The following is a 226,782-nucleotide window of genomic DNA, read 5'->3' as shown; positions in this document are numbered from 1 at the left end:
CAGTGCCTGGCCGCCCGGCATCGCGGGCGTGTACGGCATCGGACCGGCCGCATCCGACACGGACGAGACCCTGACCGTGTGCTTCGGCGTCGCCGAGACACTGGACGCCGCCGACCCGCAGACCGTCACGGCCGGCCTGGTCGACCTCTACCCGCAGGTCCGCGTCGTCGAGACATACGGACACGACTGGAACGCCGACCCGTACGCCCAGGGCGCCTGGGCCGCTCTGCGCCCGGGACAGTGGACGTTGCTCGCCACCTTCCAACGCCCTCACGGCCGCATGGTGTTCGCCGGCAGCGACCTCAGCCCGGTCTCCCACGGCTTCATGGATGGCGCGGTGGTGTCCGGCCACCAGGCCGCTCGTACCGTCGTCGAGCTCTTGGCCGAGTAGACGTCGAAGCAGCAGGTGAAGGCGTCGTAGCCGTGGCCGCAGGCCTGGCTACGACGCCGGGTCTCGGCGTACCCAGGGAAGATCGGCTTTGCCGGGCGGGCCGTCCAGGGCGAGCACGCTGTGGCAGTCCTCCTCGACGGCCCCGTGAAACGCGCGCAGCTACTCGGCCGGCTCAAGGAGCTCGGTGGCGGGCCGACCCCGATCCAGAACGTCGGCGCGTACGGCCAGGGCGTCTCGGCCACCGTCACCGAGGTCGTCGCGTACGACCGGCGCGCCGGGGAGACAGCGACCCTCACGGCTGCCGAGTGCACCTTCTCGTACCGGCACAGCGTCTTGACGATGCGCCGCGGGCTACGAGGTGGCCGGTGGGGTGCGATCTTCCGGTCGGCCGCGTGGATCCAGCGGGCGGTGGCGGCGGCCGGGTCGGTGTCGGCTCCAGCTACGACAACGCCCTCGCGGAGTCCTTCTTCGCCACATTGAAACGTGAACTGCTCTACGGTTCACGCTGGATAACCCGACTCCAGGCACGCTTGGCGGTCTTCGCCTGGATCGCCTGGAACAACCTCAAACGGCGCCACTCGGCTCTCGGGTATTCCAGCCCAGTCGACTACGAACGGCAGTACGCCAGCAGCATCGATAACCTGGACCTTGTCGCATAACACGCGAGTGTCCACGGAATAGGGCAGCGCCCGCACCAAGGAGAACGCGCAGCCGGACGTGCCTCACTCGATTTGACAGGCTCCGTCAAGCCGTGCCGGTCGGCGGGCGTGAGTAGGGCTCGCACCATCCGTAGAACATTCGCGGTAACACGTCTCGCCAGAGCGAGAGTTGGCGAACGAGGGCTGTCGGAGACGGCCGATGCGGTCATAGAGTGACACTGTGCTGGATCTCCTGGTGACGCTGCTTCTGTTCGCCTTGTTACTTATGCTGCTCCTTGGCATGAGGCTGATGCGTGGCCCCAACCGGATGGCCCAGCCATGGCGGATCCTTTATGTATTCCTGCTTGCCGGGCTCGTGGTTGCGATTTTCATGTCCGCGCGGGCGAGCTTCGCGTTGTGCCGCACACAACCGGAGACCTGCGAGTCGACCCCGCCCGGTGAATGGTAGGCCGGTGCCCGCGCCTTCCGCGAGCGGTTCTTCACCTACTACAACACCGTGCACCGGAAATTCGGCATCGGGCTGCACACCCCCGCATCCGTCCAAGACGGCCCAGCGGGCCGTGGTGCCGGCCGACGCCTACGCCACCAACCCCGACCGATTCCGGCGACCCCCGCCTCGCGGGGCCTGCCCAAGGCCACCCGGATCAACGAATCCCCGAAGGAGAAACTTCAGGAAGAACACGCAGCCTGACGTGTCTCACCAGATTTGACAGGTTCCGATGGCCCGGGCGAACTGCGAACTCACCGCGTCGACCACCGTGGCGTCCGGCGCGATCCAACTGCCGAATCGGCCGCCGATCGCGCCCTCCGCGATCTCGCCGGCTTGTTCCTCTTCGACTCCGTTGTGGGCGAGGAACCAGCCGAGTACCTGCTCACAGTGTCCGTACCAGGCGCTCTCGGCTATGGGAGGTGCAGCACCACGCGCCGACGATCCCGCCATCGGTGTCGCCCTCACCTACCGACCAGTTCCACCCGCAGGCCCATCGGCCGTATCGGTCCACCAGGAACTTGGTGACGGCGGTCAGTGAGCGCCCGCAGTGCTCTTCGGCGGCCTCGGCGCTGGGCAGCAGGGGAGCGACAAGACCGGTCAATGTCTTCGCGGCATCCTCGTCCAGCTCGAACGGGTGCCGCGACGGATTCCTTCCGTCCAGGTCAGGGTGTGTGCCCACAGTTCAGTCACTACGTCACTCTGCCGTGTGTGCAGCCGCTACAACTCCAGTCGGTATCGCGCGGACTCCGGCAAGGCGGGGAGGATCCTTGCTCAGCCTTCTGCCTCAGGATCGGACGCCGCAGGGAAGCCCAAGCGATCCAGAAGCGTGTCGAAGAGCTCTTCCGCGAAGGTCTCGTGAGACCGCAGGACTTCCTTGATCGTGGCCACGTCCACACCCGGGCCGACTCCCGCAGAGTGGGCCCAGGCGAGGGCACGACTGGCGTCGCCGGGCACGCAGGCGTCTATCTCGGACAGTGGACGGTCCGTCATTTCTGCGGCGATCGCCAGATTCAGCCACGCATTCCACTGGTCACCTCCGGGTTTCAGACCCCAGACCAATGCGACGCTGCTGTCGTGCACGGACGCCACACATGCTGGAGCTCCGGTCCACTCGACCACAGCTCGCAGGACCTCTTCAGGCTTGGCCGGTGAGGTCTCATGGTGGAACTGCAGCGTCTGCCACCCACCAGGCCTCGGCCACCAAGCGGTTATGCCGCCCTCGTCGTCCTCTTGCGCACCGCCGAAGACCGGGGCCTCAAGCAAGGAGCGCTCACTGCGGCCGAAGACCAACTCACCCGAAAACCCCATCGTTACTCCTCTCCAGCACTGTTTCTCGCACGATAGAGGCGACCTCTGACAGCAGGCGGCGAATCCGTGCCGACTCAGGAGGCGGGCGGTCAGCGGATTCGTACGGTGGCGCAGGTGAACGTCGTGTCCCGGAGCAGCGCCGGGGTGACGGCGACGCCGGTCAGGTGTTCTGCCAGAGCGAACGCCGCCTGGTGAGAGAAGTCCGGTTCCGGATCTTCTACGTCGAGATGGAAGCCGATCCGCCGCATGACGTCGAGGAGTTCGTCCGGTGCGGTGCCCCACCGGCGCTCCGGGAGCATGGGGTCGAAGCACAGTCGCAGCACTTGGTCCTCTGCCCAGAGGAATGTGCCGACGGCGTTGATGTTGCTGAAGTGGGAGATCCAGCTCGTTCCGGCGGAGGCCGACAGCGCTTGTTCTTCGGTGACCCCGAGGTAGCCGTTCGGCTCGATCAGCAGGGTCCAGGTACCCACGGTCGTCATGGCGACCAGCTGCCGGGCCCCCTCTTCCAGGTCGTACTGGGCGAAGGCGGCGTCGACGACTGCGGCTATGCCCTGCAGGGGTGCCTCCGGCCGTCCTTCGAGCCGGGACATCAGCTCACCAGGCGACAGACCCCGCACCAGGGTGAAGCAGTACGCCTCGGCGATGTCTGGAAAGTCGTCCTCGAACCACGCGTAGTCCGCTCCGGTCTTCGTCATGCCGCCCATCCTTGCCTCTACGTCTGACAGCGGGCGGTGCCCGGTCGTAGGCGGGGTGGGAAACGATCTCCGTCGGTTTGGGAAGCGATCTCTTTCCGCTTCTGGAGTGACTGGTCAGACGTACTCGTGAACACCCGTGCGACACGTGGTCGCACCGGTAGGCGTGGCGGGAGGGGATCGAGCACCGGGTGTAGTTGGCCGTCCTGCAGTCCGGCGGGCTGCTAGGTTCTGTCTCTCCGATCATGATCGGAGCCAGATGATTAGTGCAGCGGCGGTCACGGTGCCGAGGTAGACGTTATCCGCGCTTGTCGTAGCGGGTAGCGACGGCCCGAAACTGTTTCAGCCTGTTGATCGCCCGCTCGACGACGTTGCGCTTCTTGTAGCGCTCCTTGTCGAAACCCGGTGGCCGCCCGCCGCGTGAACCCCGCCGGAGGCGGGCCGCCTTGTGGTCCTTCTTCTCAGGGATCACGTGCCGGATGCCGCGCCGACGCAGGTAGGCGCGCGTCTTTCGGTTGCTGTATGCCTTGTCGGCTGCGACGCTGTCCGGGGTGTGGCGGGGACGCCCCCTACCGGTGCGCGGGACGCGGATCTTCTCTAAGACGGGTTCGAACTGCGTGCAGTCCGCTTGCTGTCCGGGTGTGATCAGCACCGACAGCGGGCGGCAACGACCCTCCGCGCTCAGGTGGACCTTGGTGGTGAACCCGCCGCGCGAACGCCCCAGCTGCTCCCCTGCCAACCGCCTCCTCCAGTAGGTGCGCCGGGTTCTGCACCGCCGGGATCCGAAGCGATCTCCGCGGTGCCGTCTTTCGAGGGCCCGGGCGGGGCGGGCGGAGCCGCCTTCGGCGCTCCCCGCGGCGTGCTGGTGGGCGCGCATCACGCTGGAGTCGACCGAGACGTCCCAGTCGATGCCGCCCTCGGCGTCGACTTGGGCTTGGACATGCTGCAGCAGCCTGTCCCAGGTGCCGTCGGCCGACCACAGCGCGTGCCGCTTATGGACGGTCTGCCACGGTCCGAAGCGTTCTGGCAGCTCACGCCACTGCACCCCAGTGCCCAGCCGGTGGATGATCCCGTTGATCACCTGGCGGTGGTCCCTCCACCGGCCGCACCGGTTGTTGCCCAACGGCAGCAGCGGCTTCAGCAGCGCCCACTCATCGTCCGTCAGATCCCCCCTGCTGATCACGTCTGGAACGACGAATCACTTGATCGAAGGGGTGTGCTCCCGCGAAGCAGTGACGATCCAGACGGACCCGGGGATGCGGACACCGTTGGACGTCTCGAACTCCGTGAGCGCGTCTTGCACTTCGGCACGGATACGGGAGATGGTCGCCGGGTCGACATCGCGCAGGTTATAGCGGGTCGGGCCCATGGCGAAGAGGAAGTCGGCGGCGTCGCCCGCGTGAGTGCCAAAAGTCATGGGAGCCTCGGCGGGGACTACGTCGATGTCGGTGAAGCCGGCGGCGGCGAGCACCTGGAGGATGCGCGCGGGGTCGAGGAGCGACCCCATACCCCTGGCGGCGGGGGATGCCTCGCGCAGGAACGGTGAGAGTGCGGCGGTCGCACGGGCGTAGGCGCTGTCCGGGCCCCCGGGCTGCGGGCCGAGAAACGCGAGTCGGCCCGCTGGCGCGAGCGCGTGCCTGAGATGAGTGAAAGCCGCGATGTGGTCGGCGAAGAACATGACGCCGCCGCGACTGAGGAGGACGTCGAACCCGCGGTCGGGGAACGGATGCACCTGGGCGTCGCCCTGCTCGAAGGTGACGTTGTCGATGCCTTCCGCGGCGGCGTCGCGTCGGGCGCGTTCCAGCATGGGCGCGGACAGGTCGATTCCGGTGACGTCTCCGTCGTACGCCTGCCGCGCGGCGATGCGCGTCGTCTGGCCGGTGCCGCAGCCGACGTCGAGGACCCGGTCGCCGGGCGCGATGCCCGCGGCGGCGAACAGGGGTGCGTTGAACGCGCCCATCATCGCGTTGTAGCGCTCGGGGTGTTCGGCCCAGTGGATGCCCTCCCAGTCGTTCCATGCCTCTGCCTGCTGACGGTTGGCGATGGCGTGCATGACTCACCTTCCAGTGACTAGAGTCGACCTCTAGAGGTTGACTCTAGATATAGACTCCAGCCATGACTGAGGTCAAGGGAAAGCGGGGCGACAAGGCCCGGGAGACACGGCGGCGGATCATCGACGCGGCCGCTGGCCTCTTCGTCGAGCAGGGCTACGGGGCGACCAAGCTGCAGGAGATCGCCGACCGGGCGGGCGTGGCGGTGCAGACGATCTACTTCGTCTTCCGGAACAAGCCATCGCTGCTCAAGGAACTGGTCGATGTCGCGATCGCGGGAGACGACGACCCCGTGCCCACAATGGACCGGCCGTGGTTCGCGGAGGTCACGACCGCGCCCACCGCCGAGTCCGCCCTGGCCGCACTGGTCGCTGGCACCCGCAGGACACTCGAACGTGTCGCGGCCATCGATGAGATGGTCCGCGCCGCGGCAGCGACCAACCCAGAAATCCGGGAGTTGTGGCCAGACCAGACCAACCCGCGGTACACGGTGATCTCGACAGCCGCGAGGGCCCTGACAGAGAAGCCCGGCGCCCGCCCCTCCATTTCCGCCGGAGAGGCGGCGGACATCATCTACGCCTTGCTCAGTCCGGAGCTCTTCCTGGTCCTGACCCGCGACCGCGCGTGGCCGCCGGACAAGTGGGAGCGATGGGCGTACGACATCCTCTGCTCTCAGCTGATTGTCAGAAGGCAGAACCTAGCCCCCTGATCGTGATCGGGGAGACAGAAGCTAGGGCCTGTCGTCGAATACCCGTCTGCCCTACCACGTCTGGCACGCGCTCTCGCCGCACCGGGCGAAAGCCCAAGTACGGTCCAGTACGAGGGTTTCCGCCCGGCGCGCCGAGAGCACGCACCAGACGCCGAGGGGCCGCCCTTCGGGCGACGACGGGAGTTCGACGACAAGCCCTAGCACTCGACATCCCGCGCAGCGGATGGGAGCCGGAACTCCTGCGAGTCCTGAGGCGTCCAACTGCGCTCCGGCTACCTGGCTGACAGCGGCCAGTTGGAATTCCCCAGGAACGGCCAACTGTGTCGCCCCGCTGACGCCATGGATGGCCCCGCCCGTGGCCAGAAGCACGTTCCGTGGCGGTCCTCACGAAGAGCCCTCCCGCAGGGTGTCGCGCAGCTCAAGCAGTTCACGGCGGCGGGACTTCGCCCGTACCAAGAACAGTGCCGCAGCGGCGACAAGGGCGGCACCGGCCGATGCGACTGCCAGCGTTCCGGCCGTATTGCCGCGCACTGCGGCCACCGCGACCCCGGCGACGCCGGTCACCGCGGTCACCACCAGGGCGAGCCGGGCACCCAGCACCCGGTCCCGGGCGAACAGCGGCCGCCGCCTGCTCAGAACCCAGCCGGCAAAGGCGGCCCAGGCCAGCCCCACCGTGATCAGCCCGGCGAAGGCAACCTCGTGCGCGCGGGGAGCGGACCCGGCTCGGTTGCCCACAGCACCGCGACCAGCGCCACTCCATACACTCCCGCCAGGCCCACGGCAACGTGCCGCATCCGGGAGCGCAGCGAGACTTCTGCCGCCAGCGCGCGCTCCAGCCCCGCCGGCACCTCCCAGCGTGCCCCGTCGCTCTGCTCGCTCATGCCTCGTATCCCCTTGCGACCAGCACGTCCCGCAGCATGCGGCGGGCGCGGTGCAGCCTGCTCTTGACCGTGCCGGGCTGGCACGCCCAGCACCTCCGCGCAGGCGCCCAGGGACAGATCCCGCAGGTGGAACAGGATCAGCACTTCGCGCTCCAGCGGCGGCAGCCCGGAAAGGCCGGCTTCGATCTCCATCGTGTTCAGGACGCTGCCGGGGCAGTCATCGCCATTGGCGACAGCATCGTCCTGCCCCGCCAAGGTCTCCCGGGCCGTGTACGCCTGCGGCAGATGGTCGGCCACCGTGCGCCGGGCGATGGTGAACAGCCACGGGGCGAACCGCTCCGGCTGCCGCAGGCGCGGGAGCCCGCGTACCACGGCAACCCACGCCTCCTGGGCAAGACCGTCCGCTATGTGCGGGGATCCCACCATGCTCCGCACATAGCCATCGACTACCCGGAGCGATCTGTGGCCAGATAGCTCCCCAGCAAGTGGCCGCCCATGGGGACTTCCTTCTGGCCACCAACACCCGGCCACAGTCGTGTGACTCAGCGCTTCAGGAGGCGAGAGTCGTTGTTGGCAGTTCCGGCGGCGGGTCAGGCCGTGGGCTGAAGGCGCGCGTCGGTGGCGTCTCCGGTCCGCCCGCAGACCGTGCGACTTTGATGCCCTGCATGGTATGGCGCCCTGTCAGCTCAATTAGAGTGACGGCCGTTGGCGTGCGAGGTGGGGCGGACCAGGGCGGGCAGACATGCACAGCGACAGGGTGGAATCGCAGCCGGAGCGCCATTTTGGGCCGTTCACGGTGCTCGGGGAATTGGCCAGTGGTGGGATGGGGAGGGTGTATCTGGCGGCGTCCGCAGGCGGGCGGACGGTCGCGGTGAAAACGTTGCTGGCCGACGACGCGAGGGGTGTCGTCGCCCAGGCGGACCGGCGCCGCTTCGCCCGCGAGGTGGCGCTCGCGCAGCGTGTGCAGGGGGTCTACACCGCGAGTGTGGTCGCTGCGGACGCGCAGGCGCCGATGCCGTGGATGGCCACCGAGTACATTGCGGCCCCTTCCTTGCGAGACCTTGTGGCGAGTTGCGGAACCCTTCAACCGCAGGCCTTGTACTGGGTCGCCGCGGGTATCGCGGAGGCACTGGTGAGTATCCATGCCGCAGGGCTGGTGCACCGTGATGTGAAGCCGTCGAACGTTCTGCTTCCCATCGACGGCCCCCGGGTCATCGACTTCGGGATCTCCCATGCCATCGACATGACGAGGACGCAGGCCGTGCTGGGTACGGTCGCGTTCGCCGCGCCCGAGCAGGCCCAGGGGCAGCCCACCACACCCGCCTCGGATGTCTTCTCGCTGGGCGCCACGCTGTTCTATCTGGCGGTCGGCCGGGCCCCGTACCGGGACGGCGGCTCGGGCCCGGCGATGGAACAACTGGTGCGGGCAGCGACCGGCGACCTCGACGTGTCCGGGCTGACGCCCGAACTCCACGCCCTGGTCCTGCCGTGTTTGGCACTCGACCCCGCTCACCGCCCGATGCCAGCCCAGATCCTGGAGAACTGTGCAGGGCAGTTGCGGCGCCAGTCGGCCGGCTGGGGCGGCAGGCATTGGCTGGACCCGGCCTGGACCAGCGAGATCGAACGGTATGGCGAGCGTCGGGCGCGGGAGGTGGAAGACGCGCGGCAACGGGTGGACCCGGACGCGGTGACTGGGCCAGTAGGAGCACCCCAGCGCACTACTGTGCTGCCACCCTCGCCCCAGCACGAGGACGCGCCGCTCGGCAGGCGGGGCAGGCGGGGACAGCGGGGACGCCTATGGGCCCTCGGTTCGGGGGCAGCAGTGGTCGTCGTAGTGGGGGCGCTGCTGCTCTGGCAGCCCTGGCAGGGCGGCGGGCCGGCCCTCGTGGCGCCGGACGAGCCGGTGGGCTTCTACGCCGTGGACAGCAAAGCCGACGGCGTGTGCTCCACCGATCCCCAAGCCCAGCCCGTGCGCGCTCCCGGTACCGAACCGGCACGGTCCTACACCGCGGACGACCGCAGCGCGTGCGTCACCGTCACTACGCGGGGCGGCCTGCAGGTGAGGCAGCTGGACGGCGTCCGCACCTTCGAGAACTCCCAAGGAGGTCGGGACTGGATCGTCGAGGTCACCCTCAACAGCCAGGACGCCGCCCAGTTCTCCGATCTGACCGGTCAGGTCGCAGGCCGACCGCAGCCACACAATGAGATCGCCATCGTCATGGGCAACCGGATGCTCGCCAACCCCGTCATCATGCAGCGCTTGGCAGGCCGCACCATCCAGATCGCCACCCACCTCACCCCAGCACAAGCCCGGATCCTGGCCGAAGCACTCGGGGCCCGCTGACCCTACGATGACGAGCATCCAGCACCGGGTTCCCGCCCATGAACGTCCAGTGGACGTGGTCGCGCCGGGGGCACCGACTGCAAAACACGATGGTCTTCTGGGCCTGCGAAGCCTTCAACCGGGCACGAACCACCACCCGCATGTGACTTTTCGCGCTACATGACACCGGCGTCGCGGGCCGGTGATCCCGTACTGCCTGGCGGCGGTCAGGTCGTGAGTCGAGCCAGGGAGAGCCGGCGAGGCCCGGAGCAGCCGTCCGAACGGATCGGTGAGGACCTGGACATTCATGCCATGGCCTTTGTATTTCCCGGAGTAGTAGGTGGTGTCGGCGGCGATGCGGTCGATCGGCAGCAGGCGCCGTCGAGGATGACGAACACCTTCGTCCGGATCGTTCTCATCGCCTCGGTCAGGGACGGGGCGAGGGCGGACAGGGCCTCGACGGCTTCACGTATGTAGCGGTGGATGGTCGCGATCCCGATGCCGAACCCGGCGGCGAGCTGTGCGTTGGTGTCACCGCACCGCAGGTTGGGCCAGGGCGAGCTGGGCTTGACGTGCGGCGGGAAGACGCTTGGAAATGGCTCATTGCCGGCGACAGGCCCCGCCCCAGACATGAGGATCCGATCCAGAGCTGGAGGGCTAAGCGCAGATGTGCTTGAAGGCACTCGCGCCCGGCCGGGCACGGAACTTCACCTCATGCCCAGCTTCGTCGGTGAAGACGGCCTCAGTATCGGACGTCCAGCTCATCGTGCCGTGCTGGATTGGGTTGTCCCACCCTTCGGGTGGGTTTCCCGAGCCATCGGAGAGCGGGGTCTCCGCTTCGAAGTACGTCGAGCCGATACGGGCCTCCTCGATTCCGCAATGCGTATACAGGTCGAAGGGAATCGTCCGGCCGGGCGGTGTCGCCCGGCCGGCGTTCACGCCCTCGTCGACTTGGGCGCATCCCACGAGCACCCAAGCAGACAGAGTGAGGGCGAAGACGATCTTTCCAACTCTCCGAGTCATGGCCTTTCGACGCGCACACCAAGCCGGCGGTTCTCCCCCTCACGGCTGTGAGCCACGTGGACGCGAACATGGCTGAAACCGATCGCACGTCGGTCATATTCACCGCCAGGACGGGGCGAACCCGGCGCCTGGTGGACCTGTGCCGCGCAGCCGGTGCCGACGTCTACCGGTGCGGCACCGGCGGAGGTACGTCGAGCAGCAGTTGTTCGCGGATGCCGGGATCGCCTTCGCCTGTTCTCTGTGCCGGCCAACGGGGTATGGGCGGGTGCGCGGATCTTCAGTGCCGTGCGCTCCCTGATGGTGCGCGGGGCGGAAGCTGTTCGGCGCGGCCTCTAGGCAGGACGTCAGGCTGAGGCCGCTGTCGTCGCCGGCGCTGCCGCGCGACGGACCTGCTTGATCCGGAGCTGACTTCTACCGGACCTCCGACCGTTCCGGCCCGCGCTCAACGGTGCTCGGGGTTCTCGAAGTCGAACCGGCAGCCGGCGTCCCACTCGGAGCGCTGGTTTCCGTGGGCGGGGATGCCACCGGTGTCCTTGAGCATCCTCGCCAGGTGGAGCTGGTTCCAGGTCATGAAGGTCGTGTTGCGGTTCGTGAAGTCGTTGTCCGGCCCGCCGGAGCCGGGGTCGAGGTACGACGGGCCCGGGCCGGCCTCGCCGACCCAGCCCGCGTCCGCCTGCGGCGGAATGACGTATCCGAGGTGCTGGAGGCTGTAGAGGACGTTCATCGCGCAGTGCTTGGCGCCGTCCTCGTTGCCGGTGATCAGGCAGCCGCCCACACGACCGTAGTAGGCGTACTGGCCACGCTCGTTGAGGATCGACGAGCAGGCGTACAGACGCTCGATCACCTTCTTCATGACCGAGGAGTTATCTCCCAGCCACACAGGCCCCGCTAGGGTCAGGATGTCGGCGGCCATCACCTGCGAGTAGATCACCGGCCACTCGTCCGTCTCCCACCCGTGCTCCGTCATGTCCGGCCAGACACCGGTCGCGATGTCGATGTCCACCGCCCTGAGCACCTCGACCTGCACGCCCTGGCGCTCCATGATCCCGGTGCTGATGTCGATCAGCCCCTGTGTATGGCTGCGCTCTGGGGAACGTTTCAGGGTGCAGTTGATCACCAGGGCGCGCAGGTCGGCGTACGACGTCGTTGAGTCCGGCACGGAATCCTCCTCCATACGCTCCGGGAGTCCGGATGTGAAGGCGCCGGAGATCTCCCAGTACAGCTCACCAGGCCTTCGCCCCGGGCGCTCGCGGAGCTGGGCCGGTTGCCTGACAGTCCGCCCTCCGGTCCGCCGACCGGGCGGGCACGGTCATCGGTGGTTTCCTGGCGCAGGGGGCGGTCCGTCGTGGGACCCCTCCCAGCCTGCTCACCACCTCCCGGCCGGGCCGCTCGGCGCGACCGAACGCATGAGGGCCGGGCCGGACGTGCCGGGGCGTCCTCCCGAGGGCGCCCCGCCCGGCCGTCCCTCCGCCCCGCCCCTCGCCCCCGAAAACCCGCTGGTTAGAGTGGTGCGAGGTTGCGCCGCCGCACCAGGGCCAGGCGCGAGACCGGGCCGACTGTCGATCACAGGGTCCCGTACGACCACCCGCCCCCGTCTCGTCCGGCCCCCGGCCGCCTGCCCCGGAACCACAGTCCCCATGAGTACCGACACCGCCCTGCGCCCGGAACCCGCCCCGGCCGCCACCGCACCCGACAGGGTCACCGCCGCTGCCGCTCCCGCGAGCCTCCGCTCCCGTCTGGCCAGGATGGCCGGCCGGGCCCCGGCACGGCCCGCGCCCGCAGCCGCCGCCCACAACATCGGCGCCGTCACGACCGCCCTGCTCGGGCTCGTCGCGATCGGCGCCGCCCTCCACGAGCCGGTCCTGATACCGCCGCTCGCCGCCAGCGCCACCCTGGTGCACTGCGCCCCCGCGCTGCCTCTCGCCCAGCCCCGGAGTGTGATAGTCGGCCACCTCCTCGGCGCCGCCGCCGGGTACGGGATGGCGGCCGTCGCGCAGGGCAGCGCCTGGGCCGCCGCCCTGGCCGCCGGGGTCGCCCTCGCCCTGACGACCCTCGCCAGGACCCCGCACGCGGCGGCCTGCGCCACCGCCGTCATCGTGGTGCTCCAGGCGCCCGCGCCGGCCCGGTTCGTCCCGCTGCTGTTCGGCTCCACGGTCCTGCTCGTGCTCACCGCGTTCGCCGCCTCCCGCGTCCGGCGCGGAGCCCCGAAGTACCCCGTCTACTGGTGGTGACCCGCCGCAGGTCCGCCGGGTCCGCCGTCGTGCGCCCCGGGGCGGCGGCCGTACGCCCTCCCTGGCGCGGGTGAGCGGGCGCCAGGGGCGGGTGCGCCCCCGGGCGCCGCACTCCCGAGCGCCTTCCGCGTGGGTGATCGGGTCAAGTTCCGGCGGGTTCAGGCCGGAAGGCCCGACAGTGCGCCGAGTGCCCGAAATCGGTGCCGTGCCGCCGTATTACCGTGCACGGGCCGTCGCTCGCCTCGCTCGGTGACACGCGTGAACTGAAGGGGAGAGAACCGTATGCCGTCCTCCTTGCCCCGTCTCCGGCACGACCTCCGACAGCACCTCCGCCGCACCCCCCGGCAGGACCGCCGCCGCGACCTCACGCACGACCTCCGTCATGACTTCGCGGCGTCCCTCGTCGTGTTCCTGGTCGCCCTTCCTCTCTGCATCGGCGTGGCCGTCGCGTCCGGCGTCCCCGCCGAACTCGGTCTGATCACCGGCATCGTCGGCGGCCTCGTCACCGGACTCATGCGCGGCAGCAGCCTCCAGGTCTCGGGGCCGGCCGCCGGACTGACCGTGCTCGTGTTCGAGGCGGTACGGACCCTCGGCCTCCCCGGGCTCGGCGTCGCCGTCCTCCTCGCCGGGCTCCTCCAGGTCGCCATGGGCCTGCTGGGATGGGGGCGCTGGTTCCGGGCCATCTCGCTCTCGGTCGTGGAGGGCATGCTGGCCGGCATCGGCCTGGTCATCGTCGCCGGCCAGCTGTACGCCGCCGCCGGGGCCACCGCCCCCGCCTCGGGTCTCGCCAGGCTCGCGGGTCTTCCGGGGGCCCTGTGGCGGGTGCTCAGCGGCGCCGCCACCCAGGCCCCGCTCGCCGTCGCCGCCGGCACGGTCCTGGTGATCGTGGGATGGCGGTACGCGCCGCGCCGCGTCCGTGCCGTACCGGGCGCGCTCGTCGGCGTCCTGCTGGCGGCGCTCGCGACCGCACTGCTCGGACTGCCGGTCGCGACGGTGCGGGTGGACGGGGTGCCGGCCGCCGTCCGCCTCCCCGGGGCGGAGGCCTTCGCCGCGTTGGGGGACGTCGCGCTGCTCGGCACGGTCCTCGCCATCGCGCTGATCGCCTCGGCGGAGTCGCTGTTCGGCGCGGCGGCCGTGGACCGGCTGCACGACGGACCGCGCACCGACTACGACAAGGAGCTGCTGGCCCAGGGCCTCGGCAACACCGTCTGCGGGCTGCTCGGCGCGCTGCCGATGACGGCGGTCGTCGTGCGCAGCGCGGCCAACGTCCGGGCGGGCGCGAGGACCAGGGCATCCCGCGTGCTGCACGGGCTGTGGCTGTTGCTGTTCGCGGTGCTGCTGCCCGGCACCCTGGAGTACGTGCCGCTGGCGGCGCTCGCGGGCATCCTCGTCCACGCCGGCTGGAAGCTGATCCCCTTCAAGGGGGTGGTCGCGCTGTGGCGGGGCCACCGCGGTGAGGCGTTCGTCCTGGTGGTGACGGCCCTGGCGATCGTCACCGTGAGCATGCTCGAAGGGGTCCTGATCGGGCTCGCGCTCTCCGTGGGCAAGGCGGCCTGGGACGCCTCGCACCTCCGGGTGGACCGCACCGACGACGGCCTCGGCCCGGCGCGGGTGACCCTGTCGGGGAACGCGAACTTCCTGCGGCTGCCGAAGATGCTCGACGTGCTCGAAGCGCTGCCCCGGGACCGCCCGCTCGAACTGGACCTGTCCGGACTCCATCACCTCGACCACGCCTGCCGGGCCGCGCTGGAGGGCTGGGCCGCGCGTCACAGCACGGCGGGACCGGAGGCCGTACGCCTGCACGCGCTGCCGGAGCCCCGCCCCGCCCGCCCGGGGGACGGCGAGCAGGTCGGGGCGGCGCCGTGAGCTGCTACCAGATCGCCTCGATCCACTCCGGGTGGTCGATGAACGGGTTCCGGTTGCGCTGGTAGGTGTTGTAGATGACGTCGTTGCGGCGCTCCTCGAAGGCGCTCGGCGGGTCCTGCTCGTTCCACTGCTTCAGCACCGAGAGGCGGCCGTGGAAGGGGATGCTGCCGTTGCTGGTCGACTCGTTGGGCTCCAGGTCGGGCCAGGCGTCGTCGCCCTCGTAGCGGACGGCCATGTAGAGGATCATCCGGGCCACGTCGCCCTTGTCGGCGTCGCGCGGCTCGAAGGAGTCGCTGTCCGTGTAGCTGCCGGGCGCGCCGCTGACCGGGCTGCCGCCGTTGTCGAAGTCCTTGTTCCCCCGGGTGCTGTTGACCTGGACGTCCGCCGCGCGCAGGTGGTGGAGGTCGGTGCCGGGGCCGGCCGAGGTGCCGAAGTTGCCGTGGGACTGGGCCCAGGTGTGCTCGCGGTTCCAGTTGCCGACGGCGCCGCCGTTGAGGCTCTTGCTCCGCGAGGTGCCGCTGTAGAGCAGGATGACGTTGTTGGTGTTGGCGGGGTCCTGGTCCGTGGTCTTCAGCGCGTTCCAGACCGCGTCGTACGAGATCTTGGTGGTCTGGCCGCTGATGATGGTGTGCAGCGAGGACTTGAGGCTGGTGCCGGTCTTGCCTATCGCGTTCTTGTAGTACGTGCTGTCGTACGCGGTGGTCGTGGCGCTCGCGGGAGTCGCGGTGACCGCGGGGAGCGTGATGCCGACGAGAGTGGCGGCGAGGGTCGCCGCCCACACCTTCCAGCTGCCGATCCGCACAACGGACATGGGGGCCCTTTCCCGGGGACGGCACGCGGGGACGGCGGGCCCGGGGTCAACGGTCCCGTTGTCTACGCGTGTTGACTTCGTGTCACCGGGAGAGTGGCACACGTCAGGTACCTGTCATGTAACGGGGAGGAGGCTGTTCCATGACGTTCTCGCACACGACGGAACCGAACAGCCCCTGGACGCCTGCGTCCTGGCGCGGTCAGCCGCCCCGGACGTCCACCGGCATCCCCTTCGGCTCCTTGATCCGCTTCATGATGATCTGCGAGTTGACCTCGGTGACCCCGGTCAGGGTCGTCAGCCGCTCGATCCACAGCCGCTCGTACGCCGCGAGGTCGGCCACCGCGATCCGCAGCAGACAGCCCGGGCTGCCGAACAGCCGGTACGCCTCGATGACGTCCGGCACGTCCTGGAGGGCCTCCTCGAAGGCCTCGACCGTCTCCCGGTCCCGGCGCACCTCCACCGAGACCAGGACCTCGAAGCCCCGCCCCACCGCCTCCGGATCGATGATCGCCCGGTAGCCCTGGATCACCCCGTCCTGCTCCAGCTGGCGCACCCGGCGCAGACAGGGCGACGGGCTGAGGCCCACCCGCTGGGCCAGCTCCTGGTTGCTCAGCCGGCCGTCGCTCTGGAGCTCGCGCAAGATGTGGAGATCGATTCGGTCCATGGCGCAATTATCTACCACGAAGAAACCGTTCACCGGGCCATTTCGCAATCGTCTTGCGCGCCCCCTGGCCTATCGTTGCGGGGCAGGGAGAAATCGGTACGGAGTAAGGACGGCAGCCATGAAGCGGACGAACGACGGGGGAGCGCGCCGGATCGTCGTCATCAGCACCGGCGGCACCATCGCCAGCCGCTGGCAGGGCACCGGCTACGCGGCCGACGCCTCCGGAGACGACGTCCTGGCCACCGCGCCCCTCCCGGAAGGCGTCACCGTCGAGGTCGTCGACCTGTTCAACGTCAACAGCTCGCGCATGACCGCCGCCCATCAGCTCGCCCTCCTGCGCACCGTCCACGAGACCCTCGCCGACCCCGGCGTCGACGGCATCGTGATCACCCACGGCACGGACACCCTGGAGGAGACCGCCTTCCTCCTGGACCTCCACCACACGGACCCCCGCCCGGTCGTCCTCACCGGGGCCCAGCGCCCCTTCGGCACCGGCGACGGCGACGGCCCCGGCAACCTCTACGACGCGCTCCAGGTCGCCTCCACCGTCAGCGACCTCGGCGTCCTCGTCGTCTTCGACGGACGCGTCCACGCCGCCCGGGGCACGGTCAAGACCCAGACGCTCGCCGCCGACGCCTTCTCCGACCCCTCCACCGAGCGGCTCGGCCGGGTCGGGTTCTCCCGCGTCGACATCGAGCGGCAGCCGGACCGCCCGACGCCCCTGCCGCTCCCCGCCGCCGCGCACACGGCGGACCCGGGCGACCCCGCCGCCGCGCCGCTGCCCCGGGTCGACATCATCACCCACCACTCCGACGGCGACCCGTTCCTGCTGAACGCCGCCGTCGCGGCGGGCTCCCGGGGCATCGTCCTGGTCGCGACCGGCGCGGGCAACGCCACCCCCGAGATCGCCGAGGCCGTCGCCGGGGCCGTCGCCCAGGGCGTCCTCGTCGCGGTGACCACCCGTGTCCCCGCCGGACCGCTCGCCGAGATCTACACCGGCGGCGGAGCCGTCGACCTCGTCGCCGCCGGAGCGCTGCTCACCGGGACCCTCCGGGCGGCCCAGGCGCGGATCGCCCTCCTCGCCGCGCTCCTCGCCGAGAGCGACCCCGCCCACGCCACGGCCCTCCTGCGCCGCCTCCTCGACGGACCGGTCCGCGCGGAACCGGCCCTCGCCACCGGCGGCTCCCGTTCGGCCTCGGCCGTCGCCGCCCGCGCCTGACGCGGCCGACCGGACCGACACCCCCAGAACCCCGGCTCGTGGGCGGCGCCCCCCCGCCCGCCCACGAGCCGGAGCCAATTTCGGCGCGAACGTCGGCGCGACGCAGGTGCCGTACGGCCCGATCCCGGCGTCGGCCCCGGCTGTCGTACGGCCTGGATCCCGGCCCCGGCTCCCGCTGTCGTACGCGCCCCGGCTCCCGGAGTCGTACGCCCCGGATTCCGGCGCCGTACGGCCCCGGCGTCGCACAGTCCCGCCCCCGGCCCCTCGGCCGCCCCCGCGAGCCCCCGCGCCCCATCCGCACCCCCCTCCCGCCCCGCACCCCCAGGAGAACGGCACCCATGCTCCCCGCACCGGCCCCGCACCCCGCTCCCGTCCGACGCGAGCACGATCTGCTCGGTGACCGGGACGTGCCCGCCGACGCCTACTGGGGTGTCCACACCCTGCGCGCCACCGAGAACTTCACCGTCACCGGCATCCCGATCTCCGTCTACCCGCTGCTGATCGACGCGCTCGCCGCCGTCAAGGAGGCCGCGGCCCGCGCCAACGAGGAGCTGGGCCTGCTCCCCGCCGACAAGGCCGCGGCCATCGCGGGCGCCTGCCGGGAGATCCGCGAGGGGCGGCTCCACGACCAGTTCGTCGTCGACGTCGTCCAGGGCGGTGCCGGGACCTCCACCAACATGAACGCCAACGAGGTCGTCGCCAACCGCGCCCTGGAACTCCTCGGCCACGCCAAGGGTGACTACGGCCGGCTCCACCCCAACGAGGACGTCAACCTCGGTCAGTCCACCAACGACGTCTACCCGACCGCCATCCGCATCGCCGCGATCGGCGCCGCCCGTGAACTCCTCCTCGCGATGGCCGTGCTCCAGGACGCCTTCGCCGCCAAGGCCCTGGAGTTCCGCGAGGTCGTGAAGATGGGCCGTACGCAGCTCCAGGACGCGGTGCCCATGACGCTGGGCCAGGAGTTCTCCACGTACGCCGTGATGCTGGAGGAGGACCGGGGCCGGCTCGCCGAGGCGATCGAGCTCATCCACGAGATCAACCTCGGGGCCACCGCCATCGGCACCGGCCTCAACGCCGCCCCCGGCTACGCCGAGACCGCCCGCCGCAACCTCGCCGAGCTGACCGGGCTGCCGCTGGTGACCTCCGTCAACCTGATCGAGGCCACCCAGGACTGCGGCGCCTTCGTTCAGCTGTCCGGCGTCCTCAAGCGCATCGCGGTCAAGCTCTCCAAGACCTGCAACGACCTCCGGCTGCTCTCCTCGGGCCCGCGCGCCGGCCTCAACGAGATCAACCTGCCGCCGGTCCAGGCCGGTTCCAGCATCATGCCGGGCAAGGTCAACCCCGTCATCCCCGAGGTCGTCAACCAGGTCGCCTTCGAGGTCATCGGCAACGACATCACCATCACGATGGCCGCCGAGGGCGGACAGCTCCAGCTCAACGCCTTCGAGCCGGTGATCTTCCACGCCCTCTCGAAGAGCCTGCTCTCGCTCCGCGCCGCCTGCCTGACGCTGGCCGAGCGCTGTGTCGACGGCATCACCGCCAACACCGAGGCGCTCCGCGCGGCCGTCGAGAACTCGATCGGGCTCGCCACCGCGCTCAACCCGCACCTCGGCTACACGGCCGCCACCGCCATCGCGCAGGAGGCGCTCGCCACCGGGCGCGGCGTCGTCGAACTCACCCTGGAGAAGGGGCTGCTCCCCGCCGACCGGCTGGCCGAGCTGCTCACCCCCGAGCGCCTCACCGGCGCCCCGGGATCCAGCCTCGTCTGAGGCCCTCGCACGCGCACCCGGACATAAGTTACCCGTCGGTTTCTCGTGACTTCCCCGACGAGCGACAGTAGAACATGTTCCCATTCGCTCACCAGTGAGGGACATCACATGAGTGAACAGCCCATGTCCGGAAAGGGGACCGGCGGCGTCAGCCGTCGCCGGTTCCTCGCGGGAACAGGTTCTCTTCTCGGCGCCGCCGCCCTGGCCGGCCACGCCACTCCGGCGCAGGCCGTCACCGGTCTCGCCTCCACCCCCATCCCGAGCGGCGCGCACGTCCCCGCCCTCATCGTCGGCACCGGGTACGGCGGATCCGTCGCCGCGCTCCGCCTCGCCCGCGCGGGCGTGAACGTGCACATGGTCGAGATGGGCATGGCCTGGGACACCCCGGGATCCGACGGCAAGATCTTCGCCAACACCACCCGGCCCGACTACCGCTCCTTCTGGCTGCGCAGCCGTACCAAGCAGCCCCTGAGCAACTTCCTCGGCTTCCCCCTCGACAAGGACGTGCCCTGCCACACCGGCATCCTCGACGCCGAGGACTTCGCCGGCATCACCGTCTACCAGGGCCGAGGAGTCGGCGGCGGCTCCCTCGTCAACGGCGGCATGGCCGTCACCCCGCGCCGGGAGAACTTCGCCGCCATCCTCCCCACGGTCGACGCGGCCGAGATGTACTCCACCTACTACCCCCGCGCCAACGCCGGCCTCGGCGTCACCGAGGTGGACCAGAACTGGTGGGAGAACGCCTCCTGCTACCAGTACGCCCGCGTCGGCCGCAAGCACGCCGAGCGCTCCGGCTTCCCCTTCGTGTTCGTCCCGAACGTCTACGACTGGGAGTACATGAAGCAGGAACTCGCCGGCAACGTGCCGAAGTCGGCCCTCGACGGCGAGGTCATCTACGGCAACAACGCCGGCAAGAAGAACCTCCAGAAGACCTATCTCGCCCAGGCCGCGGCCACCGGCCGGGTCACCGTCTCCGCCCTGCACAAGGTCACCTCCGTCACCCCGGCGGACGGCGGAGGCTACACCGTCGTCATCGACCAGATCGACACCACCGGCGTCACCCTGGTGAGCAAGACGGTCACCGCCGACAAGGTCTTCTTCGCCGCCGGAAGCGTCGGTACGAGCAAGCTCCTCACCCGCCTCAAGGCCACCGGCGCACTCCCCGCCCTCAACGACCGGGTCGGCAAGAACTGGGGCGACAACGGCAACGTCATGTGCGGCCGCGCCAACCACATGTGGGACCCGACCGGCAAACTCCAGTCGGCCATGCCCACGGCGGGCATCGACAACTGGGACGCCGGCGGCGCCTTCGCCGAGGTCGCCCCGCTGCCCACCGGCATCGAGACCTACGCCTCCTTCTACCTCTCCATCACCAAGACCCCGCACCGCGCGGAGTTCAGCTGGAACCCGGCCACCTCCAAGGTCGACCTGAACTGGGACCGGGCCTGGAAGCAGACCTCCATCGACGCGGCGAAGACCATCTTCGACAAGATCAACGCCAAGGAGGGCACGATCTACCGCACCGACCTCTTCGGCGCGTACAAGATCTGGGGCGACCACCTCACCTACCACCCCCTCGGCGGCGCCGTCCTGGGGCAGGCCACCGACAACTACGGCCGACTCCACGGCTACTCCGGCCTCTACGCCATCGACGGTTCCCTGATCCCCGGCAACACCAGCGTCAACCCGTTCGTCACCATCACGGCCCTCGCCGAACGCAACATCGAGCGCATCGTCGCCGAGGACTTCTGACCACCCGCACGCGAAGAGGGGCCGGCCGGAAATCCCGGCCGGCCCCTCTCCTCGGTCCTCAGTGCGTCGGCAGCACGCACACCGTGTCGAGCCCCAGCACCCGGTTGAGCCGCCCGAACGCCAGCCACGAGCCCAGACTCATGGTCAGCTCCACGATCTCCGCCTGGCTGTACCGGGCCGTCATCCGCGCCCAGAACTCCTCGTCCAGGCCGTGGTGGTCCAGCGCGTACCGCTCGGCGTACTCGGCCGCGAGCCGCGTCCGCTCGTCGAAGGACTCCGAGACCTCCGTCTCCCGCCAGGCCGCGACGACCTCGTCGAAGCCCTCCTCGACCTTCTCGCCGTCCCGGTCGGTACGCCAGTCCAGACAGAAGCCGCAGCCGTTGATCTGCGCGATCCGCAGCCGCGCCGCCTCGAACTCGCGCAGCCCCAGCGTCGTATGGGCGTACACCGACAGCGAGAAGTTCGCCGCCGCCGTCCCGATCTCCGGGACCATGTCGCCCCACACGTACCCGATGGGCTCCTGGCCCTCGGGAATGTCGATGATCATCGTGGTCTCCTCCCCAGCTTCCCGACCGCCGGCCGCAAGGGCACGTCCAGCGCGTCGTACAGTCCCGGTTCCGCCGCCACCAGCCAGTCGATCGCCCCGACGAGCCGGCCCACCGCCGTCGCGTTCCCGCCCGCCGACCGGTTCTCGCCCTCGGCCGTCGCCGCCACCGTCACCTCGATGCGGGGACTGCCCTCGACGATCACCCGGTGCGCCCCCGCCCCGTCGGGCGGCACCGGCCAGTCCGGCGCGCACGAGGGGTGGATGCGGGTGACGTGCTCGATCACGATCCGGGGCTCCCCGCCGACGATCCCCTGCACCTCGAAGCGGACCGCGCCCTGCGTCCCCGCCTCGAAGACGCCCATCGTCCGCGTCTTCACGGTGGACTCCAGCGGGCGCCGCTCCATCGTCTCGCGGATCTCGTCGAGCTCGGCCCCGAGCGCCCGCGCCATCAGCCGCACCTGGCCGCCCCAGATCATGGTCGGCACGGAGGGCCACAGCATGGGCGGCTCGTACTCCATCGGCCGGCCCATCCCCACCAGCTCGCGGACCGACTCCTCCTGCTCGTACGTCGAGTAGTCGAAGATCTCCTGGCAGCGGATCACGTCCACCGTGGCGGCCAGACCGCTCACCAGCAGCGGCAGCACGTCGTTGCCCCAGCCCGGGTCCACGCCCGACACGAACAGCGATCCACCGCCCTCGGCGACCGCCGCGACCATCGGATCCCTGAACTCGGGCGGCGCGTTGCGCTGGTCGTACAGCGGATACAGCGCGGGGGTGACCACCACCGCGCCCGTCCGCACCGCCCGCGCCACGTCCTCGATCGCCCCGTCGGGCCGGGTATCGCCGGAAGCCGCGTACACCACCGCCCCCGGCCGCGAGCCGAGGACCGCGCCGACGTCGTCGACGGCCGTCACCCCGAGATCGTGGCCGAGCCCCGCGAGCCGGCCCGCGTCCCGTCCGACCTTCGCCGGATCGGAGACCAGCACGGCCGCGAGCTCAAGGCCTGGATGGGCGTCCACGGCGCGGATCGCCGCGCGCCCGACATTTCCGGTACCCCACACCACCGTCCGAATCATGCGCGGAGGGTAGCGCCGGGCCCCGAAGGTTCCCAGACCCGCGACCGGATGATCTGACGAATCGTCAGATCACCCGGTCGGGCGGGGACGCGTCAGGTCAGGCGCAGCGCCACGAACGGCACCGTGTCGCCCGGCAGGACGTACCGCTCCAGCTCGGCGAAGCCCCGGGCGAGGGCGAACCGCAGCCCCTCCGGGTTGGAGGCGAGGACCACCGTCTCCACGCCCTCGTCGCTCAGCGTCCGCGCGTGCGCGAGGCCCCTCTCGTACAGCGCGGTCCCGAGGCCCCGCCCCCGGAAACCGGGCAGGATCCGGGCGATGACGGTCGCCGCAGGAGTCTCCTCGTCCGGCGGGCGCACCGTGGAACAGCCCACCACCACGTCACCGAGGTACGCGACGTCCAGCCGGTTCCGCCCGGCCCGCTCCCGCACCTCGTCGGAGGAGAGGACGGCCGTGGGGATGATCGCGTTGTGGACGGCCCGCCAGTCCGCGAGCTGCGCCTCGCTGAGAGCCCGCTCGATACGAAGATCGTTCATCGGAGCAGGAAACCGCGCCGGGTGGGGGAGGGGCAACCGGTTTCGGAGCGCGGGGCGTACGGGTGGATGGGCCGTCCGGAGCGGGGACCGTTCGAGAGTGCCGCCGTCCGGGTGAGGGCGCGGGGACCGCGGCAGCGCCGCCCGGCGAACGGGTACGGATCGCTGCACTGCCCCCGGCCAGGAGGAACCGTCCATGTCCGTCCGCAAGGGCGCCCCCGCGCTGCTGAGCGCCGGCACACTGTGCGCGGCCCTGCTGCTCACCGGCTGCGCGCACCCCACCCCGTCCGCACCTCCCGCCGGGCGAGCCGCCGCGGCTCCGCCCGGTGGCGGCTCCCGCCCCGAGGGACCGCCGGCCGGAGCGGCCGGTGAGGCGGGAGGCCCGGCGGAGGCCGCCAACAGCCTCACCGCCACGCCCGTCCCCGCCCCACGCCTGCCCGGCATCGGCCCGGTCACCCAGGGCCTCGTGCCCGACGGCACCACCCAGGCCCTCGTCGTCACCGGAGCCACCGCCGACTCCTCCACCTCCACCGCGACGCTGTACGCGCGGGACCCCGGCGGTCGCTGGATGCCGACGGCCGGTCCCTGGCCCGCCCACAACGCGCTCCAGGGCTGGACCTCCGACCACAGCGCCGGTGATCTGCGTACCCCCATCGGGGTCTTCCGGATCGGTGACGCGGGCGGCCGGCTGCCCGATCCCGGAGCCCGCCTCCCGTACGACCAGGACGAGGAGTTCGCCATCAGCGGCACCGGCTTCTCCGGCGAACCCCTGGAAGGCTCCTTCGACCATGTGATCGCCATCGACTACAACCGCGTCCCCGGCCGCACCCCGCTCGACAAGGAACGCCCGCTCGGCGCCGACAAGGGCGGCGGCGTCTGGATCCACGTCGACCACGGCGGCCCCACCCAGGCCTGCGTCGCCCTGGAACGCGAGCCGCTGCGCGCGCTGCTGCGCGCCCTCGACCCGGCGGCGGAACCCGTCGTGGTGATGGGTCCGGCCCCGGAACTCGCCCGCTGACGCACCGGAAGGCGCACCGGAAGGCGGATCGGAAGGCGGAGGGGCGAAGCGGAAGCGCGACGGCGCGGGCGGGAGCCGGACGACGGAGGCGGGTGGGTCCGGTGGCAGCCGGACCCACCCGCCTCCCTCGCCGCGGCGCAGCCGCCCACGCCCTCAGCTCCCGCCCGCCCCCACCGCCCCGCGGAACGCGGCCGTATGGCTCCTGACCTGCTCCGGCGTCAGATACGCGTCCGTGTACTCGAAGTCCCGCAGCGTCCCCGCCTTCGTGGCCAGGAAGCCCGTCCGTACGAAGTCGTCGCCGGCGACCGCGTTCAGCAGCCAGTTCGTCATCACTCGGGTCTTCGCCACGTTCGTCCGCAGCGCCGCCCAGTGGTACGCGCGGGCAACGGCCTGCGCAGGCATCCCGTGCAGCTCCACCCCGAGCGGCTTCGACACCCCGTCCATACCGCCGAGGTCCACCACCAGCCCCAGGTCCTTGTGCGTGTACGGATGCATCCGCTCCCCGCGCAGGGTCGCCACCAGGTTGTCGGCCAGCGCCTTCCCCTGGCGCATCGCGTGCTGCGCGGTCGGCGGGCAGATCGCCCCCTCCTCGCCCTTGGCGAGATCGGGCACCGCAGCCGCGTCGCCGAGCGCCCACACCCCGTCGAGTCCGGGGACCGCCATCTCGGCCGAGACGACGAGCCGCCCCCGGAAGGTGTCCGCGCCGAGCGTGCCGATGAGCGGACTCGCCGCCACCCCGGCCGTCCAGATCAGCGTCCGGCTCGGCAGCACCCGCCCGTCGGTGAGCGTCACCGTCTCCGCGTCCACCGAGGCCACCGACACCCCGAGCGACACCTCGATGCCCCGCCGGGTCAGGATGTCCATCGCGGCGGCGCCGAGCTTGTCGCCCAGCTCCGGCATCAGCTTCGGCGCGATGTCCACCAGATGCCACTTGATCAGCTTCGGGTCGATGCGCGGATACCGCTTCACCGCGTTGTGGGTGAGCAGCTGGAGGCAGGCCGCCGTCTCCGTACCCGCGTAGCCGCCGCCGACCACGACGAAGCGCAGCCGCGCGGCCCGCTCCTCCTCGTCGGTGCTGGCGTCCGCCAGGTCGAGCTGGGCGATGACGTGGTCGCGGATGTACACCGCCTCCGCCAGCGTCTTCATCCCGCGCGCGTGCTCGGCGAGACCGGGGATGTCGAAGCTGCGGGTCACACTGCCGGGCGACAGCACGAGATGGTCGTACGGCTCCGTCACGTACTCGCCGGAGATCGTGCGCACCACGCAGACCTTCGCCGCCGTGTCCACGCCGACCACGCCGCCCGGCACGATCCGGGTCCGGTGCCGTTCGCTGCGCCGCAGCGAGAGCGCGACCGACTGCGGGGTCAACACCCCCGCCGCCACCTGGGGGAGCAGCGGCAGGTACAGCTGGTACGAGAACGGCGAGAGCAGTGCGAGCTGCGCCTCCCGCTCCGCGAGCCGCCGTTCGAGCCTCCGTACGCAGGCCACTCCGGCGAATCCGGCGCCCACCACGAGAATCCTCGGTCGCGTCACGCTGTCCGCCCTTCCGTATGAGCGTGCAAGAAGCCATCGGATATGGCTGAGTAAGCCCATGTGGCAATTTTTCGCTGACTATCCGTGGTTCACCCTTTTTATCGTCATTGCGGCAGGATCGCTCTTCGGCATGGTCCGCTTCGGTCCCGTGAAGCTCGGCGCGGCCGGAGTCCTCTTCGTGGGGCTGCTGCTCGGCGCGCTCGACCCGGACATCGGCCCCGCCGTGCCCGCGGGCCTCGCGGTCCTCGGCCTCGCCCTGTACGTGTACACCGTGGGCCTCGAAGCGGGCCCGGCCTTCTTCAGGGAACTCCGGCCCCAGCTGGCCGTGATGACCGGAGCCGTCGCCGCGCTCGTCGTCACCGCCCTCGCCGTCGGCTTCCTCGGCAACACCGTCTTCGGCATCGACGGCCCCTACCTCGCGGGCGGCTACGCCGGCATCGGCACCACCACCCCGGGCCTCGCCGCCGCCCAGGCCTCGTCGTCCGTCCCGTCCCAGCCCGCCACCGGCTACGCGATCGGCTACCCCCTCGCCGTCGTCCTCACCATCCTCTTCGTCGCGGGCATCGCCGCCGTCCGGAACTGGACCGGCCGCCGCGACCCCGGCACCGGACTCCCGAGGGAACTCATCACCCGCACGGTCGATGTCACCCGGACGGTCCACTGGGCCGACGTCCCCGGCTCTGCCGGGGGACAGCTCCTCGCCAGCGCCCGGCGGAGCGGGGACGGCACCCCCCGGGTGGCCCTCGCCCCCGACACCTTCGCCCCCGGCGACCAGGTCGTCCTCGTCGGCGGCCCGGAGGCCGTCGCCGCCGGGATCGAGGCACTCGGCACCCAGGCGCCCACCCATCTCCTCGACCGGCGCGATGTCGTCGACTACCGGCGCATCCTGCTCACCAACCCGGACCTCGCCGGCCGGACGGTCGCCGAGATCCGCCTCGGCGAGCTCTACGGCGCCAAGGCCACCCGCGTCCGCCGCGGCGACCAGGACCTGCTGGCCCACGACGACCTGCTCCTCCAGCTCGACGACCGGGTCCGCGTCGTCATGCCCCGTGAGCGCACCGCCGAGGTGACCGGCTTCCTCGGCGACACCGAGGCCAAGGTCAGCGAGGTCAGCGCCGTCAGCATGGGCCTCGGCCTCGCCGCCGGGTTCCTCATCGGCATCCCGAAGCTCACCATCGGCTCCACGGTCCTCTCCCTCGGCACCGCCGCCGGGCCGCTCGTCATGGCCATGATCCTCGGCCGGCTGCGCCGCACCGGGCCCCTCGTCTGGGTCCTGCCGACCCGTGCCAACCTCACGCTCCGCCAGATCGGCCTGCTGATCTTCCTCGCCTGCGTCGGACTCACCTCGGGCTACGCCTTCCGCCGCGACGCCTTCTCCCTCTTCGGACTGAAACTCCTGACCGTGCTCGTCATCAGCGCCGTGCTCAGCTACGCCCTGATGGTCCTCGTCGCCCGGCTCCTCGGCCAGAGCAGGCCGCGCACCATGGGACTGCTCGCCGGGTACGTGGGCAATCCGGCCATCACCGCGTACGCCAACAGCCGGGTCTCGGACAGCCGGGTCAACACCGGATACGCGACCCTGTTCGCCCTCGCCATCCTCGTGAAGATCGTCTGCATCCAGCTGATCGTGGGCCTCTGACCGACCGCGGGCCTCCGACCGGTGATGGGCCTCCGACCGATCGTCGGCCCGCAGGTTCCTCCGGTCGCCGCGGTGCGGCGGCCGGGTTACGTTGCCCGGGGACCCCGGCCGCCACGGCGGGCCGGGGCCGCCCCAGCCCCGCACCGTCCCCGGAAGGCAGGACAGCCCGCATGGCCACGTACCAGGTCGGCTACTTCGTCGGCAGCCTCTCGACGAAGTCCATCAACCGGATCCTCTCCCGGGCCCTGATCCGCGTCGCGCCCCCCGGGCTGGAGTTCCGGGAGATCCCCATCAAGGACCTCCCCCTCTACAACCACGACTTCGACGCCGCCTACCCGCCGGAGGGCCAGGCCCTCAAGGACGCCATCGCGGCCGTCGACGCCGTCCTCTTCGTCACCCCCGAGTACAACCGCTCCATCCCGGGCGGCCTCAAGAACGCCATCGACTGGGCCAGCCGCCCCTGGGGCACCAACTCCTTCACCCACAAGCCGTCCGCCGTCATCGGCGCCTCGCCGGGCAAGATCGGCACCGCCGTCGCCCAGCAGAGCCTCCGCTCGGTGCTGAGCTTCTGCAACTCCCCGCAGATGAACGCCCCGGAGGCGTACATCCAGTTCACCCCGGGGCTGTTCGGCGACGACGGGGAGGTCACCGATCCGACGACGCAGCAGTTCCTCAGCGACTTCATGGCGGACTTCAAGCTCTTCGTCGAGCGGGTGCTGACGGTCCTTCCGCCGCGCTGAGCGGTCGCGCGCCGACTCCCGACTCCCGACTCCCGGCGGCAGGGCCGCCGGGAGTCGCGTCGCGCCGGGGGTCAGAAGACCACGACGCCCAGCGGCCGGGAGCCCGCCGCCAGCCGGCGGGTGTCGCCCGAGTCGAGGTCGACGACGCTCAGCCCGTCCCAGTAGCCGTCCCGGGTGAAACCGCCGGTCACATAGGCGGTGCGCCCGTCCTTCGACACGGCCACGTCCTCGTGCGGCCCGTCCAGCGGGTAGACCCGCTCGGCCCCGCCGGGCGTCCGCACCGTCAGCGACGGGCCCCGGTCCTCGGCCGGGTCGATCGGCCCCGTGCCGACGGCGAACAGCGTCCCGTCGGGGGTCACGGTCGCGCCGTGCTGATGGGTGTCGGCGGTCATCGGCTCGGTCGTGGTCCGGCCCGTCCGGGGGTCGACCACCGCGAGCCGCTCGCCCTCGAACGGCAGCAGCAGCTTCCCGTCGGAAGGCCGCACGGCGGTGTAATGGGGCTTGAGCCAGGAACCGAGCCCGCCCTCCGTACCGTACGGGGCGACCTCGATGCGGCGCGGTGCCAGGGTCCCCGCCGTGACGACGGTGACGTCGAAGGAGTCGTGGTTCGTCACGTACACCTCCTTGCCGTCCTCGGACACGTCCACGTCGAAGGGCCGTCGGCCCACCGGCACGGTGTCCGTGACCTTCCGCGTCGCCGTGTCGATGACCTCCAGAGTGCCGTTCCCGCCGGGCACGTTGACGCCGACGTACACCCGGTGGCCGTCCGGCGAGAGCGCGATGCCCATGCCGCCGCCCCGGTACTCGCCGGTGCCCGTCGGACCGGCGTCCGTCCGGTACGGGACGAGGGCGAGGCGCTGCCGGGTCGCCGTGTCCACCACGGCGACCCCTTCGGCGGTCGCCACCCAGGCCCGCCCGTCCGCGCCCACGACCAGACCGTAGGGAGCGGTGCCGACCTTCACGGAGCCCGTGGCGCCCTTCGCGGGATCGACGAAGGTGACCGTGTCGGATCCGAAGTCGGAGACCAGGAGCGAGCCCGGCGCGGGCCTGCCGGCCGGGACGGGCGTCGCCGTCATGGAGGAACCGGCGGTGGGCGGCGCGGTGGTGGGGGAGATTCCGGCCGGTGACGTCGCACCCGCCGACGCCCCTCCGGGCGCCTGCGCGCACCCGGCGAGCAGGACGACGGACACCGCCGCGGGCACGAGCACCCGGGCGGTACGGGACGCACGGCGGAACTTCGTCATGTCGGACTCCTCGGTACGGCGGGCACGGGCGGCCCCGTCCGGGGACGGGCCGCGTCCTGCCCCGATCCTCCGCCCGTACACGGCCCCGCACGGTCCGACAGCCGGCCCCCGACGGGCGGCGGGACGGACGACACCGGGGTCGACCGAACGGCTGACCCGTCTGCCGCGCACTGTCCGGCAGAGACCGCGGGCTCAGCCCCGCACACCGTCCAGGAAGCACAGCACCCGCTCGACACAGAGCGCGGTCGCCTCCGGTACGTGAGAGGGCGCGCCGGCCTCCGCGAACAGGTGCGCGCTCCCCGGGTACAGGAACAGCTCCCGGTCCGCCGCGCCCGCGACCAGCGCGCGGGCCGCCGTCAGATCGCCCTCGTCGACGAAGAACGGATCCGCGTCCATGGCGTGCACCTGGACGGGCACGCCCTCCGGCCACGCCGAGCCGAACTCCTCCACCGGAACGCAGGCGCCGATGAGCAGGGCGCCGAGGGACCCGGCCCGGGTCTGGGCCAGCTTCTGCGCGGGCAGCACGCCCAGCGAGAACCCGGCGTGGACGAGCGCCCCGGGCAGCCCCTCGGCGGCGCGCTCACCGCGCGCCACGAGCGTCCCGAAACCGATCTCCTGGGCGTGGCCGGCGCCCGCCTCCAGGTCGGTGAAGGTCCGTCCCTCGTACAGGTCGGGCACGTGCACCGTGTGTCCGCCCCGGCGCAGCTCCTCGGCGAAGGCGTGGACGCCCTCCGTCAGACCGAGCGCGTGGTGGAAGAGCAGAACCTCAGCCATGTCGTCATCCCCTGGTCACCGTTCGTGCCCGTGCCGCCGGGGCACGGACCGTTCGCCGGACAGCATCGCGCACGCCACTGACAACGGCCCGGGACCCGGTGCGCGGACGGCGGTCCGGCGCGACGAACCGTGAGGGAGGGAAGTCAGGGGTCAGCGCATCGGACGGTGCGGCAGCACGGCACCGGCCTGGCCCACGGGACCGCCGACGCCCATCGCCCCGCCCGCGTTCCCGTGCGCCTGCGCACCGGGGTGCCCCAGGGCACCGACCTGCGCGCCCTGGTGAGCCATGGCGCCCGGGTGAGCCATGGCGCCCGCGTGAGCGACAGCACCCTGCGGCCCGGGAACCCCCTGCGGCGGCATCTGGATGACCCGGCTCAGGTCCCGCAGAACCTCCTCGGCGACCTGGCGGACGTCACCCGGAACATCCCCCCGCTCCCGTATGAGCTCGGCGTAGATCGGTGCCGTGCCGTCCGCGTGGTTCATGGGGCTCGCTTCCTTCGACTGTGCCGGTGACGTCACCGACGGGCAGACGGCGAGTCTACGGGGCACCACCGACACGCCCGGGATCGGGAACCCGCGCACCACCCCGCCACGCCGTCCGGACCCGGAAATCCATTGGGCTCCGGGGCCCCGCCGACCGAGAATGGATCAACGAACCCACGGGAGGGACCCCATGAGCCAGGCGACCCTGACTCTGCACGACCTGATGCCGTCCGACGAGCTCTCCGCCGCACTCGCCGACGGGCACATCACACGCAAGCGCCATCCCGAGCTGCCGCTGTCGATCTACACGTACACGCGCGCGTGCCAGTACGCCCAGCACTGGAACCGGGCCACCACGCGCTGCCGGGGCCTCGTGGCCGACGACACCACCGGCCGGATCGTCGCGCTCCCCCTCCCCAAGTTCTTCAACGTCTCCGAACACTCCGGTGGCCGCCCCTACGCACCGCCGCTGCCCGATGAGCCCTTCGAGGTCTACGACAAGGTCGACGGCAGCCTCGCCGTGGTCTTCCACTACGACGGCCGCTGGCGCGCCGCCTCCAAGGGCTCCTTCACCAGCGTCCAGGCGACCTGGGCGCAGCGCCGTCTCGACGCCGCCGACACCACCGGACTGACCCCCGGTGTGACGTACCTCGCGGAGATCCTCCACCCGGGCAACCGCATCGTCGTGGACTACGGCGACCGCCGCGACCTCGTCCTGCTCGCCGTCTTCGCCGCCGACGGCACCGAGACCCCGCTCACCGAGGCCGCCGCGGGCTGGCACCCCCTCGGCTCCGTGGTGCGCACCTGGCCGGCCACGAGCGTCGCCGACCTCGTCGCCCTCACCGAGTCCAACACCCTGCCCGGCGGCCGACGGGCCACCGGCACCGACGCCGAGGGCTTCGTGCTGCGCTTCGCCTCCGGCCTGCGGGCCAAGGCCAAGCTCGCCGAGTACGTACGCCTCCACAAGGTGCTCACCGGTGTCACCGAGCGGGACATCTGGCGCTGCCACGGCATCCAGCGCTTCGCCGCCCTGCCCGCCGCCGAGGTGGCCAAGGGGATCGGCTGCGCCGTCACCGAGGTCGAGGCGGACGGAGGCAAGCCCCTCGACGCCCTCCTCGAGCAGGTGCCCGACGAGTTCGACGCCTGGGTGCGCGAGGTGACCGCCCGCCTCGAAGCGGCGGCCGTCGACCGCGAGCGGGCCGTCGAAGAGGCCTACGCGCGTCTCGCCCACCTCGCCGCCGACCGGGGCGCCTTCGCGCGCGCCGCCGCGGCCCTGCCCGACCGGGGCCTGCGCGCCGCCGTCTTCCTGCGCCTCGACGGCCGCCCCACCGACCTCCTCGTCTGGCGCGGGCTGCGCCCCGAGGCCTCGGACCCCTTCGCCCACGACCAGGAGAACTGACCGTGCCCGTCGTCCACCTCATGACCGGTCTTCCCGCCTCCGGGAAGACCACGGCCGCCCGCGCCCTCCAGGCCGCCGCCGAGGGGCGCGTCCGCCGCGTCAACCTCGACGACCTGCGCGCCATGCTCGACATCCCCTCGGCCGACCGGGGACGGTCCCACGGGCACGAGCAGACCGTGCTCGGCATCCAGGACGCCGCCGTCCGCGCCGCCGTCGACGGCGGATTCGACGTCGTCGTCGACAACACCCACCTCACCCCGCACATCCCGAAGCGCCTGAAGGCCGCCGTGGGCGGCCTCGCCACCTTCGCCGTCCACGACTTCACCGCCGTGCCCGTCGACGAGTGCGTCCGCCGCGACGCCGCCCGCGAGCGGCCGGTCGGCGAGGACATCATCCGGATCCTGGCCGACAAGCACGCCAAGGCCACCCGGAACGGCTGGCGGCTCACCGCGGACTGGCTCAACGACCGCCCCTCCGTGGGGGAGCCCTACGTCCCCGACCCGAGCCTCCCCACGGCCGTCATGTGCGACATCGACGGCACCCTCGCCCTGCGCGTCGACCGCGGCCCGTACGACTTCACCCGCTGCGACCGCGACCTGCTCAACGTCTCCGTGCGCGACGCCCTGCGGGCCTTCCGGCACACCGAACGGGACCGGATCGTCCTGCTGTCCGGCCGGAGCGAGGACCACCGGGCCCTCACCGAGGGCTGGCTCGCCCGCCACGAGGTGCCGTACGACGAGCTGTGGATGCGCGCCTCCGGCGACGGCCGCGGCGACGACCTCGTGAAGGCCGAGCTCTTCGACGCCCACGTCCGCCACCGGTACGCCGTCCGCGTCTCGCTCGACGACCGCGACCGGGTCGTCGCCCTCTGGCGCCGGATGGGCCTGCCCACCTGGCAGGTCAACTACGGGGCCTTCTGACCGCGCGACGGCCGGCCCGGCGGGGGTGGGACCACCCACCCCCGCCGCCGTGTCAGGATCGTGGGATGGTGGAAAAGATCATCGCGGCGTGCGACGGCGCGTCGAAGGGAAACCCCGGCCCCGCGGCCTGGGCATGGGTCATCGGCCGGGCCGACGGAGCGATCGACCGCTGGGAGGCGGGCCCGCTCGGCCGGGCGACCAACAACGTGGCCGAACTCACGGCCCTGGAACGGCTGCTCGAAACACTCGACCCGGCGGTGCCCGTCGAGGTCCGCATGGACTCCCAGTACGCCATGAAGGCCGTCACGACCTGGCTGCCCGGCTGGCGCCGCAAGGGCTGGAAGACCTCCTCCGGCAGCCCCGTCGCCAACAAGGAACTCGTCGTCCGCATCGACGCCCTCCTCACCGGCCGGAACGTCGACTTCGTCTACGTACCCGCGCACCAGGTCGACGGCGACCCCCTCAACGACGCCGCCGACCGCGCGGCCAGCCACACCGCCCGTACCCAGGAGGCCACCGGCTCCGACGCCGGGGCGCCGCTGCCGCCCCCGGAAGCGCCGACACGCGCCTCCGCGCCCCGCACGCGCTCCTCCGCGCCGTCCGGTTCGACGGGCGGCTCCGCCACGGGTTCCTCCGGGGGCGCTCAGGGCGGTTCGTCCGCCCGCCGGACACGCCCGTCGGGTGCCACGCTCAAGGCCAGATTCTCGGGCCGCTGCCGCTGCGGCAAGGCCTACGACAAGGGCGAGACCATCGCGAAGAACCCCGACGGCTGGGGCCATCCCACCTGCGTCTGAACCCTCCCGCCGTCCGACTGGCGGGCGGCTCCGTCCGTTGTTCGAGACCGGCCGGCCCGGGCGCACGCGAGCCTTCACCCAGGCGTGTACCCGGGTTCGTCCGGGGTTCTGTTCTCCGAGCGCTTGTGGCTGCATACTGTCCTCCTCGCCACCGGTGACGAACCGTTTTACCTGCTCATTCGTCGTTCTCACGACGTGATCGGGGCCGGCGAGAACCTCCCCCTTGCAGCCGCCGCGGTCTCCCCACGGCGGAAGCTCTCCCTGCCCGTGAAAGACCCGAGGTTCCGTGCCAGTACCTGTTCTCCTGACCGGGCGCTCCGTGCGCCTGGAGCCGCTGGCGATGCGGCACGCCGAAGCCCTCGCCCGGGCCGGCGGGGCGGACCGATCGGCCTACGCCTTCACCCCCGTACCCGACGGCTTCCCATCGGCCCTCGACTACATCGGCCGCGCCCTCGCCGATCAGGCGGCAGGACGTTCCCTGCCCTTCGCCCTGATCAGTACGGCCGACGAACGAGTCATCGGCTCGACCCGGTTCCTCGAACTCGACTACTGGAGGGGCCCGCTGGTCTGGCCGCCCGTCCCCGGTATGCCCCACGGCGATCCCCTGACCGCCGTGCCGGACGCCGCCGAGATCGGCAACACCTGGATCGCCGGCGACGCCCGGGGCACCGGCATCAACACAGAGGCCAAATTCCTCATGCTCCGGCACGCCTTCGAAGCCTGGGGCGTCCGCCGCATCACCCTGCGCGCCGACGCCCGGAACACCCGCTCCAGAATCGCGATCGAGCGCCTCGGAGCCAGCTGCGAAGGCGTTCGCCGCGCCCACTCCCGAGGGCTCGACGGAGCCGTCCGCGACACGGCCTTCTACTCGATCCTCGACGAGGAATGGCCCACGGTCAGGGACATCATCGAACTCCGTCTGTCCACCCCCCGCCAGGTGCGCGTCCCGCAGGACCTGCTCCCGGCCTGACCCCCTCCACCACCGCTCCGACGGGCGCTCGCGCCCCCACCGGAGCGGTGGTTCCATGGAAGGGACGGGAAGGACCCGACAGTGAGGACGCGGGGTAGCGGCCGTCACCGGACCGCGCACCGTGCAATCAGGATCCGCGAGAAGCGGATGAGTCCTTCCCGCCCCCTCGCGCCCGGCGCCTCCCCTTCGGCGCCGACCGGCACCGGTCGGCCGCTCCACCGAAGGACCGCCCCGGTACGGTGATCGCACCAGCGAACAGCGCCACCGAAGGGACCGAGTGATCGTGCCGACCGGAACCGCCGACGTACTCCTGCGGACGGAGGGCCGGGCCGGATTCATCACCCTGAACCGCCCCCGCGCCATCAACGCGCTCACCCACCCCATGGTCCTCGCCGTCGACGCGGCCCTGACCCGGTGGGAGCACGACCCGGACATCGGCACCGTCGTCATCGAGGGCGCGGGGGAACGCGGCCTCTGCGCCGGCGGCGACATCCGCGCCATCCACGACGACGCCCGCGCCGGCGGCTCCGCCTCGCGCGCCTTCTGGCGCGACGAGTACCGGCTCAACGCCCGAATCGCCCGCTACCCCAAGCCCTATGTCGCCCTCATGGACGGCATCGTCATGGGCGGCGGCGTCGGCGTCTCCGCGCACGGCTCCGTCCGCGTCGTCACCGAACGCTCCCGGGTCGCCATGCCCGAGACCGGCATCGGCTTCGTCCCCGACGTCGGCGGCACCCGCCTCCTCGGCCGCGCCCCCGGCGAACTCGGCACCCATCTCGCCCTCACCGGCGGCCTCGTCGGCGCCGCCGACGCGATCCTCACCGGCCTCGCCGACCACTTCGTCCCCGCCGCCGAACTGCCCGACCTGGTCCGGGACCTGGCCCGCCTCCCCGCCGAGGAGGCCGTCGCCCGGCACACCGCGACGGTCCCGGCAGGCGTGCTCGCCGAGCAGCGGGAGTGGATCGACGCCTGCTACCGGGCCGAGACCGTCGAGGAGGTGATCGAGCGCCTCTTCGACACCGGCGCCCCCGCCGCCAAGGAGGCGGCCACCACCCTCCTCACCAAGTCCCCGACCGCCCTCAAGGCCACCCTGGCGACCCTCCGCAGGTCCCGCGCCCTCACCACCCTCGAAGAGGTCCTCGACCTGGAGTTCCGGGCCTCCTGCGCCGCCCTCGCCACCCCCGACCTCGTCGAGGGCATCCGCGCCCAGGTCGTCGACAAGGACCGCGACCCCCACTGGACCCCGGCCACCCTCGCCGAGGTCACGGACGAGGACGTCGCCCGCTACTTCGCCGCACCGGCCGAGGGCGACCTCGGCCTCGAAGCCGCCCGCGACGGCGGGGCCGCCGGGGACCCCGTGTGACCGCGGACACCTCCTTCGGGCCCGTACTGGACCTCATCGCCGAGGAGATCGCCGCACTCACCGAGCGGGGCACCCCCGCCGACTACATCCCCGCCCTCGCCGCCGGTGACCCCACCGACTTCGGCATGGCCGTAGCCGAACTCGACGGCACCGTCTACGGGGTGGGCGACTGGCGGCGCCCCTTCTCCACCCAGTCCGTCACCAAGGTCTTCACCCTCGCGCTCGCCCTCGCCGGAGAGGGCGACGCGCTCTGGGCCCACGTCGGCAGGGAACCCTCCGGCGACCCGTTCAACTCCCTCGTCCAGCTGGAGTACGAGCACGGCATCCCGCGCAACCCGTTCATCAACGCCGGCGCCCTCGTCGTCACCGACCGCCTGCACCGGCTGACCGGCGACGCCTCGGGCAGCCTGCTCGACTTCCTGCGCGCCGAGAGCGGCAACCCGGACCTCGGCTTCGACACCGACGTGGCCACCTCCGAAGCCGCCCACGGCGACCGCAACGCGGCCCTCGCCCACTTCATGGCCTCCTACGGCAACATCACCGGCCCCGTCCCCGACCTGCTGCGCGAGTACTTCCGCCAGTGCTCCGTCGAAGCCTCCTGCGCCGACCTCGCCCTGGCCACCGGCTTCCTCGCCCGCCACGGCCTGCGCGCCGACGGCACCCGGCTGCTGACCCGCAGCCAGGCCAAACAGGTCAACGCCGTCATGCTCACCTGCGGCACCTACGACGCCGCGGGCGACTTCGCCTACCGCGTGGGACTCCCGGGCAAGAGCGGCGTCGGCGGCGCGGTCGTCGCCGTCGTGCCGGGCCGCTGCACCCTGTGCGTGTGGAGTCCGGGCCTGGACCGCCGGGGCAACTCGGTCGCGGGCGTGACGGCGCTCGACCGCTTCACGACCATCACCGGCCTGTCCGTCTTCTGAGGCCCCACGAGGCCGCGTCCGGAAGACGGCGCCGCCCGCCCGCAGGCACGGCCCGGGCGCCGTCCAGCGCCGCCGGTTCCCCGAGCGCCCCCGCCGCCCTGCGCCAGGCCTCGGTGACCGCCCCGTGGGCAAGCTCCGTCGCCTCGGCCACGTCGGCGGGCAGCCGCAGCGGCGTCCCGATGTGCACATGCAGCCCCGGCCTGCGGACCGGCGCGGTGAGCACCCCCGCGATCTGCTTCGCCCGCCCGCCGGACGTGATCCGCCGGGCACCCGCCTGACCGATCGGCACCACTGGCGCCCCCGTGGCCCCGGCGAGCCGCGCGAGCCCGGTACGGAACGACTCCGGCGGGCACTCGGCCGCGTCCCGGCGCGGCGGGATGCGGCCCTCCGCGTACAGCATCACGTGCCGCCCGGAGGCGAGCGCGACCGCCGCGTGGTCCAGGGCGACGGCGGCGCGCGCCGTGTTGCGGTGCACCGGCACATACCCCTCGCGGGTCAGCGCCCGGCCGAGCAGCGGGATCCGCCAGAGCCCGGCCGTGGCCAGCAGGACGGGCTCGACGGCCAGCCTCCGGCGGAGCGCGGCGAGGACGAGCGCCGGGTCGGCGGTCGAGGTGTGGTTCACCACCAGGATGCTGCCGGGCTCCAGCCGGGCCCCGGGGTCGGCGGTGACGGTCAGCCGCCCGAAGAACGGGACGACATGGGCGGCGATGCGGCTGAGCACGGACGGGCCCCCTGGCTCCGAGGTCGATGCGCTGACCCACCCATCGTGCGAGGGCCCGCGGCGCCCCGCATGAGCACCCGTACTCAGCCGACGTACTCGACCCCACCCACCGGACGGGGCTCGGTGGCCGGGGAGTTCTCCGCCCGGTCTACGCTGGCCTCGGCCGACCGGCACACGGGACACACGGGGAAGAGGGGGAGGGGCGGGGTGGTGGGACCTTCCACGCGACGCATCGCGGCGCTCCTGCCCGCGATGCTCTGCGCCATCTGGTCGCTCCTGCTGCTCCCGGCGCCCCAGGCGCAGGGGACGCCCCTGACGGGAACGGCGGCGTCGGCCGGCCCGACGACCGCTCCGGTCGCGCCCTCGGGATCAGCACCGGGCACGGCCTCGTCCGCCCCCGCTCACCACGTCGCGCCCCCGGACCCCCAGCTGGCGACCACCGCGGTCGTACGCCTCCCGGCGGCCGTCGAGAACCCCGTACGGTTCCCGGGAACGCCCGTGACCACGGCCGCCGTTCCCGCCGACCTCTCCGTACCCGCGCGCGGTGTCCTCATGGGCGACCCGCGCCGGGAGCGCGCCCCGCCCACCGCTCCCCGGGGCCCCCGCGTCCCCCGTGGCCCTCCCGCCGCCCGGCACAGCTGACGTTCCTCCGCGTCGCCGTCCGGGTCCTCGGCATGTCCGCGTACCGGACCGGTTCACGACGCGTGTCCGACCGTACGCCCGGCACGGCCGCCGGGCGCCCCCACGCGCGTGCGTGGGCGGGCGCCGCCGCCGTGCGCTGCCAGTGGAGCACCCGTGTCCCCAGGTACCTCTCGCACCTCTCGTTCCCCACGTCCCTCCCGCCCTGCCCGGGCCTCCGGTCCCGCACGGCCCTCCCGGCCGGGACGCGGCTCCCGGTCCGTGCTCTGGCGCGCGCTCCTCGCGCTCGCCGTCGTCGCCCTCTCCCTCTGGATCACCCTGACCACCCCGCCCCGGCTCGGCCTCGACCTGCGGGGCGGCACCCGCATCGTCCTGCAGACCGAGGACGGGCCCACCGTCCGCGCCGACGCGGCGGCCACCGACCGCGCCCTTGAGGTCCTCCGCAAACGCGTCGACGGGCTCGGCGTCGCCGAACCCTCGCTCGCCCGCTCCGGCGAACGGCGCATCGTCGTCGAACTCCCCGGACTGCGCGACCCGCGCGAGGCGGCCGACGTCATCGGCCGTACCGCCCAGCTCACCTTCCACACGGTCACCGGCACGGTCCAGGGGCCCGCGGGACCGGCCGCCAAGGACGGGACGAGGGTCCTCGCCGACCCCGACGCGCCGGGAGCCTTCCTCGCCCTGGGCGCCCCCTCGCTCACCGGGGACGGCGTCAAGAGCGCCGAGGCCGTGCTCGACGCCACGAACGGCGGGGGCTGGACGGTCGACCTCGCCTTCCGCGACTCCGCCGCCGGCACCTGGGCGCGGCTCACCGGCGACGCGGCCTGCGCGGCGCCCGGCGACCCGGCGCGCCGGGTCGCCATCGTGCTCGACGACCGTGTCGTCTCCGCGCCCGCCATGCAGCAGGGCGTCCCGTGCGGCTCGGGCATCGGCGGCGGCTCCGCGCAGATCACCGGGGGGTTCTCCGGCCAGGAGGCCCGCGACCTCGCGGCGCTCGTGCAGGGCGGCGCGCTGCCCGTCCCGGTGACGACGGTCGAGCAGAGCACCGTGGGACCGACCCTCGGCGCCGAGGCGATCAGGGCCAGCGCCCTCGCGGCGGTGATCGGCCTCGCCTGCACGGGCCTGTTCGTCATGCTGGTCTACCGGCTCCTCGGCGTCCTGGCGACCGTCGCCCTGCTGCTGTACGGGCTGATCTCCTACGCCGCGGTGGTCGCCCTCGGCGCCACGCTCACGCTTCCGGGCCTCGCCGGTTTCGTCCTGGCCATCGGCATCGCCGTCGACGCGAACGTCCTCGTCTTCGAACGGGCACGGGAGGAGTACGCGGCCCTCGGCCGGACCGCCGGGCGCGACCTCCGGCGGCCGCTCGAAACGGCGTTCGGCAAGGTGTGGAGCGCGGTCGCGGACTCCCACATCACCACCCTGCTCGCGGCCGGCCTGCTGTTCGTCTTCGCCTCCGGCCCGGTCAAGGGCTTCGGTGTGACCCTCGCGATCGGCGTCGTGACCTCGCTGCTCAGCGCCATGGTCATCACCCGGCTCCTCGCCGACCTCACGCTGCGCCTGCCGGCCGTACGCCGGAGGCCCTCGGTCACCGGCATCGCCGGACTCGGCCGACTGCGGACCCGGCTGACCCGGCGTGTTCCGCGGCTGATGGCCCACCGCCGCCGCTGGCTGCTCTCCTGCGGGGCGCTCCTGCTGGTTGCCCTCGCCGGGATCGGGGTACGCGGCCTGGAGTTCGGCGTCGAGTTCACCGGCGGCCGGGTGGTCCAGTACACCGCCGAACGTCCGGTCGACGCCGACGAGGCGCGCGCGGCCGTCGCGGACGCGGGCTTCCCCGACGCGGTGGTGCAGACGACGGGCGGCGCGGAGGCCGCCGACGGCGGCGACGGGGCGGCGCGCGGAGAGGTGTCCGTGCGCGTCCGGGAGACCGGTGACGAGGAACAGCGGGACATCCGGGAGGCCCTCACCCGGGTGGCCGGCCCGGTGGAGGTGGAGCGCGACGACCTGATCGGCCCGAGCCTGGGCGGGGAACTGCGCACGCACGCGACGATCGCCCTCGGCCTCGCGGTGGTGGCGCAGCTCCTCTATCTGACGGTGCGGTTCCGCTGGACCTACGCGACGGCGGCCGTGGCGGCGATGACCCAGGACGTGCTGCTGGTCGTGGGCTTGTTCGCCTGGCTCGGCAAGCCGGTGGACAGCGTCTTCCTCGCCGCTCTCCTGACGGTCGTCGGCTACTCGGTGAACGACTCGGTCGTCGTGCTCGACCGGCTGCGCGAGCTGCGCCGTCGCGGCGGACGGATTCCGCTGCCCGACCTCGCCGACCGGGCCGTCGCCCAGACCCTGCCCCGTACCGTCAACACCGGCATGGGTGCGCTCTTCGTCCTGGTGGCGCTCGCCGTTCTGGGCGGCGACTCGCTCACCGACTTCTCGGTGGCGCTGCTCGCGGGTGTCGTGCTCGGCATGGCGTCCACCGTGTTCACGGCGATGCCCCTGGCGGTGGCCCTGGAGGCACGCCATCCCGCTCCCGCCCCGGCCCCGGTGTCCCGCCGAGGTGTGGGCGCCGTGGTCTGACCGCGTACCGCGGCGGCCCGTTCCCCGTGCGCCGGGGGACGGGCCGCCGCCCCGGTCAGGGCTGGTCGAACCAGGACAGCGCGGCGATCCGCCAGCCGTCCGGGGTCCGGACGAACTGGAGGGTCTTCGTGCCCTCGCCGTCGTACGGCTGCCCGTCCAGGACCCCGGACTTGCGGTACGTGCCGAAGCGCGAGGCGATGTCACCCTCGATCCGGGTCTCCTCCGAGGTCTCCCACTCGGAGAAGTCGACGAGCCGCCCGTCGGTCAGCAGCCGCTCGCGCGGGACGACGAACTCCTCCACGGAGTACGCCGTGAACGTGGGCGCCGTGCAGACGATCACCCCCTGGGGCAGCACCAGCCGGCGGATCCGGCCCACGTCGGGGGCCTTGCCGCCACGATTGTCGAACGCGCCGTAGAACTCGGCGGTCACCGCGTCTATCTGAGTCTTGGACATGACACGAGCGTAGGGGGTGTCCCGCCGGTCGGGCCTGACACGGCAAGAGAGCTGCCGTTCAGCCGAGTTCGGCCTCGATGAGATCGGCCGCCCGGATCGTGCCGCCCTCGCGGCGCATCGACTCCTGGACCTCCCGCGCGCGGCGCGCCACTTCGGGATCACCGCTGAGGGCGAGCACCGCCTCGCGCAGCCGCCCGGGGGTGACCTCCTCCATCGGCAGGTGCCGTGCCACGCCCAGGGACTGGAGCATGTCGGCGTTCCCGAACTGGTCGGTGGCCTGTGGGACGGCCACCATGGGCGTGGCCGTGGCCAGGCCCTCCTGGCTGCCTCCGGCGCCCGCGTGGGTGATGAATGCGTCGGCCTGCCGGAGGACCGCCAACTGGGGAACCCAGGAGTGCACTTCGACGTTCGGCGGCAGTTCGCCGAGCTCGGCCGGGTCGACGAACTTCCCGATCTGCAGGACGAGGTGCCAGGAGGGGAGTCCCGCGAAGGCCTCGACGCAGTCCCGGTAGAAGCCGGGCAGCTTGGTGAAGGCGGAGCCGAGGGAGACCAGGGCCACCTTCTCCGCGTGTTCCGGGCGCCGCCATTCCCCCTGCTCGGCGCGCGTGCCCTGGCAGGCGCCGACGAAGGTGTAGACGGACCGGTCGACCCGGTCGGCGTGCGGCTGGAGGGCCTCGGGGATGAGGACGAGGGCGCGGCGAGGGCGGGCGACGAACCTGTCCGGGTGGGTGTCGATGCCGTACTCGGCGAGCCAGGCCGCGAAGCGCGCGTAGTAGGCCCTGCCGCGCGGCGACGCCTTGAGCCCGGCGAACATCGGCTCGGCGACCTCCTCCTCGTACCCCTCCCACGGCACGAGGTTCGGCCAGAGGGAGAGGGCCGGGACGCCCCAGGTGTGGGCGAGGACGGGGGCCGGGTAGGAGGTGATGTCGTGGAGGACCAGGTCGGGCCGGTCCCGTGCGAAGGCCTCGGCGAGCTGCGGCAGCGCCTGGACGGCGTCGGCGAGGAACGGTTCGAGGTGGTCGATGAGTTCGGTGCCCCAGGCGTCGGGGTCCTCGTCGGTCGGCAGGGTGGAGCGGTAGACGACGGGGGTGGCCCCGGTCGCCGCGACCTTCTCGGCGAAGGAGGCGGGGACGGCGTAGCTGACGCGGTGTCCCCGGGCGACGAGCTCCCGGACGACCTCCAGGCTGGGGTTCACATGGCCGTGGGCGGCGATGGAGAACATGGCGATGTGGGCGGGTGAGGGGGCTGTGATGGGGGTCATTCCGCCACCTTAAGCGAGACGATACGTATCGTCTAATGAATTCCTCTGTCGACGGTGTTCTGTCCATGCCAAGATGGCGTCCGTCGAACCATGCCGCCCGACCCAGGGAACTCCGTGAAGACACAGGCGTACGCCGCCAGGGGCACCCTCGCCCTCGCCGGCGCCCTCACCCTGCTCATCGCCCTCCCGGCGAGCGCCCTCGCCGCGCCGCCCGCCGCCCTTCCCGCCAACGCCGACGCCCTGGAGCGGACCTTCCAGCCGGCCTACGACTACGACACGGACGGCTGCTACCCCACACCCGCCATCGGCCCCGACGGCACGCTCAACGCTGGCCTCAACCCCTCCGGCACCGTCAGCGGCCAGTGCCGCGACTCCTGGGACCTCACCCAGACCAACGGTTACTCCCGGGCGAAGTGCAACAACGGCTGGTGCGCGATCATCTACGGCCTGTACTTCGAGAAGGACCAGGCGGTGTGGGGAAGCGGTCTCGGCGGACACCGCCACGACTGGGAGCACGTCGTGGTCTGGGTGCAGAACGACCAGGCGCAGTACGTCTCCACCTCCGCCCACGGCAACTTCAACACCTACGGCCGGGACGCGATCCGCTGGGACGGCACCCACCCCAAGGTCGTCTACCACAAGGACGGCATCGGGACGCACTGCTTCCGGCCCGCCAACACCAACGACGAACCGCCTGAGAACCACCAGCACACCTGGCAGTACCCGAGCCTGGTCGGCTGGAACGGCTACCCCGCGGGCCTGCGCGACAAGCTCAGCCAGGCCGACTTCGGCAACGCCGTCTTCGGCCTGAAGGACGGCAACCTCGCCGCCCACCTCGCCAAGGCCAAACCTGCGGGCATCCCCTTCGACCCGTACGCCTGACCGCCCGGCGCGGGCGCCCGGTCCCCGCCCCCGTGGCCACTGTGCGATCATGCGGTGCCCCGGGGTGGGGCGAAGGGGTGTTCGACGCTTCGGGGCGAGGAGTGCGGTGTGGGCGCGGGTGGGGAGCGGGACGGTTCGTCCGTACCGGACGACGTCTGGGAGCAGTTCCTGCGGGATTCCGTGGACGGAGTGCCGGACGCGCCCAAGGAGCCTTCGGCGCGGGCCCGGAGCGTGACCGGGCGACCGCGTGAGCAGCCCGCGAACCCGCACGGCTGGCGTGCGTACACGCCGCCCCCGCGCCGGCGCGGCAAGGGCTGGTACGTGGCCGGGTTCCTGGTCGCCGTGGCCCTCCTGGTCGTGGCGTTCGACCCCTGGCGGATGATCGGAACCTCCGGCGACGGCACTCCGGCCGGGCCACCGCTCGCGCAGGAGTCGGAGCGCCCGACCGAGGCCCCGCCCGTCGAACCGGCCCTCCGGCCCACACTCGGCGAACCCTTCCGCGGATCGCCCGCGGCGCGCTGGGCGAACGGCGCCGCGGGCATCACGGTCCCCGCCGCCCGGGCGACCGGATGGATGAGCGAGGCTCAGGTGGCACAGGCCCTGCGACGGTCCCGGGACTTCCTCGTCGCCTCCAGCCTGGATCCGGCGGTATGGCGGGGCGAGCGGCCCGCGCGGGCGACCGCCCTGCTCAACCCGCACCAGCGGGACGTCCAGGACTACCTGAAGACCTCCTTCGAGGCCCCGAGCGAGGAGAACGATCCGCTCCTGCTCTTCAGCCGCTTCGACCCGGCACGCGCGCGCGTGGCCGGCGACGTGGTGAAGACCCGGGGCCGGATCTCGTACGGCCAGGGCGAACGCGGCGCCCTCCAGGTGACCACCGACGTCACCTACGTCTATCCGGTCACGCGCGGGACGGCGGGCGGCGACGAGATCGCGCGCACGATCGTCCGCCGAGAGATCGTGCTGAACTGGGACGATCCGTCGAAGATCATCACCCAGCCGGGCACCGTCTCCCTCGTCTCGTACAAGACCCATATGACCAACGGCGGCTGCGACGACCACACCGGCTACTTCGCCCCCGAGTTCGACTCGGACCGGCCGGCCGAGGGCGCGACGGAGGGCGGGACCGTCGACCCGTACGACCGCGCCCGGCCGATGGACGAGCTGACCGGAGCCGCCGACGGCGGCTGCGGGACGGCATCGCGTACGTAGCGGCCCCGACCGCCGTGTGAGCTTCGCGGCCCGCCGGGGCCGACCGGCGACGGGTGATCCATGGCCACGCGCGCGCGTGGCGGGCACGATGGGCCCCATCACCGCCGGGCGGCCCGGGCGCGCCGGCGGGAACCGGAAGGGACGAGCCTCCTCCATGCCCCAGAAGTACGGCGACTACCAGCACGAGATCTACTTCGACGGGCTCTTCGGCGTCCTGCCCGAACTGCCCATGACCTTCGGCGAACTGGAGAACCGGGCGCGGGCGGCGCTCCCGCCCTCGCTCTGGTCGTACGTGGCGGGGGGCGCGGGCGACGAGCACACGCAGGAGGCCAACGTCCGGGCCTTCCGGCAGTGGGGGCTCGTCCCGCGCATGATGGTCGGCGCCTCCGAACGCGACCTCTCCGTCGACCTGTTCGGGCTCACCCTGCCGTCCCCGCTCTTCATGGCGCCCGTCGGGGTGATCGGACTCTGCGCCCAGGACCGGCACGGCGACCTGGCGACCGCCCGCGCCGCCGCCCGTACGGGCGTGCCGATGATCGCCTCCACGCTCAGCGTCGACCCCATGGAGCAGGTCGCCGCCGAGTTCGGCGGCACACCGGGCCTCTTCCAGCTGTACACCCCCACCGACCGCGCTCTCGCGGAGAGCCTGGTGCACCGCGCCGAGGCGGCCGGCTTCCGGGGCATCGTCGTCACCCTCGACACCTGGATCACCGGCTGGCGCCCGCGCGACCTCGCCACCGCCAACTTTCCCCAGCTGCGCGGCCACGCGCTCGCGAACTACACCTCCGACCCCGTCTTCAGGGCCCGTCTCGCGAAGCCGCCCGAGGACGACCCGCGCGCCGCCGTCCTGGAGTGGGTGGGCCTCTTCGGTAACCCGCTGGTCTGGGACGACCTGGCCTGGCTCCGTTCGCTCACCGACCTGCCGATCGTCCTCAAGGGCGTCTGCCACCCCGAGGACGTCCGCCGGGCCAGGGACGGCGGCGTCGACGGCATCTACTGCTCCAACCACGGCGGCCGCCAGGCCAACGGCGGCCTGCCCGCCCTGGACGCCCTGCCCGAGGTGGTCGCCGCCGCCGACGGACTGCCCGTGCTCTTCGACTCCGGCGTCCGCACCGGCGCCGACGTCGTCAAGGCGCTCGCGCTCGGCGCCACGGCGGTGGGCGTGGGCCGCCCGTACGCCTACGGGCTGGCGCTCGGCGGCACGGACGGCATCGTCCACGTCCTGCGCTCCCTGCTCGCGGAGGCGGACCTGATCATGGCGGTCGACGGCTACCCGACCCTGGAATCGCTGAGGGCGGGCGGCGCACTGCGCGCCGTCCGCCCCTAGATGCCTCCTGAGTTCCCCGCTGAGATCCCCGCCGGGGTCAGTCGAGTTCGTCGGGGTGCGGGCCGGTGCGCAGGCCGCGGTCGAGCGCGGCCACCGTCCCCATCTCCTGGTCGGTGAGGGTGAACCCGAAGACGTCGAAGTTCTCGCGGATCCGGGCGGGGGTGACCGACTTGGGGATGACGATGTTGCCGAGCTGGAGGTGCCAGCGGATGACGACCTGGGCCGGGGACCTGCCGTGGCGGGCGGCGATGGCCGTGATGGCGGGGTCGTCGAGGGCGGCGCCCTGCGCGAGCGGGCTCCAGGCCTCGGTGGCGATCCCGTGCTCGGCGTGGAAGGCGCGCAGTTCGCTCTGCTGCAGGCCGGGGTGGAGCTCGACCTGGTTGACGGCCGGGATCAGCGTCGTACCGGCCATGAGGCGCCGGAGGTGGCCCGGCTGGAAGTTGGAGACGCCGACGGCACGGGCGCGACCCTCCTCGGCCAGGCGCTCCAGGGCGCGCCAGGAGTCGCGGTACAGGTCACGGCCGGGCGCCGGCCAGTGGATGAGGTACAGGTCGACGTGGTCGAGACCGAGCTTGGCGAGGCCGGTGTCGAAGGCGCGCAGGGTGGCGTCGTAGCCCTGGTCGGCGTTCCACAGCTTGGTGGTGACGAACAGCTCCTCGCGGGGCAGCCCGGAGGCGGCCAGCGCGCGTCCGACGCCGGCCTCGTTGCCGTAGATCGCGGCGGTGTCGATGCTGCGGTAGCCGGTCTCGAGAGCGGCGGTGACGGCGGCGGTGGTCTCGTCGTCGGGGACCTGGAAGACGCCGAAGCCGAGCTGGGGGATCTCGACGCCGTCGGCGAGTTCGACGGTGGGAACGGCGGGGGCGGGGGAGGAGGACATGGTGCGCGGGTTTTCCTTCACTTGACGGGGGGTGTGGCAGAGGCCGGGGATCAGTGGTGTACGAGGGTGCCCGCGGGCGCACCGGAGGCTGCGGTGGAGGCGCCGGCCCGGACCGCGGGGGTGCGGCGCTCCAGGGCCGCCGACCAGAGGGCGAGGCCCAGCGCGGCGGCGGCGAGGGCGGCGCCGACCCAGTTCGGGGCGGTGTAGCCGAGGCCGGCGGCGATCACGAGGCCGCCCAGCCAGGCGGCGAGCGCGTTGCCGAGGTTGAAGGCGCCGATGTTCACGGCGGAGGCCAGCGTGGGCGCGCCGGCGGCCTGGTCAAGGACACGCTTCTGGAGCGGGGGCACGGTGGCGAAGCCGAGCCCTCCGACCAGGAAGACGGCGACCGCGGCGAGGATCTTGTCGTGGGCGGCCACGGTGAACAGCGCGAGGACGACCGCGAGGCCACCGAGGGAGACGTACAGCAGGGGCATCAGCGCGCGGTCGGCGTACCGGCCGCCGAGCAGGTTGCCGAGGAACATGCCGAGACCGAAGAGCACGAGCAGCCAGGTGACCGAGCCGTCCGCGTAACCGGCGACGTGGGTCATCATCGGCGCGATGTAGGTGATCGCGGCGAAGACGCCGCCGAAGCCGAGCACGGTCATGGCCATCGCGAGCAGGACCTGCGGGTTGCGGAAGGCCTTGAGCTCGCCCCGCAGACGGGCGCCTTCGGGGCGGGGCATGGCGGGCACGAGCTTCGCGATGCCAAGGAACCCGGCCACACCGAGCGCGGCGACGATCGCGAAGGTGATGCGCCAGCCCACGGTCTGCCCGATGAAGGTGCCGAGCGGCACGCCGACGATGTTGGCGACGGTCAGACCGGTGAACATGGTGGCGATGGCGCCGGCCTTCTTGTCCGGCGCGACCAGCTCGGCGGCCACGACCGACCCGATGCCGAAGAACGAGCCGTGGGCGAGCGAGGCGACGATGCGGCCGGTCAGCATCAGTCCGAAGCTGGGGGCGACGGCCGAGAGCAGGTTGCCTAGTACGAACAGGCCCATGAGCAGCATCAGCATCCGCTTGCGGCTGACCTTGGTCCCGAAGACGGTGAGCAGCGGCGCGCCGATGACGACACCGAGGGCGTAGCCGGTGACCAGGAGGCCGGCGGTGGGGATGGTGACGCCGTAGTCGGCGGCGATCTCGGGCAGCAGTCCCATGATCACGAACTCGGTCGTACCTATGCCGAAGGCTCCGACTGTAAGAGCGAGTAGAGCGAGCGGCATGCCTCGCCCTGTTCCGGATTTGCTTGAGGGATCCCTTTGCATGCCTTCACAATAATTGCATGCGCTCTATATGTGCAAGCGCGGGTAAAGGGTGGGCTCTGGCAGGTGGTCGGCAGTCCGGCCGAGGGTGTGGTCGACGGCGTCGGCCACGGATGGGGGCAGCGGGAGCCGTTCGCGCACCGTGCTCAGGGCGTGCGCGGCGCGGAAGATCGCGTTGCCCTCCGCGAGGCTCCACCCGCGCTCGAAGGTGCCGCCCGGCTTCTGGACCCGGGCCGGCCATCGTGCCCCGGCCAGGATCTGCGGCGAGGTGCTGTACAGGTCAGCACCTCGCCGCAGCGCGTGCAGGAACAGCAGGTGCGGCAGCTGGTTGCCCTCGAATATTCGCGGCCGAAGCGACAGAGCGGCCGGCGCGTCAAGATGGTCGCCGCGCACTGCGGAGTCAGCGGCACGAGCGCAGATGACGTGGCAGGCCACCAGTTCGGCCTGCTTCCAGGTAGGAAGGTCCCCGGCTTCGACCGGACCCCGAGTTCGTACGGCGCCCCGGCGCTGATCGCTTCTTCCTGCTCGGTCAGGTCGGCGCCCGCTGGTCGTTGTACGGCCAGCTGCCCGTGGAGACCGCGCCTGGGGCGGTGAACTCGGTCAAGGCGTGCGCGGCGGTGTCCATCCGGTCCGGGGAGCCGGTCTCGACCGTCCGCTCCTCTGCGTGGTCACGAGGGGTCTTCGTCCTGCGCGGGATCGTCGAAGTGGACGGTGCCGTCCTCGTCGAGGCGCGGGTGGAGGGCCTGGGGGGCCTGGGTGTTGATGTCGGACGGGCGGGGTCCTTCCGGTCCGTCGGGGCCCCAGCGCAGCAGGCGGCGGGCGCGGGCGATCCGGGAAACGGTGCTGCCGACCTCGATCTCGTTGCACCGGCCGGCTCGGAGCCGGTCGGCAGCGGCGGCGAACTCCGCGAGTTCCGCGACCGCCGGGCTGGTGTTCTCGGCGACGACGGTGTGTGCGTCGACGTCTCTCTCGGCGTCGTAGGGGATCAGGCCGCGCGTGCGCGGTTCCATCCAGGTCAGGGCGAAGGCCAGGGTCCGGCGGGCGTCGTGGGCGGTGGCGTGCAGGCTGCTGCCCGGTGACCAGGGCTCGGTACCGGACCGCTCGACGATCAGGAACGCGGCCGGCATGAGCATCACGTCGGGGTGGGACTCCAGGGCCCGCGCGGAGTCTTCCAGTACGGGGCCGGGGTACCTCGCTCCGCTGTAGGTCAGGGAGCGCAGGGTCAGTCGCTCCGCCGCCTGGAGCGGGGAGAGGGGGGCGTCCGGGTCCAGGACGAGGCCGTCGTCGACCCTCGGGCTACGGGTGCCGGCGCCGCGGCTCCAGTCGGGGTTGAGGGGTTCGGGGTCGGTGGGCCGCGGCGTCTCGATGTCGCCGTGCGCGTCGACGGCCGCGTACTCCTCGGCCCGCACGACGCGATAGCGGGTGTCGAGCACGGTGAGTTCGTCGACGCACTCGCTCTCCAGCCGGGCGACCGCCGCCAGCAGCGCACGCCGCTCCGCCCTGTCCTTCGCCTCGTCCTTCGCCCGGAACCAGAACCGGGAGTTCAGCGCGTCACGGGCCTGCTGCGGACAGCCGTGGGTGACCTCGACGGCCACCTTCCACCGCCGCCCGTCGTCCTCGCTCTGCGCCGCCACCCCGAACAGCGGCCCTCGTACCGCCACGCCGCTGTGGCGCGCCGCCGCGTCGACGGCATCGGCCTCCATCGCGGCCTCGACCGGCTCCACCGGAACCCTCACCACCACCGGCCACTCGACCGGTCCCGCACCCTCGTTACTCATGCCGCCATCCTGGCGGCAGCCCTGCGCCCGCATCACCGTTTCACCGGATCCCCCCCGATACCACCCTCCCGGGCCGGAGGCGAGGAGGGCGACTTCGCCGCCCGCGCACGCCAGAGTGGGCAGCCCCCCGGGTGGCTACCCGGTAGCACGGACGTGCAGCTCGTACGGCGCCGAACGTGTTTGCCGGAGTCGATCAGCAGGTGGCCCATGTGCTGGGCACTGACGGTGATCTCGCCCATGACCTGCTCCCGTGCGTCCTGAGGGCCGGGGCTGGACCTTCTGTCCTCGGCTCTCTGGTTGCCGCGGAGAAGACCAACGACAACATGCCCGCCTGGCCTCCGGGCCGGGCCTTGCCCTCGCCGGTATCGACCTCGTCCTCACGGACGACGGCGAGTTCTTCTGCTTCGAGGTCAACCCCAGCCCCGCGTACAGCTTCTACGAGCACCACACGGCCCAGCCGGTCTCCGACGCGATCGCCCGCGCCTGCTCGGATGACGACCAAGACGATGACCTATTGGATCCTCCGGCTCCCTTGAAAGGGGGTGTGTGCTGAAAGAAAGAGGCCTGGTCCCTGCTGGGCAAAGAGGTGGGCGTCGTGCCAGAAGTCGCCGGTTAGGCCGGGAGGGGTCGAGCTGCGCCGACTCCCGTGTGGGCGCAGGATGGGAGATACCGGGGTTGCGCGGCCGCGACATCGTCGCCCGCATCCGACGTCAAGAGGTTATGACCGATGACGCCTACGAACCCCCTTTTTCCGAATGGTTTTTGAACCATGCCTTCGTGACGTCGACTTCATCGAGCCCAGCATGTCGATTTCAGTGTCGGCCCTTCACGGGGTCGTGAGCGAAGCCCGAAGGAGGGAACCATGGAAACGGGCAGGATCGAACGCAACCCGGAGGCGCCGAAGTCAGCGCCGCCGCCGCGAGCGGGCCGGGACCTGGAACGGGAGGCCGCGGAGCGGCTCGACGAGATCCGGCAGTACTTCAAGGACCTGTACGCGCGACGCGACGTCGTCGCCCGCACCACCACCCCGTACGGAGAGGACCTCGACTGGGTCCCCAGCGAGGCCGATGCCGAGCCACCCGAGCTCGAGTACCCGGAACGCCCCGGCACCACCGACCGCCCCGCCTCCCCCCAGCCCTTCGAGGCCGCCGCCGAAGCCCAGGCGGGCCCTCCCGGCACGGTCCCGATGGTGCGCAAGCAGCTGGACCGCATCACCACCACCGGCACGCTCGAGGACTACCTCGCCAAGGGGACACGCGCGAAGCTCGTGACACCGCCCGACGACCCGGGCATCGCACCCGCGGCCGTCTCCCCGCACAAGTACGCGCACGCCGTCCAGCAGGTCACGAACTACGGGACGGAAGGCGTCATCAACACCTGGCGGCCCTACGTCGAGTGGTCGGACGAGTTCTCCCTCGGGCAGGAGTGGGTGGTGCGGGGCAGCTTCGCGCAGGGCACGACCGACGGGCAGACCGTCGAAGTGGGCGCCCAGACCTACCAGGGCCTGTACGGGGACTGGTATCCGCACCTGTTCATCTTCTACACGACCAACAACTACACGGCGAGCGGCGCGAAGAAGGGCGGCTACAACACCGACGTGCTCGGCTGGAAGCAGGTGTCGACCTCGGTCTACCCGACGATCCGTCTCGCGGAGAGCGTGTACGGGGGAGACCAGTACGACCTCGCCATCAAAGTCACGCTCTTCGCCGGCAACTGGTGGATCCGGATAGGCAATGAATGGATGGGGTACTACCCCGCCGGCGGCCCCGAGGGTCTGTTCAACGCCGCGGGGCTGCTCAACCAGGCGCAGTCCATCGACTGGGGCGGTGAGGTCGTCGACGAGATCGGCCACCCGGGAGCCACGCGCACCTGGATGGGCAGCGGCCACTTCCCGTACGAGGGCTGGAGCTACGCGGCCTACATGCGCAACCTGGCCTACCAGTCCGACCCCTCAGGAACGATGGTCAACATGCAGGGCTACATCCACGAGACCAACCCGAACGCCTACCGGATCGTGACCGACTTCTCCGGGACGACGACCTGGGGCTCGTACTTCTACTGGGGAGGCCCGGGTGGAGTCGAGTGACCTTCCGTCCGAGGACGAACGGCCCGAGGTGATTCCCTCCGAGGCCGATCCGGACATCGAGTGCGTCCGGATCGACGGGGCGGGTGGGGCGGCGGAGCCCCCGCCCCACCCGCCCACGCAGGACCGGGGCGCTCCGCCGGGGCGGGGCGTGAGGCTCTGCCCCGAGGGGTACGTACCCCGGCGCCGCCGCCGCGACTACACGCTGGACGGCAAACGGGTCGTCAGTGACTCCCCGGCGACCCGCAACCCCGAGGAGCCGCCGGCTCATGGGGCGGCATCGCCGCCCCAGTCCCCCTGAGACGCTGAGGGAACGGTCACGCCGCACGGACTGTGCTCGTCGTCGCCCTCGTACGAGACGACGATCCCGGCCCCGTCCGCCGGCAGGTCCGCCGTCCGCAGCGTCGCGATGCCCACCTCGTCCAGGAGGACCGTGCCGAGCACCCGCCCGTCCGCGCTGAAGGTGACGGGGCCGCGCGGCGGGCGACCGCCGGGGACCGTCGTCGTGACCCGTACCGTCAGCGTCGTGAGCGACCCCGTGGCCAGGGCCGGCCGGGTGGCGAAGGAGCGGGCGGTGGCCGGATCGATGGCGAAGGCGCCGTCGCGGGTGATTCCGAAGGCGCTGCACAGGCCGTACGCGGTCCGCGCGAGGTAGCCCGTCGCCGGGGCGAGGACGGCCGTCAGCTCGCGGGGGGTCCGGGGCAGTGAGTCCAGGGCCGTGACACCGAGGAGGTCGCTGTCCGCCCGGGCCGTCGAAAGCACCACCGGAAACCCGCCCACGACCAGCGTGTCCGTGCCGCGTCCCGTCAGGAACGCGTCGCAGGACTCCTCGTAGTCGACGGTGCCGTCGGACCTGACGGTGTACGCGAGGTCGGCGGTCACCCCGGGACCCGCCTGGAGGAGGTACCCGGAGGCCGGCAGCAGCGTGAGGCGGTGCGTCGAGGTGCGGGACAGGAAGCCCGGGCCGGCGGCAGGCGCTCCGACGGGCAGCAGACCGTGGGAGAGGGCGCGGCCGTCGACGCCGATCGTGTGCCCGTGGACCGTCAGGGTGTGCCCGGAGGCGTCGGCGAAGCCGGCCGCCTCCGGATCGAGCCGGACACGGCCGTCCGGCGAGACGGAGAAACCGAGCCCGCCGTCGGCGGTGCCGGCCGCGACCCGCAGCCGGTACCCGGAGGCGGGCAGCAGCTTCAGCTCGTGGACCCGGTCCGGCGTCAGGGGTCCCGCGTCGGGCAGGTCCGGGACGAGCGGATGGTCGAGGGCCCGGGCGTCGACGGTGACGGGGACGCCGCGCACGGTCAGCCGCCGTCCGCCGCGGCCGGCGAGGAAGGCGTCGAACTCCGGGTCGTAGTCGAGAGTGCCGTCCTCGCGCACGTCGAAGGTGACGGCGGCCGTGGCGGTGTCGGAAAGCCGCAGGCGGTAGCCCGTACGCGGCGGGAGCGAGACCTCTGGCGGCGGGACGGCCGCCCCGTCGAGGAACCGTGTCCCGGGCCGGGTGCCGTACCCGGAGGAGGCCGCGTACCCGGCCCCGTCCGCGTACGGGGGTACGGCTCCGTCCGCGGACCCGTATCCGGCGTCGGCGACCGCGACAAGGGGAAACGTCAGCTGTGAGGTGTCGATGGTGATGGCCGGCATCGGCTCTCCCGATCGGTCGGTGGTGCGGGGGAGGGGATCAGAACGGTGTCGTGCCGGTGATCTCCAGACGCGGTACGAGGTCGATCCGGGTCTCCTTCCGGGCCGACCGGGTGGGCTCCCCCGAGACGCGCGCCCAGCGGCGGATCCTGCTGTCCCAGCCACAGGTGACGAGCTCGGACTCGTCCCGCGTGGCCGTGAAGGACGCCACGCCCCATCCGTGCGCGGCGACGGGCGCACCGATGCGCTGTCCCGTGCGGTCCCAGCGGTGCAGGAGGCCATGGGCGCTGCCCGCCGCGACTTCACCGTCGCTCGTGAGCAGCAGCGACCACACGGGCGAGTCGACGACGAGCGGGGGTCCCACCGGCCGGCCCGAGCCGAGGTCCCAGCGGCGTACCGTGCCGTCCCGGCCCCCGGAGGCGATGCTTCGCCCGTCGGTCGCGAGCGCCTGGACCGGGCCGCTGTGGCCGAGGAGCGGCTCGCCGATCAGGGTGCCGGCCGCCCGGTTCCAGCGCCGTACGGTGCCGTCCTGTCCACCTGTGACGATGACGTCCTCGTCGGTGGTGAGCGCGACCGCCCGTACCGTTCCGGCGTGCCCGCGCAGGGGTTCGCCGAGCGGGGAGCCGGCCGCCCGGTCCCAGCGGCGTACCGTGCCGTCCTGGGAGGCGGAGACGAGTTCCCGCCCGTCACGGGTGACGGCGAGGCCCCGGATGCGGCTCCGATGGCCGGTGAGGGGCTCGCCCAGGGGGGTGCCGTTCACCCGGTCCCAGCGGCGCAGCACACCCTCGCCGTCGCCGATGACGATCTCGTGGTCGTCGGGGGTGAGCAGCATCGCGTAGACGGTCCGTGTGTGCACCTGGACCGGGGCGGACAGCAGCTGGCCGAGCAGCCTGTCCCACCGGTAGACGGTCCCGATGTCGTCCACACCGACGATCTCGGCATCGTCCGAGGTCAGGTCGAGGACCATCAACTGCCTGGGCGTGGTGATCTCGCCCACCGCGCGGGTCGTGCTCCTCACAGCGGTGGCTACTCGCCGCAGGCGGTCGCCGCGCGGGCCGAGTCCGCTCCCCTGGTCCGGCATGCCCGTCCCGGTGCGTGCGTTCATCCTGGCTTCCGTGTTCATCACGACCCCTTCGGCGGTACGGCCCCGTCGAACGCGAGCGCGCTGGACGCCTCGCCCCGGCCGGCCCGGACGCGGCGGCCCACCCACTGGTAGATCCGGCCGTCCTCGCCGCGCGCCACGACCGGCACGCGGCTGACGGTCACTCCCGAGCGCGGGACCTCCTCGTCGCGGAAGAACACCCGCTTCACCTCCGGTTCAAGGACCCGGCCGGCCGCTTTGACCTGCGGGAGACGGGTGCCGTCCGCACTGAAGCGGGGGATCTGCCCGCGCCGCAGGCAGACGGCCGCCGCGCCCTGCTCCAGCGGCACCGGCACCAGGGGGATCCAGTGCGGCGGGACCGGCGTCAGGAGGCGGTAGGCGAGCGCCGCCGGGTCGGCCGGCGAGACCTGTGGTTCGTCGTCCTGAGGTTCGTCGGCCCGGACCCGCGGACTGCCGGTGGCGCTCTGCACGATCCGCTCGATCGCGAAGCCCAGGTTGGCCATCTCGTCGCGGGCGAACAGGACTTCCTCGACGGGGGCGCCTTCGAGACGGGCCGAGGCGGTCGGCAGCAGCGGAAGGAGGGGCGGCGCCGGCGCGCCGGTCGCGGCGTCCGTCAGACGGAACACCGACCAGTGGTCGTCGTCGGCCGGCTCGATCACGGTCGTGTCCTCGAAGGTGTCGACGACCGTGAGCGAGGCGATCCGGTGCAGCGCGCTCGTGGCCAGTTCCACCGGGACGATCCAGTGGTCGTTTCCGTATACGTTCGCGAACTCGACGACGAGGAGCCGGGCCAGGTCCGGCACGCCCGCGCCGATGTCGGGCAGGTTGACGGTGGTGTCCTCGAACTCCCACCAGCGCTCGGCCGGCATGCCGGGATAGGTGACACGGGTGGGCAGCACTCCCACCGGTGCACCGCCGGCCGGCGCGGGCAGCGCGGCGCCGCCGGTGTCGAGGTCGAAGTGGTACGCCTCGGCGGCGCCGCCCGTGTACTCGGGCGCGGTCAGCGTCACCGTCCGGCCGCCGGGCGCGGCGGTGACCGCGAAGCGGTGCTCCAGACGCTCCCGTGCCCAGCTCGACGTCACCGGCGGCCGGTACTGCTCCTCGAACCAGGCCAGCCAGAGTCCGGCCGCCTCGTCGAAGGCGGTCCGCTGGGGGCCGGTGAGCCCAGGCGGACGCCAGCCGTCGGCCAGATGGCCGGCGAGCGCGGCTCCGTCGGGCGCCCGGCCCGCGAGGACCTCGTGCAGGGCACGGCCGGCCGGGTCGCGGCGCAGCGGGTCCTGCTCCGGATCGGTTCCGGGCCCGGGCAGCGGCGCCTTCGCGAGGACCGCCTCGTCGATGCCGTCCAGGACGCCGGGGGGCAGGTTCACGGTGCGGAGGGTGGTGAGGAACCGCCCGCCGGCCCGGGCGGCGGCGCGGAGTGTGAGCTGCCGCGCGGTCTCGTCCGCCGCCGCCCCGGCCTCCGCCAGGAACTCCAGCGGCACACCCTTCGGCAGGGGCACCGCCGTGCCGTCGACGGACGGACGGAAGGAACCCAGGGGAGTGCTCTCGGTGCTGAGGGCGCACCAGACGGGCGAGCCGCCGTCCTCGCCCGCGAACTCGGCGACCTGCCACTGCCGGGCCAGCAGGAACAGCGGGTCGGCGACCCGCGCCGCGAGCGCGTCGTCGAGCTGGCCGCCCGTACCGCTCGGTCTGACCACCGGCTCCACGCGGTGGAACTGGCCGAAGTACATGACATCGAACACCGTCAGGACTCCTTGTCGGTCAGCAGCTTGACGAGGGACCCCAGATCGGCCCGCTTCATCAGGTCCTTCATGTTCACGGAGGGTGCGGAGGGCAGCGCCGTGTCGGGCAGGTAGGCCGCGGGCAGGTAGCGTCCCAGCCAGCCCAGCGCGTCGAGGTCGACGAGTCGCAGCTTGGCCAGGTCGAGCGCCTCACCGACGGTGGCGGCCAGGACGTCGGGCGTCCAGGCCGCCCCCACCTCGGGCGGCACGGCGAGCAGTACGGCCTGCGGGGCTCGCGCCCCCGGCGCGTCGTAGTGGAAGGTGGCGCCCGCCGTATGCCGCTGAGCGGGGAGCAGCTCCGACCACTCGTCGACCACGAGGACGGCCGCCCGGTGCGTCGCGAGCGGCTGGGCGGGCCCGTGCACCACCAGGCCCGTCGCCGGCTTCTTCTCGTCCTCGGGTGTCCTCCGCGCGCCGACCCAGCGGTCGCCCTGCGCGAACGGGACCTGTCCGATCCGCAGGGCCTGGCCGGCCCCGGTGCCGGCGGTCTGGGTGTGGAGCAGCAGGTCTGCCAGGGCACCGGTGCCGGGCCGGACCATGCCCATCTGCTCCACCCAGTCGCCAGGGACGAGCCGGGCGTCGCCGCCGCGGTCGAGGCCTGACCCGAACGAGGCGTCCAGCGTGTCGGCCTCCGGTGCCCGGGAGAGGCCCACGGCCCGGAAACCGGCGCCGAACACCGCCTCCAGGACCGCGTCCGCGCCTCCCGGGTCCTTCCGCTTCGCCGCCTCGTCCGCCTGGTCGAGCCGCTCCTGCCCCTTGCGCAGGGCGCCGACCAGCTGGTCCTCCAGCTCCGCGGCGGAGCCCAGGGGCGGGCCGGTCACCCCGTAGGCGGCGAGCGCCTCCAGGTCCTTGGCCACGAGCGCCGTCCGGAGGCCGCTGCGCGCGGTGTCCGCCCGGTCCTTCAGCTCCTGGTCGGCGGCCGGCTGCGGGGGGTTGTGGGCCGCGGTCAGATCGGCCTCCGTGCCCGCCCTGCCGGAGGCGAGCACCGCGGCGACCGCCGCGCCGAGCGCCTCGGCCTGGGCGATGCCCACGGTGGTACGGGCCCAGGCCGAGGCCCTGTCCGTGCGCAGGACCGGTACGGCGTCGTCGGGCACGTTCGGGGGCCGCTCGTCGGTCAGCGCGTGTTCCAGAACCGCCCGCAGCCGGCCCGCCGCGGCGAGCGCCACCACATCCAGGGCGCAGTACCGCGCGAGCGGCCAGGCGTGCTCGGTCACCGTGGCCGAACCGGCCCCGGCGTCCTGGCCCGGCCGCACCCAGGCGGCCCGCAGCCGGATCCGGCCCGTCGGGCCCAACTGGTGCCCGGCCCACGCGTCGAGCCGCGGTTCGGCCAGCGCGCGGGGCCGTGCGACCTGCTGCGCGGCGTCCCAGCCCGCCGCCCGGGCGGTCCCCTCCGGTACGACGACGAGGACCCGGTGGCCCACCGGGATGCCCCGCCGAGGGGTGTCGAGCACCTGCGGCCGGGGAGGCGGCTGCCCGCCCGCCGCGAGTGAATCCATGGTGGCGGCAGCCCGGTCGTGGTTGCCGTTGGCCAGCTGGTGGACGCTCTCGGCGAGCAGAAGGTCCGCCACCGCGTCGAGATCGTCCCGCAGGGCCGCGAGGTGCCGCCGTACGACGGTCTGCTCCGCGGGGGACATCGGCGTGGTCCCCGCCTGCGTCTTGAGATAGTCGACGACCTGCTGTTCCGGTACCTCGGCGAGCCGCGCGCCGTCCGTCACGTCGTGAGGGCCGATGAACTCCTGCGCCCCCGCGCCCGGGTGCTGCGGGCTCTGCACCGACCACTTGGCACGCAGCGGCGCGATGAACCGGTCCAGTTCCTGGGGCGCGTCGGCGTTCTCGCGCTCGTCGTGCAGGCGCCGTTCGAGACGGTAGCCGAGCAGTGCGCCCAGCGGCTGGCCCTGGGCCATCCCGTCGACGACGGTCATCGCCACGCGCATCCGGCGCGAGGACAGATCGACGGCGAAGGCCCCGGGGTCGGTCGGGTGCGACAGGGCGCCGCTGCGCAGGATGGCCGCGGTCGCCGCCTGCGGGATCGAGGGCGCGAGCACCCAACCCCGGCTGCGCCGGCCGGGGTGCCGCGACAGGTTCTCCACCCATCCGTACGCGCCCAGCTGCACACCGGCCGGACGCCGCTTCCGCAGGGCGTGGAGCCGGGCGGTGGCGAGGGAGGTGATCCACGCGTCGAGCCGGTGCGACACGAGGTCGAGGGACTCGCCGAGGAGCCGTTCGACCGGCCCGAAGGCGTCCCCGCGCCCGTCCCACGCCGTCACCCGCCCGGTGAGGTACTGGAGGGCGGCGTCCATCTCCGCGAGCCGCACGCTCCACGGGCGTTCGGTGCCCAGGAGGGCGAAGACGCCCCGGCGATTGACCGCCGCGTCCGAGATCTGCCCGGCCAGGGACAGGCGGGCGTCGAGGATGGCCTGGAACACCGTCGGACCTCGGTCGGTCGCGGACTCGCCGTCGGTCGCGGTGTCGGTCCCGGACGTGCCGGCGACTCCTCCGGCCGGCAACTGCATGATCTTGCCCAGGGTGAAGGGCTTCGCCTTCAGCCCGGCGGAGCTGATCGTCTGCAGGGCCGTGTCGGGGTTGAGCAGCACCTCGGCGAAGCGCAGCCGGGGCCGGAACACCGACGGGTCCTTCGCCCCGGTGGCGGCGCGCCCGTACTCCAGGTTGGCGCTGTGCCGCAGCAGCGCCTCCAGAAGGGTGCGGGCCTCCTCCTTGCCGACCATCAGCCTGCGCACCTCGAAGCGTTCGACGACGCCGTCGAGGAAGTCGGTGAGCGCGAGCACCGGATCCTGCCCCTCGGGCAGGTGCGGTCGCGCGTACGGCAGCCAGAGCCGGGTGGCCCGGCCGTTGATCTGATGGGTGATACGCGGCCGGTAGTGGATGCCCAGAGCCTCGTTGAGGGCCCGGGACTGCCGGTCCTCCGGCGTGCTCTCCATGCACTGCTCGCCGCTGCTGAAACCGGAGCCGAGGATGCCGAGGCTCAGGTCCCCGAAGCAGGCGAGCATTCCGCCCTGGACGGATCGCACCGACACCGTGCCGGACACCGGCGCCATACCGAGCGCCCGCAGAACGTCCCTCTCGGGCTTGGGCAGGGGGAGGGTCTCCCCGGGCTGGTCGGGTCCGCCGACACGGGGAAGCGTGTCTACGCCCACCTCCCAGAACGGGCGCAGGACACCCAGGACGCGGTGGAGCCCCGCCAGCCCGGACGGCTCGTGCTCCGTGGTGTCGGCCCGCCAGCGCGCGGTCGCGGTGACGGGCAGCAGCCCGTACGGCTGCCTGCCGACCCGCAGGACCGGCAGCGGGCCCCGGGCCCGTACGTTCTCGTAGTGGTGGCGGCGCAGCCACTCCCGGTCGACGTCGAGCTGTCCGCCGCCCTTGTCCTGATCCATCAGCTCGTCGAGGAAGAAGTCGCCGGTGGCGCTCCACAGGGCGAGTTGCAGGCTGCGCGCGTCGGCCTGTTCCGGATCGTCGGCGCCGGGGAGCGCGTCGAGGCCGCCGGACGGCAGGCCGAGGGCGGCGGCGGTGCGGGTGCCGTTGTCCCAGGTGTCGGCCGGGGTGGTCGGGACGGCGCCGAGCAGCCGGTCGACGTCCGGGGGCACGGGCGGTGGGACCCCGGCGTCCGGAAGGTTGTTCGTCGGCATGCCCTGCGGGACGAACGCCGCCTCGCCGTCCCCGTCCCGGCCGGACAGGAGGCCGGCGACGCGAGCCGCGGACGCCTCGGGGTCCAGCGAGGCCGACACGCCGAACACGACCACGCGGGTCAGCAGCGGCTCCCGTTCCGGCGCGTACCCGTTCTCGGGGAGCAGACGCAGGGTGACGGCGAGCCCGTTCTTCACCGCTGTGTCGTACTGCTTCAGCCAGAGCAGAGCCGGATCGAGGTGCGGTCCGCCCGGTGCGGGTTCGGCGTCCGGATCCGGACCCACGTGCACGACGTCGGGCACCGCCTCACCGGACTGCTCGGCGACCAGACGGTCACCCTGGTAGGCCCGTACGACGAACATGTCCGGCAGCGTCGAGGCCGTCGCCGCCCGGTTCCAGCCGCGGCCCCGGACCGGCACCTCGGGCCACTGCGGTTCCGGCACCGCCTCGGCGTCGGGAACGGGCATCGGCGGCCGGGTGTCCGACACCGGCTTCAGGAGCCGGACCAGCCACCGGGCCCGCTGCGCGCCGACCGCCCCCGTCAGCTGCCCCCAGGCGGCGAGCAGCAGCCGCTCGCGGTCCTGGTCCGCGTTGTCGGCACGGCCCGCCCGCCACACGGTCCGCCAGTACCGTCGGGCCTGCTGGACCTCACCGTCGGTGGGGTGCGGCTCGTGCGACTCGATGTGGATGTCGTCGGGGAAGACGCGTACGAGCAGTTCGTCGGGCCCCGGACCGTCCAGGCGCAGCCGTGTCTCGAGCCGTACCGGCAGGAGCATCAGCGGTACCTCGGGGTCCACTTGGCGCAGCAGCGGGGCGAAACCCTCGCCGGTAAGAGCGCGCAGCTCCTCGTCGACGGCGCGCCGCGCGGTGCCGAGGCGGGTGAAGGCGGTCCTGCGTTCGGCGGCGGTGGCCCCGGCGCCGAGCAGGGCACGGTGCTTCTCGGCCTCGGCCACGTCCTGGCGCAGTGCGCCGAGATCTCTCATCGGATGTTCTCTCCTCACGGGGCCAGGAGCCGTTTGGCGGGCAGGATGACCCTGACGGGCTGCTGGAAGCACTGGCGGGCTGTTCCGGCCGCGCTCCTTCCCCAGACCAGGCCGCCGTACGAGACGTTGGGCCGTAGGGTTCCCGGCGCGTGGGTCGCGGCCAGGAAGGCGTCCTTGGAGTCGAAGAGATGACTCCATTTCAGGTCGTTCCAGTCGTCCGCCTCGCCGGGGGTGTTCGGCGGGGTGTACGGGCCGCCCCAGGCGCCGGCGGGCGGCGGGGTGGTGAGCGCGTCGGGATCGGGATCGTCGAGCCCGAACCGGGGCTCGGTCGGCTGCTCCGCGATCACGAAGCACCAGGGCGAGGCTTTGAGTTCGGCTTCGGTGAGGTCGAAGCCCACCATGGCGGTGTCGGGGTCCAGACCGCCCCGGAAGACGGGGTGCCGGGCGTGTGCCTCGTCGGGTTCCGTGCCGAGCAGCGGAGCCGCGTAGATGATCGCGCCGGGGTATCGGCGCAGCAGGGCGCTGCGCAGCACCAGGACCACCCGGTCGGGCGGGGCGGTCAGATGCGCGCCCAGCGGGAGGTCTTGCTTCCACGTGTGCAGCTCCGGCAGGTCCTTCCCGTACCCCCAGAACGAGGCGAAGTACGTGCCGCGCTGGTCGGTGGGGTACCCGCGCCAGCGCAGCTCGCGGGCGAACTCGTGGTTGAGACCGACCATGTAGGAGGCCACGAAGGGCGCGTTGGTGAGCGCGAGGACCGCCGAGTCGGCGGGGACGTGGTCGAGGCCGCCGAAGAGCCACTCGTCGGACTGCCGTGACAGCGGCGGCCACATGGCGTCCTGGAAGACGGGCGCCCACTGCACCGGTGCCTCCGGGTCGGTGCCCTCGGGCCGCTCGATCCGGGAGGCCACCACCGTCGGCACCGTCACCGACGGGTCCGTCAGGGCCACGATGCCGTTCTGCGAGCTCTCGGCCGGGAAGGGGTCCCGGTGCGGGATCGGCGGGGCGTCCGACGGGCCGAGGACTCGGTCGTGCGCCGAGACGACCATGTCCTTGAGGTTCTCGGGACCGGCGTCGAGCACGGCGGGGGCGGGCAGCCGGTCCTGCTGCCCGCCGAGCAGACCGCCGCCGGTGAAGATGTCCAGGGGTAGAGTGCCGGTGGCCTGCCAGCGGTCGACGAGCCCCTGGAGGGCCCCCGGCTCCCAGGGATCCTGCTGCGTGCCGGGGCCCTCGCCCACGACACGGAGCTCGCCGTAGCAGTCCGCGCTCCACTCGCCGGTGAAGCCGTCGGCGGTGTCCCAGTCCCAGTCGCCCGGACAAGTGCCCCGGAACGTGCCGTGGTGGGTCTCGGAGCTCCAGGTTCCGGTGAAGACGCCGTCGGAGGAGGAGTTCCAGGGGTCCCAGGTGCCGGTGCACACCCCGCGCCACGCCCCGCTCTCCCCGCCTGACTCCCAGGTGCCGGTGTAGAGGGCGAGCCAGGTGGGGTCCGTACCGTCGGCTCCCGTGCTGTTGCTCCAGCTGCCGTGGAAGGCACCCTTCCACGTGCCCGACCGGTCGGGGCCCATCTGCAAGGTGCCCGAACAGGTGCCCCGCCAGCCACCGGCCGGCTCGCCCCTGCCGCCGCTCGCGGTGTCCCACGGCCCGGTCCAGGAGCCGGTGAACCCTCCCGGTGCCGTCCCGGTGCCCACCGCCCCGGTGAGCAGGTCGAGTCCGGCCGGGGCGGTCCGTTCGGTGGGGAAGACCAGATCGCCGTGCCGGTCGATCCTCGTCCTGGCCAGGAAGTCCTCGGGGGCCTCCACCTCGGGCAGTGCGCCGAGCCGGAAGGACCGGTTGAGTCCGGAGGCGGGGAGCGGGTTCGTGGCGGCCAGCTGCTCGGTGGTGACGGCGCGCTGCAGGGAGCGCGCGGTCGCGTCGGCCGCCACCTGCCGCCAGGCGTCCGCCGCCCCGTCCTCGGGCGCGAACACCTTCTGTACGGCGGCGAGCCGCTCCGCGCCGACGACCCGCTCGGGCGCGACGGAGAAGGCCACCGTGCCGTCCGGGTCGCGGCGGGGCACGGCGAGTCCGGTGGGGGAGGAGGCGACCGCGGTCAGCACCGTCGCGAACGGCGGCGGCTCCGGCGCGTCCGCCGCGCGCCCCGCGATCAGGCCCACGCGCCGGCTGAGGACGCCCATGGGGCGCACTGTGCGGTGGAACACCGTGGTGGCCATGGCGTTCGGCAGCAGGCTCGCCCGGACCGACGACCACAGGGTGGTGTCCGCCGTCAGGGCGATCCGGCTCTGGAGGGGGGTCGCGAGGCGCAGCACCTCGTCGGCGGAGAGCGGCTTCACGTGCCGCAGGTGCAGGCGGGTGGAGACCAGCCGGGCGAACCGGGCCAGGTCGAGGAACCGGTTGGCCGCCTGCACGTCCACGAGCTGGCGCCACGCGGAGGCCATGAGGGCCTCCTGGTCGGCCTGCACGGCCCGTGCGCCGAGGCCCGCCGCGACCCGCCACCGGGGGTCCAGGTTGAGGGTGTCGAGCCAGCCCGCCGAGGCAGGGTCGGCGCTCTTGCGCAGGGCGTGGAAGCCTCCGTACAGCGGAGGCAGGACGTCGGGGTCCTCGTCGCCGCTGCCGTCGGAGATCGGGGCCAGCGCCTTTGCGAGCCGCTGCTGCCACTGCGCGCTCTGCGGGCCGGTGGGCCACGGGTCCCGGGACACGTCGCCGGGGGCGCGCAGGGCGCTCTCCACCTCCTGGACGACCGGCCCGGGGCCGTTCGCGAAGAGGCCGGGGCGGCTGACGTCGAGCGGCCGGCGGCCGGCGTGCGGGGGGAGCGGGCGGGCCTGGAGACGCGCCGCGAGCGTCTCGAAGTCGCCGGCCTCGCCGGTCGAGAACACCCAGGAGAAGTAGACGGGCAGTTCGCACCGGACGGTCGTGCCGGGGTCCCACGCGGGGGCCAGGCTGCCGCCGTCGGTGGCCTTGCCGAGTCCGGCGAGCCTGCCGGCCAGGAAGGTGGGGACCAGGCAGGCGGTGTATGTGGTGTGCGGCTCCAGCCGGCGGGGTGCGAGGAGCCGGGAGACCGACCGCCGCGGGTCAGTCTCGTGGCCGGGGAGGGTCTGGGCGTGCGCCCACAGGTGCAGGGTGGCCGGATCGGGCAGCTCGCTGCCCTTGACCCGGAGCACCGGCAGCGGAACGCCGGGTTCGCGCTGCGGCCGGCCCTCCGAGAAGGGCACGCAGACGAGGGTCAGCCAGGGGCGCAGTTCGCCCGTCGCGCCGGCTCGCAGCGGGGTGAACAGCCAGGGCAGCTCGGTGCGTTCGAACTCCACGAGCGGGAACTTGGTCGGCTCCGCGTCCGGTGTGCCGGGCAGCGGGAAGACCCGCACGATCTCCTTGGGGTCGATCGCCCGGATGTCCCCGGGGCCGTACAGCTGGAGCGCGGGCACCGGGACCGGCCGGCCGGGACGGCCGTTCACGGACGCGGTGGCCGCGAGCGATCCCCGTACGGGGTTGGTACGGGACAGGTCGTCGTCGTCGGTGAGACAGGCGGCGGCGCCGGCCTGGTCCCAGGACGCGAAGGTGTACACGGTCATGGCCTCACCTCGTACGCGGGCACGACCTGGAGAAGCCCGGACCGGCCCGTGACGGTCCTCAGTTGGGCTGCGGCTTCGGTGAACGTGTTCCTGGACAAGGAGCCGGTGGGCGCCTTCAGGGTGTCGAGGCTCGCGATCGCGTACATGCGCTCCTTCAGTACCGGCTCGCGCGGAGGCGTGGCGTAACGGGCGCTCAGCTCGTGGACGAGGCTGCGGCCGACGGCACCGTGGGGGAGTGCGGCCTGGAGGGCCGCGTCGCTGATCAGCCAGGGAGAGGCGGGGGCAGTGCCGCCCAGCCACTTGGTCTCGTACTCGACCGGCACCGTCGTCCGGGGGGCGCTGCGCGCGGTGGGCGGCGGGGTCAGCTCGGCGCCGGAGCGGAACGGCTCGAACGCCGGCTGGGTCAGCTTCTGGTCGTCCGTGAGGTCGAAGAAGTCGGCCCGCGCGAAGTCCTCCGTGACCGGCTGCGCGGTCCCAGCCCCGGTGGGGAACGTGACGGCCACGTCGAACGCGGTCGGCTCGGGAAGCCGGCCGGGACCGAACCGGACCACCTCGATTCCCAGCGGTACCGTGCGCTGGCTGAACCGCACCCGCCCCAGCGGATGCAGGAGACGGCCGGTGGCCACGCCGTCGGCGCGCAGCGAGACCATCGTGCGCACGCCGTCCGGCAGCACCGGTTCCCAGCTGCGGGGATTGTCCAGGGCCTGTTCCAGCGCCCGGCAGACGTCCGGGGGCGGCGGGGCTGCCGCCTGGCCGATGCAGTTCCAGTGCTCGTCGAAGGGGAAGCTCACGTCGAAGAAGAGGAAGGACACGCTGGCGCGTCCGGCGATGTGCCAGCACGGCGTCGGACCGTCCACGTGGACGCGCAGCCCGACGGAGCACAGGGTCTCCCCGGCGAAGCGCAGCGCGAACGAGCCGCTGAGGTCGAGCATCACGCCGAAGCTCGGCTCCCAGCGCACCAGCGCGTCGAAGGAGAGCCGCCCGGACACGCCGGTGCTGCTCGTCCCGATGACAGCGGACAGCTCCGCGCCCGCCTGGACGGTGCCGGGGGTGAGGGCGAAGTAGCCGGAGAAGACGACCTTCAGGAACGGGCTGTCCGCGATCGCGATCGTCAGGCGCTTCGGTGTCGGGAAGCCCGCGGGAGGGGTGTAGCGGGGGTGGAATCCACCGGCGCTGAGGATGAACGTCGCGTCCTGCCCCGACTTGGCCCGCAGGGCGAGACCGCCCTCCACCGAGGAGGTGAGCAGCCGGGATCCGGCGAGGTTCGCGTTGATCTCGACCAGGCCGTCGGCGGCGTCGACGACGCCCGCGACCGAGGCCCGCAGGTCGATCACCGGCGCCTGCGGGGCGGGCAGCGCGATCCGTAGCCGGCCGAGGATGCCCACCACCCCGCTGGGGAGTTCGAGCACCACGCCGACATCGGCCGTGACGAACGAGACGGGACGGCCCCAGCCGACCCGGAACATCGGCCCGACGACCGTGCTCCCGGCCCGTGCGGGAAAGACCGTCCCCATCGCGGTCAGGATGCGTGGTGCCGCCGCGGCGGCGTCCGCGGGGAAGAGCAGGTCGTCCAGGTGACCGGACTGCACGACCGCGGCCAGGCCCGCCCGGTCGAGCGCGCGGCCGACGCCGATCAGACCGCCGACGGCGTTGAGCGTGAAGGCGAGACCCAGTTCGATGGCCGGGGTGAACTCGGCGCTCAGCGCCACCAGCACCGACGGCGGGCGGGGCTGCAGGATCCCGAACGCCTTGACCTCGACGAGGCCCAGGCTCAGCGAGAGCGCGCCGCGGTACTGCCCGTCCTGCTCGCCGAGGAACCCGCCGCCCTTCGCCGGGCCGAGGGCCAGGGTGAGTCCGAGACCCGTCGGCGGCACCACGGTCGGCGTGTACCCGCCGGCCGTCGGACGGATTTCGAGCCCAGCCCCGTCGACCGTCGCGTCCGCGACGCCGAGCAGCGAGGCGCGGAAGGAGGCGGTGAGCTGGAGCCCACCGTCGCGCGAGGCCACGTACAACGAGGGCGCGCGCAGCCCGGCGGGGGCCCGGTCCAGGGGCAGGGCGATGCCCTTGCCGTTGCTGCCGCCCTCGAGCCGCAGCCCCTTCTTGTCGAGGAGGACGCCCAGACTCCCCTTGAGGGAGAGGCCGCCGGGGGCGAGGAGCTTCAGCAGCTCGTGGTCCTCGAGCGCGAGCTCCATGCCGTCGGCCCGGAACGCGAGGGTGGAGTCGTCGGGTACGGCGGTGGGCAGGGAGAGCACGAGACTGATCCCGTCCCGTACGGCGAACCCTGGCACCAGGCTGAGTGCGTCGCTCAGCTTGAAAGTGAGGCTCAGCACCGGGGGAAGGGTGGTGCCGAGCGCCTCCACCTCGGTGGGGCCGGCGCGGAGGACGTTGTCGATCGCGAGCGACCAGTTCGGCGCCGCCCCCGTCGCGCCTCGCACCGAGGTCCGCAGCAGGTCGACGAGGACCGGCCACACGTCCCCCGGCGCCGCCGCGCTCGGCACCGCGAGCCGCGCGAGAAGAGCTTCCGGAGCGAGCGCGTCGGAGGGCAGTCCGAGTGCCTGAGCCAGGCGTTTCGGACGCTCGGTGTCGGGAAGCCCCGAGAGGTCGGGGAGCAGGAGGACGAGCCCGTCGCGGATGTCGGTCGCCAGCTGCGGCAGGGGGGCAGCGGCCATCAGCGGGTCCGGGAAGGGTGGGGGACGTTCATCGGATCGTCGCCGTTCTCCGCCCGCGGACGCACAAGGGGCCCTGCCGGACGGATGGGGGATCGGAACGCGACCGACGCTAACCCCGGACACGGCGCGGGGCGCGGCCGCGAACCACCCGGGGCGCCGAACCGGTGCCCTTTTCACTCGCGCGGCCGGGGCGCGTACGGGAGGCGCGAACCCGTCGGGGAGTCACGTGGAGGAACTCCGGCCCGTAATTCCCGCCGCCGCCGGGGAGCGGGCGCGCCATCAGCTGTTGAGCGGGGTCCTGCAGGGCGGACATCGGCGGGATCGCCTCGAACAGCGGCCCCTCCACCTCGCCCGCGTCGTCCCGCCCCCAGGCATCCCGCAGCAGGCGCAGCAGCTTGCTGTACGCCTGGTTGAACTCGTCGAGGAGCTGTGTCGTCCCGGCGTCCGGTGCGCAAGGTCCCCTCCGGGGCCGGCCCCCAGCGGGAACGATCCCGATCGGCAGGGTGCCCGGCATCGGATCTCCGCTCCCGTGAACTCGGACTTCCCGGTGTCGGGGTTCTTCCTGAGCCTGCGCTTGTGGAAGATCTCCTCTCCCGGAAGGTGGAGCAGCGGGCCGGCTCTCCCGCCGCCCCAGGGTGTGGGTTCCCGGGCGAAGCGGACGTGCCCTCGCCCTGTTCCTCGATCACGCCGATGGCCTTCTCCACGGCGTCGAGCGTGGCGAGGGGCACGACGGGGTTCCCCGCGCCGTGACCGAAGTCCAGGGTCGGCTGCCGGGCGCCGGTGATCCGCTCCGGGTGCGCGCGGAACGCCTCCAGGGCGTGTCCAGGGCGTGCGGGCGCAGTTGGCGCAGCCATTCCCGTCCGAGGACGACCCGGTGGTTCGTCCCGGTCGGGAACGAGATCCCCGCGGAGTCCGAGAGCGCGTGTGCGTCCACGCTCACCTCGTCGGCGACGGCGATCGTCCCAGGGATGCACTGGATCGGCACCGTGTGGGCAGATCTCGCCCGTACCCTCGGCGCCGCCTGGGCGCGGCGACGGCCGGCGGCCGGTGGACAGCGGCCGGCGGGTCGAGCGACCTCTGTGGGCCACGGACGTGACCGGTCCGTTCTCCCGTACATCTCACTGGCCGCCGTGCGGACGCTGCTGGACCTCCGTATCCGGTGCTTGGGGGTTCGGGCCCCGGAAGCGGGCGAGTGTCTTCGCGAGGGTCTTCCACGGTGAGGGGTCGTCCTTGGCCGTCGCCGGAGATGCCGTTCGGGGGGCGCCGGCGCCGCTGGTCGCCTCGGCGAGGGCGTCGAGCGCCGACTCGGCGGCATCCCGGTACAGGTCGCAGGATGCCGTCATGGCTTCGAGTGCCCTGGCGTATCTGGTGACCATGGCCTGTGCGTGGACCAGTTCCTCGGCGGGGGTGAGCAGGTGCCAGCCTTGACGCAGCCGAGTCAGGGCCTGTTCGGCGTCGGCCGGCAGTGGCTGGGGAAGTGAGGCGAACTCCTTGATCCTGTCCAGGAGTTTGGTGGGTTCCGTGCCGTCCAGGAAGACATTGCGCAGCGTGAAGCGCTCCGCGTCGTAATCGAGGGTCTGCGGTGTCGGGGGCAGGATGACGGCGCCGCCACGCGGTATCCCCACGCCCAGCTCGCGCTTCATCACGAAGTCGGCGATCAGCGCCTGCTCCGGCGTGGCCCGGTGTTCGACCACCCGGTCCCGCAGGCTCGGTGGCAGGAACGCCGTGATCGGCCGGCGTCCCAGGGCGTCCGGTGTCATCGCCTCGTGCACCACGACATGGATGAACCAGCTCTGCCGGGAGCAGGCCCGCAGCAGGCGGCGCAACTCGTCGTCGTCCTTCGGCAGGTGGTTCGTCGTCCGCAGGCGCACGCCCGGCACCATCTCGTGGTCCCATGCGACCTGGTCGCTGTCGGGCCAGAACACGGTGGCTGGTGAGGGCCAGCTCGCTTCCCACGCCCGCTCGGCCTCGGAGGCGAGGACCCAGGTGACACCCTCGGCCTTCATGCGGCGGGACCCGGGCTCGAACGTGGTCAGCTGCGCGCGCACCGTGACGTCGTCGGCCACGCGCCAGCGGGCCTCGAAGAGGCGGCGTGCGGACGGGCCGGGGTCGGCGGACTCGTCCCGGGGGTACAGGTCGGTGGAACTCGCCGCCTCGACGGGGTCGAGGTCCAGGAAGTCGTCGATCACCCGGGCCGCCTTGAGGGCGAGCAGGTTGCGCCGGACGTCCCGCTCGGGCTCGGGCCCGAGGTGACGTCCACGCCCGAGCCAGGCGGTGTCGGGGACGGTGGTCGATGAAGTGCTGTTCTTGGTCATGGAACCGTTCAGTGGGCGATGAGGGCCCGACCAGTATGGTCCGCGGCCCGCGCGAGGGAAGAGGTACCCCGTCCGCCCCGCCATGGTTCGAATGTCTGGGCGACGGACGGACCGATCGACCCACAGGCAGCCCGGGACGCGGTCGTGTCGACGGTGACGCTCCGGCGCTTCTCCACTCCTGGAACGGCGACATCGTTGTGCCCTGTTTGTGACCGGCTGCCGTGTCCTCGCTGTCAATGGACCTCTGCCTCCCCGGCCGCACGATGCAAGACGGGGAGGTGGAGTGAGGGGCCTGATCGCCGCATCGCGCCCGTGGCGGACAGGCGTCTGATGCCACCTGCCGTACTGTGATGTCGTGTCAAGTTCGTTACGCCTGGCCGTTGTTCATGGCGGGCACGCGGTGAATCGCGGATTCCCGTCAGCCACGGAAGTGTACGAGGGACTGATGGGGGAGGAGGGTCATGGCAACCGACGCGGATCAGCCAGGGGCGGGCGACGAGCCGGCGAGGGGCACGGAAGCCGGACCCCCGGAAAGCCCTTCGGCCGGGAGGCGCGCCGCCATCGGGACCGAGCACCCGCTTCCTTCATCCCTCGCACCGGTGGTCGGTGCCGCCCGCCCCCGAACCGGTCGCCCGGCGTGGCGGCCGAGCCGACGAACCCTCCTCCTGGGCGCGCTCGGGACCGGGGCCGCGGCCATCGCTGTACCCACCGCGCTGAACTTGTCCTCCGGACCGTCGGAATCAGCGGGTCCCCGGTCCGCCCCTACGCGGGATTCGGCCTTGCCCTCACGGCCGGCGACACCGCGCAGCCAACGCCGGCTGCCTCGCCCCTTGATCGCAGCCGCGACCGGCACAGTCCCGTACGCGCTCGCATTCAGCCCGGACAGCAAGATCCTCGCTGTCGGAATGCTCAATGGCGCGGTCCAACTCTGGAACACGGCCACCCTGACACCCGCCGTCAAACTCCGAGAGCCCGGCGAGCATTTCGAGGGCGTCCTCGACGTGGCCTTCAGCAGGGACGGGACGTTGCTTGCCAGCTGCGACGGCAAGAGCACAACTCTGTGGAACGTCGCTGCGCGCAAGGAGATCGCGACACTCACGGACACCGAAATCGATCCTGTCGTGGTGCAGTCGCTTGCATTTCATCCGCACGGCAACATCCTGGCCTGCGCCAATATGCATGCGACAGTCAACCTGTGGGACACCGGCACCCATGAGAAAGTCGCGACGCTGATCGACCCGATCGGTTATACGAGGAGTCCGAACAAGTCGGTTGAGTCGGTTGCCTTCAGTCCGGACGGGAAAACGATTGCGACCAGCCATGAGGCGCGCAACGTGCGTTTCTGGAACGTCTTCACTCACGAAATCATCAGCACCATCGAGGGTCTCGAACTTTCGGTCCTAGAACTCGCGTACAGTCCCGACGGCACCTTGCTGGCCGGGGGTACTGCGAGCTTGAGTACCAGAGACGGGCAGATCAAGCTGTGGTCGGCAGCCAGCCGAAAGGAGGTCGCGACCCTGACGGTGCCCCCACTCGTCACATCCGGAGATTCGACCCCGACCAAGGACCGAATTGCCAGATACGTCAACTCTGTGCAATTCAGCCCCGACGGCGAGACGCTGGTGGGGTCGGTCAACGGCGATGCTCTGATTGTGCGGTGGGACGTTTCTACCCGAAAGATTGTCGACGTCGTGGACACTCGCATCTACAGGGAAGACCCGGATTACGACACCGCGCATCCGGTACGGCTCAGCCCGGACGGAAAAATGGTGACCGCCGGACTTCTCGGTGAGGTTGCTCTGTGGAGACTGCCGTGACAGGAGAGCCATTCCAGTCCGGCGATCGAATTCATCACGACCCCGCTGAAGGTGTCACCTCGGGAAGGAATCCGGTGGCCGGACATCCCTTCTGGTTCACCTTGCCGACGCACCCCCACCCTGAGCCCGGGACGTGAATGAAACGCTGAACGGGATTTCGAGGTACGGCCTCAGTGGTGATGGTGTCGAGACCGCTCGGGATGCGTTGCGTGTGGGCGCCGGAAGTGTCCGTATAGGTGGCATCGATGTGCCATGTGCACGTTTGATCGGACACCACCGGCTGGATCCGCAGAGCCATGTTCGACTGACCGTTGCCCAGGTCAATGGCGTTGTACCGGAAGAACAGCGTGCCCTGGGCGTCGCCCTCGTCGAGGACGTACGGCCCGTGCGGCTTGGCGGCCTTTCCGCCGGTCAGGTCCCACAACAGACCCAGCCTGGACTCTGAGCCGGCCGGAGGAAGGTCCACCACCGTCTGCGCCGTAGGAACACTGCACGAGTCCTTCGCAGCGGACATGCCGTTGATCGTGAGACCGGCGCCGCGGTCGCTGTTCAAGTTGAGATTGAACGACTGGGCCTTGCCGCGCGGTTCCGCACGGCCGCCCTCCAGCAGCGGCTTCGCAAGAGGCGGCGTGTACTCCACGATCCGGCCACCGAGAGGCTTCATGAACGCCCAGACCACGGCGTTGTCTCCCCGCAGCGATGTAAGAGTCGCCTGCTCGGTCGTGGTCAGTGGGCGGTCGAGCAGCACGATGATGTTCTCGGGCATGTCCTGCTCGTAGTCGTGAGGCGTGATGGTGGAAACGAAAGGCGGCTGCTCGCGGTCGACGGCCTTCTCCGCGACCTTGTCGGACCGGAGCCGGTCGGTCGACGTGGTCCGGTCCAGAACGTAGTTCGCGTAGTAGGCGAAAAGGAGCCCGCCCACGACCACCATGCCGGCGACCACCAAGTACAGAACCCGCTGTTTTGCCGGGAGCCTTCGCAACCCGGGCATTCGTTCGTCGGCCAGTAGGTTCCAAACCGACGGTCCAGGCGTCGGCGCGGCCACCGGCGCTGCGGCTTCTCCTCCGGGATCCGGCGTGGCCGATGCGGAGGACGGAGAGGGCGACGCCGCGCTCGACGGGCTGGGCAGGGGTGCCGTGCCGGATCCTCTATGAGCCTGTGGGCCAGGCACCGGGGCCGGGTTCTCTCCCTCGGGGTCCGATGCACCCGATCCGGAGGACGGTGACGGTGGAGGAGGTGGTGTCGTGGCCATGGCGTCTCCTGAGTCGTCGGCGTGATCACGCTGAGCTGCCCGCGGCAATCGCTTCCAGAGAAGTGGTGTCTGCACCTTACGGCGCAGAGCTCAACGTGTTGTCGAGGACGTGTTGTTGACGCTGACAAAGGTGACCCGGGGCCCGGCCGTCGCGGTGGGTGGCTGAAGACCTTGAACGGGGCCGCGGGCGGCGCGGACCTCCCGTCCTGCACGAGGGGCGCCCGTCGGCCTGCCCGCGGTCAGTGTGGCTCCCTGGTGCGGGCTGGTCCGGATCCTGGTCCGGGCAGTGCCGGGGCGGAGGGGATGGGGGTGGACCGGGAAGTGCGGGGAATCATCGGGAGCGGGCTGGGCATCGGGGCCCTTGAGGGCGGCGAACACGAGGTGTACGCGGTCCGCGTCGAGCGTCTCGTCGCGCTCTTCGAGGACGTCGGCCGGGGGTGCGACGTCTCACGCCATGGGCGCCCGACGCTACAGCGCGGCGTCCGCTCGCGTCTCCTGTCCGCCCGGGATCGCGCCCGCCTCCGGCTGCTGCCCGGCGTCGGCCGTGGGGACCCGTACCGTCGCGACGATGATCAGTGAGGCCGCCGCCCCCAGCGCCGCCGCCACGACCAGCACCGCGTTCAGGCCGGACGTGAACGCCTCGCGCACCAGGCGCGTCATCTCGGCGCGTTCGTACTCCGGCCGGCCGGCAATGAACGACCGGGCGTGTCCGCCGCTCAGAACGACGGCCGCCCCGTGCGGGTCGGGGATGCGCCCGTCGGCCTTCAGCACACCCTCGATCCGCGACTGGAAGATCACGCCGAACACGGCGATCCCCAAGGCGAAGCCCAACTGGCGGAAGGTGTTGACCGCACCGCCCACCATGCCTCCGCGCTCAGGCGGCACCGTGGCCAGGGCAGCCGCCGACAGACTGGGTGTCACGAGCCCGACGCCCAGACCGGCGACGACGAGCCCCGCCACGAGGCTGCTGCCCGAGGATCCCGCGTCGAGGGTGGCCTGCATCCCGGAGCCCATGGCGACGAGTGCCAGCCCTCCTCCGATGGTCGCCCGTGGCGGCCAGGGGCCGAAGCGGCCCGCGAGCACGGACGCGAGGAACGCGGAGGCGCACATGGGCAGGATGTACAGACCTGCTTCGACGGGCTCGTACCCCAGGACGGACTGCATCCACAGGGACTCGTACAACAGGTAGGCGAACGCGGCGCCTTGCAGGAACAGGGCGCCGGTCATGATGCCGGTGAACGATGGTCTGCGGAACAGCGACAGGTCGAGGACCGGGTGCTCGACCCTCGTCTCGACCATGACGAACAGGGCGAGGGCGACAGCCGCCGTGCCGAACAGACCGAGGGTGATTGGAGTCGTCCAGCCGTCGGAGTGGGCGCGGACCAGCCCGAAGGTGAGAGCCCCGCTCGCCACCGTGAAGGAGACGGCGCCGAGGACGTCCGCTTGCTGCCGACCCTGCCCCTTGGCCTCCCGGACGGACAGGAGCGTCATCGCGACGGCGGCCAGACAGACCGGCAGGTTGACGAAGAAGATCCACCGCCAGTCCAGGTACTGGGTGAGGAGTCCGCCGACGACGGGCCCGGCCGCGGCGGCGACCGAGTTGGTGGCGCCCCACAGGGCGAAGGCCACCCCCCGGTCCCGGCCGCCGTAGTGCATGCCGAGCAGGGCGATCGTCGTACCGAACATCCCGGCGGCGCCGATCCCCTGCACCACGCGGGCGCCGATCAGCACACCCGCGTTCGGGGCGACCGCGCACGCCACCGACGCCGCGGTGAAGACGATCAGCCCGACCAGGTACACCCTCCTGCGGCCGATCCGGTCGGCGCGGGAACCGACGCCGAGCAGCAGCGTCGCCAGCGCCAGCGCGTACGCGTCGACCACCCACTCCAGCTCGGAGAGCGTGGTGCCGAGGTCGGTCGCCATGGCGGGCAGCGCCACCGTCACGATCGTGACGTCCAGCAGGAGCATGAACGTGCCCAGACAGATCGCGGCCAAGGGCCACCACTTGCGCATCCGAACCCCTTTGCCGCCCGCCGCACCGAAGACGTGCCCCCGGCGGCCCCCATGATCCAGGGAGGAGCGGAGATCGCCGTGAGGACCCGCGCGCCACGCCCGAGCGTGGACCGCAGGGAGGTACGCCTAGGTCCGCCTGGGGGATCACCGGTGGCAGGCCGGAATACGCGCTCTTAACTTCGGCACATGACCAAACGACAGATCACCCTGCTGGCCTGCACCGTGGCCCTCACGGCCTCCGGGCTGGGTGCGGCCGCGCCCGGTGCCGGGAGCCGTACGGCGCACCTGGTCGAGCCCGGCGAATCGATCCAGAAGGCCGTGGACGCCGCGAAACCGGGGGACACCATCGTCCTGTCACCCGGCACCTACCGCGAGAGCGTCCGCATCACCACTCCGCGCCTGACGCTGCGCGGCTCGGGCCCGGCCTCCACGGTCCTCGTGCCCGGCGGCGCCGCAGCCGACGACACATGCGCCAAGGCCGGTCACGGCATCTGCGTGACCGGGACGGACAGCCGCCCCGTCGAGGGCGTCACCGTGCGCTCCCTCGCCCTCAGGGGCTACACCGCCAACGGCCTGTGGGCCTCCCGCACCGACCGGCTGACGGTCCGCAAGGTGCTTGCCGAGAAGAACGGGAAGTGGGGCATCGCCCAGGAGAGATCCACACGGGGTGTCTTCAGCCACAACACCGCCCGGAACAACGCCGACGCCGGACTGTTCCTGGCCAACACCACCGACACGGAGGCCGGCGCCACGGACGCCGAGGGCACGCTGGTCACCCACAACAGCCTGTCCGGCAACCGGATCGGCCTCACGGTGCGGCGCCTGCGGAACGTGACGGTCGACCACAACGAGGCGACCGCGAACTGCGCCGCCGTCTTCGTGGTGGGCGACGAGTCCACCCCGCGCGCGGGGGCGATGACCCTGCGCCGCAACGACATCCACGCCAACAACAAGTACTGCCCGAAGACCCCCCGTCTGCCCTTCCTGCAAGGCTCGGGCATCGTCCTCACCGGCGCCGAGGAGACGGTGGTGGAGAAGAACAGGGTCGTCGGCAACGTGGGCGCCTCGCCGCTCTCGGGCGGCATCGTGCTGTTCAAGAGCTTCGTGGGCGTTCCGAACGAGCAGAACGCGATCCGCGACAACGTGGTGATGCGCAACAGCCCCGCCGATCTGGCCGACCGGGACACCGGCAAGGGCAACACCTTCACCCGTAACACCTGCACGCTCTCGGAACCCGCCGGAATGTGCTGACCCACCGGGATCCCCGACACCACCCACGGCACGACAGCAAGGACAAGGCGAACAGATGACAACGGTTGACCCGGCTCCCGCCCCGCCGATGCGGCTGAGGGAACTCGTCTTCGGGGCGGCGTGCGCCGCCGCCGTACGCGCGGCCGCCCGTCTGGGCGTGGCCGACGCCCTGGGCGACACGTCCATGACCGCGGAGGACCTCGCGGCCGCCGTGAAGACCCAGCCGCAGACACTGCGCAGGCTGCTGCGCGCACTGTCCTGCCAAGGGGTCTTCACCGAGCAGCCCGACGGCACCTTCGCCCACACGGAGATGTCCCGGCTGCTGCGCGAGGACGATCCGCACAGCCTGCGGTACATCGCACTGTGGTGCACCGAACCGTGGACGTGGGACGTCTGGCCGAAGCTCGACGAGGCCGTGCGCTCCGGACGGAACGTCTTCGAGGACGTGTACGGGCGGGAGTTCTTCGCGTACCTCAACGAGGACGCGCCCGAGTCCGCCCACGTCTTCAACCGGGCCATGACCACGTCGAGCAGGCAGTCGGCACAGGACGTCGCGGACCTCCTCGACCTCGGGGACGTGTCCTGCGTCGCGGACATCGGCGGCGGACAGGGACACGTCCTGGCGAGTCTGCTGGAGAAGCACCCCTCCCTGAACGGCGCGCTGCTCGACCTGCCGGGAGTGGTGGAGAACGCCGACCCGCGCCTGCGGGACGGCGGCGCGCTCAGTCCCCGGGTCCGTGTGGTGGCCGGCGACTGCCGCGAGGACATCCCGATCCGGGCGGATGTGTACATCATCAAGAACATCCTGGAGTGGGACGACGAGAGCACCCGTAGGGCGCTCGCCAACGTCCGCAGGGCGGCGCGCCCCGGCGCCCGGGTCGTCGTGATCGAGAACCTCGTCGACGACACGCCCTCGATGAGGTTCACGACCGCCATGGACCTGCTGCTGCTCCTCAACGTCGGCGGTGCGAAGCACACCCGGCAGAGCATGGTCGACCGGCTGACGGAGGCGGGGCTCGTCATCGGCGAGATCCGCCCGGTCAACGCGTACCTCCACGCGTTCGAGTGCACCGTGCCCGCCTGACGGGGACGGGGGAGAGGAAACCCGAGGCCGCCCGCTCCGCGTCGTTCGCGGGGCGGGCGGCCTCGGGTTTCCCTGCCGGTAAGGATCAGGAACCGGCGTCGCGCTCCCACTGGTAGAAGCACTGTGCCATGGCGTCCTTGGGGCTCCGCCACGTCTGCGGGTCGTACGCGCTGACGTACGCCGACAGCTTCTCGCTGGCGTCGCGGAACTCAGGGTGTCCGGTCAGCTTCGCGATGGCCGGCCCCGGGTCCTGGTCCGACTCGATGAGGTGCAGGTACACGTCGCCGAACTGGAACAGGCGACGCCGCGTGACGCCGACCAGGTGGGGGAGTTCTCCACGGTCGGAGGCGGCGAACACGTCGGCGATCGCCGGGCCCGAGCCGGGCGCCATCCGGGCGACGATCAGGGAGTGGTGCATCGAGCGTCCTTCCAGGGTGCGGGTATGCGGGTGTGGGTGCGGGTGTGGGTGCGACGGGCCGCGGTCAGCCGGGCAGGACCGGGGCGCTCCGGCGGTCGCGGGCGACCTGCTCGATGCGGTCCCGGATGAGGGCCATCTGCGTGCGGGAGTTGCGGTTGATGTTGTCGGTCATCCAGGCGTCGTCGACCGGGGCGTCGGGCTTCATCGCGAAGTCCTGCACCCAGCGCATGTGGACGCCGGCCGGGGTCTCCTCGTACTCCCACCGGATGTCCATGTGGTCGAACGGGCCGGTCTCGACGCGGCGGGCGCGGACGGTCCGCCCGGGACGGTCGACCGTGCGCTCCGACACCCAGCTCCAGACCTTCCCGGACTCGTCCGGATGCATGGTCAGGCGGAAGGTCGTGGAGTCGCCCTCGCGGGAGAGCACTTCCAGGGAGGCGTACTCGCTGAAGAGGCCGGGCCAGTTCTCGATGTCGTTGGTGATGTCCCAGACGAGGTCGAGCGGGGCGTCGATGGTGATGCTGTTGTCGGTGTGGCCGGCCACGTCAGACTCCCGTCTTGAGGGCGTTGTTGACCAGGTCGAGGAACTCGGAGGGCGTCTTGCAGCGCTCGGCGTCCGTCGGCAGTGCCACGCTGTACCGGTTCTCCAGCTCGCCGACGATCCCGAGCAGGCCCAGCGAGTCGACGCCGAGGGTGGCGAACGGCACGTCCGGCTCCTTCTCCAGCTCCCGGACGTCCACGGTGACACCGGCCGACTGCTTCATCAGCGCGGCGAGCTCGTCGAAGGTCAGTGTGGTGGTGATCATCTGTACTCTCCTTACCGCCCGGTCCTACCGGGCGGTGTCGTCGCCGCGGCGCACGACCAGCGCCGCGTTGGATCCCATGAGTCCCCTGCTGAGGACGAGGGCCGTGCGCAGCTCGGCGGGGCGAGCGCGGGACATCACCAGATCGAGGTCGTGGCAGATGTCGAACACGTTGGGGGTGGGGGGGACCACGCCGTGCTCCATCGCGAAGACCGCGGCGGCGGTGTCCAGGACGGGCGCCCCGCAGTAGGCACGCCCGATGCCCGTCTTGGGCGCCGTGACGGGGACGCGGCCGGCGTGTGCCCCGAGGACGTCGGCGATCGCCAGCGCCTCGGCGCGGTCCGCCTCCGGTACGCCCAAGGCGTCGGCGAAGACGACGTCGATCTCCTCGGGGGCGCACCCGGCCTCGTCGAGGGCGACACGGATGGCACGGGCGAGCCCCTCCCGGGACTCCTCCCACCGGGAGGCGCCGGTGAACGTGGCCCCGTGGCCGGCGACGACGGCCCGGACGGCCGCTCCCCGGTCGCGGGCGCGGGACTCGTCCTCCACGACGAGCATCGCGCCGCCCTCCGCCGGGACGAAGCCGCAGGCTCCCGAGGTGAAGGGCCGGTAGGCGCGGTCCGGGTCCTCGACGCTGCTGAGCTCCGGGTATCCGAGCTGGCACACCATCGAGTACGGGGCGAGGGGGGCCTCCGCCGCTCCGACGACCACCGCACCGGTGCCACGCCGTACGGCACGGGCCGCATGGGCGATGCCGTCCAGGCCTCCCGCCTCGTCGCTCGCGACCACACCGCACGGCCCCTTGAAGCCGCTCCGGATGGAGATCTGGCCGGTGCTCGCGGCGTAGAACCAGGCGATGGACTGGTACGGGCCGACGAACTTGGACCCCTGGCCCCAGAGCTTCTGGAGCTCGCGCTGGCCGAACTCGCCGCCGCCGGAGCCGGCCGCGGTGACCACACCGATCTCGAACGGCTCCTCGGGGCCCTCCCGGGCGAGGCCGGCGTCGTCGAGGGCGAGCTGGGCCGCGGCCATCGCGTAGTGGCTGAAGCGGTCGGTCTGGACGAGGAACCGCTCCTCGATCAGGTCGCCGACGTCGAAGCCCCGGACCTCGCCCGCGACCTTGAGGGGCAGGTCCTGGCACCCCTCGCGGGTGATCCGGTCCAGTACGCCGAGCCCTTCCCGGACGGACTTCCAGTACGCGTCGGCACGCAGTCCGTTGGGGGCGATCACGCCGATCCCGGTGACGACCGCGCGCCGTGGGCGCTCAGTGCTCATCGTGTCCTCCCACCCGGTCGCGTCAGGAGGACCGCGGACTGGAAGCCGCCGAATCCGCTGCCCACGGAAAGCACGTTCCTGAGTTTCCGGGGGCGGGCGGTGCGCGGCACGTAGTCCAGGTCGCACTCGGGGTCGGGTGTCTCGTAGTTCGCCGTCGGGGGCACCACCTGGTGCTTCAGTGCGAGCACGCAGGCGGCCACCTCGATCGCGCCGATTGCGCCCAGCGAGTGCCCCACCATGGATTTGATGGAGCTCATGGGCGTGTCGTAGGCGTGCGCACCCAGTGACCGCTTCACGGCGGCGGTCTCGTGCCGGTCGTTCTGCCGGGTGCCCGAGCCGTGCGCGTTGACGTAGTCGATCAGCGTGGGGTCGAGCCGGGCCCGGTCGAGCGTGGAGTCGATCGCCCGGGACATCTCCAGCCCCTCGCCTGTCAGACCGGTCATGTGGTACGCGTTGCCGAAGGTGGCGTAGCCGCCGATCTCGCAGTAGATGTGCGCCCCCCGTGCCCTGGCGTGCTCGTACTCCTCCAGGACGAGGACGGCCGCGCCTTCTCCCATGACGAAACCGTTGCGGTTGTTGTCGAAGGGCCGGGAGGCGTGCTCCGGGTCGTCGTTGTCGGGCGACGTGGCCTTGATGGCGTCGAAGCAGGCCATGGTGATGGGGGAGATCGGGGAGTCCGACGCACCTGCGATGCAGACGTCCGCCCGGCCCTCCTCGATGGTGTGGAAGGCGTAGCCCACGGCGTCGAGGCCGGAGGTGCAGCCGGTGGAGACTGTCTGCACCGGGCCGCGGGCGCCGAACTGCTCGGCCACGACGGAGGCGAGCGTGCTTGGCGAGAACGCCATGTGCAGCTTGGGGCCGGCCGCGCGGTGGTCCACGTCCCACCGCCGCCCGCCCTCGCTGACCAGGACGTAGTCGTGTTCGAGTCGGGTGGTGCCGCCGACGGCGCTGCCCAGGGAGACGGCGACGCGCCAGGGGTCTTCGGCGTCGGTGTCGAGTCCGGAGTCGCGGACGGCTTCCCCGGCGGCGACGACGGCGAACTGGATGTACCGGTCGGCGTGGCGGCTCACGTCCGGATCCAGTCCGTGGTCCGCCGGGTCGAAGTCGCACTCGGCGGCGATGCGGGAGCGCAGCCCGACCGGGTCGAACAGGGTGATGCCGCGGGTCGCGGTACGGCCGGCGGCGAGCAGGTCCCAGAACGCCTTCGCCCCGGTGCCGCCTGGAGCGACCACACCGATGCCGGTGACGGCCACTCGCCGGGTCACTCGATGGCCCCGCTTCGCTCGGACGCCCGTCCCGGGTCGTGCACGGTCAGGTGCGGGCCCGCCGCGGCGAGCTCGGCCTCGTCGGTGATCTCCGTGTCGACGTGGCCGAGGCTCGGCCGGGGGGCGAGTGGGCCCAGGTGGAAGACCATGCGGGCCTCCACATCGCCCACGTTGCGGAAGCGGTGCCGTACGTCGATCGGGATCAGGAGGCCCTGATCGGGCTGGAGCGCGTACGTGTCGCCATCCAGGTCCACCTCCAGCGCGCCCGAGACCACGTACACGAACTCCTCCGAGTACGGGTGGTAGTGCTCTCCGATGCGCTCGCCGGGCTGGACGATGGCCAGGCCCATGAAGCCGCTGGTGGAACCCACGGTGGCCGGGGTGAGCATGGCCCGCAGGTCACCTCCCCGCCTGCGGTTGGGTTCCGTATCGCTCAGGTTCACGATCCGTGGACGCTGCTTGAGCATGGTTGCTACCTCCAGATGTGACAGTGACGTGCTGGGGAGCGACCGCGGTGCGAGCCGCGGCCGGCCGTCAGGAGTGCGCCGAACGGTCCGTGACGGGCAGCATGTCCGCGTGCGACAGAAGCCGGTTGATGTTGCGCTCCGTCTTCAGGGAGCCCTCGACGCCGATCGCGCCGCCGTCGAGGAGGCGTTCCAACTCCGCCGCATTCCGCGGGCCCTTGAGCCCGAGGGAGGCGACGGGGTCGAGGTCGAGGTCGCCCGTGACGTCGACGAGGCGCACCACGATGTCGTCGCGCTGGAACACGGTGCTGCTGTACACCGGGCTGTCCGGATCGTCCGCGGCGGCCCGGTCCTGACGGGAGAGCAGCCGGGCGAGTGCCATCCCCTGGCCTTCCTTGGCCGGGTAGTACAGCGCGTGCCGTCGCAGGTCGGCCGGCGCGGGCCGGTCGGACACCACATGGTGGACGGCCGGCAGCGCGGCCCGGGTGAAGAACACCCGTGCCGACTCGGGGTCGGTCAGGTCCCGGTCCTGCTCGAGGTACGGGTTGATGGCCTCCTCGACCGCTCGCACCTGGGGCTGACGGGCGACGTGCCGCAGCGCCACGAGCAGGTCGCCCTCCACCTCCACGGCACGCACGACGCGGTTGCCGTGCATGAAGAGGGAGGTGCGGCGCAGCCGTGTGGTCTCGTCGACCTGGGCCTGGGGCGACTCGTACCCGGCCAGGAGCTCCGCCACCTTCGACTCGGAACCCGGCTTGACGGTGAAGGTGAGGGCATGGCGTGCCACACCTTCGCCCACGCGGGGCTCCACCTGCACGTCGGCCGATGCCGTGGTGCGCGAGGCCGGCTGACCGGCGTTGGTCTCCCGGAGGATGCTGTATCGCATCGACCGGGTGTCCCGGACGCAGCTGTGCATCGGCTTGACGGTTTCGACGTGCTCCTCGCTGTTCACCCACGCGAGGAACGGCGGGGCGCTCTCCCACTCGCTGGTGATGAGCCACTGCGAGGGGTTCTCGATGGACTGGCAGAGCTGGTCACTGATGTGTCCGGGAACGGAGGCGACCTGCTGGCACATGAGTTCGTACGCGTCCAGGAACTGCTGCTGCGCTCCTTCGTACAGGTCGAGCAGGAGGATCACCCGCAGCCTGGAGCCGTCGAACACGGACTGCGAGATGCGTCCCGAGGGGGCCATCCGGCACACCTCTTTCTCTTCTCGGTGGGGGTGGGGAGACGACCTGCCCGGCCGAAACGCCGAGGCCGGTCAGTGTCGATCCTTGACAGGAGCGCCTACAGCGCGCGAGCCGCATGAAGCGGACGAGTGAACCGCGTGTCATCCGGGTGCCCCGGGCACGCGAACCCGTCCCCGAGGGGCATGAATCTGCATCCCATCCTCAACTCGCGTCGCAGACGACGCCGGAGACGAGCAATGAACCGATTCGACGCGGCCGGGGAAGCAACCGGGCACCGCACGCCCGTACTCATCGTCGGCGGCTCGTTGGTGGGCTTGTCCACCTCGCTGTTCCTGGGGCGTCTCGGAGTGCCGCACACACTGGTCGAGCGCCATACCGGCACGTCGATCCACCCGCGTGGCCGCGGCAACAACGTCCGTACGATGGAGCTGTTCCGTAGCGCCGGGATGACGCGGCCCATCGAGGAGGCCGCTTCGGTCTTGGCACTCAACAACGGGATCCTGCAGACGCCGAGCCTGGTGGGCGACGTCGGCGAGTGGTTGTTCAAGAACATCGACCCCGGTGGCGGGACCGCCCGCTTCAGTCCCGCCGGGTGGTGTCTGTGCAGCCAGAACGATCTCGAACCGGTGCTGCTGAAGCACGCTGGGGAGCTCGGCGGAGATCTGCGGTTCGCGACCGAGCTGATGTCCTTCGAGCAGGACTCCGAAGGGGTGACCGCACAGGTCAAGAGTCGCGGCACCGGTGAACACACCACCATCCGCGCGGACTACCTCGTCGCGGCGGACGGCCCGCGCAGCCCGGTTCGCGAGCAACTCGGCATCGGGCAGAGCGGTCCGGGCGACCTCTTCCACAACGTGAGCATCACCTTCGTCTCCCGCGGCCTCGCGGACGTCGTCGGCGACCGGCGCTTCATCGTCTGCTACCTGACGAACCCGGAAGCCGACGGGGCCCTGCTGCCGGTCGACAACCGGGAGCGCTGGGTGTTCCACGCGCCCTGGCACCCCGAACACGGCGAGACGCTGGAGGAGTTCACCGACGAGCGGTGCACGGAACACATCCGGCGGGCCGTGGGGGTGCCGGACCTCGATGTGGAGATCACGGGCAGAGCTCCCTGGCACGCGGCGCAGAGGATCGCCGAACGGTACGCGGACGGCCGGGTGTTCCTCGTCGGCGACTCCGCCCACGAGATGCCGCCCACCGGGGCGTTCGGCTCCAACACCGGTATCCAGGACGCGCACAACCTCGCCTGGAAGCTCGCGGCCGTACTGGGCGGCTGGGCCGGCCCCGGCCTGCTCGCCTCCTACGGCGCGGAGCGCCGGCCGGTCGCGGAGACGACGGGCGCTCGGGCTGCGGCGCGGTCGGTCGAACACAGCCACCCCGGGTACGCCCCCGGCCCCGGATCCGGCGGCCCCCAGGGGAAGAAGGGCGGCATCCTCAACGAGGTGCTCGGCTACCGTTATCCGCAGGGCGCCGTCCTGGGCGCCGACCGGACGATGCCGGTCGTGTCCGACGGACTGCGCCTGACGGGCGAACCCGGAAGCCGGGCACCCCACATGTGGCTGAACCGCGCCGGTACCCGGGTCTCCACCCTCGACCTGTACGAGCGGTCCCTGGTACTTCTGAGTTCCGAAGACGGCGCCGGCGACTGGCACACCGCGGCGACACGCGTCGCGCAGCAGTTGTCGGTGCCGCTCGACTCGTACCGGATCGGCGCCGGGCCCGCCGCGGAGCTCTCCCCCGCGAGCGAAACGGACTGGGCGGAGGTTCACGGCGTCACGCCGGACGGCGCGGTGCTGGTCCGCCCCGACGGGTTCGTCGCGTGGCGGTCCGAAGGGGCGTCGGCCGATCCCGGAGCGGCGTTGCGGCAAGCCCTCACGGTGATCCTGGGCCGGGACTGACCGCTTCCTCGTGACCGGCACGGCAGGTCTGGAAGTCTTCGCGATGAAGAGGATCGGGCAGCACCTACGACGCTCGTGATCCGTGCGTCTAGCCCGTGCGTCTAGCCCGTTCGCGCGCAGGACGCCGTCCGATCCCGAGCACCGTACGAGCCGCCGTGACCTGCGGAAATGATCACCAGCAGGGCAGATCAAGACCCCGACCGGGGGACAGCGCGCGTGACTCTCCTGTTGCGGTGCCCACCGGTCGGGGTTCTTCTCGGGCACGGAGCACAGCACAGGTGCCGCGCTGCCCAGCCGGCCAGGAAAGCTCCGCCGAAGGAGAGAAGAAGCATGCGTTTCGCACGTACGGGTACCCAGCTCGCCCTGGCCCTGGGCGCCCTCGTCCTGTCCGCATCCTCCGCCGTCGCGGCGCCCGACGGTGACGTCCGGGTCAATCCGTGGAAGGCGGCCCCCGGGACCACCGTCACCGTCAGTACGACCGCCTGCGGCAAGGAGACGTACGGCAAGGGTGAGTCGGACGCGGGCGGGAAGTTCCACCTCCTGCCCGGCGACCGGGAGGGTGTCCTGGTGGGTAGGTTCACGCTTCCGTCGGATGCCGTCTCCGGCACGGACACGGTGACCCTCAAGTGCCCGCCTCGCATCAAGCAGACCGTCACCTATCAGATCTCCGGCCAGCCGGTCGGTGCGGTGGAGGCGGGCTTCGGCTGGGCCGCAGGCCCGGACGAGGGTGCGGACGGGGGCGGCAGCGGCAGCCCGTACGCCCTCGGCGCGTTGCTCCTCGGCGGCGCCGCCGCCGGCGTCCTGATCAGGACGCGCCGCCGCGCCACCGCCGCCCGGAACGGCGCCTGAGCCCACGCCCACGGCTCTGCTCCGCAGCCGTCGGGCACTCCGGCCCTCCGGCCCTCCGGCCCTCCGGCCCTCCGGCCCTCCGGCCCTCCGGCCCTCCGGCCGGAGGGCCCGACGCCCGCGCCAAAAGGCATGGGCGCCGGCGCCGCCGGGCCGGTGACCTCGTGGTGCGCCTGCCGCACGGCATCGGGATCGCCCGGCAGAGCGTGACTGCCCTCTGGCAGGCGCAGTAGCGCGGTCACGGCATCCGGTGCGACCGAGAGGGGAAACGTGGGCAGGGATCCACACGGCCGTCGAGCGGCTCTGCTCACCACGGTGCGTTCTCTTCTGACGCTGACGGTCCTCCTGGCTGCGTACTACGTGCTGCCCCTGGACTCGGCTTTCACGGCGGCCACCGTCTTGGCGCTCCTGGGTGGTGGCGTGGTGGTGGTCGCGCTCCTGGTCCGGCAGGTCCGCACGATCATGCGTTCCGCCCGGCCGGGGCTTCGGGCGTTGACCGCGTTGGCGACGGTGCTTCCGCTCTATCTGCTGTTGTTCGCCTCGGCCTACTACCTGTTGGAGCGCAGTGCGCCGGAGAGTTTCAGCGAATCGCTGTCGCGGACCGACGCCCTGTACTTCACGATGACGGTGTTCAGTACCGTCGGCTTCGGCGACATCAGCCCGCGCAGCGAGCCGGCGCGGCTGCTGGTCACAGGTCAGATGACGGCCAATCTCCTGTTGATCGGCGTAGCTGCCCGCTTCCTGGCGGGTGCAGTCCAGGAGGGCCGTCGGCGGCAAGGCCAGGCACCTAGGGACGGGGCGGACGACAGCTCGTCCACCGAGCGGTGACCTGGTCCGATCTTTCCCAAAGCCCCCCAGGCCACTTACCGGGTTCAGTCCGTCGGCAGCTCCTCCGCGGGCAGCCGGCCCGAGCGCACGGCGTCGACCAGAGCCTGGTAGTCACGCTCGTTCTGGTCGGCGTACTCCTCCGCGAACGTGGCGAGTGCCCGGTCGAAGGAGTCGCCGCTGCCCAGATAGGCGGCGATCGCGATGCGGTCACCGGAGCGCGCGTGCGCACGAGCCAGCGTGACGCCGCACAGTTCGCCGAACGCCTGCATGTCCTTCGGCCGCATCTTCTCCGGCATGGCGATGCCCTTCCAGTCGCGCAGCTGGCGGACGTAGAAGTCGCGCTTCTTGCCGTCGATCCCGTCCACCCGCTCCCAGCCGAGGAAGATGTCGCTCGTGGCCTGCATCAACCGCTGACCCGAGACCACCCGCTCGCCCTGGTTGCGGTACGTGCTCGCGCCGACGTGGGCGGCGAGCACAGAGGTGTCCGCCTCCTTGGCCTGGAGGAAGAGCGGGTCCTCGTCGTCCCGGCCGAGCAGCAGGAAGATCCAGCAGCGGGTACCGACGCTGCCGACGCCGACCACCTTGCGGGCGACGTCCGCCAGCCGGTAGTCCTCCAGAAGCGTGCGCCGGTCGGAAGCGAGAGTGAGGCCGTACCGCTCGATCAATCCGCGGAACTGGCGCTCCAGCGCGCTGCGCTCGGCGTCCGGCAGCAGGTCGCCGACGGGGGTGAGCAGCGGGGGATCCGCCGCGATCCGGGGCCGGCCGTCGACCGTCTCGGTGAGCTTGTCGAAGGCCTGCAGGCTGTCGCGGGTACGCGCCTTCGCTATCGCGCGAGCCAGGTTCTGCCGACCCTGCTTCGTCCCGTGGAGCCGACCTGCGGCCAGGGACTCGAGGAGGTCCGCGTCGATCTTCGCGTACCAGACGTCGATGGTGCGCATGCCTGCGAAGCGGATCATCGCCTCGCGGTACGAACGGACCGTGCTCCTGACGATGCGGGCGCGCTCGGTGTCGTCGAAGTCGTTCGCCCGGCTCGCGATGACGAAGCTCGCCGACAGCCGTTTGACGTCCCACTCCCAGGGCCCCGGAAGCGTCTCGTCGAAGTCGTTGATGTCGAACATCAGCTGCCGTTCCGGCGAGGCGAGGAGACGGAAGTTCAGCATGTGAGCGTCTCCGCACAGTTGGGCCGTGAGCCCTGAGCGCGGGGTGGGGGCCAGGTCGGAGGCCATGATCGCGGCGGCGCCGCGGTAGAAGCGGAACGGGGACTCCGTCATGCGGCCGTAGCGGATGGGAACGAGTTCGGGCACTCGTGTCGCGGACTGCGCCTCCAGGATCTTCAGCGCGTCCGGCCTGTCAGGAGGCGGCTCGTACACTGCATGGCCGGATCGCGGCGAGCGGCGCCTCGCCTCCTTGCCAAGAGCTGAGCGCTCCTCGGGCGTGGCGTGGGGTGCGGAACGCAGCGCCATGGTCGACTTCTGGGGCATCGAAGACTCTCCTCGTCGGGATGTCCGGCACCGGCCAGGGCGGCCAGAAGGGCTCTGCGGCCTCCTCCGATGCCGGATGGATGAGCCGGCCATCGATGCCGGGTGGGCGTGCGTTCTCAGCCCTCGCCCTCGATCTCGGCATCGGCGACGGCAATGGCGATGCCGAGTGCCGCAGCGATGTTGCCCGCTGCCGTCATGACGCGGGCAGTGCCCACGATGGGCGCGATGGCGACCAGGACGTCCTGCAGTTGCTCGACGGTCACGCCGGTCCTGAGCGCGGGTTCGATGTGGGCCGCATAGGAGATCGGCGGCGCATCCGAGGCGGCGAGAGCCGCGATGCGCGTGAGCATGAGCATGTCCGGGGCCAGCCCACAGCGCTCGACCGAGTCGACGGTCATCGCGGCGAGGGTGTCCAGGACGGGGGTGTCAGATGCAGTGGACATGTTGCATGTCCTCCTAGGCGTGTTGTGGAACTTCATAGAGAGGGGCAAGAACGGACGGCTTCCCAGCTTCGGTTGTGACGCAAAGACGTCGCCGCTGTCGGCTTTCTGCGATTCAGCTCTCCGACTGGCTTGGAGCGGTGTACAGCGTCCGGATCACGAAAGAATTGATCGCGATCTGGAACAATGGCCCAGAATGGCGCGTACAGGATCCAGAGGAAAGTCGCGAGCATGGGCGAAGCGCGCCGGCCCTGCACAGACAACCCTGGCCCAGGTGGCGCCCTTGTACAGTGCGAACCCGGCGAGAGTGCAGAGAACGCCCATGATCAGATGGGTCCAGCCCCATCCGGTCACGTGGCTCGTCATTGCCGGCTCCTCTTGATGTTGTACGGCTCTCGCAACGCTGCCTTCTGTTCGACTGATCGACTCACTTCCACTGTCGACCTGTCTGGCGTGTCGCGCACCTCAGGACATGCGCGACGTCTTACTGGTTGTACTCCGGTGTGGACCCGGCCGAATGTGTTCGCCGCGCGGTTCAGAGCATCGAGGTGCTCATCCGGCACTATGCCAAGTTCCTGGACGGCGTGCGGGAGCAGGCCAACCGCCTCATCGAGCGGTCCATGGAGGAGTGGGACCGCGTCAGCCGGGGTGAGGCCCCTGCGGGCTGAGCCGGAGTTTGCTCCGCGACTGGTCCGGAAGCGCTGGCCAGGAGCGGGATGCCGATGGGATGAACTGGGAGTTTCGCCGTAAACGTGACCCATCTCTACGTGGGGCGGGCGAGAGGCGCCTGACCGGCAAAGGCACAGGTCAGACGCCTCTTTTTATGTCCCGAGAAGAAGCCGAGCCGCTTCGGCGAGAAGGACACCAGCAGATTCTTCGTCTGCTGGTGGTGCAGCATCTGCACCCCTGCTGAACAGCGAAAATGACGCCTTTGGCTGCCTGTTGAAGAGGGCTGGTCCGGAAATGGCCCGGATCTTGGTGCGCGCGGTCCTGGGCCGGCGGAGGTGGGAAGTTCTGAGTGGGTTCGGGAGCGGGGAGGGCCAGCGGGCAGGGACCACCGTGCCGAAACACGAGCAGCGTAGGGTCGGCGGGCGCGGCCCCGGCCCAGATGCGGTTCCCCGACCAGGTGACGTCCGGGGCTCTGGGTGTCAAGCAGGGCGAATCAGCTCGAATGAAGCGCAGCGCCGAAGGTTCGGCCCAGTCTCGAGCGGCTGCTCTGGTGCCGGCGAGTGCGAGGGGCTGTCAGAGGGCCGGACGCACGGTGCGCTCCGCTGGTGGACTGTCTGGAGGTCCTACTCAGGTGTGACGCCCCCCATAGCTGCTGAGGCTCATGGGTTCGCGCACGTGCGACGCTGGCGGCAGGGCCCGCTCCCAGTCCAGCGGGCTACGGTCGGTGTGCATCGCAGAGCCAACCGGCCGCGTGGAAGCGCGCGGGCGCCCCGCATGGCTTCACCCCGCTGCCGCACTTGCCCCGGTAGATGACCGGCAGTACGCCTGTCACCGTCGACCCTGTGCTTGGTGCGGACTGCGGCGAGAGGGGCGCCGGGATGTAAGGCAGCGACGCGGCTTCGGGGTCGACCGCGGCCGGCGGGCGGACGCGACACGTCGGGTCGACGTCCTGCATGGGGTGATGTCCTGGCTGTCCGTCTGCCAGGCGTCTAGCCCGCCCGCCAGCCGCCACGTGTCGCGCCTGGATCTCACGCGGGTTGCGCGGAGATAGCTGAGACTCGAACCTCAGGAGCACGCCGTCCGCGCCACGGATCAGGATGTCGCTACGTACTGCGCGGTTGTCCGGTCTCGGGGAAGTCGAGGCATCCGCCCTCGATGCCTCGACTTTACTGAGACACTGCAGGGGCACGGGGCCGTGCGGATACCGAGAACTCGCCGACCGACCCCGGGATGACTGAGACGTTCCGCTCGATGGTCTCTTACTCAAGTCGAGGCACCGCAGGCCAGGAAGTCGACGTAATTCGACCTATCTGAGACGGGACACGTGATCGCCGCCCGGCACATGTATCACGCGACCGCATCCACCCATCGGTCGCGAGCTTGCTTGATCAGCCGAAGGCGTCGGCTCGCGGCTGTCCACGCCCTCGACGACGGGTCGGCCGACCTCGCACTCACCCGGAGCTCAGCTACGACTCGCTGATAGACCGAGACCGGCAGGAAGGGAGTGCCGAGGTGGCGGTATCCGGTGTTCAAGCGCGTGTCGAGCGCCCTGGCGAAGGTGTCGATAGCCTCGAGGCAGTCAGCTTTGTCCGACTCCAGCTGCGATGACTCCTTGCCCTGACTGTAGATCGCGTGCAGGCACGCGAAGGACTTGACCACGGCTGAAGCCTGCTCGCTAACTTCATTGCACACCTTGCGAGTACGGCTCATCGACTTGTTGAAGGCCACGAGCCCGGGAGCGTCGTGGCATGCTGCAAGGCCTCCCTCACCAGATGGCCGCGAAGATTCTTGGTGCCCCAGCGATACAACTTCTCCACATTGGCTGTCATGGGGCGCATGGCGGAGATTGCGAGGAGAAGGGCGCTGGCGTCGCTGTAGTTCTTGTTGATCAGAAGCACCGTGGCGATGACCAGGCTCGCCACCCAGACGACCTGTCTTGTGACGACAGACACCCGCCACATCAGGGGTGAGCGCCAGGCCGCACCGCCAGCTCAAGATCAACGAGCTTGAGCTGGTACCAAAGAGCGGCGGCGCTGACCATCAACAGCGCCCCCATCACCGCAAGGCCATCAATGTGTTGCTCAAGGACCCTCCCGCCCCACGCTGTGCGCCTGTGTCGTCCCGTGGTTACCTCACCGGTGACCACTCAACTCTGGTCTTGAGCAAGTCAAGAGGTTCCCTGGCTTGGTCGGCCTCGACCTGCCCCCGCCGGACCGCCGTGGCGACGTTGATCAAGAAGCCTTCCTGAAGTCCTGCGAGAGGTGTCCTGTCTCAGATAGGTCGAGGTATCGAGGGCGGATGGGAGCCGATGTGCCTCGACTTGTCTGAGAGGGGACAACAGCGGGTGGTCCGTGCGGCGGATGGCCTTCTCGGCTCCGGTGAGGGGCTGGTCGATGATGTCGACGGCCTCGCGGGCTGCCTGCCGGGTGAGGTGGCTGTAGATGTTCGCGGTGGTCGACGGGGTGGAGTGCCGCAGCGTCTTGGAGACGACGGTGAGCGGCACGCCGGCGGGGATGGTGATGGCGGCGGCCGGGTGGCGCAGGTCGTGGACCGTGATCCGGGGACGCTGGCTTCTTCGGACAGTTGATGGAGCCGGTCGAGGACCTGGCGAGGGCCGAGCGGCCGGCCGTCGGGTCGGCAGAAGACAAGACCGGTGAACGGGTCGTCAGGACCAATGCGCAGGTCGGCCATCTTGGGGTCGGCCCGGTGGCAGTAGGCGAGGAAGCGGGCGGCTTCCTCCGCTGTCCAGATCAGCCGTTCCGGCGACGGCGGCCGGCGCAGGACCGGGGAGAGGCTGGGTTGTGAGGGAGGTGGTGCTGGCGGGCGGCGTCGCCGAGCGCGCTGGAGAGGGGGGCGAGGCGCCGGTCGAGGGTGGTCCGGCCGCGGTCGGCGGTGAGCTGGCTGGTGACGAAGGCCGAGATGTGCCGGTGGGCGAGTTCAGCGGGCGAGTGTGTGGCTGTCGTGGGGACGGTGGTCGCGGGAGCGGCGTAGATCGGTGGTGACGTAGGTGCGTTGCAGCCAGCGGTCTGCTCCGTCGTATCGAGGGTGGAAGGCGGTGCGGCCGTGGACGGTGACGCGGTTGTCGATGACGACCAGGTCGCCGGGTGTCAGGCGCAGAGTGCGGGCGGTCGCCTCGCAGGCGCGGCCGAATTCGGCAAGCGCCGCTGCGGCCCGAGGGGTGAGCGGAGTGGTGACGAGTTGCGCCATGCGTATGTCGGGATCCTCGACTGCTCCCGACAGCACCGGTCGGGGCTTGACATCGGACTCGGCCGCGGCAGCGTCGGGGCCGAACGAGGGTGGTGGTGTGGTGATGAACTCCGATGCGAACAGGATCTGGCGGCTGGCCGGGGTGAGGAGCGGCAGTGCTTGGCGGATGCCGGCGATGCGCATACCGGCGATCCGGTCGTGGTCGGCACGCAGGCACAGGAAGACCACATAGTCGGGTGGGTGGGGGTGGAAGCCGTTCTCGGTGTGGAAGGACAGCGGCACCGATCCGGCGTTGCCGTGGAAGGTCTCCTGCCCGGGCACGGGCACGACGTCCTGCACGAGGGCGCCGGATTTCTCCGCCAGGTAGGCGAGGGGCTCGCCGAGCCCGCAGGCCACCATGGTCAGCACCGCCGCCGAGACGGTGGCCTGGCGCTGGACCGAGCCGGGTACGGTCGGTGTCGCGGGCAGGGCCGCCTGATCGACGGGCAGGCCGCCGATCACCAAGGTGCCGTGCGGGCCGGAATGCCTTCGGAACCGGCGCACCTCACGGCGCAGCAGCAGCGGAAGGTCCTCCCAGGCGTCCCGGGCCCGTGCCACCCACTCGGGGCTGTCGACCTGGTCGTCCCCGCGGGTGCACAGAGTGCGGGCCAGCCGCTCGCACGCGCCGGCGTCGGCTGTGTCCAGCTCTTGATCTGCGGCGAATGCGGTGCTTTGGGCGGTGTTGGGCGTCGTCTCGGGCATCGGGGTCTCCTGCCGGGGGGCGGCGGACGCGTGGACTCACGAGTGGCGCAGGCCGGCCACGGCTTCGGCGATGTAGTGGTCCCCGAATCGGATCAGTGAGGCGTACTGGGCCGCGCGGCGATGGCGCATGAGCCGTAGTTCGGCGACCGCGTTGTCGGGGCCTTCGGGCTTCTGAGCGATGGAACGACGCAGATGCACCATCGAGTACGCGAGGGTGACGTGCCGTTCACCGTCCACGATGTCGGCTTCCAGGAGAGCGCCCCGTGCCTCGGCCAGCTCGGGGGCGCGGGCTGCCAAGTGCTCGTAGGAGTCGGGAACCGCGGACAGCAGGTCCTTCATCGCCGCCCGGAACAGCTTGTATCCGCGATGCTGGCGCCCACTCAACGGGACGACGTCCACCGACGGAGGCGCCATGGTGTGGCGTATCGCCGCCATGTAGTAGTCGGCCGGGATCGTACTGGCGTGGGTCATCGCTGCCGGGAAGCCGCGCACGTACACCGTCGCATCTGCCAGTCGCGTACGCGCGGCAACGTCGTCGCCGTGCCGCAGATGGCGGGTGGCGTCGGCCACGGCGACTGCGGCGCAGACGTTGAACAGGACATGGACCTGGTGGCCGATGAGCCACCGCGCACTCCACACACTCTCCAACGACGATCCCGGACCGGCCTCAGGGACGGCCACCGGCGGGGCGGAGTCAGGGTCGGCTTCCGGTGCTGCCCCGGTGAGATCGAGCACCGACTGCCGCATCCCGGCCACCTCCAGCGCCAGGTCGGAACCCGACAGGGGAGCATCACACAGATCTTCCAGACCGCGGTGGATGACCAGGACACCGTGCAGGGCAGCCTGCTGATCGGACAGCTCCCCCTCACGGACCCGGAAGAACGACTGACTGGTCGACTCCGCCGGCAGTGCCTCGCCGACCACGGCCGGCGCCAGATCCGACAGCGCGGCCGCCAACTCGCCCGTAGCCGCAGCGGCTTGTCGCAGCGCGAGGGTGCGCTCGACAGGTCTGGCATGGGTCGACACCGCGGCCAGCACGCGCTCGGTCCGCTTCGCCTCGGCATCGACCCGTGGGCCCAGCACCGGCACGGGCCGGCCGCCTCGGGGCTCTCGGAAGACAGCGACAGCAGGATGACAGGCAACCGGTGATAAGCCCATGGTTGAAGTACTTCGCCGTGAACACTCCACACGAAACCTGATCTGCAAAACCATTCCTGTGCGGTGCAACGGAGTTGGCCGGGAGGCAGCGGCGACGAGCCCGGTACAGCCCCGTGGACTCCGTCCGACTCAGGCCGTAAACGTCGCCGCCACCGCGCCTCTGGTACCCGCCCCGCGGATGAGGCATCGCCCGTTCGGTACTCCTCAACGGGACGCGGTGGCGGCCGGGGCATCCGGACGACCCGCCGAACTCCATGACAGCCGCCAGTGGATACATGGCCGCCGTCCCCCAATCCCGGCTACGCCCCCGGCATACGGTCACCCGTGCGCTGGGCCGCACGGGTCGCCGCTTCCAGCAGCTGGCTCGGCCGCCCCACCGCGCACCGCACGCCCCCCCCCGGAGCCGTCCACGCCTCGGCCTCCCCCTACTGTCGACCGGCGGCCTCACCCTCGACCTGGTTGCCGACCAGGTCGTCACCCACCCGAGGACCCTGCAGCGAAGCCTCGCCCAGGAGGGAAAGTCTTCGCCGGGCTTGTCGCCGGCCTGCGGCACGAGGAGGCCGAACGCTGCCTGCGCGACATGGATATGCCGTTCGGGCAGCTGGCCGGCTGCCTCAGCTACAGCGAGCAGGGCGCCTTCGCACCGTGCGATCTCGGTCGAGGTCGCTGATGAAGGCGCTCGCTGGGGGACGGCACGCATGAGGCCCGGATCCACAGGATCCGGGCCTCATGTCAGTGGAGTAGCGGGGACAGGATTTGAACCTGCGACCTCTGGGTTATGAGCCCAGCGAGCTACCGAGCTGCTCCACCCCGCGTCGGTAGGTACAACACTACGTCACCCACGGCATCCCCAGGACCATGCCGTTCTCATCAGGGCTCGCGGACATCGGAAGGTGATCGGCTTGAGGCTGATCACTCGACGGGGAACGCCGGCCCGTCGGGCCTCAGTGGAACGGGCCTTCCCTGTGCTGCCCAGGTCACCCGGCCGGCGATCTGAACGGTGCCGGAGAGGTCTGCCGGAATCGCGTCCTGCAGATAGCCCCTGACCTTTTGGCCGGGCTCCACCGTGCCGTATTCGCTGCGGACGACGTCGCCCCTCACTGCAGTTCGTTCCGATGTGTCGGTGACTTTCAGGGGCGGGTTCAGGCGGTGGGTCCTGATGACGCCGCCTGCCGGCTCGTCGCCCTCGTTCACCAGGGTCCAGGTCCAGGTGACGACGTCCCCGGCCTCCGAGATTTCCGGTGCGTCGTAGTTGTGGGTGACGTCGACAGTCATCTCTTGAACTCCGTGAGGGAAACGATCACTGGTCTGGGATCTATTCGAGAACGGCCGCTGTTCGTCGCGACAAGGCGGCCGCGAGGTCGGTGTATTCGACGCCGTTTACGGCGTTCCACGGTTCCAAGCAGAGAACGACAAGGTGCGGCTCGCCGAGAACCGCACTCTCGAGACTTCCTCTCGACCCTGCCGTCAGGGTTCCGCGCAAGGGGCGCGGCAGCTACTCCGTTCGTGCGCGTTCCCCGCATCAACGCGGTTTATCCGGCGAAGGCTACGTCGTACCCGTCGGCGGTCATGCACGTGTACCGGAACTGCGCGTTGGCGGCGGAGGCGGACCCGGGGGCGGCGAGGAGCAGCACGAGGGCACCGGCGGAGGCGGCCATGGCGGAGCGAAGACGCATGAGTTTCCCTGTGAAACGGAAGGGCTGGAATCAGGGCAAGCGATGCCCAGTCCACCCGGTGGGCAAGCATTCCGTCGCCCGAACGAGGGGCGAGGGATCGTTCTTTCCGCTGTATTCGGCTCGGCTTCCGACGCGCTCACGGTGTGGGTCGCGCCCGTCAGGAGCAGGCCCCAGGTGTCGCCGGCTCCGGCCGGTCGTAGCTGTGTGTGACGATCTCGGCGCGACGGAATGTCCCACCCCTCGCATGCATCGGACCCTTACCCGGTGCCAGAGACGACGCTACGACTGTGGATAAGACACGAATCCCGGAGGACGGAGCGGCGTGCCGCTCTCGCGCCCGAAGACGCCCGCAGGCTGATCGAACGTGGGGTCCATCTGACGGTCGAGGAGTCGACGCAGCGCGTCTTCCCCGTCCGTGCGCACGCAGACGCCGGATGCGAGATCGCTGCGCCGGGCAGCTGGGTCGACCACCGCCCCACGGCCGACTTCGTCGCTCGCCGCGCTCCATCACCGGGGCACGCTGACTGCGCCACTTGCCTCGCTTTCCAGGGAGAGCTGGAAGGGAGGCTGCCCCCACACCGGCTCACGGGAGTGGACCGGGCCGTGGTGATCGGTGCGGACGGGCGCTCCGGGCGTGGTGCCTGTGACGCGCTCAGGGCCGCCGGTGTCGATCCGACCTGCTGGGGACCCGGGGACACCGAGGTTCTGGACCGTGACGCGTTGCTCGCGCACGACATTGTGAACAGCATCGGCGCTGTGCGTCCCGTGGCACCGTTCTTGTCGAAGGACGGCCTCGACGACGTGCGTCGGCGGCTGTCCGTGATCGCCGACGTCACGTGTGACGTGGGATCCGAGCTCAACGCCCTTCCCGTCTATGACCATGTCACCGACTGGGACCACCCGGTGGAGCGGCTGCGCGAGGAGCCTCAGCCGCTCGATGTCATCGCGATCGACAACCTCCCCTCCCTCATTCCGGCCGAAGCCAGCCGGGCCTTCTCCGCCGACCTGTGGCCCCATCTGCTGTCGCTGCGGGAGGGCTCAGACGTGTGGGAACGCTGTCTGGGGGCGTTCCGGCGAGCCGCTGTCTCGCTCGACGCCCAACGCTGAACGCCCCAGGGCCGGTTCGGGCTCGATGCCGGGGAACTCGGCCGACCACAGCGCGGAGAAGGCGGCCTCCTCCTCGGCGTCGAGGTCGACGGTTCGTGCGGTACCCGCCGGTGTCAAGGCCGCCGTCAGGACGTCCTTGGCCCCGGAGCCGTGGCCGAACTGGAGTTTCCCGCAACGGAGGATCCCCTCCGGCAGCCAGCCGGTGAAGGCGTCCCGCAACAGTTTCTTCTCCTCGATGCCCAGGCCGATCCTCTTGTGTTCCGGCGGGATCGACAGTGCCAGCTCGATGACGTCCCGGTCGAGGAACGGCACCCTGGCCTCCAAGCCGTAGGCCATCGTCGTACGGTCGCAGCGCTGCAGGTTCTCCCAGTGCAGCCCCTCCACCGTCTCCACCAGCCTGGCCTGCAGGGCATCGGCGGCGAGGTACGGCTCCCGGTGGCAGTCCGGGTAGCCGACGAAGAGCTCGTCCGCGCGCCCTCGCCGGTGAGAACGGCCCTTACGTGCCGGGAGGCGTACTCGGCGAGCAGCAGGTTCGGTACAGCGCTGCGCACCAGATGCACGTCGAAGTGATCGATCGCCCGCACGGCTCTCGGCAGCGCGGCCACGGCGTCCTCGGGGGTCATCACCACCTCGTGGTGTTCGGTGCCGAGGTACTCCGCGACCACCCGGGCGGCGAGCAGGTCGGGGCTGCCGGGGGAGCCGACCGCGAAGGTCGGGACCGGCCGGCGGTGCCCGTGGCGTTTCGCGTACTCCGCGGCCACGGCCGTGACGATCGCGGAGTCGAGGCCGCCGGAGAGGAAGACGCCGATGCCGACGTCGCTCATCATCCGGTCCTCGACGGCGCTGACGATCGTCTCGCGGATCGACTTGAGCAGCATCGCGTCCCACTGCCAGGCCTGCCGGGCGCGCCTGGCAGGTCGTACTCTCGGCGGAACGGCGTCGGCGAAGCGGACCAGGCCGCCCTGCGACGTCCAGCAGCATCCCAGGGGAAGCTCTCCACCAGGGGCCGGTCGGCGAGGCCGAAGGCCCGCAGTTCGTTGGCGAACAGAATGCAGTCCTCCCTACGCGCCCAGTACAGCGGCTTTACGCCCAGGGCGTCCCGGGCGACGAGAAGTGAGCCCGTCTCGTCGAGGTACGCCAGGGTGAACATGCCCCGCAGCCGGGTGAGTCCGGCCGGACCGTCGACGAGCAGCGCGTGCAGCGCCGCCTCGCTGTCGGAACCTGTCGTGAAGCGTTCAAGACCCAGTTCCTCCCTGAGCTGCCGATGGTTGTAGATCTCGCCGTTGGTGACAAGGCAGGAGACGCCGTCCGGCCCCACCAGTGGCTGATGGCCGCCGCGGGGATCCATGATGGACAGCCGCTGGTGGCCGAGCCACACGTCACCGCGGTGCGTCTCTCCCGTGTCGTCGGGTCCACGGTGGGCGATCCGGGTCAGCATCTCCCGGCAGAGCGGGACATCGACCGTGCCGACCGCCGCGACGATCCGGACGGGCGTTAGCCCCCGCGCGCAGGTGGGGTGGGGTCGGTTCAGCCGAAGGGGGCGGGGCGCCCGTATGCCCGGGGCGCTGGGTGCCGGGACCTTGAAGGGGGCCGCTCGCCGGAGTGTCGGCGCCCACGGGGGGTGTGGTCACGGGCCGGGCGACGGCGTAGCGCTGCTTCGCCGACTCGGACGTGGGGCCGGACCGGAAGGGTCAGGCAAGCGCGTAGACGACTGTCGTAGTGACGCGTACTTCCTGCTGTTCCGGGGCAGCAGGAACGGCATTGCGGGAAGCGGGAGCAGAGATCGCGATGGAGGAGACGCGGTTGTCGATCCGACCGTCCAGGCTGAGCGCGTCCGCGGTGAGTTCGAGCCGTTCACCATCGAAGTCGCGGCCGTCGAACTGCGTGATGGTCCAGCTGGCGGGAACGCGCACCGACGAGATGACGTCGTTGAAGTCCTCGGAGAGGACGTAGCGCATCCGGCCGACAACGGAACCGGGCCGGTGAGGGCATCGGCCGCGGACCTTGGTGATGACCGTTACGCGAGTGGCTCGTTGATCTGCGGAACCGGTGCCGGCGGCCGAACGGAGCCGGCGGTGGCCCGAATGCAGTCAACGCGAGAACGCGTCAGTTCGCCGCTTCTGCTCCGGGCGCGGTCCTCTCTATGACAAGGAGCCCCTGGTGGACAGCTTCACCGAGAGCACCCGCCGATCCGCGCTTCTCACTGACGCCGCGGACGTCGGGGCCGCAGCCGAGGTCCTCGCCGCAGGCGGTGTTGTCGCCCACGGATACGCCTGCCCCTCCAACGCCTTCCTCGCCCGGGCGCTCGCCGTCACGAACGGGGACATCCTCTACATCACCTCCGCCAACCGCTCCCGGCAGGCGACCGGCGCACGCGACGAACCAGCGCACTGGCGAGCCGACGCCCTCAAGGCCGCCCGATGAGGAGGGCGGCGCGGTGGGGCCGGGGTGTCGGGGGTCGGTCGCCCGGACCGGGGCGACATAGTGGCTGACCCGGTGATCGACAACGGCGTAGGAGTCGAGCGGTTCGGTGAGAGTGAACCGGGCCTGGACGTGTTCCTCCGGGACCTGACCGGGAGGAGCCCCTGCACAGTCGGCGTGCGCGATGATGTTCTCGCCACCGGAGACGTTGCGGCGCTCCAGAAGGTGAACGAAGTGGACGCTGTCCTTGCCGCCGTCCTGGTGCAGGCAGTCGGGTGAGGAGACGGCGATCTCATCCGCTCGCGCGGCGAGGAGCCTGACGAAGTGCACGCCTACATGGACCGGTGCCTCCGGGGGCCTGCCTGTCAGACCCGCGCGGTCGAGGTCGAACAGGATGAGGCTGGTCAGTGCGGGATCGGCGAGGAGGTCCCGGCCGGCGAGGCGGTGCGGGTCGATGTGGGAGACCTGCGGCCACTTGGTGAGGTGCAGCAGCAGGTCGGCGAACTCCCCACAGGAAAGCCGCACTCTTCGGGGCCTGGCTATGGCTGCGGTGAGGACCAGGTGGCCCGCCGTCTGCCGAGGGGCGGCGGGCCGTCCGCGCTACTTGTGGAGGGCGTGGGCGAGGGCCTTGTCGAGTAGTTCCCGTAGGGCCGAGGAGGTCGGGGCGACGGCGGTGGCGAGCAGTGCCGGGCCGTTGGCCAGCGGTGTGAGGACGGCACACCCGTTCCGGGAGCCTTCGCGGAGGAGGACGGGGTCCCGGCGAGTTCCCATCGCCGGGTCGACGAGCAGCAGTTGACCGACTGCGCGGTGTCCGTGCAGGACGGCCGGGCCGTCCCAGCCGGGCTCGGGGGCCCCGTATGCCGTCTGCTGGTCGAGCAGCGGTCTTCCGGCGCGGTGGACCAGGAGTCGGCTGACGAGGTGGCCCGGTTCTTCGTTGGCCCGTCCCAGGAGCTGCTCCTCTCGCAGCAACAGCCGTGCGGTGGAGGTGAGTTCGATGGTGTAGGTCTGTCGGAGGTTGCTGCCGGCGGCGCTGATCAGGGGCTGGGGCAGCCAGCGCAGGCTGGTGTGTTCGCCGGCGGTGAGCCGTACGTCGTAGTGTGCTGGGGCGGTGGTGGGGCCGCGCAGGGCGAGTGTGGCGGCGGCCGTTGTGACCTCCAGGGCGGCCCGGTCCCCGGCGGTGACGTCGATGGTGAGCCGGTCGCCGCCGAGGGGGGCGCTCATCGCGCCGATGATCCCGACCTTGGCGGTGTCCTTGTCGGCGCGCATGCGTCGGAGGTGGAAGGGACCGTCACTGCGGAGCTGCGGAAGCGTGGTGACGCGTCCGTTGTATGCGGCTTGGATGCGGGCTGTGGCCCGCACCCCGTCCGGGTGCCCGGTGGGATCGTCGGTGCCGGAGCGGGCTCCTGCCGGCTCTGCCCGGCTGTTGAGGAGTTGTGCGGCGGCGCTCATACGGCCGCCTTGGCGTGCCACTCGGTGAGGTGGGCGGCGATCCAGTCGGCGACCTCGCGGATGCCGTCGTCGGAGGTGAGGCTGGTGAAGATGACGGGAAGGTCGCCGCGTTGCCGTTTGGCGTCGGCGGCCATGGTGGCGAGGTCGGCGCCGACGTGCGGGGCGAGGTCGGTCTTGTTGACGAGGAGGAGGTCGGCTGTGGTGATGCCGGGGCCGCCCTTGCGGGGGATGTCGTCGCCGCTGGAGACGTCGATGACGAAGATCTGCACGTCGACGAGGCCCTTGGAGAAGGTGGCGGTGAGGTTGTCACCGCCGGACTCGATGAGCACAAGGTCGAGGGGGTGGAGGCTCTCTTCCAGGTGTTCGACGGCCTCCAAGTTGGCGGAGATGTCGTCGCGGATCGCCGTGTGAGGGCAGGCGCCGGTCTCCACCGCGGTGATCCGCTCGGGTGGCAGCACGGCCTCGCGCAGCAGGTACTCGGCGTCCTCGCGAGTGTAGATGTCGTTGGTGACGACGGCGATGGACCAGCTCTCGCGCAGGGTGCGGCAGAGCGCGGCGACGCTGGCGGTCTTGCCGGAGCCGACGGGTCCGCCCAGGCCGACACGGAGGGCGCGGCGGCAGCCGTCGGAGCGGAGCGGCTCGGCGCTGTAGGTGTGGCGCTGCGGCATGGTCACGGGGTGGTCGAGGTGCACGAAGAACTCCAGGTGGGCAGGGAAGGGTGTCAGGAGGCGAAGAGCCGGACGGTCCAGGCGGCGTGCTGTTCACCGGTGATGTCCAGCAGCGGAGAGGACGCCGACGGCAGGGCGTCGATGCCCTCGACCGTGGCGCGGTCCGCGGCCTGGGCGGCGGCTGTGGCGACGGCGTCGATGTCGGTGCTGAGGCGAGCCAACAGCCCCGAGGCGTCGAGTGGGTCGAGGCTGAGCAGGCGCACTGCCGCGGTGGCGGGGCTGCTGGCGTTCTCGTACGCGGCGGCATAGGCGGCGTCCAGCGGGGTGAGCCCGGCGGACCGGGCGGTGAGTCCCAGGACGATCGGCTGGTGGGCTCCCTGGGGACGTTCGGCGGCCAGCCGTTCCAGGTCTTCGGAGGGGAAGGTGGCACGGGCTGCGCGCATCATCTGCCGGCCGAGCCGGCGGGCGACGGCGCGCAGCGCGGGGGCGGGGGTGCGTGCGTCGGCGGCGTCGTCCAGCAGCAGCGGGTCGACTCCGGCGGCGGCCGCGGCGGCCAGGCCGGCCGTGGTCAGGCCGGTGGTGTGCAGACGGCCGCGGCAGAATGCCTGAAGGCTGTCGGTGTCGTGTACGGCGTGGTGGGCGATGGCGGCTTCGACGCCGCCGGAGTGGGCGTGCCCTCCGGCGGGGAAGCGGCCGTCGGCCAGCAGGAGCAGGGCTGCACGGCTCATCGGTGAGCGGCTGCCTTTCGCGAGGGTCGGAAGGTGTGCCGAGCGCGGGCGGGCAGGGCGGACCCGCCCGGGGCCCGGCCGCGACGCTGCTGCTTGGGCGGCCAGGCAGATGGCGCTTTTAGAAGAGGAAGTACCGCTGCGCCAGGGGCACTTCGTTGACGTATGAGCGCGGCACGGTCACGCCGTTGAGTTCGGTGCGGGTGTCGGTCGTGGTCGCGCCGCCGATGGTGACTTGGAAGCTGTTGTGGTCGACTTCGAGGCTGTCGGGCACGGTGTCGTTCAGCTTCATGTTGGCCTTCGTGACGTTCCGAGTGCTGGTGATGTCCAGGAAGTCCTTGTCGAGACCGAGACCGGGATGGCTGCTGGTGCCGTCTCCGTTGAGTTTGCCGGCCACGCCCGGAGCCGTGAAGTTCACCGAGTTGCGTCCCGGGGAGCGGCCGGTGGAGCCCCAGACCGGGCGCGGCTGGTAGGGCTGCGGCGTTGGGATCGACGCGTTGGCGTCGCCGACCTGCGCGTACGCGAGCTGACCGCCCTTGAGGAGCATGTGCGGTTTGACGCCGAAGAATTTCGGCTCCCACAGCACCAGGTCGGCGAGCTTCCCCGACTGAACGGAACCGACGTGGTGGTCGATGCCGTGCGTGATCGCCGGGTTGATCGTGTACTTGGCGACGTACCGACGCGCCCGGAAGTTGTCGTTCGGCCGCAGCTGCTGGTCATTGAACCCGTGGTCTGTGTCGTTGGAGATCGGGCGGACCTTCGCGGCGGTGAGGTCCTCCGGCAACGGCCCGTAGCGAACCTTCATGACGTGCGCGGTCTGCCAGGTACGCATGATCATCTCGCCGATGCGGCCCATCGCCTGTGCGTCGGAGGACATCATGGAGATGGCGCCCATGTCGTGGAGGAGGTCCTCCGCGGCCATGGTGGACGGCCGGATCCGGGAGTCGGCGAACGCCATGTCCGACGGCAGCTCCGGGTTGAGGTGATGGCACACGATCATCATGTCGACGTGCTCCTTGACGGTGTTGACCGTCAAAGGACGCGTCGGGTTGGTCGAGGCGGGCAGTACGTTCGGCTCCTTGACCAGCTCGATCATGTCCGGCGCGTGACCGCCGCCGGCGCCCTCGACATGGAAGATGTGGATGGAGCGTGCCTTCTTCTTGGTGAACTCGCCCCCGGCGTCCCTGCCGTCGCCGGTGAAGGCCGCCCGCGTGCTCTCCAGGAACCCCGACTCGTTCAGCGAGTCGGCGTGCAGAGCGAGCTGGACACCGCGCTCTTCGCAGACGTCCAGGGCCCGGTCGATCACCGCGGGCGTGGCGCCCCAGTCCTCGTGAATCTTGAAGCCGCAGACACCGGCGTCCACCTGCGCGTTGAGCTCGTGCTCGTTCATCGTGCTGCCCTTGCCGAGCAGGCCGATGTTGACCGGGAACGCATCCAGCGCCTCGAAGACCCGCCTGATGTGCCATGCGCCCGGGGTCACGGTGGTGGCGGTACTGCCCTCGGCCGGTCCCGTGCCGCCGCCGATCAGGGTGGTCACCCCCGAGGCCAGAGCCTCGTGGATCTCCTCGGGACAGATGAAGTGGACGTGCGTGTCCACGCCCCCCGCCGTGAGGATCCGCCCATTGCCGGAGACGACTTCGGTGCTCGGCCCGATGACGAAGTTTGTCGGCGTCACCGGCGGAGCTTCCTGCGTGGGTCCCCGATCCGGCATCTCGAAGCTCGTGATCTTGTCCATCGTCTCGGGGTTGTACGCCTTGCCGATGGCCGCGATCCTGCCGTCGCGGATGCCGATGTCGGCCTTGACCACGCCCCACCAGTCGAGAATCAACGCCCCCGTGATGACGGTGTCCACGGGCCTGTGGTCCGTGGCCTTGCCCTTGCCGTCCCTCCCGTCCCTGGCGAGGTGCGACATTCCCATCGACTCGCGGATCACCTTGCCGCCGCCGAAGATCATCTCATTGCCGCTGTACGAAGGGCCTCCGCTCCAGTCGGCCTCGATCTCCAGCGTGAGGTCGGTGTCGGCGAGCCGGATCCGGTCCCGCGTGGTCGGCCCGTACAGCGCGGTGTAGTCAGCCCGCGTCAGCTCATTGCTCGGCTTCGGCCGGCCCTTCACCAGCTTCGGCGCCTGGCCGGGGTCTTGTCCCTGCAGGTTGCTCATCGGACGATCCCTTCGCGCAGTCCCTGGATCTTGGTCAGGTCGCTGGTGTTGCTGCCGCCGGCCGTGACATCACCTTGGATCTGCACCAATTCCACACAGCACTCGTCGCCCGGTTCGAAGCGCAAGGCCATGCCGGCGGCGATGTTGAGTCGTCGGCCCTTCGCCGCATCGCAGTTCCACAGAGTGCGGTCATCCGGGACTGTCTGACCGGCAGGGACCTCGATGCTGACGACCTTGAGTCCCGGGTTGACCTCGGCGAAGTGATAGTGGGAGGCGACCTGAATGGGACGGTCCGACTCGTTCTTCACCTTGATCTTCGTCCTTCCCGGCCCCGGCAAGGAGGTGGCGTGCCTCTGCAGACTGACGCCTTGCTGGTCCCCGTCGAGGTGCATGTTGAAGTAGATCGCGTCGTACCGGGAGGCTCCGTCGTCCTCGTCACAGCACACATCCGAGGTGCCGCTGTCGTCGCAGTCGACCGGGGAGGCCGGCTTGCGGGGCGGCTGCGGGTGCTCGACCTTGCCCGGGTAGACCTCGGGCTCCTCTGTGGCCTCCGGGATGGGGTCGTGGATGGTGACCAGCTTGGTGCCGTCCGGGAAGGTGGCCTCCACCTGGATGTTCTTGATCATCTCCGGCACGCCGTCCATCACCTCATCGCGGGTGAACAACTGCCGGCCCGAGTCCATGATGTCGCTGACCGTCCTTCCGTCGCGCGCCGCCTCGAAGACGTGCACCGTCAGCAGGGCCATCACTTCCGGGTAGTTCAGGCGCAGCCCGCGCTCGCGGCGCGCTTGTGCAACGTTGGCTGCGACATGGATCAGCAGGCGCTCCCGCTCATGCGGAGTCAAATGCACGATGAGCCATTTCTCTGGGTCGGACAGTGCATGCGGCCAGGCGCACCGGAGATCACGAACGCGTTCCCCCAGGATGCAACCGGGCGCCCTTCGATCATCAGCGGGCAAGATCAGCGAAAGCGGCCAAACGGCATATAAACCACACCACCTGATGAATCCGCGAGATCCGGCACTCGACGCGCTGCTCAATGAGTTGGACGAGGAGCGGTCACTAGCAGAAGCGGAGGCCAGAGGTCCCAAGCCGACTCGAAAATCACGGCGCTTGGCCTCGACGACGGCCTTGAGCTCGGCAACGAGTCCATCGGCATCCTCGCCCGCGTCCAATCGATCCGGGCCGAGGGCTGCGTCCGCGAGTTCAATGCCGCCCTCGCCCTCTGGCGGCGCGAGCCCGCCGTCCGCGAGTGCGTCCACCGGACCCGCAAGGGCTCGGCGTCGCCGCGTGACGGCCTGCTTTCTCCCATCGCCGGACGGGCGGTATGGGATGACGTTGCCGGGGGCGGGTCGGTCCTGGCTGTCGGGTCTCCGGAGGATGAGGACGGCCGCCGCGAGGGCCATCTGCTCCGTTCGATACCGGGACTCGGCCTCGGCAGCCCGCAAGTCCTTGAGATCTTCCTTCAGGCGGACAACCTCTTTGCGAAGCCGCCTTTCGACTTCCGGCGTCTGGTGCGTTGGTGCCAGGAAGTCACGTCGAGTACGCGCTGTGGATTTGCCTCAATCCCCCGGGAAGTCCTGTGCGCGCACGGCTCCTCGGCATGTCTGACGGTACGTCACCGTGTCGTATTTCCTTCGCGTGCGGGAGCCTGTGCCTCGGTCGGTGGCGGGTTGAGTCGTTTTGACACGACATAGGCGACGACGACGGTGACGATGACGAGCGGCATGACGGTGAGGCCCTGCGATCCCAGCAGCAGGGTGGCCAACAGCACCGAGGTCAGCGGGAGCCCGAGCATGGTGACCGACATGGCGCCGATCCCCATCGCGAACGCGGGCGTGAGCTCCAGCCCCGGAAGGTGGGACAGCGCGATCCCGCCCGTCGCCCCCAGGAACATCGCCGGGAAGATCGGGCCTCCCCTGAACGCGCTCAGCGAGGCGCCGTATGCCAGCCCCTTGCACGCGACAAGCAGGGTCAACGTACCGACGGAGTATTCGGCGCTGTTCACGAGCAGCGAGCCCAGGGCGGCCTGACCCGAGTACAGCACCTCGGTCGCGGCTTTCCCCGTGCCTTCGGCGAAGGCGATGGCGAGCCCTGCGACCACCAGGCCCATCAGGACGGTGGCGGGTACCCTGCGCCGCTCGACATGGGGCTGCGCCAGGAGGGCGAGCCGCCGGATGCCCGTGCCGACGAGGGCCGCCACCAGTCCGATGACGAGTGCCCAGCCGAACTCGGCGACATCGGGCGTGTCGGCGTGCGGGACCTCCGGAAGCGCCAAGGAGTACGTGCCGAGACCGGTCCAGCTGTCCAGGCCGACGAAGACGAGCGAGCCGATACCGGCGGCGAGCAGGCCCGGTACCAGTACGACCCCGAGCATCGGCCCGCCGATTCCCGAGGCCTCCATGAGGAGGAACGCCCCGGTGAGGGGTGACCCGAGCAGGGTGCTGACCGCGGCGAAGCTTCCAGCGGCGCCGACCACGGCCCCGGCCCGCTCTGGCAGGTCCGGTTTGAGCAGGCGTACGAGCCAGATGGCCGTGCCGCTGCCGAGGGCGATGAGCGGTGCCTCGGGACCGAGGACGGCACCGAGGGCCAGCGTGGCCACGGCGGCGACGAAGATGCCTGGCAGGTCGCGCGGCTTCGGCGCGCCGGTCGTCGACAGCCCCTCGGCGGGTTTGTGGCCGCCGGTTCCCGGAAGGAATCGGATGGTCGCTCCGACCAGGAGGCCTGCGACACCCAGCAGCGGCAGGGGCCACCAGGGAGGGGTTGCCCGGAAGCCCAGCGCCTTGGGCAGGTCGGTGTAGGTCCACGGCTGGAGCTCGTTGACCAGAGCGAGGAAGCCGTACGCGGCTGCGGAGATCGGCACTCCGAGCGCCGCCGCCATGACGAGAAGCCCGACGTATCCGCGGGTCCTGACCAGGGCGAAGGGATCCGGCGGCGGCTTGCCCGGTGCTCCGGCGGGACTGTCGGCCGACACGCGCATCAGCTCCTTGGCTCGACATTCGTCGGGATCGCGGCGATTCACCGGCGTCTTCCTGACGTGGTACCACGTGGCGGGCGCTACACCGGGCGGGCTCACCGCCTTTGTGCGGCGATGGAGTGACTGTCATTCAGGCTGGCCGAGATCCTCGTCGGGCGGCTCACCCGATGGGGCCTGTGCCTGAGTTCTGTCCGGCCGACCGGTCCGTCCGCTTGTGGTGGCGCTCTCGTGACCAGTCTCCGGTACCAGAGCAACAGCGTATGGGGCTACGACACCAGCGGCCGGATCGCCGAACACCCCATCCAGAAACTGCCGGGACTGCGCTCCGGGCACGCCCTGTTGTGGGACGAGTCCGAGCGCATGCTGTGGGCTGCGGGGGCCGACGTGTGGCCGGAAACCTTAGGGAAGGTCCACGGGCGGGTGGGCTTGCAGTACCAGGACGATGCCGCTGAGCCGCTGTCCTACAGCAAGGACCGCGACTACACGATGCGGGAGTCGTGGCAGCTGAAGGCTGAGTACCCGATGTGGAAGGAAGGCCTCCACGACCTCACCCCGTGCCGGGGGAACGCAAGCTGCTCATCGTGACCGACCTCGACGCCTACGAGTTCGACCTGGGCACGCGAGAGTTCAGTACGACGTACGTCGCCGACGCGTACTTCAAGGGGTTCGCCACCTCGCCGGACCGCCAGGAGGCCGGCATCCCTCGCTCCGGATTCAAGAGCCTGTCCGTGTCCCCCACGGGCGAGGAGTCCACCGGCTGGAACCTGGTGTGCCTGTTGCGTTGAGTGGGCGTTCGCCGGGGTTGCGACCGCGTCCACAGGCTCGGATCAGCGCCGGTCCCTGCGGTCGTCCCGGCGGTCTTCACGGTCATCGCGGCGGTCCTCGCGGCGGTCACTGCGGCGACCGACCCCGTGGGCGACGACAGCTGCGGTGCCCACGACAGCCGCTGTGCGAACGACGGGGCGGTCGATGACCCCGCGTCGTCCTCTGCGCATGGGTCCGAGAGGCATCTCATTCTCCTTCTTCGTCGGCTTCGATCGAGGCCAGGATGGCCTGGATCGGAATGCGTCCGTTAGCGATGAGCTGGCCTCCCGCGCGGCGGGCGGCGGAGGCAAAGGGCCCCGCCCACACGTTCTCCCAGACCAGCACTCCGGCTGTCGTGCCGGGCTCCATGGCTGTGGCCAGGTTGACCACGTCCTCTTCCGCGAGCAGGCCGGCCAGCTGCGCCTCCGCGGCGCGCAGTTCGCCGACGCCGTCTGGGGTATCGACCTCCATCACGTCGATCTCGCCGTCTGCCCCCTTTGTCAGGATGATCAGGTCCAGGACCCGGATGGTCCCCGAGGTGACCAGCTTGTCGAGCTCTTCAGCCATCTCGCCGGTGAAGTGTGAGGTGGCCGGCGGGAACTCGACAACGACGTAGTCGACCGGTCCCAGTTCGTCGCTGTCTGGTGACGTCATGTATGCGTTCCGTTCTCTCGATGAGCATCCGTTCGAGGTCGAGGGCCCTATGGGAGCCGGCAGCTCTGAGACCTCACGTTCGGACGTGCCAGTGTCTCTGCCCGGCCCATCACTGAGGGCTCACATTGTTGAAGATGTCGACAGTGATGAGCACGGTGGCACCGAAGCGGTGGAAGGGCCGGCGCAGAAGGCCGGCGATCACGGCAGCCCTGCGGGCGCAATCCCGCGCCACCGGTACAACGCGCAATTGGCGAGGCGATGAGGATGCCCAGAGGGAGGTGGTTCTGCCTGCCTATCATTGAGGTGCGAGTGAGGTGCATCCTGCGGATCTCGGACATGAGCCGTGGCTTCTTTCCAGGTCACCCCGGTTGGGCCGCGCTTTGCCCTGTTCCGATTGTGCGTGGCGGCGCGCTCGGGCGCCTTACCAGTCCTCGGTGAGGCTCGGTGGCAAGCCGGCGACCACTTCCCCTTCGACCCAGGTCAGGCGCCGGTCGAGTACAGGTCGTGCCTGGTTCCTCAGGTCCTGGCGCAGTTTCCGGAGCCGAGTAGAACCATGGGGGAGCCGAGAGCGGAGCCGATGACGTCGTCGACGCCTGTGTGAAGGAAGTCCTCTCAGCCCGGCAGCTGTCCCACCACACGCAGTTCCGGCGCCGTCGTTCACGGCGGGGGACTGCGCGCGCAGGGCGATGTCGGCCAGGCGCCGGAGGGCGAGACTGCGTCACGCCTGTTGGTCCGATCAGGAGTCGAGAGGGACGACGCCAGTGCCCTCCTGCGCTCGGCGACGGTGGTGCGGTCGGTTGGGAGAGGTGGCGTAGAGGGTGAGGATCTCGATGACGACCGCAGGAGCGAGATCCAGGGCTGGCGCAGCCATCACCCGGTGCCACGATGGAGGAATGAGGCCTTGTCGCCGGGCGCTTCAGGGAGGCAATCATGAGCCGCGAGTATCACTTTCATTGCGAGCACGCCGGCTGCTCGGTCACCGTGGGCCTGAGGATGGGCGGGACGCGGGAGCTGGAGCTCCTCGTGGACGGGAAGCAGGTCGCTGCCACCCGCGTCCATGGCCACCACGCCCAGACGACGGTGATGACCACGTTCCTGCCCACCGACCCGCCTCGCGGCATCGAGGTCGAGGTGACGCTCCCGGGCGCTCTCGGTGGCGATCCGGCAAGCACCCTGCTGGCGGGTGGCGAACGTAAGCCCATGCCCGCCCGGGACGTGCCCCGGCGGGCGCGGCTGACGGAGGCCGACTGGTACGCCTGACCGTGTCGGGGCGCCCGACACGGCGAGTCTGTCAAGGTCTCCGCTGCCGGAGACGTCTGTGGCGGGGCGACCAGGGGGCGGACCGCCACGGAGCGTGTACCGGTGATACCCCTGTGCAGCGCCCGCGGGCAGGTGTCATGCAGCCGGATCCCCTGGACTCGGCTTCCACGCGGGTGGCACGCTGAACCACCCCGGCGTGTCCGTGGACTCAGTCTGTTGGCTGGTTGGCCCGGCCTGGGGCGTGGCGGTGATCGTGGTGGGCCTGTTCGGCTCGGCTGGGGTGGAGTCGCCGCGGGCAACCCTGCGAGTCGGGATCTTCGCGCGGGAGGTGCCGGCGGATCGGCCGCACGATCGTCGATGTCCTGGAGCAGTACCCGACGAGCGCTTCCTGGTTCACGGGCGCCCGACTGACTGTCAGGCTCTTTCCAGGCAGATCTCGTTCATGCGGCTTCCGCGACGAGCCGACCGGAGCCGACCGCCTCGACCAGGGCCTCGTTTGGCTGTGGCTCGTTCTGGTCCGCGTAGTTCTCCGCGAGGTCGGTCAACGCCTGGTCGAAGGAGTTGCCGGCGCCCAGGTAGGCCGCGACGGCGATCCGGTCAACCGACGGGCGTGCGCTCGGGCCAGGGAGAAGCCGCACAGCTCGCCGAGAATCCGCATGTCTTCCGGCACCATCACCGCCGGGGCGATGCTGCCCTTCCAGTGCACGAACCTGCTCGACCGTTGGTCACTGCCCAAAACCCCGGGGTGTTCGGGACGGAGGGCGGTCGGGTCTCCGTCCGCTACGTCCACGTGACCTCGGCCTCGGCTTGGCGTCCCGGCGAAAGATGGCGCCGGCCTGCTGATTCCGGATCGCCAAGGGGACGCCACCCGCACGGGCCGCCGTCACACCCTCCGGACCGTGTTGGAGGACCTCCGCACGGAAGAGTTCCCCATGGGTGGGCGTGTGGCCCATCCTCAGCCACCGGGGCCTGCCGCAGCGCGGTCAGCGGCATGCGATCAACGACAGGGCGCGCGATCATGTGACTGTGGGACTCGGCACGCGGCTGGCGTCCCTCGGGGTGGCGGTCTGGGCCCGAGGGGCCTGGGCGCGGGGTGTACCAGTGCCCCCTCGGCGGTGTTGCGTGTGTGTTCCGACATGTGCGCCACACGCACAGTAGGGGCAGGGGAAAGCGTGGCCCTACCGGAGCGACCTGGACGGAAGGCACGCCCCATGTCCGAGATCCATCGCCAGATTCTGCCGATCCCTGACGTGACTCGCCCGGGGCCGATCACGTACGACGCCAAGGACCCGGACACGTCGTTCGCGCCCATCCGGCCGTTGCTGCCTCCGGACGGCGCGCCGAACATCATGCTCGATGATGTCGGCTACGGGGCACCCAGTGTCTTCGGCGGGCCCTGCCGGACCCCGGCCTTCGAGCGCCTGGCCGAGGGCGGCCTGCGCTTCACCCGCTTTCACACCACCGCGCTGTGCTCGCCGACCCGCCAGGCACTCCTGACCGGACGGAACCACCACTCCGTGGGCATGGGTGGCATCACCGAGATCGCCACCTCGGCCCCCGGGTACAACTCGATCAGACCCAACACGAAGGCGCCGGTCGCCGAGATCCTCAGGCTCAACGGCTACTCCACGGCGCAGTTCGGCAAGTGCCACGAGGTGCCGGTATGGCAGACCAGCCCGGCCGGTCCCTTCGACGCATGGCCGACCGGCGGCGGCGGATTCGAGCACTTCTACGGATTCGTCGGCGGCGAGACCAACCAGTACGACCCGGCACTGTACGACGGGACGAGCCCGATCGATCCGCCGAAGACCCCCGAGGAGGGTTACCACCTCACCGAGGACCTCGCCGACCAGGCCGTCGCCTGGGTGCGCCAGCAGAAGACACTCATGCCCGACAGGCCGTTCTTCTGCTACTTCGTGCCCGGCGCCACACACGCACCGCACCATGTGCCCGTGGAGTGGTCCGACCGCTACCGGGGCCGCTTCGACCAGGGCTGGGACGCGATCCGTGAGGAGACCTCGCAAGACAGAAGGAACTCGGAGTCGTAGCACAAGACGCCGAGTTGACTACGCGTCATGCGGAGATCCCCGCCTGGGACGAGATCGAGCCCGCGCTGAAGCCCGTGCTCGCCCGGCAGATGGAGGTCTACGCCGGCATGCTCGAGCACACCGACCATCACCTCGGCCGGCTGCTGGCGGCGCTGGAGGAGCTGGGCATCCTCGAAGAGACCCTTGTGTACGTGATCACCGGGGACAACGGCGCCTCCGCCGAGGGCGGTCTGCACGGCAGCTTCAACGAGCTGCTCACTTTCAACGGCATGGCCTCGATCGAGACACCGGAGTTCATGGCCTCCCGCATCGACAAGTTCGGCACTCCGGAGGCGTTCAACCACTATGCGGTCGGCTGGGCGCACGCCATGGACACCCCGTACCAGTGGACCAAGCAGGTCGCCTCGCACTGGGGTGGCACCCGCAACGGCACCATCGTCCACTGGCCGAGCCGGATCCGGTCCGCCGGGGAGGTCCGAAGCCAGTTCTGCCATGTCATCGACGTAGGCCCGACGATCCTCGAAGCTGCCGGAATTCCCGAGCCGACCATGGTCAACGGCGTACAGCAGTCGCCGATGGAGGGCACCTCGATGCTCTACACCTTCGACGGCGCCGACGCCCCCGAGCGCCACGACCAGCAGTACTTCGAGATGCTCGGCAACCGCGGCATCTACCACAAGGGCTGGTCCGCCGTGACCAAGCACCGCACACCGTGGGTGATCGGCGGGCAGACGGTGGCCTTCGATGACGATGTGTGGGAGCTGTACGACGGCTCCACCGACCCGACCCAGGCCCACGACCTGGCCGCTGAAATGCCGGACAAATTGCATGAGTTGCAGCGGCTCTGGCTGATCGAGGCCACCCGCTACAACGTGCTGCCCCTGGACGACCGTACGGCCGAGCGGTTCAACGCCGAGATCGCCGGAAGGCCCGAACTCATCACGACCGACACCCAGTTGCTGTACGGCGGCATCGTCCGAGTCCATTTGCTCGTCTTCGCTGCCCTCGATGAACCACAGGGCACCGCCCAAAGCCTCGGCCAGGGCGCGGGTCAGAGGCGGATACACGGGCATCCCAGCAGGCCAACGGTAGAGTCCGGCCTTACCACCACACCCCACCGACATCACTCCCGTGAGCCTTCGTAGAAAGTGGACCAGAACCTGAGCACGGTCCTGGCTCAACTTCTGTGGTCGGTCACGCCGGGTTGGCCAGTTGTGGGAGGAGGACTTGCTTGAGCAGGCGCGCATGTATGCCGGCTGTTCTGACTGGGTGTGACATGCCGCCCATGGCGTAATCGGGCGTTGGGCCGGTTGGCGGTGTCAGGCTGTGCGGGTTGACCACTGCCGGTGTCGGGAGCCTTGCGGATGGGGCGAGCGAACGATATATCGAGCGGATCGTCATCCCGGGTGCTGCGCTTCGTACCGGGTCCACACAACCGACCGTCCACTGAATTCCCATGCAGCGGTATGAAGGGACGCAAGCAGCGATGTCCGAAGGCGGGCGAAAGCCGGGCAGGTTCGGGGTGGACCGGTCGGAGGGGTTTGGTGAGCGGTTGCTGGGTCTGCTGCTGGACCGGTCTCACGAGATGCCGCCGCAGTTGATCGCCCCGCTCGTCGCGGAAGAAGTGGCCAGGGTCGGCGGCCGGGACGTCTCGATCCTCTTGCAGGACTACGAACAGATGCTGCTGGTGCCGCTGCCGGGCCGGGGGTTGATGATCGGGGAGCCCGAACCGGTCGAGGGGTCGCCCGCCGGGGAGGCGTTCCTGAGCCGCAGCACGGTAGAGGTCCCGCAGGACGGCACCGTGCGGATGTACCTGCCGCTGCTGGACGGCAGTGACCAGGTCGGGGCGATGGCCGTCACGCTGGACAGCGTCGATGACGACGACCGGCGGTTGCTGCGCAGACTCGCCGGGCTGGTAGCGGACATGATCGTGACCAAGGACGCCTACACCGACCTGTTCTTCCGGGCCCGACGCCGTGCCCCCATGAGCGTGGCCGCGGAGATCCAGTGGTCGTTGCTGCCTCCGCTGTCGATGACCGTTCCGCAGGTCGAGGTGGCCGGAATCCTGGAGCCCGCGTACACCGTGGCCGGCGACAGCTTCGACTACGCCCTCAACGGCGACATCCTTCATGTGGCCGTGATCGACGCGATGGGCCACGGCCTGGACGCGGCGACCATGGCGACGGTGGCCATCGGCGCCTACCGCCACACGCGACGGGCCGACACCGGTCTGTCCCAGGTGTACGCGTTCATGGACAGGGCCATCAACGAGCAGTTCGGCCACGATCACTTCGTCACCGCGCAGATGATGTGCCTGAACGTCGCCACGGGCCTGCTGCAGTGGGTCAATGCCGGCCACCCGGCACCGCTGCTGATCCGCGGCCGCGCCGTGGTGGACCGGCTGGAGAGCCCGACCACCTTGCCGGTCGGCTTCGGCGGTGAGGAGCCGGTGGTCAGCGAACGGACGCTGCGGCCCGGGGACCGGCTGCTGTGTTTCACCGACGGCCTGATCGAAGAGCATCAAGCCGGTGGGGAACAGTTCGGTGAGGAGCAACTCATCGAGTGCACCAACCGAGTCGTCCGTGACCACACGGCGGTGCGGTCGGTGGTGCGCGCGCTCTCCCACACCTTGAAGCAGGAACGAGGCGGCGTCACCAGCGACGACGCGACCATCTTCCTCATCGAGTGGCGCGGCGGCGACGCCGACCATCTCGCCACCCTCGATTGAGCCGACAGCGACCGCCGCTACGGAGCTGAAGGCTTCACGCCCCACCCGCCGTTCGCCAAGGGCCCCGGAGGACAAAGGCAGCCGTCCCCGCAGGATGTCGGCGGGCTTCACCGCCCTGCTCCGCCCAGGCCGACGCCGAAGGCGACCTCGCTCCCACGCCCATGAGCCGCGCGGTCCTGACCTGCCCCTTCCCGGACACCCGGGGCCCAGCCAGTCTCATCCAGCGAGTGCCTGTTCGGTCCAGATCGTCTTGCCGCGCTCCGTGTAGCGGCTGCCCCAGCGGGTGGTCAACTGGGCGACGAGGAAGAGACCTCGCCCCCCTTCGTCGGTGGTGAGTGCGCGGCGCAGTCGCGGCTGTGTGCTGCTCGGGTCTGATACCTCGCAGTCGAGCACGCGGTCGCGGATCAGCCGCAGGGTCACGGGGCCTCCGGCATGGCGAATGGCGTTGGTGACGAGTTCGCTCACGATGAGCTCGGTGCTGAACTCGTCCAGACCCCATGCCTCCAGCTGGGCGTTCACATGGGCGCGCGCGTCCTGCACCGCGGCGGGGTCCGCCGGGTACTCCCAGGTCGCGGTGGACTCCTCGGCCACCGCGTGGGTGCGGGCGAGCAGGAGTGTGATGTCGTCGGTCGGGTGCTCCGCGTGCGGAGTCTGTGCGTTCAGCGCGCTTCCCAGTGTCTCCAGGGGGCCTTCGACGGGGGAGAGTTCGGCCAGGAGAGCCTTCAGATGGTCTGACCCGCCTACGATGTCCCGCCCGAGCAGGCCGTCCGTGTATAGCGCAAGAGTGCTGCCTGGCGGCAACGTCAGACTCATGACCTCGAAGGGATTGTCACCGACCCCGAGCAGAGGTCCTGGCGTGACGGGGATGAAGCCGACCTCTCCCTCGGGGGACACCACGGCGGGCGGTGGGTGGCCGGCGGAGGCCATGTGGCACGTACGGCTGACCGGGTCGTAGACGGCGAACAGGCAGGAGCCGCCCACACTGTCGGGCTCGGTCGCCTCCCATTGCATCCGCCGCACCAGATCGCTGGAGGACCACGGCTGTCTGATGCTCGTGGGCGAAGCGGGAGGCGTTGCCGAGCGCAGTTGAGGTGCGGGCGCACAGATCGTGCATCAGCTTGACGTCGGTCTCATCGAAGGGCGCGGCGGGTTTGGGCGCGGTACACCGCGGCGTACCCGAAGAACCGGCCGCCTCGGTAGAGCGGGCAGCCGAGGGAGCTGTGCGTGCCTTCCGGAAGGAGCCTGCGGATCAGCTCCGGATCGAGCCCCAGGATCCGTCGGCTGAGCTCTGCGCCGGCCACGAGCACCCCCGCCGACGTGCTGGGCGGCGGTCTCCGGGGTCTCCTCGACGTGGGGGATGGACTCCCCCACTTGGATCAGCTGAGACGGCCAGTCGCCGTTCGCGGCCCCCACAGCCACGCGGCGCGGATTGGACGCCTCCTGACCCTGGTACCCGGGCACTGGAGCGCGGTGCGCCGTCCGGCGGCCGCCGCGGCGGCGTGCCTGCCGCAGGTCCCCGGTGTGCCGGGTTGTGCGGGCCGGGCCGCCGGGCGGCCGTGAGCGCCCCGGGGGTGGCGGAGGGTGCCCCGGGCGGACAAGCAGTGGCGCGTCGCCGTCATGCGGTGATGGAGAAGGACTCCCCGTAGACGCTCCAGTACAGCGGGGTGTTGAGGGAGATGTTGCCCTCGTTGAGGAACCTGCGCTGCGCGGTGCTGACCCGTGTGGTGTCGCTGTGCGCCTCCTCCTTGCGCATCTCCGCCTCGCGCTCGTCGAGGAAGGCGTTCAGGAACGTGACCTCGTTGCCGCCCTGGGACGGCAGCTTTGCCCGGGAGACGGCTCGCGAGCGGATGGCGCGGAAGCCGTCCTCGCCGTGCATGACAGCGGCGTCGTAGTAGGCGAACTGGCCGAGCGTCTTCAGGCCGTCCGTCTTGGCCTGGCCGACGGCCGGATTGAAGTAGACACGGTCGCGCTCCTCCTCCTGGGTCTGGCGGAAGACGGCGTCCTGGGCGGCGGTGCGCCATGCGTTCTCGAACGACGTGCCCAACCCATCGTGCGAATCAGTGCCGTTGACCTTGCGCAGCGCCGGCAGATAGGGGGCCAGCGGGTTGCTGGGCTTCTTCTGGGTGTAGCGCTCGACGAGGTCGAGCATGTCGCCGGTGCCGGAGCAGAAGCCGATGATGCCCGCGGTGTAGCCACGGCCGTCATCGATGTCCTCGATATAGGCGAACTGCGCACGCCAGTCCAGGGAGGAGTTCTCGAAGGAGGACACCAGCTTCATGGCGATCTCCTTCTTGGATGGGTCGTCCAGGGGCACTGTGGTGGACGGCGAGGACGTGGTGGGGCTGGGACTCGTGGTCGAACCGCCATAGACCCCGATCTCGTAGAGGGAGTAGCCGTACGCGGTGCCGCGCTGTGTGCCGTAGACGCGCAGGTAGCGTCCGGAGCCGCTGACGGCGAAGTCGTCGGTGGCGCCGTCGCCGGTGGTGGTGCTGTAGACCTGTCGCCAGGTGGAGCCGTCGTCGGACAACTCGACACGGTAGGACTTCGCGTACGCCGCCTCCCACTTGAGCGTGACTCGGCCGACGTCGGTCACCGAACCCAGGTCGATCCGGATCCACTGGTTGTCTACGCCCTCGACGCTCGCCCAACGCGTGGAGGTGGAGCCGTCGACGGCCTTGGCGGGCTCGAGACCGGTGCCCTCCATGGAGGAGGCCGTGACGGTCTTGCCGAGGGCGAGGTTCGGTCCGGCGGCGGACGCGGGTGTGAGCCCGATGAAGCCGGCAGCCAGACCGCCGGCGAGGGTGGTCGCGGCGATCGCCTGCCAGAGCAAGGTATTTCTTCGCATGACTGTGCCCTTTCTGTTCAGGGAGCAGGCCTGGAGGGAGGTGCAGAGGGGGCAACGGTGCGGCGGGGCCCCAGCGTGATGTTGTACACGGGCGGCCCCTTGACTGAGGTATTAGGAAAGGTTCCTAACAGACCAGCTGGTATGACAGTAGGACTGTCGTCACGCAGGGCGCAAGGCCCCTACGGGAAAAGGAAGTTGATGCAGCGGTGCAGGGAGGTCCGGCCCTGCGGAAGTCGCATGTCCAGCTGCATTTGGGCTGCCGCTCACGCTCATCCCGGCCCGGAGTTGCACTGACTTCCGCGAAGGGCCTGACCGGTGCCGCCTGTGGTCGGCATGGCGCCGCGCCCGGCGGCCTCAGATACCGACGGCGATGCCGGCGGCCCTTCAGTGAGCGCTCATCGTCCACGAGACGACGCCGGACATGCCTCGGCCGTGCCCCAGTCGCTCGACGCCGTACTCGCGGGCGAGGCGGTCGCGGAAGCCTTCGGCGCGATGGCTACGAGGCAGATCGCTCGCGGCCGAGCACGGCCGCCTCGGGCCGCCTTTCGGCTGGAGGCCACCGACGCGGGCGCGTGGCGGATCTACGACCCCGGCGCTCCCGTAGCCGTACCGACCGCCCCCGTAGAACGCTTGCCGCTTCCGCTGTGGGGCGGGCGCCACTCGACGGGGGAGCACGGTCCTGGCGTGGTGACGAGCAAGCCGGCCTTCGGTTCCTCAAGGGCCCGTTGCCCCCTGATCTCGACGGAGGCCTGTGCGGTGCGGGCCTTGGTGGGGTGGCTGAGCAACGGGGCGCCCGCCGGCCCGCCGCTTCACCGTGCCGCGGAATCGCCCAGGTCGAACACGTCGCGGTTCCGGACGATCTCGGCCTGGTGGTCCTGCACCCAGTGCACGACGTGTGTGATGGCGTCGCTCAGTGACCGGCCCAAGGGCGTGAGCTCGTACTCGACCCGAGGCGGTACTTCGGCGTAGGCCGTCCGCAGCACCAGGCCGTCACGGGTCAGCAGTCGCAGCGTCTGGCTCAGCATGCGCTGGGACACCCCGGCGATCCGACCGTGGAGCGTCGTGAAGCGCAGCGGCCCGTCGGCGAGGTTGGTGATGACCAGGACGGTCCACTTGTCCCCGACACGGGCAAGCACATCACGTACGAGCTCGATGGTCGACACGCACTCGGGGCTCAGGCCCGCGGCCTCCGCTTGCGCACCTGGCGTGGATCCCATGGGTCCGTTCCCTTCGAGTGCGTAGCTGACTTCGAAGTGCGTGAGGGCGAGGTCTTGATCGCAGTGCCCGCGCCCCCGTTACATACGGATAGTAACCAAGGACATTCCCCTGTCCCGCCTCCATGTCTGTGAGGGAAACATGACCCTTGAACCCGTTGCACCGGCTTCGACCGTTGACGGGACCGTCGATGGCGCGATCCCGAAGGTACGGCACGACACCTTCACAGTGGAGCGGCACCTGGCCGCAGCCCCCGGTACGGTTTTCGGGGCTTTCGCCGACACTCCGGCGCGGCACCGATGGTTCGCGTTGCCAGGCCGCCAGGTTTCCTACGACCACGACTTCACAGTGAACGGAGGTGAGACCGCGTCGAGTGTCTTCACGATCGCGGGCTCCGAGCCGGAACGACTCGCATACGCTTCCCGGTACCTCGACATCGTGCCGGCCTGGAGAATCGTCTACACGTACACGTCCCGCGTGGACGACATCGTGCGGTGGGCCTCGCTGGTGACTGTCGAACTGCAACCGGTGGACGGCGGCACCCACCTACGTTGGACCGAGCAAGCGGCCTTTCTGGCCTCGTCCGCACGGCCGGAGCACGACCTCCCCCACCTGCGCGGCGCCACCCGCCTGCGGTTGAACGGTCTGCCAGCAGCGTTGCAGCCGACGTGACACCGACCGCTTCGGGAGTCCTGTCGGCCGGCGTCAGGCAGCGAAGCGCCGCGGCCTGCCGATCACGTGCCTTCGGTCTCCTTCAATCGATTCGGCGTCCCACCCCGACCGTGAACGCCGCGGCTCCGGCACCTACAGGCCCCACCGCTTCGAGGGAGGAGAGGGAGAGGAGGCGTTCACGGGCCTGCGCCCGGCACTCCACGTGGCGCCGCGCCCGCCGACGGCGTACCTTGCTGCGATACCCGGCCTCCGACGGCGACCGCGTGCTGTCAGGCCTCCATCGACTCCGCCCCGCTCCACGCCTGGTCTCGTCGGGGTCACCCGGAGGACTGCGTACGGCCGTGCCGGCTTTGCTGCGTCACATCGTCGGCTGTGGAGCCTGGTGGGTGGCGGCCCACGACGCGAGCGGTCGCAGGCCGTCGTGGCTGGGGCGAGGAACAGCTGCGCCATGGTTTAGCCGACGTGCGATGGTGTCGAGGAGGGAGACTTGGGGCTGGTGGAATGCCCTCAGGGGTTAAGAGCTCGTAACACGATGGTGAGACGCGGTCTACCCTTGCTGGGGTGACGTCCCTCGCTGTTACTGCTTCTTCGCACTCATCGGCGTCTGCCGCCATCGTCTACGCGGCGCTCCTGGATGCAGAATCCTGGCCGTTGTGGTCCCCCTACGCTGACGTCGAGTGGGATGTGCCTGCGGGAGTCGACCGACCGGCACGCGTGGGTGACCTGCGCACCATCCGTTCCCGCACTGGACGTACGTGCTGCTGCGAGCGCGTCGTCGAGATGGTTCCCGACCAGCGGTTCAGCTACGAACAAGCCGCAGGGCTGTTCACATCTCATCGAGGCTCTGTGGACCTGGCCCGAGCCCCCCATGGCGGCATCAACATCACCTGGTCAGCGACCTACCGACACACCCTTCCTCTCTTGGACATGCTCAGGAGACGGCGTCTGCAGGTTTGGGTCCACGATCTCGCGTCATACGCCAACTCAATGGTGAGTCGTAACTCCTAGAATTGCAGCAACAGTCACGATTCGATCTTCTTGAGGCGCCTCCAGCAGATGAGGCTGCAGCCCAATGAGACCAAGGTGTCGTGGAGTTCGAGGCGTCGTTCCCATCGGACGGCGAGACGTTTGAACTGGTGGAGCAGGGCGAAGGTCTGCTCGATGACGTAGCGGAGCTTGCCAAGGCCCTTGATGTTCGGGGCTCCCTTGAGGGAGATGACCGGCAGGATCCTGCGGCGCCGCAGTTCCCGGCGTACGGCCTTCGAGTCGTACGCCTTGTCGCCCAGGACGGCCTCGGGGCGCCGTCGCGGTCGGCCGGGCCGGCCAGCGACGGACGGGATGCCGTCGACCAGATTAAAGGTCTGGGTGATGTCGTTGACGTTCGCCGCGGTGGTGATGACTTTGAGCGGGGTGCCGCGTCCGTCGCAGATCAGGTGGTGTTTGCTGCCTGTCTTCCGCCGGTCGACCGGCGACGGGCCGGTGCCGGCGCCCCTTTTTCGCGCGGATGTGGGAACCATCCACGCAGGCCCGTGACCAGTCGAGTTCACCGGCCGCGTTCAGCTTCGCGAGCAGGACCCGGTGGAGCTGGTCGAAGACCCCGGCCTTCTGCCAGCGGTCCAAACGCCGCCAGCACGTCTGTCCCGAGCCGAACCCTAGCTCCAGCGGCAGGAGCTGCCAGGCTATGTCGTTGTGGAGGACGAACAAGATGCCCTGGAGGCAGAGCCGGTCCGACACTGGTCTCGGTCCCGGCGACCGCTCCGGCCAGGGTGGTAGCAACGGCTCGATCAGTGCCCACAAGTCGTCGTCCACGATCCACGGCCGAGTACTCACACCATCACGAACGGCCAAATCGTCTCACCGGTCACGGCCAGCCAGGACGTTTCAGCAAGATCGTGTTACGAGCTCTAAGGGCGTAGGCCCCGTCAGCGGGGGGCAGTACCTGGCGCGACTACATGCCGTGAACTTCCGGATCTTCGGTGCCGCAGTGCGAGGTGACAGGCTGCCACGTCCATGATCGAAACCTTGCAATTGTGCCTCGGCGTGTCCCTCTCGGAGGCCAGCTCCGGCACTGCTTGAATCGCCGCATGACTAAGCGCGACGATGCGGCCCTGTTCGGTAATCGATTCTTGACCGAGCCTGCCCCCTCGGAGACTTTCCCCGAGGAAGGCATGACCGCGACGGACGCAATGAGGCTTGTGGATGTGGATCTCGCCATGGAGGGCGACCCGCAACGCAACTTGGCTACCTTTGTCACTACTTGGATGGAGCCTGAGGCGCAACGGCTCATTGCCGAGAACCTCCACCGCAATTTTATTGACCACGCGGAGTACCCCATTTCCGCCGAGATCGAGCAGCGTTGCGTGCGCATGCTCGCCGACCTCTTCCATGCCCCCGGCAGGACGACCGGATGTCGGACCCAGGGCTCGTCCGAGGCGATCATGCTTGGCGCGCTGTCGCTGAAGTGGAAGTGGCGCGAGCGCCGTCAGGCGGCCAAGCTGTCGATCGATCGGCCCAACCTGATTTTCGGCGGTGACGTCCACGTCGTGTGGGAGAAGTTCTGCCGCTACTTCGACGTCGAGCCGCGGATCGTGCCGCTTGCGGAGGGCAAGTACACGATCGGCCCGGAGGACGTGGAGCCCCATCTCGACGAGAACACGATCGGCGTCGTCGCCGTCCTCGGCACCACATTCACCGGGCACAAGGACGACGTCGTCGGGATCGACAAACTCCTGCGAGACGTCCGTAAAGAGCGGGACCTCGACATCCCGATCCACGTCGACGGTGCCAGCGGCGCATTCGTGTGGCCCTTCCTCTACCCGGACTCGAAATGGGACTTCCGGCTCGAGCAGGTTCGTTCGATCAATGTCTCGGGACACAAGTACGGACTGGTCTACCCCGGCATCGGCTGGCTGGTCTTCCGTGAGGAGTCCGACCTGGCCAAGAACCTCGTGTTCTACGAGAACTATTTGGGCAAGACCGACGCGACGTTCACGCTGAACTTTTCCACCGGTGCGTCGATGGTGCTCGCGCAGTACTACAACTTCGTGCGTCTCGGTCGACAGGGCTACACCTACGTCATGAAGGTGATGCAGGACAACGCCCATGTATTGGCGGACAACCTGCGTAGCAGCGGCCGTTTCGAAGTGATCGGCGGCGACCTTGAGCAGTTGCCGTTGGTCGCTTTCCGCCTCGCTGGCAAGCATGCCTACGACGAGTCCGACGTTGCCTGGCAGCTCTCGGCCGAGCGCGGCTGGATGGTACCGGCGTACACCCTTCCGCCCAACGCGGAGCGCGTGAAGATCATGCGTGCCCTGGTCAAGGAGACCCTGAGCCGCGAGCAGATTGACCGCCTGAGCCATGACATTCTCGACGCCTGTCGCACTTTGGACGGCAAGGGTGCGACTCATGGGATCGAGCGGGCCCAGGTCAAGCGCGGTACCGGCTACTGACACACCACCGCCCCCTGTCGCACCCCCGCTCGCTCAGGGCGTCTTCAGCGCGAGTTGGCCATCAATGCAGGTCAAAGGTCTAAGCGGGTTCAATGGGGGCAATACTGTTGCTGCAACTTTACGGCTGCGCCATCGCTCGGTGCGTGTTGGTATGGAGCAGGAGGCCACCGACAGGTCACTGAAACTGACACAGTCTCGCGTGCTGACGGCCGATGGCATCGCGTACTCGCTGATCTCCTTTTCCCTCGCCTGGACGGTCGGGCTGATGGGACTGATCTCGATGCGGAAAGGGGCAAAAGGCGAGGCCCACGCCATTGAAGTGCGTCAAGGCACGTCGGGTCGGATACGCAGCGGGTCCCCGGGATCCTCGTGGAAGCCGGCCCGCATGCGGCTATCGCGTTGGTTCGTTGCACGGACCCGGACATGCGGCAGATGGACGTCGCAGCAGTAGCAGCCGACCGTGCCAGGCACGGCTGGGACGGCTCACTCACAGGGTTTCTCGCCGCTCTGGATCCCGGTAGTGCTCACGATTGGGTGCGCGCCGCTCTCGGCGAGCCCTCCAGCACGAAGCGTTAGCCAGCTTGTCCCACGTGCGGTTGCGTGACGTCATGGCCGGGGAACGCGAAAGTGCCTTCTGTACTGGGAAGACGAGGCTTGTGGAAGGCCTCAGCCCAGCGGGAAAGCACCTGCTGCGTGCACACTACCGGGTTACGTCCCCGGTTCCTTGTCTCCGCCGACGGGCACGGGGTGGTATCCGATGCAGGGTCTCGTCTGCTGGCCGATCTGGCCGATGCCACGGGGCTGACCAGTGCCTTCGGTGACGTTCTGCGCAGGCTGCGGCCGCGCGGCACCGGACACGAACCCGGGCTGGGTCGCCGCAGACTTGGCGGTGATGCTTGCCGACGGCGGTGATGCGGTCGCCGACCTGGCGCTGCTGCGCGACCAGCCCGACATGCGCCCGGTCGCGTTCACCCACCGCCTGGCGGCTGCTGGCCGACATCGATGTGGCCACGCTTTGCGCCGTGCGCCGGGCCCCACCACCGCCCGCGAGGTGGCCTGGCTGCAAGCCGGCGAGACACACCAGGGCATACCCGCCGCCCGCTCCGGCGGGCGCGACCTGCCCGGACTGGTCCTGGACATCGACGCCACCTTGATCACCTGCCACCCCGAAAAGCAGCAGGCCGCCCCTACCTACAGGGGCGGCTTCGGCTATGGCCCACCGCTGCGCCTCCTCGGCAGAACCGGCGAAGCCCTGGCCGAGGTGCTGCGACCGGGCAACGCCGGCGTCAACATCGCCACCGACCACATCGCCGTCCTGGATGCGGCCATGGCCCAGATCCCCGACGCCCACCGCCACGGCACCGAGAACCTGGTGCGCGCCGACAGCGCCGGATCCGCGAAAACCTTCCTCGCTCACCTCCGTGCCATGCGCTCACGCGACGCTCACACGTCCTTCTCCGTCGGCTGCCACATCACCGGGTCGGTCCGGCGAGCCATCCGGCAGCTTCCCGACCAGGTCCGGCACCCCGCCCTCGAACAGGACGGCACCGTCCGCAACGGGGCCGAAGCCGCCGAACTGACCAGCCTGGTCGACGTGGCGGGATGCCGAGGCCGGAGGCCTCCGTCCACGGCGGCGCGCACATCCTGCCGCGGCGCGAGCCTCGGGTGAGGAACGTGTGTCGGTTGGAGGAGAGGCGGTCCTCGCGGACGATTCGAGGAACTGGCCTGTTCGGCTCAGGCGTCCAGACCACGACGGGCTCCAGCTTCTCGCCGCGTGGACTTCCAGTGCTCGGAGGGCTCGCCTGTCCAGACGAGCGGTTAGGCCAGGTGACGGACGGAAGCCCGACGAAGCACGCCCAGTTCTTGACGAAGGCATGCTCGCAATCACGACCTTGCACCTCCACCGCGTCGCAGGGCAACCAGAAGCTGCGGAACGTGCCGCACGTTCGGGCGTAGCCCGACCGAGTGGCATGGCTGGTCGAGACAGGGGTGCGTGGCGCGCCGGTCCGCCCCGCCGCGACACCGGGTGCTTTCGTCGGGGTGCGGCATGCGACGGCTCCTACGCCCGTTCCGGCGGGCCGACCGACCCCCGGCCTTCCTCATGCGCGTCGCCCGTCCCCGGCGGGCGTGCCGTCCGAAACGCCGAAGGAGAGATCGTGGTGGCAGGAAGTGTCGACGAGAACCGCGGGGCGATGTCCGCGCAGCTTCTCAGGGGCCAGAAGGCCCTGGTGACGGGCGCCAACTCGGGTATCGGCCTGGCGACGGCCGTTGCCTTGGGCCGCGCGGGAGCGGACGTCGTGGTGAACTACGTCGTTGGCGCGGACGAGGCCGAGAAGGTCGTGGCGCAGATCAAGGACTTCGGCGTCCGCGCCTACGCCCACGAGGCCGACGTGTCCGACGAGGACCAGGTGGTTGCCATGGTCGCGCGGATGGTCGAGGAGTTCGGCACGATCGACATCATGGTGGCCAACGCGGGCCTGCAGCGGGACGCGCCGGTGACGGAGATGACGCTCGCCCAGTGGCAGAAGGTCATCGACGTCAACCTGACCGGCCAGTTCCTCTGCGCTAGGGAGGCCGCCAAGGAGTTCGTGCGGCGCGGTGTGGTGCCGGAGGTGTCCCGGTCGGCCGGGAAGATCATCTGTATGAGCTCTGTCCACCAGATCGTCCCGTGGTCGGGGCATGTGAACTACGCCTCCTCCAAGGGTGGTGTGGGCATGATGATGCAGACCCTCGCCCAGGAGCTGGCCCCCAAGCGGATCAGGGTCAACGCGGTCGCACCCGGCGCCATCCGCACACCGATCAACCGTGACGCATGGTCCACCCCCGAAGCCGAAGCCGACCTGCTGCGCCTCATCCCGTACCGCCGCGTGGGCGACCCGGACGACATCGCCAACGCCGTCGTGGCCATGGCATCCGACCTGCTCGACTACGTCGTCGGCAGCACGCTCTACGTCGACGGCGGAATGACGCTCTTCCCTGGCTTCGCCACCGGAGGCTGACCTCCGATGCAGGATCACGTCACGCCCCGCCGGGTGGTGATTCTCGGTGGGGGGTTCGCCGGGCTGTTCGCGGCCCGTGCCCTGCGGCGATCACCGGTCGCGGTAACCGTGGTCGACCGCCGCGCCCACCACCTCTTCCAACCGCTGCTCTACCAGTGCGCCTCCGGAATTCTGTCCGAGGGACAGATCGCGCAACCGCTCCGCGCGGTCCTACGACGCCACCACAACGTGAGCTGCCTGCTCGCAGAAGCCACAGACGTGGACGTCAAAGCCCGGATGGTCCACCCCCGGCGACTTGAGGGCGGAGTTCTTCAACTTCCCTACGACGATCTGATCGTCGCGGTCGGCATGCGTCAGTCCCACTTCGGGCACGACGACTTCGCCGCGCACGCCCCCGGCATGAAGACCCTGAACGACGCGCTGGACATCCGCCGACGGATCTACCGGGCCTTCGAGATGGCCGAAACGGCCGCAGACGACCGGGAACGGCAGCAGTGGCTCACCTTCGCGCTCGTCGGCGGCGGGGCGACCGGTGTCGAACTCGCGGGACAGATCCGGGAGATCGCCGGCCACACGCTCGACCGGCAGTTCCAGAAGATTGATTCAGCCCAGGCCCGGGTGCTGCTCTTCGAGGGATCCGACGCGGTGCTGGGCGCGTGCGGCCCCCCACTGGCCCACTGTGCGGCCCGAACCCTGAAAAGCCTCGGTGTGGAGCTTCTTCTGGGCACGATGGTCACCGACATCGACGCCCATGGCCTGACGGTACAAGACCATGACGGCGCGACGACCCGGTTCGAGGCACGCACCGTGCTGTGGACAGCGGGCGTCGAGGCACCGCCCCTCGCGGCCGCGCCGGCCCGGGCAACCGGCGCTACCCAGGACCGGGCCGGACGCATCGCCGTCGAACCCGACCTCACCCTCCCCGGTCATCCGGAGATCCGCGTCACGGGCGACGTGACGAGCCTGAACCGGCTGCCGGGCCTGGCCGAGGTCGCCATGCAGTCGGGCGCATACGCGGGCAGGGTCGTGCGCCACGCGGTGGAGGGCAGGACGAAACAGCCGAAGCCCTTCGAGTACCGGGACCTCGGCAGCGCCGCCTACATCTCGCGCGGCCGGGCCGTCGTCAAGGCCGGCCCGCTGCACCTTTCGGGCGGGATCGGCTGGCTGGCCTGGCTCTTCATCCGATCTGGCCTTCCTCACCGGATTCCGGAGCAGGCTGGGAGCGGTGCTCAGCTGGTTTGTCGCCTTCGCCACCAGCTCGCGACGGGAGCGGGCCTTCACGATGTCCGACGCCCACGCACCGGCCGGCCCGGGGTTCGGGCAGAAGACACCCCCGCCGCCTCCGTGAACCACGGTGCCACGCTGCCCTCTTTCGCCCCCCGTCGTTCCTCAGCCCCCGCGCCCCGCGGGGCAGACCATCGAGGCGCACATGCTCAGCACATTGGCCCTTCTGGCGGACGCCCCGCCCCAACTCCTGCCGGCTCGTCAGCTGATGGCCTTCACTCTGGGCATGCACATCCTGCTGGTCCCCTTCGGAGTGGCGCTGCCGTTCATCACGTTGTTGATGCATCACCGGGGGCTGCGCCGCAACGACCCCGTCGCCCTCAAGCTCGCCCGGCGCTGGTCGGCGGTGATGGCCGTTCAATTCGCCATCGGCGTCGTCACCGGCACGGTGTTGTCGTTCGAGCTCGGACTGCTGTGGCCCGGCATGATGGGGCGCTGGGGTGACGTCTTCGGACTCGGTTTCGGCGTCGAGGCCTGGGCCTTCTTCCTCGAAGCCGTGCTGATCGCGATCTACCTCTACGGATGGCGCCGTCTGAAGCCCTGGACGCACTTCTGGCTGGGAGTACCGCTGCCGCTGGCCGCCTTGATGGGGGCGTTCGGCATCATCGCCGCCAACTCGTGGATGAACACGCCGCAGGGGTTCAGCCTCGACGCCCAGGGCAATCCCGTCGACGTCGACGTGCGGAAGGCGATTTTCACACCGATGTTCGGCCCGGAGTACTGGCACTTCGTGGTCGCGATGTTCATGACTGCCGGATTCGTGGTGGCCGGGGTGTACGCGGTCGGTTGGCTGCGTGGGCGCCGTGACCGGTACCACCGGCTCGGCTTCACGCTGCCGTTCACCGTTGCCGCGATCCTCACCCCGGTTCAGTTCGTGATCGGTGACTCCGCCGCTCGCGCCGTCTTCCACAAGCAACCGATCAAGTTCGCAGCCATGGAGATCGTCTGGAAGACCGACACCCATGTGCCGGAGTACATGTTCGGACGGCTGAACAGCGACGGGACGATCTCCGGTGGACTCAAGATTCCCCAACTGGACTCGATCCTCGCCGGCTTCAAGCCGAGCACCCAGGTGACCGGGCTGACTTCGGTGCCGGCGTCCGATCGGCCCACCGCCGTCCAGGCCACCATCGCCCACTGGGCCTTCGACATCATGGTCACCATCGGCAGCCTGCTGATCCTGCTCGTGCTGTGGTACGGATGGTGCTGGCTGCGACACCGCGAACTTCCCCGCAGCCGCTGGTTCTTCCGCTGCGCCGCCCTCGCCGGAGCCGCATGCCTGCTCACCGTGGAGTGCGGCTGGATCACGACGGAAGTGGGCCGCCAGCCCTGGATCGTCTACAACCAGATGCGGGTCTCCGAGGCGGTGACCGACACCCAGGCCAGTTCACTGTGGACGATGCTCGGCCTCGTCATCGTCGTGTACGTGGCCGTCTTCGGCGCGTTTCTGGCGGTCGTCCTGAAAATGCGAACGAGCTGGCGCATCGCCGACGAGGGCTCGGCCGACGCGCGCGCCGCACTGCCCCCTGAGACCGACACCCCCTACGGACCCAGAAGCGATCCCGAGCCCACAGCCGCCGCCGGCGCGCCCGGTGGTACCTCCGACCGTAACCCCGGGGGTGAGTGACGATGGCCGAGGTCATCGCCTGGGTCCTGGTGATCGCGATCGCCGCCTACGCGTGTGCCGGGGGTACGGACTACGGCGCGGGCTTCTGGGACCTCCTGGCCGGAGGAGCGGAGCGGGGCAAGCGGGCCCGCTGGCTGATCGACCACGCCATGGCGCCGGTCTGGGAGGTCAACAACGTCTGGTTGATCTTCGTCTTCGTCGTCATGTGGACCGGGTTCCCGACGATGTTCCAGGCCGTCTTCGAGGCCATGTGGCTGCCGCTCGCTCTGGCCGCCGTCGGCCTGGTGCTCCGCGGCGCCGGATTCGCCCTGCGCAAGCCGACCCGGCGACTTGCCCAACGGCGTATCTACGGGGCAGCGTTCGCCATCTCATCCCTGCTCACGCCCTTCTTCCTCGGGGCGGTGCTCGGCGGCATCGCCGCCGGTCGGGTTGCGGTCGGGACGACCGCCTCCGCGGACGCCTGGGCCAACCCGACCTCCGTCCTCACGGGCCTGCTGGCGATTGCCGCCACCGCCTTCCTCGGGGCGGTGTTCCTCTGCTCCGACGCTCGACGGTTCGACGCCGATGACCTCGTCGACTACTTCCGCCTGCGGGCGCTGTGCGCTTTCGCCGCGGTCGTCGTCCTCGCGCTCATCGCCCTGCCCGTCACCCACGACGATGCCCGGCACGTCTGGGAGGGGCTCACCGGTGGCCTGGGCCTGCTGCTGATCATCCTGGCCGCAGCCTGCGGTCTGGCCACTGTGCTGCTTCTGCTGCGCCGGTCCTACAGCTGGTCCCGCTGGACGTCGGTGGCGAGCGTCGCCCTGACCGTCGGCGCCTGGGGCTTCGCACAGCGGCCCTACATGCTGCCCACCTCGCTGACGGTGGCCGAGGCTGCCGGAGCCGCCCACACCCTGCGCTGGCTCGCGATCGTCACGGTCATCGCGATCGTTCTCGTCGGCCCGGCGCTGGTGCTGCTCTACCGGCTCGACACACTCGGTGACCTGGAGCCGCTCACCGACGCGGACACCGGGGCCGCCGGAACACCCGGGGACAACCAGTAGCGGAACCGTCCGGTTCAGGACAGGACGGAGCCGGCGGCGGGTGGACGTGCCACCCGCCGCCGGCTCCATCGCCGCGTGTTGCAACCTTCAGCGCAGCCGCGCGGCGATGTGGTCGCCGACCCGCAGGGCGTTGGCGATCGCGGTCAGGGACGGGTTCACCGCGCCGATACTGGGGAAGAAGCTCGTGTCCACGACGTAGAGGTTGTCGAGGTCGTGGGCCTTGCAGTCGACGTCCAGGGCCGAGTTGCTGGGGTCGGTGCCGAACCGGATCGTGCCCGCCTGGTGCGCGGTGGCCCCGATGGGCATGCCCTTGTGCAGATAGATGCTGTGCGACAGCAGATGGTGCTCGTGCATGCCCAGGTGCCCAAGCATCCCCTGCAACTTGTGCTGGAGGCGCTTGAGCCCGGCGATGTTGTTCTTCTCGTCGAGAGCGAGGTGGATGTCGCCGTTCTCGTCGAGGGTGACGCGGCTCTCGGGCAGCGGGAGATCCTCTCCGCACAGCCAGAAGTCCACGGCATGATGCGCGAGCACCTCGAACGGCATGTCCGGGGATACCGCGCCGGCCCAGCGCGGCGCCTCGCCATGGATCTGGTCGGCGTCCGACTTGCCCAGCATCTGGATGCCGCCGAGGGGGAAGTCCCAGTCGTCCGCGCCCAGATACCAGTCGTGCAGCGCCAGGGTCTTCTGGAACCTGGTGGGGTTCGGTTCCTTCGACACCGCCATCAGCGCCAGGTTGTTGTGACGCATGTAGTGGCGTCCCACCACGTCCGAGCTGTTGGCCAGGCCACCGGGGTGCTTGTCGTTCGCCGAGCGGAGCAGGAGAGCGGCCGAGTTGACTGCCCCGCAGGCGACCACCACGATGTCGGCGCTGAACCCCTGGGTGGTTCCGTCCCCGAGTTCGGCCACGACCCCGGTGACGGAGCGTCCGGTCGGGTCGGTTTCCAGGCGCCGCACGTTGGCGCCCGTCACCATCGTGACGTTGTCGTGCTTCAGCGCCGGATCGACGCAGATCACCTGTGCATCGGACTTGGCGCCCATCAGGCAGGGGAAGCCGTCGACCCGGTCGCAACGGATGCAGACACTGGAATGGGTGGCCCGGCCGTTCTCGTCCTGAGTGAAGTTCACGCCGATGGGCAGGTGGAAGGGGTGTAGGCCCTTCTTCTCCAGGTCGTCGCTCAGTTGCTGGATGCGCGGCTCGTGCTCCACCGGAGGGTGCGGATACGGGCCACTGGCCGGGCCCTCGGTGGGATCCTCGCCATGCCGTCCGTGCACCAGGTAGAGCTGCTCGGCCTGCGTGTAGTACGGCTCCAGGTCCTCGTAGCGGATCGGCCAGGCCGGTGAGATGCCGTCGTGGTGGCGAAGCTCGCCGAAGTCCTCGGGCCGGAGCCGGAACAGTGCCGCCCCGTAGAACTTGGTGTTCCCCCCGACGTAGTAGTTCACTTCCGGGGGGAACTCGTTGCCGTCCTTGTCGTACCAGAACTCGGGGGCACGGTACTTGCCCTTGACGAAGACGGCGGTGGAGTCCCAGTTGTCCCGCTCCCGCGGCAGGTAGTCGCCGCGCTCCAGGATCAGGATCCGCCTGCCGGTGGGGGCCAGTCGGTGGGCGAGCGTGCCGCCGCCGGCTCCCGTACCGATGACGATGACGTCGTAGTGCTGATCGTCGGCCATGCGTAGGTCCCGTTCTAGGAGGCGTTGGCTGCCCGGGCCCCAGCGTGCGTAAGGAAGCCGCTGTGGGTGCCGTGGAGACGGGCACCCGCTGACGGGGGAGGAGAGATCCGGCGCCGCATCCGAAGCTAACGGGCGGTACCGGCGGCGGCGACCGGATGAGTGCCGAACGGGTGTCTGGTCACCCGATCGCCCGTACCGCGTCCGCAGCCTTGTCGACGATGCTCTGGAGATCAGACGTCGCGTCGACGGTCAGCCCCGGCTCGTCCGGCTGCAGCGGTTCGAGGGCGGTGTACTGGGAGCCCTCCAACTCGGGCGGCATGAAATGGCCCACGCGTCCGGCGACCCGTCGTTCGGCGGACGCCCGGTCGAGCGCGAGGTGCAGGAACCACACACCGGCGCCCGCCTGGCGGAGCAGGTCACGGTACTCCACCTTGTGGGCCGAACAGGCCACCACGCCGCCTTGGGCGGATGCGGTCGCCTCCCGGATCCATGCGGCGAGGGCCAGCAGCCACGGCCGGCGATCCTCGTCGTCGAGCGGACGGCCCGCAGCCATCTTCGCGCGGTTCGCGGCCGGGTGGAGGTCGTCCGCCTCCAGGAAGGGCACCATGAGCCGCTCCGCGAGCAGCCCGCCGACGGTGGACTTCCCCGAACCTGAGACACCCATGACCACGACGACCGTGGCCACCTGTCGGGTTGTTCGCACGACGTTCCTCCGAGGTGGCGCTAGTCCGACCCGATACCTGTGTGTGACGACGGATCCGAACACCGTCCTGGCCGCAACTTACGTGAGGTCCGACGACACGACCGGGGGACCTGCTGGTCGAACGCGTGGTTTCGGGAACGGGCCGTGTGCCGACGGTGGCCGGGATCTGCCGCGCCACCCATGTCCGCCAGGCACATCCGTTAGCCCTGACGGCCGTGCATGACCGAGTGTTACGGAGTTGTCTGTCATGGATTCGACCTATGTGACCCCTGGTCCCTGGGTCGTCCCGGCGATCCGAGCGCCGCCCGGTTCCTGCTCCCGTAGCCGCCGACGCAGGTCGGCGGTCTGCCCGACGGACTGCCCGTCGCGGTGTGGGACGGTACCGGCGGTCCGCCCGCCGTCGAGGAACTGGCTGCGGTGGAGTTCTTCGTCGTCCCTTACACCTTCGCGGGCGCTGGTGCGGCAGTCCTCCCGCGCCTGCCGCGACTGCGCGTCGTCCAGTCCCTTTCAGCCTGTGTCGACGACCTCGTGAAGTACGTTCCCAGCGGCGCCGTTCTCTGCAACGCCAGGGGAGTTCACGACGCCAGCACCGCCGAACTGGCCGTGTCACTCGCCCTCGCGTCGCTCCGCGGCATTCCTGACTTCGTCCGTGCCCAGGACTCCGAGGAGTGGCGGACCGGCTTCCGCCCGGCGTCGGCCGACCGGACCGTCCTGCTGGTGGGCTACGGCTCCGTCGCCGCCGCCGTCGAGGACCGCCTCACGCCCTTCGAGTGCGAGGTCCTGCGAGTTGCCCGGACGGCCCGCACCACTCCACGCGGGACCGTCCACGCTCTCGCCGACCTGCCCGGGCTCCTGCCCCGCGCCGACATCGTGATGCTCACCGTCCCACTCACCCAGGACACCCGTGGCCTGGTGGATGCGGACTTCCTCGCTCTGATGGCGGACGGCGCCCTGCTGGTGAACGTGTCCAGACACTGATCAGCCCTCATGCCGGAGGCAACAGCTCGGCCTTTCCGCCCCGGGCGCTGCGGCTGATCCGCGCCCAACTGCTACGCCACCTGGCCGGGGAGCCGTTCGGGGCCGGACACCTCAGAAGACGGCGATCGGATTGACCGGTGAACCGGTGGCGTCCGGCAGCCTCAGCGGGGCGATCACACAGAGGAACGACCAGCGCCCCTCCGCTTCGCAGACCGGCGCCAGGTCCTCGAACTGCAGGTAGTCCAGCAGATGAAGGCCCATGGCGCGGACGGCCAGCACATGCACGGGGAAGTCGACGCCCTCGGTGGAACTCGGGGCGGTGTCGTTGTTCCCGTCGCCCCCGAGTACGGCGACCCGCCGATCCGCCAGGAACTCCAGCGCGGACGGATGGAGCCCCGCGCGCGCCTCCGCCGCGTGCCAGGCGCCCAGCTCGGCGCGGCGTCGGCGGTGGCCGACCCGGACGAACAGGAGGTCGCCCTCCGTTACCCGCACGTGCTGGGCGGTCTCGGCGGAGCTGAGGTCGTCGGCGGTGACGTCATCACCCGGTTCGAGCCACGGCACGCCGCGCAGCCGAGGGATGTCGAGCAGCACGCCGCGTCCGACGATCCCGTCGTGAGCCACCTCGATGGAGAGCGCCGTGGCGCCGTCCGGCCCGACGCTGTCCGCGGGCACGCCGCCGTGCAGCGTGCCGTCGTAGATCACGTGGCACAGCGCGTCGATGTGGCTGTCGGCGTCACCGTGCACGTTCATCGCGAAGCTGTCCCTTGCGAAGTGCAGCCCGCTCGACAGGTCCTCCTTCGGCTGCCGACTCATCCGGTGCCTTGCCGGCTCCGGGTTGTCCGGACCCGACGACGTCTCCACCGGCGCGGCGAGCGTGATGGTCCGGCCGGCACGCACCTCGCGGGTGGCGGCCAGCACGCGGTCAGGGGTCAGTGCGTCCAGAGCACCGCGGTCGCCCCCGGCCCAGGCTGTGTGCGTGACCAGGCGCCGGTACAGCGCGTCGAACTCAGCCTTCGTCATCCGTGACGACCCTGGCGGACGGGCATGCGTGACCATGGGTCAGCGCCCGTCCTCCGCGTCGAGCGCTCTGTCGAGGGTGAGGGCAGCCATGATCAGAGACAGGTGGGTGAACGCCTGGGGGAAGTTGCCCAGTTGCTCTCCGCTCGGACCGACCTCCTCGGCGAACAGCCCCACGTGGTTGGCGTAGGTCTGCATCTTCTCGAAGGTGTAACGGGCCTGGGACAGCCGCCCCGCCCGCGCCAGCGCGTCGACATAGAGGAAGGTGCACAGACTGAAGGTGCCCTCCGAGCCGCGTAGCCCGTCCGGCGACGCAGCCGGGTCGTAGCGGTAGACGAGGCTGTCGGAGACGAGCTTGCGGTCCATGGCGTCGAGAGTGGAGAGCCATGCCTCGGCCCGGGGAGCGGTGAACTCGACCAGGGGCATGAGCAGCAGAGAGGCGTCCAGGACGTCGCCGTCGTAATGCTGGACGAAGGCGCGCTCCTTCGCGCTCCAGCCGCGTTCCATGACCTCCTCGAACACGGCGTCTCTCGCCTTGCGCCACCGCTCCAGGTCGGCTGGCCTGCGGAAGTACTCGGCCAGGCGCAGCCCCTGGTCGAGAGCGACCCACGACATCACCCGGCTGTAGGTGAAGTCCTCACGGCCCCCGCGGGTCTCCCAGATGCCCTCGTCCGGCCGGTCCCAGGCGTCGCAGAGCCAGTCCAGCACCTTGGCCAGGGCCTTCCATCCCTCGTAACTGGCCTGCTGGGCGATCTCGCGACCCTGGGACACCGCATAGAGAGCCTCGCCGTAGATGTCCAGCTGGAGCTGGTCGGCGGCGCCGTTGCCGATACGGACGGGGAAGGAGCCGCGGTAGCCCTCGAAGTGCTCGAGCGTCTCCTCCGGCAGATCCGGGCTGCCGTCGACCCGGTACATCGTCTGGAGCGGCTCGTCCTCCTTGCCCTCGCGCTCACGTAGCCTGTCCACCAGCCAGTGGACGAAGGCAGTGGCCTCCTCGACGAAGCCGAGGTCCAGCATGGCCCGCACGGACAGCGAGCCGTCACGCACCCAAGTGAACCGGTAGTCCCAGTTCCGCTCACCGCCGACCTGCTCGGGCAGACCCATGGTGGCCGCCGCGATCAAGGCACCGGTGGGAGCGTACGTGAGAAGTTTGAGCGTAATGGCCGAGCGGTGCACGAGTTCGGGCCACCGTCCCCGGTAGCGGGACTGCCGCAGCCAGTTCTGCCAGAACTCACCGACTTCCTCGATCTGTTCGGCAAGCCCATCGACGGTGGGGGGTGCGGGCGCCTCGCCGCCAGACGCGCAGACGGTGAACACGGCGCCGCCGGACTCGCCGGCGCTCAGCGTCACTTTTCCGCGCACGTCCTGGCCGTCGCGTTCCAGAGGGAAGGTGCACCGCAGGTGCCCGTCGACCCCCGGGGCCCGGAACAGAGCGCCGTTCTCACCGAGCTCGAGCTCGTGTTCAGCCCGGCCGTAGTCGAAACGCGGCCGGCACTCGAGTGTGAAGTCGACGGTCCCGCGCACGGCACGGATGACACGGACCAGGGTGTGCCGGTCGGTGGCAGTTCGGGTCTGATCCGGGGGCATGAAGTCGACCACCTCGCCCACCCCGTCCGGTGACATGAAGCGGGTGATCAGGATGGCGGTGTCAGGGTAGTAGAGCTGCTTGCAGGTCCCGTCGGGGTGCTCGGGGGCCAGCCGCATGTATCCGCCGCCGTCGTGGTCGAGCAGGGCTGCGAAGACGCTGGGCGAATCGAACCGGGGAGCGGCGAACCAGTCGACGACGCCCTGCGACGAGACGAGCGCGGCGGTCTGCAGGTCGCCCACCAGGCCGTGCTCGGCGATGGGAGGGTAGCGGTCCATTGCTGCTCCGAAGCCTCGGAAATCCCCTTCAGTCCACTATCCGGCACCCCTGTCGTCCCTGCCATGTCGACGCGGTCGAGGGCCACCTCCCAGGGGCCACCGACGGCGACGGCCCGCGGGCCGACACTCGTATGGCGCACCGGCGACCGGCCGCACGCGGCGCCGCAGTCGGCGCGGCGTCGGGGGCCGAAGCCGTGGTGGCCGCCGGAGTCGAGCACCGGCCTTCGGCTTGCCGTCCACCCTCCCGAGGGCGTTACTGACTGTGGTCGGCCGGGCGCAAGTGAGCCCCGACCTCGGCGTACGGGCACTGCGTCACTCCCGTTCGGCCGTCAGCCGAGCGACGGAGGCTGTGGATGGAGATGATTCATGTCCGACTGGTGAGCCCGGTCGATCTCACCCCTCGGGTGATCGGCCTGCTCACCGGTGACGGTTATGTCTTCAACCTTGTTGTCCTTCCCGGACTGGCGCAGAACCCCGACGGCGATGCGATCGAGTGCGACATCCTGGCGGGTGCGGCCAACGCCGTGCTGCGCAGTCTGCGTGAGCTCGAACTCGACCGCCGCGGAGCCATCGTCATCGAGCCCGTGGAGATGGCCTTCTCCGGCGTCGCGGCCGAGGCGGAGCAGCAGCAGCTCGGGGCGCTCGCGCACGCGCCCGTCTGGGAGGAGGTCGAAGCCCGCATCCGTGCCGAGGGCACCTATCTGCCGAGCTTCTACGTCTACCTCGTCATCGCAGGCGTCATCGGTGCGGTCGGAATCATCACCAACTCGCAGATCCTGATCGTCGCGGCGATGGTCGTCGGACCGGAATACGGCGCCATCACCAGCGTCGCGCTGGGCATCAACCATGGCAATCGCACCAGAATCCGACAGGGCCTCTTCGCCCTGACCGCGGGATTCCTGCTGGCCATCGCGGTGACCTTCCTGTTCTCCTGGGCGATCCGAGGCCTCGACCTTCAACCCAAGGCATTCGAGCTGGGCATCAGGCCGGTCTCCGCGCTGATCGACGCCCCCAACGTCTTCTCCGTCGTCGTCGCGGTCCTCGCCGGCATCGTCGGAATCGTGTCGCTGACCCAGGCCAGGACGAGCGCGCTGCTCGGCGTCTTCATCTCGGTCACCACCATCCCCGCCGCCGCCGACATCGGTGTCTCCTGCGCGTTCTCCAGCTGGAGCCAGGCGCGCGGATCCCTCATCCAACTCCTGCTCAACATCGTGCTGCTGATCGTGGTGGGCGTGCTGATGCTCAAATTCCAGCGGGCTGTCTGGCGGTCCATCGGCCGGCGCAGCGGGCGCTCCGGCGGCCGATGAAGCCCGCCACCCCGTCCGGGAGCGGCACATCACCCGTGCGCCGACCGTTCCGCAGCCAGGCGGAGCGGTGGCTCCGCTGCCCGTGACCCCAGTGGGCGAACGTGCCGGGCGATTCCGCCCGCAAGAACGTGTCGCGCTTGACCGGGTCCGTGCCGGGCCGCACGCTCCCGACGGGGAGGCCAGGACCGCAGGCCACCATGACATCCAGGTCCGAGGGCGGCGGCCGGGCGAACCGAGGAGGCCACGCGTGCAGGAGTACACCACCGGACGGCAGCTGACCCTGCGCCACGGCGCGCACCATGCGGTCGTCGTCGAGCTGGGCGCGGCGCTCCGGTCCTACTCCGTCGGTGAACGCGCCCTGGTCGACGGATTCGCCCCACAGGGCCGGATCACCGGCGGGCGCGGCCAGCTCCTGGTGCCGTGGCCCAACCGGATCCGGGACGGCCGCTACCGCTGGCACGGCCAGGACCTCCAGATGCCGCTCACCGAACCGGAGAGCGGCAACGCCATCCACGGACTGCTCCGGTGGACCTCGTGGCAGGTCGTGGAGGCGAGCGACAGCCGGGCCGTCCTGGACGTTTCGCTCTGGCCACAGCCGGGCTACCCGTTCCACCTCCATGTCCGCGCCGAGTACACCCTGGGCGAGGGCGGACTCGAGGTCGCCGTCACCGCGCGCAACCTCGACACGAGTGCCGCACCCTACGGTGTCGGCCAGCATCCCTACATCATGGCGGGCACCGCCGTCGTCGACGAGTCGGTGCTGACCGTCCCCGCCCGGACATGGCTGCGCACCGATGAACGCGGCCTGCCGGTGTCCGCCGAGCCGGTCGCCGGGACGCCGTACGACCTGCGTACGCCGCAGGCCGTCGGAGCGCGTCGGCTGGACACTCCGTTCGGCGACCTCGACCGGGACGCGGACGGGCGGGCCGTGGTCCGCCTGGCCCATCCGTCGGGTGACTTCGGTACGGACGTGTGGCTCGGTGAGGGAGCCGACTACGTGCAGCTCTACACCGGCGACACCCTCCCAGCGGAAGAGCGCCGCCGTGCGATCGCCGTCGAACCGATGAGCTGCCCGCCGGACGCCTTCCGCAGCGGCACGGGGCTCGTCGACCTCCTCCCGGGCGAGCAGCACACCGTCCGCTGGGGGATCACGCCGTGGGGCGAATGACGGCGCCGCCGTGGCTCTCGACCTGACCCTCATCGGGCCGAGGAGCGCCCTACGACGTGGGCCCCCGAGGGACTCGCCGCACCCGTACGGCCCTGGCGGCGGCACGTCGCTGCCGTTGTCACGCGGGCCGAGTTCGCGACCGCCGTCCCGTGGGCCTCGCTGTCCCTGCTGCTCCGTCTCAGGCTGGTCGCCAAGAGCGCCGACCTGCCTCATCACCACGCACCGGAAGGGCCACCCGTGACGACGAACCAGGTGCTCATCGGAGTGGGCCTGACTCTGGTCCTCGCCGTCGGATCGCAGATCCTGGCGCGCTGCCTGCGCATCCCGGCCCTCATCGTCCTGCTGCCGGTCGGCTTCGCCGCCGGCGCGCTCATTGACGACATCAACCCCGAGAAGCTGCTGGGGGCGGCGTTCTCACCGCTGGTGTCGCTGGCCGTCGCCGTGATCCTCTACGACGCGGGCCTCGGGCTGAACCTGGCGAGGCTGAAGGGACACACCCGCCGCGTCGTCGTCAGGCTGATCTGGATCGGGGTTCTGATCACCTGGATCCTCGCCGCACTCCTCGCCGCACCGTTGCTGGGCATGTCCCAGCAGGCGGCCATCATGCTCGGCGCGATCCTGGTGGTCTCGGGGCCGACGGTCGTCGGACCGCTCCTCAGCTTCGTGCGACCCAAGGACCGGCTCCAGCACCTCCTCGTCTGGGAAGGCTCCCTCATCGACCCGGTCGGAGGCATCCTGGGGGCACTGGTCTTCCATGCGGTCGCAGCGAGCGCGAACCACCACTTCGGCAGCGTCGCCGTGGGATTCCTGGCCAGTGTCGGCATCGGAGCGGCCGGCGGAGTGGTCGGGGCGGCTCTGCTGTGGGGGCTGTTCCGCGTGCTGAAGCTCGGCGAGGTACTCGGCACCACGGCGCAGCTCGCCGTGGTGATCGGGGTAGCGGCGCTCTGCGATGTTCTGCGCGACGACACGGGACTCATCGCCGCCGTCATGATGGGGCTGGCCATCGCCAATCTCCCCGGCATCGACGTCCCGGCACGGCGGCCGTTCTTCGAGACCCTGGTCAGTCTGATCCTCGGCCTGCTCTTCATCTCCATCTCGGCCACGGTCACCCCTCAGTCGCTGCAGCACGTGGGGCTGCCCGCCCTCGGGCTCGCCGCCATTCTGGTACTGATCGTCAGACCGCTGGTCGCGGCCGTGTCCACCCTCGGCACGGACCTGACTCAGGGCGAAAGGGCGTTCATCGGCTGGATGGCGCCGCGCGGCATTGTCGCGGCCGCCACCGCGTCGACGTTCTCGGCCAGCCTCGCCGCCGACGGGATCGGCGGCGCGTCGAAGATCCTCCCCGCCACGTTCGTGGTCATCGTCGCGACCGTGACGCTCTACGGCCTGACCGCCTCGCCGGTGGCCCGGCGCCTGGGTGTCGTGCGCACCTCCCACTCGCGTCCGCTGCTGGTCGGCGGCGATCCGTGGGTGGTCGACCTCGGTGTGGCCCTGAAGTCAGCGGGCCTGGAGGTCTTGATGTGGGCAGGGCAGGAGCAACAGCGCGAAGGCATCAGGCAGGCCGGGATCGAGCTCGCGCCCGGTGAACTGCTGGCCGCCGTGACGGGCCAGGGCCCCGAACTGGAGGGCGTCACGGCGGTGTTCTTCCTCACCGCCGAGGACGACTTCAACGCCCTGGCGGCAGCGATTCTGCGCGGGAGCGGGGAGGGGATGGTCCACCACCTCGGTGCACCGCCCGAGAGCCACGGCGTGGTGGCGCCGTTCATCGGTGGCGAGGTCCTGTTCGGCGCGGATCTGACCTGGCAGACCCTCTCCCACAAATACGAGCACGGGGCGGCCCTCCTGGCGCAGCCCGTCGGCAGCGCGCGGCCACCCGGCAGCGATCTGCTGTTCCTCGTACGGCCGGACGGCCGCCTCGATCCGGTCACGGAAGTCGGCACACCGCTGCCGGATCCGGGGGACACGGTCATCCTGCTGGCCCCGGGCAGGCGGGGCACCGCCGCGCGTCCGCCGGCGTAGGTAGGCCGCTGTACACGCGGTTGCCGGATGAACGCGCTTCGCCCGGACGCGGTGGCGCACCGTCAGGAGGCACGTCCTCCGTCGGGGCCGGCTCGGCGTGCTCCGTGCTGCCCGCATGGACGGACTCGGAATGCCGACGCCAAGGCAGGACCCACGGACGTGTCACCGCCGGATTCGCTCACGATCCTCCGGAGCCGCAGTTACGTGGTGCTCCTGGTGATGGCCGCGCTGGTCGGCGTACCGGTGTCCGCCGCGGCGTTCGGCTTTCTCGCGCTCGTCTACGAACTCCAGCCGATCCTCTACACCGATCTGCCCAAGGCGCTGGGACTCCACGGCACGCCGCCGTGGTGGCCGCTGCCCCTGCTCGCCGTCGGGGGACTGCTCGTGGGTCTTACGGTGCAGTACCTGCCGGGGCGCGGAGGCCAACGAACCGTCGGGCGGGCTCAAGGCCTCCGGCACGCCCAGACCTGTCGAGCTTCCCCGGCATCCTGTTCGCCGCCCTGGCGACTCTGGCCTTCGGAGCGGCCCTCGGACCGGAAGGGCCTCTCATCGCTCTCGGTGGCGGAATGGCCGCGGGCGCCGTGCGCCTCGTCAAACGCCCGTTCCGGAACGGGAAGGGGAACTATGTGGATGCCGAGTGCGCCCGCCGGGCCGGACAGGGCATCGAGGTCCTCTTCCGCTTCTACGCCAAGTTCCTGGACGGGGTCCGGGAGCAGGCCAATCGCCTCATCGAGCAGTCGATGGAGGAACGGGACCGCATCCACCGAGGCGGGACTCTCGCCGGCGGACCGAGCTTGGACCGGAAATAGACCGGAACAGCTGGTCAGGAGCGGGTTACGGGTGGGATAGACCGGGAGTTCCGACGCAAGTCGGCTGCTGTGATGAGTGAGGCTGTCGAGAGGCGCCTGACGGGCAAAAGCCCAGGTCAGGCGCCTCTTTTCGTGCCGCTAGAAGAAGCCGAGCTTCTTCGGCGAGTAGGACACCAGCAGGTTCTTCGTCTGCTGGTAGTGGTCCAGCATCATGCGGTGGGTCTCCCGGCCGATGCCTGACTGCTTGTAGCCGCCGAAGGCCGCGTGGGCCGGGTACGCGTGGTAGCAGTTGGTCCAGACGCGGCCTGCCTGGATCGCGCGGCCCGCTCGGTAGGCGGTGTTCGTGTCGCGGGTCCAGACGCCGGCGCCGAGGCCGTACAGGGTGTCGTTCGCCGTGCGGATCGCGTCGTCGAAGTCCGTGAACGAGGTCACCGCCACCACCGGGCCGAAGATCTCCTCCTGGAAGACCCGCATGCGGTTGTCGCCCTCGAAGACGGTCGGCTGGACGTAGTACCCGCCCGCCAGCTCGCCGCCGTGCTCGACGATCTGGCCACCCGTCAGGATCTTCGCGCCCTCCTCCTGGCCGATCTCCAGGTACGAGACGATCTTGCGGAGTTGCTCGGCCGAGGCCTGCGCGCCGATCATGGTGTCGGTGTCCAGGGGGTGGCCCGGGACGATCAGTTCCGTACGGGCGACCGCCGCCTCCAGGAACTCGCCGTAGTGGCCCCGCTGGACGAGCGCCCGTGAGGGGCAGGTGCAGACCTCGCCCTGGTTGAGGGCGAACATCGTGAAGCCCTCCAGCGCCTTGTCGCGGAAGTCGTCGTCCGCCGCCCACACGTCGTCGAAGAAGATGTTCGGCGACTTCCCGCCGAGTTCCAGCGTCACCGGCTTCAGGTTCTCGGCGGCGTACCCCATGATCAGCCGCCCGGTCGACGTCTCGCCCGTGAAGGCGATCTTCGCGACGCGCGGCGAGGACGCGAGCGGCTTCCCGGCCTCCTCGCCGAAGCCGTTGACGATGTTGAGGACGCCCGGCGGCAGCAGATCGGCGACCAGGCTCAGCCAGAAGTGCACGGAGACCGGGGTCTGTTCGGCGGGCTTGAGGATCACCGCGTTGCCCGCCGCGAGCGCCGGGGCCAGCTTCCAGACCGCCATCAGGATCGGGAAGTTCCACGGGATGATCTGCGCGACGACCCCCAGCGGCTCATGGAAGTGGTACGCGACGGTGTCGTCGTCGATCTCGCTCAGCGCACCCTCCTGGGCCCGCAGCGCCCCCGCGAAGTACCGGAAGTGGTCGATCGCGAGCGGGATGTCGGCGGCCAGGGTCTCCCGTACGGGCTTGCCGTTGTCCCAGGTCTCCGCGACGGCCAGGGCCTCAAGGTTGGCCTCCATCCGGTCCGCGATCCGCAGCAGGACGCCCGCCCGCTCGGCCGGCGACGTCCGCCCCCACGCCGGGGCCGCCGCGTGCGCCGCGTCCAGGGCGCGTTCCACGTCCTCGGCGGTGCCGCGCGCGACCTCCGTAAACGGACGGCCGTCGACCGGGCTGGGGTTCTCGAAGTAGCCGCCACGCGCCGGGGCGACGTACGCGCCACCGATCCAGTGGTCGTACCGGGCCTCGTACGACATGAGCGCGCCTTCGGCACCGGGTGCGGCGTAACGGGTCATGGGCATGGCCTCCCTGGGACGGGCCGGCCGTCCCGGGCCGGCGCTCACCCGCGAGTGTGCGGACCCGGAGGTTGCAAGAGGGTTGCACCGGCTGACAGTTCGGCCTCCAGGGAATCCAGCCGAGCCCGTACGGGCGGGAGCTGGGCCGCCGGTACGGCCGCGCACAGCGCCCGCCAGACCGTCACGTCGTCCTCGCCCCACGTGCTGTACGCCCAGTCGGCGAGCAGCCCCGGATCACCCCGGTCCACCAGCGCGGCCCGCAGCCGGTCCGCGAGCCGCTCCCGGAGCCGTACCACACCCGGGGCGAGGGAGGCCGGGAGCAGCGGGCCCGCGTAGTCCCCGGCGGCAGCCGCCACGGCCCCCGAGGCGAGACGCCGGTCGACCGTCGCGAAGTCGGCGTCCACCGCACCGGCAAGCCGGTACGGGCGCGAACGCAGGACGTCGGGACCGAGCAGGGCACGGAGCCGGGACAGTTCCGCCCGCAGCGTCACCGGAGTCACCGACGCGTCCTCGTACAGCAGCGTGAGGAGTTCCTCGCCGCCCACCCCCTCCGGGCGGTGCGCGAGGACCACCAGGATCTCGCTGTGCCGCCGGCTCAGCCGCACCCGCCGGCCGCCCACCGAGAGCACCGCCTCGTCCCGGCCGAGCGCCGACAGCCGGAGCCGCCCCGGCTCGGGCGCGGGCCCGAGCAGCGCCAACTGGGACTCCGCCGCCCGCGCCACCGCCTGGACGAACCCGAGGCTGTGCGGGTGCGCGAGCCGGCTGCCGCCCGTGATGTCGACCGCGCCGAGCACCCGGCCGCTGCGCGGGTCGTGCACCGGAGCGGCGGCGCAGGTCCACGCGCGTACCGGGTGCCGGAAGTGCTCGGCGGCGACGACCTGCACCGGCCGGTCGACGGCGAGGGCCGTTCCCGGGGCGTTCGTCCCCGCCGCCGCCTCCGACCAGCGGGCGCCTGCCACGAAGTTCATCCCGCGCGCCTTGCGGAGGGTCGTGGGGTGGCCTTCGACCCACAGCATCCGCCCGGCGGCGTCGCAGACCGCGAGGAGATGCTCCCCGTCCGTCGCGTACGCCCCCATCAGCTCGCGGATCACCGGCATCGCCGCCGCCAGCGGATGGCCGTCCCGGTACGCGGCGAGCTCGTCCTCCGCCAGTTCGACCCGCGCCGCCCCGTCCTGGTTCACGCGCGCGCGTGCGGAGCGCCGCCACGAGGCGGCGACGAGCGGTCGGACGGGGAGGGGGCCGGAACCGGGGCCGGTGCCGGTGCCGGGGCCAGCGGGGTCATCGGCGACACCGGAGGTACTGCCGACACCAGCGTCACCGGTCCCCGGCCCCGGGGCCGTTCCGGGCGCCGTGCGCGCCTGTCCCGCCACCCACGTATCGCTCAACTCGGCCTCCTCGTCGAGGTCGTTCCTTCGCGGCCCGGCGCCGCACGATTCCGCCGGGCCCGTCCCTTCGCGTGCCGCTCCGGTCCCGGCCCGTCCCGACGGGTCCTGCCGGTCCCGGCCCCTCGCGCTCATCGTGAGGCGCGGGCGGGCCGGCGACAAGCTCCCGGACGCCCGCGCGTGCCCACCCTGTCAGGGACCCGCCCCCGGCCGCTCACGTAGAGTGGGGCTCGGGCCGTGACTGGCGCTTGAGGTGGATCACCACCGGGGAGCGGTCCGACGGGAGCGCGCGGACGCGCGACCGTCCCGATGCCGTGCGCCTGGGCGAACCACCGGTCAGAGACGACGCCCAGGAGTTGCCATGTCCACCAGCACCGCCACCCTCATGGACGGTACGGCCCTCGCCCGCCGCACGGTCGAGGAGACCGCCGCCCGCGCCGCCGAGATCACCCGCCGCACCGGCGTCACCCCGTGTCTCGCGACGGTCCTGGTCGGCGCGGACCCGGCCTCCGTGACGTACGTGAAGATGAAGCAGAACCGCTGCGCGAAGGCCGGAATCCGTTCCAAGCACGTCGAACTGCCGGCCGCCACGACGACCGAGGAGCTCGTCGCCGCGATCACCGCGCTCTCCGCGGACCCCGACGTCCACGGCATCCTCCTCCAGCACCCCGTCGGCCCGCACATCGACGAGCGCGCCGCCTTCGAGGCCATCGCCCCCGAGAAGGACGTCGACGGCGTCACCATGGCGTCCTTCGCCGCCATGGGCTTCGGCCTGCCCGGCTTCGTCTCCTGCACGCCCGGCGGCATCATGCGGCTTCTCGACGCGTACGAGGTCGACCCGCGCGGCAAGCGTGCCGTCGTCGTCGGACGCAGCGCGATCCTCGGCAAGCCGGCCGGCCTGCTCCTCCTCGGCCGCGACGCCACCGTCACCTACTGCCACTCCCGAACCGAAGACCTCTCCTCCGTCGTCCGCGAGGCCGACATCCTCGTCGCCGCCGTCGGCAAGCCGAACTTCATCCAGGGCTCGGACATCAAGCCGGGCGCCGTCGTCATCGACGCCGGCTACAACCCGGGCAACATCGGTGACGTCGACTTCGCCTCGGCCGCCGAGCGCGCCTCCCTCATCACCCCGGTGCCCGGTGGAGTCGGCCCCATGACCATCGCCGTGCTCCTCGCCCAGACGGTCGAGGGCGCGGAGCGCCAGCTCGGTCTGTAGGACGACTGATGACGGGGCGGTCGTGGCCGTGGCGGGCGGGGGCGCGGTCGGCGATTGTCACGGTTCTGTACGGGCAGGGCCCGGGGTCCGAAAAGGGGTGGCCGTGCGGCCGCCGACGGGCGACCCTGGACCGCGTGCCACACCCGTCGACCGCCGCCCCGCCGCCGGACCGAGAGCCGGACGCGCCCGGATCGGCCACCGCGCCCCCACCGGACGGCCCGCGCACACCAGGTGGCGCGGCCGAAGAAGTCGGTGTGCCTGACCCGGTCGGCGCGTCGGATCCGTTCGGCACGTCGGACTCGTTCGGTGCGTCGGATCCGTTCGGCGCGCCCGGGTCGGTCGGCCCGTTCGACGGGGGCGCGGAGCCCGGCACGGGTCCCGACGCTCGCACCGCCATACGCGGGCCCGCCGCACCCCCGTCCGGGACGCCCCGGCCCGTGACACCCGCCCCCGGCACACCGCGACCCACCGGTTCCGAGTCCGGGTGGTCGCCCCGGATCGTCCGGCTCGGCGCGCCCCGGCCCGGACCCGCCGCGCGGCGCGCCCGGCGCTTCGGCGTACCGCTCGTCCCGCTGCTCGTGGCCACCCTCGTGGCGACGGCCTTCCTGGCCGCCAGGGGCGGGGCCGGGCAGCAGCTGACCGCCGAAGGACGGCAGGGCGGCGATCCGCCCGTCGTCACCGACGACGGCCGGTCCGCCGTGACCCCGACCGCCGATGCGCGTACGGACGGCGGGCGGACCGACGGCGCGTCGGCCACCGGCACCCGGACGTCCGACACGCCGACCTCCGACACGCCGCCGTCCGGGCCGACCCCGCCCGGCTTGCCCCCGAGCGGTACGCCGAGCGGTTCCGGGCCCTCGGACCGGCCTGCCCGTACCGGCGGGAGTGCGTCACCGACCCCCTCCCGCGCCACGAACCACTCACCCGGACACACGCCGAGCCCTTCGTCGCACCCGACCGGGGACCGCCGAGTGGGCCGGATCGTCTCCTTCGAGGCCCTGCGCGTCGGCGACTGCTTCGACATCGACCGCGCCGCGCCGGGTAGGGCCCTCCGCCGTGCCTGCGACACGCCGCACAACGCCGAACTCGTCGCCCGGCCCCGTCTGACCGGCCGCTTCGCGAGCGACCTGGCCGTCCGGGAAGCCGCGACCCTGCTGTGCCGCGAACCGCTCCGCCGCAAGGCCGCACGCCAGCCGCTCGGCACCCGCTGGACCACCTTCGTCCAGTACCCGTTCCGTACGAGCTATCTCCTCGGCTCCGAGAGCGTCGCGTGCAGCCTGGCCGCGCCCTCCGGGGGCACTCTCAGCCGACGGCTCCAGTAGCGCCGGCTCGACCGGCACGGGCACCCGTAACACCGGCCCGACCGGCACCGATTCCCGTCACCCAGCGGCTCCAGCCGGACCCGCACCCGCACCCGCTCCAGGCGCACCGGCCGCGAACGCCGTCGCCAGGGCCGTCGCCGGGTCACGGTCCGGCGGCCCCGCGGGCGACCAGCGCGCACCCGACTTGAGGTAGGGCCACCAGCGCCCGTCCTCGCCGAACCGCAGCTGCGCCTCCGCACCCACCACCGTCCACCGCGCGCCGCCCGCCCGCCGCAGCGCGGGCCGGTCGCCGTCCTCCCAGGCCTCCGCGAGCCGGGCCCCGGCCCGCGCCAGCGCGTCCGCGTCCGGCGCCCACTCCTCCTCCAGCACGGCGAGGGCGGCGGCGCCACCGAACCGCCACGCGCGCGTGGCCAGGTCCAGGTCCGTCCGCGACCGCCCCGAACCGGAGGCCAGCCGGGTCGTGATCCACGGCACGGGGGAGTCGGCCGCGAGCCGCACCGCGTCCTGAGCAACCGTCAGGGGCGGTACCCCGCCCGGCAGAACTGCCGTCGTCGCTGCCGTCGTCGGAGGCACCCCCTCAGGCCCCGGCACGACAGGCCCGAGCGCCTCGCCCCCCAGCAGCTCCCCGAGCAACCGGTGCGCGCGGGCCGCCGCGTCCGTCGCCAGGAACTCCAGCGCCGTCGGATCGACCCCCGGCTCGGGATCCGTCTCGGTGTCCAGCGACGGCGAGCGGCCGGGCGAGCCCGCCGCGACCGGCGGCGCGGGCAGCGGCGGCAGCAGGAACCCGGCTGCGTAGGCCTCCTCGGCCGACACACCGGGCATGCCACCGACACCCTCGGAAGCGTCGGCCCCCGGCGTGTCGTCGCCCCCGTCCGCCCCGTCTCCGCCACGCGCGCCCCGCACCGCACGCGAGGTGCTGCGCGCCTGTAGCTCCTCGAGCAGCGTGCGCTCGCCGCGTCCCCGTACCAGCAGCAGGACGAAGGGGTCCTCGTCGAGCAGGCGCGCCACCTGGTAGGAGAGCGCGGTGGTGTGCCGACAGTGGTCCCACGCCTCGCAGCCACATTGCGGGTCCAGGTCACCGATCCCCGGCAGCAGGTCGAGTCCGACCCCGGACGCGTCCTCCACGAGGTGCGGCGGCATCTCCCGGTCGAGGAGCGCCGCGATGTGCCCCGCGCTGTCCACGGCCAGGTCGAGGAGCCGATCCCACTCCTCTTCCGAGAACTCCCGTACCAGCACGTCGCTGCGGTACGCCGTGCCGTCACGGTCCTTGACCACCGCGGTGATCCGGCCGGGCCGGACCGACACCGCGCCCACCGCTCCCGCGCGCGCGTGCCGCCGTCCAGCCTTGAGCTGCTGGCCGTCGAGCGCGGTGTCCTCCAGGGCCTTGAGCCAGGCCAGGCCCCACCAGGTCCTGGCGAAGGCGGCGCCCCGCGCGGGCGGCAGCGCCGCGAACGTCCGCTCGTCGCCCTCGTGTCCGTACCCGCTCATCGTCCGTCCCCCCGCAGTCGTACGAGCTCCGCCAGTTCGGCGTCGGTCAGTTCGGTCAGCTCCGGCGGGGTGTCCCCGCCCGTCCCGAGGACGGTGTCCGCCAGCTCCCGTTTGCGGTCGAGCATGGTCGCGATCCGGTCCTCGATCGTCCCTTCGGCGATCAGCCGGTGGACCTGCACCGGCCGGTCCTGCCCGATCCGGTACGCGCGGTCGGTGGCCTGGGCCTCGACGGCCGGGTTCCACCAGCGGTCGTAGTGCACCACGTGCTCGGCGCGCGTGAGGTTGAGGCCCGTGCCCGCCGCCTTCAGGGAGAGCAGGAAGACCGGCACCTCGCCGTTCTGGAAGCGGGCGACCATCGCCTCCCGCTGGGCCACCGGGGTCCCGCCGTGCAGGAACTGCGTCCGTACGCCCCGCGCCGCGAGATGCGTTTCCAGCAGCCGGGCCATCCCCACGTACTGGGTGAAGACCAGGGTGCACGCGCCTTCGGCGAGGATCGTGTCGAGGAGTTCGTCGAGCAGTTCGAGCTTGCCCGAACGGCCCTCGATCCTCGGGCTGTCCTCCTTGAGGTACTGGGCGGGGTGGTTGCAGATCTGCTTGAGACCGGTCAGCAGCTTCACGACGAGGCCACGGCGCGCCATGCCGTCGGCCTCGGCGATCGCCGCCAGGGTCTCCCGTACGACCGCCTCGTACAGGCCGGCCTGTTCCGGAGTGAGCGAGACCGCCCTGTCGGTCTCCGTCTTCGGTGGCAGCTCGGGTGCGATGCCGGGGTCCGACTTGCGGCGGCGCAGCAGGAACGGGCGGACGAGCGTGGCGAGTCGCCCGGCCGCGGCCGGGTCCGTGCCGCCCTCCACGGCGGAGGCGAACCGGGTCCGGAACGCGCCCAGACCACCGAGCAGCCCCGGTGTGGTCCAGTCGAGGATCGCCCACAGCTCGGAGAGGTTGTTCTCGACCGGTGTGCCGGACAGCGCCACGCGTGCGCGTGCCCCGATGGTCCGCAGCTGGCGTGCCGTCGCCGAGTACGGGTTCTTGACGTGCTGGGCCTCGTCCGCGACGACGAGCCCCCAGGTCCGCGCGGCGAGCCGTGCGGCGTCGAGCCGCATGGTGCCGTACGTCGTCAGGACGAAGCCCTCGTCGGCGAGGTCCTCCGGAGTGCGGGAGGCGCCGTGGAATCGGCGTACCGGGGTGCCGGGCGCGAACTTCTCGATCTCGCGCTGCCAGTTGCCCATGAGGGAGGTCGGGCAGACGACCAGGGTGGGCCCGGCGGTGGCCGGATCGGACTGCCGGTGCAGATGCAGGGCGATCACGGTGATGGTCTTGCCGAGCCCCATGTCGTCTGCGAGGCAGCCCCCGAGGCCGAGGGAGGTCATCCGGTGCAGCCAGTCGAGTCCGCGCAGCTGGTAGTCGCGCAGCGTCGCGGCGAGCGCCGGGGGCTGGGCGACCTCGGTCCTGCCGCCCTCCGGCTCGGCGAGCCGCTCCCGCAGCCGCTCGAGCCAGCCGGTCGCCGCCACCTCGACGGGCTTTCCGTCGATCTCGGTGGTGCCGGTGAGGACGGCCGAGAGGGCGTCCACCGGGGTGAGTTTCCGGTCCTGCTGCGAGCGGGCCCGGCGCACCTCGGCGGGGTCGACGAGCACCCAGCGGTCACGGAGCCGCACGAGAGGCCGTCCGGCCTCCGCGAGCCGGTCCAGCTCGGCCCGGGTCAACTCGTGCTCACCCACGGCGAAACGCCAGTTGAAGCCGAGCAGGGCGTCGGCGGAGAGGAAGGAGGGGAGGGCGGCGGAGGAGGAACCGGCGGAGAAGCCGTTCCCGTTCCCCGTGCCGTCGCCGAAACCGTCGTCGGTGTCCGAGCCTGCGCCCGCGTCCGAGCGTTCGCCCGTGCCCGAACCGTCGCCGGGGCCCGCGCCGTGCGTCTCGCCGTCCACCGGGCCGATCACCGCGCTCGCGGTCAGCCGGTCCGCGAGTTCGCGCGGCCAGTGCACCTGGACGCCGGCCGCCGCGAGCGCGGGGCCCGCCCGGCCGAGCAGTTCCGCGACCTCCTCGTCGGCGAGTTCGACGGTGTCGGGTACGGCCGCGGACAGGAGCGGTGCCAGCGGCGACCAGGCGCGGGCGGCGCGGCGGAGCGACAGGAGGGCGTCCATCCGGGCCCGGGGACCGAACGCGGCGGCGGTCCGTCCGGAGCCCGCCCACACCTCCGCCGCGTCCGCGACCAGCGTCGGGTCGGCGACGTCGTGCAGTTGCAGGACGGCGCGGAAGGCGGGTGCGTCCTGCGCCTCGGCGGTGAAGCCGGGGAGCTCGAGCCGGAGCGAGAGCCGCACGCCGGCGTCGTGCACGGCCGCCACGTCGGCGGCCCAGGCCCGCTGCTCGGGGACGGTCTGCGGTTCCTCGGCGGCGAAGGCCGCCCCGCCGGCCGCGAGGGGGGCCGCCGGAGTACGGGGCAGCGTGTCCGCCACCGCGTCCGCGAAGGCGCGGAGCAGCGCCTCGGGCTCGGGAAGCAGTTCCGGGGACGGAGGTACGGCGGCCGGGGACAGCGGAACGGCGTTCGATGACAGCGGTACGGCGTGGGCGGTGGGGGGCATCGAGGCGGCGAGCGTGCGCAGCTCCGCCAGCTCGCCGGGGCCGAGCGGACCGGCCCGCCAGGCGTCGTGGTCGCCGGGGGTGAGGCCGGGCAGGAGCAGACCGCGCGCGACGAGGTCGAGGGCGAGGAGGGAGGCCGCACCCCAGAAGGCGGCGGCGGGCGAGGCGGTGTCCGAGAACCGCGCACGGGCGAGCAGCGGCAGGGCGTCCCGCACGGAGAGGGTGTACGCGGGGACGGTCACGGCCCTGAGGCTCTCGCCGTCCACGACGGTGAGTTCGGCGGGGTCGTGAGGGGCGGCGTCCGGCAGCGGCTCGCCGTCCGGGGACCAGAAGGCGATCCGGCCGGCGCGGGGCGGGTCGGCGGGGAGGAAGACGGCGGAGTGGCGGGCGAGTTCGCGGGTGGGTTCCTGGACGGGTTCGCGGGCCGAATCATCGGGTCCGTGCGACAGCGACAACGCATTCCTCAAATTTGACTACCTGAAGACTGAGCGGCCGAGGATACCTCATCGGAACCATCCGATGTGCCGCGTTTCCATGTGATCCACGCCACCCTTTCGCGGGGTGGGGGTCGCCCTACCCCGTGCCCCCGGGGCGTCCCCCGCCCGGGACGGGTGGTGACGCCATGGCTCGGGACGATCACCGATCCGTACGTTCTTTCCAGGCGCCCAGCCGCTGATCCACCCACGGACGAATCCGGAGCCCGCCATGTCCCAGGCAACCGTTCTGCCCCCACCCGCCGCCCCCGTCGTGGCGCCCGCTCGTGTCCGGGGCGGCAGCGAGTTCACCCCGCTCCTGCGGACGGTCAGGGAACAGGGCCTCCTGGAGCACCGCCCCTGGTGGTACGCCCGGGGCATCGCCGTCAACCTCCTCGGCATCGCCGCAGTGGTCGCCGGACTCGCCCTGATAGGCCCCTCCTGGTGGGCCCTGCCCCTCGCCGTACCCCTCGCGCTGCTCTCCGCGCGGGTCGCCTTCGTCGGCCACGACGCCGGCCACGCCCAGATCACGGCCGACCGGAAGGTGAGCCGGATCGTCCAGCTCGTGCACGCCAACCTGCTCCTCGGCATGAGCCGGGAGTGGTGGAACGACAAGCACAACCGCCATCACGCCCACCCGAACCACCTCGACAAGGACCCGGACGTCGCCGCCGACATCCTCGTCTTCGCCGAGCACCAAACGGCAGGCCGCTCGGGCCTGCGCGGCTTCCTCACCCGCCACCAGGCCTGGCTGTTCTTCCCGCTGACGACCCTGGAGGGCTTCGCGCTCAAGTTGTACGGGGTCCAGGCCCTGCTCGCGAAGGACGGCCCCTGCCGCACCCGGCGCGAGCGGCTCGTCGAGGGCGGGCTGCTCCTCGCCCACTTCGCGGGGTACGCGGCCCTGCTGCTCACCCTCCTCACCCCGGCCCAGGCCCTCGTCTTCGCCCTCCTCCACCAGATGCTGTTCGGTGTGCACCTGGGCATGGCCTTCGCCCCCAACCACAAGGGCATGGAGCGGCCCGACGAGCACGCCGACGGCGACAGCTGGGGTCATCTGCGGCGCCAGGTGCTCACCTCGCGCAACATCCGCGGCGGCGTCCTGACTGACTGGTTCCTCGGCGGTCTCAACTACCAGGTCGAGCACCACCTCTTCCCGAGCATGCCGCGCCCGCACCTGCGCCTCGCCCAGCCGGCCGTCCGGGCGCACTGTGCCGCGCTGGGCGTCCCGTACACGGAGACCGGGTTCGTGGACTCGTACCGCCAGGCCCTGGGTCATCTGCACGAGGTGGGCGCGCCGCTGCGGTCCGAGTGGGCCGAGTAGGGTCGGAGCCGATCACCAGTGGTGTGATCATCGGTTCGGTGCCCGGCGGTGTCGGTGGAACGGGCCGACGGAAAGCGGAGAAGGGGAGCTTCTCGCCATGAGCGACGCCAGGGTCACCACGGTCAGCAGCAACGGCACGTACTCGTTCACCAAGCCCAACAGGGAGGGCATCACCCTCCTCGCCGGGCTGGGAGTGGAAGGCGACATCCACGCCGGTGTGACGGTCAAGCACCGGTCCCGCGTCGCGAAGGACCCGACCGTGCCGAACCTGCGTCAGGTCCACCTCATCCACGGCGAACTGTTCGACGAGGTCGCCGGCGCCGGCTTCGAAGTCGCTCCCGGTGACCTCGGCGAGAACATCACGACCCGGGGGATCGACCTCCTCGCCCTGCCGACCGGCACGCTCCTCCACCTCGGGGCCGAGGCCGTCGTCGAGGTCACCGGACTGCGCAATCCGTGCGCGCAGATCGACAACTTCCGTCACGGACTGCTGAAGCAGGTCCTCGGCCGCGACGAGAACGGCGAGATCGTACGCAAGGCGGGGATCATGAGCGTCGTCCTGACCGGCGGGGAGGTGCGGCCCGGCGACCCCGTCCGGGTCGAGCTTCCGGCGGAGCCGTACCGGCCGCTGCGGAGGGTCTGACCGGACCGGACTGAAAGCGACCCGGACTGAAAAGTCCCGGACCTGTTCGGGCTGAAGCGGCCCGGTCCGGTCCGGACTCACGCGGCTCGGACCGGTCCGGAAGGGGCCGGACCGGTCCGCAGAGTCCTTCCCGCCGCCCTCAGCCCTCCAGTGCGCAGGAATTGACCACGTCACCGCTCGTGGGCCGGAAGATCGTCCGGTCGGAGGGCGGATCCGTGCCCTCCTCGACCCAGCGCGTCAGCGCCTCGAACGCGGAGCGGTAGCACGGCAGGATCGGGCGCAGCCGGTCCGGATGGGTGTCGTACAGCCCGTCGGTGTGCGTCCCGCCCTGCACCGTGTAGTACCGGTGCAGCGGGGCACGGCCCCGTCCGTCGATCATCCGCGCGTACACGTCGGAGTCGGTGGCGATGGGCAGCAGGGTGTCCAGATCGCCGTGGAGCGTGATGAGCGGCTTGCCGATCCGCCCCGTGAGCGCGACCTTCGCGACCGCGCGGTGGACGGACGCGGGCCGGGAGGCGTAGTCGTACGAGGCGTCCGAGGCGCAGGGAGCGAAGATCTGCTCCACGGTCCCGCCGGCCGTCGCACCCGGGCACGCCGGGTCGTACGAGGGGTCGAACTCGGCCCGGAAGATCTTCTGCGTCAGCCCCCAGTACGCCTTCTCGTGGTACGGCCACAGGAACCGCGACCCCGGCGCGAAGCCCGCCCCGATCAGATCCTCGTCGGTGGCCCGCCCCAGGGACCTGGCCACCGTCACCGGGAGGCTCGTCAGGAGGTTGGGGCCGCGTGTCGTCCACAGCACGCCCTCCCAGTCGACGCCGCCGTCGTACAGCTCAGGCCGGTTCTCCAGCTGCCAGCGCGTCAGATAGCCGCCGTTGGAGATCCCGGTCATGTAGGTGCGCTCGGGCGCCCGGCCGTAGCGCTGACGTGCGGCCTTCTTGGCGGCTCGGGTCAGCTCGGTCACCCGGCGGTTCCACTCGGCGACCGCGTCGCCGGGCCCCCGGCCGTCGGTGAAGAAGTCAGGACCGGTGTTCCCCTTGTCGGTGGCGGCGTACGCGAAGCCCCGGGAGAGCACCTGGTCGGAGATGAGCGCGTCCGTGGAGTACTGACGGCGGGTGCCCGGCGCGCCGGTGACGACGAGCCCGCCGTTCCAGTGGTCGGGCAGCCGGATGACGAACTGGGCGTCGTGGGCCCAGCCGTGGGTGGCGTTGAGGCGGGAGTCGTCGGGGAAGTGGCCGTCGATCTGGACGCCCGGCACGCCCGAGGGGTTACGGGTCCCCAGGGCGGCCAGCCCGGCCTGGTCCGTCATGTCGGTGTACGGGGTTCCCGCGAGCCCGGCGGTCGTCAGGTCGTCGAGGCAGGCGGACTGCTGGCGTTCGGCACCGGGCACCCGGAGCCGGTCCTGCCCGGCGCAGTGCGCGGCGGGCCGCTCCTGCGCCCCGGCGGGGCTCGCAGGGGCCAGGACGGTGACCCCGGTCAGGAGCGCGGCGAGCAGGGAGACGCCTGGGAACAGGCGCATGGTGGGCCTCCGGTGGGACGGTGGGAAGGATGCGGCACCACACGAGGCAGCGGCGCATCACGCGGCGCCACATCGTGCGGCGCTCCCGTGCCACCGGGCCATGTCTTGGGACCACATCTCCGAACGCCGTCCCATGGGGATTCCATGAGCACCGTCGGGCCGAGCCGCGTCCTGGACCCCGGCTCGCTCAGGACGGGCGTACGGCCATCGCGTCGAGCGCCATGAGAAGCGCGGGGAGCCGTGTTCCCCGCGCTACCGGTAGCACCTCGCGCGGCAGCTCGTCGAGGAGGACGAAGGCCATGTCGCCGGTCCGGGCCACCAGGGACCAGCCGGGTCCGTCCGCGCGCAGGGTCCGGACACCCGCGTCGGCAGCCGAGTCGGACCGCACCCGGCCGACCGGCGGCGGTTCCTCCAGGTAGCGGTGGAGCTCGTCGAGTGCCCTGCGGACGCCGTCGTACGGGTCCGGAACGACGTCGCCGGAGGAAGCCGCCTCCGCCTCACCCGCCGCCTCCGCCGCACCTGCCGCGCCCGCCGGGCCGCCCGCGGGCTCCGAGAACGTCCCGTCGTCGTTCACCTGGGACCGCCACGCCGACCACTGGAGCGCCACCTCGTCGGCGCCCAGTCGCCGCTGGGCCGCCCCCCACTCCTCGCCCAAGGGCGGGGACAGCGGGGCGGGAGCGCCCTCCTCCGGTTCCGGGTCGTGCGGGGCGGGCACGCCCGGGGCTCGGGTGGCCACGGGCAGCGGCCAGCCCGGCAGCCCCGCGACCACCGAGCGTTCGTCGGGGGAGAGGTCGTAGGCCATGCCGCAGTCCCAGGAGGAGATGGCCACCGCGACCAGCGACACGTCGTCGACGACGACCGTCCACCGCGCCCCGAGCCCGTCCTGGCCGAACACGAGCCCGTACCCCTCCTCGTACGGCGCCAATCCCAGTGCCGCGCACGCCGACGGGTAGTCGTCTCCGAGGACGCTCGGGAAACGCGCGGGCGTCAGCAGCGCCGCGGTCAGCACGAACAACGCGTCGTCGTCGCCGTCGGCCTCGGCGATCGGGTCCGTGCCAGCCACAGAGGCCTCCCCATCTGGTCGTCGGGCGCACCTTAACCAGTCAGTAGGGAGACCTGTCCATAGCCCGGCACCGTGAGCTGTGTCGCCGACCCGGCGCCCCGCGCGCCCACGGTCTACGCGTCACCCGCCGTCCGGCGTACCGGCTCCTCCTTGAGACCGAGCAGCGAGCGCGCCACCGCGCGGGGGGACTCGTTCCGTTCCCGCGCGAGCGTGAGCAGGGCCCGGCAGGCCAACTCGTTGACGCCGAACGACAGCATCCCGGGGGAGACCAGGCTCGCCGCCTCCTCGGCCCGCGCCGGGTCGTCCTCGGCGCACGCGGCCACGTACTCCGCCGCGGCCTCGAAGAGGTTGTGCCCCTGCCGGGGCCGCACGGGCGCCGAGGCGGTGGCCTCAGGCGTCCGGCGGGCGGCGGGAAGGAGCCTGCGCAGTCTTTCGGGTACTCGTGCCACGCCCCACCGCCTCTCCCGGGCAGGACTGCCCGGCACCTCCACCGTAGACAGTGAAGTGCCGTGACAGAAGGGTGCGTTGGTGGTGAACACCGGGGAACCGCGTGCCGCCCCCGGTGGCCTACTCCGGGTTCGGAGGGGTGTCCGTGCGCACGAGCGGAAGGTTCTTCTCCATGGCTCTGCGCCAGGAACCGTCGTCGATCATCCGCTTCAGCGCGGTGGTGAGCCGCGCGCGGAGCGGGCTCCCCTTGGGGAGGCCGATGCCGTAGCGCTCCTCGCTGACGGGGAAACCGGCGAGCCTGAACCGGCCCTTGAACTCCTCCTGCGCCGCGTAGCCGGCCAGTAGGGCGTCGTCGGTGGTGACGGCGTCGACGCCGCCCGAGGCCAGCTCACTGATGCACCGCGAGTAGGTGTCGTACGTCACGACCTCGGCCCGGGGTGCGAGGTTCGTCCGGATCAGGAGCACGGGAGTGGAGCCGGTGACCGCGCAGACCTTCTTGCCGTTGAGGTCCGTCCGCGTCGTCACGGAGGCGTCGTCCGCCCGCACCAGGACGTCCTGGTGGGCGACGAGATAGGGGCCGACGAAGTCGACCTGTCGCTTCCGCGCCTCGTTGATCGTGTACGTGGCCACGACGAGGTCCACGTCGCCGCCCGAGAGGGCGGACTCCCGGGTGGAGCTCAGGACCTCCTTCCAGGTGATGGCGGCCGGGTCGTGGCCGAGCGCGCGGGCGAGGTAGGTGGCGACGTCCACGTCGAGCCCCGCGTACGTACCGTCCGGCTTCTTCCACCCCAGGCCGGGCTGGTCGGACTTGACGCCGATGGTGAGGGGACCGGCCCCGCCGGACGGCGTCGTCGACGCGCCCGTGGACGGGGCTGGGGAGGACGGCTCCTGGCCGCCGGACTTGCCCGCCGTGCGGTCGCGGCCGTCGCCCTCCGGGTCGCCGCCCGGAAGGAGGTTCCAGACGAGGACTCCGCTCAGGGCGACGACGACGGCCCCGGCGCCCGCGAACACCGCACCGCGCCGCTTCCGGGGCGCGGGCGGCCCGGTGGGACCGCCCGGCACCGGCGGCCCGGTGGGACCTTCCGGCACCGGCACCGGCACCGACGCGGGGCGGTGCGGCGCCGCGGTATGGGTGACGGCGTAGGCGAAGGGCACCGGTCCGACCACCTCGGAGCCCGGCGGGACCGCGTCCCTCGGCTCGCCCTCGAAGTCTCGGGGCGCGCCGTTCCCACCCGGACCCTGAACCTCAGGTCCAGGGTGAAGGTGAACGTCAGGTGGAGACACCGGCGGCGACGGCACCCCGGCGCCGACCGCCGCGACCTCCGCCAGCATCCGGTCGAACGACTCCGCGTCGGGGCGCGCCGCCGGGTCCCGTACCAGCACCCGTGTCAGGACCGGTGTGAGCGCCCCTGCGCGCCGGGGCACCGGTACGTCCTCGCCGAGGACGGCCGCGAGCGTGGCGAGGGTGTTGGCGCGCCGCAGCGGGTGGTGGCCCTCCACGGCGACGTACAGGGTCATGGCCAGCGACCAGAGATCGGCGGCCGGTCCGCCCTCCTCGCCGCCGACCCGCTCGGGCGCCATGAACTCGGGCGTGCCGATGATCGAACCGGCGGCCGTGAGGGCGGTGGCCCCCTGGAGCGCGGCGATGCCGAAGTCGGTGAGGACGGGCAGGCCGTCCGGACTGAGCAGGACGTTCGCGGGTTTGATGTCCCGGTGCTGGATGCCCACCGCGTGGGCGGCCCGCAGCCCGTCGAGGATGCCGCGCCCCAGCACGGCCGCCTCGCCGACGCCGAGCGCGCCCCGGTCCAGCCGGTCCTGGAGCGACCCGCCGGAGACGAGTTCCATGACGAGCCAGGGGTACGTGCCCTCGCCGCCGTCCACGATGTGGTGAATGGTCACCACCCGGGGGTGCGCCACGCGGGCGAGCGCGCGTGCCTCGCGCAGGACCCGGATGCGGAGTTCCCGGGCACCCTCGGGGTCGTACTCGGCGAGCGCGGGGTCGGGCGGGCGCACCTCCTTGAGCGCCACCTCGCGGTGCAGCGCCAGGTCCCGCGCCCTCCACACGGTCCCCATGCCGCCCCCGCCGAGCCGTGCCACCAGCTCGAACCGACCGTCGACCACCCGTGCCACCCGCAGCCCCCTCACCCCGATGCGGACCCCGGCGGCGACGTGGTGGGTCCCGCGCTGTCGGGCCCTCGCCCCGCCCTCCCGACTCTGCCACATCCGCCACACCCGGCAGGGGCATCCGGCCGGAACGAGGGTGGCCGGTACGGCGGGGCCGCTCCGGGCTCACGCCCGGCCGAACACCGCCGTCAGGGTGTGCCCGGTCTCCTCGAAGGTGACCGCCGTCTCCCCGCCGTTCCGGTCCTCGTCGCCCTCGTACGGCTTCCCGTCCAGCAGCCAGTCGACGAAGACGAACCCGGGGTCGGGCACCGCCGTCGCGATGACCGTGTCGCCGTCCGCGTACGGGCCGTCCTGCGACGTGTTCGTGGTGGTCCGTTCGCCGGTGTCCGGGCTGAGCGCCCCCGCGGCCACGGCCGCCCGCACGTCCCGCTCGTGCGCGGCCGCGCAGGAGGCGCCGGCCCCACCGCCGTCCCGTGCCGGAACGAAGCCGGTGACGGTGGTGACTCCCAGCACCATCGCCCCGAGCGCCACACTGCCCGTCCATCTGTAGCGGGCCATCTCTTCCTCCTGCTTCCCGGGGTACCTGTTCCGCGTGCGCCTGGTTCTGTGGGCGGCGAGCCGGGCGGGAGGCGTCTCGTACGGGCGGCGTTTTGTGCGTCCGGCGTGTCGTGCGTGCGGCGTGTCGCGCGGGCGCGGGAGGGCCGCGCGCGGCTCAGTGCTCCCGCACGGCCGTCGCCAGATAGCGGGCGTCCTCGTCGACGTAGCTGACGAGCCGCCAGCCCGCCTCGGCCAGCACCGGTCCGAGCCGGGGTTCGGCGCGCAGGTCGTCCGGGGTGATCCGGCGGCCGTGTCGGGCGGCGAGCGCGGCTCGGCCGATCGGGTGAAAGAGCGCGAGCCGGCCGCCGGGCCGTACGACACGGGCGAGTTCCCGCAGATCGGCGACGGGGTTGGCCAGGTGCGAGACCAGCCCCGCTCCGAAGACCGCGTGGAGCGCGCCGTCGCGCACCGGCAGCCGGCCGACGTCGGCGAGCAGCAGCGTGGCGGTTCCGGTCGACCCTCCACGCCCGGCGAGCGCGGCCTGTTCGAGCATCTCGGGGGTGAGGTCGGCGCCGAGCACGATGCCCGTGGGACCCACGGCGGCACGGAGGGGCGGGAGCGCGCGCCCGGTCCCGCAGCCGGCGTCCAGTACGGCGTCTCCGGGACGCAGCCCGAGCTCGTTCACGGCGGCGGCGTACGCGGGCCCGTCGTCGGGGAACCGGGTGTCCCAGTCGGCGGCGCGGGAACCGAAGAACTCTCGTACGTGTGTGGGGTCATCGCTCATGCGCACATGATTCCGTACCCGGAGGGGTGAACGTTCTGTGTGCTCGTTCGAGCTCGGCCCGATCGTTCGGAACCATCTCTCTGTCATATTCCAGCAGCTTTCGAAATGCGCCCCTTATGCGCCCCCTGATGCGCACTAGCGTCCCTGAGCCATGGGACACCTGGACCACGCCACCTTCGGCTGGCTGACACCTGCACTCTCGTACGCGATGGCCTGCGTCGGCGCCGCCCTCGGGCTGCGCTGCACCGTACGGGCACTCGACGCGACGGGCCGTTCGCGCCGGAACTGGCTCCTCACCGCGGCCTCCGCGATCGGCACCGGTATCTGGACGATGCACTTCGTGGCGATGCTCGGCTTCGGTGTGACCGGTACCGACATCCGCTACGACGTGCCGCTCACCATCCTCAGCCTCGTCATCGCGATGGCCGTCGTCGGCGTCGGCGTGTTCGCCGTCGGCTACGGCCGCGACCGCGTGCGCTCGCTCCTGATCGGAGGGCTGACCACTGGCGTCGGCGTGGCGAGCATGCACTACATGGGCATGGCCGCGCTTCGGCTCCACGGCGAGGTGCGCTTCGACCCCGTACTCGTCGGCCTCTCCGTCGTCATCGCCGTCGTCGCCGCCACCGCGGCGCTCTGGGCGGCCCTCAACATCCACTCGCCCGCCGCCGTGGCCGTCGCCTCGCTCGTCATGGGCGCGGCCGTCAGCAGCATGCACTACACGGGTATGTTCGCCGTACGCGTGGACGTGGCCCCCTCCGGCGCGGCCCTGCCCGGCGCCACGGTCATGCAGTTCATCTTCCCGCTCGCCGTCGGCCTCGGCTCGTACCTCTTCATCACCTCCGCCTTCGTCGCGCTTTCCCCGACGGCCAAGGAACGGGCCGCGTACGCCTCCGCCGGCCGCCTCACCGAGCCCGACGAGCGCGCGGTGGACGTCGCGCCCCCGGGTTTCCGCATCGCGCAGCCGGTCCGCACGCCGACGAACTGACCGACACGGGCGTTCGAGGAGGCCATGAGGGCCCGCCGAGGCGGGAGACCTCGCTGGATTCGACGATGCGCGGATTCCTGAACCGCAGACCCACCGCACCAGAGACAGCCACAGCCGGAACGAGGAGGCCATGCGAACTCCCCGCAGGACCAAGGACGTCGAGGCGTCGGCGACGCCGCCATCGGCGACCGCACGCGGGCGGCGCGCGCACGCAGGGCCGCCCGCCGACGAACCGGGGGAACACGCCCTCGGTACACCGGCCGGAGCGGCCGGGCACCCCGTACCGGACGGGCGCGGTGACGCGCGCCGTGACGGACTCCGCAACGAGCGCCGTGACGGACACGGTGACGGATCCCGCGGCGAGCGCCGTGACGAGGACACTGACGGGCTCAGGACCGACGGCGCCGCTTACACCGCCGACACCGCCGACAGGGCCGTCTCCGCCGGTACACCCGTCGGCACCGCGCGCCGCCCGCGCCCCATGCGCCACGGCCTGCGCCCCCGTACCGTCCGCGCCAAGGTCGTCTCGCTCCTGATGGTCCCGGTGGTCTCGCTCCTCGCGCTCTGGGGCTTCGCCACCGTCACCACCGCCCAGGACATCGCCCGGCTCCGTCAGCTCCAAAGCGTCGAAGCCGAGATCCGTGAACCCGTGACGGCGGCCATCGGCGCACTCCAGGCCGAGCGGCGCGCCGCGGTACGGCAGGTCGCGGCCCCCGGCGCCACCCGGGCAGCCGAGCTCAAGGACCGGATCCGCCGCACGGACGAGGCCGTCGACCGCCTCCGCCTCGACGGCACGCACACCGTCGGCGACTCCGGGGACCTGCCCGGCGATGTCGGCGACCGGGTGTCCGCGTTCGTCGGCGGGGTCGAGGGCCTCGCCCGGCTCCGTACCGCCGCGGCCGACGGACGCGCCGACTGGGACCAGGTGTACGCGGAGTACACCACCGCCGTCTCCGCCGGTTTCGCCGTCGGCGGCGCCCTCACCGGCATCCAGGACGCCCAGCAGGGCTCCGACGCGCGCGTGCTCCTGGAATTCGGTCGAGCGGGCGAGATGCTCTCCCGCGAGGACGCCCTGCTCACCTCCGCGCAGCTCGCGGGCCGGTTCACGGAGGACCACCTCCGTGCCTTCTCCGGCGCCGTCGAGACCCGGCGTACGCTCATCGCCTCGGCCACCGCCGACCTGCCCGCCGCGCCACGCGCCGCCTGGGCCCGGCTCGCCGCCGGCGGCGACCACACCCGACTCACCAAGGCCGAGGACCGCGTCCGCGCCGCGAGCCCCGGCCGGCCCGCCGCCCAGGCCGTCACCTCCATGGACTGGGACGACACCCTCGCCGCCGTACGGAGCGGACTCACCGCGATCGAGACCGACGCGCGCACCTCGGAGGCCGACCGCGTCGAACCCTTCGCCGGCGGCGTCCTCAGCGCGGGCGGCGCCGCGGTCGTCCTCGGCCTCGCCGCCGTCGCCGCCTCCCTCGTCATCTCCGTGCGGATCGGCCGCGGCCTCGTCGTCGAGCTGGTCAGCCTCCGCAACACCGCGCTCGGCATCGCGCGCGGCAAACTCCCCGCCGCCATGCGCCGCCTGCGCGCCGGCGAGGAGATCGACGTCCATGCCGAGGCACCCCGGGGCCCGGTCTCCCAGGACGAGATCGGCCAGGTCGGAGAGGCCCTGACCACCGTCCACCGAGCGGCACTCTCCGCCGCGGTCGAACGCGCCGAACTCGCCAGCGGCATCTCCGGAGTCTTCGTCAACCTCGCACGCCGCAGCCAGGTCCTCGTCCACCGCCAGCTGAACCTCCTGGACAGCATGGAACGGCGCGCCGACGACCCCAACGAACTCGGTGACCTCTTCCGGCTCGACCACCTCACCACCCGGATGCGCCGCCACGCCGAGAGCCTCATCATCCTGTCGGGAGCGGCTCCCGGCCGAGCCTGGCGGATGCCCGTCCCCCTGACCAACGTCGTGCGCGCCGCCGTGTCCGAAATCGAGGACTACGCGCGCGTGGAGGTACGTCGGCTCCCCGAGACGGCCGTGGTCGGCGGCGCGGTGGCCGACCTCACCCACCTCCTCGCCGAACTCATCGAGAACGCCGCCCAGTTCTCCCCGCCCCACACCAAGGTGCGCGTCAGCGGCGAGCCCGTCGGCAACGGCTACGCCCTGGAGATCGAGGACCGTGGACTCGGCATGGGCAAGGAGACCCTCGCCGAGGCCAACGCCCGCATCGCCCAGTCCGAGGCCCTGGACCTCTTCGACAGCGACCGGCTCGGTCTGTTCGTGGTCAGCCGGCTCTCCTCCCGCCACGACATCAAGGTCCAGCTGAGGACCTCCCCGTACGGCGGCACGACGGCGGTCGTCCTGCTCCCGACGGACCTCCTCCAGGGCGCTCTGCCGCCGGGCCGCAGCGCGTCGGCGCCCGGCCCCGACGGCCCGCACGCGCGCGATACCCGCGCTTCCGGCACCGGCACGGTGTCCGATTCCGGCCGCTCCGTCTCCGGCCCTCCCGGCCTTCCCTTCCCGCGTCTGTCCGACGACCCTCGTACGGATGCCTCGCGGGCCGCCCGTGAGCGCGAGGAGGCGCACCGCGCCGAGGCCCGTCGCTTCGGCCGCCCCCAGGTGCCGCGTCCGTCGGGCCAGGCCGGTCCACCGGCCGGGGGCGGTCCCGTCATCACCGGGGGAGCTCCCGGAGGCCCCGTATCGGCCCCGCGCGGGGCCACCCCGCAACCGCCGGTCGGAGGGCTGCCCGGATTCCGGCCCCAGGATGCGACCGCCCTGCAGGCCCCGACCGCCCCGCAGGCCCCGGCCGCGCCGAGGACCCCGCCCGTCTCCCGCCCGCAGTCCCTGACGCGCCCGACCGCGGTGCCCGCGCTCGCGCCGCCGGAGTCGGGCCCACCGCCCGCCGGGGTCACCGAGCTGCGCCGGCGCGGTCCCTCCGTACCGCCGTCGACCCGGGAGGGGCCCGCGCCGCAGCCCGGCCCGACCCGTCACGGCGACCAGGAGGGCGAACTGCCCCGCCGCGTACGGCAGGCGAGCCTCGTGCCGCAGTTGCGCGAGGCACCCGCCCCGGCACCGGTGTTCGTACCGGTCGCGCCCGACACGGACGCGCGTACCCCGGAGCAGGTCAGGGACCGGATGACCGCCTACCGGGAGGGGTGGCGCCGGGGCGGCGGCCCGGCGCCCGGAAGCAGACGCCCCCTCGGCCCCGGCACGACCCCCCTCGACAACCACGGCTCTGAAGGAGACCACGCATGATCGACCACGAGAGGATCTCCCACCACCGGTCCGGCGAGCTCGACTGGCTCCTCGACGACCTCGTCATGCGGGTCCGGGAGGTCCGCCACACCGTGGTGCTCTCCAACGACGGCCTCGCCGTCGGAGCCTCCAGCGGGCTCAGCCGCGAGGACGCCGAGCACCTCGCGGCCATCGCCTCCGGTTTCCACAGCCTCGCGAAGGGCGCCGGACGGCAGTTCCACACCGGCGGGGTCCGGCAGACCATGGTCGAGATGGACGACGGCTTCCTCTTCGTCGCGGCGGCGGGCGACGGTTCCTGCCTCGCCGTCCTCAGCTCCGTGAGCGCCGACATCGGCCTCATCGCCTACGAGATGGCCCGCCTCGTCAAACGCGTCGGCGAGCACCTCCACACCCCGCCGCGGCTCACAGTGAGCCCGCCGGCCGCCGGCTGACCCGGAGAGAACCATGAACGAGGACAGCGCCGGCGCCGGCCCGACCACGCCGGGCAGTCAGTGGTACGACGCCGAGGCCGGACCGCTCGTACGCCCGTACGCGATGACCGGCGGACGCACCAAGCCGGGTCCCAGCAACGTACGGTTCGACCTCATCGCGCTCGTCGTCGTGGACGACGATCCGCCCGGACCGGCCGAGGAGTCCCTCCTCGGCCCCGAGCACCGCTCCCTGCTGGCCCTGTGCCGGGCGGAGACGCAGTCGGTCGCCGAACTCTCCGCCGACGCCGACCTGCCCGTCGGCGTCGTCCGGGTCCTCCTCGGCGACCTGCTCGAATCGGGCTTCGTGCGCGTCAGCCGACCGGTACCACCCGCACAGCTCCCTGACGAAAGAATCCTGAGGGAAGTAATCGATGGCCTACGAGCGCTCTGAGAACAGCGGCGGGGACGAGGGAGCGGACACCACCGCCCTCGCCCTGAAGATCCTGGTCGCCGGAGGATTCGGCGTGGGCAAGACCACCCTGGTCGGCGCCGTGAGCGAGATCCGGCCCCTGCGCACCGAGGAACAGCTCAGCCGCGCGGGGGAGTCGGTCGACGACACCGGGGGAGTAGACCAGAAGACGACCACGACCGTCGCCATGGACTTCGGCCGGATCACCATCCGCTCGGGGCTCTCCCTCTACCTGTTCGGCACGCCAGGACAGGACAGGTTCTGGTTCCTGTGGGACGAGCTGTCACAGGGCGCCCTCGGAGCCGTCGTCCTCGCGGACACCCGCCGCCTGGAGGACTGCTTTCCGGCGGTCGACTACTTCGAGCACCGGAAGATCCCCTTCGTGGTCGCCGTGAACTGCTTCACGGGCGCGCGTACGTACGGCGCGGCAGACGTCTCCCGCGCCCTCGACCTGGACCGGGGCACACCCGTGGTGCTGTGCGACGCACGCGATCGGGACTCGGGGAAGGAAGTCCTCATCCGCCTGGTCGAATACGCGGGCCGCATGCACACGGCCCGACTCCTGGACACGGTGACACGGTGAGCTGAACGGACACCGGGACCCGACCGGAGCCGTACCTAGTCGGCGACACCGCTTTCGGCGGTCACCTTCTCGATGCGGAAGCGGACGAGGAGTTCGCTCGGGACCGCGTTGCGCTCCCCGAACTCGTCCGCCCGGTCCTCGCCCATGTAGCGCGCGCCGATGCGGCCGGCCCAGTGGCGCAACGCGACCGGGTCCTCGTCGAGTTCGGCACGACCGCGCAGCGAGACGAACGCGAAGGGCGGCGTGTCGTCGTCGACGCACAGCGAGGCCCGCCCGTCGCGGGCGAGGTTGCGGCCTTTCACCGTGTCCTTGCCCGTGTTGAACACGATGTCGTCGCCGTCGAGCAGGAACCAGATCGGCACGACATGGGGGCTGCCGTCGTCGCGGACGGTCGCGAGCTTGCCCGTCCGGGTCCCCTCGGACACGAAGGCCCGCCACTGATCGCCGCTCATCTTCGTCATGTCCCCATCCTGCGGCACGCGCGAGCGTGATGCAGTGCTTGCCCCGTTCACGACAGTGCGTAAGGCTTGCGGCGATACGGCGGACCACGGCGGCCCGGGACCACGGGAATCCGGGCCGAAGGGGACGCAACGGCTAGGGGGAGGACCACTGATGGCACTGGACAAGGGACTTGACTGGCTGCTCGACGACCTGACCCAACGCGTCGGGTACATACGACACGCGCTCGTGCTGTCGAACGACGGCCTGGTGACGGGCGCGAGCAGCGGCCTCGTACGGGAGGACGCCGAGCATCTGGCGGCCGTCTCCTCGGGCCTGCACAGCCTCGCCCGGGGCTCCGGCCGGCACTTCCGGGCGGGCAGGGCGCGGCAGACGATGGTGGAGTTCGACGAGGCACTGCTCTTCGTCACGGCGGCGGGCGAGGGCAGCTGCCTGTGCGTCCTGAGTGCGGCCGAGGCGGACGTCGGCCAGGTGGCGTACGAGATGACGCTGCTGGTCAACCGGGTGGGCGAACACCTCGGTGTGGCGGCGCGGCAGCCCGGGGGGCCGGGCGGCGGCCTGCTCTGACGCCCTCGGGGCACTTCTCCTGAAACAGCTGTCGTCCGACCGTTGTCCACAGACGGTTATCCACAGGTCGTGCAGCTGTCGTCACTCTGAGTTACCTTCGTGGTGATGGGTCCGAGGGATTCGCGCCACGGAGAGAACACGGATGTACGGGGGAGGGCCACAGGATGACGGTCGACGAAGGTACGAACACGGTGACGCCGGGGCGGGCCGCGCTGGAGCTGGAACTGAGGCGTGACGAGTTCCAGCTCGCGGTCCAGCTCGGCCTGGTCAGGGCGGCGTCGGTGGGAGAGGGCGGGCGGCCGAGGGTCGAGCAGCGCGAGCTCGACCGGCTCAGGGCCGCGCCGGACTTCCCCTCCGGCCTCCGCGAACGGGTGCGGGCGGTCGGCACCGGGGAGGCCGCCGCGCTCCTGGACATCACTCCGGAGCGCTTCACGAAGCTGGCCCGGACCGGACACCTCAGCCCGGCCCGCTTCTCCCTGAACCGCTACCGGGCGGTGGTGTGGAGCTACCTGGCGGAGGAGGTCGCCGAGTTCGGCCTGACCTGCCCGGCGTTGCTCACAGGCCGCCTCCCTCTGGAACTCCGCGAGCGTCTCGCCGCGCACGAGGACCGGCGGCCGAGGAACTGGCGGGCCCGCAGGCTCGCGGTGCAGCTCCGCGCCGCCGACGACCCTTGGGCGCGGGCGGCGGCCATCGCCTCCCTCCTCGACCCGGTCCAGGTGGCCGAGGTGGTCGACGATCCGTACGAACGCAATCACCTCTACCTGCTGCGCCCACCACCGCCGCCGGGGCTGCCCGTGCGGGCGGCGGCACGGGAGGTCGCCGATCGGCTCACACGGGCCGACGACCCGGACGAGATCCTCTGGCACCGGCTGAGTCTGGCCCTGGCCCTGGACGAGGCACGCGAGGGCCGGCCGGCTCCGTATCCCGGTGAGGTGGTCCCATCGCGCGGAGCGGGTGGTCCGGGTGCTCCCCGCGAGCCGGGCGCGGAAGTCTCGTGGGTCTCGGCGGCGCGGTGGGCACGCGCCGGGGTGAGGGAGGGGACGGGAGCACCGGGGACGCTGACGCCTTTGACGTCCGCTTCGCCGCCGTCCTTCTCTCCGCCTGGGGCCGCGGCTCCGTCCGAGGTGGGGGAGGCGGTGTCGGACGGGCGGCCGCTGGCGGTCGAGCGGCCACCCAGCCGGGCGGCGGCACGAGTCAGGCTGCTCGACCGGCTCCGGCGCAGGAGGGCCGAGGGGGCCGCCCGACGTGCCGAAGGGAGGAGGCGTCGCCCGGTGTCCTGGCCCTGACGCTCCCACGCGACGGAGCACGACGGCGCCGACGGTGCCGATGCTGCGGGTCGGCATGCGGCGGAGGCGGGGTGTGGGGACGATGGGTCCATGCTGCTCGCCCGTCTCGCGGAGGTGTCCCGGGAGGTCGCCGCCACCTCCGCGCGCTCACGCAAGATCGCGCTGCTCGCCGAGCTGTTCGCTGAGGCCGCGCCCGAGGAGAGCCCTCTGGTCATCGCCTACCTCTCGGGGCGCCTCCCGCAGGGGCGGATCGGAATCGGGTGGAGCGTCCTCAAGGACCTCGTGCCCCCGGTCGTCCCGGCCGTCGAACAGCCGGGGCTCACGCTCCGGCAGGTCGACGGGGTGATGGCGGAACTCGCCGCGGTCTCAGGAGCGGGCGCCCGGGCACAGCGGTCACGGCTGGTGCGCAGTCTGTTCGTCGCCGCCACCCGTGACGAGCAGGACCTCCTGCTGCGACTGCTGACCGGCGAGGTGCGTCAAGGGGCCCTCGACGCCGTCGCCCTGGAGGGCGTCGCGCGGGCGGCCGCCGTGCCCGCGGCAGAACTCCGGCGCGCCGTCATGGTCGAAGGGTCGCTGCCCCCGGTCGCCCAGGCCGTCCTGGCCGAGGGGGCCACCGCGCTCGACCGGTTCACCCTGCGGGTCGGCAACCCGGTGCAGCCCATGCTGGCGCACACCGCCGCGTCCGTCACCGAGGCGGTCGCCGCGCTCGGCCCCTGCGTCGTGGAGGAGAAGCTCGACGGCATCAGGATCCAGGTCCACCGGAGCGGTGACGACGTCCGCGTCCACACCCGCTCCCTCGACGACATCACCGACCGGCTCCCGGAGGTGGTCGTGACCGCTCGCGCCGTGGGCGCGGACGCGTTCATCCTGGACGGTGAGGTGATCGCCCTCGACCCGGACACGGGGCGCCCGGTCTCCTTCCAGTCCATCGCCGGCAGGGTGGGTTCCCGCTCCGACGTCACCGGCGCCAGCGCCGCGCTGCCCCTCGTACCCGTCTTCTTCGACGTCCTCGCGGTCGACGGCGAGGGCCTGATCGACCGGCCGGGGCGGGAACGGCACGCCGTGCTGGCCCGGCTGCTCCCCGCCTCCCAACGGGTCCGCCGTCTCGTCGTGACCGATCCCGCCGAACCGGCGCAGACCGAGGCCGCCGAGCGGTTCTTCGCCGACACCTTGACCCGTGGGCACGAAGGAGTCCTCGTGAAGGCCCTCGACGCGCCGTACGTCGCCGGCCGGAGGGGGCGCACCTGGCTGAAGGTGAAGCCGGTCCACACCGTGGATCTCGTCGTCCTCGGCGTCGAACGGGGCCACGGACGCAGGACGGGGCTCCTCTCCAATCTCCACCTCGGAGCCCGCACCGCCGACGGCGGGTTCGTCATGCTCGGCAAGACCTTCAAAGGTCTCACCGACGAGATGCTGCGGTGGCAGACCGAACGGCTACGTGAACTCGCCGTGGAGGACGACGGATTCACCGTACGGGTGCGGCCCGAACTCGTCGTGGAGATTGCGTACGACGGGCTCCAGGCCTCGACGCGCTACCCGGCCGGCGTCACCCTGCGCTTCGCCCGCGTCGTACGCCACCGCCCCGACAAGCCGGCCGCCGAGGCCGACACGATCGAGGAGATCACCGGGCGCCGCTGACGCGGGGAGGGGCGGGCCTCGCGGGACGGGGCGCCGAGAGGGATGCTGGACACGTGCCACGACGAGCGGCCGGTACGGCGGGCGCGGGGGCGCCCCGCGCGACCGGTGGGCCGCGAGGAGATGAGCGACGTGTACGAAACGCACATCGACACCGACGTCAGCGTGCAGCTCAGCGAATGCTGCCGCGAGGACGCCCAGGCCGTCTTCGACGTCCTCGACGGTGTCTACCAGCTGGAGGACATGACGAACCCGAGCCCGCAGATGGCCACGGGACCGGCCACCACCGTCTGGACGGCCACCTTCGACACGGCCGCCGGCCGGCACCAGGAGGTGCGGCCCACCCATCTGTCCGCCCTGGTCGGCGCCACACTCACCGGTGGCTATCACGCCGTCGACGAGGTCGAGAAGGTGCTCGCCGCAGGCTTCGACATCCAGTCCATGCAGTCCGTCTCCGGTGACCAGGAGACCGAGGCCCGACTGCTGCTCGCCTCCCGCTGAGCGGAAGGTCCGAACTCCCCGGACGGAGCGGACGGGCGCCGTCCGGGGTTCAGATGTGCCCGTGTGCGGTCGGCGACCCCCGCCGACGCCCCCGGTATACACCGTATGTAGAGTGCCTGTTCGGCCGTTCTCGCCGCCCTGACCAGGCGGTTTTTTCGGCTGTACCGAAGACACCGCGGGGAAGGCAGGTTTCATGACGTTCCGATCCAGGCTGGGCCGACGAAGGGGACCGGCCGTCGCGCTGCTTGCCGCCGCCTCGCTGATGCTGACGCTCGGCGGCTGCGGGATGGAGACCGTCACCCCGAAGGACGCCCGGGGCGAGGGCGGAGCCGATGACAAGGCGGGGGCCCCGGCTCGCCGGGTCGACTGCGCGAAGGTCAAGTGCATCGCGCTGACCTTCGACGCGGGTCCGGGCAAGGACACCCCCCGGCTCCTCGACATCCTCAAGGAGAAGCAGGTCCCCGCGACCTTCTTCCTGCTCGGCAGCAAGCACGTCGACCGCTACCCCCAGGTCGTCAAGCGCATCGCCGACGAGGGGCACGTGGTCGCCAACCACACCTGGACCCATCGGATCCTGACCGACCTCGACGAGGCGCAGGTCCGCGACGAGCTGTCCCGGACCCAGGACGCCGTCGAGAAGATCACCGGCCGCAAGCCCACGCTCATGCGCCCTCCGCAGGGCCGCACCGACGACACCGTGTCCGACGTCAGCCGGGAACTGGGACTCGCGCAGATCCTCTGGAGCATCACCGCCAAGGACTACTCCACCACCGACTCGAACCTCATACGGCAGCGCGTGCTGGAGCAGGCGCACGGCGACGGCATCATCCTGCTGCACGACATCTACGACGGTACGGTCCCGGCCGTCCCCTCGATCATCGACGAGCTCAAGCGGCGAGGCTTCACCTTCGTGACGGTGCCGGAGCTCCTCGCCCCCGGCAAGGCCGAGCCGGGCGCCGTCTACCGGCCCGAGAAGGACTGACGAGACCCGCCGAAATCGGGTGAGGCGGCTCACACCGCCCACGCGGGCACGCTCGGAACATTCGGGAAACATTCGTCGTTCCTACTTATGTGACTGCGAAGGGGCCCGGTCCCCAAGGTCCCCCCCAGAGGTGACCGCCCTCCGCGTCACGGCGATCGGCCCCGGTTGGAATCCCCCGTCCAACCGGGGCTCAGTCGTTTCCAGGGAGTCTCCGACCCTGTGTACGGCACTCCGCTCGCTCCTCGTGGCACTCCGCTCGCGTGACCCCTGCCCGGTGGTACGAGTACGGCGCCCGAGGGGCGCGCGCTCCGGCGCGTTCGACCCGTTCGAGTGAGGTCCCGCATGGTGGCGGTCGCCTCGGGCAGTGATCATCCCGAGCCGCCGATCCGAACCTCGTGCGGCCGCTCCGACCAGGGACGATCCAAGGGGGACCCGATGCTCCGAGTGACCTCACGCACCCGCCACGCCCTGCTGACCGCAGCCGCCGCGCTCCTGCTGTCCGGCTGCGCCACGGTCTCCCCCGGAACCCCCGCCACCCCCGCCGTACCCTCCGGCACGGCGGCCCAGAACGCCCTTCTCAAAGCGGCCGAGCATCGGCTCGTCGTCGATTGCCTCGACGAACGGGGCCTCGCCCTCACGGCCCGGCCCCGCGCCCCGGACGAGGACAGGACCCTGCAAGCGGCGCTCTTCGGCGCCGGCCCGCAGGAACTCTCCCTGACCCTCGCCACCGGCGCCACCGTCACCGCCCACTCCGACGGTTGCCTCGCCGCCGCCCGCCAGCGGCTGTACGGCGACCAGCGCCGCTGGTTCCGGGCCCAGGTCACCGTCGACAACCTCCGGGCCGAGGCCCAGGCCCGGATGCGCGACGACCCCGCCCACCGCGCGGCACTCGCCCGCTGGACGCAGTGCGTCACCCCACCGGGGCGACCGCGCCCCGACCGGCCGGACCCGGCCGTCGCCACCCGCTGCGACCGCGAGAGCGGACTGGGCGCCGTCCGAGCCCGCCTGGAGGCCGCCGAGCTGACCACGGTGCGCGCCCTGCACCGCGAGGAGCTCACCACCTACCGGCAGCTGCGCGACCGCGCACTGCTGCGGGCAGTCGAACTGCCCGCGCCCACTCACCCGCAGAAAGGCATCAGCCACTCGTGAAGCGATTCCTCGCCACCGCCGCCGCGGCACTGCTCGCCACGACCGCCGGACTCGCCCTCGCCACCTCCGCGGGGGCGGCCGATTGCCCCAGCGGCGAGTTCTGCGTCTGGCAGGACGCCAATTTCAGCGGCCAGCGCGCCAACTGGAGCGGAGACGACGGCTGGTGGGAGAGCTGGATCTCCGACACCGACTCCTCCTGGGCCAACCACGGCATCTCCGGCCCCGGCATCAAGGACCACGTCAAGGTCTACGAGAGCGCCTGGCAGGGCGGCAGCACGACCATCTGTCTCGCCCCGGGCCAGGAGGTCGGCTACGACGGCGCCGCCAATGACCGAGGCGATTCCCACACCTGGTCCATGGGCTGCTGACCGACCCACGCCGCCACCCCACCCACCCCTCCCCGCAACCGCCGACGCTGCGGGGCGACGGGTAGGGTGGCGGACGTGGAGCGGGTTGTGGAGGCGGGGCGGCAGTGAAGGACTTCGACGCGGTCGACGCACTCCTCGCGGGCGTCGCACCGGAGGCGGAACTGCCCGCCCCCGAGGAGCGGGTACGGCTGCGGGAGACCGCGCGACTGACCAAGGCGCAGGTGGCCCGTGCGCTCGGCGTCAGCCCGACGACCCTGGCCGCCTGGGAAGCGGGTCGCGAGCCTGCCGGGGAGACCAGGACGCGGTACGCCTACCTGCTCGACGGCCTCAGCGCCAAGCTCGACGCACCCGCCGACGAACCGGCGCCCCCGGACCCGACCCCGCCATCGTCCCCGACCCCGTTCTCGGTTCCGGCGTCGCCGTCAGTGGAGGTCGCTACGGGGCCGGCGGGCGGGGTCGCCGAGGGTGACGAGCTCGCCGTACCTCAACCGTGTGTCCTGTGCGGACACCCGGCCCGTCATGAGGTCGAGGGATTCGCACAGCACCTCGATCCCGCGGAGTGCGGTGGCGCCGCTCCGACCCCGCGCGACCGCGAGGGCGGTGAGCCCGCGCAGACCCCCGGCGACCGTGAAGGCGGTGAGTCCGCATCGCCTCCCGGCGGCCGTGAGCGGCCCGAGCGGGCCCGTTCGCAGGGCAAGCGTTTCGAGCGGGAGCGGCCCAAGGCGGACCGGGCGGCTTCGGCGGCGCGTCTGCGGGCTTTCCAGGAGCCCGCGCCCACCCCGTTGGGGACGGTGCAGGAGGCCGTCCGGGAGGCGCTGGTGCGGCACGGCGGTGACACCGAGGCGGCGACCGCGGACCTCGTGCGTACCGCCATCCCCGACGCCATGGCGTTGCTCGACATGTGCCGCACGGGGGCCCGCTACGAGATCGTCGGGCACCCTCCGCTGCCCGGCATTCTGCGGAAGAAGACCTCCCGGGGAGCCGACGAGGTCTGGGAGGCGCGGCCCAAGTGGACGCGTCCGGCGCTGCCGGCCGGACCGCAGGAGATCACGGCCCTCGACATCAACGGCGCCTATCTCAGCGCCCTCAAGACGCATCTGCCGCTCGGCGCCCTCGAACACCACACGGGCGGCGTGCACGACCGGCGGCGGGCCGGGGTCCATCTCGTCACCCCGCCCGACTGGCAGCACGGCGAACACCTCCCCAACCCGCTCGGGTCCCGCGACGAACCGGGCCCGCTCTGGATCACCGAGCCGACCCTCCGACTCCTCCTGCGGCTGTCCTCGCCCGCGTACGGGCTGTGCGAACCGCCCGTCGTCCACGAGTCCTTCACCTCCGGGGCCACCGAGAACCTTCTGGAGAAGTTCCGCAACACGCTCCGTGACGCCCGGGCCGCCGCGCTCGTTTCCGAGGACGAGGTCACACTGGAGTACGTGAAGGCGATGTACTCCAAGTTCGTCGCCACCATGGGGGAGTCGAACTTCAACCGGGAGCTGTACCGACCCGACTGGATGCACATCATCCGCTCCCAGGCCTTCGCCAATCTCTGGACAAAGGCCTACAAGGCGTACGAGGGCGGGCTGACCGTCGTCCGCGCGATGGGCACCGACGAGCTGCACGTCATCGGCGACTGGCGGCGGGTCTTCCCCGAGGGCCGGGGCGTGTCCGAAGTGAAGGTCAAGGACGTCTACACGGCGCAGGAGGAGGGCTGAGTGCCCGAGTACACCCATGACTTCGGCCACTACGGTGCCCGTGGCATCAAGGGCAGCGAGGCGGCCGCGCGTCAGCTCGACCGGCTCGTCGAGGGCATCGCCTCACCGGTGACCAGCCGACGCGGTCTCCTCGCCCGGCTGCACTACCTGAACAGGTCCCCGCACGCGCTGCGGCAGGCGAAGGAGGCCGGGCTCAGAGCGAGCGACCGCACGCTCAGGGCCTGGCTCGCCGAGGAGCGCCGGCCCAACCGGGCCAATCTCGACCGGATCGACGTCGCCTACTGGTCGGTGCGCCGGCTCAACGTCGCGCGCTACCTCCTCGCCCGGCTGAACTCCCGAGGCGGTACGCGCGTCGAGTTGCATCCCCTCAACCAGTCCCAGGTGGCCCAGCCGCACCAGCGGGTCCTTGGCTTCAGGACGCTGAACATCCGTCAGTGGGACCGGATCGTGGCCGCCTGGGTCGCCGGGGACGAGCGCGCCCTCGACGACGCCTGGATCGACCAGATCGCCGATCTCGGGTCCGACTGGGGCAAGTACGAGTACGTGAGCAACCTCGGCTTCGCCGCCTGAGGCGAAGCCGAGGCCGGGCTTCCGAGGCCGGGCTTCCGCGGTCGGGCGGCGGACGGCCCGGGGGTCAGGTTCGGGGGACGGCGCCCGTCGGGTGGCGTAGGGCGGAGGTCAGCATCAGGCCGGCGCCTCGGACCACGCTGGTCGACGGGTCGTTCGCCAGGCGGATTCGGGCGCGGAGGAGATGCGCGAGGCGGCCGGTCACGTCGAGACGCAGTGCGCCGCCGCCCGTGACCAGAACGCCACGCCGCAGCGCCCCGCGTACCGCGCCCGTGCGGTCGCGTCGCCACAGGTCGCTCACCATGTCCGCGGCCGTTCCGGCGACCGATTCCGGCACGCCGCCCGAAGCCGGGAGGTCGTCGACCCCCACCTCGGCCAGCCGGGCGTCCTCGACGAGGCCGTCCACGACGAGGGTGACCTCGGTCAGTTGCGCGCCGAGGTCGACCACGAGCAGCGGGCCGCCGCCGGCCGGGGCGGCGTAGGCCGCCGCGGCGCGGGCGCTGTCGACCGCGATGACCCGCGCCGGACCGAGGGCGTCCACCAGTCGCCGCGCCGCCGCCCGTTCCTCGGGGGCGGCGAGCACGGGATGGGTCAGCATCACGACGGTGTCGTGCCCGTCGCCGCCCGGAGCCGAGGCGGTGAGCCGACGGAGCAGCTGGAGCTGGGAGTCCGACCCGGTCACGCGCCCACGCCGGACCGGACCGCTCGGCACGTCCGCGAAGACCCCCGCACCCGGCGCCCAGGCGCGGGTCCTGGAGCTGCCGATGTCGAGGGCGATGCCCCGCACCGGCCGCTTCGTGGCCCCGCCACCGTCTGCTGAAACGAACGATCCCATCACTTCCGTCGCTTCCGTCCATCCGCCACGGACCCGCTGATTGCGAGGTCGAATACCGCCCTCACTATGCAGTATCCGTGGCGGTAGCGCCATGACGCTTGGGGATCGAAGGGCTTGCCGGAACCCTGTGAGGGGGTGGGTCAGCTCTCGGCGCCCAGCCACAGGTCGGGTCCGAACACCTCGTAGTGGATGTCGGCGGCGGGGGTTCCCCGCCCGACGAGGTCGCCGCGGACCGTGCGGAGGAAGGGGAGGGGGCCGCAGAGGTACGCGGTCGTGCCGGCCGGCAGGTCGAGCGCGGTGACGTCGGCGCGGCCGGTTCGGGCGCCGGAGTCGCCCGGCTCCTCGTACCAGAGGTGCAGCGCCGCCTGCGGCAGCGAGTCCACGAGGCCGCGGAGTTCGGCGGCGTGGGCGTGCGAGTCCGGGGTCCGGTCGGCATGCACGACCACGACGGGGCGGGTCGAGCCGGTGGCCGCGAGGTGGTCGAGCATGGCCAGCATCGGCGTGCTGCCGATTCCGGCGGAGGCGAGCAGCAGGGGGCCGTCGCCCTCGGGCAGGACGAGGTCGCCGAACGGGGCGGAGACCTCCACGGTGTCCCCGGTGCGGGCGTGGGCGTGCAGCCAGGAGGACACCTCGCCCGCCGGGTCGCCGTCGACGCGCTTGACGGTGATCCGCCACTGCGGGTGGCCGGGAGCGGCGGACAGGCTGTACTGGCGGATCTGCCGGGCGCCGTCGGGCAGGGTGACCTGGACGCTGACGTACTGGCCGGGCCGGAACGCGGCCGTGGGGGTCCCGTCGGTGTGGCGCAGGACGAAGGAGACCGTGTCGGCCGTCTCCTCACGTCGCTCGGCGATCTCCATCGACCGCCAGACCTGGCCCTCGGCGACCCCGGCCTCCTGGTAGAGCCGGGCCTCGACGGCGATCAGGGCGTTCGCCATCAGCCAGTACACCTCGTCCCAGGCGCTGGCGACCTCCGGGGTCACCGCCTCGCCGAGCACCTCGACGATGGCGGCGAAGAGGTGCTCGTGCACCACCTTGTACTGCTCGGACGTGACGCCGAGCGAGGCGTGCTTGTGCGCGATCCGGGACAGCATGACGTCGGGCCGGGCGTCCGGGTGCTCGAGGAGTGCGCCGGCGAACGCGGCTATGGAGCCCGCGAGCGCCTGCCGCTGCTCGCCGCTGGCCTGGTTGCCGCGGTTGAACAGGTCGCGGAGAAGTTCGGGGTGGGCGGCGAAGAGCCTCCCGTAGAACCGCTCGGTGATCTGGTCGAGAGCGCCGCCGACGGCGGGCAGGGTGGCGCGGACGACGGGGACGGCCTGTTCGGACAGCATGACAACTCTCAATCTGGTAGATGATCTACCTATTTAAAGCTGAGGGTAGCGAACCGACGGGATGACGACTCGGAGGATCAGGGGGAGAGGGGCTTCGGGGCCCCCGGGATCTCAGGGGGAAGGGCGTGGGCTGAGCGAGATCAGCAGCGGGCCGGTGGGGGACCTCACCAGCTCCGCCACGGTGAGCGGATCGAGCGCCCGGTAGAAGGCCTCCTGTGCCTCACGCAGTGCCCCGCGCAGCCGGCACGCGGAGCGCAGTGGGCACGGTGGGTCGCCCTCGCAGGCGACGACCTCCTCGTCACCCTCCAGGGTGCGGGCCAGCCAGCCCACCGAGGAATGCCGTCCCCGCTCCGTCAGGGCCAGGCCGCCGCCGCGGCCCCGCCGCGCCTCGACCACGCCGAGGTGCTGAAGCCGGGTCACCACCTTCGCCATGTGGGCGTAGGGCACGTCCATCGACTCCGCCACCTCGCGGGTGGTGACGGATTCCTCCGGAGCGGTGACCGCCAGGCGCATCACGGCACGGAGCGCCAGGTCGGTGAACTTTGTCAGCCTCACACCGTGACCGTATCAAAGAGGTATGCGGCATACGCATTAAGGGGTGGGCTCCTGGCTCCGCCGCCGCTTGCGGCGCCGCCAGTGCCACCAGCCGCCGGTGATCAGGCAGCCGCTGGTGAGGACGATCCCGAGTACGGGCCACTGCCCACCCGCGATCCGGATGTCCGTGGCGAGCACCAGGAACAGGGCGACGGCCGGCAGCATCAGTGAACCCAGCGCGCGCAGGCCCGACATCGCGAGGGCCGGGTCGACCCGCAGGCCGCGCGGGGAGCGGGGGGAGCGCGTACCGGGTTCGTCGATGTAGAAGACCGCGGCCCTGTCCAGCAGCCGGGTGGTGGCCCGCTGGTACGAGACGGCCATGTACGGCAGCCAGACCAGCGGGGCGACCAGGCCGACCAGGAACACGACGCCGAGCAGCGCCCACCGGCCGATCCGGGTGAACCGCCCGACGGGCTCCTCATCGGGGGTCAGCAGCCCGAGCAGCCGGGCCATGCGCGAGGTCAGCTCCCAGAGGGCGGCCGTCCTCGTCCGGCCGCCCCGCCGAGGTGCCGTGCGCTCGCCCCCGGCCGGCTCCAGCGCGGCGCGGGCAGCCCCGGTTTCCGCGTAGACGCCCTGCAGGACGAGCAGTTCGGCCGCCCGTTCCGGGTCCGTGGCGTCCAGGCCCTCGACGGCGGCGAGTTCGAGCACCGTCCGTGCCTGGGAGAGCAGGGCGGCGCAGAACGCGAACGGCACGAGGAGCAGGAAGGGCCCGCCCACGAACGCCCCTTCCGCCGTCACCGACCGGCGCCCCCGGGTCACGACCATGACCCGCAGGGCGGCGGCGTCGGCCTCGGGGTGGTCCGAGCGGAGACGGGCGACGGTGGCAGCCGCACTCGGACCCGTACGGCGCAACGCGAAGGACGCGAGCGACTCCGGGAGTCTGCCGGGCTCCGTGAGGGCTTCCCTCAGCAGGGAGCCCGCGAGCCCGGCGGCCGGTGCCGCCCGCGCCCTCTTCCGCACGTCGGTGCGCGCTCCTTCCGAACCGCCTCGACGGCGTCAGGCCAGGACCTTGGCCTTCGCCTTGTCGAACTCCTCGGGAGTGATCGCGCCCTTGTCCCTCAGCTCGGCGAGCCGGGCCAGTTCGTCGGTGGGACTCGTCGCGCCGCCGCCCTGGCTTCCGGCGGTCTTGCGGATGTAGTCCTGGAACGCGGCCTCGCTCGCCTTGGCCTGCTTGACGTCACGCTGGCCCATGCTCCTGCCCCGGGCGATGACGTAGATCAGCACGCCGATGTACGGGAGCACGATGCAGAGGACCAGCCAGCCGGCCTTGGCCCAGCCGTTGAGGGAGTGGTCCCGGAAGATGTCGGTGATCACCTTGAACAGCAGGAACAACCACATGATCCAGAGGAAGAACCACAGCATGGTCCAGAAGAGGTTGAGGAGGGGGTAGTCGTCCATTCCTGCACACTCCGATCCCACGCCGGCCGGGAGCGACCGGGCGTTTCAGCGAGTCTCGCCCAGACCCGCCGCCGCCGCATGTCGTGCGGCGGGGGCCGGACCCGGGGGAGACGGCGCTCAGGGTGTGCGGAGTGCGGCCAGTGCCCGGTCGGCGTGCGCGCTCATCCGCAGTTCGCTGCGCACGACCTCCCGTACCCGCCGGTCCTGGCCGATCACGAACGTGACCCGCTTCGTCGGCGCGAGCGAGAATCCGCGCTTCACCCCGAACCGGTCACGCACGGCACCGTCCGGGTCGGACAGCAGCGGGTACCCGAGGGAGTGCCGCTCGGTGAACTCCCGCTGCCGCTCGACCGCGTCCGAGCTGATCCCCACGGGCAGCGCCCCGACGGCCCGGAACTCGGCCGCGAGATCCCGGAAGTGGCAGGCCTCGGCCGTGCACCCGGGGGTCATCGCCGCCGGGTAGAAGAAGAGGACGACCGGCCCCTCGGCGAGCAGCCCGGTCAGGGAGCGCGGGGCGCCCGTCTCGTCCGGAAGGGTGAAGTCCTCCACGAGGTCACCGATGTTCATCGCGGCCCGTCCCCGATCATTCCTGGTGCGCCGCCGGTGTGTCCGGTGGCCGGCCGGTGACGCTACCGCAGAGTAGGGGCGGCCGCATCCATTCGGGCGACGCTCAGGCCTGCCGCGCGGCGACTCCGCCCCGTGTGGCGGCTCCGTCCTGCGCCGCGGCCCGGCCGCGCGCCTCCGCACGCCGGTCGAGCACCGCGAGGGCACGCTCGCCCCAGCGCAGGTTCTCCTCCTCGAAGTACCGGCCGCGCATGAGTGTGAGGTAGGGGCCCACCCGCTCGGCCTCGTCGAGGTACGTGTCCTCGTCCCGGCCGTTCAGCATCCACTCCCGCAGCCGGTCGTAGCGCGCCAGCTTCGCCCGCGCCGTCTCCATCCGCTGGGCCACGAACTCGCGGACCGCCTTGGTGTCGCCCTCGTCGCAGGCCTGCACCTGGACCATCAGCTCGTCCCGTACGGCGCTGGGGCGCGGAGGCGTCGACGTGTAGGCGGCGAGATCCCGCCGTCCGGGCTCCGTGAGGCTGAACATCCGCTTGTTGGGGCGCCGTTCCTGCTCCACCACGCGGGCCGTGATCAGACCGGCCACCGCGAGCCGGTCCAGCTCGCGGTAGAGCTGCTGCGGGGTGGCGGCCCAGAAGTTGGCGACGGACACGTCGAAGATCTTGGCCAGGTCGTATCCGGAGGCCTCGCCCTCCAGGAGAGCTGCGAGGACGGCGTGCTTGAGGGACATCCGGACACGCTAGCAGCACGTTGAATAGTTTCCTCCGCACCTAATCAACCGCCGTTCCGCGGGTCGGACAGGGGTCGGACGGGAGTCCTACGCTGGCACGTCCGTCCGCCGCCTGCCTAGGCTGGATGCAGGGGACGGCAGATCCGCGGGGCGGGACGGCAGATCCGAGGGGCAGCGCGATGGACAGCGACACGTTCGTCTACACCACCTACATCCGGACCACCCCCGACGAGCTGTGGAAGGCGCTCACCGACCCGGAGTCCACCCGCCGGTTCTGGGGCGTGGCCTTCGAGACGGAGTGGACCCCCGGCGCCCCCATGGTCTGGGACGAGGGCGGCCGCAGGACCGCCGACCCCGAGCAGGTCGTCCTCGAGGCCGAGCCCGGCCGCCTCCTCTCGTACACCTGGCACACCTTCACCCCGGAATGGGCGGAGGCCGTGCGCCTCGGACGGGATGTGTACGAGCGCCTCGCCCGCGAGCGCCGGTCGCGGGTGACCTTCGTGATCGAGCCCTCCGGCGACACGGTCAAACTGACGGTGACCCACGACGACCTGGAGGCCGACGGCTTGATGAAGGGGCTGATCGGCGAGGGCTGGCCCGCGCTGGTGTCCAGCCTCAAGTCCCTGCTGGAGACCGGCGAGGAGCTCCCGGAGCCGCCCCGCTGACCCCTCGCGGCTGGTTCCCCGCCGCCGCCCTGCTGGTCCCCGGCCGCTGATCCATTCGAGTCGTCTCGCCCACGAGTCCGCCGCCACGCCCGACGCCTTGATCATCTTTTCCTCCTCTCATCCGATTTGATGCTCCGGTCGGCAACGGCCGCCGACATCGTCGTACGGAAACGGAAGGGGAGGTGTCCTACGTGTCGTCACGCAGATACGTACGGGGGTGGGGAGCGCTGTCCTTCGCGGTGGGAGCCGTTCTCGTCGGTACGGCGGCGCAGTCGCCGCAGTCCGGCCCGGACGCACGGCCCGCCGCGGGCCCGTCGGCCACCGCCGTCGTCTCCGTGGACGGCTGCGCCGCCGGCGGCCTGTGCTCCGCGCCCCGGCACACCCTCGCGCTCGGCGGCGGCCCCGTCCTCACCGCGCGGCCGTTCACCCTGGACCCCCGGGCGTCGGGGCCCGTGGAACTCGCCCTGCGGAGCCCGGGCGTGTTCGCCGACGTCACCGTCACCGACCACCGTGGACGGCGCGTCGCCGGCGCGCCGAGCGCCGACGGAAGCCGGTGGACCAGTGCCGCGCCGCTGCCCGCGGGAAGCCGGTTCGCCGCCCGCCTCGTCGTCGAGCGGGCCGACCCGGCGGGCCCGCTCCGGCACGTCGCCCGGCTGGACTTCCGTACCGTCGCCGCTTCCGCCGGGGCCCGGCTCACCGTCGCCTTCGGGCCGGACGACGGCGGGACGTACGGAGTCGGGCAGCCGGTCACCGCCGAACTCAGCCACCCCGTGCCGGCCGACGCCCCCGAGGCCCGGCGTGTCGTCGAGCGCGCCCTGGACGTACGGACGGAACCCCACGTCGAGGGCTCCTGGTACTGGGTCGACTCCGCCACCCTCCACTACCGGCCCCGCCACTACTGGCACGCGCGCACCACGGTCCGGGTCCGCAGCGGTCTCGAAGGGGCCTGGATCACCGGCGGTCTCTACGGTGGCCGCTCGAAGCCCCTGACCTTCACCACCGGGGCGCGGATCGAGGCCGTCACCGACATCGCCGCCCATGAGATGACCGTGTTCCGCGACGGCCGTCCTCTCCGTACCCTGCCGGTCACCACCGGCAAGGCCGGCTACCGCACCCGCGGCGGCACCAAGGTCGTCCTCGGCAAGGAACCCATGGTCCGGATGCGCGGCGACTCCATCGGTATCGCCCGCGACAGCAGCGACTTCTACGATCTGAAGGTCCGTTGGGCCACCCGGGTGACGTGGAGCGGGGAGTACCTGCACGCCGCCCCCTGGTCGCTCGACGCGCAGGGCAGCGAGAACGTCAGCCACGGCTGCACCGGCATGAGCACCGAGGACGCGGCCTGGCTTTTCGGCACCGTCCGCGAGGGCGACCTCGTGCGCGTCGTCAACGGCTACGGCGAACCCATGACCCCCTTCGGCAACGGCTTCGGCGACTGGAACCTCAACTGGCCCGAGTGGCGGCGCGGCAGCGCCTTCGGCCCCGGCGCCCTCGACACGGGCGCCGCCCGGCCGCGCTCCGCGACGGCCGCGACCGTCCTGCGCCCGGCCCTCTGAACCACCAGGAGTTTCGATGACCGACATCACCCGGGTCGACCTCGGCGACGGCACCCTCTTCGTGGAGGCACGGCGGATCGGCCCCGACGCGGAACTCGAAGGGATCGGTGGTCGTACGCCCGACCTGTCGGCGGTCACCCGGGCCCTCTCCTCCTTCGCCGCACAGATCGGAGACGCGCTCCACCAGGCGGCCCCGGACCGGGCGACCGTCGAGTTCGGCTGCCAACTGGGCGTGGACGCGGGCGTGCTCACCGCGCTCGTCGTCCAGGGCAGCGCGACCGCGAGCCTGCGCGTGACCCTCGAATGGGTGAAGCAGGACCGCTGAGGCGGGCGACCCCGTCCGCACATGCCCCTCAGGGCCCAGCAGGTGATTCCGGAGTCTCCGCCGCCGGTTCGGGTGCGGTCGGGGTCGACGCCGGGGCGGGCTCCCCGATGCTCAGCCGGGGGCGCCGCTGGAGGCCCGCGCCCACCAGGACGCCCACCCAGGGCGCCCCGGCGCCGAGCGGATCGGCCGCGGGGCCGGACGACGGGCGCGGGTTCAGGAGTTCGGTGCCGATCAGGATGCCCAGGGCGAGCGGGAACAGCACGTTCGCGGCGCCGGCCAGCCGGGCGATGCCCGAGAGCGCGGCGCCGGTGGCGAGTTCGATCGCGCCGAGCGTCAGCGCCGCACCCGGCAGGAAGGCGATCAGCGGCGGTACGTACAGGACGGAGGGCGCCTCGTGGAGCAGTGGGCCCGCCCAGCGCAGCGACGCCGTGGTGACGAGGATCGCGGCGACCACCGGCAGGGCGGTACGGGCCGACGGTTCCTCCGCCGCGCCGCCGGAGCCGCAGGGTGGCGGCCCGCCGGGTGAGGGCACGCGCTCCAATACGGAGCAAAGGGCGCATTCGGGAAAACTGGCAGTGCGAGGAGCCCCGCACCCGACAGCGCCTCACACCCGGCGCTCCCGCCCGCAGGCCGCTCACACCTGCCCGCGCCTCACAACCCGGCGCAGCTCGCGCCTCACACCCTTCCCCCGCCCGCCGTCTCCGAGGAGAGCCGCTGTGCCGCGTAGATCGGCACCACCGACAGCAGGACCAGTACCGCGGCCACCACGTTGACCACCGGGGCCTGCTGAGGGCGGGTCATGTTGTTGAAGATCCACACGGGCAGGGTCTCCAGGCCAGGACCGGCCGTGAACGTCGTCACCACGATCTCGTCGAAGGACAGCGCGAAGGCCAGCAGCCCGCCCGCCAGGAGCGCCGACCGCAGCAGCGGGAAGGTCACGTCCCAGAAGGCGCGGAAGGTGTGCGCCCCGAGGTCCATTGCCGCCTCCTCGTACGAGCCCGGGAGCCGCCGCAGCCGGGCCACCACGTTGTTGAAGACCACCACGATGCAGAAGGTCGCGTGGCCCACCACCACCGTGAACATCCCGAGGCCCACCCCGAGCGGCTCCAGGACCGTGCCGAAGGCCGAGTTGAGCGCGATGCCCGTCACGATGCCGGGCAGTGCGATCGGCAGGACCACCGCGAAGGAGACGGCCTCGCGCCCGAAGAAGGTGTACCGCTGGACCGCGAAGGCGATGAGCGTGCCGAGCACCAGCGCCACCGCCGTCGCCGCCAGTCCGGCCCTGACCGAGGTCCAGAGCGCCGCCCGCGCGCCCTCGTTGTCCCAGGCGGCCGCCCACCAGTCGAGCGTGAGGCCGGGCGGCGGCCAGCTCGCCGACCGGTCCGGGTTGAACGAGCCGAGCAGTACGAGCAGCAGCGGCAGGTAGATCGCCGTGAGGACGAGCCCGGCGGCGGTGCGCAGCGCGATCCGCGCGGGACGGGAGAGGTTCATCGGTCGGGGTCCTTCCGGCCGGTCACAGACTGCGCAGCGCACCGGAGCGCCGCACCGCGAGCAGGTACACCACGATCACGGCGACCGGCACGGTGCCGAGCGCGGCCGCCAGTGGCAGGTTCAGGGTGACGTTGGAGTAGACGAGGTTGCCGAGCAGTTGGGTCTTGCCGCCGACGATCTGCACCGTGATGTAGTCGCCCAGGCTCAGCGAGAAGGTGAAGACGGACCCGGCGGCGACCGCCGGCCACACCAGCGGGAGCACCACCGAGAGGAAGGTCCGTCCGTTCCTCGCCCCCAGGTCGGCCGAGGCGTGCAGCAGGTTCTCCGGCAGCTGGACGAGCGCCGTGTGGATCGGCAGCACCATGTACGGCAGCCAGAGGTACGTCAGGACGAGCACCGTGGCCGTCAGGCCGTACCCCGGCCCGCTCAGGCCGAAGGGGCGCAGCGCCCAGTCCAGCGGGCCGCCCTCGGAGAGGATCAGCCGCCAGGCGTACACCTTCACCAGGTAGCCCGCCCAGAGCGGCGTGAGCAGCGCTACCACGAGCAGCGGGCGGCGGCGCGGGTGCGCCACGCGGGCGGTGTAGAAGGCGAGCGGGAAGGCGAGGACGGCGCAGAGCGCGGTCACGCCGAGGGCGACGCCGACGGTCCGCAGGGCGACGGTCCGGTACACGGGCGAGGTGACCAGTTCCTCGAAGTTCCGCGAGGTCCAGATCCGTACGACCTCCGAGGTGAAGCTGTCGGTCGTCCAGAACGCGGAGAGGAAGAGGGCGGCGAGCGAGCCGAGATAGGCGAGGACCAGCCAGAGCAGCGGCGCGGTGAGCAGCGCCGCGAGCCGCAGCCGGGGCCGCCGGTGCAGGGCCCCGGCGAACCGCCGGACGGCGCCGGCGGTCCGCTTCGTTCCGGCGGCTCCTGGGGCTCCGGCGGGGGACTCCGGGGAGAGCCGGGGGGAGAGCGGGGAGAGCGCGGTCATGGGACGGGTCAGCCCTTGATCTCGGTCCAGGCCTGGACCCACTTGGCGTACGGCACGCAGCGGGCGTCCGTCCGGCCGTCGAGGCACTGCTCGATCGGCGTCGTCCAGAAGTGGACCCGCTTCCAGTACGTCTCGTCGGCGGCGTGGAAGACGGTGCAGTGGTTCTTGTCGGCCGTCTCGGCGCAGGACTTGGCGTTGGCCGGGGCCTCGCCGAAGTACTCGGCGACCTGGGCGTTGGTCTTCGGCGAGACGATCCAGTCGAGCCACTTGTAGGCGCAGGCCGGGTGCTTGGCCTCGGCCGAGACCATCCAGGTGTCGGACCAGCCGGTGGAGCCCTCCTTCGGCAGCACCGCCTCGGTCTTCGCCCCCTCCGCCTTGGCGAGGTTGGCGATGACCTGCCAGCTGGTCCCGACGACGGAGTCGCCGCTCTTGAAGGCGGAGATCTCCTTGAGGTAGTCGCTCCAGTACTCGCCGACGTGCTTGTTCTGCTCCTTGAGCAGGGCGACGGCGGCGTCGAACTGCTTCTGGTCCAGGGCGTAGGGGTTGGTGATCCCCAGCTCGGGCTTGGTCGCCTTGAGGTACAGCGCCGCGTCCGCGAGGTAGATGGGGGAGTCGTACGCGGTGACCTTGCCGCTGTGCGCCGAGGCCTTGTCGAAGACGGCGGACCAGGAGTCGGGGGCCGGCTTCACCTTCTCGGTGTCGTACATGAGGAGGTTGGCGCCCCGGCCGTGCGGGATGCCGTAGGCGACTCCCTTGACGGAGTTCCAGTCCTTGTTCTTGAGCCCGGCGAAGACGTCGGCGTAGTTCGGTACGAGCGCGGTGTTGACCGGTGCGGCGTCGCCGGAGGCGATGAGCCTGAGCGAGGCGTCGCCGGAGGCGGAGACGGCGTCGTACGCGCCGGTCTTCATCAGCGAGACCATCTCGTCGGAGGTCGCCGCCGTCTTGGCGTTCACCCGGCAGCCGGTCTGCTTCTCGAAGGCGCTGACCCAGTCGACCTTCGGATCGTTGGAGCCGTCCTCGACGTATCCGGCCCAGGCGATCAGGTTGACCTCGCCCTCGGCCTTGCCGAGCGAGGTCGGTGCCTTCAGGTCCGGCGGGTTGAGACCGCCGGACCCACCGGAGCCGGCCGGGTCGGCCGAGCCGCAGGCGGTGAGGAGGAGCAGACCGGAGACGGCGGCTGCGGTCAGGAGGGAACGGTGCGGGCGCACGTGATGCTCCGTGGGGTGAGGGGGACGGGGGGTTCGACGGGTGCGTTACGCGTTGTCCGGTACGCGCACGGCGTGGTGCGGCTGCCAGCTGAGGCCCACCCGGGCGCCCCGGAAGGCGGCGAGGTCGGCGGAGGAGGTCTCCAGGTTCTGCTGGAGCGCGGTGAGCCGCCCGCCCGCGTCCAGGTCCACCAGGAAGCGGGTGGAGTCGCCCAGGTAGACGACCTCGGCGACGGTGCCGGCGGCGGTCGCGAGCCCGGGGGTGCCGGGGGCCTTCGGATCGGTCAGTACGCGGATCTTCTCGGGGCGGATGCTGTACGTCCCCGGCGACCCGACGAGGCGCCGGGCGGTGTCGCCGCTCAGCAGGTTGGAGGTGCCGACGAAGCCGGCCACGAACGGGGTGCCGGGGCGCTCGTAGATATCGGCCGGGGCGGCGACCTGCTCGATCCGGCCCTGGTGGAAGACGGCGATGCGGTCGCTCATGGTCAGGGCCTCCTCCTGGTCGTGGGTGACGAACACGAAGGTGATGCCGACCTCCCGCTGGATCTGCTTGAGCTCGACCTGCATCCGCTCCCGGAGCTTCAGGTCGAGTGCGCCCAGCGGCTCGTCGAGCAGCAGCACACGGGGGCGGCCGACGAGCGCGCGTGCCAGGGCGACGCGCTGGCGCTGGCCGCCGGACAGCTCGGCCGGCCTGCGCCGGCCGAGACCTTCGAGTCCCACGCGGGTGAGGGAGGCGCGGGCCCGCACCAGGCGTTCGGCGCGGGGGACCCCCCGCACCTTGAGCCCGTAGGCGACGTTCTGCTCCACCGTCATATGGGGGAAGAGGGCGTAGTCCTGGAAGACGGTGTGCACGTCCCGCTCGAAGGGGGCGAGCCGGGTGACGTCCCGGCCGGCCAGCTCGACGGTGCCCGCGCTCGGGGCCTCGAAGCCGGCGATCATCCGCAGGACGGTCGTCTTCCCCGAGCCGGAGGGGCCCAGCATCGAGAAGAACTCGCCGTCGGCGATCTCCAGGTCCACACCGGCCACGGCTTGCGTGCTGCCGTAGGTCTTGCGCAGTCCCGTCAGCCGGATCGCCATTCCCTCCATGGGCGGGAACCTTTCTGGTGCGGTGGAGCGTTGCTCGGGCGTGGGCGTAAACATATGAAGTCATAGTTCAAATCTCAAGACCCCTTTAAGGTAAAGGCTGAGTCAACGCTCGACGCGCGAGGTGGTTAACCGTGAGACCAGACGGCAGACCGGACGACGGCGGCGCGGCCGGTACGGGCGCCGCCCGCAGGGCCGTCTTCACGCCCGTCGACACCCGGGCGCGGGTGGACACCGTCGTCCGCCGCATCGGCGACGCCATCGAACTCGGACTCCTCGCCGACGGGGAGCAGCTGCCCGGCGAGACCGAACTCGCCGGACAGCTCGGTGTCTCCACCGTCACCCTTCGCGAGGCCCTCATGGCCCTGCGGCAGCAAGGACTCGTCACCACCCGCCGGGGCCGCGGCGGCGGCAGCTTCGTCACGCTCCCCGACGACCCGCCGGAGGAGCGGCTGCGCGCCCGCCTCGCCGACTGGTCCACGGAGGAACTGCGCGACCTCGGCGACCACTGGGCGGCCGTCTCCGGCGCCGCCGCCCTGCTGGCCGCCCGTCGCACCCAGCCCGGCGACCTGCGCCCCCTCGCCCGTACGGCGGAGGAACTCGCCACCGCCGAAGACCCGGCGACCCGCAGCCGGCTCTACGGCCGTTTCCATGTCGAACTCGCCGCCGCCGCGCAGTCCGCACGTCTGACCCGCGAGGAGATCGAGCTCCAGACCGACCTGGGCGCACTGCTCTGCCTGGTCCTGGACGACCCCGGCCATCTGGCGAGTGTGTCGGATCGTCACCGCGCCGTGATCTCCGCCGTGCAGGATGAGGCCGACGAGCGAGCCAGAGCGCTCGCCGAGACGTGCGTACGGGAGTCGGTGGGGCGGCTGATCACGCTGCGCCTCGGCGCCCCCGGACGCGCACCCGAGCCTCGTTCCGAGGAGGACACGCATGGGCAGGAGCACCGGGCTCGCGGGCCGCGCGGGGGCCGCCGCTGACACCCCGCGCACGGCCGTGACGACACGGGATACGGCCGCCCCCGAACAGCCGGCCGGCCGCGCCCGGGACACACGCGACGAGACGGGGGTTCCCGCCCGGACCCCTGCGCGGACGCCCGCCCAGGACCTCCGGGCCGTCCGGTCGGCGGCGGACCCCGCTCAGGGCCACCGCGCACACGGCCAGGCGGACTCCACGCCCGACCCGTACCGTGCCGTCCTCGACCGCGTCGACGCCTCGCTCGAAGAAGTCTTCCTCGTCGTCGCCGCCACCGGGGACGACACCGGCGCCCTCCTCGCCGGCGCCTCCCGTGCCGGCCGGGCACCGCTCGCCGGTGACCTCGCGGCCCTGCGCCCCGGACTGCGCGACCGGCTCGACCGTCACCCGCTCGTCTCCGGCGTGGGCTTCGTCGCCGCGCCCGGCCTCCTCGGCGACGTACCGGGCTGGCTGGAGTGGTGGCAGCGCGGCCCCGGCGGCGCCGTACGGCCGCTCCTGCTCGACCTTGACCCCGAGCACTCGGCGTACTCCGACTACACGCACTGGGACTGGTACACCCTGCCCCGCGAGACCGGCCGCCGGGCCGTCGCCGGGCCCTATGTCGACTACCTCTGCTCGGACGAGTACAGCCTCACGCTCTCCGCGCCGGTCGCCCTCGACGGTACGTTCGTCGGGGTCGCCGCCGCCGACGTCTATCTGCGCCACTTCGAGGCGGCCGTGCTGCCCGCGCTGCAGGCGCTCCCCGGGCCGGCCCGGCTGGTCAACGCGCGCGGCCGGGTCGCCGCCTCCACCGACCCGGCCCACCTGGTCGGATCCCTGACCAGGGGCCCCGACTTCGGCGCCGTCCTCGCGGGACCGCGGACGGGGCACCGCGCGGACGGGCTGCGCCTGCTGCCCTGCGTGGGGACCCCGCTGGTCCTCGTCACCACCGAGAACCGGGCCCGGGTCTGAGGAGTCCCGCGGCGGCCGGGGCCCGCCCGGCCGCACCCGGCCTACCGGTACTCGACCGTCAGCGTCACCGGCGCGTCCCGGTTCAGGAAGCCGCCGGACGAGACGCCCTCGCTGTACACGGTGTCGTACGCCTGGAGCGCCCCGGGCACGGGCGGGGGAGCGGCGGCCCCGGCGGGGGACCGCCCGCGGGAGCGGGCTCGCGGCGGCGCACAGCAGCAGCGCCGCGAACCTGCGCGGCCCGCGGCGACGGGTGGGACGGGGTGAACGCATGGGGTCTCCCGGACGGCTCCTACCTGACGGAGGGACGGCCGGGAGGCTACGGGCGGTCGCGGGCCCTCCTCCATGGGCGGGGGTGCCACAATCGGGCCCGCCCGCCATGGCGGCCCGTCACCTGGCAGGTGCCCCCGGAGCACCTGCACCGAGCTGCGATGATGCCGCCATGGATCATCACGAGACGAAGGACGGCCGGCTGGCAGAGGCCGTCGCCCTGCGCGGGGCGGGCCGCAAGGAGGAGGCCCGAGAGCGGCTCGTCGCGCTCGCCGCCGAGCATCCCGACGACGCCGGGATCGCCTACCAGACGGCCTGGGCCCACGACGTCCTCGGCCTGGAGGCGGAGGCCGTGCCGTACTACGAGAACGCCCTCGCGGGGACCGGACTCACCCCCGACGACCGGCGCGGGGCGCTCCTCGGCCTCGGCAGCACCTACCGCGTCCTCGGACGGTACGAGGACGCCGTCGCGCTCCTGACCGGCGCCGTCGAGGAGTTCCCCGAGGACGGCTCGCTGAAGGCCTTCCTCGCCATGGCGCACTACAACACGGGCGGTCATCACGAGTCGGTCCGGCTGCTGCTCCGGCTGCTCGCGGCCACCAGCGGGGACCCGTCGGTACGGGAGTACCGCGCGGCCATCGAGCACTACGCGGAGGATCTCGACGCGACCGGGTGAACCCGCAGGTGCCGGAGTTCCTCGGTCTCCGGCTCGCGGGTGCTCAGTCGTTGACGGCCGTCAGGATCACCACCGCGTCGTCCAGGGCGGTGAGCCCGTGCCGCTCCTTGGGGATCATCCGCAGGGTGCCCGCCGGGAGCTCCTCCGCCCAGCCGGCGGCCGTCAGCCTCACCCGGCCCCGGAGCACCTGGAGGCTCGCGGCCGGCGGTGCGTTGTGCTCGTCCAGGGACGTCCCCGACGTCAGGGCGATGACGGTCTGGCGGAGCACCCCGTCGTGCATCATCAGATGGGCGCTGCGCCCGTGCGGCGCGGAGTGGGCCGCGGCCAGGTGCTCGTCGGCGAGGGCGGCGAGGTCCAGGATCATGTCTCTCCCTGCGGGGTGCGCGGCCGGATACCCCCAGCCTCCCGCGTGGCGTCGGGGACGCAACTCGGGACCGCCGGCCGTGCGGACCGGCCCGCGGGGGATCAGCCGCCGGCCCGGGGGACCAGGGCTCCCGTCAGATGGTCGTACGCCACGTGCGCGTGGAGCCGGACCCCGGTGACGAGGGTGTCGTCGTCCGCGTAGAAGTGCGGGTTGTGGTTGGTGACCAGACCGCGCCCGCCGGGTGCGGGCACCGGCCGCCCCCCGGCGTCCAGGACCGCGTCCTGCACGCCGAGCATCACGTACAGACCGCCGAACCGGTTCACGAACTCGGAGACGTCGTCGTACCCGAGCGTCGCCCCGGTCTCCACCACGCGCTCCTCACCGACCACCCGCCGGAAGGTCGGAAGCCCCGCCTCCACCCACGGGGCGCTGTTGTGCACGGGCGGCACCGGCTGGAGGTACTCCACCGTGGCCGTCGCGCCGTACGCCGCCGCCGAGTGCTCCGCGAGCGTCGTCAGCCGCTGCTGCACCCGTTCCATGTCGGACTCCACGGCGCAGCGGACCGTGCCCCACAGCGTCACCGTCTGCCCGATGATGTTGAAGCGGCCGACGTCCTCGACGTGCCCGATCGACACCGTGACCGGGTCGAAGGCCGAGACCTGCCGGTACAGCTGCCCGATGCCCGTCAGGACGGCCCCCGCCGCAGGCATCGGGTCGACGCCCTCCCAGGGGGTCGACCCGTGGGTCTGCTTGCCGGTGACGACGATCCGGACGAGCGTGGAAGCGCCGTACTGATTGCCGATCCGGTACCCCACGTACCCCTTCGGATGCGGTGTCACATGCAGCCCGAAGGCCATCGTCGGCACCGGGTCGGCGAACGCGCCCGCCGCGAGCATCGCGCGGGCCCCGCCCTCCTCGGTCACCGGAGGGCCCTCCTCGGCGGGCTGGAAGACGAACAGCACGGTGCCGGGCAGCCGCTCGCGCACCCCCGCGAGAACGGTCGCCGCGCCCAGCAGCGCCGCCGTGTGGCAGTCGTGCCCGCAGGCGTGCGAGACCGGGAAGGGGCCGCCCGGATAGTCCGCGTCGACCGTCGCGGAGGCGAACTCCGCCCCGCACAGGTCCTTGACCGGCAGGGCGTCCATGTCCGCCCGCAGCGCCACGACCCGCTCACCGGGCGCGCCCCCGCGCAGGACGCCGACGACCCCGTGCCCGGCGATGCCCGTACGGACCTCGTCGAGGCCGAGGGCGCGCAGCTCGTCCGCGACGAGGCGGGCGGTGTTCACCTCACGGTTGGACAGCTCCGGATGCCGGTGCAGATGGTGGCGCCAGGCCACCACCCGGTCCGCGACCGAGGCCGCCCGCTCGTCCAGTTCGCCGTGGATCGTCTCGCCGCCCATGCGGGCATCGTCGCACCGGAGCGCGAACGGCGCACGCCCCTGCCGGGAAGGCCGGGGCGTGCGCCGTTCGCGCGGGCGCGGGATGTCAGCCGGTGAAGACCTCGGTCAGGGACCAGATCGCCAGACCGGCCATGCAGACGCCGCCGATGCGCTGCACGGTCTTGAGCGGTACGCGCTTCGCGATGAACCGGCCCGCTACCAGGGCCAGCGCGGAGACGCTCATCAGGGCGGCGAGGGAGCCGATCGCCGTCGACCAGGTGCCGTTGGTGGCGGCGAGGTTGGCGGTGGTGATCTGGGTGAGGTCACCCCACTCGCTGATGAAGACGGCCATGAAGGCGGTCGAGAAGACGGGCAGGAAGCCGGTGACGGTCTTGCCGCCCTCGTCGGCCTCGTCGTCGTCGCCCCCGCCGCGCAGCAGCATGAACGCGCCGAAGCCGAACAACAGGGCCGAGACCAGCTTCACCGACCAGCCGGGGAGCAGCCCGAGCAGGCTGCCGGCGCCCACGGCGATGGCGACGTGCGCGAGGAAGGCGGTCGAGGTGCCGAACCAGACGTACAGCGGACGCATGCGCGTGCCCATGGCGAGGGACGCGAACATCGTCTTGTCGGGAAGCTCGGCGAGGAAGATCAGCCCGAAGGCGGTGAGGATCGCCAAGGGGTCGAGGTGCATACCGGGGCTCTCTGCTCGGTCCGGGCCCGTGGACCCGGCACGACACCTCGATGGGCGACGGAAGGACCACTCGGCCCGGCATGACGGACCACGCCCACGGAAGCGCGGACGCGGTTGTTGCCTGGCCGAAGGTCTCGCCCGTCCGCTCCGTACGTGCCGGACGCGGACCCGGTCACCGGGAACCCGGGGGTTCCAGTATGTCGACGACCGGTTTGCGGGGCTACTCCCCTTCGCTGCCCCCGAGTGTAACCGACCGGGGCGCGAGCGTAGGTAGACAGTGTCTACTCGGTCTTGGTAGACACTGCTCATGCGTGAAGAGACGGAAGATCATCAGCCCCGTGGGGGCGACGGTGGCGACGACGGCCCGGGTGACGGCGGTGCGCTCGGCGGCGCCGGCGGCCCGGCCGACGACGGCCTGCGCGGGCGGCTCGTCCGCGTCGGCGTCGAGCTCGTCGACGCCGAAGGCGCCCAGGCCCTCACACTGCGCGAGATCGCTCGCCGCGCCGGCGTCTCCCACGGCGCGCCCCGCCGCCACTTCCCGACCCATCTCGACCTCCTGTCGGCCATCGCCCGCCGGGGCTTCGCCGAACTGGGCGCACGCGCCGCCGCCGAGGACCGGGAGACCGCCGCCCCGCGCGAACGGATCGCGCTCCTCGCCCGCGCGTACCTCGACTTCGCCGCGAACAGGACCGGCATGTACGAGCTGATGTTCCGGCACGACCTCCTGGAGAGCGGACGCCTCGGGCTGCGCGAGACGAGCCTGCCGCTCTTCGCCCACCTCACCGGACTCGTCGCCCGTGTCCGCCCCGGCGCCGACCCCGTCGTGATCACCGGCACCCTCTGGGCCAACCTGCACGGCATCGCCCAGCTCCGGCACTGGGGCAGCCTCCGGCTCGCGACCGGCGACGACGACCCCGCCCCCTTCCTCGCGGCGGCCCTCGACGCCCACCTCGGCCCGGCGGAGCCGACGCGGTGACGCGGCACCGTGGAGCCGACGCCGTCGCGGCGCCCCCGGGAGCCGTGACCGGGCGCCGCACCCCCGTCCTCGCGTGCAGTGTCGTCGGCGCGGCCGTCGTCGCCCTCGACGGCACCGTGCTCACCGTCGCCCAGCCCGCCCTCCAGGACGATCTGCACGCCGACGTCGGACAGGTCCAGTGGACCAGCACCGGCTACCTCGTGGCCGTCGCGAGCCTCCTCGTCCTCGCCGGCCGGCTCGGCGACCGCTACGGCCCCCGCCGGGTCTTCGCCGTCGGCGCCCTCGGCTTCGCCGCCGCCTCCACCGGCATCGCCCTCGCCCCGGGCATCGGCACGGTCATCGCGCTGCGCGTGTTCCAGGGGGTGTTCGGGGCGCTCCTCCAGCCCGCGACCCTCGGCATGCTGCGGACCGCCTACCCGCCCGAGCGGCTCGGCACCCCGATCGCCGTGCGCACCGCCGCCATCGGCCTCGCCGCCGCGGCCGGCCCGCTGATCGGCGGCGCCCTGGTCTCCGCGTACGGCTGGCGCTCGGTCTTCCTGCTCGGCGTGCCGCCGACCCTGGCCATCGGGCTGCTCGCCCTCGTCACCCGGGAGCGGACCGCCGGGCCCGGCCGGTCCCGCGAGGCGGGCCCCGCGGCCCTCGACCCCCTCGGCGCGCTGCTCCTCGCCGTCACGCTCGGTCTGCTGGTCCACGGGCTCGTGGAGACGGCGCGGCCCGGCGGCGCGGGAACCGGAGCGCTCGCCTGCGCCGGAGCCGTGGCCGCCGGGCTCGCCCTCGCCCGGCACGAACGCCGCGCCGCACACCCCCTGCTGCCCCCGGCGCTGCTCCGGAGCGTGCCCGTCCTGGCAGGTCTCGCCGCCCTCCTCGCCGCCTCGGCGGCCCTCTTCGGCTCGCTGTTCGTCGCGACGTACTTCCTCCAGGACGTCCAGCGGCTCGACCCCCTCGACTGCGCGCTCCGGGTCCTGCCGCTCGCCGTCCTCATGGTGCTCGGCGCGCCGCTCTGCCCACCGCTCCAGCGGCGCTTCGGCCCCCGGCGCACGGCCGCCGCCGGCGCGGGACTGCTCACGCTCGGGGTGCTCGGTCTCGCCCGGCTCGACAGCACCGCCGGTCCGCTCTCCGTCGGCGTCGCGGCCGCCCTGCTCGGCGCCGGGTTCGTCACGCTGATGGTCGTCGCGACCTCGGTCGTCGTGCACCGCGCCCCCGAGGCCCACGCCGGAGTCGCCGGCGGCCTCCAGCAGACCGCGATGAACATCGGCCCCGCGCTCGGCGTCGCCACCGCGACCCTGCTCGTCGCCCTCGTCCCGCACGGCGGATTCGTACCGGCCAGGGGCGCGGCCCTGCCGGTCCTCGCCGTGCTCGCCGCCCTCGCCCTCCCCGCGGCCCTCGCGCTCCCCGGCACGGCCGCGGACCCCGCGGGACCGGCGCCGTCGGGCGGGGCGGACCGGGAGGGGACACGCCCGGGTCCCGCCGCACCGGGGTCCCGGCGTCGACCGTGCGTACGATCATGAAATGCCCGCAGGTCACCGGGGCCGTCCCGGCACAGCGGCGCGCACCCAGCTCAACCTCGGTCGCGCGCTGCCCTTCCTGGTCCTGGTCCTGGCGTTCCTCGCGGACGTGGTCACCCCCGACCAGGAGCGCTTCGACCGACTCCTCGTCGCCGCCCCCGCGCTCGCCGCCGTCACCTGGAGCGTGCGCGGGACCATCGGCATCGGCCTGCTCGCCATGGCCACCCGGCTGTTGCTCGGCGTCATCCGGGGCGAACAGCTCGTCCCCGAACTCGTCGCCAGCGAGGCCGTGATCGTCGCCGTCACCGCCGCGGCGGCCTGGGTCAGCCGCGTCCGCATCCGCTACGAACAGGACCTGCGGGAGCTCACCGCCGTCGCCGAGGTGGTGCAGCGGGTCGTCCTGCGCCCCCTCCCCGCGCACCTCGGCCGCTACGACCTGCACCTGCTGTACGTGGCGGCCGCCGCGAAGGCGCGGATCGGCGGCGACTTCTACGAGGCCGTACGGGTCCCCGGCGCGGTCCGGATCATGCTCGGCGACGTCCAGGGCAAGGGCCTGGGCGCCGTGGAGACCGCCTCCGCCCTCCTCGGCTCCTTCCGCGCCGCCGTCTACGACGCCCCCGACCTGGCGGTCCTCGCTGACCGGCTCGACGAGGGCCTCGCCCGGTACGGGGCCTGGGACCCGGACTCCGACGCCGCCGAACGCTTCGCCACCGTCGTCCTCATGGAGCTCCCCGACGACGGGGACATCGCCCGGCTGCTCAGCTGCGGCCACCCGGCGCCCCTCGTCCAGCGCGGCGCGCGGGTCGAGCCCGTGCGCTTCGCCGATCCCTCACTGCCCGTGAACCTCGCCGGCCTCGCCGACTCCCGGCACCGCATCGAGGAGGTGCCGTTCGGCCCCGGGGACCGGATGCTGCTCTACACCGACGGCGTCAGCGAGACCCGCGACCGGACCGGCACCTTCTACCCGCTCGAACCGCGGCTGCGCGGGTGGGCCCGGGAACCGGCCCGGGACCTGCCGGACATCCTGCACAAGGACCTCACCCGCTACGGCTCCGGCGGCCTCGACGACGACATCGCCGCGCTGGTCGTGGTGTACCCGCCCGAGTACGCCGCGGTCGGCTCCGCCTCGACCCGATCCGGGTGACCTTGGCCTTTCGGTGGCGTCCCCAAACATCGAGTTCGGGGCGTCTTGTGTCGTTCCCGACCGGTTGCGTGACACATGCGCCGTTCGTGCGCTCTGGCCGCTCCGCCCCACATTAGGTGAGGCTTGCCATCGCTCGCATCGCGGACAGTGACCAGTCCAGTCGAGAGGAACGGGTGCACGTGCCCCAGGAGAACCCCTTCACCACCGGCTCGTCCGAACACTTCCCCGGCTTCCCGGACGTCACGGCGGGGCTGACCGCCGCCGAGACCTCGCGGATCACCGGACGCGGCCTCTGGGCCGCCGACGGAACGGTGGACCCCGGCGCCGTCCGGCTCGGCCAGACCCTCGCCAACGTGCTCCTCGGCGGCACGGCCGACGGCGGCGAAGGAAGCGGCGCAGCCGACGGCGGCGAGGGAACCGGCGGCGCGGGGGAGCTGCTCCCCGCCGAACTCGCCGCCTGTGTCAGGGAGGTGCGCGGCCTCGCCGTGCCCGCGTACCACCGCATCGAGGGCGCCACGCAGGACGTCAGGCTCTCCGCCTTCAGCCTCCGGCAGCTCGGCCCCGGCCCGCACCCGCTCGTCGTCGTCCCGGCCGGCTGGACCCCGTTCGGCTGGCCGCTGTTCCTCTGGTCGTACCTCGTCCTCGCTCACAAGGGCTACCACGTCCTCGCCTACACGCCCCGAGGACTCGGCGTCCCCGGCCTGCCCTCGACCTCCAGCGGCTTCGTCGACGTCGCCGGACCCCACGACTGGGCCGACGGCTCCGCCGTCATCGACTTCGCCGTCGACCACTTCGCCCCGAGCGCCGTCGGTTTCATGGGGGAGTCCTACGGCTCCGGCATCAGCCAGCTCGTCGCCGCCCACGACGACCGGGTCGCCGCCGTCGTCGCGCTCAGCACCTGGGGCAACCTCGCGACCAGCCTGTACGACCACGACACCCGTCACCTCGCCGCGGTGAAGGCCCTCCTCGCCCTCACCGGCGGGCCGGTGGAGTCCAAGTTCGATGAGGAGAACCAGCGGATCCTCGCCGACTTCCAGGCCGACCGGAACCTGGAGGACGTCGTCGACTGGGGCCGGCTGCGCGCCCCCGAGTCGTACCTCGAACTGACCAACGACAAGGGCACGCCGACCTTCTTCTCCAACACCTGGCACGAGAGCCTCTTCGCGGTCAACCAGGTCCTGGAGACCTTCAACGGCCTGGAGGTGCCCAAGCGGCTCAACATGTGGATCGGCGACCACGCCGCCCCGGAGGGCCCCGCGCTCATCGGCCCGCCCGCCGCCCCCGGCGAGTCAACCTCGCCATGGCGGAGGCGTACGCCTGGCTCGACCACCACCTCAAGGGCGAGCCCAACGGAGTGGCGGACTGGCCGAAGGTCTGCAACCAGGTGATGTTCACGTACACGACGGAACCCGCCCTGGCCCCCGGCACCGGCGAGCCGACCGGCGAGAACCGGATCGTCACGCCCGCCCGCCGCGAGCTCCGCTCCGACTGGAGCGAGGTCACCCGCGCCACCGAGGTCTTCGGACTCACCGGCGACGGTGCGGGCGGCGCCGACGGCCTCCTCCTCCCCGTCGGCGGGGGAGCGCCCGAGACCGAGGGGACCGGCTGGCGGCGCGCGTTCCTCGCGGGCGTGGACACCGAGGCCACCGCCATGGACGCCATCATGAAGACCGGCCGGGCGGAGTGGGCCGGCAACCCCAAGATCTACGACACCCGCAAGATCGACCGCAGGCACGCGCTCGCGTGGACCACCGAACAGCTGCTGCCGTCCGGTGGGGAGGAGACGGCCGGCCGCCGCGTCCGGGGCATCCCGCGACTGCGCCTCACGGTCCGCTCCACCGCGACCTCCGCCAGCCTCTACGCCCACCTCCTGGACGTCGCCGAGGACGACACGGCCCGGATCATCAGCCACGAACCGCTCAACGTCTACGGCCTGACCCCCGACCAGGACACCACCGTCACCTGGCGGCTCCAGGCCGCCGCGTACGACATCCCCTCCGGCCACCGGCTGATGCTGGTCGTCGACAGCAAGGACCCGCTGTACGGCGACGCCTCCGTCACCTGGACGCAGACCGTCGTGGGCTCCCCGGCGGGCGAGCCGTCCTTCCTGGAACTGCCGCTGGGCTGACCTCGGGGAGCGGGCCCCCATCCGGGGCCGTCCGCTCAGGAGTGGTACGGGGTGTTCGCCTCCGCCCAGTCGGCGAGGGCCCGCGCGCACTCGGCGACCGATTCGCGCCAGCTGCGCGCGGCCCCGTCCCCGGCCTCGTCGCTGACGTGCTTCACGATGCGCAGCGGCACCCCGGCGAGCCCGGCGGCGGCGGCGAGCGCGTACCCCTCCATGTCGACCAGCGGGGCCCGCTCCGCGAGCCGGGCGCGGGCGGCCTCGTCCGAGATGAACGCGTCGCCGGTGGCCAGCACCACGTCGCCGCCGTCCGGAAGCGTCAGCGGCGCCCCGTACGTCTCCCCTGTCAGCGTGGCGAGCAGCTCGCCGTCGAGGTCGTGCTGCACGACGGTGCCGACGACATGGGTCCCGGTCCAGCCCGGCCGCAGCGCCCCGGCCGTCCCCAGGTTCACGATCCCGGACGGCCGGGGGCCGCGCGCGAGGACGGTCGCGAGCGCGGTCGCCGCGTTCACCTTGCCCATGCCGGTCAGCAGTACCGGCAGGTCCGTGTCCAGGTAATGCGCCTCCTCCTTCACGGCGAGGACGAGCAGCGGACGGCCGACGGCGATCTCTCCCAAGAGTTCCATGGAGGTCACGCTAGTTCGCGGGCCCGCCCGCCGTACAACCGGGACCTGGGCTCATCCCAGCGAGAGGCCCCGCTCGGCGAGCGTCTCGCCGAGCACGCGCAGCGCCTTCGGGCCCACCCCGTGCAGGGCGCCGAGCTCGGCCGCGGGCACCCCCGCGAGCTGGTCGAGCCGGGTGTAGCCGGCGGCGGCGAGCGCGCGGGTGGCGGGCGCGCCGATGGCACGGGGGAACTCGGTCTCGGGGCGGTCGGACTCGTTGGCCATGGGGCGATCGTGCCACGGTCCGGGGCTCCCGGCCCGCTTTCTCGCGGAGGCGGGGCTCAGGGCCCGCTTTCTCGCGGAGGCGGGGCTTCCGCCGCGCGTACGTGCCCGCCGCCGCGGCCCGAGCGGCCGGGGTCGCCGCCTCACACCGGCAGCAGCCGGCCGATCAGCGCCCCCAGCTGGCGGGCGTCGCGGCACGGGCGCATCTCGACCAGACCGGCGTACGCCGGGGCCACCGAGTCGCCCGTGCCCCACAGCGACGGCTGCTCGGGGTTGAGCCAGTGGACCCTGCGGGCCCGGTCAGCGATCCGCTTCAACGCCGCCAGGTTCGGGTCGGAGCCGTTGGTGCGGGCGTCCCCCAGGACGAAGACGACCGTGCGCGGACCGATCGCCTCCGCGTACCGGTCGGCGAACTCCCCGAGGGCGGTCCCGTAGTCGCTCTGCCCGTGCCACCCGGTCAGCTCGGCCTCCGCGAGGATGCGGTCGCCGAGCCCCGCCGGGTCCTCCGCGTCCCGTGCGATCAGCCCGGTCACCTCGTCCACCCGGTTGACGAAGGCGAACACCCGCACCCGGCTGAACTGGTCGTGCAGGGCCTGCACCAGCAGCATCGTGAACTGCGCGAAGCCCGCCACCGACCCCGACACGTCGCACAACAGCACCAGCTCGGGCCGCCGGGGGCGCCGCCGCCGGAGCACCGGACGCACCGGCACGCCCCCGGTCGACAGCGAGGCCCGCAGCGTCCGCCGCAGATCGATCTCCCCGCGCGCCGCCCTGCGCCGCCGGGCCGCGAGCCGGGTGGCCAGCTTCCGCGCCAGCGGCCGTACCGTACGCCGCAACTCGTCCAGCTGGGCCCGCCCGGCGAGCAGGAAGTCCACACCGTCCGCCGTGCCCGCCACCGCGCGGCGGGCGACCCGGTCGCGGCCCTGCCGCTCGGCGACGCGCCGCCGGGCCTCGGTCCGCACCCGCTCGCGGAACGCCTCGATGCGGCGCCGGATCTCGTCGTCGAGCAGCCGCTCGGTGAACTCGGCTTCCTCCGCGCCGCGCACCGCTCCGACCCGCTCCCGCACCCGGGCGAGCAGCGTCTCGGGGCGCAGCCGCGCGAGCGTCTGGTACGAGGACCAGCCGTCCGAACCGGGCGCCGAGCCGAAGCCGCCGAAGCCGCTCACCGCCTCGGCCGCCAGCCGGTCGAGCGCGGCGCCGTCGGCGGCGCCGAGGGCCTCGGTGAGCCGCTCGCGCAGCGCCGCGAGGTCCGCCGGGGTGTTCTCGTACGACTCCGCCGTCCCGGTGTGCCCGAGCGGGAAGTACAGGTCGAAGACCTGGTCGAACACCGCCCGCTGGCGTTCCCCGTGGAGCAGCGTCGCCGCCAGGGCCTCCCGCACCCGTTCCCGGTCCGTGAAACCGACCGCTTCGAGCGCCCGGCCCGCGTCCACGGTCTCGCCGGTCCCGATCCCGAACCCGTGCGCGCGGAGCGCCGCCACCAGCCCGGTCAGCCGATGGGCCGCGGAGGCGGTGGACGGGCCGGCCGGGGCCGTGGACGGATCCGCCGGGCTCACACCGCGTCCAGGTCGAGCTTGGCCGCCGCCTTCACGATGTCCTCCTGGTGCTTCAACAGGACGCCCAGGGTCTCCCGTACGACCCGCTCGTCCAGGCGGTCCGCGCCGAGCGCGAGCAGGGTACGGGCCCAGTCGATGGTCTCCGAGACCGACGGCACCTTCCGCAGGTCCATCGCCCGCAGCGCCCCCACGACCCGTACCACGGACGCGGCGAGCGCGGCGTCGAGCCCGGGGACCTTGAGGCCGACGATCCGGCGCTCCAGCTCCTCCTCGGGGAAACCGATGTGCAGGAACAGACAGCGCCGGCGCAGGGCCTCGGACAGCTCGCGGCTCGCGTTCGAGGTCAGCACGGTGAACGGGCGCCGCGTGGCGGTGATCGTGCCCAGCTCGGGAACGGTGATCTGGAAGTCGCTCAGGACCTCGAGGAGCAGGCCCTCCACCTCGACGTCGGCCTTGTCGGTCTCGTCGATGAGCAGCACCGTCGGCTCGTCCGAGCGGATCGCGGTGAGCAGCGGCCGGGGGAGCAGGAACTCCTCGCCGAAGATGTCCGTCCGCGCCTCGTCCCAGGACTCGCCCCGGCCGGCCGTTATCCGCAGCAGCTGCTTGGCGTGGTTCCACTCGTACAGCGCGCGGGACTCGTCGACGCCCTCGTAGCACTGCAACCGGACCAGGCGGGCGCCCATGACCTCGGTGACCGCCTTGGCCAGCTCCGTCTTGCCGACGCCGGCCGGACCCTCGACGAGCAGCGGCTTGCCGAGCCGGTCGGCGAGGAACACGGTGGTGGCGACCGCCGGCGACGCCAGATAGCCGGTCGTCGCGAGCTTGTCGGCGACATCGTCGACGGAGCTGAAGAATCCGGTCGTCATGGGCTGTCCCCCCGGGGAGCGAAATCGCGTACTGACCAGTAGCCTCTGTCGTACTCGATCAGATCACGCACCGCCGCACAACCGCTCCGCGCAAGGTCCGTGACGCGCGCGGGGCGCCACCCGCTGGTGCAATGGGGGGACCGGGTGCGCCACACGCGCGGCGGTGGAGGTGTCGTGGCGGAACGGGACACGGAACGGGTCCAGGCGCTCGTGACCAGGGTGCGGGCCATGGAGCAGGCGACCGGCGAGATAGGCACGACGCTCGACGAGACGACCACGTGCCGGGAACTCGTGCGCTTCGCCACCGAGCACCTGCGTGCCTCGGTGACGGTCGACCTGGCGGCAGAACAGCCGCAGTCACAGCCGGACGGCGCGCGGACGAGGGCCCGGACGGCCACGCGGAACCCACGCCGGCCCGGCTCCGGCCCGTCCGGCTCCGGCGCCCCCGGCCCCATCCCGCCCGGCTCCGCCCAGTACGGCCCGCTCCGACCCGGCCCCGCCCCGCACGGTCTCCACCCGCCCGGCTACGGCCCGCCCGGCTCCGGCCTCCCCTCCGCGCCCGCCTCGATCGGCGCCGGTGCCCACCGCCTCGCCGTTCCCCTCGCCGTGCACGACGAGGCGCCCCTCGGGACCGTCACCGTCGCACGTACCGCCGGCGGGCCCTTCCCCGCCGACGAAGTGGCGCTGCTCCGGCACGCCGCCCGGCTCGCCGCCCGGCACCTCGGGCACGCGCGGCGGCTCGCGGCCACCGAGGACACCGCGCTGCACCTCCAGCGCGCCCTGGTCGCCGAGCCCGGCCGGCCGCACCCGAACCTGGAGATCGCGGGCGGCTACCTGCCCGCCGGGCACCGCACCCTCGTGGGCGGGGACTGGTTCGAGACGGTACGGCTCCACTTCGGCCGCAGCCTGCTCGTCGTCGGCGACGTGATGGGGCACGGCCTGGACGCCGCCGTCGACATGAACGCCTACCGCGCGGCCCTGCGCGAGGTCGCCGCCACCGACCTGCCGCCGCACCGGGTGCTGCGCCACCTCGACTCGGTGGTCGCCGAGGACGACGCCCGCCGTCCCGCCACCTGCCTGCTCGTCCGGGTCGACCCGGCCCGCGGCGCGGCGACCTTCGCGAACGCCGGGCACCTGCCGCCCGCCGTGTTCGGCGCGGACGGCTCGGCCGAGCTCGTCGATCTCCCGGTGGGCCCGCCCCTCGGCACCGGCGTCGGCGGGTACGAGCCGACGACGCGCCCGCTCGCCCCCGGCGCGACCCTGCTGATCTTCACCGACGGCCTCGTCGAACGCCGGGGCGAGGACATCGACGTGTCGCTCGCCCGGCTCGCCGCGCTCCGGCTCCCCGCCGGTTCCGGTCCGCGCGAGGTCGTCGAGGAGGTCCTGCGGAGGCTGGACGCGCACACGGCGGAGGACGACGTGGCCGTGCTCGCGGCCCGCATCCGCGCGCGTGCACCCCAGTGACACGGGGTCACTTCCGCCCCACGGACGGACGTGACGCACGGTCACACCACCCCCGGGTACGACGGGATTCCCGCCTGGGCGGGATTCTTCCCGCAGGACGCTTGTGCGCGGCCCCGGGGACCGTCACGCTCCTCGTATGAACACGGCCAGGCATGCCAGTGAACGTCTGATGAGCTGGCCCTCGCTGACCCCCGCCCGCGCCCATTGCGGCGCCGCGCTCGGACTGGGTACCGCGACGCAGGAGATCGTGCATTTCCACGGCGAGCACGAGGCCGACGTCCACCTCACCCGCGCCATGGTCGCCAAACTGCGCCACGCGCTCCTCGGATCGAGCGCGGTACGGCTCCGCGCCGGTTCCGGATGGGTGACGGTCCGTCTGGACATGGGATCGGACATCGACCTGCTCGCCACCCTGGTGAGCGCCGCCCTCCAGGCCAACGGCGTCCCCGACGTCGCCCCGGACGGCTGCACCCGCATCCGGCCGGTCCCCGGACACCGCTGAGCGGAGCCCCCGCGGGCATCCGGCTTCACGCGCGCGTACCCGGGCGAGGCGCGGCCACGCGCGCGTGCGACGCTTCCCTCGTGCGTGGCTACGCGCGCGTGCCCTCGGCACCCTCCGCCGGGACGGGGAAGAGCATGCACGTGCTCGTCGCGTGCCCGAGCAGGCGGTCCTCCGCGTCGTAGAGCCCCGCCTCGGCCAGCGCGGTCCTGCGGCCCCGCGAGATCACCGTGCCGATGGCACGGACCTTGCCGGTGGCGGTGGTGAGCGGCCGAAGGAAGCGGGTCGACAGGTCGAGCGAGGTGTACGCCGTCCCCTGCGGGAGCGTGGAGTGCACCGCGCAGCCGGTCGCCGAGTCGAGCAGGGTCGCGTAGACCCCGCCGTGCACGCTGCCGATGAGGTTGTAGTGCTCCTCGCCCGGCTCCAGGACGAACACGGCCCGCCCGTCCTCGACCTCCTCCAGGCTGAAGCCGAGGAGCGAGGCGATCGGGGGTCCGGGCAGGCGTCCCGCCACGATCTCCCGCAGGAAGTCGAGGCCCGCCATCGTCGCCGCGGCGCGCGCGGTGGCGCCGGCGTCCTCCCACTCGACCGTACGCGTCCGCGCCATGACCGTTCTCCGCCCGCCGTGGCCCGCTGGCTCCCAGCTGGCTCTGTACCGCGAAGCTAGCTGCGGTGCCAGCTGACTGTCAACGACAGAGTCAGGTGGCTAGAGTGTGACGATGAAGTGGCTGGAGACCGACACGGAGAACTGCCCGGTCCGGCGCACCCTGGACCTCGTGGGCGAGAAGTGGACCCTGCTGATCCTGCGGGACGCCTTCAACGGAGTGCGCCGCTACGACGAGTTCCGCCGGCACCTCGGGCTCTCCGAGGCCGTCCTCGCCGACCGGCTCCGCAAGCTCGTCACCGCGGAGGTCCTGCGCGCCGAGCCCTACCGCGAACCCGGCGCCCGCACCCGGTACGAGTACCGGCTCACCCCCAAGGGCATCGACCTCTGGCCCGTACTGCTCGCCCTCAAACAGTGGGGCGACACCCACGCCGGGGAGCCCGAGGGGCCCGTCCTCGACATCCGGCACACCGACTGCGACGCCGCCGTCCGCGTCGTCGTCCAGTGCGAGGGCGAGGAACGGGCCACCCTCACCGTCCGCGACGTCACCGTCCGCCCCGGCCCCGGCGCCCGCCCGCTCGACGCCTGACGCACGCCCGCCCTGCACCCGTTCGGCCGCACCGGGAGATGTCCCGCCGCCCGGCCGGGTACCGAACGAGGCATGCCCTCCACACCAGGTCCGCCGCACGACGGTGCCCCCACCGACAACGGCCACTGGTTCCAGCGCCTGTACACCCGCGTCAGCGCCTCGCCCCTCGGGCTCGCCTGGAACCGCGGCCGAGCCATGGAACTCATGCACCGCGCCATGGGCTTCGCCGCGCTCAGCCTGCTCACCCTCGTCCCGCTCCTCATCGTGGTCGCCGCGGCCGACCTCGCCAGGGGCCAGGGCTTCGCCCGCTGGCTCGTCCAGGGCCTCGGCGTCTCGGAGGTCTCGCAGGAGCAGATCGAGCGGCTCTTCGGCCAGCCGGGAGCGGCCCTGCAACGCACCACCGCCTTCGGTCTCGCCGCCCTCGCCGCCTTCGGCGTCACCTTCGGATCCGCCGTACAGACCGGGTACGAGCGGGCCTGGGACCTCCCCACCGCCCGCTGGCACACCATGTGGCGGCACGTCGTCTGGCTCGCCGTCCTCGTCGCCTGCCTCCTCCTCTTCGTCGCCACCCCGGCACCCGCCGAGTCCCCGGCCGCGATCACCGCCCTGGTCGCCCTCGCCGACCTGGCCGGCACCTTCGTCTTCTTCTGGTGGTCGCAGCGCTTCCTGCTCTGCGGCCGCATCCGCTGGCGCGCCCTCGCCCCAGGAGCCGTCCTCACCGCACTCGGACTGCTGGGGTTGCGGATCTTCTCCCAGCTCGTCTTCTCGCCGCTCATCGCCTCCAACGCGGTGACGTACGGCCAGTTCGGCACCGTGCTCGTCCTCCAGTCCTGGCTCGTCGGCGTCGGCTTCGTCGTGTACGGAGGCGCCCTGGCCGGGCGCCTCGTCCACGAGGTCCTCATCGAGCGGCGGCTCGGCGGGAGCGGCCCGGCCGCCGAGTAGCGGACCTCACTGGTCCCGGCGCCGCACCACCAGCACCGTCACCACCGCCGCGCCGACCGCCCACAGCGCGTACACCAGCCACGCGCCCCCCCCACCGTCCACGGGTACGGCTGCTCGAACGTCCCCGGTGCCGCGAGCCGCTGCCAGGCCTTCAGCGGTGTCGTGTGCGCGAGCACCGCGGTCAGGTGACGCCGCTCGCCGAGCACCATCGGCACGAACAACAGCAGCAGCACCGACCCCACGACCGAGACCGCGCTGCGCCGCAGCTGCGCGCCGAGCGCCATCCCCGTCACCGCGCCCACCGGCGCGAGCAGCGCGGACGCCACCATGAGCCGCAGCGCCCCCGGATGCGTGATCGACAGCCCCGCGTCCCGCACCGAGAGGACGGCCTGCGACAGCCAGAACGAAGCGGCCGCGACCACATCGGCGTCGCCACCGCGAAGACCTGTGTGACCCGTCTCCTCGCCGAACCGGAGGCTCGCGACCGGGTGCGGCTGGTGATCATCGCGTACGAGGCGGGGCCGGTCTCCATCGCCTGACCTCCCGGCAGGCGCGGGCTGCCACCAGGGGCGGTGGTGATCACACGATCCGGTGATACACCCGCGAGCGGCCGGGCGCCGGGCCCGCGACCGCTTGGATGGGTGGTGATCCCATCGGCCCGTCGAAAGAGAGCCGCCCATGGCGAACATCTGGCTGCCGCCCGTCGAGTACGTCGCGACCCTGCCGAGAGCGACGGCTTACGCCTGCCTCTACTTCACCGACACCGGAGGCCGCCCCTTCCAGCTGCGCGCCACCTACCGCACCGAGCCGTGGCAGTGGCCCGGCGGCAACATGGACCCGGGGGAGACTCCCTGGGAGACGGCCGTACGCGAGTGCCACGAGGAGACCGGGATCACCTTCACCGGCGAACCCCGCCTCCTCGGCACCCACTTCGTCGTCGACCGCGGTGAGGAGTGGCCGGCCAACCACATCGGCTTCGTCTTCGACGGCGGTGAGCTGACGGACGAGCAGATCGCCGGCGTCGTGCTTGACCCGGAGGAGCACAGCGAGTACAGCCTGCGCACCCTCGACGAGTGGGAGCGGGAGATGGAGCCGCGGGAGTTCGCCCGGCTCGCGGGCATCGACCGGGCCCGCAGGACGGGCACACCGGTGTACCTGGAGAGCGGTCCCGAGGGGGACTGAGCACCGGAGGCGCGGGCCCGGGGACCGTCCTTCCGTACGGACGCTCCCCGGGCCCGGAGACTTCGGGACATCCGCCACGACCATACGGTTCCATTCGATATGGGATAGAAGGGCGCTATGTGCTGGAGTGCGACGGTCGACCTCTGGGCGGGCCTCGGCATCGGCGCCGTCGGCGTGGCCTCCCTCGCCTCCGTACGGCGCCCCGGGGACGCGCCGCTCGCCGCCCTGCCCCTGCTCCTCGGCGCCCACCAGGTCGTCGAGGCCGCCGTCCGGCACGCCGGCGGCGGACCGGGACCCGCCACCCTCGCCTGGGCCGTGATCGCCCTCCCGCTGCTGCCCCTGTGGGTACCGCTCGGCGTCCTGACCGCCGCCCGCCCCGCCGACCGGCCGCGCCTCCTCGTCCCGCTCGCCGCCGGAACCGCGACCGCCGGCCTCCTCGCGTACGCCCTCGCCACCCGCACCGTCGAGGCCGAGATCCGAGGCCGCACCGTCGGCTACGCCGTGGGCGTGCCGTACGCGCCCCTCGTCCTCGCCGCCTACCTCCTCGCCACCGTCGGCGCCCTCCTCCTCGCCCGCGACCGGCTCCTGAGGCTCCTCGGGCTGGTCACCGGGGTGGGGGCGGCCGTCTGCGCCCTCCTCTGGCGCACGGCCTTCCTCTCCACCTGGTGCGCCCTCGCGGCGGTCGCCTCGCTGCTGATCCTCGTCTGGATCCGGAGACGGCCGTAACTCCTCGGCCGTTCAGCAGTTGACCCGGTCATGAAGAAGCGCAGCATGCTCGCCATCGCCTCCCTCGCCGCAGGCGTCGTCACCGCCCTCATCACCCCGCCGCCGCACGCGAACGCCGTCGAGAGCCCGCTGGGCGGCGCCACCGGCCTCCTCCAGGAGGACGGCGTCGGGCCCGTGCTCCACCAGACCGTCGAGGGCGCCGAGAGCGCCCTCCAGGACCCGGGGACCGGCGGAGTGCTCTGACGTCGGCGACCGTGCCGCCACCGGTGCCCCGCGCCCCCGACGGGCCGCGGGGCACCGGCGCGCCGTGACACGGGAGGAGGCGGCCCGTGCGCGCGCCGTGGGCGAGTAATGACAGGATGTCCCCATGAGCGAGAACGTTTACTTCGACATCACCATCAACGACGAGCCCGCGGGCCGCATCACCTTCAAGCTGTTCGACGACGTCGTCCCCGAGACGGCCCGGAACTTCCGTGAGCTCGCCACCGGCGAGCACGGCTTCGGTTACGCCGGCTCCCCGTTCCACCGCGTCATCCCGCAGTTCATGCTGCAGGGCGGCGACTTCACCCGGGGCAACGGCACCGGTGGCAAGAGCATCTACGGCGAGAAGTTCGCGGACGAGAACTTCAAGCTGAAGCACGACCGCCCGTTCCTGCTCTCGATGGCCAACGCCGGCCCGAACAGCAACGGCTCGCAGTTCTTCATCACCACGATCGTCACCGACTGGCTCGACGGCAAGCACGTCGTCTTCGGCGAGGTCGTCGAGGGCCAGGACCTGGTCAAGAAGATCGAGGGCCTCGGCTCCCGCTCCGGCGCCACCAGCGCCACCATCAAGGTCTCCGACTCCGGCATCGCCAAGGCCTGATCGCCTTCCGGAGCCGAGTGGGGGCGCCGCGCGTCCTCCCTCGAACCCACCCGGCCGGGGCGGGGACGCCGTCCGTGCGACACGCGTCCCCGCCTCCGCCGGCTCCGGGGCAGGTTCCTCAGGCGAAGGCGGGCGCGTTCCGCTCCGCCCACGCCGAGAACGGACTCGGACCCCGCCCGAGCACCCGCTCCACGTCCGGGCTCACCCGCTGCTCCTCCGGACGGGGCTCGCCCATCACCGACAGCATCCCGTCGACGGCGTCCTCCGGCAGGAACCGCGTCAGCCGGGACCTGGCCTCGGCCGCGCTCAGCGGCGCGAACTCCACCGCTTCGCCGAGCGCCCCCGCGAGCGCCCGCACCTGCTCGCGCGCCGTCACCGCCACCGGGCCGGTCAGCACATAGGTGCGCCCCGCGTGCCCCGGACCGCGCAGCGCCTCCGCCGCGACCCCCGCGATGTCCGCCGGATCCACCAGCGGCAGTGCCACATCGGCGAACGGCGCCGCCACCGCACGGTCGGCACGCACCTGAGGGGCCCAGAAGAACGCGTTGGACGCGAAACCCCCGGGACGCAGCACCGTCCAGTCGAGCCCCGACTCCCGTACCGCCTCCTCGAACGTACGGAGAATCGCGTGCGATACGGAGTCCGTCCGCGTGCCCACCAGCTGCGAGGACTGGAGCACGATCCGCCGCACCCCGGCGGCCACCGCCGCGGCCACGATCTCGCGCGGCCTCAGCTCGTCCCCCAGCCCGGCGACCAGCAGGTACACCGCCTCCGCCCCCTCGAAGAGGCCGCCGAGACCGTCCACCTCGGCCAGATCACCCCGCCGGTGCGCCACCCCCGCGGGCAGGCCCTCGGCCGGCCGACGGCTCACCGCCGTGACCTCCTCGCCGGCCGCGGCCAGCAGCTCCACCAGCGGTCGTCCGACGTTTCCGGTCGCTCCGGTCACCACGATCACAGTTCTTCCCTCCAGGGAGTCCCCGGCGGAGCGCGAACGCCCCGCCGTCTTCGTGACCTCATCCTGGAAGGCGAACTGGCCATCTTCCGGCCAGTTTCCCCGGGCTCCTCAGCTCGCCCCGGATGCGCCCTCGCCCTCGCCGTACCGCCGCTCGAACTTCGCGATCCGGCCCTCAGAGTCCACCGTCCGGGCCTTGCCCGTGTAGAACGGGTGGCTCTCGGAGGAGATCTCGACATCGATCACCGGGTACGTCCTGCCGTCGTCCCAGTCGATGGTCCGCTCGCTGGTCGCGGTGGACCGGGTCAGAAAGGCGTACCCGGCCGTGCGGTCACGGAAGACCACCGGGCCGTACTCGGGCTGCTTGTCCTGCTGCACGTGTCCTCCTCGGGCTGACGCCCTGGCTCGACCGGCCGGATCGGCGCGGCACCCCCAGCCTCCCCGCGCCCGCGGCGGCCGACCAGCGCCACAGGTCCGACCGGGTGACCCCCGACCGGACCGGGCCGCGCCGGACACGGCCCGGCGGGTGCCCCGCCGATCCGGCCGGGCGGGGCCTTCCGGGTACGGCCCCGGCGGGGTGCCACGCCGATCGGGCCCGGCGGAACTCTCCGGGCACGGACTACGGCCAGCGTGCCGCGAGCAGCAGCGCGATGTCGTCCGGGCGGGCCGTGGCCTCCCGGGCCTCCCGGGTCAACCGGTCGGCGGCCTCCGCAAGCGGCAGCGAAGCGGTCGCGGCGAGGGCCTGCCGCAGGGCCTCGATCCCGTCGTCGATGTCCTCGCCCGGCTTTTCCACCAGACCGTCAGTGAACAGCGCGAGCACCGCGCCCGGAGCCAGCCGCAGCCGCGTCACCGGATACGAGGCACGGCCGTCGATCCCGAGTACCATCCCGCCCGCGAGCTCCACCCGCTCCGTCGTCCCGTCGGGGCGCATCAGCAGCGGCGGCGGATGACCGGCCCGTACCGCCCGCAGTTCCCCCGTCTCCGGGTCGAGCAACACATAGCAGCAGCTGGCGAACTGCCCCGGATCCAGGTCGATGAGCAGCCGGTTGGTGCCCCGCATCACGTCCTGCGGCCGGTGCCCGGCCAGCGCGAAGGCCCGTACGGCGCTCCGCAGCTGACCCATCGTGGCCGCGGCAGCCACCCCGTGCCCCTGCACGTCGCCGATCACCAGCGCGAGGCGCTTCGGCCCCGTCTCGATCACGTCGTACCAGTCCCCGCCGACGTCCATGCCCGCCGTCCCCGGCAGATAGCGGCCCACCGTGTCCACGCCGTCGCGCACCGGCAGCCGATGCGGCAGCAGCGCGTCCTGGAGGCCCCGCGCCACCGCCGACTCCGTCTCGTACCGCTGCGCGCGCTCCAGGGCCTGCGCGATCAGGCCCGCGAGCGCCGTCAGCACGGTCCGCTCCTCCGCGCTGAACCCGCGCGGACGGTCGAAGCCCAGGATGCAGGAGCCCACCGGCCGGCCCGAGGCGATCAGCGGCAGGAACGCCCGCGCCCCCGAGTGCGCGTCCAGCGGGAGGTCCGGATACGCCCGGCCCAGCTGCTCCATCGACTCGAAGAACAGCGGCCGGCCCGTCGTCAGCGTCTCCACCCCCGGCACCCGGGAGTCCAGGGCCACCCCGTCGAAGGGTTCGAGGAATCCCGGCGGGAAGCCCGTCTCCCAGGCCAGGTACAGTCGCCGGTCGCTGAGCAGGTAGATGGCCAGCTGCCGCCCGCCGAACGCCGGCAGCAACTCCTCCGTCACCACCGAGGACACCTGGCGCGCCGTCACCGCCTCGGAGAGCGCGATGGCCAGGGCCACCGGCCGGTACAGCTCGGTGATCCGGCCCTCCGAGGCGTCCGGACGCGACGCCGGCCGCCCCGGTGCCCCGGGGCCCCGCGGTCGCGCCGTCGGACCGTCCTCGGGGACCAGCACCATGGTCACCCCGTCCCGCCCCGGATGCAGCGACACCGAAAGCCACCGGCCCTGCTCGGGGCGGGCCAGGAACCGCACCGGCTCGCCGGAGAGGAGCGCGGCGCGCAGCTGCTCCTCGTGGAAGGGGAGACCGAACCAGGGCAGCGCCTCCCACAGCGGTCGCCCCGCGAGCGCCCCGCGTGGCCGGCCGAGCAGCCGCTCGGTGCGCTCGTTGACGTAGGTGACGCGGCCCAGGCGGTCGATCGCGAGGATCGCCCGGGGCAGCCGGTCGGTGGCGTCGGAGCCGACCAGACCGGTGCCGAGGTCGACGAGGGTGCAGGTGAGGCGCACGCCGGCGGTGGACGCGGCGAACCCGTCGGAGGTACCGATCCCCGGCGGCGCGCCGTACCGGCCGAACGCGTCGGGCCGCCCCGCGCCCTCCGCCCCCGCCGGGCTCCTGCGCGCCCTCGTGGACACCTCCAGGAGGTGCAGCCCCCCGTCCGGCCCCTTCAGGCGTATCCGGCGCACCACCGGCCGCCCGCCCGGATCCGTGGCCTGCCGGGCCGCCGCCCACAGCGCGTATCCGTCCTCCGGCTCGAGCAGGGACGTCAGCACCTCGATCGAACAGGGCGAGGTCACCTCCGCGCCGAGGATGTCCAGGAGACCGGCGTCCATGGTCACCGTGCCCGTGTCCAGGTCCCAGTCGAAGGTGCCGAACCGGACCGGGGGCGCGCCCGCCGTGGACAGCTGGACGCACACCGGATCGCCCGGCCATTCGACCGGCGTCCCCCGGCGGGTCAGGTCGGCCAGGGCGCCACCGAGTCGGAGTGCCTCGCGCGTCATGCGGCGGCGGTCCCGTGTGTCGACCGGTATCCCCGGGGTCGGTGCCCGCAGCGCCACGAGCACCCCGAAACGTTCACGGCCCGCGACGACCGGCGCGTACAGCGAGGCGAAGGGGAACGGCAGACTCGCCACCAGCTGGGGGAACCGGCGCATGGCCTCCTCGACGTCGGGGAGGTGGACGGCCTGGCCCGAGCGATGCACCTCGGCCACCGGCAACGGCCGGTTCTCGTGCATCCGCCACCACGGCCGGAACATGGGCCCCGGCAACCCCACCAGCACTGCGAGCCGCAGTAGCCCCGGAGTTCCCGAGCGCAGGTACACCGCGCCCGCGTATCCGCCGACCTCCTCGACGGTCCGCAGCGCCGTCTCGGCGAGGGCCCAGGTCAGAGCGCCGGAAGCCGGCCCGTCAGCGGCTTCGTTCCCGGACGGACGCCCGGTGCCGTCCGCCGGGCCGGTGCCGGACGTGCCGTGCGAGGTCACACAGCCAGGATGCGCCCGGTCCCGCCCGCACGCCCCCCGGGGAGGTTGACCGCACGCGCCCGTCCCGTCACACTCGGTGGTCGGCCGCCGCCGGAGGCGCGGCGCCGGAACCACCTCGCGACCAGGGGGCACGATGACGGACCGGGTTCTTCCGTACGACGTACACGGCGGGGGCCCCGCGCGGGCGCTCTTCCTGCACAACTGGTTCGGCGACCGGACCAGCTTCGCCCCGCTGCGGGACCATCTGGACGGGACCACCGGCTCGTACGCCTTCGTCGACTGCCGCGGCTACGGCGAGGCCCTCGACCGCAGCGGCGCCTTCACCATGGAGGAGGTCGCGGCCGACGCCCTCGCGGTCGCCGACGACCTCGGCTGGGACACCTTCTCCGTGATCGGGCACTCGATGGGCGGCAAGGCGGCCCAGCTGATGCTCCTGGACGCCCCCGACCGGGTCCGCTCGATCATCGGCGTCTCGCCCGTCTCCGCCGCGGGCTTCCCGCTGGACGGGGAGACCTGGGAACTCTTCGCGGGCGCCGCCGCGGAACCGGCCAACCGGCGGGCCATCATCGACAACACCACCGGCAACCGCTACGACGACGTCTGGCTGGACGCCCTCGTGGAGCGCTCCGTCGGCCGCTCCTCCGCCACGGCCTTCCGCAGCTACCTCGACTCCTGGTCCCGCACCGACTTCCACGAGCGGGTCCGCGACAACCCCACCCCGGTGCTGCTCGTCGTCGGGGCCCACGACCCCGCCCTCGGCAGCGAGGCGATGGAGTCGACCTGGCTGCGCTGGTACCCCAACGCGCGCCTCGAAGTGCTCAAGGACGCCGGCCACTACGCCCCCGAGGAGACCCCCGAGGCCCTGGCCGGAGCCATCGAGGCCTTCCTCGCCGCCTGACCGGCGAAGAAGGGACCTTTCGCGCCGTCACCAGGGACCGAAGTCCCGGGTGACGGCCCGGCCGCCGGGCACCCGACGGATGAAGGGTGCGCGAGCGCACCGGCCGGAAGGACGGAAGGGCGGGAGACCGATGACGGAGCGGACCGGTCACGGGCACGGCGAGCAGGAGCAGGGCGGTCAGGGGCACGGCGGGCGGACACGGGGCGCGCACGGACCGGGCGGGGACGCGCCGGGCGGTGACGGCCGGGACGGAGCGCGCGGTCATGTGCTCGTCGGGGTCGACGGCTCCGAGTCCGCGCTGCGCGCGGTGGAGACCGCCGCACAGGAAGCCCGGTCGCACGGAGCGGCCCTGAGCGTCGTCCATGCCTTCGTATGGCCCCTGCTCCACGTTCCCCTCGGCCCCTCGGCGTACGGTCCGCCCGGCGGCGGTCTCCGGCAGCAGGCCCAGGACATCGTCGACACGGCCGTCGCCCGCGCCCGGGCCTGCGCACCGGAGGTCGACGTCACGGGGGAGGTCATCGAGGGGGAACCCCTCACCGTGCTGGCCACCCGGTCCCGCTCGGCCGCGCTCGCGGTGGTCGGCAGCCGGGGCGCGGGCGCGTTCACGGGCCTCCTCGTCGGCTCGGTCGCGGTCCATCTCGCGGCCCACGCCGCCTGCCCCGTGCTGGTGGTCCGGGGCCGCGAGCGGCCGAGCGGGCCCGTCCTGCTCGCCGTCGACGGTTCCGCCGACTCCGACGCGGCCGTCGAGTTCGCCTTCGCCGAGGCCGCGGCCCGGGGCGCCGAACTGCTCGCGGTGCACGCCTGGACCCCGACGACCGGCCCCGCCGACCTCACCCCGCTCTTCCACGGCACGGAGGAGATCCGGGGCGAGGAGGGGCGCGTCCTCGACGGGGCGCTCGCGGCGGCGGTGGCCCGGCGGCCCGGCCTCCCGGTCGAGCGGCGCCTCGTACGGGGCAGGACCCGCCCGGTCCTGCTCGCGGAGAGCGCCGACGCCCAGCTCGTGGTGACGGGCGCCCGGGGGCGCGGCGGATTCGCCGGGCTGCTGCTCGGCTCGGTCAGCCAGGCCCTGCTGCACCACGCGGAGTGCCCGGTCGCCGTCGTCCGGGGGTGACCCCGGCGCCGACGCGTCTACCCTGGAGACACGGGCAGGGGACGGACGGACCGTTTCGCCCCGTTGCCCGGAGCCGCGTGACGGAAGGGCGGCCGAGGATGTTCTTCAGCGATCGCACGGACGCGGGACGCCGGCTCGCGGCCCGCCTCGACCGGTTCAAGGGCGACGACGTCGTGGTGCTCGGTCTTCCGCGCGGGGGAGTGCCGGTGGCCGCGGAGGTCGCCGACGCCCTCGGCGCACCGCTGGACATCTGTCTCGTACGCAAGCTGGGCGTGCCCCGGCAGCCGGAGCTGGCGATGGGCGCGCTCGGCGAGGGCGGCGTACGGGTGCTCAACGAACGGGTGCTGCGGGAGGCCGGGGTCGACGAGCGCGAACTCGCCGCCGTGGAGGAGCGCGAGCAGCTCGAACTGGAGCAGCGCGGTCGCCGCTACCGGGGGAGCAGACCGGCCGTGCCCCTGGAGGGGCGCACGGTCCTGATCGTCGACGACGGGCTCGCCACCGGCGCCACCGCCCTCGCGGCCTGCCGGGTGGTACGGGCCAGGGGCGCCGCCCGGATCGTGCTCGCTGTCCCGGTCGCACCGCACGGCTGGACGGCCCGTCTCGGCGGCGAGGCCGACGAGACGGTGAGCGTCCGTACGCCGGAACCGTTCTACGCTATCGGCCAGTTCTATCAGGACTTCTCCCAGACCCCCGACGCCGAGGTGGTCGCCTGTCTCGACCGGATCCGCGCCGCGCACGACCCGGTCGTCCAGGACGCGGACGTCCGCGTCCCGCTCCCCGGGGTCACCCTCGCCGGGCGGCTCGCGGTGCCCGAAGGCGCCACCGGCATCGTCCTGTTCGCCCACGGCAGCGGCAGCGGCCGGCACAGTCCACGCAACCGTGCCGTCGCCGCCGCGCTCAACCGGGCGGGCCTCGGCACGCTCCTGTTCGACCTGCTGACCGAGGCCGAGGCGGTCGACCGGGCCCATGTCTTCGACACCCCGCTGCTCGCCGGCCGGCTCGCCGGAGCCACGGAATGGCTGGCCGGGGAGCCGGTCAGCGACGGCCTGCCGCTCGGGTACTTCGGGGCCAGTACGGGAGCGGCCGCCGCGCTGTGGGCGGCGGGCGATCCGTCCTCGCAGGTGGCCGCGGTCGTCTCGCGTGGCGGCCGGCCGGACCTCGCGGCCGACCACCTGGCGCGGGTCCGCGCGCCGACGCTGCTCGTGGTCGGAGGCAGGGACGCGCTGGTCCTCGACCTCAACCGGCGGGCGCGGTCGCTGCTGCGCTGCGAGAGCAGGCTCGAGGTCGTGGAGGGCGCCACCCATCTGTTCGAGGAGCCGGGCGCCCTGGAGGAGGTGGCGGAGCTCGCCACCTCCTGGTTCACCGGGCACTTCCGGGATCAGTAGGCGCCGTTGACGTTGTCGATGGAGCCGTAGCGGTCGGCCGCGTAGTTGCAGGCGGCGGTGATGTTGGCGACCGGGTCGAACAGGTCCAGGGCCGTACCGGGCACGTGGTAGGCCTGGAAGGTCGGCTCGATGACCTGGAGCAGACCCTTGGAGGGCGTGCCGGCCGACGCGTTGGAGTCCCAGAGGTTGATGGCCTGGGGGTTGCCCGAGGACTCGCGCATCACATTGCGGAGGATGCCGTCGTACGAGCCGGGGATGCCGTGCTGGGCCATGATGTCCAGCGACTCCCGGATCCAGCCGTCGAGGTTGTCGGCGTACCGGGTGGCCGCGGCAGGGGCGGCCTGGACGGCGGCCGGAGCGGCGACGGGCAGGGCCTGGGTGGCGGAGGCGCCCGTGCCGGTGGCGACGGCGGCGGTGACGGGGGCGGGGGCGGCCCGGCGCTCGGAGCGACTCGCCCGCTCGGTGGTCGCGGAGGACTTCTTCGCCTGCGCGGGGGCGGCCTTCGCGGAATCCCGACGAATCGTCAGTTCAAGTCCCGGATGAATAAGTGACGGATTGTCACCCACAGTCGCCCTGTTGGCCCGGTAAAGGTCCTTCCAGCCGCCCTGAATTCCCTTCTTCTTGGCGATCAGGGAAAGCGAGTCGCCACCGACGACGGTGTAGGTGCGTGCGGTGGCGGGGGCTGCCGGAGCCTTGGCCGGTGCCGCGAGGGCGGCCGGAGCGGCGGGGGCGGCGACGGCGCGCACGGCGATTTCCGGTGCTGCCGAGACGGGCGCGGCACTGGCTCCCGCGGGGGCGATCAGGGGCAGGGCGATGGCGGCCCCACCCGTCCCGACCAGCGCCCATCCACGGGAGACGGGGTTGCGGCGGGTGCGGCGGTGTTTGGCGACTGCAGGCATGACGGTGTCCTCTCCGGCGCCTGCGGGGTGAGCTGTCGGGTTCGGACGGGAGATGTCCGGCCGCGCGCACGCGGCTGCACCCCGAGCCGTCCCGGAATCCGGGTCGGCGTATTCGTGGGTCCCCCGCTCCTGCCGTCGGGTGAAAAGGGAGGTATTTCGAGCGGTGGCAGGATTCGGCGATCCGCTCGAATGGAGGTGACCGTAGGCCAGTAATGCGATGGAGAACAAGAGGGCCGGAGCGATGGCCTCCGTGAAGGATCACGGAATTCACGTAATTCAAGATCGACGGGAACTCGTCGCCGTGGAACTCCCTTGTCCGGCACGGCCTCGGCGGGCGACGGCCGGAGGGGCGTGTCCGGAAAAGTGAGTCGCGTCACCAGGTGTTCAATGTCCGAATATGTGAGGTAATTCGGTTAATGGGGAATCGTGCCGTAAAGACCTACTGGAGGTGCGTACAGGGCGGGGTAAAAGTCGCAAACCAGACATTCTTCCTGAAAGATGGGAGCGACCCCGACCGAGGAGCCGCCCGGATGTCGCCCTCCACCCCCCTGCTCAGCCCGGACACCCTCGACCGCGAGGCCGTCGCGCTCTACGAGAGCGCGACCTGGCAGCGGATCGTCACGGACTGGACCCCCGCGCCCACGGCCGCCCCCGCCCCCGCGCCCACGGCCGTACCGGCGCCGGACGTGGAGCGATGGAGACGGCTGCTCACCGTCCCGGTGGACCGCCTCGTCGCCGACGCGCTCGACGCGCTCCCCCCGCCCCTGCCCGTCGAGCGCCGCCTCCCCGGCCGGCTCGGGGCGGTCCTGCCCGACCGGCTGCACTCCTGGCGCCGCATCGGACAGCCCGAGCTGCGCCCCTCCGTCCACCTCGGCTACGCGCGCCTGGTGCTGACGGAGTGGGGCTGGCAGAACGCCCCCTACAAGCTGCGCGACGCCCGGGGAGCCCGGTGCGTCTGCGGCGCCCTGCTGGCCGCCCACCGCCTCGGCTACGGCGGTGCGACGACGATGAACGAGGCCGCCGCCTGGATCATGACCGAGCTGCGCTCGCGCGGCTGGCACGAGCTGATCGGGCCGTGGAACCGGGCCCCCGGCCGTACGGCGGCCGACGCGGTGGCCCTGCTCGATGCCACGATCCACCGCGCCGCGCTCGCGGGCCGCTGACGCGGCCCCGGACTCACCCGCTGATGCTCGGCGCCCCGGTCTCGATGTGGCCGGTGTACCGGCGCGACCAGGTCCCGTCGATGTCGGCGAGGACCGTGAAGTCGTACCAGCCGTTGGTGTACGCCACCGCGTTGAAGAAGTCCTCGCGGGTGGAGTTCGCCGGGACGGTGTACGTCCACGGGCCGTCCGTACGGTAGGCGTTCGAGCGGACGGTGAAGGTCACCGGCCCGGCCGAGGTGTTGCTCAGCTTGAAGTAGAGGGCCGTCCTGCCCGTGCCCGGTTCGGTCGCGAACCGGGCCGCCACCTCGATGGCCTTGCCCGCCTTGGACGCGTCGCCGATGAAGCGGCGCAGGAAGCGGTTGGGGCCCATCATCGAGATGTCGTACTTGCCGGAACCCGACCCGAGGCCGATGTTGAAGTAGTCGGACGCGGTGGCGCCGGCGTCGACCGTGTACTGCCAGGCGGCCGTGTCGCGGTACTGGTGGGGGTGGATCGAGAAGTGCGCCGCCCGCTTGGCCTCGGTGCCCTGGTTGGTCATCGAGAACCAGGCCAGGATCTTTCCGGCGGCGCCGAACTCGAAGCGGTCGAGGTTGCCGTTCACCTGGTAGGGCAGGGCGCGGGCCGGCCGGGTGCCGGACTCCTGCGCGGGCAGGGCGTTGTTCTGCGGGGCCGGGTTGGGCAGCGGGCCGCAGGTGGACTGGCCGATGACCTTCGCCGTGGCCGGAAGGCCGGCCGGCACCCCGTACACCGGGTGGGCGAAGTCGAACACGCCGGTCAGATCGCCCGTCACCTTCCGCCGCCAGGCGCTGATGTTGGGGCAGGTGGCGGGGGTGCCGAGGGCCGCCGTCCAGCTCTCCATGAAGCGGAGCACGGAGGTGTGGTCGAAGACCTCGGAGCTCACCCAGCCACCCCGGGTCCACGGGGACATGACAATCATGGGGACGCGGAAGCCGAGGCCGATCGGGACGCCGTCGAGGTACTCGTCCGGCGTGCCGGGCGGAGCGACCGGCGGCGGCACATGGTCGAAGAAGCCGTCGTTCTCGTCGTAGTTGAGGAAGAGCGCGGTCGAGTCGAAGACCTCGGCGTCGGCCGCGAGCGCGCGGTAGACCAGGTCGACGAAGTGCGCGCCGTCCCCGGGCGGGGCGTACGGGTGCTCCGAGAACGCCTCGCTCGCCACCACCCACGACACCTGCGGCAGCGTCCCCGCGACGACATCGGCGCGGATCGCCGCCGCGATGTCGTCCGGGGTCGATCCGGTCACCTTGGGGACCGAGCCCATGCCGCGGTCGTAGAGCGGGTCGCCGGGGCGCGCGTCGGTGAACTTCTTGAAATACGCGAGACCGTTGTCGCCGTAGTTGTCCTGCGCGTTCTGGTAGAGCTTCCAGCTCACCCCGGCCCGCTGGAGCGCCTCGGCGTACGTCTCCCAGGTGAGGCCCGACTCGTCGCCGCCGTCCTTGCTGGAGCCGTCGACCTTCCCGCTCCACAGGAAGGTGCGGTTGGGGCCGGTGGCGCTCAGCGTGGAGCAGAAGTACGCGTCGCAGATCGTGTAGTTGTCCGCGAGGGCGTGGTGGAAGGGGATGTCCGTACGGCCGAGGTGGCCGAGCGAGCGGGTGTTGCCCACACCGGTGACCCAATTGTCCATGCGCCCCTTGTTCCAGGCGGCGTGCTGCGAGTTCCAGCTGTGCGGCAGGTCGCCGTTGCACTGGGCGAGGGTCTCGCCGTCGACGCCGCCGGCGGGCGGGGTGTCGCTGAGCTTCCAGGGGTACTGGCGGCCGCCCCAGTTGGGCTGGTTGAACATGCCCCAGCCGCCGGGCAGGTTGCCCGCGGCGCGGTCGGCGAAGCCGCGCACGCCGCGCAGGGTGCCGAAGTAGTGGTCGAAGCTGCGGTTCTCCTGCATGAGGATCACCACGTGCTTGACGTCGGTGAGGGTGCCGGTGGCCGTCGTCGCGGCGGCGGAGGCCCGTACGGGCGGCAGGGCCGCCCCCGCCACGAGCCCCGCGCCGATCCCGACGAACCCTCTGCGGCTGATGGGAAGCATGCCCCGCCCCTCCTGTCACGCTGTGCCCCTGCGGCACGTCGGGGACATCATGAGGGAGGGCGGCTTAAAGGTATACGCCCGCGAGGTAATTACTGGATTAACACACCAGGACCAAGTAGCACCGGGACGGGAATTGGTCCGAATTCATACCAATGGCATCGGGTGCGTCAGACGGTGAGGACCTCCACGCCGGCCTCGGTCAGCTGTGCGGCCGCTTCCGGGCTGATGCCGGTGTCGGTGACGAGCAGGTCGATCCGGTCCAGACCGCAGATGCGGGCGAACGCCCGGCGGCCCAGCTTGGAGGAGTCGGTCACCACGACGACCCGGCTCGCGCGCTCCGCGAAGAGCCGGCTGATGCTCGCCTCGTCCTCCTGATGGGCCATCACGCCCAGGTGCGGGTCGACCCCGTCGACCCCCAGGACCACCACATCGAGGACGACCTCGTTCAGCACGCCGACCGTCAGCGGCCCCACCAGCTCGTACGTCTGGGGGCGGGCCACCCCGCCGGTTGTCACGATCTTGATCTGCGGGCGCACCGCCAGCTCGCCCGCGATGTTGAGCGCGTTGGTGACCACGGTCAGGGCGGGCCCGGCGGGCGCGGTGCTCCCCGGGCCCTCCGGGCGACCGCTCGCGAACCGCAGCGCGAGCGCGCGGGCCACCTCGGTCGTGGTCGTCCCGCCGTTGAGGCCGACGACCTCGCCCGGCGCGACCAGGTCGGCCGCCGCCTCCGCGATCCGGCGCTTCTGCGGGGCGTGCCGGGTCGACTTGTACCGCAGGGGCAGCTCGTACGAGACGCCGTGCGCGACCGCGCCGCCCCGGGTCCGTACCAGCAGCTGCTGCTCGGCCAGCTCGTCGAGGTCCCGGCGGATCGTGGCGGCGGAGACATCCAGCGTGGACGCCGCCTCCTCGACCTCCAGCTTCCCCGAGGCTGCGAGGAGTTCAAGGAGCGTGTTCCACCGCTCGTGCTTGGGCATGGGTCCCTCCCTCGGGCTCGTGCGCGCGTCCGATTCTATCCGCCGACGCGTGCGGGATCTGGAAAGAGGATGCATGTTTCTGCTTGAATGAGCCCAGCTTCGAACAACTTCAGTCATTGCATCGCACTCACCTTGCAAGGAGACCGGCCATGAGCACCACCCGTACCGCCGTGGAGATCGCTTCCCAGCCGACGACCTGGCGCCAGGCGGCCCGCACCCTGCCCCAGCACACCGCCGCCCTGCCCCGGCGAGGCGAGCGCGTGGCGGTCATCGGCTGCGGCACCTCCTGGTTCATGGCGCTGGCCTACGCGGAGCTGCGCGAGTCCGGCGGTCACGGCGAGACCGACGCCTTCGCCGCCTCGGAGTTCCCCTACGGCCGCCACTACGACCGGGTCGTGGCCATCACCCGCTCCGGAACCACCAGCGAGGTCCTCGCCGTCCTGTCCCGGCTGCGCGGCACCGTCCCCACGGGCGCCGTCACCGCCGACCCCACCACCCCGGTGATGGACCTCGCCGACGAGGTCGCCGTCCTGGACTTCGCGGACGAGGAGTCGGTGGTCCAGACCCGCTTCGCGACCACGGTGCTCGCCCTGTTCCGCGCGCACCTGGAGTCCGAGGACGCCCTGCCCGAGGGCGTCGCCACCGTGGAGGACGCCGCGCGCGACGCCGAACTGGCTCTCGCCTCCCCGCTCGACGAGAGCATCCGCACGGCGGAGCAGTTCACCTTTCTCGGCACCGGCTGGACCTACGGACTCGCCCTGGAGGCCGGGCTGAAGATGCGCGAGGCGGCCGGCGCCTGGACCGAGGCCTACCCCGCGATGGAGTACCGCCACGGCCCCATCAGCATCACCGGCCCCGGCCGCGTCACCTGGGGCTTCGGCACCCTGCCTGCCGGGCTCGCGGACGACGTGCGCAAGGTCGGCGGCACGCTCTCCGAGAGCGACCTCGACCCGCTCGCGGACCTGATCAGGGCCCAGCGGCTCGCGGTGGCCGTCGCGGAGGCCCAGGGCCTGAACCCGGACACCCCCCGGAACCTGACCCGCTCGGTCGTCCTCACCGACGCCCCCGCCTGACCGTCACCGCCCGCACCCGCTCACACCCCGGAGAAACACCATGCCGTTGACGCCGACCGATGAGATCGTCCGCCGAGCCCGAGCGGCGGGCACCGGCGTGGGGGCGTTCAACGTCCTCCAGCTCGAACACGCCCAGGCCATCGTGGCCGGCGCCGAGACCGCCGACCGACCCGTGGTCCTCCAGATCAGCGAGAACACCGTCCGCTACCACGGAGCCCTCGAACCGGTCGCCCTCGCCTCCCTCGCCCTCGCCCGCGCCGCCAAGACCCCGGTCGCCGTCCACCTCGACCACGCCGAGAACCCCGGCCTCGTCCGCGAGGCCGTCGGCCTCGGCCTCGGCTCGGTCATGTTCGACGCCTCGAAGCTCCCGTACACCGAGAACGTGGCCGCCACCCGCGAGGTCGTGGAGCACTGCCACCAGCACGGCGTCTGGGTCGAGGCCGAACTCGGCGAGGTCGGCGGCAAGGGCGGCGCCCACACCCCGGGCGTACGGACGGACCCCGACGAGGCCCGCGCCTTCGTCGAGGCCACCGGCGTCGACGCCCTCGCGGTCGCCGTCGGCAGCTCCCACCAGATGCTGACCCGCGACGCGGTCCTCGACTTCGACCTGATCGCCCGTCTGCGCGCGGCGGTCGACACCCCGCTCGTCCTGCACGGCTCCTCGGGCGTCTCGGACGCGGACCTCACCGCCGCCGTCGCGGCCGGCATGACCAAGGTGAACGTCTCCACCCACCTCAACAAGGCCTTCACCCGGGCCGTCCGCGCCCACCTCACCGAACACCCGGACGCGGTCGACCCCCGCCACTACCTCACCCCGGCCCGCGCCGCCGTCGCCCGCGAGGTCGCCCACCTCCTGACGGTCCTCTCCCCGGCCTGACCGGCGGCGACGCGAAGGCACCGGCGACGAAGGGCAGGCACCGGCCGACGTACGCACCGGGACGGGCGCCCGCCGTACGCACCCGACCGCGCCCGCTCACCTCTCCCGCCTGCCCCACGACGCCTGGCACGCACACTCGCCACGTTGTCGTCGGTCGCCAACGCTCCGCGTCGACTCCCTCCTCCGCCTTGCGATCACACGCACCAGACCCCGCTCCCTGATCCGGCCTGATCCCAAAGACAGGCCCTAGTCGACCCGCTCCGCGACGAACACCGGGATCTCCCGGTCGGTCCTGACCTGGTAGTCCGCGTAATCGGGGAAGGCCGCCACGGCCCGCTCCCACCACTCCGCCCGCTCCTCGCCCGAGACCACACGGGTCTTCATGTCCCAGACCCGCGGGCCGTCACGCACCTCGACCCGCGGCGAGGCGACGAGGTTGTGGAACCAGACGGGGTGTTCCACCGCCCCGCCGTTCGACGCGACGAGCGCGTACGCCCCCTCGTGCTCGACCCGCATGAGCGGGGTCTTGCGGAGTTTGCCGCTCCGCACGCCGACGTTGGTCACCAGGACGACCGGCATGCCGCGCATCGTCGTCCCTTCCGTGCCGCCGGACGACTCGTACAGCTCGACCTGGTCACGGACCCACTTCGTCGGGCTGGGCTCGTACTCGCCTTGGAGGGGCATGGGAGTCCTTTCTCCTCGTCTCCGGCACCGCTGTCAGTACCGCCTCGTACAGTGACTCATGACGGCAGGAAAGTGGCGCGACAAAGGGGAGAACGGGCGACATGCGGGAGTTGTTCCTGACAGACGCGAAGGCGTACATCCGGTGGATCGAGCTGCCCGGGGAGGGACCCGTGCGGGTCTTCGTCCACGGACTCGGGTGCACGGCGGCGTCGGACTTCGCCCACATCGCGGCCCACCCCGCCCTCGGCGGCGGACGGGCCCTGCTCGTGGACCTGCTCGGCCACGGACTGAGCGACCGGCCCGCCGACTTCGACTACCGCATGGAGTCCCAGGCGGCAGCGGTCGCCGGCCTCCTGGACCACCTCGGCGTCACGGCCGTCGACCTCGTCGGGCACTCCATGGGCGGCGCCGTGGCCATCCACCTCGCGGCGTCCCGCCCCGACCTGGTGGCGCGGCTCGTGGTGGCCGAGCCCAACCTCCACGCCGGGGGAGGCGCGTTCAGCACACCGGTCGCCGCCCAGGACGAGGCCGCCTTCGTGACGCAGGGCTTCGCCCGGATGGTGGACACCACCGACCGGCCCGACTACGCGGCCAGGCTCCGCCTCGCCGACCCGCTGGCCGTCCACCGCAGCGCGGTCGCCCTCGTCGAGGGGAGCACACCCGCGCCCGGCGACCTCCTCGGCGCGCTCACCGCTCCCCGCACCTACCTGGTGGGGGAGCTGAGCCTGCCGGACGCCGACGCGGAGAAGGCGGCCGCGCTCGGGATCCCGGTGGTCGAGATCCCCCGCGCGGGACACAACCTGATGCTGGACAACCCCGAGGACTTCGCCAGGGCGCTGGGCCGCGCCCTCGCCGAGGCCCCGGCCCGAGGGAACTGAGCACACCCCCCCCGCCACCACTCTCCCCGCTCACCCTCCCGCCTCCTGGAGACCCCGTGCACAGCCTCGCGTACGCCGACGTCAAGACCGCCACCGACCGCATCCGCGGCCACGTCCGGCCCGTGACGGTCACCCCCGCCGACCCCGGTGCGCGGCCGTACGCACTCCATTTCGCCCTGGAACTCATGCAGCACACCGGTTCCTTCAAGGCCCGCGGCGCGCAGAACTTCCTCCTCGCCCACCGCGAGGAAGGCACCCTCCCCGAGGCCGGCGTCACCATCGCCTCCGGCGGCAACGCGGGCCTCGCCTGCGCCTGGGCCGCCCTGCGGCACGGCGTCCCCGCCACCGTCTTCCTGCCGACCACCGCCCCCAGGGTCAAGGTCGAGAAGCTCGTCGGCTACGGCGCGGACGTACGGCTCGTCGGGTCGGAGTACGCCGAGGCGCTCGCCGCCTGCGAGGCCTTCGCGGCCGACACCGGCGCGCTCGCCTCCCACGCCTACGACCACCCCCTGATCGCCGCCGGGGCGGGCACCCTGCTCGACGAGATCCACGAGCGGATCCCGGACCTCGACACCGTCGTCGTCTCGGTCGGCGGCGGCGGACTCTTCACCGGCGTCGCCACCGCCGCCCGGCACCACGGCATCCGGACCGTCGCCGTCGAGCCCGAGAACTGCCGGGCCCTCGACGCCGCCATCGAAGCCGGGCACCCCGTCGACGTCACCGTGGACTCCGTGGCCGCCGACTCGCTCGGCGCCCGCCGTGTCTCCGCCGCCTCGTTGGTGGCCGCCCGGCAGGACGACGTCCGCACCCTGCTCGTCACCGACGCCGAGATCCTGCGCGCCCGCCGCGCCCTCTGGACCGACCGCCGCCTCGCCGTCGAACACGCCGCCGCCACCGCCCTGGCCGCCCTCACCGCACCGGACCACGGCGACCCGACGGCCCCCGGCTACCGCCCGGCCCCGGGAGAGCGGATCTGCGTCGTCCTCTGCGGAGCCAACACCGACCCGACCGACCTCGTCCGGGCTCCCGAGCCCGAGCCCGCGTCCGTGTAGAGGCGGCACCCGCCGGTGCGACCGGGACCCTCCACCACCCCGATGCTGAACGGAGCCGCGATGCCCCCGCCCGACAGCCGTCCCCTGCTCGACGCCGGCAGCGGCCCGCCGCCGGTACCCCCGGACGATCCGGCGTTCCGTGCCTGGCTGCGGGGCCTCTCCGGAGCGCTCCACACCGACCTCGACGTGCACTTCGGCTCGCCGGAGGCCCTCGCGTTCTTCCAGGAGGTCTTCACCGGCAACGGCGCGGTCCCGGCGCCGTACTTCGTCCCGCTCCTGGACGAACACCGTCGGATCCACGCGGAGCGGACCGTCACGGGGCTGCTGGCACAGGTGCGGCGGGACACCGGCCGAACACTCGATGTCCCGGTCGTCCACGCGTGGCCGGGCGACGACCACGAGTACGGCGAACCGGTCGGGGAGGTGTCCGTCGGCCACGAGCCGGTCCGGGGTGTCGCGCCGGCCGACATCGCCGTCGACGCGGCGGAGGGCGTGCAGTGCCTCCTCGCGGACCGCGACCGGCTGGTCTGGCCGCTCTGCCCCGACCATCGCACCGGCCCGCACGCCACGCGGACCCCCGCCGGAGCGGTCTGGGTCTGCTCGGTCACCGAGCATGTCGTGGCACCGATACCGGCCTGACCACCGGCGAAGGCCGGCCGGTGGCGTGAGGGGCCCGGCGGGTGCGTCAGGATGGGGGCATGACCGAAATTCGTACCCCCCGTCTCATCCTCCGGAGCTGGAGCGACGACGACCTCGTCCCGCTGTCCGAGATCAACGCCGACCGCGAGGTCATGCGCTGGATCGGGGACGGCTCGGTCCGCGACCTGGACGGGACCGCCGAGGACATCGAGAGCTACGAGGAGGAGTGGGACGAGGAGGGCTTCGGGATCTTCGCCGTCGAGCTCATCGCCTCGGGGGAGCTGATCGGCTTCGCGGGCCTGTCCCTGCCGGAGTACCTGCCCGAGGTGATGCCGGACGTGGAGATCGTCTGGCGCCTGGGCCGTCCGTTCTGGGGACAGGGATACGCCTCCGAGGCCGCCCACGCGGTCCTGGAGTTCGCCCTCCAGGACCGCGGTCTGGACCGGGTCGTCGCCATCACCCACATCAGCAATGACGGCTCCGAGAACGTC

The 226,782-nt window shown here is 71.8% G+C and carries 207 protein-coding genes, 1 tRNA gene, 9 pseudogenes and 2 riboswitches (2 of these 219 running past the window's edge); of the genes and pseudogenes, 102 read left to right on the top strand and 115 right to left on the bottom strand.

What is annotated here, in order from left to right; translation table 11 throughout:
- From V4Y03_RS01315 to V4Y03_RS01300, 4 genes and pseudogenes are all read left to right on the top strand, one after another.
- A protein-coding gene (locus V4Y03_RS01315) for a flavin monoamine oxidase family protein (RefSeq protein ID WP_332433622.1) crosses the window boundary here: on the top strand, nt 1-391 show its end. The gene continues 968 nt to the left of window position 1, outside the view; 391 of the gene's 1,359 nt are visible here — the last part of the coding sequence; its start codon lies off the left edge, out of view; it ends in the stop codon at nt 389-391.
- A 189-nt stretch (nt 392-580) separates the two neighbouring features.
- Nucleotides 581-721: pseudogene (locus V4Y03_RS01310) on the top strand (UDP-N-acetylmuramate dehydrogenase); the annotation flags it as partial.
- A 62-nt stretch (nt 722-783) separates the two neighbouring features.
- Nucleotides 784-1,050: an integrase core domain-containing protein gene (locus V4Y03_RS01305; RefSeq protein WP_332433620.1), complete on the top strand. Its 267-nt coding sequence runs from the start codon at nt 784-786 to the stop codon at nt 1,048-1,050.
- A gap of 220 nt (nt 1,051-1,270) precedes the next feature.
- A complete protein-coding gene (locus V4Y03_RS01300; protein ID WP_332433619.1) occupies nt 1,271-1,498 on the top strand; it encodes a hypothetical protein in 228 nt (75 codons plus the stop codon).
- A gap of 249 nt (nt 1,499-1,747) precedes the next feature.
- Here V4Y03_RS01300 and V4Y03_RS01295 read toward each other — a convergent pair whose 3' ends face one another.
- From V4Y03_RS01295 to V4Y03_RS01275, 5 genes are all read right to left on the bottom strand, one after another.
- Entirely contained in the window at nt 1,748-1,990 is a 243-nt protein-coding gene (locus tag V4Y03_RS01295) for a hypothetical protein (protein ID WP_317874827.1), read from the bottom strand.
- 321 nt (nt 1,991-2,311) lie between these two features.
- Nucleotides 2,312-2,620 carry a hypothetical protein gene (locus tag V4Y03_RS01290; protein WP_332433618.1) on the bottom strand — a complete coding sequence of 103 codons (309 nt, stop codon included), beginning with the start codon at nt 2,618-2,620 and terminating at the stop codon, nt 2,312-2,314.
- Between the two features lie 317 nt (nt 2,621-2,937).
- Nucleotides 2,938-3,543 carry a DUF6461 domain-containing protein gene (locus V4Y03_RS01285; RefSeq protein WP_332433616.1) on the bottom strand — a complete coding sequence of 202 codons (606 nt, stop codon included), beginning with the start codon at nt 3,541-3,543 and terminating at the stop codon, nt 2,938-2,940.
- Nucleotides 3,544-3,783: 240 nt separating this feature from the next.
- Nucleotides 3,784-4,720 (bottom strand): IS5 family transposase gene (locus V4Y03_RS01280; protein WP_332437080.1). Its coding sequence is split into 2 segments (ribosomal slippage): nt 3,784-3,840 and nt 3,842-4,720, totalling 936 coding nucleotides; the frame shifts between segments, so codons are not numbered across the junction.
- Between the two features lie 18 nt (nt 4,721-4,738).
- Nucleotides 4,739-5,593, bottom strand: a complete 855-nt coding sequence (locus tag V4Y03_RS01275; RefSeq protein ID WP_332433615.1) for a class I SAM-dependent methyltransferase — start codon at nt 5,591-5,593, stop codon at nt 4,739-4,741.
- Between the two features lie 62 nt (nt 5,594-5,655).
- Between V4Y03_RS01275 and V4Y03_RS01270 the strand changes: the two genes are divergently transcribed.
- Nucleotides 5,656-6,300 (top strand): TetR/AcrR family transcriptional regulator, encoded by a 645-nt coding sequence (locus V4Y03_RS01270; protein ID WP_332433614.1) that lies wholly within the window; start codon nt 5,656-5,658, stop codon nt 6,298-6,300.
- Between the two features lie 384 nt (nt 6,301-6,684).
- Here V4Y03_RS01270 and V4Y03_RS01265 read toward each other — a convergent pair whose 3' ends face one another.
- Both V4Y03_RS01265 and V4Y03_RS01260 read right to left on the bottom strand, forming a co-directional pair.
- On the bottom strand, nt 6,685-6,972 hold the full coding sequence (locus tag V4Y03_RS01265) for a hypothetical protein (RefSeq protein ID WP_332433612.1): 288 nt from the start codon (nt 6,970-6,972) through the stop codon (nt 6,685-6,687).
- A gap of 5 nt (nt 6,973-6,977) precedes the next feature.
- Nucleotides 6,978-7,607: an RNA polymerase sigma factor gene (locus tag V4Y03_RS01260; protein WP_332433611.1), complete on the bottom strand. Its 630-nt coding sequence runs from the start codon at nt 7,605-7,607 to the stop codon at nt 6,978-6,980.
- Nucleotides 7,608-7,923: 316 nt separating this feature from the next.
- Here V4Y03_RS01260 and V4Y03_RS01255 point away from each other — a divergent pair, with 316 nt between their 5' ends.
- The gene (locus V4Y03_RS01255) at nt 7,924-9,525 is read left to right on the top strand and encodes a serine/threonine-protein kinase (protein ID WP_332433609.1); all 1,602 of its coding nucleotides are present in this window, start codon (nt 7,924-7,926) and stop codon (nt 9,523-9,525) included.
- Between the two features lie 183 nt (nt 9,526-9,708).
- Here the strand turns inward: V4Y03_RS01255 and V4Y03_RS01250 are convergent.
- The 3 genes and pseudogenes from V4Y03_RS01250 to V4Y03_RS01240 all read right to left on the bottom strand — a co-directional run.
- A pseudogene (locus V4Y03_RS01250) lies at nt 9,709-10,095 on the bottom strand (transposase family protein); the annotation flags it as partial.
- A 66-nt stretch (nt 10,096-10,161) separates the two neighbouring features.
- The gene (locus tag V4Y03_RS01245) at nt 10,162-10,443 is read right to left on the bottom strand and encodes a hypothetical protein (RefSeq protein ID WP_332433607.1); all 282 of its coding nucleotides are present in this window, start codon (nt 10,441-10,443) and stop codon (nt 10,162-10,164) included.
- 526 nt (nt 10,444-10,969) lie between these two features.
- Entirely contained in the window at nt 10,970-11,701 is a 732-nt protein-coding gene (locus tag V4Y03_RS01240; RefSeq protein ID WP_317874836.1) for a flavodoxin family protein, read from the bottom strand.
- 463 nt (nt 11,702-12,164) lie between these two features.
- Between V4Y03_RS01240 and V4Y03_RS01235 the strand changes: the two genes are divergently transcribed.
- A complete protein-coding gene (locus V4Y03_RS01235) occupies nt 12,165-12,758 on the top strand; it encodes an HPP family protein (RefSeq protein WP_332433605.1) in 594 nt (197 codons plus the stop codon).
- A 282-nt stretch (nt 12,759-13,040) separates the two neighbouring features.
- Nucleotides 13,041-14,624, top strand: a complete 1,584-nt coding sequence (locus tag V4Y03_RS01230) for a SulP family inorganic anion transporter (protein ID WP_332433604.1) — start codon at nt 13,041-13,043, stop codon at nt 14,622-14,624.
- Between the two features lie 4 nt (nt 14,625-14,628).
- Here V4Y03_RS01230 and V4Y03_RS01225 read toward each other — a convergent pair whose 3' ends face one another.
- The gene (locus V4Y03_RS01225) at nt 14,629-15,435 is read right to left on the bottom strand and encodes an endonuclease I family protein (protein ID WP_332433603.1); all 807 of its coding nucleotides are present in this window, start codon (nt 15,433-15,435) and stop codon (nt 14,629-14,631) included.
- Nucleotides 15,436-15,634: 199 nt separating this feature from the next.
- Nucleotides 15,635-16,099: an Lrp/AsnC family transcriptional regulator gene (locus tag V4Y03_RS01220; protein ID WP_209493231.1), complete on the bottom strand. Its 465-nt coding sequence runs from the start codon at nt 16,097-16,099 to the stop codon at nt 15,635-15,637.
- Nucleotides 16,100-16,217: 118 nt separating this feature from the next.
- Here V4Y03_RS01220 and V4Y03_RS01215 point away from each other — a divergent pair, with 118 nt between their 5' ends.
- The 3 genes from V4Y03_RS01215 (at nt 16,218) to V4Y03_RS01205 (ending at nt 20,842) form a co-directional block, all read left to right on the top strand.
- The gene (locus V4Y03_RS01215; RefSeq protein WP_332433602.1) at nt 16,218-17,318 is read left to right on the top strand and encodes an asparaginase; all 1,101 of its coding nucleotides are present in this window, start codon (nt 16,218-16,220) and stop codon (nt 17,316-17,318) included.
- A 338-nt stretch (nt 17,319-17,656) separates the two neighbouring features.
- Nucleotides 17,657-19,090: an aspartate ammonia-lyase gene (locus tag V4Y03_RS01210; protein WP_317878026.1), complete on the top strand. Its 1,434-nt coding sequence runs from the start codon at nt 17,657-17,659 to the stop codon at nt 19,088-19,090.
- 108 nt (nt 19,091-19,198) lie between these two features.
- Nucleotides 19,199-20,842 (top strand): GMC oxidoreductase, encoded by a 1,644-nt coding sequence (locus V4Y03_RS01205; RefSeq protein WP_317878025.1) that lies wholly within the window; start codon nt 19,199-19,201, stop codon nt 20,840-20,842.
- A gap of 58 nt (nt 20,843-20,900) precedes the next feature.
- On the opposite strand, the gene V4Y03_RS01200 is transcribed toward V4Y03_RS01205, so the two are convergent.
- The 3 genes from V4Y03_RS01200 to V4Y03_RS01190 all read right to left on the bottom strand — a co-directional run bounded on the left by V4Y03_RS01200 (nt 20,901) and on the right by V4Y03_RS01190 (nt 22,998).
- Nucleotides 20,901-21,389, bottom strand: coding sequence for a carboxymuconolactone decarboxylase family protein (locus V4Y03_RS01200; protein WP_332433601.1), 489 nt, complete (start codon nt 21,387-21,389; stop codon nt 20,901-20,903).
- Entirely contained in the window at nt 21,386-22,465 is a 1,080-nt protein-coding gene (locus tag V4Y03_RS01195) for an NAD(P)H-dependent amine dehydrogenase family protein (protein WP_332433600.1), read from the bottom strand. Before V4Y03_RS01195 ends, V4Y03_RS01200 begins: the two co-directional genes overlap by 4 nt.
- A 92-nt stretch (nt 22,466-22,557) precedes the next feature.
- Nucleotides 22,558-22,998 carry a GNAT family N-acetyltransferase gene (locus V4Y03_RS01190; RefSeq protein ID WP_332433599.1) on the bottom strand — a complete coding sequence of 147 codons (441 nt, stop codon included), beginning with the start codon at nt 22,996-22,998 and terminating at the stop codon, nt 22,558-22,560.
- Between the two features lie 193 nt (nt 22,999-23,191).
- On the opposite strand from V4Y03_RS01190, the gene V4Y03_RS01185 reads away from it, so the two are divergent.
- Nucleotides 23,192-24,013 (top strand): hypothetical protein, encoded by an 822-nt coding sequence (locus V4Y03_RS01185; protein WP_332433598.1) that lies wholly within the window; start codon nt 23,192-23,194, stop codon nt 24,011-24,013.
- 153 nt (nt 24,014-24,166) lie between these two features.
- Here V4Y03_RS01185 and V4Y03_RS01180 read toward each other — a convergent pair whose 3' ends face one another.
- Nucleotides 24,167-25,546 (bottom strand): NAD(P)/FAD-dependent oxidoreductase, encoded by a 1,380-nt coding sequence (locus tag V4Y03_RS01180; RefSeq protein ID WP_317877379.1) that lies wholly within the window; start codon nt 25,544-25,546, stop codon nt 24,167-24,169.
- A 58-nt stretch (nt 25,547-25,604) separates the two neighbouring features.
- Here V4Y03_RS01180 and V4Y03_RS01175 point away from each other — a divergent pair, with 58 nt between their 5' ends.
- Together V4Y03_RS01175 and V4Y03_RS01170 are read left to right on the top strand one after the other, a co-directional pair.
- Complete coding sequence (locus V4Y03_RS01175; RefSeq protein WP_332433596.1) at nt 25,605-27,185, top strand: aspartate:alanine exchanger family transporter; 1,581 nt, start codon at nt 25,605-25,607, stop codon at nt 27,183-27,185.
- A gap of 170 nt (nt 27,186-27,355) precedes the next feature.
- Entirely contained in the window at nt 27,356-27,925 is a 570-nt protein-coding gene (locus V4Y03_RS01170; protein ID WP_317877381.1) for an NADPH-dependent FMN reductase, read from the top strand.
- Between the two features lie 71 nt (nt 27,926-27,996).
- On the opposite strand, the gene V4Y03_RS01165 is transcribed toward V4Y03_RS01170, so the two are convergent.
- The 3 genes from V4Y03_RS01165 to V4Y03_RS01155 form a co-directional block, all read right to left on the bottom strand.
- Nucleotides 27,997-29,169 carry a hypothetical protein gene (locus V4Y03_RS01165; protein WP_443079707.1) on the bottom strand — a complete coding sequence of 391 codons (1,173 nt, stop codon included), beginning with the start codon at nt 29,167-29,169 and terminating at the stop codon, nt 27,997-27,999.
- 192 nt (nt 29,170-29,361) lie between these two features.
- Entirely contained in the window at nt 29,362-29,943 is a 582-nt protein-coding gene (locus V4Y03_RS01160) for a dienelactone hydrolase family protein (protein WP_332433594.1), read from the bottom strand.
- A 150-nt stretch (nt 29,944-30,093) separates the two neighbouring features.
- On the bottom strand, nt 30,094-30,426 hold the full coding sequence (locus tag V4Y03_RS01155; protein WP_317877383.1) for a hypothetical protein: 333 nt from the start codon (nt 30,424-30,426) through the stop codon (nt 30,094-30,096).
- 190 nt (nt 30,427-30,616) lie between these two features.
- Here V4Y03_RS01155 and V4Y03_RS01150 point away from each other — a divergent pair, with 190 nt between their 5' ends.
- The 6 genes from V4Y03_RS01150 to V4Y03_RS01125 all read left to right on the top strand — a co-directional run bounded on the left by V4Y03_RS01150 (nt 30,617) and on the right by V4Y03_RS01125 (nt 36,792).
- Nucleotides 30,617-31,825, top strand: coding sequence for an RNA ligase (locus tag V4Y03_RS01150; RefSeq protein WP_332433592.1), 1,209 nt, complete (start codon nt 30,617-30,619; stop codon nt 31,823-31,825).
- A gap of 2 nt (nt 31,826-31,827) precedes the next feature.
- Nucleotides 31,828-32,745 carry a phosphatase domain-containing protein gene (locus V4Y03_RS01145; protein WP_332433590.1) on the top strand — a complete coding sequence of 306 codons (918 nt, stop codon included), beginning with the start codon at nt 31,828-31,830 and terminating at the stop codon, nt 32,743-32,745.
- A 65-nt stretch (nt 32,746-32,810) separates the two neighbouring features.
- Entirely contained in the window at nt 32,811-33,539 is a 729-nt protein-coding gene (locus V4Y03_RS01140; RefSeq protein ID WP_332433589.1) for a ribonuclease H family protein, read from the top strand.
- A 286-nt stretch (nt 33,540-33,825) separates the two neighbouring features.
- The gene (locus tag V4Y03_RS01135) at nt 33,826-34,509 is read left to right on the top strand and encodes a GNAT family N-acetyltransferase (RefSeq protein ID WP_317875211.1); all 684 of its coding nucleotides are present in this window, start codon (nt 33,826-33,828) and stop codon (nt 34,507-34,509) included.
- A gap of 283 nt (nt 34,510-34,792) precedes the next feature.
- A complete protein-coding gene (locus V4Y03_RS01130; protein ID WP_443079706.1) occupies nt 34,793-35,872 on the top strand; it encodes an enoyl-CoA hydratase/isomerase family protein in 1,080 nt (359 codons plus the stop codon).
- Nucleotides 35,869-36,792, top strand: coding sequence for a glutaminase (locus tag V4Y03_RS01125; protein WP_317875209.1), 924 nt, complete (start codon nt 35,869-35,871; stop codon nt 36,790-36,792). Before V4Y03_RS01130 ends, V4Y03_RS01125 begins: the two co-directional genes overlap by 4 nt.
- Here V4Y03_RS01125 and V4Y03_RS01120 read toward each other — a convergent pair.
- The gene (locus tag V4Y03_RS01120) at nt 36,770-37,513 is read right to left on the bottom strand and encodes a lysophospholipid acyltransferase family protein (RefSeq protein WP_332433586.1); all 744 of its coding nucleotides are present in this window, start codon (nt 37,511-37,513) and stop codon (nt 36,770-36,772) included. The two genes, V4Y03_RS01125 and V4Y03_RS01120, sit on opposite strands and share 23 nt — an antisense overlap.
- Nucleotides 37,514-37,720: 207 nt before the next feature.
- Between V4Y03_RS01120 and V4Y03_RS01115 the strand changes: the two genes are divergently transcribed.
- Entirely contained in the window at nt 37,721-38,155 is a 435-nt protein-coding gene (locus V4Y03_RS01115) for a hypothetical protein (RefSeq protein ID WP_332433585.1), read from the top strand.
- Nucleotides 38,156-38,413: 258 nt separating this feature from the next.
- The gene (gene secD, locus V4Y03_RS01110) at nt 38,414-40,720 is read left to right on the top strand and encodes a protein translocase subunit SecD (RefSeq protein ID WP_332433584.1); all 2,307 of its coding nucleotides are present in this window, start codon (nt 38,414-38,416) and stop codon (nt 40,718-40,720) included.
- A 55-nt stretch (nt 40,721-40,775) separates the two neighbouring features.
- On the opposite strand, the gene V4Y03_RS01105 is transcribed toward secD, so the two are convergent.
- Together V4Y03_RS01105 and mgt are read right to left on the bottom strand one after the other, a co-directional pair.
- Entirely contained in the window at nt 40,776-41,174 is a 399-nt protein-coding gene (locus V4Y03_RS01105; protein WP_317873015.1) for a DUF4440 domain-containing protein, read from the bottom strand.
- Nucleotides 41,175-41,232: 58 nt separating this feature from the next.
- The gene (gene mgt / locus V4Y03_RS01100) at nt 41,233-42,435 is read right to left on the bottom strand and encodes a macrolide-inactivating glycosyltransferase (RefSeq protein ID WP_332433583.1); all 1,203 of its coding nucleotides are present in this window, start codon (nt 42,433-42,435) and stop codon (nt 41,233-41,235) included.
- A gap of 90 nt (nt 42,436-42,525) precedes the next feature.
- On the opposite strand from mgt, the gene V4Y03_RS01095 reads away from it, so the two are divergent.
- The 3 genes from V4Y03_RS01095 (at nt 42,526) to V4Y03_RS01085 (ending at nt 45,856) form a co-directional block, all read left to right on the top strand.
- Nucleotides 42,526-43,317 (top strand): NPP1 family protein, encoded by a 792-nt coding sequence (locus V4Y03_RS01095; protein WP_442809477.1) that lies wholly within the window; start codon nt 42,526-42,528, stop codon nt 43,315-43,317.
- A gap of 108 nt (nt 43,318-43,425) precedes the next feature.
- Nucleotides 43,426-44,529, top strand: coding sequence for a hypothetical protein (locus tag V4Y03_RS01090; RefSeq protein WP_332433582.1), 1,104 nt, complete (start codon nt 43,426-43,428; stop codon nt 44,527-44,529).
- Between the two features lie 154 nt (nt 44,530-44,683).
- Nucleotides 44,684-45,856 carry an alpha-hydroxy-acid oxidizing protein gene (locus V4Y03_RS01085; RefSeq protein WP_332433581.1) on the top strand — a complete coding sequence of 391 codons (1,173 nt, stop codon included), beginning with the start codon at nt 44,684-44,686 and terminating at the stop codon, nt 45,854-45,856.
- Between the two features lie 37 nt (nt 45,857-45,893).
- On the opposite strand, the gene V4Y03_RS01080 is transcribed toward V4Y03_RS01085, so the two are convergent.
- From V4Y03_RS01080 to V4Y03_RS01065, 4 genes are all read right to left on the bottom strand, one after another.
- The gene (locus tag V4Y03_RS01080) at nt 45,894-46,733 is read right to left on the bottom strand and encodes an aldo/keto reductase (protein WP_332433579.1); all 840 of its coding nucleotides are present in this window, start codon (nt 46,731-46,733) and stop codon (nt 45,894-45,896) included.
- Between the two features lie 50 nt (nt 46,734-46,783).
- Nucleotides 46,784-47,995, bottom strand: coding sequence for an MFS transporter (locus V4Y03_RS01075; RefSeq protein WP_332433578.1), 1,212 nt, complete (start codon nt 47,993-47,995; stop codon nt 46,784-46,786).
- A gap of 66 nt (nt 47,996-48,061) precedes the next feature.
- Nucleotides 48,062-48,469 carry a hypothetical protein gene (locus tag V4Y03_RS01070; protein WP_332433577.1) on the bottom strand — a complete coding sequence of 136 codons (408 nt, stop codon included), beginning with the start codon at nt 48,467-48,469 and terminating at the stop codon, nt 48,062-48,064.
- A gap of 233 nt (nt 48,470-48,702) precedes the next feature.
- A complete protein-coding gene (locus V4Y03_RS01065) occupies nt 48,703-49,812 on the bottom strand; it encodes a DUF5954 family protein (RefSeq protein ID WP_332433576.1) in 1,110 nt (369 codons plus the stop codon).
- Nucleotides 49,813-50,674: 862 nt separating this feature from the next.
- Between V4Y03_RS01065 and V4Y03_RS01060 the strand changes: the two genes are divergently transcribed.
- The gene (locus V4Y03_RS01060; RefSeq protein ID WP_317873006.1) at nt 50,675-51,898 is read left to right on the top strand and encodes a neprosin family prolyl endopeptidase; all 1,224 of its coding nucleotides are present in this window, start codon (nt 50,675-50,677) and stop codon (nt 51,896-51,898) included.
- A complete protein-coding gene (locus V4Y03_RS01055) occupies nt 51,885-52,196 on the top strand; it encodes a hypothetical protein (protein ID WP_332433575.1) in 312 nt (103 codons plus the stop codon). The genes V4Y03_RS01060 and V4Y03_RS01055 overlap by 14 nt, the downstream gene beginning before the upstream one ends.
- Here V4Y03_RS01055 and V4Y03_RS01050 read toward each other — a convergent pair.
- The 8 genes from V4Y03_RS01050 to V4Y03_RS01015 form a co-directional block, all read right to left on the bottom strand.
- Entirely contained in the window at nt 52,163-53,527 is a 1,365-nt protein-coding gene (locus tag V4Y03_RS01050) for an Ig-like domain-containing protein (RefSeq protein WP_332433574.1), read from the bottom strand. The genes V4Y03_RS01055 and V4Y03_RS01050 overlap by 34 nt on opposite strands.
- 37 nt (nt 53,528-53,564) lie before the next feature.
- A complete protein-coding gene (locus V4Y03_RS01045) occupies nt 53,565-54,629 on the bottom strand; it encodes a WD40 repeat domain-containing protein (RefSeq protein WP_332433573.1) in 1,065 nt (354 codons plus the stop codon).
- A 17-nt stretch (nt 54,630-54,646) separates the two neighbouring features.
- Nucleotides 54,647-56,368, bottom strand: coding sequence for a hypothetical protein (locus V4Y03_RS01040; RefSeq protein ID WP_332433571.1), 1,722 nt, complete (start codon nt 56,366-56,368; stop codon nt 54,647-54,649).
- A 2-nt stretch (nt 56,369-56,370) separates the two neighbouring features.
- Nucleotides 56,371-61,032 (bottom strand): hypothetical protein, encoded by a 4,662-nt coding sequence (locus V4Y03_RS01035; RefSeq protein ID WP_332433569.1) that lies wholly within the window; start codon nt 61,030-61,032, stop codon nt 56,371-56,373.
- A gap of 14 nt (nt 61,033-61,046) precedes the next feature.
- On the bottom strand, nt 61,047-64,592 hold the full coding sequence (locus V4Y03_RS01030) for a hypothetical protein (RefSeq protein ID WP_332433568.1): 3,546 nt from the start codon (nt 64,590-64,592) through the stop codon (nt 61,047-61,049).
- Nucleotides 64,589-67,261 (bottom strand): DUF6603 domain-containing protein, encoded by a 2,673-nt coding sequence (locus V4Y03_RS01025; RefSeq protein ID WP_332433567.1) that lies wholly within the window; start codon nt 67,259-67,261, stop codon nt 64,589-64,591. Before V4Y03_RS01025 ends, V4Y03_RS01030 begins: the two co-directional genes overlap by 4 nt.
- A gap of 109 nt (nt 67,262-67,370) precedes the next feature.
- Complete coding sequence (locus V4Y03_RS01020; RefSeq protein WP_332433566.1) at nt 67,371-67,775, bottom strand: hypothetical protein; 405 nt, start codon at nt 67,773-67,775, stop codon at nt 67,371-67,373.
- 604 nt (nt 67,776-68,379) lie between these two features.
- Nucleotides 68,380-69,576: a hypothetical protein gene (locus V4Y03_RS01015; RefSeq protein ID WP_332433564.1), complete on the bottom strand. Its 1,197-nt coding sequence runs from the start codon at nt 69,574-69,576 to the stop codon at nt 68,380-68,382.
- Nucleotides 69,577-70,406: 830 nt separating this feature from the next.
- On the opposite strand from V4Y03_RS01015, the gene V4Y03_RS01010 reads away from it, so the two are divergent.
- Entirely contained in the window at nt 70,407-71,393 is a 987-nt protein-coding gene (locus V4Y03_RS01010; protein WP_332433562.1) for a WD40 repeat domain-containing protein, read from the top strand.
- 34 nt (nt 71,394-71,427) lie between these two features.
- Here V4Y03_RS01010 and V4Y03_RS01005 read toward each other — a convergent pair whose 3' ends face one another.
- Nucleotides 71,428-72,438 carry a hypothetical protein gene (locus V4Y03_RS01005; RefSeq protein WP_332433561.1) on the bottom strand — a complete coding sequence of 337 codons (1,011 nt, stop codon included), beginning with the start codon at nt 72,436-72,438 and terminating at the stop codon, nt 71,428-71,430.
- Between the two features lie 675 nt (nt 72,439-73,113).
- Nucleotides 73,114-74,658, bottom strand: coding sequence for an MFS transporter (locus V4Y03_RS01000; RefSeq protein WP_332433560.1), 1,545 nt, complete (start codon nt 74,656-74,658; stop codon nt 73,114-73,116).
- 186 nt (nt 74,659-74,844) lie between these two features.
- On the opposite strand from V4Y03_RS01000, the gene V4Y03_RS00995 reads away from it, so the two are divergent.
- Both V4Y03_RS00995 and V4Y03_RS00990 read left to right on the top strand, forming a co-directional pair.
- Entirely contained in the window at nt 74,845-75,909 is a 1,065-nt protein-coding gene (locus V4Y03_RS00995) for a right-handed parallel beta-helix repeat-containing protein (RefSeq protein ID WP_332433558.1), read from the top strand.
- A 55-nt stretch (nt 75,910-75,964) separates the two neighbouring features.
- The gene (locus V4Y03_RS00990) at nt 75,965-76,993 is read left to right on the top strand and encodes a methyltransferase (protein ID WP_332433557.1); all 1,029 of its coding nucleotides are present in this window, start codon (nt 75,965-75,967) and stop codon (nt 76,991-76,993) included.
- A gap of 85 nt (nt 76,994-77,078) precedes the next feature.
- Here V4Y03_RS00990 and V4Y03_RS00985 read toward each other — a convergent pair whose 3' ends face one another.
- The 7 genes from V4Y03_RS00985 to V4Y03_RS00955 form a co-directional block, all read right to left on the bottom strand.
- Nucleotides 77,079-77,411, bottom strand: a complete 333-nt coding sequence (locus V4Y03_RS00985) for a TcmI family type II polyketide cyclase (RefSeq protein ID WP_317872991.1) — start codon at nt 77,409-77,411, stop codon at nt 77,079-77,081.
- A gap of 64 nt (nt 77,412-77,475) precedes the next feature.
- The gene (locus V4Y03_RS00980; protein WP_317872990.1) at nt 77,476-77,955 is read right to left on the bottom strand and encodes an SRPBCC family protein; all 480 of its coding nucleotides are present in this window, start codon (nt 77,953-77,955) and stop codon (nt 77,476-77,478) included.
- 1 nt (nt 77,956) lies between these two features.
- Entirely contained in the window at nt 77,957-78,217 is a 261-nt protein-coding gene (locus V4Y03_RS00975; RefSeq protein ID WP_332433556.1) for an acyl carrier protein, read from the bottom strand.
- A gap of 24 nt (nt 78,218-78,241) precedes the next feature.
- Nucleotides 78,242-79,489 (bottom strand): ketosynthase chain-length factor, encoded by a 1,248-nt coding sequence (locus V4Y03_RS00970; protein WP_332433554.1) that lies wholly within the window; start codon nt 79,487-79,489, stop codon nt 78,242-78,244.
- Nucleotides 79,486-80,754 (bottom strand): beta-ketoacyl-[acyl-carrier-protein] synthase family protein, encoded by a 1,269-nt coding sequence (locus tag V4Y03_RS00965; protein WP_332433553.1) that lies wholly within the window; start codon nt 80,752-80,754, stop codon nt 79,486-79,488. Before V4Y03_RS00965 ends, V4Y03_RS00970 begins: the two co-directional genes overlap by 4 nt.
- Nucleotides 80,751-81,221: a cupin domain-containing protein gene (locus tag V4Y03_RS00960; RefSeq protein WP_317872986.1), complete on the bottom strand. Its 471-nt coding sequence runs from the start codon at nt 81,219-81,221 to the stop codon at nt 80,751-80,753. Before V4Y03_RS00960 ends, V4Y03_RS00965 begins: the two co-directional genes overlap by 4 nt.
- Before the next feature lie 67 nt (nt 81,222-81,288).
- Complete coding sequence (locus V4Y03_RS00955; protein ID WP_332433551.1) at nt 81,289-82,410, bottom strand: SchA/CurD-like domain-containing protein; 1,122 nt, start codon at nt 82,408-82,410, stop codon at nt 81,289-81,291.
- Nucleotides 82,411-82,644: 234 nt separating this feature from the next.
- Here V4Y03_RS00955 and V4Y03_RS00950 point away from each other — a divergent pair, with 234 nt between their 5' ends.
- From V4Y03_RS00950 to V4Y03_RS00940, 3 genes are all read left to right on the top strand, one after another.
- Nucleotides 82,645-84,306 (top strand): FAD-dependent oxidoreductase, encoded by a 1,662-nt coding sequence (locus tag V4Y03_RS00950; protein ID WP_317872984.1) that lies wholly within the window; start codon nt 82,645-82,647, stop codon nt 84,304-84,306.
- A 330-nt stretch (nt 84,307-84,636) separates the two neighbouring features.
- On the top strand, nt 84,637-85,155 hold the full coding sequence (locus tag V4Y03_RS00945; protein ID WP_332433550.1) for a sortase: 519 nt from the start codon (nt 84,637-84,639) through the stop codon (nt 85,153-85,155).
- A 312-nt stretch (nt 85,156-85,467) separates the two neighbouring features.
- On the top strand, nt 85,468-85,980 hold the full coding sequence (locus V4Y03_RS00940; RefSeq protein WP_332433548.1) for a potassium channel family protein: 513 nt from the start codon (nt 85,468-85,470) through the stop codon (nt 85,978-85,980).
- A 44-nt stretch (nt 85,981-86,024) separates the two neighbouring features.
- Here the strand turns inward: V4Y03_RS00940 and V4Y03_RS00935 are convergent, their stop codons facing one another.
- The 11 genes from V4Y03_RS00935 to V4Y03_RS00895 form a co-directional block, all read right to left on the bottom strand.
- Nucleotides 86,025-87,461 carry a DUF2252 domain-containing protein gene (locus V4Y03_RS00935; protein WP_332433546.1) on the bottom strand — a complete coding sequence of 479 codons (1,437 nt, stop codon included), beginning with the start codon at nt 87,459-87,461 and terminating at the stop codon, nt 86,025-86,027.
- A 116-nt stretch (nt 87,462-87,577) separates the two neighbouring features.
- On the bottom strand, nt 87,578-87,904 hold the full coding sequence (locus tag V4Y03_RS00930; protein ID WP_332433545.1) for a carboxymuconolactone decarboxylase family protein: 327 nt from the start codon (nt 87,902-87,904) through the stop codon (nt 87,578-87,580).
- A gap of 153 nt (nt 87,905-88,057) precedes the next feature.
- A complete protein-coding gene (locus tag V4Y03_RS33815; protein WP_443079855.1) occupies nt 88,058-88,324 on the bottom strand; it encodes a DUF7144 family membrane protein in 267 nt (88 codons plus the stop codon).
- Between the two features lie 1,593 nt (nt 88,325-89,917).
- Entirely contained in the window at nt 89,918-90,298 is a 381-nt protein-coding gene (locus tag V4Y03_RS00925) for a hypothetical protein (protein WP_332433544.1), read from the bottom strand.
- Nucleotides 90,277-90,492, bottom strand: coding sequence for a hypothetical protein (locus tag V4Y03_RS00920; protein ID WP_332433543.1), 216 nt, complete (start codon nt 90,490-90,492; stop codon nt 90,277-90,279). Before V4Y03_RS00920 ends, V4Y03_RS00925 begins: the two co-directional genes overlap by 22 nt.
- A 245-nt stretch (nt 90,493-90,737) precedes the next feature.
- Nucleotides 90,738-91,073 (bottom strand): hypothetical protein, encoded by a 336-nt coding sequence (locus V4Y03_RS33810; protein WP_443079705.1) that lies wholly within the window; start codon nt 91,071-91,073, stop codon nt 90,738-90,740.
- A 434-nt stretch (nt 91,074-91,507) separates the two neighbouring features.
- On the bottom strand, nt 91,508-92,518 hold the full coding sequence (locus V4Y03_RS00915) for a clavaminate synthase family protein (RefSeq protein WP_332433542.1): 1,011 nt from the start codon (nt 92,516-92,518) through the stop codon (nt 91,508-91,510).
- A 36-nt stretch (nt 92,519-92,554) separates the two neighbouring features.
- Nucleotides 92,555-93,607 carry a hypothetical protein gene (locus V4Y03_RS00910; RefSeq protein ID WP_332433541.1) on the bottom strand — a complete coding sequence of 351 codons (1,053 nt, stop codon included), beginning with the start codon at nt 93,605-93,607 and terminating at the stop codon, nt 92,555-92,557.
- Between the two features lie 810 nt (nt 93,608-94,417).
- A tRNA-Met gene (locus V4Y03_RS00905) sits at nt 94,418-94,491 on the bottom strand.
- 97 nt (nt 94,492-94,588) lie between these two features.
- Nucleotides 94,589-94,951, bottom strand: coding sequence for a hypothetical protein (locus tag V4Y03_RS00900; RefSeq protein ID WP_332433540.1), 363 nt, complete (start codon nt 94,949-94,951; stop codon nt 94,589-94,591).
- A 257-nt stretch (nt 94,952-95,208) separates the two neighbouring features.
- Nucleotides 95,209-95,352 (bottom strand): hypothetical protein, encoded by a 144-nt coding sequence (locus tag V4Y03_RS00895; RefSeq protein WP_317875473.1) that lies wholly within the window; start codon nt 95,350-95,352, stop codon nt 95,209-95,211.
- Nucleotides 95,353-95,580: 228 nt separating this feature from the next.
- On the opposite strand from V4Y03_RS00895, the pseudogene V4Y03_RS00890 reads away from it, so the two are divergent.
- Together V4Y03_RS00890 and V4Y03_RS00885 are read left to right on the top strand one after the other, a co-directional pair.
- Nucleotides 95,581-95,742, top strand: a pseudogene (locus tag V4Y03_RS00890) (hypothetical protein); the annotation flags it as partial.
- 213 nt (nt 95,743-95,955) lie between these two features.
- On the top strand, nt 95,956-96,459 hold the full coding sequence (locus V4Y03_RS00885; protein WP_332437300.1) for a hypothetical protein: 504 nt from the start codon (nt 95,956-95,958) through the stop codon (nt 96,457-96,459).
- Here the strand turns inward: V4Y03_RS00885 and V4Y03_RS33805 are convergent.
- From V4Y03_RS33805 to V4Y03_RS00870, 4 genes and pseudogenes are all read right to left on the bottom strand, one after another.
- Nucleotides 96,391-96,954: pseudogene (locus tag V4Y03_RS33805) on the bottom strand (asparagine synthase C-terminal domain-containing protein); the annotation flags it as partial. The gene V4Y03_RS00885 and the pseudogene V4Y03_RS33805 overlap by 69 nt on opposite strands.
- 120 nt (nt 96,955-97,074) lie before the next feature.
- Nucleotides 97,075-97,283 (bottom strand): annotated as a pseudogene (locus tag V4Y03_RS33800) (asparagine synthase-related protein); the annotation flags it as partial.
- A complete protein-coding gene (locus V4Y03_RS00875; RefSeq protein ID WP_332433538.1) occupies nt 97,283-97,897 on the bottom strand; it encodes a hypothetical protein in 615 nt (204 codons plus the stop codon). The gene V4Y03_RS00875 and the pseudogene V4Y03_RS33800, both read right to left, overlap by 1 nt.
- Before the next feature lie 253 nt (nt 97,898-98,150).
- Nucleotides 98,151-98,417 (bottom strand): hypothetical protein, encoded by a 267-nt coding sequence (locus V4Y03_RS00870; protein ID WP_332433537.1) that lies wholly within the window; start codon nt 98,415-98,417, stop codon nt 98,151-98,153.
- A 202-nt stretch (nt 98,418-98,619) separates the two neighbouring features.
- Here V4Y03_RS00870 and V4Y03_RS00865 point away from each other — a divergent pair, with 202 nt between their 5' ends.
- Nucleotides 98,620-98,883, top strand: coding sequence for a hypothetical protein (locus V4Y03_RS00865; RefSeq protein ID WP_332433536.1), 264 nt, complete (start codon nt 98,620-98,622; stop codon nt 98,881-98,883).
- Nucleotides 98,884-98,961: 78 nt separating this feature from the next.
- Here V4Y03_RS00865 and V4Y03_RS33795 read toward each other — a convergent pair.
- The 8 genes and pseudogenes from V4Y03_RS33795 to V4Y03_RS00825 all read right to left on the bottom strand — a co-directional run.
- A pseudogene (locus V4Y03_RS33795) lies at nt 98,962-99,405 on the bottom strand (2OG-Fe dioxygenase family protein); the annotation flags it as partial.
- 75 nt (nt 99,406-99,480) lie between these two features.
- Nucleotides 99,481-100,329, bottom strand: a complete 849-nt coding sequence (locus tag V4Y03_RS00855; protein WP_332433534.1) for an urease accessory protein UreD — start codon at nt 100,327-100,329, stop codon at nt 99,481-99,483.
- On the bottom strand, nt 100,326-101,021 hold the full coding sequence (gene ureG / locus V4Y03_RS00850; protein ID WP_317875465.1) for an urease accessory protein UreG: 696 nt from the start codon (nt 101,019-101,021) through the stop codon (nt 100,326-100,328). Before ureG ends, V4Y03_RS00855 begins: the two co-directional genes overlap by 4 nt.
- Nucleotides 101,022-101,050: 29 nt before the next feature.
- A complete protein-coding gene (locus V4Y03_RS00845; RefSeq protein ID WP_332433533.1) occupies nt 101,051-101,725 on the bottom strand; it encodes an urease accessory protein UreF in 675 nt (224 codons plus the stop codon).
- Between the two features lie 118 nt (nt 101,726-101,843).
- Nucleotides 101,844-103,880 (bottom strand): urease subunit alpha, encoded by a 2,037-nt coding sequence (gene ureC / locus V4Y03_RS00840; protein ID WP_332433532.1) that lies wholly within the window; start codon nt 103,878-103,880, stop codon nt 101,844-101,846.
- Entirely contained in the window at nt 103,877-104,272 is a 396-nt protein-coding gene (locus V4Y03_RS00835) for an urease subunit beta (protein WP_317877976.1), read from the bottom strand. The genes ureC and V4Y03_RS00835 overlap by 4 nt, the downstream gene beginning before the upstream one ends.
- 162 nt (nt 104,273-104,434) lie before the next feature.
- Nucleotides 104,435-104,731: pseudogene (locus tag V4Y03_RS00830) on the bottom strand (urease subunit gamma); the annotation flags it as partial.
- Nucleotides 104,732-105,498: 767 nt separating this feature from the next.
- On the bottom strand, nt 105,499-106,797 hold the full coding sequence (locus V4Y03_RS00825; protein ID WP_443079854.1) for a chloride channel protein: 1,299 nt from the start codon (nt 106,795-106,797) through the stop codon (nt 105,499-105,501).
- A gap of 288 nt (nt 106,798-107,085) precedes the next feature.
- Between V4Y03_RS00825 and V4Y03_RS00820 the strand changes: the two genes are divergently transcribed.
- On the top strand, nt 107,086-107,442 hold the full coding sequence (locus tag V4Y03_RS00820; protein WP_332433530.1) for a hypothetical protein: 357 nt from the start codon (nt 107,086-107,088) through the stop codon (nt 107,440-107,442).
- Nucleotides 107,439-107,642, top strand: a complete 204-nt coding sequence (locus tag V4Y03_RS00815; RefSeq protein ID WP_332433529.1) for a hypothetical protein — start codon at nt 107,439-107,441, stop codon at nt 107,640-107,642. Before V4Y03_RS00820 ends, V4Y03_RS00815 begins: the two co-directional genes overlap by 4 nt.
- Before the next feature lie 226 nt (nt 107,643-107,868).
- Here the strand turns inward: V4Y03_RS00815 and V4Y03_RS00810 are convergent, their stop codons facing one another.
- Nucleotides 107,869-108,315 (bottom strand): DUF6325 family protein, encoded by a 447-nt coding sequence (locus V4Y03_RS00810; protein WP_332433528.1) that lies wholly within the window; start codon nt 108,313-108,315, stop codon nt 107,869-107,871.
- A 930-nt stretch (nt 108,316-109,245) separates the two neighbouring features.
- On the opposite strand from V4Y03_RS00810, the gene V4Y03_RS00805 reads away from it, so the two are divergent.
- Nucleotides 109,246-109,575, top strand: a complete 330-nt coding sequence (locus tag V4Y03_RS00805; RefSeq protein ID WP_332433527.1) for a hypothetical protein — start codon at nt 109,246-109,248, stop codon at nt 109,573-109,575.
- Nucleotides 109,576-110,015: 440 nt separating this feature from the next.
- Here V4Y03_RS00805 and V4Y03_RS00800 read toward each other — a convergent pair whose 3' ends face one another.
- A complete protein-coding gene (locus tag V4Y03_RS00800; protein ID WP_443079703.1) occupies nt 110,016-110,213 on the bottom strand; it encodes a hypothetical protein in 198 nt (65 codons plus the stop codon).
- Nucleotides 110,214-110,786: 573 nt separating this feature from the next.
- Between V4Y03_RS00800 and V4Y03_RS00795 the strand changes: the two genes are divergently transcribed.
- The 3 genes from V4Y03_RS00795 (at nt 110,787) to V4Y03_RS00785 (ending at nt 114,351) form a co-directional block, all read left to right on the top strand.
- Nucleotides 110,787-111,623 carry a sulfatase-like hydrolase/transferase gene (locus V4Y03_RS00795; protein WP_332433526.1) on the top strand — a complete coding sequence of 279 codons (837 nt, stop codon included), beginning with the start codon at nt 110,787-110,789 and terminating at the stop codon, nt 111,621-111,623.
- 14 nt (nt 111,624-111,637) lie between these two features.
- Entirely contained in the window at nt 111,638-112,768 is a 1,131-nt protein-coding gene (locus V4Y03_RS00790; RefSeq protein ID WP_332433525.1) for a sulfatase-like hydrolase/transferase, read from the top strand.
- Nucleotides 112,769-113,109: 341 nt separating this feature from the next.
- A complete protein-coding gene (locus V4Y03_RS00785) occupies nt 113,110-114,351 on the top strand; it encodes a PP2C family protein-serine/threonine phosphatase (protein WP_332433524.1) in 1,242 nt (413 codons plus the stop codon).
- Nucleotides 114,352-114,567: 216 nt separating this feature from the next.
- Here the strand turns inward: V4Y03_RS00785 and V4Y03_RS00780 are convergent, their stop codons facing one another.
- The 3 genes from V4Y03_RS00780 to V4Y03_RS00765 form a co-directional block, all read right to left on the bottom strand.
- Nucleotides 114,568-115,362: an ATP-binding SpoIIE family protein phosphatase gene (locus V4Y03_RS00780; protein WP_332433523.1), complete on the bottom strand. Its 795-nt coding sequence runs from the start codon at nt 115,360-115,362 to the stop codon at nt 114,568-114,570.
- A gap of 604 nt (nt 115,363-115,966) precedes the next feature.
- Nucleotides 115,967-117,196 carry a chitosanase gene (locus tag V4Y03_RS33790; RefSeq protein ID WP_443079702.1) on the bottom strand — a complete coding sequence of 410 codons (1,230 nt, stop codon included), beginning with the start codon at nt 117,194-117,196 and terminating at the stop codon, nt 115,967-115,969.
- Between the two features lie 809 nt (nt 117,197-118,005).
- Nucleotides 118,006-118,413: a winged helix-turn-helix transcriptional regulator gene (locus V4Y03_RS00765; protein ID WP_332433522.1), complete on the bottom strand. Its 408-nt coding sequence runs from the start codon at nt 118,411-118,413 to the stop codon at nt 118,006-118,008.
- Nucleotides 118,414-118,552: 139 nt separating this feature from the next.
- Here V4Y03_RS00765 and V4Y03_RS00760 point away from each other — a divergent pair, with 139 nt between their 5' ends.
- Entirely contained in the window at nt 118,553-119,083 is a 531-nt protein-coding gene (locus tag V4Y03_RS00760; RefSeq protein ID WP_332433521.1) for an SRPBCC domain-containing protein, read from the top strand.
- 561 nt (nt 119,084-119,644) lie between these two features.
- Nucleotides 119,645-120,091 (top strand): SRPBCC family protein, encoded by a 447-nt coding sequence (locus tag V4Y03_RS00755; RefSeq protein ID WP_317872851.1) that lies wholly within the window; start codon nt 119,645-119,647, stop codon nt 120,089-120,091.
- A 14-nt stretch (nt 120,092-120,105) separates the two neighbouring features.
- Here V4Y03_RS00755 and V4Y03_RS00750 read toward each other — a convergent pair.
- Nucleotides 120,106-120,895 (bottom strand): IS5 family transposase gene (locus V4Y03_RS00750; protein ID WP_443079853.1). Its coding sequence is split into 2 segments (ribosomal slippage): nt 120,106-120,580 and nt 120,579-120,895, totalling 792 coding nucleotides; the frame shifts between segments, so codons are not numbered across the junction.
- 272 nt (nt 120,896-121,167) lie between these two features.
- Here V4Y03_RS00750 and V4Y03_RS00745 point away from each other — a divergent pair.
- The 6 genes and pseudogenes from V4Y03_RS00745 to V4Y03_RS00720 all read left to right on the top strand — a co-directional run bounded on the left by V4Y03_RS00745 (nt 121,168) and on the right by V4Y03_RS00720 (nt 129,485).
- Nucleotides 121,168-122,532, top strand: a complete 1,365-nt coding sequence (locus V4Y03_RS00745; RefSeq protein WP_332433519.1) for a glutamate decarboxylase — start codon at nt 121,168-121,170, stop codon at nt 122,530-122,532.
- A gap of 817 nt (nt 122,533-123,349) precedes the next feature.
- Nucleotides 123,350-124,201 (top strand): transposase, encoded by an 852-nt coding sequence (locus V4Y03_RS00740; protein WP_332433518.1) that lies wholly within the window; start codon nt 123,350-123,352, stop codon nt 124,199-124,201.
- Nucleotides 124,202-124,724: 523 nt separating this feature from the next.
- Entirely contained in the window at nt 124,725-125,531 is an 807-nt protein-coding gene (locus tag V4Y03_RS00735) for an SDR family oxidoreductase (RefSeq protein ID WP_332437078.1), read from the top strand.
- Nucleotides 125,532-125,537: 6 nt separating this feature from the next.
- Nucleotides 125,538-126,479 (top strand): annotated as a pseudogene (locus V4Y03_RS00730) (NAD(P)/FAD-dependent oxidoreductase); the annotation flags it as partial.
- A 481-nt stretch (nt 126,480-126,960) separates the two neighbouring features.
- A complete protein-coding gene (locus tag V4Y03_RS00725; RefSeq protein WP_317872855.1) occupies nt 126,961-128,442 on the top strand; it encodes a cytochrome ubiquinol oxidase subunit I in 1,482 nt (493 codons plus the stop codon).
- A 2-nt stretch (nt 128,443-128,444) separates the two neighbouring features.
- Entirely contained in the window at nt 128,445-129,485 is a 1,041-nt protein-coding gene (locus V4Y03_RS00720) for a cytochrome d ubiquinol oxidase subunit II (protein WP_317872856.1), read from the top strand.
- A gap of 87 nt (nt 129,486-129,572) precedes the next feature.
- Here V4Y03_RS00720 and V4Y03_RS00715 read toward each other — a convergent pair whose 3' ends face one another.
- Entirely contained in the window at nt 129,573-131,153 is a 1,581-nt protein-coding gene (locus V4Y03_RS00715) for a GMC family oxidoreductase (protein WP_332433517.1), read from the bottom strand.
- Between the two features lie 178 nt (nt 131,154-131,331).
- Nucleotides 131,332-131,817: a gluconokinase gene (locus V4Y03_RS00710; RefSeq protein ID WP_332437077.1), complete on the bottom strand. Its 486-nt coding sequence runs from the start codon at nt 131,815-131,817 to the stop codon at nt 131,332-131,334.
- Between the two features lie 384 nt (nt 131,818-132,201).
- Here V4Y03_RS00710 and V4Y03_RS00705 point away from each other — a divergent pair.
- Nucleotides 132,202-132,968, top strand: a pseudogene (locus V4Y03_RS00705) (NAD(P)-dependent oxidoreductase).
- On the opposite strand, the gene V4Y03_RS00700 reads toward V4Y03_RS00705, so the two are convergent.
- Together V4Y03_RS00700 and V4Y03_RS00695 are read right to left on the bottom strand one after the other, a co-directional pair.
- Nucleotides 132,946-133,854 (bottom strand): cyclase family protein, encoded by a 909-nt coding sequence (locus tag V4Y03_RS00700; RefSeq protein ID WP_332433516.1) that lies wholly within the window; start codon nt 133,852-133,854, stop codon nt 132,946-132,948. The pseudogene V4Y03_RS00705 and the gene V4Y03_RS00700 overlap by 23 nt on opposite strands.
- Before the next feature lie 39 nt (nt 133,855-133,893).
- A complete protein-coding gene (locus V4Y03_RS00695; protein WP_332433515.1) occupies nt 133,894-135,714 on the bottom strand; it encodes a glycoside hydrolase family 15 protein in 1,821 nt (606 codons plus the stop codon).
- A 353-nt stretch (nt 135,715-136,067) separates the two neighbouring features.
- Between V4Y03_RS00695 and V4Y03_RS00690 the strand changes: the two genes are divergently transcribed.
- The 4 genes from V4Y03_RS00690 (at nt 136,068) to V4Y03_RS00675 (ending at nt 141,017) form a co-directional block, all read left to right on the top strand.
- On the top strand, nt 136,068-137,021 hold the full coding sequence (locus tag V4Y03_RS00690) for a DUF389 domain-containing protein (RefSeq protein WP_332433514.1): 954 nt from the start codon (nt 136,068-136,070) through the stop codon (nt 137,019-137,021).
- Between the two features lie 247 nt (nt 137,022-137,268).
- The gene (locus tag V4Y03_RS00685) at nt 137,269-138,189 is read left to right on the top strand and encodes an aldose 1-epimerase family protein (RefSeq protein WP_317872861.1); all 921 of its coding nucleotides are present in this window, start codon (nt 137,269-137,271) and stop codon (nt 138,187-138,189) included.
- Nucleotides 138,190-138,426: 237 nt separating this feature from the next.
- Entirely contained in the window at nt 138,427-140,208 is a 1,782-nt protein-coding gene (locus V4Y03_RS00680; RefSeq protein ID WP_332433513.1) for a cation:proton antiporter, read from the top strand.
- Nucleotides 140,209-140,834: 626 nt separating this feature from the next.
- Nucleotides 140,835-141,017, top strand: a complete 183-nt coding sequence (locus V4Y03_RS00675; protein WP_332433512.1) for an integrase — start codon at nt 140,835-140,837, stop codon at nt 141,015-141,017.
- A gap of 138 nt (nt 141,018-141,155) precedes the next feature.
- Here the strand turns inward: V4Y03_RS00675 and exaC are convergent, their stop codons facing one another.
- Nucleotides 141,156-142,679 carry an acetaldehyde dehydrogenase ExaC gene (exaC, locus tag V4Y03_RS00670; protein WP_332433511.1) on the bottom strand — a complete coding sequence of 508 codons (1,524 nt, stop codon included), beginning with the start codon at nt 142,677-142,679 and terminating at the stop codon, nt 141,156-141,158.
- A gap of 44 nt (nt 142,680-142,723) precedes the next feature.
- Nucleotides 142,724-144,064: a GAF domain-containing protein gene (locus V4Y03_RS00665; protein ID WP_332433510.1), complete on the bottom strand. Its 1,341-nt coding sequence runs from the start codon at nt 144,062-144,064 to the stop codon at nt 142,724-142,726.
- A gap of 224 nt (nt 144,065-144,288) precedes the next feature.
- Nucleotides 144,289-144,394, top strand: a riboswitch (ZMP/ZTP riboswitch).
- A 28-nt stretch (nt 144,395-144,422) separates the two neighbouring features.
- On the opposite strand from V4Y03_RS00665, the gene V4Y03_RS00660 reads away from it, so the two are divergent.
- Complete coding sequence (locus V4Y03_RS00660; protein WP_332433509.1) at nt 144,423-145,277, top strand: bifunctional 5,10-methylenetetrahydrofolate dehydrogenase/5,10-methenyltetrahydrofolate cyclohydrolase; 855 nt, start codon at nt 144,423-144,425, stop codon at nt 145,275-145,277.
- A gap of 437 nt (nt 145,278-145,714) precedes the next feature.
- A complete protein-coding gene (locus V4Y03_RS00655; protein ID WP_332433508.1) occupies nt 145,715-146,599 on the top strand; it encodes a hypothetical protein in 885 nt (294 codons plus the stop codon).
- A gap of 57 nt (nt 146,600-146,656) precedes the next feature.
- On the opposite strand, the gene V4Y03_RS00650 is transcribed toward V4Y03_RS00655, so the two are convergent.
- Together V4Y03_RS00650 and V4Y03_RS00645 are read right to left on the bottom strand one after the other, a co-directional pair.
- Nucleotides 146,657-148,087: an SWIM zinc finger family protein gene (locus V4Y03_RS00650; protein ID WP_332433507.1), complete on the bottom strand. Its 1,431-nt coding sequence runs from the start codon at nt 148,085-148,087 to the stop codon at nt 146,657-146,659.
- Nucleotides 148,084-151,113 carry a DEAD/DEAH box helicase gene (locus tag V4Y03_RS00645; protein ID WP_332433506.1) on the bottom strand — a complete coding sequence of 1,010 codons (3,030 nt, stop codon included), beginning with the start codon at nt 151,111-151,113 and terminating at the stop codon, nt 148,084-148,086. The genes V4Y03_RS00650 and V4Y03_RS00645 overlap by 4 nt, the downstream gene beginning before the upstream one ends.
- A 250-nt stretch (nt 151,114-151,363) precedes the next feature.
- Here V4Y03_RS00645 and V4Y03_RS00640 point away from each other — a divergent pair, with 250 nt between their 5' ends.
- Entirely contained in the window at nt 151,364-152,452 is a 1,089-nt protein-coding gene (locus V4Y03_RS00640; protein WP_332433505.1) for a fatty acid desaturase family protein, read from the top strand.
- A 97-nt stretch (nt 152,453-152,549) separates the two neighbouring features.
- The gene (locus tag V4Y03_RS00635; RefSeq protein WP_332433504.1) at nt 152,550-153,095 is read left to right on the top strand and encodes an MOSC domain-containing protein; all 546 of its coding nucleotides are present in this window, start codon (nt 152,550-152,552) and stop codon (nt 153,093-153,095) included.
- A gap of 139 nt (nt 153,096-153,234) precedes the next feature.
- Here the strand turns inward: V4Y03_RS00635 and V4Y03_RS00630 are convergent, their stop codons facing one another.
- The 6 genes from V4Y03_RS00630 to V4Y03_RS00605 all read right to left on the bottom strand — a co-directional run bounded on the left by V4Y03_RS00630 (nt 153,235) and on the right by V4Y03_RS00605 (nt 159,566).
- Complete coding sequence (locus V4Y03_RS00630; RefSeq protein WP_332433503.1) at nt 153,235-154,611, bottom strand: tannase/feruloyl esterase family alpha/beta hydrolase; 1,377 nt, start codon at nt 154,609-154,611, stop codon at nt 153,235-153,237.
- 187 nt (nt 154,612-154,798) lie between these two features.
- Nucleotides 154,799-155,674 (bottom strand): hypothetical protein, encoded by an 876-nt coding sequence (locus tag V4Y03_RS00625; protein WP_332433502.1) that lies wholly within the window; start codon nt 155,672-155,674, stop codon nt 154,799-154,801.
- Between the two features lie 113 nt (nt 155,675-155,787).
- Complete coding sequence (locus tag V4Y03_RS00620) at nt 155,788-156,123, bottom strand: hypothetical protein (RefSeq protein WP_332433501.1); 336 nt, start codon at nt 156,121-156,123, stop codon at nt 155,788-155,790.
- Nucleotides 156,124-156,241: 118 nt separating this feature from the next.
- On the bottom strand, nt 156,242-158,194 hold the full coding sequence (locus V4Y03_RS00615; protein WP_443079852.1) for a bifunctional serine/threonine-protein kinase/glutamate ABC transporter substrate-binding protein: 1,953 nt from the start codon (nt 158,192-158,194) through the stop codon (nt 156,242-156,244).
- Between the two features lie 216 nt (nt 158,195-158,410).
- A complete protein-coding gene (locus V4Y03_RS00610) occupies nt 158,411-158,803 on the bottom strand; it encodes an InlB B-repeat-containing protein (RefSeq protein WP_332433499.1) in 393 nt (130 codons plus the stop codon).
- A gap of 154 nt (nt 158,804-158,957) precedes the next feature.
- Nucleotides 158,958-159,566 carry a class I SAM-dependent methyltransferase gene (locus V4Y03_RS00605; protein WP_332433498.1) on the bottom strand — a complete coding sequence of 203 codons (609 nt, stop codon included), beginning with the start codon at nt 159,564-159,566 and terminating at the stop codon, nt 158,958-158,960.
- A 151-nt stretch (nt 159,567-159,717) separates the two neighbouring features.
- On the opposite strand from V4Y03_RS00605, the gene V4Y03_RS00600 reads away from it, so the two are divergent.
- The 5 genes from V4Y03_RS00600 (at nt 159,718) to V4Y03_RS00580 (ending at nt 165,260) form a co-directional block, all read left to right on the top strand.
- Entirely contained in the window at nt 159,718-160,551 is an 834-nt protein-coding gene (locus tag V4Y03_RS00600; protein WP_317878858.1) for an MHYT domain-containing protein, read from the top strand.
- Between the two features lie 130 nt (nt 160,552-160,681).
- A complete protein-coding gene (locus V4Y03_RS00595) occupies nt 160,682-163,798 on the top strand; it encodes a nitrate- and nitrite sensing domain-containing protein (protein WP_443079697.1) in 3,117 nt (1,038 codons plus the stop codon).
- Nucleotides 163,795-164,229 carry a roadblock/LC7 domain-containing protein gene (locus V4Y03_RS00590; RefSeq protein WP_317875288.1) on the top strand — a complete coding sequence of 145 codons (435 nt, stop codon included), beginning with the start codon at nt 163,795-163,797 and terminating at the stop codon, nt 164,227-164,229. Before V4Y03_RS00595 ends, V4Y03_RS00590 begins: the two co-directional genes overlap by 4 nt.
- A gap of 13 nt (nt 164,230-164,242) precedes the next feature.
- Nucleotides 164,243-164,659, top strand: coding sequence for a DUF742 domain-containing protein (locus V4Y03_RS00585; protein WP_056568539.1), 417 nt, complete (start codon nt 164,243-164,245; stop codon nt 164,657-164,659).
- A complete protein-coding gene (locus V4Y03_RS00580; protein ID WP_332433497.1) occupies nt 164,640-165,260 on the top strand; it encodes a GTP-binding protein in 621 nt (206 codons plus the stop codon). The genes V4Y03_RS00585 and V4Y03_RS00580 overlap by 20 nt, the downstream gene beginning before the upstream one ends.
- Nucleotides 165,261-165,295: 35 nt before the next feature.
- Here V4Y03_RS00580 and V4Y03_RS00575 read toward each other — a convergent pair whose 3' ends face one another.
- A complete protein-coding gene (locus tag V4Y03_RS00575) occupies nt 165,296-165,721 on the bottom strand; it encodes a PPOX class F420-dependent oxidoreductase (RefSeq protein ID WP_317875290.1) in 426 nt (141 codons plus the stop codon).
- A 151-nt stretch (nt 165,722-165,872) separates the two neighbouring features.
- On the opposite strand from V4Y03_RS00575, the gene V4Y03_RS00570 reads away from it, so the two are divergent.
- The 9 genes from V4Y03_RS00570 (at nt 165,873) to V4Y03_RS00530 (ending at nt 174,489) form a co-directional block, all read left to right on the top strand.
- The gene (locus tag V4Y03_RS00570) at nt 165,873-166,286 is read left to right on the top strand and encodes a roadblock/LC7 domain-containing protein (RefSeq protein ID WP_317875291.1); all 414 of its coding nucleotides are present in this window, start codon (nt 165,873-165,875) and stop codon (nt 166,284-166,286) included.
- 164 nt (nt 166,287-166,450) lie between these two features.
- On the top strand, nt 166,451-167,572 hold the full coding sequence (locus V4Y03_RS00565) for a DUF6397 family protein (RefSeq protein WP_332433496.1): 1,122 nt from the start codon (nt 166,451-166,453) through the stop codon (nt 167,570-167,572).
- 90 nt (nt 167,573-167,662) lie between these two features.
- Nucleotides 167,663-169,210, top strand: coding sequence for an ATP-dependent DNA ligase (locus tag V4Y03_RS00560; protein WP_332433495.1), 1,548 nt, complete (start codon nt 167,663-167,665; stop codon nt 169,208-169,210).
- Between the two features lie 120 nt (nt 169,211-169,330).
- Nucleotides 169,331-169,708: a hypothetical protein gene (locus tag V4Y03_RS00555; RefSeq protein ID WP_317875294.1), complete on the top strand. Its 378-nt coding sequence runs from the start codon at nt 169,331-169,333 to the stop codon at nt 169,706-169,708.
- A gap of 193 nt (nt 169,709-169,901) precedes the next feature.
- A complete protein-coding gene (locus V4Y03_RS00550) occupies nt 169,902-170,690 on the top strand; it encodes a polysaccharide deacetylase family protein (protein ID WP_317875295.1) in 789 nt (262 codons plus the stop codon).
- Between the two features lie 435 nt (nt 170,691-171,125).
- Nucleotides 171,126-171,839: a hypothetical protein gene (locus V4Y03_RS00545; RefSeq protein ID WP_332433494.1), complete on the top strand. Its 714-nt coding sequence runs from the start codon at nt 171,126-171,128 to the stop codon at nt 171,837-171,839.
- Nucleotides 171,836-172,207 carry a peptidase inhibitor family I36 protein gene (locus V4Y03_RS00540; protein WP_317875297.1) on the top strand — a complete coding sequence of 124 codons (372 nt, stop codon included), beginning with the start codon at nt 171,836-171,838 and terminating at the stop codon, nt 172,205-172,207. Before V4Y03_RS00545 ends, V4Y03_RS00540 begins: the two co-directional genes overlap by 4 nt.
- Nucleotides 172,208-172,311: 104 nt before the next feature.
- Nucleotides 172,312-173,919, top strand: a complete 1,608-nt coding sequence (locus tag V4Y03_RS00535) for a helix-turn-helix transcriptional regulator (RefSeq protein ID WP_332433493.1) — start codon at nt 172,312-172,314, stop codon at nt 173,917-173,919.
- Entirely contained in the window at nt 173,920-174,489 is a 570-nt protein-coding gene (locus V4Y03_RS00530) for a transcriptional regulator (RefSeq protein WP_332433492.1), read from the top strand. It abuts the gene before it with no gap.
- A gap of 64 nt (nt 174,490-174,553) precedes the next feature.
- Here V4Y03_RS00530 and V4Y03_RS00525 read toward each other — a convergent pair whose 3' ends face one another.
- The 7 genes from V4Y03_RS00525 to V4Y03_RS00495 all read right to left on the bottom strand — a co-directional run bounded on the left by V4Y03_RS00525 (nt 174,554) and on the right by V4Y03_RS00495 (nt 179,932).
- On the bottom strand, nt 174,554-175,273 hold the full coding sequence (locus tag V4Y03_RS00525) for a rod shape-determining protein MreC (RefSeq protein ID WP_317875300.1): 720 nt from the start codon (nt 175,271-175,273) through the stop codon (nt 174,554-174,556).
- A 188-nt stretch (nt 175,274-175,461) separates the two neighbouring features.
- Nucleotides 175,462-176,649: a globin domain-containing protein gene (locus V4Y03_RS00520; protein ID WP_317875301.1), complete on the bottom strand. Its 1,188-nt coding sequence runs from the start codon at nt 176,647-176,649 to the stop codon at nt 175,462-175,464.
- A 111-nt stretch (nt 176,650-176,760) separates the two neighbouring features.
- On the bottom strand, nt 176,761-177,204 hold the full coding sequence (locus V4Y03_RS00515) for an RrF2 family transcriptional regulator (protein ID WP_332433491.1): 444 nt from the start codon (nt 177,202-177,204) through the stop codon (nt 176,761-176,763).
- 36 nt (nt 177,205-177,240) lie between these two features.
- The gene (locus tag V4Y03_RS00510; RefSeq protein ID WP_332433490.1) at nt 177,241-178,203 is read right to left on the bottom strand and encodes a hypothetical protein; all 963 of its coding nucleotides are present in this window, start codon (nt 178,201-178,203) and stop codon (nt 177,241-177,243) included.
- A 36-nt stretch (nt 178,204-178,239) separates the two neighbouring features.
- Nucleotides 178,240-178,641: an SHOCT domain-containing protein gene (locus tag V4Y03_RS00505; protein ID WP_332433489.1), complete on the bottom strand. Its 402-nt coding sequence runs from the start codon at nt 178,639-178,641 to the stop codon at nt 178,240-178,242.
- A gap of 117 nt (nt 178,642-178,758) precedes the next feature.
- Nucleotides 178,759-179,208, bottom strand: a complete 450-nt coding sequence (locus V4Y03_RS00500; RefSeq protein ID WP_317875305.1) for a peroxiredoxin — start codon at nt 179,206-179,208, stop codon at nt 178,759-178,761.
- A gap of 103 nt (nt 179,209-179,311) precedes the next feature.
- A complete protein-coding gene (locus V4Y03_RS00495) occupies nt 179,312-179,932 on the bottom strand; it encodes a PadR family transcriptional regulator (protein ID WP_332433488.1) in 621 nt (206 codons plus the stop codon).
- 179 nt (nt 179,933-180,111) lie between these two features.
- Between V4Y03_RS00495 and V4Y03_RS00490 the strand changes: the two genes are divergently transcribed.
- The 3 genes from V4Y03_RS00490 to V4Y03_RS00480 all read left to right on the top strand — a co-directional run bounded on the left by V4Y03_RS00490 (nt 180,112) and on the right by V4Y03_RS00480 (nt 182,478).
- Complete coding sequence (locus V4Y03_RS00490) at nt 180,112-180,597, top strand: SRPBCC family protein (protein WP_332433487.1); 486 nt, start codon at nt 180,112-180,114, stop codon at nt 180,595-180,597.
- A 191-nt stretch (nt 180,598-180,788) separates the two neighbouring features.
- Nucleotides 180,789-182,153, top strand: coding sequence for a L,D-transpeptidase (locus V4Y03_RS00485; RefSeq protein WP_332433486.1), 1,365 nt, complete (start codon nt 180,789-180,791; stop codon nt 182,151-182,153).
- A gap of 16 nt (nt 182,154-182,169) precedes the next feature.
- Entirely contained in the window at nt 182,170-182,478 is a 309-nt protein-coding gene (locus V4Y03_RS00480; RefSeq protein ID WP_332433485.1) for a CU044_2847 family protein, read from the top strand.
- A gap of 28 nt (nt 182,479-182,506) precedes the next feature.
- Here the strand turns inward: V4Y03_RS00480 and V4Y03_RS00475 are convergent, their stop codons facing one another.
- From V4Y03_RS00475 to V4Y03_RS00455, 5 genes are all read right to left on the bottom strand, one after another.
- Nucleotides 182,507-183,010, bottom strand: coding sequence for a threonine/serine exporter family protein (locus V4Y03_RS00475; RefSeq protein ID WP_332433484.1), 504 nt, complete (start codon nt 183,008-183,010; stop codon nt 182,507-182,509).
- Nucleotides 183,011-183,153: 143 nt separating this feature from the next.
- Nucleotides 183,154-183,969 (bottom strand): ABC transporter permease, encoded by an 816-nt coding sequence (locus V4Y03_RS00470; protein ID WP_332433483.1) that lies wholly within the window; start codon nt 183,967-183,969, stop codon nt 183,154-183,156.
- A gap of 22 nt (nt 183,970-183,991) precedes the next feature.
- The gene (locus tag V4Y03_RS00465; protein WP_332433482.1) at nt 183,992-184,939 is read right to left on the bottom strand and encodes an ABC transporter permease; all 948 of its coding nucleotides are present in this window, start codon (nt 184,937-184,939) and stop codon (nt 183,992-183,994) included.
- Nucleotides 184,940-184,947: 8 nt separating this feature from the next.
- Entirely contained in the window at nt 184,948-186,147 is a 1,200-nt protein-coding gene (locus tag V4Y03_RS00460; RefSeq protein ID WP_332433481.1) for an ABC transporter substrate-binding protein, read from the bottom strand.
- Nucleotides 186,148-186,192: 45 nt separating this feature from the next.
- On the bottom strand, nt 186,193-187,230 hold the full coding sequence (locus V4Y03_RS00455) for an ABC transporter ATP-binding protein (RefSeq protein ID WP_332433480.1): 1,038 nt from the start codon (nt 187,228-187,230) through the stop codon (nt 186,193-186,195).
- 131 nt (nt 187,231-187,361) lie between these two features.
- Here V4Y03_RS00455 and V4Y03_RS00450 point away from each other — a divergent pair, with 131 nt between their 5' ends.
- From V4Y03_RS00450 to V4Y03_RS00440, 3 genes are all read left to right on the top strand, one after another.
- Entirely contained in the window at nt 187,362-188,210 is an 849-nt protein-coding gene (locus V4Y03_RS00450) for a FadR/GntR family transcriptional regulator (protein ID WP_332433479.1), read from the top strand.
- On the top strand, nt 188,164-189,156 hold the full coding sequence (locus V4Y03_RS00445; protein ID WP_443079690.1) for a cache domain-containing protein: 993 nt from the start codon (nt 188,164-188,166) through the stop codon (nt 189,154-189,156). The genes V4Y03_RS00450 and V4Y03_RS00445 overlap by 47 nt, the downstream gene beginning before the upstream one ends.
- A gap of 439 nt (nt 189,157-189,595) precedes the next feature.
- Nucleotides 189,596-190,099 carry a tetratricopeptide repeat protein gene (locus tag V4Y03_RS00440; protein ID WP_332433478.1) on the top strand — a complete coding sequence of 168 codons (504 nt, stop codon included), beginning with the start codon at nt 189,596-189,598 and terminating at the stop codon, nt 190,097-190,099.
- A 43-nt stretch (nt 190,100-190,142) separates the two neighbouring features.
- On the opposite strand, the gene V4Y03_RS00435 is transcribed toward V4Y03_RS00440, so the two are convergent.
- The 3 genes from V4Y03_RS00435 to V4Y03_RS00425 all read right to left on the bottom strand — a co-directional run bounded on the left by V4Y03_RS00435 (nt 190,143) and on the right by V4Y03_RS00425 (nt 192,530).
- Nucleotides 190,143-190,463, bottom strand: coding sequence for a cupin (locus V4Y03_RS00435; RefSeq protein ID WP_317874894.1), 321 nt, complete (start codon nt 190,461-190,463; stop codon nt 190,143-190,145).
- Between the two features lie 101 nt (nt 190,464-190,564).
- Entirely contained in the window at nt 190,565-191,860 is a 1,296-nt protein-coding gene (locus V4Y03_RS00430; protein ID WP_332433477.1) for a M20 metallopeptidase family protein, read from the bottom strand.
- 85 nt (nt 191,861-191,945) lie between these two features.
- Nucleotides 191,946-192,530, bottom strand: a complete 585-nt coding sequence (locus tag V4Y03_RS00425) for a TMEM165/GDT1 family protein (RefSeq protein WP_317874896.1) — start codon at nt 192,528-192,530, stop codon at nt 191,946-191,948.
- 307 nt (nt 192,531-192,837) lie between these two features.
- On the opposite strand from V4Y03_RS00425, the gene V4Y03_RS00420 reads away from it, so the two are divergent.
- From V4Y03_RS00420 to V4Y03_RS00400, 5 genes are all read left to right on the top strand, one after another.
- The gene (locus tag V4Y03_RS00420; protein WP_332433476.1) at nt 192,838-193,506 is read left to right on the top strand and encodes a TetR/AcrR family transcriptional regulator; all 669 of its coding nucleotides are present in this window, start codon (nt 192,838-192,840) and stop codon (nt 193,504-193,506) included.
- Between the two features lie 44 nt (nt 193,507-193,550).
- Nucleotides 193,551-195,014, top strand: coding sequence for an MFS transporter (locus V4Y03_RS00415; RefSeq protein WP_332437075.1), 1,464 nt, complete (start codon nt 193,551-193,553; stop codon nt 195,012-195,014).
- A 1-nt stretch (nt 195,015) separates the two neighbouring features.
- On the top strand, nt 195,016-196,155 hold the full coding sequence (locus tag V4Y03_RS00410; RefSeq protein WP_317878037.1) for a PP2C family protein-serine/threonine phosphatase: 1,140 nt from the start codon (nt 195,016-195,018) through the stop codon (nt 196,153-196,155).
- Nucleotides 196,156-196,334: 179 nt separating this feature from the next.
- On the top strand, nt 196,335-197,543 hold the full coding sequence (locus tag V4Y03_RS00405; RefSeq protein ID WP_332433475.1) for an alpha/beta hydrolase family protein: 1,209 nt from the start codon (nt 196,335-196,337) through the stop codon (nt 197,541-197,543).
- Nucleotides 197,456-198,283, top strand: a complete 828-nt coding sequence (locus V4Y03_RS00400; protein ID WP_332433474.1) for a CocE/NonD family hydrolase C-terminal non-catalytic domain-containing protein — start codon at nt 197,456-197,458, stop codon at nt 198,281-198,283. The genes V4Y03_RS00405 and V4Y03_RS00400 overlap by 88 nt, the downstream gene beginning before the upstream one ends.
- A gap of 35 nt (nt 198,284-198,318) precedes the next feature.
- On the opposite strand, the gene V4Y03_RS00395 is transcribed toward V4Y03_RS00400, so the two are convergent.
- The 4 genes from V4Y03_RS00395 to V4Y03_RS00380 all read right to left on the bottom strand — a co-directional run bounded on the left by V4Y03_RS00395 (nt 198,319) and on the right by V4Y03_RS00380 (nt 201,580).
- Nucleotides 198,319-198,903 carry a nucleosidase gene (locus V4Y03_RS00395; RefSeq protein WP_332433473.1) on the bottom strand — a complete coding sequence of 195 codons (585 nt, stop codon included), beginning with the start codon at nt 198,901-198,903 and terminating at the stop codon, nt 198,319-198,321.
- Between the two features lie 51 nt (nt 198,904-198,954).
- Entirely contained in the window at nt 198,955-199,164 is a 210-nt protein-coding gene (locus tag V4Y03_RS00390; RefSeq protein ID WP_317878034.1) for a DNA-binding protein, read from the bottom strand.
- 140 nt (nt 199,165-199,304) lie between these two features.
- Nucleotides 199,305-200,714 carry a VWA domain-containing protein gene (locus tag V4Y03_RS00385; RefSeq protein WP_332433472.1) on the bottom strand — a complete coding sequence of 470 codons (1,410 nt, stop codon included), beginning with the start codon at nt 200,712-200,714 and terminating at the stop codon, nt 199,305-199,307.
- Nucleotides 200,711-201,580, bottom strand: a complete 870-nt coding sequence (locus V4Y03_RS00380; RefSeq protein WP_332433471.1) for an AAA family ATPase — start codon at nt 201,578-201,580, stop codon at nt 200,711-200,713. The genes V4Y03_RS00385 and V4Y03_RS00380 overlap by 4 nt, the downstream gene beginning before the upstream one ends.
- Nucleotides 201,581-201,808: 228 nt before the next feature.
- Between V4Y03_RS00380 and V4Y03_RS00375 the strand changes: the two genes are divergently transcribed.
- On the top strand, nt 201,809-203,044 hold the full coding sequence (locus V4Y03_RS00375) for a PP2C family protein-serine/threonine phosphatase (protein ID WP_443079851.1): 1,236 nt from the start codon (nt 201,809-201,811) through the stop codon (nt 203,042-203,044).
- A gap of 136 nt (nt 203,045-203,180) precedes the next feature.
- Nucleotides 203,181-203,546, top strand: a complete 366-nt coding sequence (locus V4Y03_RS00370) for a luciferase domain-containing protein (RefSeq protein WP_332433469.1) — start codon at nt 203,181-203,183, stop codon at nt 203,544-203,546.
- A gap of 88 nt (nt 203,547-203,634) precedes the next feature.
- On the opposite strand, the gene V4Y03_RS00365 is transcribed toward V4Y03_RS00370, so the two are convergent.
- The gene (locus V4Y03_RS00365) at nt 203,635-204,150 is read right to left on the bottom strand and encodes a PaaI family thioesterase (protein ID WP_332433468.1); all 516 of its coding nucleotides are present in this window, start codon (nt 204,148-204,150) and stop codon (nt 203,635-203,637) included.
- Nucleotides 204,151-204,262: 112 nt separating this feature from the next.
- Here V4Y03_RS00365 and V4Y03_RS00360 point away from each other — a divergent pair, with 112 nt between their 5' ends.
- Nucleotides 204,263-204,736, top strand: coding sequence for a winged helix-turn-helix transcriptional regulator (locus tag V4Y03_RS00360; RefSeq protein WP_317877444.1), 474 nt, complete (start codon nt 204,263-204,265; stop codon nt 204,734-204,736).
- A gap of 72 nt (nt 204,737-204,808) precedes the next feature.
- On the top strand, nt 204,809-205,678 hold the full coding sequence (locus tag V4Y03_RS00355) for a YhjD/YihY/BrkB family envelope integrity protein (protein ID WP_317877443.1): 870 nt from the start codon (nt 204,809-204,811) through the stop codon (nt 205,676-205,678).
- A gap of 38 nt (nt 205,679-205,716) precedes the next feature.
- Here the strand turns inward: V4Y03_RS00355 and V4Y03_RS00350 are convergent, their stop codons facing one another.
- Nucleotides 205,717-206,100: a hypothetical protein gene (locus tag V4Y03_RS00350; RefSeq protein WP_332433467.1), complete on the bottom strand. Its 384-nt coding sequence runs from the start codon at nt 206,098-206,100 to the stop codon at nt 205,717-205,719.
- Nucleotides 206,101-206,356: 256 nt separating this feature from the next.
- Between V4Y03_RS00350 and V4Y03_RS00345 the strand changes: the two genes are divergently transcribed.
- From V4Y03_RS00345 to V4Y03_RS00330, 4 genes are all read left to right on the top strand, one after another.
- Complete coding sequence (locus tag V4Y03_RS00345) at nt 206,357-206,860, top strand: NUDIX hydrolase (protein WP_317877442.1); 504 nt, start codon at nt 206,357-206,359, stop codon at nt 206,858-206,860.
- A gap of 117 nt (nt 206,861-206,977) precedes the next feature.
- Nucleotides 206,978-207,586: a DUF6629 family protein gene (locus V4Y03_RS00340; protein WP_317877441.1), complete on the top strand. Its 609-nt coding sequence runs from the start codon at nt 206,978-206,980 to the stop codon at nt 207,584-207,586.
- 30 nt (nt 207,587-207,616) lie between these two features.
- Complete coding sequence (locus V4Y03_RS00335) at nt 207,617-207,829, top strand: hypothetical protein (protein WP_317877440.1); 213 nt, start codon at nt 207,617-207,619, stop codon at nt 207,827-207,829.
- Nucleotides 207,830-207,953: 124 nt separating this feature from the next.
- Entirely contained in the window at nt 207,954-208,451 is a 498-nt protein-coding gene (locus tag V4Y03_RS00330) for a peptidylprolyl isomerase (RefSeq protein ID WP_317877439.1), read from the top strand.
- Between the two features lie 118 nt (nt 208,452-208,569).
- Here the strand turns inward: V4Y03_RS00330 and V4Y03_RS00325 are convergent, their stop codons facing one another.
- The 3 genes from V4Y03_RS00325 to V4Y03_RS00315 all read right to left on the bottom strand — a co-directional run bounded on the left by V4Y03_RS00325 (nt 208,570) and on the right by V4Y03_RS00315 (nt 212,620).
- The gene (locus V4Y03_RS00325) at nt 208,570-209,406 is read right to left on the bottom strand and encodes an SDR family oxidoreductase (protein ID WP_332433466.1); all 837 of its coding nucleotides are present in this window, start codon (nt 209,404-209,406) and stop codon (nt 208,570-208,572) included.
- Nucleotides 209,407-209,514: 108 nt separating this feature from the next.
- Nucleotides 209,515-209,781: a type B 50S ribosomal protein L31 gene (locus V4Y03_RS00320; RefSeq protein WP_317877437.1), complete on the bottom strand. Its 267-nt coding sequence runs from the start codon at nt 209,779-209,781 to the stop codon at nt 209,515-209,517.
- Nucleotides 209,782-210,022: 241 nt separating this feature from the next.
- The gene (locus V4Y03_RS00315; protein WP_332433465.1) at nt 210,023-212,620 is read right to left on the bottom strand and encodes a SpoIIE family protein phosphatase; all 2,598 of its coding nucleotides are present in this window, start codon (nt 212,618-212,620) and stop codon (nt 210,023-210,025) included.
- A gap of 133 nt (nt 212,621-212,753) precedes the next feature.
- On the opposite strand from V4Y03_RS00315, the gene V4Y03_RS00310 reads away from it, so the two are divergent.
- The 3 genes from V4Y03_RS00310 to V4Y03_RS00300 all read left to right on the top strand — a co-directional run bounded on the left by V4Y03_RS00310 (nt 212,754) and on the right by V4Y03_RS00300 (nt 216,014).
- A complete protein-coding gene (locus V4Y03_RS00310; protein WP_317877844.1) occupies nt 212,754-213,518 on the top strand; it encodes an alpha/beta fold hydrolase in 765 nt (254 codons plus the stop codon).
- Between the two features lie 130 nt (nt 213,519-213,648).
- Nucleotides 213,649-214,629, top strand: a complete 981-nt coding sequence (locus tag V4Y03_RS00305; protein WP_332433464.1) for a universal stress protein — start codon at nt 213,649-213,651, stop codon at nt 214,627-214,629.
- A 98-nt stretch (nt 214,630-214,727) separates the two neighbouring features.
- Nucleotides 214,728-216,014: an alpha/beta family hydrolase gene (locus tag V4Y03_RS00300; RefSeq protein WP_317877842.1), complete on the top strand. Its 1,287-nt coding sequence runs from the start codon at nt 214,728-214,730 to the stop codon at nt 216,012-216,014.
- On the opposite strand, the gene V4Y03_RS00295 is transcribed toward V4Y03_RS00300, so the two are convergent.
- Nucleotides 216,008-216,913: a LysM peptidoglycan-binding domain-containing protein gene (locus V4Y03_RS00295; protein ID WP_332433463.1), complete on the bottom strand. Its 906-nt coding sequence runs from the start codon at nt 216,911-216,913 to the stop codon at nt 216,008-216,010. The two genes, V4Y03_RS00300 and V4Y03_RS00295, sit on opposite strands and share 7 nt — an antisense overlap.
- Before the next feature lie 9 nt (nt 216,914-216,922).
- Nucleotides 216,923-217,092: riboswitch (cyclic di-AMP (ydaO/yuaA leader) on the bottom strand.
- Nucleotides 217,093-217,443: 351 nt separating this feature from the next.
- Between V4Y03_RS00295 and V4Y03_RS00290 the strand changes: the two genes are divergently transcribed.
- The gene (locus tag V4Y03_RS00290) at nt 217,444-218,076 is read left to right on the top strand and encodes a DUF6197 family protein (RefSeq protein WP_332433462.1); all 633 of its coding nucleotides are present in this window, start codon (nt 217,444-217,446) and stop codon (nt 218,074-218,076) included.
- A gap of 13 nt (nt 218,077-218,089) precedes the next feature.
- Here V4Y03_RS00290 and V4Y03_RS00285 read toward each other — a convergent pair whose 3' ends face one another.
- Nucleotides 218,090-220,114, bottom strand: a complete 2,025-nt coding sequence (locus tag V4Y03_RS00285; protein ID WP_332433461.1) for a phosphocholine-specific phospholipase C — start codon at nt 220,112-220,114, stop codon at nt 218,090-218,092.
- A 167-nt stretch (nt 220,115-220,281) separates the two neighbouring features.
- Nucleotides 220,282-221,088: a DeoR/GlpR family DNA-binding transcription regulator gene (locus V4Y03_RS00280; protein WP_332433460.1), complete on the bottom strand. Its 807-nt coding sequence runs from the start codon at nt 221,086-221,088 to the stop codon at nt 220,282-220,284.
- A 149-nt stretch (nt 221,089-221,237) separates the two neighbouring features.
- Between V4Y03_RS00280 and V4Y03_RS00275 the strand changes: the two genes are divergently transcribed.
- Together V4Y03_RS00275 and V4Y03_RS00270 are read left to right on the top strand one after the other, a co-directional pair.
- Nucleotides 221,238-222,161, top strand: a complete 924-nt coding sequence (locus tag V4Y03_RS00275) for an SIS domain-containing protein (protein WP_317873432.1) — start codon at nt 221,238-221,240, stop codon at nt 222,159-222,161.
- A 40-nt stretch (nt 222,162-222,201) separates the two neighbouring features.
- Nucleotides 222,202-223,038, top strand: coding sequence for a class II fructose-bisphosphate aldolase (locus V4Y03_RS00270; protein ID WP_332433459.1), 837 nt, complete (start codon nt 222,202-222,204; stop codon nt 223,036-223,038).
- A gap of 246 nt (nt 223,039-223,284) precedes the next feature.
- Here V4Y03_RS00270 and V4Y03_RS00265 read toward each other — a convergent pair whose 3' ends face one another.
- Complete coding sequence (locus V4Y03_RS00265) at nt 223,285-223,722, bottom strand: nitroreductase family deazaflavin-dependent oxidoreductase (protein ID WP_332433458.1); 438 nt, start codon at nt 223,720-223,722, stop codon at nt 223,285-223,287.
- 101 nt (nt 223,723-223,823) lie between these two features.
- Here V4Y03_RS00265 and V4Y03_RS00260 point away from each other — a divergent pair, with 101 nt between their 5' ends.
- The 4 genes in view from V4Y03_RS00260 to V4Y03_RS00245 are tightly spaced (at most 60 nt apart) and all read left to right on the top strand, a layout consistent with a single transcriptional unit that may run on beyond the window.
- The gene (locus V4Y03_RS00260) at nt 223,824-224,600 is read left to right on the top strand and encodes an alpha/beta fold hydrolase (protein WP_332433457.1); all 777 of its coding nucleotides are present in this window, start codon (nt 223,824-223,826) and stop codon (nt 224,598-224,600) included.
- 56 nt (nt 224,601-224,656) lie between these two features.
- The gene (locus tag V4Y03_RS00255) at nt 224,657-225,652 is read left to right on the top strand and encodes a serine/threonine dehydratase (RefSeq protein ID WP_332433456.1); all 996 of its coding nucleotides are present in this window, start codon (nt 224,657-224,659) and stop codon (nt 225,650-225,652) included.
- A 60-nt stretch (nt 225,653-225,712) separates the two neighbouring features.
- Nucleotides 225,713-226,291 (top strand): hypothetical protein, encoded by a 579-nt coding sequence (locus V4Y03_RS00250; protein WP_332433455.1) that lies wholly within the window; start codon nt 225,713-225,715, stop codon nt 226,289-226,291.
- A 59-nt stretch (nt 226,292-226,350) separates the two neighbouring features.
- A protein-coding gene (locus tag V4Y03_RS00245; protein WP_332433454.1) for a GNAT family N-acetyltransferase crosses the window boundary here: on the top strand, nt 226,351-226,782 show its 5' portion. Its footprint extends 102 nt past the window's final position; only the first 432 of its 534 coding nucleotides appear in the window; its start codon is at nt 226,351-226,353; its stop codon lies beyond the right edge, outside the window.

It is taken from the genome of Streptomyces sp. P9-A4, from assembly GCF_036634195.1.
Taxonomy (GTDB): domain Bacteria; phylum Actinomycetota; class Actinomycetes; order Streptomycetales; family Streptomycetaceae; genus Streptomyces.
This window is presented reverse-complemented; position numbering and strand designations above follow the sequence as displayed.

Bases quoted from the DNA above. Each gene is read 5' to 3' on its own strand.
- V4Y03_RS01295 (WP_317874827.1), bottom strand. From the start codon at position 1,990: ATGGCGGGATCGTCGGCGCGTGGTGCTGCACCTCCCATAGCCGAGAGC.
- V4Y03_RS01285 (WP_332433616.1), bottom strand. From the start codon at position 3,543: ATGACGAAGACCGGAGCGGACTACGCGTGGTTCGAGGACGACTTTCCA.
- V4Y03_RS01275 (WP_332433615.1), bottom strand. From the start codon at position 5,593: ATGCACGCCATCGCCAACCGTCAGCAGGCAGAGGCATGGAACGACTGG.
- V4Y03_RS01270 (WP_332433614.1), top strand. From the start codon at position 5,656: ATGACTGAGGTCAAGGGAAAGCGGGGCGACAAGGCCCGGGAGACACGG.
- V4Y03_RS01260 (WP_332433611.1), bottom strand. From the start codon at position 7,607: ATGGTGGGATCCCCGCACATAGCGGACGGTCTTGCCCAGGAGGCGTGG.
- V4Y03_RS01255 (WP_332433609.1), top strand. From the start codon at position 7,924: ATGCACAGCGACAGGGTGGAATCGCAGCCGGAGCGCCATTTTGGGCCG.
- V4Y03_RS01240 (WP_317874836.1), bottom strand. From the start codon at position 11,701: ATGGAGGAGGATTCCGTGCCGGACTCAACGACGTCGTACGCCGACCTG.
- V4Y03_RS01235 (WP_332433605.1), top strand. From the start codon at position 12,165: ATGAGTACCGACACCGCCCTGCGCCCGGAACCCGCCCCGGCCGCCACC.
- V4Y03_RS01230 (WP_332433604.1), top strand. From the start codon at position 13,041: ATGCCGTCCTCCTTGCCCCGTCTCCGGCACGACCTCCGACAGCACCTC.
- V4Y03_RS01225 (WP_332433603.1), bottom strand. From the start codon at position 15,435: ATGTCCGTTGTGCGGATCGGCAGCTGGAAGGTGTGGGCGGCGACCCTC.
- V4Y03_RS01220 (WP_209493231.1), bottom strand. From the start codon at position 16,099: ATGGACCGAATCGATCTCCACATCTTGCGCGAGCTCCAGAGCGACGGC.
- V4Y03_RS01215 (WP_332433602.1), top strand. From the start codon at position 16,218: ATGAAGCGGACGAACGACGGGGGAGCGCGCCGGATCGTCGTCATCAGC.
- V4Y03_RS01210 (WP_317878026.1), top strand. From the start codon at position 17,657: ATGCTCCCCGCACCGGCCCCGCACCCCGCTCCCGTCCGACGCGAGCAC.
- V4Y03_RS01205 (WP_317878025.1), top strand. From the start codon at position 19,199: ATGAGTGAACAGCCCATGTCCGGAAAGGGGACCGGCGGCGTCAGCCGT.
- V4Y03_RS01200 (WP_332433601.1), bottom strand. From the start codon at position 21,389: ATGATCATCGACATTCCCGAGGGCCAGGAGCCCATCGGGTACGTGTGG.
- V4Y03_RS01195 (WP_332433600.1), bottom strand. From the start codon at position 22,465: ATGATTCGGACGGTGGTGTGGGGTACCGGAAATGTCGGGCGCGCGGCG.
- V4Y03_RS01190 (WP_332433599.1), bottom strand. From the start codon at position 22,998: ATGAACGATCTTCGTATCGAGCGGGCTCTCAGCGAGGCGCAGCTCGCG.
- V4Y03_RS01185 (WP_332433598.1), top strand. From the start codon at position 23,192: ATGTCCGTCCGCAAGGGCGCCCCCGCGCTGCTGAGCGCCGGCACACTG.
- V4Y03_RS01175 (WP_332433596.1), top strand. From the start codon at position 25,605: ATGTGGCAATTTTTCGCTGACTATCCGTGGTTCACCCTTTTTATCGTC.
- V4Y03_RS01170 (WP_317877381.1), top strand. From the start codon at position 27,356: ATGGCCACGTACCAGGTCGGCTACTTCGTCGGCAGCCTCTCGACGAAG.
- V4Y03_RS01165 (WP_443079707.1), bottom strand. From the start codon at position 29,169: ATGACGAAGTTCCGCCGTGCGTCCCGTACCGCCCGGGTGCTCGTGCCC.
- V4Y03_RS01160 (WP_332433594.1), bottom strand. From the start codon at position 29,943: ATGGCTGAGGTTCTGCTCTTCCACCACGCGCTCGGTCTGACGGAGGGC.
- V4Y03_RS01155 (WP_317877383.1), bottom strand. From the start codon at position 30,426: ATGAACCACGCGGACGGCACGGCACCGATCTACGCCGAGCTCATACGG.
- V4Y03_RS01150 (WP_332433592.1), top strand. From the start codon at position 30,617: ATGAGCCAGGCGACCCTGACTCTGCACGACCTGATGCCGTCCGACGAG.
- V4Y03_RS01140 (WP_332433589.1), top strand. From the start codon at position 32,811: ATGGTGGAAAAGATCATCGCGGCGTGCGACGGCGCGTCGAAGGGAAAC.
- V4Y03_RS01105 (WP_317873015.1), bottom strand. From the start codon at position 41,174: ATGTCCAAGACTCAGATAGACGCGGTGACCGCCGAGTTCTACGGCGCG.
- mgt (WP_332433583.1), bottom strand. From the start codon at position 42,435: ATGACCCCCATCACAGCCCCCTCACCCGCCCACATCGCCATGTTCTCC.
- V4Y03_RS01095 (WP_442809477.1), top strand. From the start codon at position 42,526: ATGCCGCCCGACCCAGGGAACTCCGTGAAGACACAGGCGTACGCCGCC.
- V4Y03_RS01085 (WP_332433581.1), top strand. From the start codon at position 44,684: ATGCCCCAGAAGTACGGCGACTACCAGCACGAGATCTACTTCGACGGG.
- V4Y03_RS01080 (WP_332433579.1), bottom strand. From the start codon at position 46,733: ATGTCCTCCTCCCCCGCCCCCGCCGTTCCCACCGTCGAACTCGCCGAC.
- V4Y03_RS01075 (WP_332433578.1), bottom strand. From the start codon at position 47,995: ATGCCGCTCGCTCTACTCGCTCTTACAGTCGGAGCCTTCGGCATAGGT.
- V4Y03_RS01065 (WP_332433576.1), bottom strand. From the start codon at position 49,812: ATGAGTAACGAGGGTGCGGGACCGGTCGAGTGGCCGGTGGTGGTGAGG.
- V4Y03_RS01060 (WP_317873006.1), top strand. From the start codon at position 50,675: ATGGAAACGGGCAGGATCGAACGCAACCCGGAGGCGCCGAAGTCAGCG.
- V4Y03_RS01050 (WP_332433574.1), bottom strand. From the start codon at position 53,527: ATGCCGGCCATCACCATCGACACCTCACAGCTGACGTTTCCCCTTGTC.
- V4Y03_RS01045 (WP_332433573.1), bottom strand. From the start codon at position 54,629: ATGAACGCACGCACCGGGACGGGCATGCCGGACCAGGGGAGCGGACTC.
- V4Y03_RS01035 (WP_332433569.1), bottom strand. From the start codon at position 61,032: ATGAGAGATCTCGGCGCACTGCGCCAGGACGTGGCCGAGGCCGAGAAG.
- V4Y03_RS01030 (WP_332433568.1), bottom strand. From the start codon at position 64,592: ATGACCGTGTACACCTTCGCGTCCTGGGACCAGGCCGGCGCCGCCGCC.
- V4Y03_RS01025 (WP_332433567.1), bottom strand. From the start codon at position 67,261: ATGGCCGCTGCCCCCCTGCCGCAGCTGGCGACCGACATCCGCGACGGG.
- V4Y03_RS01020 (WP_332433566.1), bottom strand. From the start codon at position 67,775: ATGCCGGGCACCCTGCCGATCGGGATCGTTCCCGCTGGGGGCCGGCCC.
- V4Y03_RS01015 (WP_332433564.1), bottom strand. From the start codon at position 69,576: ATGACCAAGAACAGCACTTCATCGACCACCGTCCCCGACACCGCCTGG.
- V4Y03_RS01000 (WP_332433560.1), bottom strand. From the start codon at position 74,658: ATGCGCAAGTGGTGGCCCTTGGCCGCGATCTGTCTGGGCACGTTCATG.
- V4Y03_RS00995 (WP_332433558.1), top strand. From the start codon at position 74,845: ATGACCAAACGACAGATCACCCTGCTGGCCTGCACCGTGGCCCTCACG.
- V4Y03_RS00990 (WP_332433557.1), top strand. From the start codon at position 75,965: ATGACAACGGTTGACCCGGCTCCCGCCCCGCCGATGCGGCTGAGGGAA.
- V4Y03_RS00985 (WP_317872991.1), bottom strand. From the start codon at position 77,411: ATGCACCACTCCCTGATCGTCGCCCGGATGGCGCCCGGCTCGGGCCCG.
- V4Y03_RS00975 (WP_332433556.1), bottom strand. From the start codon at position 78,217: ATGATCACCACCACACTGACCTTCGACGAGCTCGCCGCGCTGATGAAG.
- V4Y03_RS00970 (WP_332433554.1), bottom strand. From the start codon at position 79,489: ATGAGCACTGAGCGCCCACGGCGCGCGGTCGTCACCGGGATCGGCGTG.
- V4Y03_RS00960 (WP_317872986.1), bottom strand. From the start codon at position 81,221: ATGCTCAAGCAGCGTCCACGGATCGTGAACCTGAGCGATACGGAACCC.
- V4Y03_RS00955 (WP_332433551.1), bottom strand. From the start codon at position 82,410: ATGGCCCCCTCGGGACGCATCTCGCAGTCCGTGTTCGACGGCTCCAGG.
- V4Y03_RS00950 (WP_317872984.1), top strand. From the start codon at position 82,645: ATGAACCGATTCGACGCGGCCGGGGAAGCAACCGGGCACCGCACGCCC.
- V4Y03_RS00945 (WP_332433550.1), top strand. From the start codon at position 84,637: ATGCGTTTCGCACGTACGGGTACCCAGCTCGCCCTGGCCCTGGGCGCC.
- V4Y03_RS00935 (WP_332433546.1), bottom strand. From the start codon at position 87,461: ATGCCCCAGAAGTCGACCATGGCGCTGCGTTCCGCACCCCACGCCACG.
- V4Y03_RS00930 (WP_332433545.1), bottom strand. From the start codon at position 87,904: ATGTCCACTGCATCTGACACCCCCGTCCTGGACACCCTCGCCGCGATG.
- V4Y03_RS00915 (WP_332433542.1), bottom strand. From the start codon at position 92,518: ATGCCCGAGACGACGCCCAACACCGCCCAAAGCACCGCATTCGCCGCA.
- V4Y03_RS00900 (WP_332433540.1), bottom strand. From the start codon at position 94,951: ATGACTGTCGACGTCACCCACAACTACGACGCACCGGAAATCTCGGAG.
- V4Y03_RS00895 (WP_317875473.1), bottom strand. From the start codon at position 95,352: ATGCGTCTTCGCTCCGCCATGGCCGCCTCCGCCGGTGCCCTCGTGCTG.
- V4Y03_RS00875 (WP_332433538.1), bottom strand. From the start codon at position 97,897: ATGCTGACCCGGATCGCCCACCGTGGACCCGACGACACGGGAGAGACG.
- V4Y03_RS00870 (WP_332433537.1), bottom strand. From the start codon at position 98,417: ATGCGCTACGTCCTCTCCGAGGACTTCAACGACGTCATCTCGTCGGTG.
- V4Y03_RS00855 (WP_332433534.1), bottom strand. From the start codon at position 100,329: ATGAGCGCCGCCGCACAACTCCTCAACAGCCGGGCAGAGCCGGCAGGA.
- V4Y03_RS00845 (WP_332433533.1), bottom strand. From the start codon at position 101,725: ATGAGCCGTGCAGCCCTGCTCCTGCTGGCCGACGGCCGCTTCCCCGCC.
- ureC (WP_332433532.1), bottom strand. From the start codon at position 103,880: ATGAGCAACCTGCAGGGACAAGACCCCGGCCAGGCGCCGAAGCTGGTG.
- V4Y03_RS00835 (WP_317877976.1), bottom strand. From the start codon at position 104,272: ATGCACCTCGACGGGGACCAGCAAGGCGTCAGTCTGCAGAGGCACGCC.
- V4Y03_RS00810 (WP_332433528.1), bottom strand. From the start codon at position 108,315: ATGACGTCACCAGACAGCGACGAACTGGGACCGGTCGACTACGTCGTT.
- V4Y03_RS00805 (WP_332433527.1), top strand. From the start codon at position 109,246: ATGAGCCGCGAGTATCACTTTCATTGCGAGCACGCCGGCTGCTCGGTC.
- V4Y03_RS00795 (WP_332433526.1), top strand. From the start codon at position 110,787: ATGTCCGAGATCCATCGCCAGATTCTGCCGATCCCTGACGTGACTCGC.
- V4Y03_RS00785 (WP_332433524.1), top strand. From the start codon at position 113,110: ATGTCCGAAGGCGGGCGAAAGCCGGGCAGGTTCGGGGTGGACCGGTCG.
- V4Y03_RS00780 (WP_332433523.1), bottom strand. From the start codon at position 115,362: ATGCAATGGGAGGCGACCGAGCCCGACAGTGTGGGCGGCTCCTGCCTG.
- V4Y03_RS33790 (WP_443079702.1), bottom strand. From the start codon at position 117,196: ATGCGAAGAAATACCTTGCTCTGGCAGGCGATCGCCGCGACCACCCTC.
- V4Y03_RS00765 (WP_332433522.1), bottom strand. From the start codon at position 118,413: ATGGGATCCACGCCAGGTGCGCAAGCGGAGGCCGCGGGCCTGAGCCCC.
- V4Y03_RS00760 (WP_332433521.1), top strand. From the start codon at position 118,553: ATGACCCTTGAACCCGTTGCACCGGCTTCGACCGTTGACGGGACCGTC.
- V4Y03_RS00745 (WP_332433519.1), top strand. From the start codon at position 121,168: ATGACTAAGCGCGACGATGCGGCCCTGTTCGGTAATCGATTCTTGACC.
- V4Y03_RS00735 (WP_332437078.1), top strand. From the start codon at position 124,725: ATGTCCGCGCAGCTTCTCAGGGGCCAGAAGGCCCTGGTGACGGGCGCC.
- V4Y03_RS00725 (WP_317872855.1), top strand. From the start codon at position 126,961: ATGCTCAGCACATTGGCCCTTCTGGCGGACGCCCCGCCCCAACTCCTG.
- V4Y03_RS00720 (WP_317872856.1), top strand. From the start codon at position 128,445: ATGGCCGAGGTCATCGCCTGGGTCCTGGTGATCGCGATCGCCGCCTAC.
- V4Y03_RS00715 (WP_332433517.1), bottom strand. From the start codon at position 131,153: ATGGCCGACGATCAGCACTACGACGTCATCGTCATCGGTACGGGAGCC.
- V4Y03_RS00710 (WP_332437077.1), bottom strand. From the start codon at position 131,817: ATGGGTGTCTCAGGTTCGGGGAAGTCCACCGTCGGCGGGCTGCTCGCG.
- V4Y03_RS00700 (WP_332433516.1), bottom strand. From the start codon at position 133,854: ATGACGAAGGCTGAGTTCGACGCGCTGTACCGGCGCCTGGTCACGCAC.
- V4Y03_RS00695 (WP_332433515.1), bottom strand. From the start codon at position 135,714: ATGGACCGCTACCCTCCCATCGCCGAGCACGGCCTGGTGGGCGACCTG.
- V4Y03_RS00690 (WP_332433514.1), top strand. From the start codon at position 136,068: ATGGAGATGATTCATGTCCGACTGGTGAGCCCGGTCGATCTCACCCCT.
- exaC (WP_332433511.1), bottom strand. From the start codon at position 142,679: ATGACCCGTTACGCCGCACCCGGTGCCGAAGGCGCGCTCATGTCGTAC.
- V4Y03_RS00660 (WP_332433509.1), top strand. From the start codon at position 144,423: ATGTCCACCAGCACCGCCACCCTCATGGACGGTACGGCCCTCGCCCGC.
- V4Y03_RS00650 (WP_332433507.1), bottom strand. From the start codon at position 148,087: ATGAGCGGGTACGGACACGAGGGCGACGAGCGGACGTTCGCGGCGCTG.
- V4Y03_RS00640 (WP_332433505.1), top strand. From the start codon at position 151,364: ATGTCCCAGGCAACCGTTCTGCCCCCACCCGCCGCCCCCGTCGTGGCG.
- V4Y03_RS00635 (WP_332433504.1), top strand. From the start codon at position 152,550: ATGAGCGACGCCAGGGTCACCACGGTCAGCAGCAACGGCACGTACTCG.
- V4Y03_RS00630 (WP_332433503.1), bottom strand. From the start codon at position 154,611: ATGCGCCTGTTCCCAGGCGTCTCCCTGCTCGCCGCGCTCCTGACCGGG.
- V4Y03_RS00615 (WP_443079852.1), bottom strand. From the start codon at position 158,194: ATGGGGACCGTGTGGAGGGCGCGGGACCTGGCGCTGCACCGCGAGGTG.
- V4Y03_RS00610 (WP_332433499.1), bottom strand. From the start codon at position 158,803: ATGGCCCGCTACAGATGGACGGGCAGTGTGGCGCTCGGGGCGATGGTG.
- V4Y03_RS00605 (WP_332433498.1), bottom strand. From the start codon at position 159,566: ATGAGCGATGACCCCACACACGTACGAGAGTTCTTCGGTTCCCGCGCC.
- V4Y03_RS00600 (WP_317878858.1), top strand. From the start codon at position 159,718: ATGGGACACCTGGACCACGCCACCTTCGGCTGGCTGACACCTGCACTC.
- V4Y03_RS00595 (WP_443079697.1), top strand. From the start codon at position 160,682: ATGCGAACTCCCCGCAGGACCAAGGACGTCGAGGCGTCGGCGACGCCG.
- V4Y03_RS00590 (WP_317875288.1), top strand. From the start codon at position 163,795: ATGATCGACCACGAGAGGATCTCCCACCACCGGTCCGGCGAGCTCGAC.
- V4Y03_RS00585 (WP_056568539.1), top strand. From the start codon at position 164,243: ATGAACGAGGACAGCGCCGGCGCCGGCCCGACCACGCCGGGCAGTCAG.
- V4Y03_RS00580 (WP_332433497.1), top strand. From the start codon at position 164,640: ATGGCCTACGAGCGCTCTGAGAACAGCGGCGGGGACGAGGGAGCGGAC.
- V4Y03_RS00575 (WP_317875290.1), bottom strand. From the start codon at position 165,721: ATGACGAAGATGAGCGGCGATCAGTGGCGGGCCTTCGTGTCCGAGGGG.
- V4Y03_RS00570 (WP_317875291.1), top strand. From the start codon at position 165,873: ATGGCACTGGACAAGGGACTTGACTGGCTGCTCGACGACCTGACCCAA.
- V4Y03_RS00565 (WP_332433496.1), top strand. From the start codon at position 166,451: ATGACGGTCGACGAAGGTACGAACACGGTGACGCCGGGGCGGGCCGCG.
- V4Y03_RS00560 (WP_332433495.1), top strand. From the start codon at position 167,663: ATGCTGCTCGCCCGTCTCGCGGAGGTGTCCCGGGAGGTCGCCGCCACC.
- V4Y03_RS00555 (WP_317875294.1), top strand. From the start codon at position 169,331: ATGAGCGACGTGTACGAAACGCACATCGACACCGACGTCAGCGTGCAG.
- V4Y03_RS00550 (WP_317875295.1), top strand. From the start codon at position 169,902: ATGACGTTCCGATCCAGGCTGGGCCGACGAAGGGGACCGGCCGTCGCG.
- V4Y03_RS00545 (WP_332433494.1), top strand. From the start codon at position 171,126: ATGCTCCGAGTGACCTCACGCACCCGCCACGCCCTGCTGACCGCAGCC.
- V4Y03_RS00520 (WP_317875301.1), bottom strand. From the start codon at position 176,649: ATGCTGTCCGAACAGGCCGTCCCCGTCGTCCGCGCCACCCTGCCCGCC.
- V4Y03_RS00505 (WP_332433489.1), bottom strand. From the start codon at position 178,641: ATGGACGACTACCCCCTCCTCAACCTCTTCTGGACCATGCTGTGGTTC.
- V4Y03_RS00500 (WP_317875305.1), bottom strand. From the start codon at position 179,208: ATGAACATCGGTGACCTCGTGGAGGACTTCACCCTTCCGGACGAGACG.
- V4Y03_RS00495 (WP_332433488.1), bottom strand. From the start codon at position 179,932: ATGTCCCTCAAGCACGCCGTCCTCGCAGCTCTCCTGGAGGGCGAGGCC.
- V4Y03_RS00490 (WP_332433487.1), top strand. From the start codon at position 180,112: ATGGACAGCGACACGTTCGTCTACACCACCTACATCCGGACCACCCCC.
- V4Y03_RS00480 (WP_332433485.1), top strand. From the start codon at position 182,170: ATGACCGACATCACCCGGGTCGACCTCGGCGACGGCACCCTCTTCGTG.
- V4Y03_RS00470 (WP_332433483.1), bottom strand. From the start codon at position 183,969: ATGAACCTCTCCCGTCCCGCGCGGATCGCGCTGCGCACCGCCGCCGGG.
- V4Y03_RS00465 (WP_332433482.1), bottom strand. From the start codon at position 184,939: ATGACCGCGCTCTCCCCGCTCTCCCCCCGGCTCTCCCCGGAGTCCCCC.
- V4Y03_RS00455 (WP_332433480.1), bottom strand. From the start codon at position 187,230: ATGGAGGGAATGGCGATCCGGCTGACGGGACTGCGCAAGACCTACGGC.
- V4Y03_RS00445 (WP_443079690.1), top strand. From the start codon at position 188,164: ATGGGCAGGAGCACCGGGCTCGCGGGCCGCGCGGGGGCCGCCGCTGAC.
- V4Y03_RS00440 (WP_332433478.1), top strand. From the start codon at position 189,596: ATGGATCATCACGAGACGAAGGACGGCCGGCTGGCAGAGGCCGTCGCC.
- V4Y03_RS00435 (WP_317874894.1), bottom strand. From the start codon at position 190,463: ATGATCCTGGACCTCGCCGCCCTCGCCGACGAGCACCTGGCCGCGGCC.
- V4Y03_RS00430 (WP_332433477.1), bottom strand. From the start codon at position 191,860: ATGGGCGGCGAGACGATCCACGGCGAACTGGACGAGCGGGCGGCCTCG.
- V4Y03_RS00425 (WP_317874896.1), bottom strand. From the start codon at position 192,530: ATGCACCTCGACCCCTTGGCGATCCTCACCGCCTTCGGGCTGATCTTC.
- V4Y03_RS00420 (WP_332433476.1), top strand. From the start codon at position 192,838: ATGCGTGAAGAGACGGAAGATCATCAGCCCCGTGGGGGCGACGGTGGC.
- V4Y03_RS00410 (WP_317878037.1), top strand. From the start codon at position 195,016: ATGCCCGCAGGTCACCGGGGCCGTCCCGGCACAGCGGCGCGCACCCAG.
- V4Y03_RS00400 (WP_332433474.1), top strand. From the start codon at position 197,456: ATGGCGGAGGCGTACGCCTGGCTCGACCACCACCTCAAGGGCGAGCCC.
- V4Y03_RS00395 (WP_332433473.1), bottom strand. From the start codon at position 198,903: ATGGAACTCTTGGGAGAGATCGCCGTCGGCCGTCCGCTGCTCGTCCTC.
- V4Y03_RS00390 (WP_317878034.1), bottom strand. From the start codon at position 199,164: ATGGCCAACGAGTCCGACCGCCCCGAGACCGAGTTCCCCCGTGCCATC.
- V4Y03_RS00380 (WP_332433471.1), bottom strand. From the start codon at position 201,580: ATGACGACCGGATTCTTCAGCTCCGTCGACGATGTCGCCGACAAGCTC.
- V4Y03_RS00375 (WP_443079851.1), top strand. From the start codon at position 201,809: ATGGAGCAGGCGACCGGCGAGATAGGCACGACGCTCGACGAGACGACC.
- V4Y03_RS00370 (WP_332433469.1), top strand. From the start codon at position 203,181: ATGAACACGGCCAGGCATGCCAGTGAACGTCTGATGAGCTGGCCCTCG.
- V4Y03_RS00365 (WP_332433468.1), bottom strand. From the start codon at position 204,150: ATGGCGCGGACGCGTACGGTCGAGTGGGAGGACGCCGGCGCCACCGCG.
- V4Y03_RS00360 (WP_317877444.1), top strand. From the start codon at position 204,263: ATGAAGTGGCTGGAGACCGACACGGAGAACTGCCCGGTCCGGCGCACC.
- V4Y03_RS00355 (WP_317877443.1), top strand. From the start codon at position 204,809: ATGCCCTCCACACCAGGTCCGCCGCACGACGGTGCCCCCACCGACAAC.
- V4Y03_RS00345 (WP_317877442.1), top strand. From the start codon at position 206,357: ATGGCGAACATCTGGCTGCCGCCCGTCGAGTACGTCGCGACCCTGCCG.
- V4Y03_RS00340 (WP_317877441.1), top strand. From the start codon at position 206,978: ATGTGCTGGAGTGCGACGGTCGACCTCTGGGCGGGCCTCGGCATCGGC.
- V4Y03_RS00335 (WP_317877440.1), top strand. From the start codon at position 207,617: ATGAAGAAGCGCAGCATGCTCGCCATCGCCTCCCTCGCCGCAGGCGTC.
- V4Y03_RS00330 (WP_317877439.1), top strand. From the start codon at position 207,954: ATGAGCGAGAACGTTTACTTCGACATCACCATCAACGACGAGCCCGCG.
- V4Y03_RS00310 (WP_317877844.1), top strand. From the start codon at position 212,754: ATGACGGACCGGGTTCTTCCGTACGACGTACACGGCGGGGGCCCCGCG.
- V4Y03_RS00305 (WP_332433464.1), top strand. From the start codon at position 213,649: ATGACGGAGCGGACCGGTCACGGGCACGGCGAGCAGGAGCAGGGCGGT.
- V4Y03_RS00300 (WP_317877842.1), top strand. From the start codon at position 214,728: ATGTTCTTCAGCGATCGCACGGACGCGGGACGCCGGCTCGCGGCCCGC.
- V4Y03_RS00295 (WP_332433463.1), bottom strand. From the start codon at position 216,913: ATGCCTGCAGTCGCCAAACACCGCCGCACCCGCCGCAACCCCGTCTCC.
- V4Y03_RS00290 (WP_332433462.1), top strand. From the start codon at position 217,444: ATGTCGCCCTCCACCCCCCTGCTCAGCCCGGACACCCTCGACCGCGAG.
- V4Y03_RS00285 (WP_332433461.1), bottom strand. From the start codon at position 220,114: ATGCTTCCCATCAGCCGCAGAGGGTTCGTCGGGATCGGCGCGGGGCTC.
- V4Y03_RS00280 (WP_332433460.1), bottom strand. From the start codon at position 221,088: ATGCCCAAGCACGAGCGGTGGAACACGCTCCTTGAACTCCTCGCAGCC.
- V4Y03_RS00275 (WP_317873432.1), top strand. From the start codon at position 221,238: ATGAGCACCACCCGTACCGCCGTGGAGATCGCTTCCCAGCCGACGACC.
- V4Y03_RS00270 (WP_332433459.1), top strand. From the start codon at position 222,202: ATGCCGTTGACGCCGACCGATGAGATCGTCCGCCGAGCCCGAGCGGCG.
- V4Y03_RS00265 (WP_332433458.1), bottom strand. From the start codon at position 223,722: ATGCCCCTCCAAGGCGAGTACGAGCCCAGCCCGACGAAGTGGGTCCGT.
- V4Y03_RS00260 (WP_332433457.1), top strand. From the start codon at position 223,824: ATGCGGGAGTTGTTCCTGACAGACGCGAAGGCGTACATCCGGTGGATC.
- V4Y03_RS00250 (WP_332433455.1), top strand. From the start codon at position 225,713: ATGCCCCCGCCCGACAGCCGTCCCCTGCTCGACGCCGGCAGCGGCCCG.